242 protein-coding genes, 2 tRNA genes, 1 other RNA gene and 2 pseudogenes (2 of these 247 running past the window's edge) are annotated in these 225,977 nt (G+C 53.7%); 138 read left to right on the forward strand and 109 right to left on the reverse strand.

Going from position 1 to position 225,977, the window contains the following annotated elements:
* Positions 1–14 carry the final stretch of a phosphoribosylglycinamide formyltransferase gene (purN, locus tag SIB58_RS07285; RefSeq protein ID WP_066907553.1) on the forward strand. It extends 673 nt beyond the left edge of the window, so the window shows 14 of its 687 coding nt (coding positions 674–687); its start codon lies off the left edge, out of view; the stop codon is at positions 12–14.
* On the opposite strand, the gene argC is transcribed toward purN, so the two are convergent.
* Entirely contained in the window at positions 5–1,069 is a 1,065-nt protein-coding gene (gene argC, locus SIB58_RS07290) for an N-acetyl-gamma-glutamyl-phosphate reductase (RefSeq protein WP_066907555.1), read from the reverse strand. The two genes, purN and argC, sit on opposite strands and share 10 nt — an antisense overlap.
* Before the next feature lie 109 nt (positions 1,070–1,178).
* Between argC and ribBA the strand changes: the two genes are divergently transcribed.
* A complete protein-coding gene (gene ribBA / locus SIB58_RS07295) occupies positions 1,179–2,792 on the forward strand; it encodes a bifunctional 3,4-dihydroxy-2-butanone-4-phosphate synthase/GTP cyclohydrolase II (RefSeq protein WP_231857074.1) in 1,614 nt (537 codons plus the stop codon).
* Here ribBA and SIB58_RS07300 read toward each other — a convergent pair.
* On the reverse strand, positions 2,780–3,208 hold the full coding sequence (locus tag SIB58_RS07300) for a peptidylprolyl isomerase (protein WP_369813428.1): 429 nt from the start codon (positions 3,206–3,208) through the stop codon (positions 2,780–2,782). The two genes, ribBA and SIB58_RS07300, sit on opposite strands and share 13 nt — an antisense overlap.
* Positions 3,209–3,284: 76 nt before the next feature.
* Between SIB58_RS07300 and mtnP the strand changes: the two genes are divergently transcribed.
* Positions 3,285–4,199: an S-methyl-5'-thioadenosine phosphorylase gene (mtnP, locus tag SIB58_RS07305; protein WP_067325485.1), complete on the forward strand. Its 915-nt coding sequence runs from the start codon at positions 3,285–3,287 to the stop codon at positions 4,197–4,199.
* Here mtnP and murQ read toward each other — a convergent pair.
* The 4 genes from murQ to dnaK are packed head-to-tail and all read right to left on the reverse strand — an operon-like array spanning position 4,175 to position 8,557.
* On the reverse strand, positions 4,175–5,167 hold the full coding sequence (murQ, locus tag SIB58_RS07310) for an N-acetylmuramic acid 6-phosphate etherase (RefSeq protein WP_197461083.1): 993 nt from the start codon (positions 5,165–5,167) through the stop codon (positions 4,175–4,177). The genes mtnP and murQ overlap by 25 nt on opposite strands.
* A gap of 2 nt (positions 5,168–5,169) precedes the next feature.
* Positions 5,170–5,592, reverse strand: coding sequence for a DUF3110 domain-containing protein (locus tag SIB58_RS07315; protein WP_066907561.1), 423 nt, complete (start codon positions 5,590–5,592; stop codon positions 5,170–5,172).
* Positions 5,593–5,634: 42 nt separating this feature from the next.
* Positions 5,635–6,579, reverse strand: a complete 945-nt coding sequence (locus SIB58_RS07320; protein ID WP_066907563.1) for a DnaJ C-terminal domain-containing protein — start codon at positions 6,577–6,579, stop codon at positions 5,635–5,637.
* Positions 6,563–8,557: a molecular chaperone DnaK gene (gene dnaK / locus SIB58_RS07325; RefSeq protein WP_066907565.1), complete on the reverse strand. Its 1,995-nt coding sequence runs from the start codon at positions 8,555–8,557 to the stop codon at positions 6,563–6,565. Before dnaK ends, SIB58_RS07320 begins: the two co-directional genes overlap by 17 nt.
* Positions 8,558–8,702: 145 nt before the next feature.
* Between dnaK and pstC the strand changes: the two genes are divergently transcribed.
* From pstC to pstB, 3 genes are read left to right on the forward strand one after another with little or no spacing between them, the layout of a single operon-like run.
* A complete protein-coding gene (gene pstC / locus SIB58_RS07330; protein ID WP_066907567.1) occupies positions 8,703–9,650 on the forward strand; it encodes a phosphate ABC transporter permease subunit PstC in 948 nt (315 codons plus the stop codon).
* A 4-nt stretch (positions 9,651–9,654) separates the two neighbouring features.
* Entirely contained in the window at positions 9,655–10,560 is a 906-nt protein-coding gene (gene pstA, locus SIB58_RS07335) for a phosphate ABC transporter permease PstA (RefSeq protein WP_066907571.1), read from the forward strand.
* 60 nt (positions 10,561–10,620) lie between these two features.
* Positions 10,621–11,436: a phosphate ABC transporter ATP-binding protein PstB gene (pstB, locus tag SIB58_RS07340; RefSeq protein WP_066907574.1), complete on the forward strand. Its 816-nt coding sequence runs from the start codon at positions 10,621–10,623 to the stop codon at positions 11,434–11,436.
* A gap of 137 nt (positions 11,437–11,573) precedes the next feature.
* Here pstB and SIB58_RS07345 read toward each other — a convergent pair.
* Positions 11,574–11,660, reverse strand: a tRNA-Ser gene (locus SIB58_RS07345).
* 52 nt (positions 11,661–11,712) lie between these two features.
* Between SIB58_RS07345 and SIB58_RS07350 the strand changes: the two genes are divergently transcribed.
* The 12 genes from SIB58_RS07350 to SIB58_RS07405 all read left to right on the forward strand — a co-directional run bounded on the left by SIB58_RS07350 (position 11,713) and on the right by SIB58_RS07405 (position 22,792).
* A complete protein-coding gene (locus tag SIB58_RS07350; RefSeq protein WP_066907578.1) occupies positions 11,713–12,096 on the forward strand; it encodes a 2Fe-2S iron-sulfur cluster-binding protein in 384 nt (127 codons plus the stop codon).
* A complete protein-coding gene (locus SIB58_RS07355) occupies positions 12,093–12,962 on the forward strand; it encodes an inositol monophosphatase family protein (protein ID WP_067325483.1) in 870 nt (289 codons plus the stop codon). Before SIB58_RS07350 ends, SIB58_RS07355 begins: the two co-directional genes overlap by 4 nt.
* 42 nt (positions 12,963–13,004) lie before the next feature.
* Positions 13,005–14,183 carry an ATP phosphoribosyltransferase regulatory subunit gene (locus tag SIB58_RS07360; protein WP_066907583.1) on the forward strand — a complete coding sequence of 393 codons (1,179 nt, stop codon included), beginning with the start codon at positions 13,005–13,007 and terminating at the stop codon, positions 14,181–14,183.
* A gap of 24 nt (positions 14,184–14,207) precedes the next feature.
* Entirely contained in the window at positions 14,208–14,438 is a 231-nt protein-coding gene (locus tag SIB58_RS07365; RefSeq protein WP_074159312.1) for an indolepyruvate ferredoxin oxidoreductase subunit alpha, read from the forward strand.
* A gap of 78 nt (positions 14,439–14,516) precedes the next feature.
* The gene (htpG, locus tag SIB58_RS07370; RefSeq protein WP_066907586.1) at positions 14,517–16,418 is read left to right on the forward strand and encodes a molecular chaperone HtpG; all 1,902 of its coding nucleotides are present in this window, start codon (positions 14,517–14,519) and stop codon (positions 16,416–16,418) included.
* Positions 16,419–16,479: 61 nt separating this feature from the next.
* Positions 16,480–16,716 carry a 50S ribosomal protein L28 gene (rpmB, locus tag SIB58_RS07375; protein WP_066907589.1) on the forward strand — a complete coding sequence of 79 codons (237 nt, stop codon included), beginning with the start codon at positions 16,480–16,482 and terminating at the stop codon, positions 16,714–16,716.
* A 27-nt stretch (positions 16,717–16,743) separates the two neighbouring features.
* Complete coding sequence (locus SIB58_RS07380; protein WP_066907787.1) at positions 16,744–17,301, forward strand: peroxiredoxin; 558 nt, start codon at positions 16,744–16,746, stop codon at positions 17,299–17,301.
* Positions 17,302–17,361: 60 nt separating this feature from the next.
* A complete protein-coding gene (gene ggpS / locus SIB58_RS07385; RefSeq protein WP_067325476.1) occupies positions 17,362–18,852 on the forward strand; it encodes a glucosylglycerol-phosphate synthase in 1,491 nt (496 codons plus the stop codon).
* 40 nt (positions 18,853–18,892) lie between these two features.
* On the forward strand, positions 18,893–20,134 hold the full coding sequence (locus SIB58_RS07390) for an ABC transporter substrate-binding protein (protein WP_074159314.1): 1,242 nt from the start codon (positions 18,893–18,895) through the stop codon (positions 20,132–20,134).
* Positions 20,134–21,009, forward strand: coding sequence for a carbohydrate ABC transporter permease (locus SIB58_RS07395; RefSeq protein WP_067325473.1), 876 nt, complete (start codon positions 20,134–20,136; stop codon positions 21,007–21,009). Before SIB58_RS07390 ends, SIB58_RS07395 begins: the two co-directional genes overlap by 1 nt.
* A complete protein-coding gene (locus tag SIB58_RS07400) occupies positions 21,006–21,821 on the forward strand; it encodes a carbohydrate ABC transporter permease (protein ID WP_067325575.1) in 816 nt (271 codons plus the stop codon). The genes SIB58_RS07395 and SIB58_RS07400 overlap by 4 nt, the downstream gene beginning before the upstream one ends.
* A complete protein-coding gene (locus tag SIB58_RS07405; protein WP_067325471.1) occupies positions 21,818–22,792 on the forward strand; it encodes an ABC transporter ATP-binding protein in 975 nt (324 codons plus the stop codon). The genes SIB58_RS07400 and SIB58_RS07405 overlap by 4 nt, the downstream gene beginning before the upstream one ends.
* On the opposite strand, the gene csaB is transcribed toward SIB58_RS07405, so the two are convergent.
* Positions 22,781–23,860, reverse strand: a complete 1,080-nt coding sequence (csaB, locus tag SIB58_RS07410; protein ID WP_231884113.1) for a polysaccharide pyruvyl transferase CsaB — start codon at positions 23,858–23,860, stop codon at positions 22,781–22,783. The two genes, SIB58_RS07405 and csaB, sit on opposite strands and share 12 nt — an antisense overlap.
* A gap of 72 nt (positions 23,861–23,932) precedes the next feature.
* Between csaB and SIB58_RS07415 the strand changes: the two genes are divergently transcribed.
* The 3 genes from SIB58_RS07415 (at position 23,933) to psaK (ending at position 24,856) form a co-directional block, all read left to right on the forward strand.
* The gene (locus SIB58_RS07415; RefSeq protein WP_066907601.1) at positions 23,933–24,241 is read left to right on the forward strand and encodes a DUF2499 domain-containing protein; all 309 of its coding nucleotides are present in this window, start codon (positions 23,933–23,935) and stop codon (positions 24,239–24,241) included.
* Positions 24,241–24,531, forward strand: a complete 291-nt coding sequence (locus SIB58_RS07420; protein WP_197461081.1) for a DUF3593 domain-containing protein — start codon at positions 24,241–24,243, stop codon at positions 24,529–24,531. Before SIB58_RS07415 ends, SIB58_RS07420 begins: the two co-directional genes overlap by 1 nt.
* A gap of 67 nt (positions 24,532–24,598) precedes the next feature.
* Positions 24,599–24,856: a photosystem I reaction center subunit PsaK gene (gene psaK, locus SIB58_RS07425; RefSeq protein WP_066907802.1), complete on the forward strand. Its 258-nt coding sequence runs from the start codon at positions 24,599–24,601 to the stop codon at positions 24,854–24,856.
* Between the two features lie 58 nt (positions 24,857–24,914).
* On the opposite strand, the gene dxs is transcribed toward psaK, so the two are convergent.
* Positions 24,915–26,858, reverse strand: coding sequence for a 1-deoxy-D-xylulose-5-phosphate synthase (dxs, locus tag SIB58_RS07430; protein ID WP_067325469.1), 1,944 nt, complete (start codon positions 26,856–26,858; stop codon positions 24,915–24,917).
* A 77-nt stretch (positions 26,859–26,935) separates the two neighbouring features.
* Between dxs and ilvA the strand changes: the two genes are divergently transcribed.
* The 3 genes from ilvA to SIB58_RS07445 all read left to right on the forward strand — a co-directional run bounded on the left by ilvA (position 26,936) and on the right by SIB58_RS07445 (position 29,389).
* Positions 26,936–28,459 (forward strand): threonine ammonia-lyase, biosynthetic, encoded by a 1,524-nt coding sequence (gene ilvA / locus SIB58_RS07435; RefSeq protein ID WP_066907607.1) that lies wholly within the window; start codon positions 26,936–26,938, stop codon positions 28,457–28,459.
* Between the two features lie 111 nt (positions 28,460–28,570).
* Positions 28,571–29,062, forward strand: a complete 492-nt coding sequence (gene scpB, locus SIB58_RS07440) for an SMC-Scp complex subunit ScpB (protein WP_231857068.1) — start codon at positions 28,571–28,573, stop codon at positions 29,060–29,062.
* A gap of 24 nt (positions 29,063–29,086) precedes the next feature.
* Complete coding sequence (locus SIB58_RS07445) at positions 29,087–29,389, forward strand: YggT family protein (RefSeq protein WP_170953574.1); 303 nt, start codon at positions 29,087–29,089, stop codon at positions 29,387–29,389.
* Positions 29,390–29,407: 18 nt separating this feature from the next.
* Here the strand turns inward: SIB58_RS07445 and SIB58_RS07450 are convergent, their stop codons facing one another.
* On the reverse strand, positions 29,408–29,737 hold the full coding sequence (locus SIB58_RS07450; RefSeq protein ID WP_066907611.1) for a nucleoside triphosphate pyrophosphohydrolase family protein: 330 nt from the start codon (positions 29,735–29,737) through the stop codon (positions 29,408–29,410).
* 60 nt (positions 29,738–29,797) lie between these two features.
* Here SIB58_RS07450 and pyk point away from each other — a divergent pair, with 60 nt between their 5' ends.
* The 3 genes from pyk (at position 29,798) to ftsH (ending at position 34,804) form a co-directional block, all read left to right on the forward strand.
* Entirely contained in the window at positions 29,798–31,582 is a 1,785-nt protein-coding gene (gene pyk / locus SIB58_RS07455; RefSeq protein ID WP_067325466.1) for a pyruvate kinase, read from the forward strand.
* Positions 31,583–31,598: 16 nt separating this feature from the next.
* A complete protein-coding gene (locus SIB58_RS07460; RefSeq protein WP_066907617.1) occupies positions 31,599–32,828 on the forward strand; it encodes an ABC transporter permease in 1,230 nt (409 codons plus the stop codon).
* Positions 32,829–32,890: 62 nt separating this feature from the next.
* Positions 32,891–34,804: an ATP-dependent zinc metalloprotease FtsH gene (gene ftsH / locus SIB58_RS07465; RefSeq protein WP_066907620.1), complete on the forward strand. Its 1,914-nt coding sequence runs from the start codon at positions 32,891–32,893 to the stop codon at positions 34,802–34,804.
* A 138-nt stretch (positions 34,805–34,942) separates the two neighbouring features.
* On the opposite strand, the gene clpP is transcribed toward ftsH, so the two are convergent.
* On the reverse strand, positions 34,943–35,533 hold the full coding sequence (gene clpP / locus SIB58_RS07470; RefSeq protein ID WP_066907623.1) for an ATP-dependent Clp endopeptidase proteolytic subunit ClpP: 591 nt from the start codon (positions 35,531–35,533) through the stop codon (positions 34,943–34,945).
* Between the two features lie 81 nt (positions 35,534–35,614).
* On the opposite strand from clpP, the gene psb29 reads away from it, so the two are divergent.
* A complete protein-coding gene (psb29, locus tag SIB58_RS07475) occupies positions 35,615–36,295 on the forward strand; it encodes a photosystem II biogenesis protein Psp29 (RefSeq protein ID WP_066907627.1) in 681 nt (226 codons plus the stop codon).
* On the opposite strand, the gene SIB58_RS07480 is transcribed toward psb29, so the two are convergent.
* The 3 genes from SIB58_RS07480 to petN are packed head-to-tail and all read right to left on the reverse strand — an operon-like array spanning position 36,292 to position 38,006.
* Positions 36,292–37,746, reverse strand: coding sequence for a hypothetical protein (locus SIB58_RS07480; protein ID WP_156486524.1), 1,455 nt, complete (start codon positions 37,744–37,746; stop codon positions 36,292–36,294). The two genes, psb29 and SIB58_RS07480, sit on opposite strands and share 4 nt — an antisense overlap.
* Positions 37,747–37,768: 22 nt before the next feature.
* Positions 37,769–37,903 (reverse strand): hypothetical protein, encoded by a 135-nt coding sequence (locus SIB58_RS07485; RefSeq protein ID WP_255355641.1) that lies wholly within the window; start codon positions 37,901–37,903, stop codon positions 37,769–37,771.
* A gap of 1 nt (position 37,904) precedes the next feature.
* Complete coding sequence (gene petN / locus SIB58_RS07490) at positions 37,905–38,006, reverse strand: cytochrome b6-f complex subunit PetN (protein WP_066907630.1); 102 nt, start codon at positions 38,004–38,006, stop codon at positions 37,905–37,907.
* A 72-nt stretch (positions 38,007–38,078) separates the two neighbouring features.
* On the opposite strand from petN, the gene clpS reads away from it, so the two are divergent.
* Both clpS and SIB58_RS07500 read left to right on the forward strand, forming a co-directional pair.
* Positions 38,079–38,375 (forward strand): ATP-dependent Clp protease adapter ClpS, encoded by a 297-nt coding sequence (gene clpS / locus SIB58_RS07495; protein WP_066907633.1) that lies wholly within the window; start codon positions 38,079–38,081, stop codon positions 38,373–38,375.
* Between the two features lie 37 nt (positions 38,376–38,412).
* The gene (locus SIB58_RS07500) at positions 38,413–39,801 is read left to right on the forward strand and encodes a BCD family MFS transporter (protein ID WP_067325463.1); all 1,389 of its coding nucleotides are present in this window, start codon (positions 38,413–38,415) and stop codon (positions 39,799–39,801) included.
* Positions 39,802–39,826: 25 nt separating this feature from the next.
* Here the strand turns inward: SIB58_RS07500 and SIB58_RS07505 are convergent, their stop codons facing one another.
* Positions 39,827–40,051: a hypothetical protein gene (locus SIB58_RS07505; RefSeq protein ID WP_067325572.1), complete on the reverse strand. Its 225-nt coding sequence runs from the start codon at positions 40,049–40,051 to the stop codon at positions 39,827–39,829.
* A gap of 79 nt (positions 40,052–40,130) precedes the next feature.
* Between SIB58_RS07505 and SIB58_RS07510 the strand changes: the two genes are divergently transcribed.
* A complete protein-coding gene (locus SIB58_RS07510) occupies positions 40,131–40,406 on the forward strand; it encodes a DUF2103 domain-containing protein (RefSeq protein ID WP_067325460.1) in 276 nt (91 codons plus the stop codon).
* A 59-nt stretch (positions 40,407–40,465) separates the two neighbouring features.
* Here the strand turns inward: SIB58_RS07510 and SIB58_RS07515 are convergent, their stop codons facing one another.
* The 4 genes from SIB58_RS07515 to SIB58_RS07530 all read right to left on the reverse strand — a co-directional run bounded on the left by SIB58_RS07515 (position 40,466) and on the right by SIB58_RS07530 (position 43,757).
* Positions 40,466–40,672 carry a hypothetical protein gene (locus tag SIB58_RS07515; RefSeq protein ID WP_156486523.1) on the reverse strand — a complete coding sequence of 69 codons (207 nt, stop codon included), beginning with the start codon at positions 40,670–40,672 and terminating at the stop codon, positions 40,466–40,468.
* A gap of 297 nt (positions 40,673–40,969) precedes the next feature.
* Complete coding sequence (locus SIB58_RS07520; RefSeq protein ID WP_156486522.1) at positions 40,970–41,374, reverse strand: hypothetical protein; 405 nt, start codon at positions 41,372–41,374, stop codon at positions 40,970–40,972.
* A 517-nt stretch (positions 41,375–41,891) separates the two neighbouring features.
* Entirely contained in the window at positions 41,892–42,071 is a 180-nt protein-coding gene (locus SIB58_RS07525) for a hypothetical protein (RefSeq protein ID WP_066907645.1), read from the reverse strand.
* Between the two features lie 1,347 nt (positions 42,072–43,418).
* The gene (locus tag SIB58_RS07530; protein ID WP_067325452.1) at positions 43,419–43,757 is read right to left on the reverse strand and encodes a hypothetical protein; all 339 of its coding nucleotides are present in this window, start codon (positions 43,755–43,757) and stop codon (positions 43,419–43,421) included.
* Positions 43,758–46,962: 3,205 nt separating this feature from the next.
* Here SIB58_RS07530 and SIB58_RS07535 point away from each other — a divergent pair.
* Positions 46,963–47,220 (forward strand): hypothetical protein, encoded by a 258-nt coding sequence (locus SIB58_RS07535; RefSeq protein WP_231884111.1) that lies wholly within the window; start codon positions 46,963–46,965, stop codon positions 47,218–47,220.
* A 1,611-nt stretch (positions 47,221–48,831) separates the two neighbouring features.
* Here the strand turns inward: SIB58_RS07535 and SIB58_RS07540 are convergent.
* Positions 48,832–49,101, reverse strand: coding sequence for a hypothetical protein (locus tag SIB58_RS07540; protein ID WP_156486520.1), 270 nt, complete (start codon positions 49,099–49,101; stop codon positions 48,832–48,834).
* 442 nt (positions 49,102–49,543) lie between these two features.
* On the opposite strand from SIB58_RS07540, the gene SIB58_RS07545 reads away from it, so the two are divergent.
* The 7 genes and pseudogenes from SIB58_RS07545 to SIB58_RS07575 form a co-directional block, all read left to right on the forward strand.
* The gene (locus tag SIB58_RS07545; RefSeq protein WP_074159313.1) at positions 49,544–49,831 is read left to right on the forward strand and encodes a Nif11-like leader peptide family natural product precursor; all 288 of its coding nucleotides are present in this window, start codon (positions 49,544–49,546) and stop codon (positions 49,829–49,831) included.
* Between the two features lie 165 nt (positions 49,832–49,996).
* A complete protein-coding gene (locus tag SIB58_RS07550) occupies positions 49,997–50,245 on the forward strand; it encodes a Nif11-like leader peptide family natural product precursor (RefSeq protein WP_067325445.1) in 249 nt (82 codons plus the stop codon).
* 183 nt (positions 50,246–50,428) lie between these two features.
* Complete coding sequence (locus SIB58_RS07555) at positions 50,429–50,701, forward strand: Nif11-like leader peptide family natural product precursor (protein ID WP_067325568.1); 273 nt, start codon at positions 50,429–50,431, stop codon at positions 50,699–50,701.
* A 205-nt stretch (positions 50,702–50,906) separates the two neighbouring features.
* Positions 50,907–50,978 (forward strand): Nif11 family protein, encoded by a 72-nt coding sequence (locus SIB58_RS07560; protein ID WP_074159316.1) that lies wholly within the window; start codon positions 50,907–50,909, stop codon positions 50,976–50,978.
* A 336-nt stretch (positions 50,979–51,314) separates the two neighbouring features.
* Positions 51,315–51,545, forward strand: a complete 231-nt coding sequence (locus tag SIB58_RS07565) for a Nif11-like leader peptide family natural product precursor (RefSeq protein ID WP_066907675.1) — start codon at positions 51,315–51,317, stop codon at positions 51,543–51,545.
* A gap of 263 nt (positions 51,546–51,808) precedes the next feature.
* Entirely contained in the window at positions 51,809–52,030 is a 222-nt protein-coding gene (locus SIB58_RS07570) for a Nif11-like leader peptide family RiPP precursor (protein WP_231857076.1), read from the forward strand.
* 102 nt (positions 52,031–52,132) lie between these two features.
* Positions 52,133–52,321, forward strand: a pseudogene (locus tag SIB58_RS07575) (Nif11-like leader peptide family natural product precursor); the annotation flags it as partial.
* 1,575 nt (positions 52,322–53,896) lie between these two features.
* On the opposite strand, the gene SIB58_RS07580 reads toward SIB58_RS07575, so the two are convergent.
* From SIB58_RS07580 to SIB58_RS07595, 4 genes are all read right to left on the reverse strand, one after another.
* The gene (locus SIB58_RS07580) at positions 53,897–54,253 is read right to left on the reverse strand and encodes a hypothetical protein (protein ID WP_231857070.1); all 357 of its coding nucleotides are present in this window, start codon (positions 54,251–54,253) and stop codon (positions 53,897–53,899) included.
* A 49-nt stretch (positions 54,254–54,302) separates the two neighbouring features.
* Positions 54,303–54,486, reverse strand: a non-coding RNA gene (gene ssrS / locus SIB58_RS07585) — 6S RNA.
* Between the two features lies 1 nt (position 54,487).
* On the reverse strand, positions 54,488–55,654 hold the full coding sequence (locus SIB58_RS07590) for a 5-(carboxyamino)imidazole ribonucleotide synthase (protein WP_067325437.1): 1,167 nt from the start codon (positions 55,652–55,654) through the stop codon (positions 54,488–54,490).
* A gap of 52 nt (positions 55,655–55,706) precedes the next feature.
* On the reverse strand, positions 55,707–56,603 hold the full coding sequence (locus SIB58_RS07595; RefSeq protein ID WP_156486519.1) for a carbohydrate ABC transporter permease: 897 nt from the start codon (positions 56,601–56,603) through the stop codon (positions 55,707–55,709).
* A gap of 76 nt (positions 56,604–56,679) precedes the next feature.
* Between SIB58_RS07595 and aroB the strand changes: the two genes are divergently transcribed.
* Positions 56,680–57,813, forward strand: coding sequence for a 3-dehydroquinate synthase (gene aroB, locus SIB58_RS07600; protein WP_066907687.1), 1,134 nt, complete (start codon positions 56,680–56,682; stop codon positions 57,811–57,813).
* On the opposite strand, the gene SIB58_RS07605 is transcribed toward aroB, so the two are convergent.
* Entirely contained in the window at positions 57,814–59,022 is a 1,209-nt protein-coding gene (locus SIB58_RS07605) for a class I SAM-dependent methyltransferase (protein ID WP_067325434.1), read from the reverse strand. It lies immediately after the preceding gene.
* Positions 59,023–59,072: 50 nt separating this feature from the next.
* Between SIB58_RS07605 and SIB58_RS07610 the strand changes: the two genes are divergently transcribed.
* Positions 59,073–59,867 (forward strand): TPM domain-containing protein, encoded by a 795-nt coding sequence (locus tag SIB58_RS07610; RefSeq protein WP_197461088.1) that lies wholly within the window; start codon positions 59,073–59,075, stop codon positions 59,865–59,867.
* Between the two features lie 21 nt (positions 59,868–59,888).
* Here SIB58_RS07610 and SIB58_RS07615 read toward each other — a convergent pair whose 3' ends face one another.
* From SIB58_RS07615 to SIB58_RS07625, 3 genes are all read right to left on the reverse strand, one after another.
* The gene (locus SIB58_RS07615; RefSeq protein WP_066907695.1) at positions 59,889–60,629 is read right to left on the reverse strand and encodes a glycoside hydrolase family 104 protein; all 741 of its coding nucleotides are present in this window, start codon (positions 60,627–60,629) and stop codon (positions 59,889–59,891) included.
* A gap of 249 nt (positions 60,630–60,878) precedes the next feature.
* On the reverse strand, positions 60,879–61,973 hold the full coding sequence (locus SIB58_RS07620) for a hypothetical protein (RefSeq protein ID WP_067325431.1): 1,095 nt from the start codon (positions 61,971–61,973) through the stop codon (positions 60,879–60,881).
* Complete coding sequence (locus SIB58_RS07625; RefSeq protein ID WP_066907817.1) at positions 61,967–62,812, reverse strand: TIGR04168 family protein; 846 nt, start codon at positions 62,810–62,812, stop codon at positions 61,967–61,969. The genes SIB58_RS07620 and SIB58_RS07625 overlap by 7 nt, the downstream gene beginning before the upstream one ends.
* 63 nt (positions 62,813–62,875) lie before the next feature.
* On the opposite strand from SIB58_RS07625, the gene nadA reads away from it, so the two are divergent.
* The 8 genes from nadA to SIB58_RS07665 all read left to right on the forward strand — a co-directional run bounded on the left by nadA (position 62,876) and on the right by SIB58_RS07665 (position 73,140).
* Positions 62,876–63,808: a quinolinate synthase NadA gene (nadA, locus tag SIB58_RS07630; protein WP_066907701.1), complete on the forward strand. Its 933-nt coding sequence runs from the start codon at positions 62,876–62,878 to the stop codon at positions 63,806–63,808.
* Between the two features lie 53 nt (positions 63,809–63,861).
* On the forward strand, positions 63,862–64,839 hold the full coding sequence (locus tag SIB58_RS07635) for a ligase-associated DNA damage response exonuclease (protein ID WP_067325428.1): 978 nt from the start codon (positions 63,862–63,864) through the stop codon (positions 64,837–64,839).
* A 20-nt stretch (positions 64,840–64,859) separates the two neighbouring features.
* Entirely contained in the window at positions 64,860–65,231 is a 372-nt protein-coding gene (locus tag SIB58_RS07640) for a DNA ligase (RefSeq protein ID WP_231857072.1), read from the forward strand.
* Positions 65,232–65,256: 25 nt separating this feature from the next.
* Positions 65,257–66,966: an ATP-dependent DNA ligase gene (locus SIB58_RS07645; RefSeq protein WP_066907707.1), complete on the forward strand. Its 1,710-nt coding sequence runs from the start codon at positions 65,257–65,259 to the stop codon at positions 66,964–66,966.
* Positions 66,967–67,022: 56 nt separating this feature from the next.
* Positions 67,023–69,458 carry a ligase-associated DNA damage response DEXH box helicase gene (locus SIB58_RS07650; protein ID WP_066907822.1) on the forward strand — a complete coding sequence of 812 codons (2,436 nt, stop codon included), beginning with the start codon at positions 67,023–67,025 and terminating at the stop codon, positions 69,456–69,458.
* Positions 69,459–70,919: 1,461 nt separating this feature from the next.
* Complete coding sequence (locus tag SIB58_RS07655; protein WP_066905564.1) at positions 70,920–71,222, forward strand: Nif11-like leader peptide family natural product precursor; 303 nt, start codon at positions 70,920–70,922, stop codon at positions 71,220–71,222.
* Between the two features lie 1,015 nt (positions 71,223–72,237).
* The gene (locus SIB58_RS07660) at positions 72,238–72,510 is read left to right on the forward strand and encodes a DUF3764 family protein (RefSeq protein WP_066905562.1); all 273 of its coding nucleotides are present in this window, start codon (positions 72,238–72,240) and stop codon (positions 72,508–72,510) included.
* Between the two features lie 363 nt (positions 72,511–72,873).
* Positions 72,874–73,140, forward strand: a complete 267-nt coding sequence (locus tag SIB58_RS07665; RefSeq protein ID WP_066905559.1) for a hypothetical protein — start codon at positions 72,874–72,876, stop codon at positions 73,138–73,140.
* Between the two features lie 1,079 nt (positions 73,141–74,219).
* On the opposite strand, the gene SIB58_RS07670 is transcribed toward SIB58_RS07665, so the two are convergent.
* The 3 genes from SIB58_RS07670 to SIB58_RS07680 all read right to left on the reverse strand — a co-directional run bounded on the left by SIB58_RS07670 (position 74,220) and on the right by SIB58_RS07680 (position 76,115).
* A complete protein-coding gene (locus tag SIB58_RS07670; RefSeq protein ID WP_074159271.1) occupies positions 74,220–74,705 on the reverse strand; it encodes a hypothetical protein in 486 nt (161 codons plus the stop codon).
* 128 nt (positions 74,706–74,833) lie between these two features.
* Positions 74,834–75,154, reverse strand: coding sequence for a hypothetical protein (locus SIB58_RS07675; protein ID WP_066905556.1), 321 nt, complete (start codon positions 75,152–75,154; stop codon positions 74,834–74,836).
* A 727-nt stretch (positions 75,155–75,881) separates the two neighbouring features.
* Positions 75,882–76,115 carry a hypothetical protein gene (locus SIB58_RS07680; protein ID WP_066905554.1) on the reverse strand — a complete coding sequence of 78 codons (234 nt, stop codon included), beginning with the start codon at positions 76,113–76,115 and terminating at the stop codon, positions 75,882–75,884.
* A 418-nt stretch (positions 76,116–76,533) separates the two neighbouring features.
* Between SIB58_RS07680 and SIB58_RS07685 the strand changes: the two genes are divergently transcribed.
* A complete protein-coding gene (locus SIB58_RS07685) occupies positions 76,534–77,130 on the forward strand; it encodes a DUF1543 domain-containing protein (protein WP_067325424.1) in 597 nt (198 codons plus the stop codon).
* A gap of 393 nt (positions 77,131–77,523) precedes the next feature.
* On the opposite strand, the gene SIB58_RS07690 is transcribed toward SIB58_RS07685, so the two are convergent.
* Both SIB58_RS07690 and SIB58_RS07695 read right to left on the reverse strand, forming a co-directional pair.
* Positions 77,524–77,691 carry a hypothetical protein gene (locus SIB58_RS07690; protein WP_156486518.1) on the reverse strand — a complete coding sequence of 56 codons (168 nt, stop codon included), beginning with the start codon at positions 77,689–77,691 and terminating at the stop codon, positions 77,524–77,526.
* Positions 77,692–79,079: 1,388 nt separating this feature from the next.
* Entirely contained in the window at positions 79,080–79,787 is a 708-nt protein-coding gene (locus SIB58_RS07695; RefSeq protein ID WP_066905550.1) for an esterase/lipase family protein, read from the reverse strand.
* 53 nt (positions 79,788–79,840) lie between these two features.
* Here SIB58_RS07695 and SIB58_RS07700 point away from each other — a divergent pair, with 53 nt between their 5' ends.
* A complete protein-coding gene (locus tag SIB58_RS07700) occupies positions 79,841–80,311 on the forward strand; it encodes a DUF427 domain-containing protein (protein WP_074162582.1) in 471 nt (156 codons plus the stop codon).
* Positions 80,312–80,370: 59 nt separating this feature from the next.
* Here SIB58_RS07700 and SIB58_RS07705 read toward each other — a convergent pair whose 3' ends face one another.
* Positions 80,371–80,880 (reverse strand): hypothetical protein, encoded by a 510-nt coding sequence (locus tag SIB58_RS07705; protein WP_066905546.1) that lies wholly within the window; start codon positions 80,878–80,880, stop codon positions 80,371–80,373.
* Positions 80,881–81,592: 712 nt separating this feature from the next.
* Here SIB58_RS07705 and SIB58_RS07710 point away from each other — a divergent pair.
* From SIB58_RS07710 to SIB58_RS07730, 5 genes are all read left to right on the forward strand, one after another.
* The gene (locus SIB58_RS07710; protein ID WP_067325421.1) at positions 81,593–82,132 is read left to right on the forward strand and encodes a PAP/fibrillin family protein; all 540 of its coding nucleotides are present in this window, start codon (positions 81,593–81,595) and stop codon (positions 82,130–82,132) included.
* A gap of 1,471 nt (positions 82,133–83,603) precedes the next feature.
* The gene (locus tag SIB58_RS07715; RefSeq protein ID WP_066905542.1) at positions 83,604–83,942 is read left to right on the forward strand and encodes a hypothetical protein; all 339 of its coding nucleotides are present in this window, start codon (positions 83,604–83,606) and stop codon (positions 83,940–83,942) included.
* Positions 83,943–84,012: 70 nt separating this feature from the next.
* Positions 84,013–84,177: a hypothetical protein gene (locus SIB58_RS07720; protein ID WP_156486517.1), complete on the forward strand. Its 165-nt coding sequence runs from the start codon at positions 84,013–84,015 to the stop codon at positions 84,175–84,177.
* 139 nt (positions 84,178–84,316) lie between these two features.
* Positions 84,317–84,556 carry a Nif11-like leader peptide family natural product precursor gene (locus SIB58_RS07725; RefSeq protein WP_067325418.1) on the forward strand — a complete coding sequence of 80 codons (240 nt, stop codon included), beginning with the start codon at positions 84,317–84,319 and terminating at the stop codon, positions 84,554–84,556.
* Between the two features lie 1,367 nt (positions 84,557–85,923).
* Positions 85,924–86,499 carry a hypothetical protein gene (locus SIB58_RS07730; protein ID WP_231856984.1) on the forward strand — a complete coding sequence of 192 codons (576 nt, stop codon included), beginning with the start codon at positions 85,924–85,926 and terminating at the stop codon, positions 86,497–86,499.
* 1,220 nt (positions 86,500–87,719) lie between these two features.
* Here the strand turns inward: SIB58_RS07730 and SIB58_RS07735 are convergent.
* The 4 genes from SIB58_RS07735 to SIB58_RS07750 all read right to left on the reverse strand — a co-directional run bounded on the left by SIB58_RS07735 (position 87,720) and on the right by SIB58_RS07750 (position 90,351).
* The gene (locus SIB58_RS07735) at positions 87,720–87,950 is read right to left on the reverse strand and encodes a hypothetical protein (protein WP_156486516.1); all 231 of its coding nucleotides are present in this window, start codon (positions 87,948–87,950) and stop codon (positions 87,720–87,722) included.
* Between the two features lie 192 nt (positions 87,951–88,142).
* Positions 88,143–88,388, reverse strand: coding sequence for a hypothetical protein (locus SIB58_RS07740; protein WP_156486515.1), 246 nt, complete (start codon positions 88,386–88,388; stop codon positions 88,143–88,145).
* 30 nt (positions 88,389–88,418) lie between these two features.
* The gene (locus SIB58_RS07745; protein WP_231884110.1) at positions 88,419–88,811 is read right to left on the reverse strand and encodes a hypothetical protein; all 393 of its coding nucleotides are present in this window, start codon (positions 88,809–88,811) and stop codon (positions 88,419–88,421) included.
* A gap of 985 nt (positions 88,812–89,796) precedes the next feature.
* Entirely contained in the window at positions 89,797–90,351 is a 555-nt protein-coding gene (locus tag SIB58_RS07750) for a hypothetical protein (protein WP_067325412.1), read from the reverse strand.
* A 133-nt stretch (positions 90,352–90,484) separates the two neighbouring features.
* Between SIB58_RS07750 and SIB58_RS07755 the strand changes: the two genes are divergently transcribed.
* On the forward strand, positions 90,485–90,913 hold the full coding sequence (locus SIB58_RS07755) for an NUDIX hydrolase (RefSeq protein ID WP_067325409.1): 429 nt from the start codon (positions 90,485–90,487) through the stop codon (positions 90,911–90,913).
* Here the strand turns inward: SIB58_RS07755 and SIB58_RS07760 are convergent.
* Complete coding sequence (locus tag SIB58_RS07760) at positions 90,901–91,134, reverse strand: transcriptional regulator (RefSeq protein ID WP_066905534.1); 234 nt, start codon at positions 91,132–91,134, stop codon at positions 90,901–90,903. The genes SIB58_RS07755 and SIB58_RS07760 overlap by 13 nt on opposite strands.
* Positions 91,135–91,168: 34 nt before the next feature.
* On the opposite strand from SIB58_RS07760, the gene SIB58_RS07765 reads away from it, so the two are divergent.
* The 4 genes from SIB58_RS07765 to SIB58_RS07780 are packed head-to-tail and all read left to right on the forward strand — an operon-like array spanning position 91,169 to position 94,450.
* Positions 91,169–91,978, forward strand: a complete 810-nt coding sequence (locus SIB58_RS07765; RefSeq protein ID WP_066905532.1) for an ABC transporter ATP-binding protein — start codon at positions 91,169–91,171, stop codon at positions 91,976–91,978.
* A 31-nt stretch (positions 91,979–92,009) separates the two neighbouring features.
* Positions 92,010–92,714 carry a hypothetical protein gene (locus tag SIB58_RS07770; RefSeq protein WP_231884109.1) on the forward strand — a complete coding sequence of 235 codons (705 nt, stop codon included), beginning with the start codon at positions 92,010–92,012 and terminating at the stop codon, positions 92,712–92,714.
* A gap of 3 nt (positions 92,715–92,717) precedes the next feature.
* Positions 92,718–94,202 (forward strand): iron uptake porin, encoded by a 1,485-nt coding sequence (locus SIB58_RS07775; RefSeq protein WP_066905530.1) that lies wholly within the window; start codon positions 92,718–92,720, stop codon positions 94,200–94,202.
* Between the two features lie 50 nt (positions 94,203–94,252).
* Positions 94,253–94,450, forward strand: a complete 198-nt coding sequence (locus SIB58_RS07780; protein WP_067325407.1) for a hypothetical protein — start codon at positions 94,253–94,255, stop codon at positions 94,448–94,450.
* Here the strand turns inward: SIB58_RS07780 and SIB58_RS07785 are convergent.
* The gene (locus tag SIB58_RS07785; protein WP_066905526.1) at positions 94,438–94,650 is read right to left on the reverse strand and encodes a DUF6737 family protein; all 213 of its coding nucleotides are present in this window, start codon (positions 94,648–94,650) and stop codon (positions 94,438–94,440) included. The two genes, SIB58_RS07780 and SIB58_RS07785, sit on opposite strands and share 13 nt — an antisense overlap.
* A gap of 584 nt (positions 94,651–95,234) precedes the next feature.
* Between SIB58_RS07785 and SIB58_RS07790 the strand changes: the two genes are divergently transcribed.
* From SIB58_RS07790 to SIB58_RS07805, 4 genes and pseudogenes are all read left to right on the forward strand, one after another.
* Positions 95,235–95,444, forward strand: coding sequence for a hypothetical protein (locus tag SIB58_RS07790; protein WP_066905524.1), 210 nt, complete (start codon positions 95,235–95,237; stop codon positions 95,442–95,444).
* A gap of 511 nt (positions 95,445–95,955) precedes the next feature.
* Positions 95,956–96,234, forward strand: a complete 279-nt coding sequence (locus tag SIB58_RS07795) for a Nif11-like leader peptide family natural product precursor (protein WP_066905522.1) — start codon at positions 95,956–95,958, stop codon at positions 96,232–96,234.
* 294 nt (positions 96,235–96,528) lie between these two features.
* Positions 96,529–96,696 (forward strand): annotated as a pseudogene (locus SIB58_RS07800) (hypothetical protein); the annotation flags it as partial.
* 171 nt (positions 96,697–96,867) lie between these two features.
* Entirely contained in the window at positions 96,868–96,966 is a 99-nt protein-coding gene (locus tag SIB58_RS07805) for a Nif11 family protein (RefSeq protein WP_414494915.1), read from the forward strand.
* A gap of 782 nt (positions 96,967–97,748) precedes the next feature.
* On the opposite strand, the gene SIB58_RS07810 is transcribed toward SIB58_RS07805, so the two are convergent.
* Complete coding sequence (locus tag SIB58_RS07810) at positions 97,749–98,387, reverse strand: PCC domain-containing protein (protein ID WP_066905516.1); 639 nt, start codon at positions 98,385–98,387, stop codon at positions 97,749–97,751.
* A gap of 87 nt (positions 98,388–98,474) precedes the next feature.
* On the opposite strand from SIB58_RS07810, the gene SIB58_RS07815 reads away from it, so the two are divergent.
* A complete protein-coding gene (locus SIB58_RS07815) occupies positions 98,475–98,711 on the forward strand; it encodes a ribbon-helix-helix domain-containing protein (RefSeq protein WP_066905514.1) in 237 nt (78 codons plus the stop codon).
* 26 nt (positions 98,712–98,737) lie between these two features.
* Here SIB58_RS07815 and SIB58_RS07820 read toward each other — a convergent pair whose 3' ends face one another.
* Positions 98,738–99,823, reverse strand: a complete 1,086-nt coding sequence (locus SIB58_RS07820; protein ID WP_369813408.1) for a transporter substrate-binding domain-containing protein — start codon at positions 99,821–99,823, stop codon at positions 98,738–98,740.
* A 230-nt stretch (positions 99,824–100,053) separates the two neighbouring features.
* On the opposite strand from SIB58_RS07820, the gene pdeM reads away from it, so the two are divergent.
* Together pdeM and SIB58_RS07830 are read left to right on the forward strand one after the other, a co-directional pair.
* Positions 100,054–100,806: a ligase-associated DNA damage response endonuclease PdeM gene (gene pdeM / locus SIB58_RS07825; RefSeq protein WP_074162583.1), complete on the forward strand. Its 753-nt coding sequence runs from the start codon at positions 100,054–100,056 to the stop codon at positions 100,804–100,806.
* Entirely contained in the window at positions 100,800–102,311 is a 1,512-nt protein-coding gene (locus SIB58_RS07830) for a hypothetical protein (RefSeq protein WP_231884117.1), read from the forward strand. Before pdeM ends, SIB58_RS07830 begins: the two co-directional genes overlap by 7 nt.
* A 607-nt stretch (positions 102,312–102,918) precedes the next feature.
* On the opposite strand, the gene SIB58_RS07835 is transcribed toward SIB58_RS07830, so the two are convergent.
* Both SIB58_RS07835 and SIB58_RS07840 read right to left on the reverse strand, forming a co-directional pair.
* On the reverse strand, positions 102,919–103,200 hold the full coding sequence (locus SIB58_RS07835) for a hypothetical protein (RefSeq protein ID WP_186537690.1): 282 nt from the start codon (positions 103,198–103,200) through the stop codon (positions 102,919–102,921).
* A gap of 37 nt (positions 103,201–103,237) precedes the next feature.
* Positions 103,238–103,711 carry a L,D-transpeptidase gene (locus tag SIB58_RS07840; protein WP_066905512.1) on the reverse strand — a complete coding sequence of 158 codons (474 nt, stop codon included), beginning with the start codon at positions 103,709–103,711 and terminating at the stop codon, positions 103,238–103,240.
* 77 nt (positions 103,712–103,788) lie between these two features.
* Between SIB58_RS07840 and SIB58_RS07845 the strand changes: the two genes are divergently transcribed.
* Positions 103,789–104,991 (forward strand): hypothetical protein, encoded by a 1,203-nt coding sequence (locus SIB58_RS07845; RefSeq protein ID WP_066905510.1) that lies wholly within the window; start codon positions 103,789–103,791, stop codon positions 104,989–104,991.
* Here the strand turns inward: SIB58_RS07845 and SIB58_RS07850 are convergent.
* Complete coding sequence (locus SIB58_RS07850; RefSeq protein ID WP_066905508.1) at positions 104,988–105,458, reverse strand: CBS domain-containing protein; 471 nt, start codon at positions 105,456–105,458, stop codon at positions 104,988–104,990. The two genes, SIB58_RS07845 and SIB58_RS07850, sit on opposite strands and share 4 nt — an antisense overlap.
* A gap of 31 nt (positions 105,459–105,489) precedes the next feature.
* Here SIB58_RS07850 and pgsA point away from each other — a divergent pair, with 31 nt between their 5' ends.
* Positions 105,490–106,035 (forward strand): CDP-diacylglycerol--glycerol-3-phosphate 3-phosphatidyltransferase, encoded by a 546-nt coding sequence (pgsA, locus tag SIB58_RS07855; protein WP_066905506.1) that lies wholly within the window; start codon positions 105,490–105,492, stop codon positions 106,033–106,035.
* Here the strand turns inward: pgsA and SIB58_RS07860 are convergent.
* On the reverse strand, positions 106,004–106,924 hold the full coding sequence (locus SIB58_RS07860; RefSeq protein WP_067325559.1) for an NAD-dependent epimerase/dehydratase family protein: 921 nt from the start codon (positions 106,922–106,924) through the stop codon (positions 106,004–106,006). The two genes, pgsA and SIB58_RS07860, sit on opposite strands and share 32 nt — an antisense overlap.
* A gap of 80 nt (positions 106,925–107,004) precedes the next feature.
* Here SIB58_RS07860 and hisA point away from each other — a divergent pair, with 80 nt between their 5' ends.
* The 15 genes from hisA to SIB58_RS07935 all read left to right on the forward strand — a co-directional run bounded on the left by hisA (position 107,005) and on the right by SIB58_RS07935 (position 121,045).
* Entirely contained in the window at positions 107,005–107,775 is a 771-nt protein-coding gene (gene hisA, locus SIB58_RS07865; RefSeq protein ID WP_067325556.1) for a 1-(5-phosphoribosyl)-5-[(5-phosphoribosylamino)methylideneamino]imidazole-4-carboxamide isomerase, read from the forward strand.
* A gap of 150 nt (positions 107,776–107,925) precedes the next feature.
* On the forward strand, positions 107,926–108,321 hold the full coding sequence (locus SIB58_RS07870) for a Fur family transcriptional regulator (protein ID WP_082823282.1): 396 nt from the start codon (positions 107,926–107,928) through the stop codon (positions 108,319–108,321).
* A gap of 27 nt (positions 108,322–108,348) precedes the next feature.
* A complete protein-coding gene (locus SIB58_RS07875) occupies positions 108,349–109,965 on the forward strand; it encodes a DUF3685 domain-containing protein (protein ID WP_156486513.1) in 1,617 nt (538 codons plus the stop codon).
* Positions 109,966–110,020: 55 nt separating this feature from the next.
* A complete protein-coding gene (locus tag SIB58_RS07880) occupies positions 110,021–110,557 on the forward strand; it encodes a thylakoid membrane photosystem I accumulation factor (RefSeq protein WP_067325553.1) in 537 nt (178 codons plus the stop codon).
* 60 nt (positions 110,558–110,617) lie between these two features.
* Entirely contained in the window at positions 110,618–111,784 is a 1,167-nt protein-coding gene (locus SIB58_RS07885) for a F420-0:Gamma-glutamyl ligase (RefSeq protein ID WP_067325401.1), read from the forward strand.
* Positions 111,785–111,835: 51 nt separating this feature from the next.
* Complete coding sequence (locus SIB58_RS07890) at positions 111,836–112,909, forward strand: hypothetical protein (RefSeq protein ID WP_066905500.1); 1,074 nt, start codon at positions 111,836–111,838, stop codon at positions 112,907–112,909.
* Position 112,910: 1 nt separating this feature from the next.
* Positions 112,911–113,417, forward strand: coding sequence for a Holliday junction resolvase RuvX (gene ruvX, locus SIB58_RS07895; RefSeq protein ID WP_066905498.1), 507 nt, complete (start codon positions 112,911–112,913; stop codon positions 113,415–113,417).
* Positions 113,414–113,956, forward strand: coding sequence for a DUF3727 domain-containing protein (locus SIB58_RS07900; protein ID WP_066905496.1), 543 nt, complete (start codon positions 113,414–113,416; stop codon positions 113,954–113,956). Before ruvX ends, SIB58_RS07900 begins: the two co-directional genes overlap by 4 nt.
* Entirely contained in the window at positions 113,956–114,465 is a 510-nt protein-coding gene (locus tag SIB58_RS07905; RefSeq protein ID WP_066905494.1) for a YqeG family HAD IIIA-type phosphatase, read from the forward strand. Before SIB58_RS07900 ends, SIB58_RS07905 begins: the two co-directional genes overlap by 1 nt.
* Entirely contained in the window at positions 114,462–115,580 is a 1,119-nt protein-coding gene (gene proB, locus SIB58_RS07910; protein WP_067325399.1) for a glutamate 5-kinase, read from the forward strand. Before SIB58_RS07905 ends, proB begins: the two co-directional genes overlap by 4 nt.
* 1,093 nt (positions 115,581–116,673) lie before the next feature.
* A complete protein-coding gene (lpxD, locus tag SIB58_RS07915; protein ID WP_066905488.1) occupies positions 116,674–117,753 on the forward strand; it encodes a UDP-3-O-(3-hydroxymyristoyl)glucosamine N-acyltransferase in 1,080 nt (359 codons plus the stop codon).
* Between the two features lie 31 nt (positions 117,754–117,784).
* Positions 117,785–118,858 (forward strand): 3-isopropylmalate dehydrogenase, encoded by a 1,074-nt coding sequence (leuB, locus tag SIB58_RS07920; RefSeq protein WP_066905485.1) that lies wholly within the window; start codon positions 117,785–117,787, stop codon positions 118,856–118,858.
* 75 nt (positions 118,859–118,933) lie between these two features.
* Positions 118,934–119,836 carry a phosphoribulokinase gene (locus tag SIB58_RS07925; protein ID WP_066905483.1) on the forward strand — a complete coding sequence of 301 codons (903 nt, stop codon included), beginning with the start codon at positions 118,934–118,936 and terminating at the stop codon, positions 119,834–119,836.
* Between the two features lie 34 nt (positions 119,837–119,870).
* On the forward strand, positions 119,871–120,215 hold the full coding sequence (locus SIB58_RS07930) for a hypothetical protein (protein ID WP_156486512.1): 345 nt from the start codon (positions 119,871–119,873) through the stop codon (positions 120,213–120,215).
* Complete coding sequence (locus SIB58_RS07935; protein WP_066905481.1) at positions 120,212–121,045, forward strand: prepilin peptidase; 834 nt, start codon at positions 120,212–120,214, stop codon at positions 121,043–121,045. The genes SIB58_RS07930 and SIB58_RS07935 overlap by 4 nt, the downstream gene beginning before the upstream one ends.
* 83 nt (positions 121,046–121,128) lie before the next feature.
* Here SIB58_RS07935 and SIB58_RS07940 read toward each other — a convergent pair whose 3' ends face one another.
* Positions 121,129–121,677: a ferritin gene (locus SIB58_RS07940; protein ID WP_066905479.1), complete on the reverse strand. Its 549-nt coding sequence runs from the start codon at positions 121,675–121,677 to the stop codon at positions 121,129–121,131.
* Positions 121,678–121,952: 275 nt separating this feature from the next.
* Here SIB58_RS07940 and accD point away from each other — a divergent pair, with 275 nt between their 5' ends.
* The 7 genes from accD to SIB58_RS07975 all read left to right on the forward strand — a co-directional run bounded on the left by accD (position 121,953) and on the right by SIB58_RS07975 (position 128,790).
* Complete coding sequence (gene accD, locus SIB58_RS07945) at positions 121,953–122,834, forward strand: acetyl-CoA carboxylase, carboxyltransferase subunit beta (protein ID WP_066905476.1); 882 nt, start codon at positions 121,953–121,955, stop codon at positions 122,832–122,834.
* Between the two features lie 47 nt (positions 122,835–122,881).
* On the forward strand, positions 122,882–123,226 hold the full coding sequence (locus tag SIB58_RS07950) for a hypothetical protein (protein WP_369813407.1): 345 nt from the start codon (positions 122,882–122,884) through the stop codon (positions 123,224–123,226).
* Between the two features lie 31 nt (positions 123,227–123,257).
* The gene (locus SIB58_RS07955) at positions 123,258–124,337 is read left to right on the forward strand and encodes a Gfo/Idh/MocA family protein (RefSeq protein ID WP_066905474.1); all 1,080 of its coding nucleotides are present in this window, start codon (positions 123,258–123,260) and stop codon (positions 124,335–124,337) included.
* 114 nt (positions 124,338–124,451) lie between these two features.
* A complete protein-coding gene (locus tag SIB58_RS07960) occupies positions 124,452–125,207 on the forward strand; it encodes a hypothetical protein (RefSeq protein WP_066905472.1) in 756 nt (251 codons plus the stop codon).
* 311 nt (positions 125,208–125,518) lie between these two features.
* A complete protein-coding gene (locus SIB58_RS07965) occupies positions 125,519–126,586 on the forward strand; it encodes a class I fructose-bisphosphate aldolase (RefSeq protein WP_066905470.1) in 1,068 nt (355 codons plus the stop codon).
* 127 nt (positions 126,587–126,713) lie between these two features.
* The gene (gene fba, locus SIB58_RS07970) at positions 126,714–127,787 is read left to right on the forward strand and encodes a class II fructose-bisphosphate aldolase (RefSeq protein ID WP_066905468.1); all 1,074 of its coding nucleotides are present in this window, start codon (positions 126,714–126,716) and stop codon (positions 127,785–127,787) included.
* A gap of 322 nt (positions 127,788–128,109) precedes the next feature.
* A complete protein-coding gene (locus SIB58_RS07975) occupies positions 128,110–128,790 on the forward strand; it encodes a TMEM175 family protein (protein WP_066905466.1) in 681 nt (226 codons plus the stop codon).
* Between the two features lie 10 nt (positions 128,791–128,800).
* On the opposite strand, the gene SIB58_RS07980 is transcribed toward SIB58_RS07975, so the two are convergent.
* From SIB58_RS07980 to purS, 3 genes are read right to left on the reverse strand one after another with little or no spacing between them, the layout of a single operon-like run.
* The gene (locus SIB58_RS07980) at positions 128,801–129,775 is read right to left on the reverse strand and encodes a S66 peptidase family protein (protein ID WP_067325396.1); all 975 of its coding nucleotides are present in this window, start codon (positions 129,773–129,775) and stop codon (positions 128,801–128,803) included.
* Between the two features lie 3 nt (positions 129,776–129,778).
* Entirely contained in the window at positions 129,779–130,432 is a 654-nt protein-coding gene (gene purQ, locus SIB58_RS07985) for a phosphoribosylformylglycinamidine synthase subunit PurQ (RefSeq protein ID WP_067325394.1), read from the reverse strand.
* On the reverse strand, positions 130,429–130,683 hold the full coding sequence (gene purS, locus SIB58_RS07990; RefSeq protein ID WP_066905461.1) for a phosphoribosylformylglycinamidine synthase subunit PurS: 255 nt from the start codon (positions 130,681–130,683) through the stop codon (positions 130,429–130,431). The genes purQ and purS overlap by 4 nt, the downstream gene beginning before the upstream one ends.
* A 67-nt stretch (positions 130,684–130,750) precedes the next feature.
* Here purS and SIB58_RS07995 point away from each other — a divergent pair, with 67 nt between their 5' ends.
* Complete coding sequence (locus SIB58_RS07995) at positions 130,751–131,134, forward strand: hypothetical protein (protein ID WP_231856982.1); 384 nt, start codon at positions 130,751–130,753, stop codon at positions 131,132–131,134.
* Here SIB58_RS07995 and SIB58_RS08000 read toward each other — a convergent pair whose 3' ends face one another.
* Positions 131,135–131,839 (reverse strand): SDR family NAD(P)-dependent oxidoreductase, encoded by a 705-nt coding sequence (locus tag SIB58_RS08000; protein ID WP_066905459.1) that lies wholly within the window; start codon positions 131,837–131,839, stop codon positions 131,135–131,137. It lies immediately after the preceding gene.
* Between the two features lie 74 nt (positions 131,840–131,913).
* Between SIB58_RS08000 and SIB58_RS08005 the strand changes: the two genes are divergently transcribed.
* Positions 131,914–132,462, forward strand: a complete 549-nt coding sequence (locus tag SIB58_RS08005) for a methyltransferase family protein (RefSeq protein WP_066905457.1) — start codon at positions 131,914–131,916, stop codon at positions 132,460–132,462.
* Between the two features lie 69 nt (positions 132,463–132,531).
* A complete protein-coding gene (locus SIB58_RS08010) occupies positions 132,532–133,140 on the forward strand; it encodes a hypothetical protein (RefSeq protein ID WP_067325391.1) in 609 nt (202 codons plus the stop codon).
* Between the two features lie 41 nt (positions 133,141–133,181).
* On the opposite strand, the gene SIB58_RS08015 is transcribed toward SIB58_RS08010, so the two are convergent.
* From SIB58_RS08015 to SIB58_RS08025, 3 genes are read right to left on the reverse strand one after another with little or no spacing between them, the layout of a single operon-like run.
* Positions 133,182–133,541 carry an MliC family protein gene (locus SIB58_RS08015; RefSeq protein WP_414494801.1) on the reverse strand — a complete coding sequence of 120 codons (360 nt, stop codon included), beginning with the start codon at positions 133,539–133,541 and terminating at the stop codon, positions 133,182–133,184.
* Positions 133,542–133,543: 2 nt separating this feature from the next.
* Positions 133,544–134,641: a cobalamin biosynthesis protein CobW gene (cobW, locus tag SIB58_RS08020; protein ID WP_067325550.1), complete on the reverse strand. Its 1,098-nt coding sequence runs from the start codon at positions 134,639–134,641 to the stop codon at positions 133,544–133,546.
* Positions 134,641–135,171 carry a pentapeptide repeat-containing protein gene (locus SIB58_RS08025; protein WP_066905625.1) on the reverse strand — a complete coding sequence of 177 codons (531 nt, stop codon included), beginning with the start codon at positions 135,169–135,171 and terminating at the stop codon, positions 134,641–134,643. The genes cobW and SIB58_RS08025 overlap by 1 nt, the downstream gene beginning before the upstream one ends.
* 87 nt (positions 135,172–135,258) lie before the next feature.
* Between SIB58_RS08025 and SIB58_RS08030 the strand changes: the two genes are divergently transcribed.
* From SIB58_RS08030 to ilvD, 3 genes are read left to right on the forward strand one after another with little or no spacing between them, the layout of a single operon-like run.
* A complete protein-coding gene (locus SIB58_RS08030; RefSeq protein WP_066905449.1) occupies positions 135,259–135,876 on the forward strand; it encodes a uracil phosphoribosyltransferase in 618 nt (205 codons plus the stop codon).
* Between the two features lie 24 nt (positions 135,877–135,900).
* Positions 135,901–136,197 (forward strand): hypothetical protein, encoded by a 297-nt coding sequence (locus tag SIB58_RS08035; protein ID WP_066905447.1) that lies wholly within the window; start codon positions 135,901–135,903, stop codon positions 136,195–136,197.
* 52 nt (positions 136,198–136,249) lie between these two features.
* Entirely contained in the window at positions 136,250–137,920 is a 1,671-nt protein-coding gene (ilvD, locus tag SIB58_RS08040) for a dihydroxy-acid dehydratase (RefSeq protein ID WP_067325385.1), read from the forward strand.
* On the opposite strand, the gene SIB58_RS08045 is transcribed toward ilvD, so the two are convergent.
* The 8 genes from SIB58_RS08045 to glpX all read right to left on the reverse strand — a co-directional run bounded on the left by SIB58_RS08045 (position 137,921) and on the right by glpX (position 146,370).
* The gene (locus tag SIB58_RS08045; protein WP_369813406.1) at positions 137,921–138,175 is read right to left on the reverse strand and encodes a hypothetical protein; all 255 of its coding nucleotides are present in this window, start codon (positions 138,173–138,175) and stop codon (positions 137,921–137,923) included.
* 335 nt (positions 138,176–138,510) lie between these two features.
* Positions 138,511–139,551: a dienelactone hydrolase family protein gene (locus tag SIB58_RS08050; protein WP_414494805.1), complete on the reverse strand. Its 1,041-nt coding sequence runs from the start codon at positions 139,549–139,551 to the stop codon at positions 138,511–138,513.
* A gap of 240 nt (positions 139,552–139,791) precedes the next feature.
* Complete coding sequence (locus SIB58_RS08055; RefSeq protein ID WP_066905441.1) at positions 139,792–140,364, reverse strand: CIA30 family protein; 573 nt, start codon at positions 140,362–140,364, stop codon at positions 139,792–139,794.
* Positions 140,361–141,077 carry a 6-phosphogluconolactonase gene (gene pgl, locus SIB58_RS08060; RefSeq protein ID WP_066905439.1) on the reverse strand — a complete coding sequence of 239 codons (717 nt, stop codon included), beginning with the start codon at positions 141,075–141,077 and terminating at the stop codon, positions 140,361–140,363. Before pgl ends, SIB58_RS08055 begins: the two co-directional genes overlap by 4 nt.
* Before the next feature lie 10 nt (positions 141,078–141,087).
* Entirely contained in the window at positions 141,088–142,506 is a 1,419-nt protein-coding gene (gndA, locus tag SIB58_RS08065; protein ID WP_066905622.1) for an NADP-dependent phosphogluconate dehydrogenase, read from the reverse strand.
* 87 nt (positions 142,507–142,593) lie between these two features.
* Positions 142,594–143,889: a glucose-1-phosphate adenylyltransferase gene (locus tag SIB58_RS08070; protein ID WP_066905437.1), complete on the reverse strand. Its 1,296-nt coding sequence runs from the start codon at positions 143,887–143,889 to the stop codon at positions 142,594–142,596.
* 131 nt (positions 143,890–144,020) lie between these two features.
* A complete protein-coding gene (locus tag SIB58_RS08075) occupies positions 144,021–145,334 on the reverse strand; it encodes a glutamyl-tRNA reductase (RefSeq protein WP_066905435.1) in 1,314 nt (437 codons plus the stop codon).
* Positions 145,335–145,365: 31 nt separating this feature from the next.
* Positions 145,366–146,370: a class II fructose-bisphosphatase gene (gene glpX / locus SIB58_RS08080; protein ID WP_066905433.1), complete on the reverse strand. Its 1,005-nt coding sequence runs from the start codon at positions 146,368–146,370 to the stop codon at positions 145,366–145,368.
* Between the two features lie 157 nt (positions 146,371–146,527).
* On the opposite strand from glpX, the gene rpe reads away from it, so the two are divergent.
* The gene (gene rpe / locus SIB58_RS08085) at positions 146,528–147,262 is read left to right on the forward strand and encodes a ribulose-phosphate 3-epimerase (protein WP_067325380.1); all 735 of its coding nucleotides are present in this window, start codon (positions 146,528–146,530) and stop codon (positions 147,260–147,262) included.
* A 68-nt stretch (positions 147,263–147,330) separates the two neighbouring features.
* Here the strand turns inward: rpe and SIB58_RS08090 are convergent, their stop codons facing one another.
* The 4 genes from SIB58_RS08090 to SIB58_RS08105 all read right to left on the reverse strand — a co-directional run bounded on the left by SIB58_RS08090 (position 147,331) and on the right by SIB58_RS08105 (position 151,122).
* Positions 147,331–147,645, reverse strand: a complete 315-nt coding sequence (locus tag SIB58_RS08090; RefSeq protein ID WP_066905429.1) for a DUF3288 family protein — start codon at positions 147,643–147,645, stop codon at positions 147,331–147,333.
* Between the two features lie 156 nt (positions 147,646–147,801).
* Positions 147,802–149,565, reverse strand: coding sequence for an iron uptake porin (locus SIB58_RS08095; RefSeq protein ID WP_067325377.1), 1,764 nt, complete (start codon positions 149,563–149,565; stop codon positions 147,802–147,804).
* 164 nt (positions 149,566–149,729) lie between these two features.
* Positions 149,730–150,104: a TM2 domain-containing protein gene (locus SIB58_RS08100; protein ID WP_066905425.1), complete on the reverse strand. Its 375-nt coding sequence runs from the start codon at positions 150,102–150,104 to the stop codon at positions 149,730–149,732.
* 529 nt (positions 150,105–150,633) lie between these two features.
* Positions 150,634–151,122, reverse strand: a complete 489-nt coding sequence (locus tag SIB58_RS08105) for a hypothetical protein (RefSeq protein WP_066905421.1) — start codon at positions 151,120–151,122, stop codon at positions 150,634–150,636.
* A 119-nt stretch (positions 151,123–151,241) separates the two neighbouring features.
* Between SIB58_RS08105 and SIB58_RS08110 the strand changes: the two genes are divergently transcribed.
* Complete coding sequence (locus tag SIB58_RS08110) at positions 151,242–151,646, forward strand: FeoA family protein (protein ID WP_156486511.1); 405 nt, start codon at positions 151,242–151,244, stop codon at positions 151,644–151,646.
* A 43-nt stretch (positions 151,647–151,689) separates the two neighbouring features.
* Positions 151,690–153,534, forward strand: coding sequence for a ferrous iron transport protein B (gene feoB / locus SIB58_RS08115; RefSeq protein WP_066905419.1), 1,845 nt, complete (start codon positions 151,690–151,692; stop codon positions 153,532–153,534).
* Between the two features lie 266 nt (positions 153,535–153,800).
* Here the strand turns inward: feoB and SIB58_RS08120 are convergent, their stop codons facing one another.
* Positions 153,801–154,493, reverse strand: a complete 693-nt coding sequence (locus SIB58_RS08120) for a ParA family protein (protein ID WP_066905417.1) — start codon at positions 154,491–154,493, stop codon at positions 153,801–153,803.
* A gap of 704 nt (positions 154,494–155,197) precedes the next feature.
* Between SIB58_RS08120 and SIB58_RS08125 the strand changes: the two genes are divergently transcribed.
* Positions 155,198–155,338, forward strand: coding sequence for a hypothetical protein (locus tag SIB58_RS08125; protein WP_156486510.1), 141 nt, complete (start codon positions 155,198–155,200; stop codon positions 155,336–155,338).
* A 246-nt stretch (positions 155,339–155,584) separates the two neighbouring features.
* On the opposite strand, the gene SIB58_RS08130 is transcribed toward SIB58_RS08125, so the two are convergent.
* Positions 155,585–155,926, reverse strand: a complete 342-nt coding sequence (locus SIB58_RS08130) for a hypothetical protein (protein ID WP_067325372.1) — start codon at positions 155,924–155,926, stop codon at positions 155,585–155,587.
* A 203-nt stretch (positions 155,927–156,129) separates the two neighbouring features.
* Between SIB58_RS08130 and SIB58_RS08135 the strand changes: the two genes are divergently transcribed.
* A complete protein-coding gene (locus SIB58_RS08135) occupies positions 156,130–156,252 on the forward strand; it encodes a hypothetical protein (RefSeq protein WP_255359939.1) in 123 nt (40 codons plus the stop codon).
* Positions 156,249–157,343, forward strand: coding sequence for a hypothetical protein (locus SIB58_RS08140; RefSeq protein WP_067325369.1), 1,095 nt, complete (start codon positions 156,249–156,251; stop codon positions 157,341–157,343). Before SIB58_RS08135 ends, SIB58_RS08140 begins: the two co-directional genes overlap by 4 nt.
* A 2,489-nt stretch (positions 157,344–159,832) precedes the next feature.
* Here SIB58_RS08140 and SIB58_RS08145 read toward each other — a convergent pair.
* The 4 genes from SIB58_RS08145 to SIB58_RS08160 form a co-directional block, all read right to left on the reverse strand.
* On the reverse strand, positions 159,833–160,003 hold the full coding sequence (locus SIB58_RS08145; protein WP_197461076.1) for a hypothetical protein: 171 nt from the start codon (positions 160,001–160,003) through the stop codon (positions 159,833–159,835).
* 1,846 nt (positions 160,004–161,849) lie between these two features.
* Positions 161,850–162,806 (reverse strand): polyphosphate kinase 2, encoded by a 957-nt coding sequence (gene ppk2, locus SIB58_RS08150; protein WP_066905406.1) that lies wholly within the window; start codon positions 162,804–162,806, stop codon positions 161,850–161,852.
* 75 nt (positions 162,807–162,881) lie between these two features.
* On the reverse strand, positions 162,882–164,225 hold the full coding sequence (locus tag SIB58_RS08155; protein WP_066905404.1) for an ATP-binding protein: 1,344 nt from the start codon (positions 164,223–164,225) through the stop codon (positions 162,882–162,884).
* A gap of 23 nt (positions 164,226–164,248) precedes the next feature.
* Positions 164,249–164,974: a response regulator gene (locus SIB58_RS08160; protein WP_186537738.1), complete on the reverse strand. Its 726-nt coding sequence runs from the start codon at positions 164,972–164,974 to the stop codon at positions 164,249–164,251.
* A 143-nt stretch (positions 164,975–165,117) separates the two neighbouring features.
* On the opposite strand from SIB58_RS08160, the gene SIB58_RS08165 reads away from it, so the two are divergent.
* Positions 165,118–165,582 (forward strand): EF-hand domain-containing protein, encoded by a 465-nt coding sequence (locus SIB58_RS08165; RefSeq protein WP_231856981.1) that lies wholly within the window; start codon positions 165,118–165,120, stop codon positions 165,580–165,582.
* 67 nt (positions 165,583–165,649) lie between these two features.
* Here the strand turns inward: SIB58_RS08165 and SIB58_RS08170 are convergent, their stop codons facing one another.
* From SIB58_RS08170 to SIB58_RS08180, 3 genes are all read right to left on the reverse strand, one after another.
* Entirely contained in the window at positions 165,650–165,922 is a 273-nt protein-coding gene (locus SIB58_RS08170; RefSeq protein ID WP_414494813.1) for a hypothetical protein, read from the reverse strand.
* Positions 165,923–166,241: 319 nt separating this feature from the next.
* Positions 166,242–166,883 carry a DUF4335 domain-containing protein gene (locus tag SIB58_RS08175; protein ID WP_231856979.1) on the reverse strand — a complete coding sequence of 214 codons (642 nt, stop codon included), beginning with the start codon at positions 166,881–166,883 and terminating at the stop codon, positions 166,242–166,244.
* On the reverse strand, positions 166,884–167,441 hold the full coding sequence (locus SIB58_RS08180) for a DUF3038 domain-containing protein (protein WP_066905401.1): 558 nt from the start codon (positions 167,439–167,441) through the stop codon (positions 166,884–166,886).
* On the opposite strand from SIB58_RS08180, the gene SIB58_RS08185 reads away from it, so the two are divergent.
* A complete protein-coding gene (locus SIB58_RS08185; RefSeq protein WP_066905399.1) occupies positions 167,440–168,003 on the forward strand; it encodes an adenine phosphoribosyltransferase in 564 nt (187 codons plus the stop codon). The two genes, SIB58_RS08180 and SIB58_RS08185, sit on opposite strands and share 2 nt — an antisense overlap.
* A 51-nt stretch (positions 168,004–168,054) precedes the next feature.
* Here SIB58_RS08185 and SIB58_RS08190 read toward each other — a convergent pair whose 3' ends face one another.
* Genes SIB58_RS08190 through dapB form a run of 5 tightly spaced genes read right to left on the reverse strand, consistent with a single transcriptional unit; the run spans position 168,055 to position 171,307 of the window.
* Entirely contained in the window at positions 168,055–168,267 is a 213-nt protein-coding gene (locus SIB58_RS08190; RefSeq protein WP_066905397.1) for a DUF2949 domain-containing protein, read from the reverse strand.
* A gap of 19 nt (positions 168,268–168,286) precedes the next feature.
* Positions 168,287–169,495 (reverse strand): FAD-dependent monooxygenase, encoded by a 1,209-nt coding sequence (locus SIB58_RS08195; RefSeq protein ID WP_231856978.1) that lies wholly within the window; start codon positions 169,493–169,495, stop codon positions 168,287–168,289.
* Positions 169,496–169,507: 12 nt separating this feature from the next.
* A complete protein-coding gene (locus tag SIB58_RS08200) occupies positions 169,508–169,759 on the reverse strand; it encodes a chlorophyll a/b-binding protein (protein ID WP_066905395.1) in 252 nt (83 codons plus the stop codon).
* Positions 169,760–169,795: 36 nt separating this feature from the next.
* The gene (locus tag SIB58_RS08205; protein ID WP_066905393.1) at positions 169,796–170,449 is read right to left on the reverse strand and encodes a hypothetical protein; all 654 of its coding nucleotides are present in this window, start codon (positions 170,447–170,449) and stop codon (positions 169,796–169,798) included.
* Between the two features lie 6 nt (positions 170,450–170,455).
* Positions 170,456–171,307 (reverse strand): 4-hydroxy-tetrahydrodipicolinate reductase, encoded by an 852-nt coding sequence (gene dapB, locus SIB58_RS08210; protein ID WP_066905391.1) that lies wholly within the window; start codon positions 171,305–171,307, stop codon positions 170,456–170,458.
* A gap of 116 nt (positions 171,308–171,423) precedes the next feature.
* On the opposite strand from dapB, the gene SIB58_RS08215 reads away from it, so the two are divergent.
* Positions 171,424–175,440 carry a magnesium chelatase subunit H gene (locus tag SIB58_RS08215; protein WP_066905389.1) on the forward strand — a complete coding sequence of 1,339 codons (4,017 nt, stop codon included), beginning with the start codon at positions 171,424–171,426 and terminating at the stop codon, positions 175,438–175,440.
* A gap of 78 nt (positions 175,441–175,518) precedes the next feature.
* Here the strand turns inward: SIB58_RS08215 and SIB58_RS08220 are convergent, their stop codons facing one another.
* From SIB58_RS08220 to SIB58_RS08235, 4 genes are read right to left on the reverse strand one after another with little or no spacing between them, the layout of a single operon-like run.
* Positions 175,519–175,923, reverse strand: a complete 405-nt coding sequence (locus tag SIB58_RS08220) for a thiol-disulfide oxidoreductase DCC family protein (protein WP_066905387.1) — start codon at positions 175,921–175,923, stop codon at positions 175,519–175,521.
* 37 nt (positions 175,924–175,960) lie between these two features.
* Positions 175,961–176,797, reverse strand: a complete 837-nt coding sequence (gene folP / locus SIB58_RS08225) for a dihydropteroate synthase (RefSeq protein WP_066905385.1) — start codon at positions 176,795–176,797, stop codon at positions 175,961–175,963.
* Positions 176,798–176,803: 6 nt separating this feature from the next.
* Entirely contained in the window at positions 176,804–177,535 is a 732-nt protein-coding gene (gene tpiA / locus SIB58_RS08230; RefSeq protein WP_066905383.1) for a triose-phosphate isomerase, read from the reverse strand.
* A gap of 60 nt (positions 177,536–177,595) precedes the next feature.
* Positions 177,596–177,778 carry an RNA-binding S4 domain-containing protein gene (locus SIB58_RS08235; protein WP_066905610.1) on the reverse strand — a complete coding sequence of 61 codons (183 nt, stop codon included), beginning with the start codon at positions 177,776–177,778 and terminating at the stop codon, positions 177,596–177,598.
* 41 nt (positions 177,779–177,819) lie between these two features.
* Between SIB58_RS08235 and SIB58_RS08240 the strand changes: the two genes are divergently transcribed.
* Together SIB58_RS08240 and SIB58_RS08245 are read left to right on the forward strand one after the other, a co-directional pair.
* A complete protein-coding gene (locus SIB58_RS08240; protein WP_066905381.1) occupies positions 177,820–179,562 on the forward strand; it encodes an ABC transporter ATP-binding protein in 1,743 nt (580 codons plus the stop codon).
* A gap of 35 nt (positions 179,563–179,597) precedes the next feature.
* Positions 179,598–179,828 (forward strand): DUF6447 family protein, encoded by a 231-nt coding sequence (locus tag SIB58_RS08245; protein WP_066905379.1) that lies wholly within the window; start codon positions 179,598–179,600, stop codon positions 179,826–179,828.
* An 87-nt stretch (positions 179,829–179,915) separates the two neighbouring features.
* Here SIB58_RS08245 and SIB58_RS08250 read toward each other — a convergent pair whose 3' ends face one another.
* Genes SIB58_RS08250 through carB form a run of 3 tightly spaced genes read right to left on the reverse strand, consistent with a single transcriptional unit; the run spans position 179,916 to position 185,307 of the window.
* Positions 179,916–181,289, reverse strand: a complete 1,374-nt coding sequence (locus tag SIB58_RS08250; protein WP_066905377.1) for an alanine/glycine:cation symporter family protein — start codon at positions 181,287–181,289, stop codon at positions 179,916–179,918.
* On the reverse strand, positions 181,289–181,957 hold the full coding sequence (locus tag SIB58_RS08255) for a DUF3386 domain-containing protein (protein ID WP_066905375.1): 669 nt from the start codon (positions 181,955–181,957) through the stop codon (positions 181,289–181,291). Before SIB58_RS08255 ends, SIB58_RS08250 begins: the two co-directional genes overlap by 1 nt.
* A gap of 41 nt (positions 181,958–181,998) precedes the next feature.
* Positions 181,999–185,307 (reverse strand): carbamoyl-phosphate synthase large subunit, encoded by a 3,309-nt coding sequence (gene carB / locus SIB58_RS08260; protein WP_066905373.1) that lies wholly within the window; start codon positions 185,305–185,307, stop codon positions 181,999–182,001.
* Between the two features lie 123 nt (positions 185,308–185,430).
* On the opposite strand from carB, the gene SIB58_RS08265 reads away from it, so the two are divergent.
* The 6 genes from SIB58_RS08265 to SIB58_RS08290 all read left to right on the forward strand — a co-directional run bounded on the left by SIB58_RS08265 (position 185,431) and on the right by SIB58_RS08290 (position 190,239).
* Complete coding sequence (locus SIB58_RS08265; RefSeq protein WP_066905371.1) at positions 185,431–186,066, forward strand: DUF3318 domain-containing protein; 636 nt, start codon at positions 185,431–185,433, stop codon at positions 186,064–186,066.
* Positions 186,059–186,424, forward strand: a complete 366-nt coding sequence (gene rsfS / locus SIB58_RS08270) for a ribosome silencing factor (RefSeq protein WP_066905369.1) — start codon at positions 186,059–186,061, stop codon at positions 186,422–186,424. The genes SIB58_RS08265 and rsfS overlap by 8 nt, the downstream gene beginning before the upstream one ends.
* A gap of 13 nt (positions 186,425–186,437) precedes the next feature.
* Entirely contained in the window at positions 186,438–186,932 is a 495-nt protein-coding gene (locus SIB58_RS08275) for a CGLD27 family protein (RefSeq protein WP_066905367.1), read from the forward strand.
* Between the two features lie 19 nt (positions 186,933–186,951).
* A complete protein-coding gene (locus tag SIB58_RS08280) occupies positions 186,952–187,923 on the forward strand; it encodes an asparaginase (protein WP_066905608.1) in 972 nt (323 codons plus the stop codon).
* Positions 187,924–187,974: 51 nt separating this feature from the next.
* A tRNA-Met gene (locus SIB58_RS08285) sits at positions 187,975–188,051 on the forward strand.
* A 526-nt stretch (positions 188,052–188,577) separates the two neighbouring features.
* Positions 188,578–190,239 carry a GMC oxidoreductase gene (locus SIB58_RS08290; protein WP_066905363.1) on the forward strand — a complete coding sequence of 554 codons (1,662 nt, stop codon included), beginning with the start codon at positions 188,578–188,580 and terminating at the stop codon, positions 190,237–190,239.
* Here SIB58_RS08290 and SIB58_RS08295 read toward each other — a convergent pair.
* Positions 190,220–190,483, reverse strand: a complete 264-nt coding sequence (locus SIB58_RS08295) for a DUF2811 domain-containing protein (RefSeq protein WP_066905606.1) — start codon at positions 190,481–190,483, stop codon at positions 190,220–190,222. The two genes, SIB58_RS08290 and SIB58_RS08295, sit on opposite strands and share 20 nt — an antisense overlap.
* Positions 190,484–190,871: 388 nt before the next feature.
* Positions 190,872–191,999, reverse strand: a complete 1,128-nt coding sequence (locus tag SIB58_RS08300) for a sirohydrochlorin chelatase (RefSeq protein WP_067325354.1) — start codon at positions 191,997–191,999, stop codon at positions 190,872–190,874.
* Positions 192,000–192,049: 50 nt separating this feature from the next.
* On the opposite strand from SIB58_RS08300, the gene SIB58_RS08305 reads away from it, so the two are divergent.
* Together SIB58_RS08305 and SIB58_RS08310 are read left to right on the forward strand one after the other, a co-directional pair.
* On the forward strand, positions 192,050–193,291 hold the full coding sequence (locus tag SIB58_RS08305; protein ID WP_066905359.1) for an FAD-binding oxidoreductase: 1,242 nt from the start codon (positions 192,050–192,052) through the stop codon (positions 193,289–193,291).
* Between the two features lie 30 nt (positions 193,292–193,321).
* A complete protein-coding gene (locus tag SIB58_RS08310) occupies positions 193,322–194,902 on the forward strand; it encodes a SulP family inorganic anion transporter (RefSeq protein ID WP_066905357.1) in 1,581 nt (526 codons plus the stop codon).
* 47 nt (positions 194,903–194,949) lie between these two features.
* On the opposite strand, the gene SIB58_RS08315 is transcribed toward SIB58_RS08310, so the two are convergent.
* Entirely contained in the window at positions 194,950–195,222 is a 273-nt protein-coding gene (locus SIB58_RS08315; protein WP_231856977.1) for a hypothetical protein, read from the reverse strand.
* Positions 195,223–195,387: 165 nt separating this feature from the next.
* On the opposite strand from SIB58_RS08315, the gene SIB58_RS08320 reads away from it, so the two are divergent.
* Genes SIB58_RS08320 through SIB58_RS08340 form a run of 5 tightly spaced genes read left to right on the forward strand, consistent with a single transcriptional unit; the run spans position 195,388 to position 199,641 of the window.
* Positions 195,388–196,440, forward strand: coding sequence for an amino acid ABC transporter substrate-binding protein (locus SIB58_RS08320; RefSeq protein ID WP_066905355.1), 1,053 nt, complete (start codon positions 195,388–195,390; stop codon positions 196,438–196,440).
* Entirely contained in the window at positions 196,437–197,336 is a 900-nt protein-coding gene (locus SIB58_RS08325) for an ABC transporter permease subunit (protein ID WP_067325351.1), read from the forward strand. Before SIB58_RS08320 ends, SIB58_RS08325 begins: the two co-directional genes overlap by 4 nt.
* Positions 197,337–197,360: 24 nt before the next feature.
* Positions 197,361–197,861, forward strand: coding sequence for an HdeD family acid-resistance protein (locus SIB58_RS08330; protein ID WP_066905351.1), 501 nt, complete (start codon positions 197,361–197,363; stop codon positions 197,859–197,861).
* A complete protein-coding gene (locus SIB58_RS08335) occupies positions 197,861–198,901 on the forward strand; it encodes an amino acid ABC transporter permease (protein ID WP_066905349.1) in 1,041 nt (346 codons plus the stop codon). The genes SIB58_RS08330 and SIB58_RS08335 overlap by 1 nt, the downstream gene beginning before the upstream one ends.
* Positions 198,898–199,641, forward strand: coding sequence for an amino acid ABC transporter ATP-binding protein (locus tag SIB58_RS08340; RefSeq protein ID WP_066905347.1), 744 nt, complete (start codon positions 198,898–198,900; stop codon positions 199,639–199,641). The genes SIB58_RS08335 and SIB58_RS08340 overlap by 4 nt, the downstream gene beginning before the upstream one ends.
* A gap of 151 nt (positions 199,642–199,792) precedes the next feature.
* Here SIB58_RS08340 and SIB58_RS08345 read toward each other — a convergent pair whose 3' ends face one another.
* Positions 199,793–200,113 carry a hypothetical protein gene (locus tag SIB58_RS08345; protein WP_414494828.1) on the reverse strand — a complete coding sequence of 107 codons (321 nt, stop codon included), beginning with the start codon at positions 200,111–200,113 and terminating at the stop codon, positions 199,793–199,795.
* A 6-nt stretch (positions 200,114–200,119) separates the two neighbouring features.
* Here SIB58_RS08345 and SIB58_RS08350 point away from each other — a divergent pair, with 6 nt between their 5' ends.
* A complete protein-coding gene (locus SIB58_RS08350) occupies positions 200,120–200,413 on the forward strand; it encodes a hypothetical protein (RefSeq protein ID WP_414494830.1) in 294 nt (97 codons plus the stop codon).
* Here SIB58_RS08350 and SIB58_RS08355 read toward each other — a convergent pair.
* The gene (locus SIB58_RS08355) at positions 200,392–200,616 is read right to left on the reverse strand and encodes a hypothetical protein (RefSeq protein WP_066905343.1); all 225 of its coding nucleotides are present in this window, start codon (positions 200,614–200,616) and stop codon (positions 200,392–200,394) included. The genes SIB58_RS08350 and SIB58_RS08355 overlap by 22 nt on opposite strands.
* A 79-nt stretch (positions 200,617–200,695) precedes the next feature.
* Here SIB58_RS08355 and SIB58_RS08360 point away from each other — a divergent pair, with 79 nt between their 5' ends.
* Positions 200,696–201,619 (forward strand): AEC family transporter, encoded by a 924-nt coding sequence (locus SIB58_RS08360; RefSeq protein WP_231856975.1) that lies wholly within the window; start codon positions 200,696–200,698, stop codon positions 201,617–201,619.
* On the opposite strand, the gene SIB58_RS08365 is transcribed toward SIB58_RS08360, so the two are convergent.
* The gene (locus SIB58_RS08365) at positions 201,588–202,148 is read right to left on the reverse strand and encodes an alpha-ketoglutarate-dependent dioxygenase AlkB family protein (protein WP_082823279.1); all 561 of its coding nucleotides are present in this window, start codon (positions 202,146–202,148) and stop codon (positions 201,588–201,590) included. The two genes, SIB58_RS08360 and SIB58_RS08365, sit on opposite strands and share 32 nt — an antisense overlap.
* 139 nt (positions 202,149–202,287) lie before the next feature.
* Here SIB58_RS08365 and SIB58_RS08370 point away from each other — a divergent pair, with 139 nt between their 5' ends.
* Complete coding sequence (locus SIB58_RS08370) at positions 202,288–202,590, forward strand: hypothetical protein (protein WP_066905341.1); 303 nt, start codon at positions 202,288–202,290, stop codon at positions 202,588–202,590.
* Positions 202,591–202,599: 9 nt separating this feature from the next.
* On the opposite strand, the gene SIB58_RS08375 is transcribed toward SIB58_RS08370, so the two are convergent.
* The 3 genes from SIB58_RS08375 to SIB58_RS08385 form a co-directional block, all read right to left on the reverse strand.
* Positions 202,600–202,734, reverse strand: a complete 135-nt coding sequence (locus SIB58_RS08375; protein ID WP_255359950.1) for a hypothetical protein — start codon at positions 202,732–202,734, stop codon at positions 202,600–202,602.
* A gap of 64 nt (positions 202,735–202,798) precedes the next feature.
* The gene (locus tag SIB58_RS08380) at positions 202,799–202,981 is read right to left on the reverse strand and encodes a hypothetical protein (protein WP_066905339.1); all 183 of its coding nucleotides are present in this window, start codon (positions 202,979–202,981) and stop codon (positions 202,799–202,801) included.
* A gap of 176 nt (positions 202,982–203,157) precedes the next feature.
* Positions 203,158–203,811: a hypothetical protein gene (locus tag SIB58_RS08385; RefSeq protein ID WP_231856974.1), complete on the reverse strand. Its 654-nt coding sequence runs from the start codon at positions 203,809–203,811 to the stop codon at positions 203,158–203,160.
* 195 nt (positions 203,812–204,006) lie between these two features.
* Between SIB58_RS08385 and SIB58_RS08390 the strand changes: the two genes are divergently transcribed.
* The 3 genes from SIB58_RS08390 to SIB58_RS08400 all read left to right on the forward strand — a co-directional run bounded on the left by SIB58_RS08390 (position 204,007) and on the right by SIB58_RS08400 (position 205,446).
* Positions 204,007–204,630, forward strand: coding sequence for a DUF938 domain-containing protein (locus SIB58_RS08390; RefSeq protein ID WP_066905335.1), 624 nt, complete (start codon positions 204,007–204,009; stop codon positions 204,628–204,630).
* Between the two features lie 166 nt (positions 204,631–204,796).
* Entirely contained in the window at positions 204,797–205,033 is a 237-nt protein-coding gene (locus SIB58_RS08395) for a hypothetical protein (RefSeq protein ID WP_066905332.1), read from the forward strand.
* Entirely contained in the window at positions 205,030–205,446 is a 417-nt protein-coding gene (locus tag SIB58_RS08400) for a hypothetical protein (protein WP_067325348.1), read from the forward strand. Before SIB58_RS08395 ends, SIB58_RS08400 begins: the two co-directional genes overlap by 4 nt.
* Positions 205,447–205,448: 2 nt before the next feature.
* Here the strand turns inward: SIB58_RS08400 and SIB58_RS08405 are convergent, their stop codons facing one another.
* The 6 genes from SIB58_RS08405 to SIB58_RS08430 are packed head-to-tail and all read right to left on the reverse strand — an operon-like array spanning position 205,449 to position 210,825.
* Positions 205,449–205,691, reverse strand: coding sequence for a hypothetical protein (locus SIB58_RS08405; protein ID WP_066905329.1), 243 nt, complete (start codon positions 205,689–205,691; stop codon positions 205,449–205,451).
* A gap of 34 nt (positions 205,692–205,725) precedes the next feature.
* Positions 205,726–206,394 carry a GDSL-type esterase/lipase family protein gene (locus tag SIB58_RS08410; RefSeq protein ID WP_066905326.1) on the reverse strand — a complete coding sequence of 223 codons (669 nt, stop codon included), beginning with the start codon at positions 206,392–206,394 and terminating at the stop codon, positions 205,726–205,728.
* Between the two features lie 29 nt (positions 206,395–206,423).
* Positions 206,424–207,941 carry a phosphonate ABC transporter gene (locus SIB58_RS08415; RefSeq protein ID WP_231884102.1) on the reverse strand — a complete coding sequence of 506 codons (1,518 nt, stop codon included), beginning with the start codon at positions 207,939–207,941 and terminating at the stop codon, positions 206,424–206,426.
* Positions 207,942–207,949: 8 nt separating this feature from the next.
* Positions 207,950–208,708 carry an ATP-binding cassette domain-containing protein gene (locus tag SIB58_RS08420; RefSeq protein WP_066905324.1) on the reverse strand — a complete coding sequence of 253 codons (759 nt, stop codon included), beginning with the start codon at positions 208,706–208,708 and terminating at the stop codon, positions 207,950–207,952.
* The gene (locus tag SIB58_RS08425) at positions 208,705–209,604 is read right to left on the reverse strand and encodes a putative selenate ABC transporter substrate-binding protein (RefSeq protein WP_066905322.1); all 900 of its coding nucleotides are present in this window, start codon (positions 209,602–209,604) and stop codon (positions 208,705–208,707) included. Before SIB58_RS08425 ends, SIB58_RS08420 begins: the two co-directional genes overlap by 4 nt.
* 42 nt (positions 209,605–209,646) lie before the next feature.
* Positions 209,647–210,825 carry a pyridoxal phosphate-dependent aminotransferase gene (locus SIB58_RS08430; RefSeq protein ID WP_067325345.1) on the reverse strand — a complete coding sequence of 393 codons (1,179 nt, stop codon included), beginning with the start codon at positions 210,823–210,825 and terminating at the stop codon, positions 209,647–209,649.
* A gap of 147 nt (positions 210,826–210,972) precedes the next feature.
* On the opposite strand from SIB58_RS08430, the gene SIB58_RS08435 reads away from it, so the two are divergent.
* The 4 genes from SIB58_RS08435 (at position 210,973) to SIB58_RS08450 (ending at position 214,682) form a co-directional block, all read left to right on the forward strand.
* Positions 210,973–211,386: a VOC family protein gene (locus SIB58_RS08435; protein ID WP_066905594.1), complete on the forward strand. Its 414-nt coding sequence runs from the start codon at positions 210,973–210,975 to the stop codon at positions 211,384–211,386.
* The gene (locus SIB58_RS08440) at positions 211,383–211,937 is read left to right on the forward strand and encodes a uracil-DNA glycosylase (RefSeq protein ID WP_066905318.1); all 555 of its coding nucleotides are present in this window, start codon (positions 211,383–211,385) and stop codon (positions 211,935–211,937) included. Before SIB58_RS08435 ends, SIB58_RS08440 begins: the two co-directional genes overlap by 4 nt.
* A 119-nt stretch (positions 211,938–212,056) precedes the next feature.
* Complete coding sequence (gene ispG, locus SIB58_RS08445; protein WP_067325342.1) at positions 212,057–213,292, forward strand: (E)-4-hydroxy-3-methylbut-2-enyl-diphosphate synthase; 1,236 nt, start codon at positions 212,057–212,059, stop codon at positions 213,290–213,292.
* A gap of 37 nt (positions 213,293–213,329) precedes the next feature.
* Positions 213,330–214,682 (forward strand): S41 family peptidase, encoded by a 1,353-nt coding sequence (locus SIB58_RS08450; RefSeq protein WP_066905314.1) that lies wholly within the window; start codon positions 213,330–213,332, stop codon positions 214,680–214,682.
* Here SIB58_RS08450 and SIB58_RS08455 read toward each other — a convergent pair.
* The 4 genes from SIB58_RS08455 to mfd form a co-directional block, all read right to left on the reverse strand.
* Positions 214,673–215,227, reverse strand: coding sequence for a hypothetical protein (locus SIB58_RS08455; protein WP_066905312.1), 555 nt, complete (start codon positions 215,225–215,227; stop codon positions 214,673–214,675). The genes SIB58_RS08450 and SIB58_RS08455 overlap by 10 nt on opposite strands.
* 45 nt (positions 215,228–215,272) lie before the next feature.
* Positions 215,273–215,725: a hypothetical protein gene (locus SIB58_RS08460; RefSeq protein WP_231856970.1), complete on the reverse strand. Its 453-nt coding sequence runs from the start codon at positions 215,723–215,725 to the stop codon at positions 215,273–215,275.
* Positions 215,726–215,886: 161 nt separating this feature from the next.
* On the reverse strand, positions 215,887–216,054 hold the full coding sequence (locus tag SIB58_RS08465; protein WP_197461073.1) for a hypothetical protein: 168 nt from the start codon (positions 216,052–216,054) through the stop codon (positions 215,887–215,889).
* Positions 216,055–216,148: 94 nt separating this feature from the next.
* On the reverse strand, positions 216,149–219,691 hold the full coding sequence (mfd, locus tag SIB58_RS08470; RefSeq protein WP_066905309.1) for a transcription-repair coupling factor: 3,543 nt from the start codon (positions 219,689–219,691) through the stop codon (positions 216,149–216,151).
* 346 nt (positions 219,692–220,037) lie between these two features.
* On the opposite strand from mfd, the gene SIB58_RS08475 reads away from it, so the two are divergent.
* The 4 genes from SIB58_RS08475 (at position 220,038) to SIB58_RS08490 (ending at position 222,736) form a co-directional block, all read left to right on the forward strand.
* Entirely contained in the window at positions 220,038–220,913 is an 876-nt protein-coding gene (locus SIB58_RS08475; RefSeq protein WP_067325339.1) for an EamA family transporter, read from the forward strand.
* Positions 220,914–220,996: 83 nt separating this feature from the next.
* On the forward strand, positions 220,997–221,263 hold the full coding sequence (locus tag SIB58_RS08480; protein WP_231856969.1) for a hypothetical protein: 267 nt from the start codon (positions 220,997–220,999) through the stop codon (positions 221,261–221,263).
* 57 nt (positions 221,264–221,320) lie between these two features.
* A complete protein-coding gene (locus tag SIB58_RS08485; protein WP_066905305.1) occupies positions 221,321–221,842 on the forward strand; it encodes a YqhA family protein in 522 nt (173 codons plus the stop codon).
* A gap of 108 nt (positions 221,843–221,950) precedes the next feature.
* Positions 221,951–222,736, forward strand: coding sequence for a sigma-70 family RNA polymerase sigma factor (locus SIB58_RS08490; protein ID WP_197461072.1), 786 nt, complete (start codon positions 221,951–221,953; stop codon positions 222,734–222,736).
* On the opposite strand, the gene SIB58_RS08495 is transcribed toward SIB58_RS08490, so the two are convergent.
* The gene (locus SIB58_RS08495; protein WP_067325336.1) at positions 222,729–223,496 is read right to left on the reverse strand and encodes a DUF92 domain-containing protein; all 768 of its coding nucleotides are present in this window, start codon (positions 223,494–223,496) and stop codon (positions 222,729–222,731) included. The two genes, SIB58_RS08490 and SIB58_RS08495, sit on opposite strands and share 8 nt — an antisense overlap.
* Positions 223,497–223,580: 84 nt before the next feature.
* On the opposite strand from SIB58_RS08495, the gene SIB58_RS08500 reads away from it, so the two are divergent.
* Positions 223,581–224,003, forward strand: coding sequence for a hypothetical protein (locus tag SIB58_RS08500; RefSeq protein WP_066905300.1), 423 nt, complete (start codon positions 223,581–223,583; stop codon positions 224,001–224,003).
* Positions 224,004–224,345: 342 nt separating this feature from the next.
* On the opposite strand, the gene SIB58_RS08505 is transcribed toward SIB58_RS08500, so the two are convergent.
* The gene (locus SIB58_RS08505; protein ID WP_414494839.1) at positions 224,346–225,107 is read right to left on the reverse strand and encodes a 16S rRNA (uracil(1498)-N(3))-methyltransferase; all 762 of its coding nucleotides are present in this window, start codon (positions 225,105–225,107) and stop codon (positions 224,346–224,348) included.
* Positions 225,104–225,553 (reverse strand): DUF3531 family protein, encoded by a 450-nt coding sequence (locus tag SIB58_RS08510; protein WP_066905297.1) that lies wholly within the window; start codon positions 225,551–225,553, stop codon positions 225,104–225,106. Before SIB58_RS08510 ends, SIB58_RS08505 begins: the two co-directional genes overlap by 4 nt.
* Before the next feature lie 92 nt (positions 225,554–225,645).
* Between SIB58_RS08510 and SIB58_RS08515 the strand changes: the two genes are divergently transcribed.
* Positions 225,646–225,977: the 5' portion of an ABC transporter ATP-binding protein gene (locus tag SIB58_RS08515; RefSeq protein ID WP_066905295.1), read on the forward strand. It continues 301 nt past the right edge of the window; only the first 332 of its 633 coding nucleotides appear in the window; the start codon lies at positions 225,646–225,648; the stop codon falls past the right edge of the window.

A 225,977-nucleotide genomic window follows, 5' to 3' on the forward strand; every position in this document is an offset into this window, starting at 1 on the left:
ACACTCAGGGATAGAAGGGTGCCAGTGGAAGTCCATCACTGACCGTGAGTCCCGCCATCAGATTCAGACACTGCACCCCTTGGCCAGCCTGCCCTTTCATCAAGTTGTCAACAGCACTCATCAACACGAGACGTCCGGTGCGGCCATCCACCTGAACGGAAAGAAGAGCCTGGTTGGTGTGCTTGGCCCATTTGGTGGCTGGATAGGTGCCAACAGGCAACACGCGGACGCAGGGGTGATGGCGATAAACCGCTTTGAGAACGGTTGTGCAGTCTTCAGCGGTGAGCCCGGGATCCCTCAATCGTGCGTACACCGTTGATAGAAGACCCCTGACCATTGGCACGAGATGGGGGGTGAACTGAATCTGAATGGGGCATCCCGCCACGCTGCTGGCGAGCTGTTCGATTTCCGAGGTGTGGCGATGACCCACGACGCCGTAAGGACTGATCGACTCTGATGCTTCGGCCAGAAGCAGATGCTCCTTGGCAGCCCGACCTCCACCGGAGGTGCCTGTTTTGGCATCAATGATCAAACCTTCGGTGTCAATCAAGCCCTGCTTGAGGAATGGCAGCAAGGGCAGAAGGCTGGTGGTAGGGAAACAACCAGGAGCCGCAACCAGCCTGGCTTCGGCAATCTCAGCTCCATGCCATTCAGGCAGGCCATAAACCGCCTCCTTACAGAGATCAGCATCCGTGCGCTGATGGGTTCTTGCCTCATGCACATACACCGCAGCCCACTGTTCCAGGCTGCGATAGCGGTAATCAGCGGAGAGATCCACCACCCTGACGCCCTTCTCAAGCAGAGGTGGCACCAGCTCGCTCGCAAGACCGTTGGGAAGACTCAGCACCGCAAAATCAGCGGCAGCAGCAATGCGATCCGGATCTGGGCTGTCAACGGTGAGGTTGTCAGCAAGCGGCAGGAACGGACAGATCTCGCTCCAGCAGCGACCTGCTGATCGCTCGCCTCCCAGGTAGGTGATATCAAAGGCTGCATGGGCGCTCAGGAGGCGAAGGGTCTGCAGACCTCCGTACCCGGAGGCACCCACCACAGCAACCCGTTGAATCCCCATTGCGGCGACGGCACATGGATCGATCGTACCGACGTCGATAATGGCTAAAGCTTCAAGGACGCCAGGAACGGTGGCCGATTCCGTAGCTCATACCGAGGTAGCGACTCCCATGTTTGATTCGATTCCCGATGCACTCGCCGCCATCCGCAATGGAGAGTGCATTGTTGTTGTGGACGATGAACGTCGGGAAAACGAGGGGGATCTGATCTGTGCAGCTCAGTTCGCCACCCCTGAACAAATCAATTTCATGGCTACGGACGCGCGTGGGCTGATCTGTCTAGCCATGGAGGGAGAGCGCCTGGACGCGCTTGATCTGCCGCTGATGGTGGATCGCAATACCGATTCCAATCAGACGGCCTTCACCGTGAGCATCGATGCGGGCCCCGAAAACGGAGTCTCCACAGGGATCTCCGCCGACGATCGTTCGCGCACAATCCAGGTGGCGATCCAACCGGGTTCCAAACCGTCGGATCTGCGCAGGCCCGGCCACATCTTCCCGCTCAGAGCTCGCCCAGGAGGTGTTCTCAAGCGTGCAGGGCACACCGAAGCCGCCGTGGATCTCGCCCAGATGTCGGGCCTCTATCCATCCGGTGTCATCTGTGAGATTCAAAACCCGGACGGCTCGATGGCACGGCTTCCGGAACTGAAGATCTATGCACGCGAACGCGGTCTGAAGCTGATCAGCATTGAAGACCTGATTCGCTACAGGCTCGATAACGAACGCTTTGTGGTGCGATCGGCTCAGTGCTCACTGCCCACGGAATTTGGTTCCTTCCTCGCCATCGGTTACTCCAATGAGCTTGATGGCAGTGAACATGTCGCACTGGTCAAGGGTGATCCCAACAACCTGAGCGAACCCGTGCTGGTGCGGATGCATTCCGAATGCCTCACCGGTGATGCCTTCGGATCAATCCGTTGCGACTGCCGTGCTCAGCTGCATATGGCGATGAAGCACATCGAAAAGGAAGGTGAAGGAGTTGTTGTCTATCTGCGTCAGGAGGGGCGGGGCATCGGTCTGATCAACAAGTTCAAGGCCTACAGCCTGCAGGAAGGCGGCTTGGACACGGTTGAAGCCAACGAAAAGCTGGGATTTGCCCCTGACCTGCGCAATTACGGAGTCGGCGCACAGATTCTCAGTGACCTGGGAATTCACCGGCTCAATTTGCTCACCAACAACCCCAGAAAAATCGCAGGCCTGGGTGGCTATGGGCTTGAGGTGGTGAACCGTGTGCCGATGAAAGCACCTGTCGGTGATTTCAATGCCAGATATCTGGCCACCAAAAAAGAGAAGCTTGGGCATCTGCTGGATCCGATCGAATTCGGCTCTCACTGGGTCCTCTGTCTCGACAGCAGCTCGACCGATGACGGCGTTCTCTCTGAACTGCTGCACCGTGTGGAACAGCTCAGCGAGACAAGCGGCCTTCAGCTGCAGGCTGAACAGGGGCCCCGCCTCCTGGCATTGTGGGAGCGCCCACGCTTCGTCTGGTCGTTGCAGGGATCAGATCCTGACTCCGCCTCAATCAAGGCAATGCTTGTGACCATGGCGAGCTGGCCGGAAACATCACGGCTAGGTCTCCTGCATACGGTGAACGAACAGCAGATCACCCACCCACCGCAGACCTTGGAGCGGAAGGAACTGAAACGCAGCTCACTCGTCGATGCGAAGCAGGAAACCGCCTGGTTCCCCGAAGGGAACCAGGCCGCATTGATTCACTGGTCCTGAACGGTGACCTTCTGAATCCTTGTGCCGTTCTTGATGGCCATGACCACGTCCATATCACCGGTCAGGCCGAAGACAGTGTGCACACCGTCCAGGTGAGGCTGAGCGTCATGGACGATGAAGAACTGGCTGCCGCCTGTGTTGCGACCGGCATGAGCCATCGACAACGCGCCGGGAACATGCTTCTTGCTGTTGATTTCACAATCGATCATGTATCCGGGACCGCCGGTGCCGGGGGTTCCTCGTGAACCCTCGCGGCTGTTGGGGCATCCGCCCTGAGCCATGAAACCGTCGATCACCCGGTGAAAGGCCAGCCCGTCATAAAAGCCATCGCGAGCCAGCTTGACAAAATTGGCAACGGTGTTGGGAGCGTCCTGGTCGAACATCTCCAGCTTGATATCGCCGGCGTCCGTGGACATGAGAACGGTCGTCAAGGCGTCAATCCGAAAACACCATGCTAGGCAGGTGATTGTGCAGGCCGACCTCAACCACACCATGAGTCAAACAGCCTCAGGTCCAGAGCTGGATTCCGCCCGGGTGGGTGTGATCGGTGGCAGCGGTCTGTATTCCATCAACAACCTGGAATCTGTCGAGGAGGTGCATACCGACACTCCCTATGGCAAGCCATCGGATGCGTTGAGGGTCGGATCACTCCATGGTGTTGAGGTGGTTTTTTTGGCTCGCCATGGACGGCAGCACCATCTGCTTCCCAGCGAAGTGCCCTATCAAGCCAACATCTGGGCCATGCGAAGCCTTGGCGTGCGCTGGCTGATTTCAGTGTCCGCCGTGGGTTCGCTGAGAGAGCACCTGAGGCCACGCGACATGGTGGTGCCTCATCAGTTCATCGACCGGACCAGGCAACGCCCCCAGTCATTCTTCGGCGACGGATGCGTCGCACACGTCAGCCTGGCTGATCCGTTCTGTCCCATTCTCAGTGAATGGCTGGCGACGTCGGCATCCACCGCCATGCCCGTGGGCCACCATCTGCATCGCGGTGGAACCTATCTCTGCATGGAAGGTCCGGCTTTCTCAACCCGTGCTGAAAGCGAGCTCTACCGAAGCTGGGGTTGCGATGTGATTGGCATGACCAACCACACGGAAGCGCGATTGGCGAGAGAGGCCGAGATCGCCTATGCCTCACTCAGCATGGTGACTGACTTCGACTGCTGGCACGATGACCATGACGCCGTCACCGTGGACATGGTGGTGGACAACCTCAAAGCCAATGCAACGGCAACAGGGCCAATCCTGGAACGTTTGATGGACAGCTTCAGCAAACAACGGCCCGAATCCGCGGCGCACCGAGCCCTTGAACATGCTCTGATGACGGCTCCGGATGCCGTGCCTGCAGCGACGCGTCAGCGCCTCGACCTATTCACCAGTCCCTACTGGGGAAGTGTTGAGCCCTGAACAGGGAGCGACTGTCCCTGACTGACTATCGCTGCCCTCAGATCAGCTCCATGAGCTTCAAGCAGAGCATCAGCTTCGTCGGCCTCTAAATTGCAGCTACCCATCAGCAGTGCGCGTTTCACGGATCCCTGGGCGCGTTCCAGCAAGCCGAGAGCCACCTCGCGTTTCACGCCAAGAAGATCCCTGAGAATCCGCATGGAGCGGTCAACAAGTTTGCTGTTGCTGGCGGCAACGTCGACCATCCTGTTGCCATAGACCTTGCCAAGCCGAACCATGACTCCTGTTGAGAGGATATTGAGGGCCATTTTTGTCGCTGTTCCGGCTTTCAGACGTGTTGACCCTGTCAACAGCTCGGGGCCTGTCAGCAGTCGGACGTCAATCGCGCAAGGCAAAGGGGCCTGTTCCGAGGGAACACAGGCCATAGCAATTGTGAGCGCGCCGAGCTTTTTGGCGTAGCTGAGTCCACCTCGGACATAGGGCGTCGTTCCTCCAGCGGCGATGCCGACCAGACAATCCTCCGAGCCAAAACCACGTTCCTGAAGATCACTCACCGCAGCAGATTCAAGATCTTCAAGACCCTCGGAACTTCGCAACAGCGCCGGAGCACCTCCGGCAAGGATTCCCTGAACAAGCTCTGGAGGGCTGCAGAAGGTGGGTGGACATTCGGCAGCATCCAGAACTCCAAGTCGCCCTGAAGTTCCAGCACCCAGATAAAACAAACGGCCGCTCCGCTGCAGTCGCTCAGCAATGGCGTCGATCGCCAGGCTCAGAGGTCTTCTTGCGCCAAACACGGCCTGCTGGGGCTTGAGGTCCTCATCGATAAACAGGTCGACGAGTGCATCGGTGGACAGCTGATCGAGTTGATCACTGGCAGGATTCACCTGTTCGGTGAGCAGATAGCCACGGTCTTCCGAAGGAGACACCAAGGGGGAGCTCGACACGGCAGCGCTGGAAGGAGATTCCGACATGTCTAAAGAAGGCCCTCCAGACGACGTCGCACATCATCAAGATCCGGTACCGAGGATTCGTCCTGGGATGCGCGTCCCTGCGCCTGGGCTGCATCCTGTTCCGAATCCTGCTCCTGCCAATTGGCAACATCACGATTGGCACTCGGTGGGGCGAGCATCAGGCGTTCATCGTCCGACTTCGGAACAAAACCATCGGAAACGAATCGGGCCTCATAACCCGCTTCACGGCAGAACAACTCGATCTCTTCACGATCGAGAGCTTCAACGCTGGGAGTCGGAAAATCCTGAGCTTCCAGAAGTCCGGCATAGCGATCGGCATCGTCGCGGTTCTCAAACATCAGCACCACCGTCTGACCTGAGAGTTCGAGGGAGTGAATGCCTTCGCTGTCCTGTCCTGCGTCGTACAGGAGCACGTGAACCAACATGCTGATCAATCGTCAGCAGCAGTCTCTCATCGGAACAGCGGCTTAGAAACCGTTGGCTCGCTCAAGACTGAGTTCCTGCAGGCGTTGATAAAGCGCCCGTTCATCATCATCCAGCGCCGCTGGGATCACGATCACAATCTCCACAAGCTGATCGCCGCAATCGTCTGCGAGCCGAAGACCGCGACCTCGCAATCTCAACAATCGTCCGCTGGATGAACCGGGAGGAACCTGAAGTGTCACCGGGCCGGACAGAGTTGGCACATCCACCGCGCATCCAAGCGCGGCATCCGGTGGCAGCAACTCAAGTCGGTAATGCACCCGCAGGCCATCAATGCGCAGCCCGTCATCTGTGATCACCCGCAGGTGCAGGAAATGATCACGTCCTCCCAGGGCTACGCCCTCCAGACGTAATCGCCAACCGTCTCCCGCCCGAGGCGGGGTACCAACTTCCACCAGAGTTCCGTCCCCAAGCTCGAGCTCCACGGTTGTGCCGTGCAGGGCCTGATCCGGTGTGAGATCAACAACCGTTTCCAGATCATCCTCACTGCGGACCGGTGGAGGTGGCTGTGGTGAGGCCTCCGGCCAGTGAGCTGCAAAGGTCGAATCAGATTCTTCGCTGTGATTGGACGACGGCTCTCGGCCGTCTTGCTCCCTTGAGGCCTGCTCTCTGCGCACAGGCTCACGCTCGAGGCCAAGAACAACGGCGAGGTAGTCCTCAAAATCGGGAAATCCAGTGCTGAACGGGTCCGTGCTTGCAACGCCTCCACGTTGACGCGACTGCCATTCCTTGCGCCGGTCAGGGTTGCTGAGAACCGCGTAGGCCTCATTGACCAGCTTGAAGCGTTCTTCGGCGTGACGATCATTGCCGTTCAGATCGGGATGCCAGCGTCTGGCTTCACGCCGGAATGCCCGCTTGAGCACGTCAGGAGCGGCACCAGGCTCCAGACCAAGCAACGACCAGTAGTCCGGTTCAGCGGAAGTTGTCATCGTCCCAGGGGTCAATCCCTCTTCGGCCACCTCTCATGCGTCCGTCATAACGGGACTGTGGCGATGCCCAGGGATCGTCATCCCAGTCATCTTCTGCAAACAGCTCGTCCTTGAGAGTGCCGAGGGTGCTTTTCAGCCCCTGCAGAGGTCCGGCGTCGGTCTGACGCTCAGCTGTGAGACGGCGATTCAGACCGAACAGCGCCTCCTGAAGACCGCTCACAGCCATCTCAAGCTCCTGAAGATCATCCTGCTGAAGGAGATCCTGGACATCACGAACCGACATCTCAACCGCTCTTTGCTGACGTTCAGCTCCGTAGGGGCCAAGCTCCAGAGCGGCGTCGCGGAGTCGTCGCTCTGCCTGTGCCACCAGGGTCATCGCCGAGTTGCGTCGCTCGATCGTGGAGCGCTTGCGGCGGTCTTCATCAGCGCGTGCCTCGGCTTCAGCGAGGAGACCCTGAATTTCATCCTCACTGAGCGTTGACCCGCCCTGGATGGTCACCGACTGCTTACGACCCGTCGTCCGATCCGTTGCACTCACCTGAAGAATTCCGTTGGCATCGATATCGAAGGCAACCTGGATCTGAGGCACACCGCGAGGCGCCGGAGGAATTCCCGAAAGTCGAAAACGTCCCAGTGATTTATTGTCGGTCGCCATCTGGCGCTCGCCCTGCCAGACATGAATTTCGACCGATGACTGGTTGGGCTCCGATGTGCTGAACACGTCGGACTGACGAACAGGAATCTGGGTATTCCGCGGAATCAGCACCTTCATCAGACCACCGATGGTTTCCAGTCCCAGCGAAAGCGGTGTGACGTCATTGAGCAGCAGATCGCGCAACTCGCCAGTGATGATCCCTGCCTGAACCGCTGCACCCACTGCCACCACTTCATCAGGGTTGACCGATTGGCAGGGGTCATTGGGAATCAGTGTTCTGACCAGTTGCTGCACCATCGGCATGCGAGTGCTGCCGCCAACAAGCACCACGTCATCAATATCCTCAGCGGCCCAACCGGAATCTCTGAGAGCTGCCTGCACCGGAACCAGCAAACGGTCGAGAAGATCAGGACACAAACCCTCGAAGGTTTCCCGGTCCAGTGTTGTTTCGATGTGGAGAGGACCGTCTGCACCCGTGGCGATGAAGGGCAGGGAGACAGGTGTGGAGGTGACGCCGGAAAGCTCCTGCTTGGCCTTTTCGGCAGCTTCGGTGAGTCGCTGCAGCGCCTGACGATCACGCCTCAGGTCGACTTCGTGCTCCTTGAGAAAAGCTTCCGCCAGCCAGTCAACAATGCGTTGATCGAAGTCATTACCGCCCAGCTGGGTGTCACCGTTGGTGGCTTTGACATCGAAAACACCGTTGGCGATCCTCAGCAGCGACACGTCGAAGGTTCCTCCTCCGAGATCAAAAACGAGGGCACGTCGGACCGCACTGCGATCAAAGCCGTAGGCGAGGGCAGCTGCGGTGGGTTCATTGAGAATCCGCTCAACATTGATTCCAGCCAGTCGACCGGCATCTCGGGTGGCCTGACGCTGTGCATCATTGAAGTAGGCGGGAACGGTGATCACCGCGGATTCCACCTCTTCGCCCAGATAGGTGGATGCATCATCCACAAGCTTGCGCAGGATGCTGGCCACGAGTTCCTCTGGTGCATACTCCCGCTCGGTCTGAGGACAAGCCACGCGGACATTGCCCTGACTGTTGGAGCGGACCGTGTAAGGAACAGTGAGTGATCCGTCGTCGAGTTCATCCCAGGCCCGACCGACAAAACGCTTGAGATTGGAGAAGGTGTTGCGCGGATTGAGAACCAGCTGGCGTCGAGCCGGTTGACCCACCAGAAGTTCGTTGTCTTTGGTGTAACCCAGTACGGAGGGGGTCGTCCTGGTGCCCTCCGCATTGGCAATCACCACGGGCCGCCCGGCCTCAAGAACAGCCACGACGGAATTGGTGGTACCCAGGTCGATTCCGACGATCCGGCCCATAAATGCCTTAGTGAAGTCCCACGGTAACGGCCCAAACAGCTCTCACCCAGCCCCCGCACATGCAATCCCACAGGGTGAGTTAACGAGCCCTTAGTGATTTTGGCACCGTTGGACCGGTACGTTTCAAGGGTCTGTTCAGAACAGAATGCCCAAGTCGTTGGAGCTTTATCGCTTACGGCGACGTCCGCCGATGGAGAAATCGGTGGATGGCGGCTTCAGGATCCTGGCGATCCTGCTGGCCTCGGTGGTGGCAATGGTGCTGCTGGCCATCCTGATCGTGGTGTTCTGGGGATCGCTGGATTCGATGGGCCGATATGGCTGGTCATTTCTAGTGACATCCAATTGGAATCCCGTCAAAGATGAATACGGCGCCTTCACAGCCATTTACGGAACGCTGCTGACATCGCTGCTGGCATTGCTGATTGCGGTGCCTCTCGGCGTGGGAACAGCGATCTTCATCACCGAAAACATCATTCCCCTGAAAATCCGAACGCTGATCGGATTGATGGTGGAGTTGCTGGCGGCGATTCCCTCAGTGGTATTAGGTCTTTGGGCCATCTTCGTGATGGAACCGTTCATCCGTCCATTCCTTGAAGTCCTGCACAAGACCCTGGGCTGGCTGCCTTTCTTTTCAACAGATCCCATGGGGCCGGGAATCGCACCAGCAGTTTTGATTCTGGTTGTGATGATTCTGCCGATCATCACGGCGATCTCGAGAGACTCACTCAACCAGGTGCCGATGAAGTTGCGTCAAGCCGCCTACGGCGTTGGCACAACGCGCTGGGGGGCCATTCTCAACGTGATGCTGCCCGCTGCAATCTCAGGAATTGTGGGTGGCGTCATGCTGGCACTGGGACGTGCCATGGGTGAAACGATGGCCGTCACGATGATCATTGGCAACTCGAACACCTTCAGCTGGTCGCTGCTGGCACCCGGAAACACCATCTCAGCAATGCTTGCCAATCAGTTTGGCGAGGCCGACGGAAGCCAGGTTTCGTCGCTGATGTATGCAGCATTCATCCTGATGATTCTCACTCTGGCTGTGAACCTCCTGGCCCAACGGTTGGTCAAACGTCTGAGCCTCAAGTACTAAAACCATGGCACTTTCACCAACAGTCAGCCTGAGACGAGACATTCCTGACCTGTCGTATAAGCGTGGCTTGAGGCGAAATTTACTCAACAGAAGTCTCACGTTTCTGGCCGGGATATTTTCAGCGATTGCCGTTCTGCCGTTAATTGCCGTACTTGCTTATGTGCTGATCAAGGGTGGAGCAGTGCTCAACCTGAATCTGTTCACTGCAGCATCCACGGGACTTGAAGGTGGCGGCATTGGCAATGCGGTGATCGGCACAATCATCGTCACCTTTCTATCGGCTCTGATCGCCATTCCTGTCGGGGTAGGAGGAGGGATTTTTCTTGCTGAGTATTCAGGAGGGGGGATCTTTGCAAAGTTTATTCGCTTCGGCACCAACGTTATGGCTGGTGTCCCATCCATTATTGCCGGTGTTTTTGTTTACGCCGTGATCGTCAAAACAAAGATTATTTTTGGAAATTCCTACAGTGCAATCGCAGGTGGTGTTGCCTTATCGATTTTGATGCTGCCGACGGTCATCAAAACCACTGACGAGGGGCTAAAGCTTGTCCCAGACGACCTTCGACGCGCCGCATTGGGTGTAGGCGCATCCAAATTCGTCACGATCCTGCGAATCACCCTTCCTTCAGCCTTTACTCCCATTGCCACAGGTGTGGTGTTATCGATTGCGAGAGCAGCAGGAGAGACAGCCCCGTTAATTTTCACAGCCTTATTTTCACCATTCTGGCCTAGGGGATTCGATGCAATATTCAATCCGATTGCAACACTTTCAGTACTGATCTACAACTTTGCGACTCTGCCCTATGAAGCACAGAACGAACTCGCATGGGCAGCATCGTTCGTACTTGTTCTATTCATCCTGCTCATCAATCTATTTGCTCGGTGGCTAAGACGCTTTGCCTCCAATTGAGGCACCAATCTTTAACCGATCACTTGTTTTTCAGTTTTTTCAAAAAGTCAGTCAATCCTCATGACTTCCACCAGCCAGCCGAGCAATACAGTCTCAAAAGACATTTGCCTCTCCATTCAAAACACCACAATCAGCTACGGCAGCTATGAAGCAGTCAGGAACGTTTACTGCGACATTCCTCGAGGGGAAGTTACCGCATTCATCGGTCCATCAGGTTGTGGCAAATCAACGGTTCTGAGAGCACTGAACCGGATGAATGATCTGATTGAGGGCTGCACCCTCAAAGGGCGCGTGCTGTTCGATGGAGCAGATCTTTACGGCCCCTCTGTCGACCCAGTAGAAGTGCGGCGCCGTATCGGCATGGTTTTTCAGCAACCAAATCCATTTCCAAAAAGCATCTACGAAAACATCGCTTTCGGAGCGCGAATCAATGGCTACTCCGGAGACATGGATGAATTAGTTGAACGTTCTCTGCGCCAAGCCGCTGTCTGGGATGAATGCAAGGACAAGCTTAATGAAAGTGGGTACTCCCTGTCCGGAGGGCAACAACAACGCCTCTGCATTGCACGCACGATTGCGATTCAACCGGAAGTGATCCTGATGGACGAGCCATGCTCGGCATTGGATCCAATCTCGACATTGAAGATCGAAGAAACAATGCATGAATTGAAGAAGAGTTTCACAATCGTAATCGTCACGCACAATATGCAACAGGCCTTGAGAGTGAGTGATATGACTGCTTTTTTCAATGCTGAGGCGGTCGAAGGAGGTTCTGGAAAGGTCGGCTACCTCGTGGAGTTCAACGACACGGAAATGATCTTCAATTCACCCTCTCAACAAGCCACACAGGATTATGTTTCAGGCCGATTCGGCTGATCAGCGGATAGATCTACGAACTGTATTCAGGCCGCTACCCGGATCGTTGATGCATCAGTACTTGAGGCATCGTTGCTTGAAGATCTGCAGCGGAAACCGTACCAATAAAAAACCGGTCCCTCGGGACCGGAGGAAAACGGAGAGGGAGGGATTCGAACCCTCGATAGAGTTGCCCCTATACAGCATTTCCAGTGCTGCGCCTTCGACCACTCGGCCACCTCTCCAGGGGCTCGTCTGGCACGTCAGAATGTAGCAGGGCGTTTCCAACTGCACTGAATGAGGCCGACTCATCGGGTCACCATCCACTGGAGACAGCAAGGTCGGGTGATTTCCCATGAAGTGCCGGAGGGTGATTACATCCTGCAAAGCTTTGAAAAACAGGGTGATCCTCTGCCTTTTTCGTGTCGAAACGGTTGCTGCACAAGCTGCGCGGTTCGCATCCAACAGGGCGAACTGGATCAGCATGAGGCCATGGGACTGTCCAGAGAACTGAGAGCCAAGGGCTACGGACTGCTGTGTGTGGCCAGGGCAACAGGCCCACTTGTCGCGGAAACACAGGATGAGGATGAGGTTTACGACCTGCAGTTCGGTCGTCACTTCGGCCGGGGCACGATCACGCGCGACATTCCTCTCGAGGAACTCGAAACCTGGAATGAATGACAAAGCAACATCTTGATTGCGCTGCCGCAGCCGCAGCTGCCGGCCTGACGCCGCTCAGACTTGGAGAACTCAGCCAGGTTGCTAGAGCGATGGCCGAGCTGGGTGGGTCTGTGCTGATGGAGCATTACGGGCAACTTGTCTCCATCCAGCAGAAAGCAAGGGCCGGAGATCTGGTGACGAATGCCGATCTGGCTGCCGAACAAGCGGTGCTGACCGGTCTTGGTGAGGCAACCCCAGAGATTTCAGTTCTCGCCGAGGAATCCGGGGCCAAGGGTGATGTTTCGGAGTTGTGCTGGTGCGTTGATCCTCTTGATGGCACGACGAACTTCGCCCATGGCTATCCCTTTTTCGCCACATCCGTGGGCTTGCTCTGGAGAGGTCTTCCGATCCTCGGGGCCGTGGCAGTGCCGTTTTTACAGGAAGTGTTCTGGTGCTGCCCCGGTACAGAAGCCTTCCTCAATGACCAACGCATCCAAGTGAGCGGCTGTTCATCGCTGGAAGACAGTCTGCTTGTCACGGGATTCGCCTATGACCGCAGGGAACGTGCAGACAACAACTATGCGGAGTTCTGCCGACTCACCCACAAAACAAGGGGTGTTCGGCGCGGTGGTGCCGCAGCCGTTGATCTGGCTTACGTGGCTGCAGGGCGACTTGACGGTTATTGGGAGCGAGGCTTGTCTCCCTGGGATCTGACAGCCGGCGCTGCTCTGGTGGTGATCGCAGGAGGCGAGGTCAGTGATTACGGAGCTCAGAATTACGACGTGTCATCCGGTCGCATTCTTGCCACAGGTCCTGGGCTTCACACTCCTCTGCAAAAGGAGCTCGAGGGTATCCAGCCTCTCGCAGAAGAGCTCTACGCAGACTGATACCCAAGCCATGGGATCCTGATCGAAGCAGCGACAGGCGCGATGGCCCTGCAACCCGCCTCAGGCGTGAGAGATCTCAATCCTCAGCAGGTTCAACGCAATCAGGAACTCAGGGAAACCCTGGCTGAAGTGTTTCGCCTTTGGGGATACGAGGAAGTCACGCCCCCCAGGATTGAACGGATGGACACGCTCAAAGCGGGAGGAGCCATCGACAGCCGCGACATTGTGCGACTTGTCTCGGATGAACCACTGGGGTTGAGACCGGAACTAACAGCCTCCATCGCCCGAGCAGCTTGCACAAGGCTCTTGGAGCGTCAGCGACCGCTGAGACTGTGGAGCTGCGGAACAGTCTTCGAGTCAAGAACAGCCGATGAAGGCGGTCAGTGCATTGAGGAGAACCTGCACTGCGGTGTTGAGCTGTTCGGAGGCCTGGGTGTTGAGTCGGAGCTTGAATTGTTCAGTCTTTTGTTGGCATCGCTGAAAAGCCTGAACCTGGACAAGTCCCATCAACCGAGGCTGTTGATCGGGCACACCAATCTGATGGACTTGTTGCTGGAACCATTCGAAGCAAAACAGAGAAACAGGATCCGTGCCTGTCTGAGTCAGTACGACCGCCTGGGCCTGCAGGAGCTGGGGTTGGAGAATCGTGCCCAAGGGAACCTGGCCTTGTGGCTCGATCGTCGCGGCACCCCCCAGGACATTCTCAACTCACTGAATGCGCAGTATCCGAATCAAGGGGTGCTCAGGCAGCTGCAGAGGCTGATCACCCATCTGCATCCCCTTGCTGAGCAGTCGGGACTGCAACTGCAACTTGACCCCACATTCCAGCCTCACTACGAGCTTTATGACGGCGTCGTGCTGCAACTGGTCTGCCAGGGAACCTCTGCTCCTGTGGTGATAGCCCGCGGCGGACGATACGACTCACTGGTCAGGAAACTTGGTGGTGAAGGCGCTGAGGCAACAGGCCTGGGATTCAGCTACTGCGTTGATGACATCAGGGATCTTCCGGGAGACCCCATCACCACCACCCATGATCAGAGCGCTGCACTGATCTGTTACGGGCCCACTGAAACTCTGGAATCGGCATTGCAACGCCAGATGGCACTCCACCAACAGGGGAAGATCAGTGTGCTTGATCATCGTGCCTGTGGCAGTCATGCTGAAGCACTCGATCGTTTGAATCAGTCGGGCTGTGACTGCCTCGAATGGATCGATCACTAAGATCGACCGGCGCTGTTTGGACGCATGGCTCACACGATCGTGACAGATGTCTGCGAAGGGGCGGCCGATTGCGTCGACGCCTGCCCAGTGGCATGCATTACGCCTGGAAACGGTAAAAACACAAAAGGAACTGAGTATTACTGGATTGATTTCGAGACCTGCATTAACTGCAGCGTCTGCCTCCAGATCTGCCCGATTGAAGGCGCGATCCTGCCAGAGGAACGATCTGAGCTCCAACGCCCCACGCACTGCTGACGTTCGGGAAACTCACCAAGCAACCGCTTGATCAGCAGCACCCGCCATGACTAATTTTCAGCAAGCTCATGCGTGCTGATGTCGGTACTTGAACAGGGTCAGATTCAGATCCATACCGAAAACATTTTTCCAATCATCAAAAAGGCCGTTTATTCAGGCCACGAAGTATTTCTTAGAGAACTGGTCAGCAATGGGACTGATGCCATCAGCAAACGCCGCATGGCAGCGATGGCAGGCGACTGTTCTGAAGGAGATGAGGGTCTGATCAATATCACTGTTGATCGAGAAGCAAAGACAGTCAGAATCAGCGACAACGGAATCGGGATGACTGCCGATGAAGTGAAAAAGTACATCAACCAGGTGGCATTTTCCAGCGCGGAGGATTTCCTGGAGAAATACAAACAGGAATCAGACGCCATTATTGGCCATTTCGGTCTTGGCTTTTACTCCAGCTTCATGGTTGCCAAAGAGGTGGAGTTGATCACCCGCTCAGCGCGTCCAGACAGTGAAGCAGTTCGCTGGATCTGCGACGGATCTCCCGCTTTCAAACTGGAGAGTCACGAAAGAACTGAGCCTGGCACAGATGTCATCCTCCACTTAATGGAGGATGAACTTGAGTATCTGGAGCCTGCAAGGTTACGCACACTGATCACTCAGTACTGTGACTTCATGCCCATCGATGTCCAACTCGAGGGCGAAAGTGTCAACAAACGGAATCCCGCCTGGCGAAGAAATCCCAGAGAGATGTCCGACCAGGATTATATCGACCTTTACCACTATCTCTATCCTTTCCAGGGAGACCCACTGCTCTGGGTTCACTTAAATACTGACTATCCCTACACACTGCAGGGGATCCTGTTCTTCCCCCAATCCGTAGGACGAGCAGACTGGGAAAAAGGTGATATTCGCTTGTACTGCAATCAGGTTTATGTCAGCGATTCAATCAAAGAAATTGTTCCGCGTTATCTCTTGCCTTTGAGAGGAGTCATCGACTCCCCTGACATTCCTCTGAATGTCAGCAGAAGTGCTCTTCAAACTGATCGAAAAGTCAGATCGATTGGCAATTTTGTTGCCAAGAAAGTAGCTGACCGTTTAAAAAATCTGAAAAAAGATCAACCTGAACAATATGCCGAAGCCTGGGACTCTCTGGCACCATTTGTAAAAATTGGTGCGATGGAAGACGAAAAGTTCGCTGAGCAAGTATCCGAGTTGATCTTGTTCACAACCACTGCAGAAGCATCTGAAGGAGAGGCAGAACCCATCAAGGCAGCAGAAAAAAATTACACAACATTGACGTCTTATCAGGGCAGACTTTCAGACACGCAATCCAAAAGAATTCTGTATTGCACTGATGAAGTGGCCCAGGCGGGTGCCTTGTCGCTTTGGAAAAGCCAGGGTGCTGAGGTGATTTTCGCCGAAACGGTCATCGATAGTCAGTTTCTGCCCTGGCTGGAGGCAACGAATGATCAGTTCAAATTCCAAAGAGTGGATGCGGAGCTGGACGAGAGTCTTAGCGATGAGAAACCGGAAATCAGTGACCAGGATGGTGAAACGCAGAGTGAATCGATTCGAAGCCTGATCAAAGAAGCACTCAACAATGACAAAGTCACCATTCAGGTGCAGGCGTTGAAAGGAGGTGAAGACGCTCCACCAGCAATGATCCTGCTTCCGGAGCAGATGCGACGCATGAATGACATGGGAGCTCTGATGGAACAACGCCTGCCAGGCTTGCCTGACCATCACGTGCTGCTGATCAACCGTCGGCATCCACTTGTCGAAGGACTGCTGAGACTGTCTGCGGGTGGTGTTCTTGTCGGAACCGAACAGTCCTCTCCGAGCAAACGACTGGCTTCGGAGCTTGCTTTGCATCTCTACGACATGGCACGTCTAGGCGTGGGTGGACTGGAACCCAATGAACTGGCAGGCTTCCAGACACGCAGCGCCAAGCTGATGTCAGAGCTTGTGAGTAAAGGGACCTGACCAGGTCTGTTTGCTAAATTGGCTGCTTGGCCATTGGCCACTGAATCAAAGGATCGTCATCATGTCCCGGGTGTGTCAGCTCACTGGTACGCGTGCCAACAACGGAATGGCAGTGAGCCACTCCCATATCAGAACGAAAAAGCTGCAACAGGCCAATCTTCAGCAGCGCCGTCTCTGGTGGGCTGAGGGAAACCGCTGGGTGAACCTTCGGATCACGACCCGTGCTCTCAAGACCATCCAGAAGAAAGGCCTTGGTGCTTACGCCAAGTCTCTTGGCATCGACCTAGCCAAAGTCTGAATCATTACCGACATGCCTCAGTTTGGACTGAAGCGTCGAGACTTTCTCGGCATCACAGTAACTGGGGCAGCGGCTCTGCTATGCAAACCGTCTAAAGCCAGAGCACTTGGCGGCAAACTTCCGGAAATCGGTGAACAAGCGCCCCATTTTGATCTACCAGGCACCCTGGGTGGAGGTCCATCAAAAGATTGGAGTCTGGAAAACTGGTCCGGCCGCTGGTTGGTTCTTTATTTTTATCCAAGAGATTTCACATCCGGTTGCACAATTGAAGCTCACGGATTCCAGGAATCCCTGAAAGAATTCAACGAGCATCAGTGCGACATCGCAGCCGTTTCTGCTGACAGCGTTGATGATCACGAATCATTCTGCAGCAGCGAAGGACTTGACTTCACCTTATTATCCGATCCCGAAGGCAAGGTGAGTCGCCAATACGGCTCGTGGATGGCTCCTTACTCACTTCGACATACGTTTTTAATCGATCCCAAAGGTGTTTTACGTGCTCGCTGGACTGGTGTTAGACCAGTTGGACATGCGCAGGACGTGCTAAATACTTTGGTATCTGAACAGAGTCATTCCATTGCTTAACAGAAACTCTGATGAGCCGAATATTGGAGTTAAACCAAAATCATCTGGGAGTTGATCCAAATGAATTTGAGCATAGGCAGCAGTAATTTCATTATTCTTTATCATCGGACGCCATTCGATGAAGCAAAAGACGAAGCAGGGAAAAGAATCTGGCGCGACCAGAAAAGTCCGAATGGAATTATTCCTACTCTGAGAAACCTCTTTAGGGACCGAGACAACGGAACCTGGATTGCATGGCGTCAGGTGGATGACCTGAGCAATGCTGAAGATGAAAGAATCGCGATGGATGAACCAGCTTCATTCACGTTGAGACGAATACCTTTAGAACAGGCACAGATCTCAAGCTTTTACCACGTCACTTCAAAAGAATCTTTCTGGCCAATTCTACACACCTTCCCAAACTTCTTTAATGTCAACAATACAGATTGGAGTATTTTCGAAGAGGTTAATCAACGGTTTGCCGATGCAGCCTGCTCAGAAGCAGCTCCCGGTGCCACAGTTTGGGTCCACGATTACAACCTTTGGCTGGTTCCTGGGTACATTCGTAGCAAACGTCAAGACCTAAAAATTGCTTTTTTTCATCACACGCCATTTCCCAGTAGTGATGTTTTCTCAATTCTTCCATGGCGGAAGCAAATTCTAGAAAGCTTACTCAGTTGTGACGTGGTTGGCTTTCACATTCCACGCTACACAGAGAATTTCGCAAGGGCAGCAAATTGTCTTTTAGGTGTGGAAAAAGGAGAAAAACAAAGCGTTCCGCTTCGATTTCTTGGTTGCGGCTCCGCACTGACGGAACCATCTGAAACACCCTGGCTGAACTATCGAGGACGAAAAGTCAGTCTTTTGTCATCTCCGGTCGGAACATCTCCCGACGTCATTCAAGCACTGACAAAAGATTCACATGTTCAGCATTTATCAGAGCGAATTGACGAAGACACAAAAAAAGGAAGAAAGCTCATCCTTTCTGCAAGTAGAGTCGATTACACAAAAGGAAATGAGGAGTTATTGTTAGCCTTCGAGCGACTTCTTGAACGTCGGCCTGATCTTCACGGGAAAGTTGTTCTGATGCTGGCTTGCGTCGCCGCCGCTTCAGGCATGCGCATCTATGAAGATACTCAGCGACTGATTGAAGAAACAGCTGGGCGTATCAACGGACGCTTCAGCAAAATTGACTGGGTTCCAATTCGATTTTCAACACGCAGAATTCCTTACGAAGAAATGGTCGCGTGGTTTTCACAAGCAGATATCTGTTGGATCACCCCACTGCGTGACGGACTCAATCTCGTAGCCAAGGAATATGCCGCTGCCAGGAAAGGGCAGGCTGGAGTTCTCGTGCTTTCTGAATTCACAGGAGCTTCTGTGATTCTTGATGGCGCAGTTTTGACCAATCCCTATTCGCACAAGCAAATGGATACTGCGATTGATTCAGCTATTGATATGCCCACATCAGAACAAATAGAGAGGATGGAGAAAATGAGTTCTGCTGTTGAAACATTCACAGTTTCGGACTGGGCTGATGAACAAATGGGTGCACTCGAGATCCAGGAGTAAAACAGTGCTCTGGATCAGGCAGCGATCGTTCAAACTGTTGATGATTTCCATCATCGTGATTGCCAGTGGTCTTTTGGGGATTTCTGTTGCCGCAAGGCAACCAGACCACGTCTCCATCCTGATGCCGGCTCCATTTGCTGATTCAACTGCTGAGCTGGTCAAAAGCTTTAATCAACAACACCAGGGCCGAATTCATCTGAATGTGATCAGAGGACCTCTAGAAACCGAGGCAATCTCAGACCTGGCAATCAGCAGTCTTTTATTGGGGGATACGCCTTTTGACGGACTGCTGATGGACGTGACCTGGGTACCGAAATATGCAAAGGCAGGCTGGCTCGAATCCCTTGACAGCTACTTCACCAATGAAGAGGTGAACGCTCTTGCCACAGGTGCCAGTGAAGGGAACCATTACCAGGGATCACTGCTGCGTTGGCCGCTGACTGCTGACATCGGCCTTCTTTATTGGCGCACCGACCTGATGGATCAGCCTCCTAAGACTCCCCAGGACCTGGAAAACATCAGTAAGTCACTTCAGTCCAGCGGCAGGATCCCCTATGGCTATGTGTGGCAGGGCAAGCAATACGAGGGACTGAGCTGTGTTTTTCTTGAAATCATTGATGGCTTCGGTGGTGAATGGTTTTCGCCCGAAACCGGAAGGATTGGCTTGGATAAACCACCAGGAGTTGCTGCTGCACAATGGCTCGATGACCTGATTCAACAAGGGATCAGTCCAAGAGCCGTCACCAACTATATGGAAACTGAGGCTTTGCAGAGCTTCAAATCTGGCCAGGCAGCATTCATGCGCAACTGGCCTTATGCCTGGGCTGAATTACAAAAGAACGACAGTCTGGTGAGAAACAAAGTAGGAATTACCACCATGGTGGCGCAAACAGGTCATCAACCTGCAGCAACATTGGGAAGCTGGGGATTAAGCCTTTTGAAGGGATCAGCAAATCCTGAATCAACCGTTGAAGCTTTTAAATTTCTCACCAGTGAAGAATCCCAATATTATTTATATACCAAATACGGATATACACCAACACAAAGAGCCGTCTTCAATGATCAGAACCTGCTGAAAAACAATCCTTCATTGCAATCCATCGGTGAAGCATTGTCGTATGCCCGCTCCAGACCGGAAACTCCCCTCTATGCACAGATCAGCGATGTTTTGCAGAGAAAACTAAGTGGCACGCTCACGGGAATGACAGACCCTCCAGCAGGAATGCAACAAGCAGAGCGATCCACAAGTCAGGTGCTTGAAGCAGCAGGAGCAGCTCCCTAATGCCATTGCTGATCCTGCTGATTCCGTCTCTGATCCTTCTGCTTGCGGTGTTTGCGTTACCGCTATTTCGCTACGTCTGGCTCAGCTTCCATGCAGATTCGGTGATGACAGGTCTGGTGGCCCTCCCGAATCAGGGAGCCAACTGGCAGCGGTTCATTCAGGACGCCCGTTACTGGCAGGACCTGCTGCAGACCCTTCGCTTTTCCTTTGTCTCAGTGACGGCTGAGGTCGTGCTCGGCTTGATCATTGCCTTGATCCTCAATCAGCCGTTAAGAAAGCGAGCACTGATCAGATCATCCTCATTGATTCCATGGGCCCTGCCCACCACAGTGATGGCTCTTGGCTGGAGATGGATCTTCAACACTCCCTACGGACCCATTGACCGACTGGTGCAATCAGGATTGGGACGATCCCTCAATGCTCTGGGGGAACCATCCATTGCATGGATCACCACTGTCTACGCCGACATCTGGAAAACAACTCCATTCGTGGCGCTGATTCTGCTTGCTGGCCTGCAGACCATTCCTTCAGATCTCTACGAAGCAGCAAAACTGGAAGGAGCAGGTCCCTGGATTTGCCTGCGGCGCATCACAATCCCTCTTCTGCTTCCATACCTGGGTCTTGCACTGATGTTCCGTCTTGCGCAAGCCTTCGGAGTCTTTGATCTCGTGCAGGTGATGACTGGGGGTGGTCCGGCGAGCAGTACGGAGAGCATTGCTCTCTATGCCTATTGGAATGCTTTGCGGTTTCTCGATTTTGGGTACAGCGCCACCATCATGATTGGCAGCTTCGTGATTCTCAGTTCACTGATTGTCATTGCATGGCTCGTGATCACAGCAGTGAGGAGCAGATCTGCAGGGGCCTTCGCCAAATGAAAGCAGCACGTTTCGTGATTATCGCTCTGTTGATCTGGTCACTCGGTCCATTGGCCTGGCAGCTTTACACCTCCTTCTGCACTGATCAAGCACTAGTCACACCATTTGCATCAATGGATCAGCGTTGGACACTCGCTCATTATCAAAGTGTTCTGCAAAGTAATCCCCCTTTCATTCGCTATCTTTTCAATAGCTTGTTCGCAGGAGGAATCTCCACAGTCCTCACGCTGTTATTGGCAATCCCTGCAGGTTATAGCCTAAGCAAGCTTGGACAACGAAGTGCACTCATCATCAAATGTCTGTTGATTGGTTGCGCGCTATTCCCCTATGTTTTGCTCTTTCTGGCATTGCTGGAAATCGCCCGATATCTTCAACTTGGAAACAGTCTGCTGGCACTTGCCATTCCCTATGCAGCATTATCGCAACCTCTGGCCGTTCTCCTGCTCACAAATGCATTTTCCGATCTTCCGCCGGAACTCGAAGATGCTGGCAGGGTCGAAGGATTAAGCGTTTTACAACGATTTCGGTGGATCTTACTTCCACTTATTTCTCCAGCGATTGCCAGCACAGCGATTCTTGTTTTTCTGTTCTCATGGAATGAATACCCAATTGCACTCACATGGATCAGCGACTCTGAAAAGTTGACACTTCCTGTTGCGATGGCAAGAATTGCTGGCTCATCGATTCATTCAGTTCCTTACGGTCCTTACGCAGCAGCTACAGTTATTGGATCAATTCCCCTCATCCTGTTGGTCATGGTTTTCCAGAAACCCATTGTTTCAGGATTAACCACCGGAGCTGTTAAGGGATGACACTTGAACTCCGACAGGTCGGACGAAGCATCAACAACCAATGGATTGTTAAAAACCTGACCATGAATGTCGCAGACAATGAATGTCTCGCTCTCGTTGGTCCCAGTGGTTGCGGCAAAAGCACAACACTACGCTTGATTGCAGGACTGGATCCTGTTAGCGCCGGATCTATTCACATCAGTGGTCGTGAGATCACAAGCCTGTCACCTGCTGAAAGAAATGTTGGAATGGTGTTTCAAAGCTATGCACTACTACCTCACCTGACTGTATTTGAAAACCTCGAACTCGGTTTGCGAATCCGTGGCATATCAAAGCGAGAGAGAACAACAAAAATCAGACAAATTCTTGAGCTTGTTCAACTTTGGAATCGAGCCGGAAACCGCCCTGCTGAGCTTTCGGGTGGTCAACGTCAAAGAGTTGCTCTAGCCCGGGCACTGCTCAGAGAACCTGACGTTTATCTTCTCGATGAACCGATGAGTAATCTGGATGCACAATTAAGAGAGGATATTCGTCCTGAACTTCGAAGGCTTGTGCTGGAGCAACGGAAACCGACCATCTATGTCACTCATGACCAACATGAAGCCATGGCGATGGCACAACGGATCGCTGTCATTCATGAAGGGACAATTGAGCAGATTGACACCCCATACAATCTCTATCACAACCCTCGCAGTCTTTTTGTTGCTCGATTCATCGGCCGACCACAAATCAATTGTCTTAAAGACGATTCAGATCGTGTTTGTGCTTTGAGACCTGAATCCATTCATTTTTCTGATTCAGGATTATCTGCCAAACTCCAATCGAGAGAATGGCTGGGAAATTCCCAGTTGCTGTTCCTGGAAACGCAACATGGATTGATTCGAATGATGACACCTCCAGAGCAAAGCATTCCAGAACAAATCAGATTGAGCTGGCGATCTGAAGACGAAATCCTCTTCAACGCTGAAACAGGTCTTCGTTTAAGCCGATAATTTTTCGAGTTCCTCAACAAGCATGATCTGGTGAAGCTGTGCATCACGCTTCAATTGCTGAATTTGCGAGCCATCACGTTGAGCTGTCATGGCTGACTGCCATTGGTGGTTCAACTGATCGGCATTAAGCGGATTATTCAGATCCACCAAGGGCAAGGCTGCAAGTTGCGCCGCTGCCTTCACTTTCGGGTCATAACTCAGCGCCGCGGTCGGGCAACCTGCCGTTGCAGCAAGAATCAAGGCATGCAGACGCATTGCGATGACCAGTGAAGCTTCACTGAACATCGTCTGAACCTGTTCAAGGCTGTCTGCCTGCATCTGAACGGAACGGCGACACAATCCATCAGGAATCAGATCACGACTGCGAAGTTCATTCCACAGCGATGCATCCTGGTCTGCGTGGAAGGCCAGCCAGATCACCTCAGAACAACCACTGGAACTCAAACGATCAACAGCCTCAAGAAGAACACTCCAGCCCCTGCTATCCAACAGACGAGTGGGTCTCCAGCAGAGGATCAGCCTGTCGCCACCCTTCCAAGCTGGCGAGGGATGACGCCAGACGGGATCGGGTCCCATCACCATCGGAACGTTGAGTCCCCAGCGCTGCGCAAGCCCCATGGAGCCAGGGTCACGCCAGGACACAGCCCTGACACCAGAGAGAGTGTGCTTCACCAGGACTTGGCTGAATCGATGATGCAGAGGGCCCAGTCCCTGGCCCCAGAGCAGGATTGGAATGCGCTTGAAACGGGCACTCCAGAGAAGAACGAGATAGTAAAGAAGGCTTTTAAAACTGGTTCCGTCCTGAAGCAAACTACCGCCGCCAAATACCAGAGCATCAACATGGTTCAGGGCCTGAATGGTGTCCGATAGTGAGCGACGATTCACGGTCGACACCCCGGCAACCAGATCTTGTACGGCGTCTGGGTCCCTAGCTGTCACCACAAGGTCCCAATCGCAAGGAATCTGCGACACCAGCACTTGAAGCAGAGCATCGTCACCCAGATTGTGCTCGCCGTAATAACCACAGAGCAGGACGCTCAACTTCCGCCCACTGCGAAGCGCCTTCACCAGCAATCATCAATTGATCGGACCATTATCCAAGTCTTCAACCGTTACGGTGAACCACGCCATTGAACTGACATGCACGCGCTATCGCTGGGGACGTGGTGGATTCATTGGGCCTCCGTGGCTGAATGGCTGATGGCCATCGTTCTGATTCATCAATACAAACCTGATGGACAGGACGCCACGTCGCAGCGAATCGCCTGGGCGATGCTTCCAGCGCTGGTCAGTGCAATGGCAGCTTGCACATGGCATCTCTACGACAACGCTGAAGAGTTGCGCTGGCTGGTCACGCTACAGGCATCATTCACCCTGATCGGCAACATCATGCTGGCCTGGGCCGCATGGTCAATCAAAGCGCCGACAAACGTGGAGGATCAGATCTGATGGCTGACTTCGATCCATCACCGTTGTTCGCGCTCTCCCTCTTTCCCTATCTGATTTTTCTTTATTACCTGGGTCAACGTCGGTTGCTTCCCACATTGAGCCGTCGTGGCTTTCAACTCACACTGTTGTTTGTCGGAATCACGATTGGAGCAGCTTTGATCGCTGAGCTGAAATTTGGAGCTGAGCTGGTGGCGGTTGATCCCCTGCATGGCGGCGCCGAGGCTTTCCTGACGCTCAGCAATGCCGTGATCATCGCAGGACTGATCGGGTATCAAAAAGCACTCCGATGAACAACTTTTACAAGTGTTGTGCGTGAGTGCCTAAAGGCTGGAAGATAAGTCGTTGCCTCTGTTCTTCATGCTCGCTCCACTTCTGGCCATTGCTCCCGCCACGGTTACCTGGTCTCCAAAGGTGGGGCTTGTGATGATTGTCTGCAACGTCATCGCCATTGTGATCGGCAAAGCTGCGATCAAATTTCCGAATGAAGGAGCCCAATTGCCCAACCCATCATTCTTCGGTGGCATGAGCCACGCTTCTCTGCTGGCCACGACAAGCCTTGGGCATGTGATTGGAATGGGCGCCATTCTCGGACTGGCGACCAGAGGGGTTCTTTGAATCAACCCTGAACTGAACAATCGGAATCTCTGGGTGGCATGGCCACCCTTTTTTGTGCTCAGCTGCGCACTGATGGGATTTCAACGCCAGTTTCTGAACTGTTCTGAATCTGAGTGCTGATGAAGTTGAAGCGTTCTCGAATTCTCTCGGCCATCTGATCAGGCAGCAGGCCAAGCGTTTCGAAACTCTGCTGTGGCGTGGCATGGTCCACCAGAACATCTGGAATTCCCAGCCTCATCACAGGCAGATGGAGTTCTGATTCCTGAAGGGACTCAATCACAGCGGAACCAAAGCCGCCTTCCAGTGATCCTTCCTCCATGGTGACCAGTCGACCGATGCGCTTGGCCAGTGGGTGCAGCAATTCTGTATCGAGAGGTCTGAGGAATCGAGCATTGACGACCGTGGCGTGGATCCCCTGAGCGGCAAGGAGTTCAGCTGTCGCCATCGCTTTGGCATTCATGGCGCCATAGGCAACGATCACCAGATCATCACCGGTGCGCAGGACTTCGCCACAACCGATCGGAAGCTGTTCCCATCCCTCCTCCATGAGAGGAACGCCTTCGCCAGGGCCCCTCGGAATCCGGATTGCACAGGGTCCGTCGTGCTTGAGTGAGCTGACCAGCATGCGTTGGAGTTCAGCCTCATCCTTGGGAGCCATCACCGTGAAGTTGGGGATGGAGCGCATGTAGCTGATGTCGTACTGGCCCTGGTGGGTCGGGCCATCGGCACCGACGACGCCTGCACGGTCCAGCACGAATGTGACCGGCAGTTTCTGAATCCCCACATCGTGGATCAACTGGTCGTAGGCCCTTTGCAGGAAGGTGCTGTAAATGGCCACAACAGGGCGAAGACCATCGGAAGCCATTCCAGCTGACAGGGTCACCGCATGTTGCTCAGCGATGCCAACGTCAATGTATTGATCCGGCAAAGCTTTCTGCAGCAAGTCCAGACCCGTGCCGGTGGCCATTGCCGCTGTAATTCCGACAACTCGGGGGTTCTGCTCGCAGATTTTGACCAGGGTCTGTCCGAAAACCTTGCTGTAGCTGGGAGGTTTTGGAGTTTTGCTCGGTCGGGCCTTACCGGTGTTCAGGTCAAAAGCCGACTGAGCGTGATAACCCACCTGATCGGCCTCCGCGTAGGGGTAGCCCTTACCTTTGGTGGTGAGCACATGCACCAGAACTGGACCACCAACACGGTGAGCTTCCTGGAACGTTCTCATCATCTCTGCGATGTCGTGACCATCGACTGGCCCCATATAGGTGAAGCCAAGTTCTTCGAAGACGGCACCGAGCTTGGGCACCGCCAGACGACGCATGCTGCCCTTGAGTCGGTTGAGTTCAGCCGGGAGATCACCGCCCATGAACGGGAGATGACGCATACTTTCTTCAACGCTCCCCGACAGAAACTGCATTGGAGGGCTGAGCCTCATCCGATTCAGATGACTTGAGAGCGCACCGACCGGCGGGGAAATGGACATGTCATTGTCGTTGAGCACCACCAACAAGGGGGTGTTGGGCATATGACCGGCATGATTGATGGCCTCAAGGGCCATTCCACCGGTGAGTGCTCCGTCCCCGATCACTGCAACGCATTTGTGATCCTGGCCAAGCCTGTCCCGGGCCATGGCCATTCCCAGTGCAGCTGAGATGGAGGTGCTGGCGTGACCTGCGCCGAAATGGTCGAACGTGCTCTCTGAGCGTTTGAGATATCCCGCCACGCCACCCTTTTGTCTGAGCGAATCGAAATCGGCGTAGCGACCTGTGATCAGTTTGTGGGGATAGGCCTGGTGGCCAACGTCCCAGACCACGCGATCACGGTCCAGATCCAGGGTTTGATAGAGGGCGAGAGTGAGTTCAACAACCCCAAGACCTGGACCGAGGTGACCACCGCTGTTGGACACAACTTCCAGGTGCCGCTGACGGATTTGGGCCGCAACATCTTCAAGCTCGGCCACGGATAGACCATGCAGCTGATTGGGATGCGATAGATCGCTCAGGTGCATGAGCCTCCCGGCAGATTGAGTCAATCTACGAGGCGTGCCTGCCGCCCGTGAAAGCCTCAGGTTGTCAGACTGATCCGATGGATGATTACCTGCAGAGGATCCTGCGCGCGAGGGTTTACGACGTTGCCCGTGAAAGCCCGCTCGAGTCAGCGACCAATCTCAGCCGGCGTCTGAACAATCATGTTTGGCTCAAACGTGAGGATCTGCAACCTGTCTTTTCCTTCAAGCTGCGCGGTGCCTACAACCGCATGGCTCAACTGTCCGACGACGAACGCTCACGCGGTGTGATCGCCTCAAGCGCAGGCAACCATGCCCAAGGGGTTGCACTGAGCGCGGCCCATTTGCAGTGCAGAGCCGTGATCGTGATGCCGATCACCACTCCCAGCGTGAAGGTGGAGGCGGTTCGCCAACTCGGCGGCGAGGTGATCCTTCACGGAGAGACCTACGACGAGGCCTACGCGGAGGCACGAAGACGCAGCGAACTGGATGGTCTCTGTTTCATTCATCCTTTTGACGATCCCGAGGTGATTGCTGGTCAGGGAACCGTTGGGATGGAGATCCTGCGCCAAAGCCAACAACCTCCAGACGCGATTTATGTGGCCATTGGTGGTGGCGGGCTGATTGGAGGGGTGGCTGCTTACGTCAAGAGCCTCTGGCCTGATATTGAAGTGATTGGCGTCGAACCGCATGACGCCGCAGCAATGACACTTTCTCTGGAGGCCGGAGAAAGAATTCGGCTTCCACAGGTGGGGTTGTTCGCAGATGGAGTGGCTGTTCGAGAGGTGGGTGAACACACCTTTCGACTGGCTCAGAAGTACGTGGATTCCATCGTCACGGTGAGCACGGATGAGATCTGCGCATCAATAAAAGATGTTTTTGAAGACACCCGATCCATTCTGGAACCGGCTGGGGCTCTGGCTGTTGCGGGCCTGAAGGCCGATGTCTCAAGACGGCAACTTCAAAACAAGCAGCTAGTGGCGATTGCTTGCGGCGCCAATATGAATTTCAACCGTCTGCGCTTTGTGGCGGAACGGGCGGAGCTCGGTGAGGAGCGCGAGGCCATGCTCGCCGTGGAGATACCGGAACAGCCCGGCAGCTTGCGCAAACTCTCCGAGCTCCTGCAAAAGCGCAGCCTCACCGAATTCAGTTATCGGATGGGCCCCGGTGATCAGGCCCACATCTTCATGGGTGTGCAGGTCAGGGATGTCCAGGACCGGCGAGATTTGCTGGCCTCACTGAGCAGCAATGGGTACGAATGCCTGGATCTCAGTGACGACGAACTAGCCAAGGTCCATCTGCGTCACATGGTGGGGGGTCGTTTGCCCCAGAAATCAGACGAGCCAACTGAGGAGCTGCTGTACCGATTTGAGTTTCCCGAACGACCCGGCGCGTTGATGCGGTTTGTGAATGCGCTTCACTCAAACTGGAGCATCAGCATCTTTCATTATCGAAACCACGGTGCCGATGTGGGTCGGATCGTTGTTGGTGTGCTTGTCAGTCCAGACGATCTCGAGTCATGGCAGGCCGTCCTGAGAGACCTGGGCTATCCGAGCTGGGAAGAGACCTCAAACCCCGCTTACCGGATTTTTCTGGGTCCCTGATGGCGCTCACTGGGATGAGCGTTACCTTGGCTTGTTGGATCAAAGGATGCTGACTTGAACCAGGGAAGCGACCAACCAGGCAGTCAAAGCCCTCAGGACGTTGGGTCCCTGGTGTCACTCCCCGCTCGTCTCGAGGCGATCTTGTACCTCAAAGGTCGGCCTGTGTCTTTGCAGGAGCTGTCCTCCCTCGTCGGTCTGTCCGAATCGGAGACCGAGCAAGGAATGCTGATCCTGATCGCTGGCTACGCCCAACGCGACACCTCTCTGGAGATCAACCAAAGCAACGGTCGTTACAGCCTGCAGTTGCGTCCTGGTCTGGGTGAACTTGTGCGCGATCTGCTGCCTGTGAATCTCTCAACAGCCACGCTTCGGACTCTGGCCACAGTGGCGCTGAAAAAAAGGATTCTCCAGTCTGATCTGGTTGATCTCAGAGGTTCGGGTGCCTACGACCACATCAAGGAACTGGTGAACCAGAACTTCATCGAACGCAAACGTCAGAGCGAGGGGCGCTCATACTGGATCACCCTCTCCGAGAAGTTTCACAGAACGTTTTCGGTCCTTCCTGACCTGGGAGGTGGCTCCGAACCACCCCAGGCTGCATAGAGTTCTATTAATTCCGCGTTTTCCATGGCCATCGAGCTTGTGTCAACAGTCCTACAGGTGCTCGCCCAGACACTCCAGATTTATTCGTTGGTCTTGATCGTGCGAGTACTACTGAGCTGGTTCCCCAATCTCGACTGGGGTAATCCAGTGCTCAGCACTGTGAGTTCGATAACCGATCCCTATTTGAATGCCTTTCGTGGTTTGATACCGCCTTTGGGTGGCCTGGATCTTTCGGCGATTCTGGCCTTCATTGCCCTGAGCCTGATGCAGCAGTTGCTGATGTCTGCAAGTTTCGCCTTCGCCGGCGGTTTCGGCATGTACGGCTGACCACAGATCAATGGATGTTCAACGGTGATCACCTTCCCCCTGGAGGGTGCCTCGCTGGGACCGGCTTTTGAGTTTGCTGAGATTGGCTGATGCCACTTGCTCCAGGCTGAGACCGAGTTCCGTGGCCAGTTGAGCCACGTACCAGAGCACATCTCCCAGCTCCAGAGCAACGTCCTCGGTGAAACGCTCATCCACAACGCCTCCACGATCACGGATCAGTTTCTTGACTTTGTCGGCGACCTCACCTGCCTCTCCTGTCAGGCCCAAGGTTGGATAGATCAGATTGTTGCCGGCATCGGGATAGCGAGCCGTTTTGCGTGATTCAAGTTGGTAGTCGTTGAAGAGCAAGGAAGGTCAGCGGAGGGTTGAGGGCATGACGGTAGATTCCGCTGGTTTCCGACGGCAAGGATGGCCGAGCTCGATCTGACCCGAAGAACCAAGATCGTTGCCACGATCGGCCCAGCCACCGAGAGTCCCGAACGCATTCGGGAACTGGTTCAAGCAGGCGCGACAACATTTCGACTCAATTTCTCGCACGGAGACCACTCCGAGCACGCCACCCGGATCGCCACCATCCGCCAGGTGGCCCATGAGCTCGGTGTTCACATCGGAATCCTGCAGGATCTTCAGGGACCGAAGATTCGACTGGGTCGCTTCGAGGAAGGGCCGATCACTCTGGGAAAGGGCGATCACTTCGCACTCACCTCTAAACAGGTTCGTTGCAATCAGACCGTTGCCACGGTCACCTACGACAGGCTTGCGGAGGAGGTCACAGCAGGCAGTCGCATCCTTCTCGACGACGGCAGGGTCGAGATGAAAGTGGACCGCGTGGATGAGGTTGACCAGACCCTTCACTGTGTTGTGAGCGTTGGCGGAGTGCTGTCCAACAACAAGGGAGTCAATTTCCCTGATGTTCAGCTGTCGGTGAGAGCACTCACCACCAAGGACCGACAGGATCTGGCATTCGGCCTGCAGCAGGGAGTGGACTGGGTCGCGTTGAGTTTCGTCCGTAATCCCTCGGACATGCAGGAAATTCGCGAGCTGATCAGGAAGCACGGCTTCTCGACCCCGGTGGTCGCCAAGATCGAAAAATTTGAAGCGATTGATCAGATCGACGCCATCCTTCCTCTGTGTGACGGCGTGATGGTGGCCCGTGGTGATCTCGGCGTTGAAATGCCTGCTGAAGAGGTTCCTCTGCTGCAGAAGGATCTGATCCACAAGGCCAACAGCCTCGGAATACCGATCATCACAGCCACCCAGATGCTGGATTCGATGGCCTCCAGTCCCCGTCCAACACGGGCTGAGGTCAGCGATGTGGCGAACGCCATTCTTGATGGCACCGATGCAGTGATGCTCTCCAATGAGACTGCAGTGGGAGATTTTCCTGTCGAAGCCGTGGAGACGATGGCCACGATCGCCCGGCGCATTGAACGGGACTACCCGCAACGCCCGATCGACACGCATCTTCCCAGCACCATTCCCAATGCCATCAGTGGAGCGGTCAGCAGCATTGCCCGTCAGCTCAATGCTGCTGCAATTCTGCCGCTCACGAAAAGCGGTTCCACCGCACACAACGTCAGTAAATTTCGACCGTCCACCCCGATCCTCGCCGTCACATCAGAGGTTTCAGTTGCCAGAAAACTGCAGCTTGTCTGGGGTGTGACCCCACTGCTGATCGAAACTCAGCAGAGCACCACAGCAACCTTCACTCTCGCCATGGGAGTAGCGCAGGAACTGGGCGTACTCAAGGACGGTGATCTTTGTGTTCAGACGGCTGGCACCCTGGCTGGCGTCAGCGGCTCCACTGATCTGATCAAGGTGGGCATCGTGAGCGCTGTGCTTGGCCGTGGAACAGGCTTTGGCAGCGGTTCAATCAGCGGAAAGGTGCGCATCGCAACATGCGCAAGTGACTGCGCCAAGCTCGAACCAGGGGAGGTTCTCGTGGCAAACGACACCGATGCTGACTATCTCGACGCAATCAGAGACGCCGCAGCGGTGATCACGGAAACACCCGCTGAGAGCTCCCATGCAGCGGTGATTGCCCAGCGTCTCGGCATCCCTGTGATTGCAGGCGTCGCCCATGCCACGCGTGATCTTTTGGAGGGCGAGGTGGTAACCCTCCTGGTCAAGGAAGGAGCCGTTCATCGAGGAACGAGCAGCAACATGGCCGTGAAACTCGACACGATGCTCTGAGCCTGAGCATTCATCCATGGCCAGCAATCTGCCCATCGCCGAAACAGTCGGCATGGCCCTCAACACCCTGAAGGCCAACAGGTTGCGCAGCCTGTTGACCATGCTCGGCATTGTGATCGGCAATGCATCCGTGATCACGCTGGTTGGGGTCGGACGTGGTGCCCAGAATCTTGCCGAAAGTCAGTTGAGCAACCTGGGAGCCAATGTGCTGTTCGTCGTGCCAGGCAGTAATGACACAAGGCGCCAGGGGGTGGCTTTTCCGCGCACTCTCGTACTGGAGGACGCTGAGGCGATTGCTCAACAGGTCCCAAGCGTCAAGCGGGTGGCTCCTCAGATCAACGCCAACGAGGTGGTGCAGTCAGGGGCGAGAAGCAGCACCGCAGCCATCTTTGGGGTGACACCGGAGTTTCTTCCTGTCAGAAGTTTTGAAGTGGGCCGGGGACGTTTCATCAGCGAACAGGACGTCCAGGCCGCACGAACCGTCGTGGTGATTGGTCCTGATCTGCGCGACAAACTGTTTCCAGGCGGCGGAGCCATTGGTAGTTCCCTGCGCATCCGTGACCAGAGCTTCAGTGTGATCGGTGTGATGGCCCCTAAAGGAGCGGTCTTCGGGTCCAATCAGGACGAAAACGCCTACATCCCACTGAGCACCATGGTCAGCCGCCTTACAGGGCGCGACCCGACCTATGGAGTCAGCCTCAGTTTCATCAGTGCTGAAGCCAGAGATGAGAACAGCACAAGTGCAGCGAAATTCCAGATCTCCAATCTTCTGCGTCAACGCCATCGCATCCTTCGTGATGACGACTTCGCTGTTCGCTCCCAGCAGGACGCCCTGACCATCGTTGGCACCATCACCGGTGGGCTGACCTTGATGCTGGGTGCCATTGGAGGTGTTTCCCTGCTCGTCGGCGGTATCGGCATCATGAACATCATGCTGGTGTCAGTGAGTGAGCGAACCGAGGAAATCGGACTCCGCAAAGCACTCGGCGCACGCAGTTCAGATGTGCTGCGTCAGTTTCTGGTCGAATCTCTGGTTCTCTCCAGCCTTGGAGGGGTCATTGGAACGGCAGCGGGCTATGGAGCCATCGCGGCGGTGGCCCTGCTCACCCCACTCCCAGCAGCCATCGGGGTGCCAACAGTGCTTCTGACAGTTGGTCTTTCAGGTTCAATCGGACTGTTCTTCGGCGTTGTTCCTGCAAGGCGTGCTGCACGACTGGATCCGATTACGGCTTTGCGCAGTCTTTAGGTAGAACAACTGCACAGTTTGTAACCCAAAGCTCTTACGATCGTCGGATCTTCATCAATGCCATGAATCAGCGCTGGCGGCAGATCCTTCTCTGGGGACTTCCCATCACTGTTGCTCTGCTGTTGGCATTGCAATTCTTCGGCAGCGGAGCCCTGAGCAACCTGCAGCCAGGTGGTCCCACAGTTGCTCCACGCAACACGGCTGTAGCGAGGATGAGTTACGGCCGCTTCCTTGACTATGTCGAAGCCGGCCGAGTGACATCCGTTGACATTTACGACGGCGGCCGAGATGCGGTGGTTGAAGCGGTTGATCCCGACCTCGACAATCGAGTCCAACGCCTGAGGGTTGACCTGCCTGGATTGGCACCTGAACTGATCAACACCCTCAAGACTGAAGGCATCAGCTTTGATGTCCATCCGCCCAAGACGGCGCCCCCTGCCCTTGGCATCCTTGGAAACTTGCTGTTCCCTCTGCTGCTGATTGGTTCTCTGATTTTTCTGGCACGTCGTGGCAACAACATGCCAGGAGGTCCTGGTCAGGCCATGCAGTTCGGCAAGACCAAGGCCCGCTTTGCGATGGAGGCGGAAACAGGTGTGATGTTCGATGACGTCGCTGGAGTGAACGAAGCCAAGCAAGATCTCGAAGAGGTGGTGACGTTTCTCAAGCAGCCTGAAAAATTCACCTCTGTCGGAGCTCAGATTCCCAAGGGTGTTCTGCTTGTTGGGCCTCCAGGTACCGGCAAGACTCTGCTTGCCAAGGCCATTGCTGGAGAAGCTGGGGTTCCCTTCTTTTCACTGTCGGGTTCCGAATTCGTTGAGATGTTTGTTGGTGTTGGTGCCAGCAGAGTCAGGGACCTGTTCAAACGTGCCAAGGAAAACAGCCCCTGCCTGATCTTTATCGACGAGATTGATGCTGTCGGTCGTCAGCGCGGAGCTGGAATCGGTGGTGGCAACGATGAACGTGAGCAAACGTTGAATCAACTGCTCACGGAGATGGATGGCTTCGAAGGCAACAGTGGAATCATCATCATTGCTGCGACTAACCGCCCGGATGTACTCGATTCAGCCTTGATGCGTCCTGGTCGTTTCGACCGCCAGGTGACCGTCGACGCCCCAGATATCAAGGGTCGTTTGTCCATCCTCAAAGTTCACTCACGCAATAAAAAGCTCGCCTCCGATCTTTCTCTTGAAAGTATTGCCCGCAGAACACCTGGCTTCACGGGTGCAGACCTGGCCAATCTTCTCAATGAAGCGGCGATTCTCACAGCCCGTCGCCGTAAAGAAACCATCAGCCTGGCTGAAATTGATGATGCTGTTGACCGCATCATCGCGGGATTGGAGGGTCATCCTCTGACCGATGGACGCAGTAAACGCTTGATCGCCTACCACGAGGTGGGTCATGCTCTGGTCGGCAGCCTGGTGAAGGATCACGATCCCGTCCAGAAAGTCACTCTGATTCCGCGCGGACAAGCACAGGGTCTGACCTGGTTCTCGCCCGATGAAGAACAGATGCTCGTCTCCCGTTCGCAGCTGAAAGCCAGGATCATGGGAGCCCTTGGTGGACGTGCAGCTGAGGACGTGGTTTTTGGATACGCGGAAGTCACCACTGGAGCTGGGGGAGACATCCAAATGGTTGCTTCAATCGCTCGGCAGATGGTGACACGCTACGGAATGAGCGGTCTTGGCCAGATGTCAACCGAAGGTGGAAGCCAGGAGGTGTTTATCGGCAGAGATCTGATGACGCGCAGCGACACCTCTGAAGGCACTTCCAAGCAAATCGATGAACAGGTTCGTGGCATCGTGATGCAGTGCTACGAAGAGACCCTGAGCCTTGTCCAGGGCCAACGAGAAGCCATGGACCGTCTTGTAGAACTATTGATTGAAAAAGAGACAATGGATGGCGATGAATTCCGCGAAGTTCTCGCCAACTACACCACAATTCCTGAAAAAGATCGATTCTCCCCAGTATTAAACTGATCCAGATTATTGATCTTCTCATGTTCCAGGTTCAACATTGAACCTGGAATTTTTTATTGATCTGATCCAATGGTTCAAGGGGCAACGCAAGACATTAAAAAAACCCCCACTAGGGAGGGGTTTATGAACCAACATTGGTCAGACTGAATGGACAGGACGTTTATCAATGACGCTATCGATCAATCCATAGTCCTTGGCTTCAGACGGAGACATGAAGAAATCGCGGTCAGTGTCAGCCTGGATTTTGTCTAAAGGCTGACTGGTTCTATCAGCAAGTTCCCTGTTCAGACGATCCTTCAGAAAGAGAATTTCGTCAGCTTGAATACGAATATCACTGGCCTGTCCCCTTGCACCGCCAAGAGGTTGGTGGATCATGATGCGCGAGTGTTGAAGGCTGCTGCGCTTCCCTTTGGTGCCCGCACACAGAAGAAACGCACCCATGCTGGCTGCCAGGCCCACGCAGACGGTATGTACATCGGGCTTGATGTGCTGCATGGTGTCGAAGATGCCGAGACCGTCGTAAACCGATCCCCCCGGTGAATTGATGTAGAGGTAGATGTCCTTTTCTGGATCCTCTGCTTCAAGAAACAGCAGCTGAGCAACAATCCTGTTGGCTGACTCACTGGTGACAGCTTCACCAAGAAAGATGATTCGCTCGCGAAGCAAGCGCGAATAAATATCAAACGCCCTTTCCCCGCGTCCGGATTCCTCAATGACGATGGGGATCATGTTGGACCTGCTGACTGGCTGAATCTTAACGGCGGCAACAGCAGCGCTATGGTCTTGCCTTAAAGACAGCCTTAGAAAAGCTTGACTGGGTCCCAGACGATCGCTGACAGCAAGAAAGCCTTTCACACAGCTTTCCCTTACGTCATTCCTTCGCTGTATCGACGCACAGCAGATGAACTGCTGGTGGAACTGCACCTGCTGAGTCATCAAACTCATTTCAGGATCAATGCATTATTCGCAGTGGGGCTGTGTCAGGTCTTCCATGCCTTCACGAAGGGGTATCGCCCGGAGCAACAACTTGACCCGTTGTTCTCCGCTCTCTGCAGTTGCAATGGCTTTGACGGTGATGAAATCAAGGCTCTTGCGCAAGGGAGCACCAAGGCCGTTCAGGGCCACACTGTTGACGACGTCCAGACCTGGTTGAAGTCGAAGGGGAAAGGCGCTCCAGAGCCACTGGCAACAGGCCTTTCAGCCGTGACAGAGGATGATTTCCACTATTCCCGTCTCGTGGCCGTTGGTTTGTTCAGCCTGCTGTCCGAAGCTCAGGGCAATGAGAGTGATGATCCCGAAGAGCTGAGCAAAACGGTGCATGCCATCGGTGAACAGATCGGATTGTCTCGTCCTCGTCTCGAGAAGGATCTGAGTCTCTATCGCAGCAACCTCGAAAAAATGGTTCAGGCCGTTGAACTCATGGAGGAAACCCTCGCGGCCGAACGACGCAAACGAGAGCGACAGAAAGCTGAAAAAGCTTCCAAGGATTAGGAGTCAGGAGTCAGCTTCAGGCTGCCGCTGACTCTCCACCATGGCTGGCTGGCTGACTGTCTGGCTGACTGGCTTGCTGCTGCCGGGTTGAGAGGCTTGATCTCAATATTCAGGGTCGATGCGCTCTGAACAGGCTTAGGCCAGAGCCCTCCGAGCAAACCGAGTTGCGTCAGACGCCTCGGGTCCCCTGTGATCCTGAGCGAGTAGGAGCGCTTGTTCACGAGAGGCGCAAGGAACGACTGATCAGCAGGTTTGATGCCCAATCCGATGCTCAGAACGGACGCCTTCTGATCCTTGATGATCACCCAGCCACCAACAGTGGTCTGATCGGGATCATCACGCCGCAGCCAGAGGCTGGGAGCCTCTGGCTCGGGTGACGCCTGATCCTCCTGCAGCTTCTGATACCCCCTGGAATCGAGGCGATCCGATACCGCTTCCAGGATTGATGTCCATTGCTCACGACTCCCGGTCAATGGCAGTTGAATCTGCAATCCAGCTTTGTAGGCACCGCTGGGGCGGCTCTGCAGCCGCATGGAAAACGGGAGATCTGCGATCTTGCCTCGCATGGCACCGTTGATTCCGTAATGCTCCTCGAGTGGAGCCTGAATAATCTGACGAGACAGCAGTGTTCCCAGAATCAGATCCACACGCTGTCCATCAACCTGAAGCAATGTGAGATCGCTGGATGTTGAGTTGGTGGATTTCAGATCAGTGGCTGTCTGATTCGTACTGGCTTCGAAAGGGCCCGAGGCCAACACGGAGATCCGTTGGGTCAGGGAACTCAAGGGTCGAGACCCGATGACGCCATCCCAGAGAAGTTGACCGGCCTGAAGCCGAAGCTGAACACAACCCTCTCGACCCTGCTGAAGCAAGGGCGCAAGCGTTCCGCTAAGTGTTGCAAGCGCATCGGCATTCCAGATGACCCCCGGTCTCTCCGACAAGGACTGAAGACACGCTCCAAGCAGACTGTCGGATTGCAGGGTGGTTGTTGAGACCTGATTGGTTTTCAGCCTTTGAAGCAGTTGCTGGAGGTGCAGCGCATCGGAAGCCAGAACCTCCATTGATCCCACACGCTGACGTTGCAACCCTTGAATCTCAACAGGAAAGGTTGAGGACGACAGAATCAGATAGGCATCACCGTCCTGTGACCATCCCTGCCACCAGATCGATCGGCCATAGCGCTTCCAAAGATCGGAGGCGGGCTGAACACCCAAACGATCTGTCCAGAGCGACGGAACAGCCCGGTTCGGATCGCCGCGGAAACTCTGGACAAGAATCAGCGATCCGGACAATTGAGCCAGAGACGAAGCTGGACTGTCATCAGCCCAGAGCAGCCGACGATTCGTTGATCGCAATCCGATCAAACCGGATGCCACGAGCAACGAAATACCGGCAATCGTGGCTGTCGAACGCAACAGCTGGTTGCGCAAACGCTGCCAGCTCAGACTCACAAATACAGTTTGGAACACACTGTCACCGCCGCCGCCGCCGATCCCTCCACTCAATGGTGGACAGATAAATCACAGCACCACTCACAAACACCAGCAGTGCTACAGCTGTAACAGCGAGTGCCTGATTGACCAGAGGAGACTGGAGCGTCTCATACACGTCAGAAATTAATGGAGCCGTCACCATTGCGACCCCACACCACCATGGCGATCGAAAAGCTGAACACAGCTGCGAGAGAAGCCCAGCCCAGGGTGAAAAGCATTGTGGATCTCTTGATTGACGGCAGTGTAACTAAGCTTCCCTGCGGATTCATCCCGTCTGTTCACGAGACATCATGACTTCGTCATCACCCGGTGCAGCAACGGTTCTTGAACGCCAGGGGACAACTCAGCGCTATCCGCAAGCCCGTGTGATCGTGCTGGACGATGACGTGAACACGTTTGAGCATGTGGTGGAGTGCCTCTGCAAGATCATTCCTGGCATGAATTCAGATCGTGCCTGGACTCTGGCCCGGCGCATCGACGGAGAAGGACGTGCCGAGGTCTGGTGTGGTCCGCTGGAACAGGCTGAGCTCTACCACCAGCAACTGGCTTCGGAAGGATTGACGATGGCTCCTATCGAGCGCTGCTAGGACCCCACCTAAGGTCAGCGAATCGCTTCTGCAGCCCGTGGGATCAGCACGGTTCATCGTCCTTGCATTGCGTCTTGGCCTGTTTCAGGCCTGTCTCGGTGCTCTCTCAGTTCTCACCCTTGGCATCTTCAACAGACTGCTGATCGATGAATTTGAAGTCCCAGCCGCGCTCACCGCACTGGCTCTCGGCAGCCAGCAACTGGTTGCCTTCTCCAGAATCTGGTTTGGACAGCAATCAGATCGCTGCCGCTGGAATCAACTGAGGCGGACACCTTTCATTGTTGGCGGCGCAGCTGCGTTCTGCACATTGACGTGGATTGCAGGCCGCTGCGTTCTCTGGCTGGCGGAAGCATCCCAAACAGGCAGTCAGGCTGATGTGATCTGGAGAGGTCTGATCCTCGCGCTGGTGTTTGTGTTCTACGGGCTGGCCATTGCAGCCAGTTCCACACCATTTGCAGCACTGCTGGTTGATGTGAGCACGGACAAACAGCGACCTGCCCTGATCTCCATTGTGTGGTCGATGCTGATGGTTGGAATCGTCGCTGGAGCGATTCTGCTCAGTTCATTTCTTGGCTCCTCTTGCGATACAGCTGAGCTGGGCAATCTGATCTCAGGGGTGGAAAGGCTGATCACGGTGGCCCCCCTTGTGATCTTCACGCTTGTCGTGGCATCGATCGCAGGGGTGGAACCACGTCTGAAACCAGGCAATTCCAACAATCAGTCACGACTCGCGACCAATCAGGAAATTTCTCTCAAAGGCGCATGGACGGTGCTGAAGCGATCGCCTCAGGTGGGGTATTTCTTTGGTGTGCTGTCTCTGTTCACCTTCGCTTTGTTTCTTCAGGAGGCAGTCCTTGAGCCCTATGGAGGTGCGGTGTTCGCCATGGACCTCTGCACAAGCACGCGACTGAATGCCGTGTGGGGAATTGGAACATTGCTGGGTATTGCGGCAACAGGGTTTGTGATCACACCACGCCTTGGCGCCCAACGGACAGCTTTGACCGGTGGAGTGCTCTCAGCCCTTTTCGTGCTGATGATGGTTTTCGCAGGATCTCTGGCTTCAACATCGCTGTTCCGAACGGCACTGTTTCTTTTCGGCGTTGGAGCAGGAATCAGCACCAATGCAAGCCTGACACTGATGCTCGGCTTGACGTCGCCGCTGATGGCAGGGACGTTCATCGGGGTCTGGGGCTTGGCACAGGCCTACGCACGAGGGCTCGCCACGATCAGCGGCGGAGCCTTGCTGAGCGTCTTCGGCGAAATCACAGGATCTCAGAACACCTTTGGGGCCTACGCCGGGGTGTTTGTCGTCCAGGCCTTCGCTCTACTGGCAGCAGGCCTACTGCTTCTGCGCGTGGACACAAAGCTGTTCCAATCGAAGGTCGAGAAGGCTCTCAGCTCAGTGCTGGCAAGTGAGCTTGACTGAACGACAAGGCTGTTCCGGAGGTTGATCAAGCAGCAGGCCTGCTGCTGCGAGCCAAGCGAAGCATTTCCGTTGTCTTGATGCGTCGATTACGGGCTGCCAAGACGTATCGGAGGACCTTGCCAGGGCAAAATGCCAGACCACGGACTTCATCACCGTGAACCTCCGCCGTCAGAACCCTGGCCTGGGGGCCGCAACGATCCTGCAAAGGGCCAGTCACCTCACGAAGCAGCCTGTCGACAGATCGGAGCATGGCAGGCAGAACTCTCTCTTCTCTGTAGCCAAATCCACTAGCTTCGACCAGTTCACGTTTCAGCAAGCAGCAATTCTCTGTGGGGCGCCTGGTCATCACGCACAGTACCTATGTGGAGGGGTTGATCCCCTGGCTGAAGGTGCTTGCCAGGGATCCTGAAATCCAGACGATCACTCCAGGCGTGATTTCCAGGGTTCGTGGCCACAGCTCAGGCCTTCAATTGCGTGTTTCGATACCGGTAACAGGCGGCTTCAAGATGCTTGCACGCAAAGGCACCAGTGCTCAGGAAGTGTTTGTGGTCACCCAGCTCGCCAAGGACGAACTACTGAGGCGAATCAAGACCTGCAGCCCCTAAGCAAAAACATCCAACAGAGGAACAGACCTGAAAGAGCCAACTCTGATTTATTTGTCTATTCAGCTGGGTATTCCGATCGAAGCGTAAATGCAAAGGATCAACGTCATTGCAAGAACATAGATAATTCCCTCATACCTTGCCCAGCGCAATTTCCACTCATAGGGCAAACCTAAAAGCAACGATAATAATGTTACAGAAATAAAGCCATATTGATTGAGTGTTGGCACCTGACGGTGCAAAGCTTTTTCTATAGCGGTTGAAATCAAAAAATAGAGTGCAATGTAGTCAAGTACAGATCCAACATTGTACGATAACGCTTTTTTATTGACGGCAAAGTGTCGATTTTTTTGAAAAAAATACTCATCGCTGCAATGCCTATAACTTCATTACACGTTTCAGCTTACGAGCACGAAAGACGTGGTCATGACATCAGGGAACAAAACCGTCAAACACAGCAAGCGTTCACATGGAACAAAACACCAAGAGCTCGAGCACAACCAGAGAAGAGAACATCCAGCAATCACTTCTGAACTCAGGGATGTGACGTAAGCGACTCGAGAAGCTCAATAACGGAAATGCTTGACAACGATCCACTCACCTTTTTTTCCTAATTCATCCTGGTAAGTCCCATTTTTAATAGCATTATTCTCGTAACCAAGAAACTGGGATGTTTCCTGTTCTTCCTGACAGGAACGAGGGCTAACAGCAACAGTTTCAGTAATCATCTTAGACGCATAGGCTAATTTTTGCTTTTCCCATTCCATGATTTCATCATCCCAGAAAGCAGCATCAGGCCTTGGATTCTCTTGCTCAAATTTTGTTCTTTTTTCAAAACCAAGCAATTCACGCTGGTAATCAACCTTATCTTCCTGACTTTCCCATGCGCTGCAGGCACTCTCTGCTTCAGACCTGGATGGGTAACCCATCGAACATGAAGGAACGGTAATGAGCACAACAAATGCTGCCATGACTAAGAGATAACGTTCCACAAGTGCTTAACAGATGTTTTGAAAGCATAGCGACAATCAACCAGCTCATAAGCTGTCTGAAATAGACGTCTGGATGAAATAAAGCGGATAACAAAGAAGGACGTAGCAAAGGTGCTCGAAGGCAAACCTGCAAACATTGACCGGTTTCGATCACACGCAACAAAGATTGGGACCTGAATCCCTTGATTCACAAAGCCTAAAAAATCCAATATTGACATAAGCGCAGGAATCAACGTTCAATAATAATCAAGTTCAAGCAATGGCTTGAAAACTTCTTTTCATTCATGGTTGAAGCCAAAATTCGTCGATTGCTCAAGGCAAGGTCACCTGGAAGCCGGAATTATTTATAACAATCTGCACATTCTGGTGGCATACGTAACAATGTTTGAAATGTCATCGATGAAGGCAATTCAATAACAGTCAAACCACTGCGGCCAGTCGGCTCAAAAGCTCTGGAGTGTAGGAAACAGACCAAATCATGAATCACAAGCGAGACTCAGAAAACTGGGTGCAACTCTTCTTCCACGGCGCGTGCATTTTGATGCAGTCCTTGGTGATGGAGCCTGCGAGCCTGAAGGATCAGAGGGTCAATGTCGCATTCCATTGACCAGCAGCGCTCAAGACAGCGGCGCCAAAGCGGTTCTGGACCGAAGGTAAGGCGGATGATTGCGGCCATGGCGTCAGGGGCCCGAAACCCAGCAAAAGACAAAAGCAACTCCTTAAGGTTGGCTTAAGACAACAGATTTTTGCAACATGAGGTTGGCCGCTGACGCTCAGGGCTGATCCAGCAACGGATCAGGCCCAGCTGTCATCGACACCTGCACGGGGCCATCAAAAACCAAAACCTTTGTTGGCCTGATTCCTGAAGGCGGTGAACCATCAAACTGCGCCCTCGTGGCTTCAGAGCATTAACACATCATCAAGAGGAAGACTTGCCCCTTGATCTGAATCAAGGGCTATAGATCACTGAGACATGATCAGACGCTGGCTTAGTATCGAATGGATCAGTGTCAATTCGTTGAGATCAACAAAAAATCAATGCATTGCCATAGTCTGTATCGAAAAGCGGGTCTCCAGTGAATGTGCAGAAACAAGTTGAAGCCTTACTGGTAGATCACCGTTCCGTATTCATTGAATGCGCTAAACGCCTGACGGAAAGGCAAACATGGTCACCGATTGATTGCCCAGTAGTTGTTATTGATGCTCGCAAATTACCAGGCACAGCCCAAGTCTGCACAGTCGGAGCTCTCAGCACATTAGTACCAGCATCAGCAGCAATTGATATACCTGAGATCAAGGAATGGGTTCAGCTGGTACGTAAGAACGGACACGAGGTCGCTTTTTCTGAGATGCTGAGTCGTAGCGGTGAAGACGCTGGGTGTCGCTTCGCCGAGGGATATGGCCTCCTACAGACCGAGCGACGCGAGGGGGTGGAATGTTTATGGTCTGCCAATGACCTGAGTCACTTTGTTGTGAAAACACGTGAAGCGTTTCCGAAAGCGATCGGGTGCGTGGCTCTGATTTCTGGAGAAGATGAAGTCTGTCGTGGTGTTATCACCTTCGAGTCAGAAATACAGAGACTACTCAACTAACCGGCACTTATAAATATTTAAGAACTGGCGATCATCACCAGAGTAAATCGAATCAAACCAAATAAAGAAAAGAACAAGACAGTTCCAAGCAAGCGAAAAAAGTCACAACAGCGGAACTCTCTAAGATTGATACTGTTCGAATACAAAGATCAAAGACTTCGCAAGCTCACACGGTGAAACCAAATAAACCAGGAAGGGACGTAAGCATTACATCCTAGAAACAGACGACGACCAACAGCAACACTCACCATTCAGACGATGCTTCCCAAGCTTGGAAGGTGCAGCTGCACTGAGCCGAACAGCACGTAATATGCATTCTGAAGTCGTAGCATAATCAATTAAATTCTGTGGGAGACCAAAGACAAACGGATCTATGACCTCTCAAAGTGATAAAGCAATTCCCAGACAAGGAAGAACAGCGTTGGGGCCATTCATTGGCACGCAAAATCAAATAGTTTGTGAATGTAGGTAGAAGAAGGCCTACCCGATTCAGTGGATATCCATACACCGTCAACAATCTTTTGCTTCTTTCCGGCCTCATCAACCATAACAAGTTCTTTACAATTAACCTGATAATCGCTGTCAGCTGCAGGAATATGATGACCACTAGCGATCAACCTAGTTTCTATATATGAGATATTTTCAGATCTCTTACCCTGTCTTACTTGATAGTACGCAGTCTCAGTTGCGTGCTCAAATGTCGTCCACTCGCCGGCACGAGTCGGAAGAACAGATGACAGTAAAAACATGGCAGTCAATAAGCTTTTCATCACTCCTCCTCACAAACGCAAATGGCAGCACAAGCCTGAAGCTTCTTTAAAACTCCAGGATAAAGCTCAGCAAAATACTCCTCTGCATCTAACTGTTTTAGATAACCCTTGAAGTGGTGGTAACTGATCCCTTGCAGGTACTTCCAATACATCGAATCGATTTCATGTGGTTTCACGTCAATCCTCAAATCCTCAGTGCTGCTTAAGCATCGCAGTGCAAAACCAAAATCACATCCCCCATTGGGACTAATTCTCAGAGTGTTGTCTAGCTCCTTTAGGGGAATAAAAGACAAAAACCAGGAAGTTCAGCTCAGAGTATTGCTTAAAGCTTGTTAAGACACTGATGTATCAACTGCTTTGCACATGCCAGTTGCATTGACTGATTGTGGTAGATCATCAATAGGGAATAGAGCAACCATAACAATTCAGCCAGGGGGATCGATCTACACGAAGGCTCTCCAGAACGAAGTAACTCCATGCTCTGCCAGTTCATTTTTTACAAGAACTGCAGCATTAATTATCGTCAATTTGACCATTCTCAACCTCATGCTGTCAAGATTCGTGTGTTAGCCATATCAAGCTACCCATATTACAAGGTAATCTTCTCTTCCCATTGCAAGATCTGATATGACTTGAAATTGTTGATCAAAAGATCACTATACTCACGTACTTATAATAAATAAATTTATCACCAAAACCCTTAGTCTCCGAAAAAGCCAAGCAACGAGAATCAAGGAAGATGTGATAGACAACCAGTGGAAAACTGAACATTAGCAACAGCGAACACAAAATTTGACAATCAACAATTACTTCTGAATGGTCAATAGCGTGCAAGCTGAGCTGCTACGAAACCAAAAAGCAGGAAAGATAACCACTAAAACACAAAGAGAACAAAACAGCTTTAATTCGTTGTAGCAAACAACGCTAGAACTCAGCGCTAACAAAAGAATTGGGTCGGCTCAAATAGTAACAATGAGAATTGCCTATCAAAGTAAATCTGTAATCACATCTGTGAGATTACGATAGCATAAAACAATCGATGACAAGCATAAGTTAGCGAGGGAAAGATGAAACACATCCTATTAAAACTAACAATATGGATACCTACTGGCCCTAAAGGCTAATACAAGGGATATCAAGTCAATAATGAAGTTAATGCAGTCTACATCTAGATCTAATTCAAGAAGCATTGATGATACATCTTAACATTGCACATTAACATCTCTCTTTCCATATAAGGGATATCATTGAAGTGATTGCAAACTTGGTAATGACATGGTTTGGTGTACCAGCGCATATGTCTCTGTACATACTGCTTGGGACTATGCTGTTAATCGGCAGTTATTTTCTTGTAAATTTTATTTTTGCCACCTTAAGCATCACCAATTCACTCATTCAACTTATCATCTGCATAGCAATTGTAACCGTAGCGGTTAGGTTCTTCGTTTTTATAACTAAGAAGACTTGGAAACAAAGTGACTGGGATAGATAAGTTAGTTGTTAGCAGTTCATTCTTCAACTAGCTGCAAGCATCAAAAAAGTATATGGATATGGAAACAATAATCGATAGCAAAATTTCAAGAACAGAGCTCTAAATTAAGTAAAGATGTCAAGGCTGTATCCGGAAAAACGAAAAGTTCTTGGCAAAGAAAGAAAGTAATAACATCAAACAAAATTGAAGGGAGTACAATCTTCTGGTGAGATTAGCTAAGGGCAATCACCTAAGACAAAGTTATGAATTTTATGTCAAGTGGATCAGACAACTCAGTGAAGATTGGCCTGAACGCCAGCATGAGTTCGAGTGCACTGTACTAATTCCTTAAAACTATGCGACCACCTACTTATAATGCTGGACACAGAAGTTAGTGCAACTGGGAACAAGCTACAGAGTCCAGTGATGACAAACCAAGTCTTGAAAAAAACATCAGGTATTGGAATAGACGGACTGACTCACTTCAGATCGCAATCAATCAATGAAATTGTGCCTTGGATACTGCACCACCGAACTCCAAAAACCAAGTAGATGACTTTCAATAATCAACATGTTACCAACTAATGATGAAGGAATCTTAATTTAGAACAATCCCCAGAAACACAATCAATAACATCAAAGCAGAAAAAACTCAATGCACGAATAAACACACCATTCGTATGCCAATATATATTAACAGAATATCAGTGGCTGTCTTTAAAAAGATTTGACTTGTCAGAAACTACTTTCTATATGGTTGCCTAGCTCTGCCTTTGCCAATTACCTTGTACTCCAGTGAGTACAAGGTAATTGGCCACCATTTCCATGACACTATTCACAAAGTAATTCAGCAGTCCTAAACCTGCTGTCACAATCAGCCAACAGGTCTGTAGATCAACAGATTCAGTTCAATTTGTAAAACATTTTCTCTCGCAAACACAAATAGCAGTTCATGCCCTGAGCTTCATATTGACAATCGGATAGATGACTCTAAAGAAGTGCTCAGCATCTGGCCCCACCAGAAACTGACTCTGATCCCTGTAGGAGTTATGAGCCAAAACTCTAATAAAGCAATTCTACTTGCTGTAATTTCAAGGCGACTCCAGTAACTCCATAATCCTGGGCGTTCTAGACCGAAATCACAACACCCATTAGTACCAAAGAAGTGCTGTCTCAATGGCCTGAATGGGGGATAACGAACGTTCCCAAATAGCCAATACTCAGGTTTCACCTCTGACAGGGCCAGAACGATGAGCCTTACCACAGAACAGCAATGCCTTTATCGGGAACTGATGAACATAGAGACTGATCTTTTTTATATGACAACTCGTGATTGCAAGCAACTGGCGAAAGGACTTACTCGAATGGGGATACAGACACCACTGCAGTTAAGGTATTGGCTCGAAGATCTTCATACCACTGATGCCTGAGAAACTTTTAACCTCAGCCCAGCTTTGTGTTCTGACAAGGGGAGCAACGAACAGCTCGATAAGGGTTCACATTCGCTCAAGAGGATTCAGAGACGACAATCGTCAGACATGATGGCCTGACAAATGGGAACGAGCAAAATTACTGTATGGGGGAATTGATTCTCTGTGGGTGAAGCAGCGGTAGACCGGTCAACGCACAAGATCTTTCAAATCACTGATATTGAGTCAGTCATGATCCAGTGGGTCTAAGTAGAAGCTGTGACAAATCTCCTTATGAGGTGGTGGCATTGCTATCACTGATTCAATGTCTCTAGACAACTCAATGACAGAAAAGCAACCAATGACGAAAACAACCGATAGGAACGAGTTGATTGAGGGAGAGTTAAAGGAAGTTGCAGGTGGTTACGACATTGACGATGTTCCTTGTCCCTCTTATTCTTTGACTCACAAGGAGCTCAGAGAAGTGAATGGAGATGCTAGGGATTACGACAATGTACCAACACTACATGAGTTAAACGATAAAGATACATTGAAAGTTGTTGATAAAAAGCATCAAGGCTAATCAATTAATGAGTAGCAAGATAACTGTGCAGGTAAATAAAATATCAACGATAAACCTAGAATAATTGGAAATTGAAAGTCATCCTGGCAAATTCAAATAGAATTCAAATATTCATGGTAAACTCAAATGAGCAAGCGATGCCACTGAATAAATGCACTCTTGGAATAAAAATCTTCTTTATCATTATCAGGAATTGATGTGACTAAATTTCAAGCAAAAGCTAGATTTGGATATTATATTCTTCTTGGTGCTGCATTTTTTATCGGTTGCTACTTTCTCATAAACCTTATATTCAATTCTTTAGGCATATCCAACCCGTTTCTTCATTACCTGATTACTATAGCAATTATTGCTTTGGGGATTAGGCTATTTGCGCTTGTTTCTGTAAAAACCTGGAAGAAGAATGACCGAGAGAGGTAGGCTGTCAATACTGACATAACAAAGTCTCTAGTATAGTTCTTCGATGACGACAAGCTCTAATTATCAAAGTATTCATGCTTTATAGATTCTGCACCCTATTCGTAGGCCAAAGCATCAAAACATTGGCATGAACACTGGATAGGACGATGTCCATATGATTTTTGCATCCAGCCACTGCTTCTAATTCTGCTGCTGAGAGCTCGGACAAACTGGATCGGATGCCGTTCAAGGGCACTCAGTACTGATCTGAATACTTGCATCAACGGCAAGCTTCACAGCTTCTTCCGGAGTTGTGGCACCTGGGATGCAATCTCTGAATACAGGATTCGTCGAGACAAGATTTAAAAGATCTTCTGAGCTGACATAATGAATTAAAATCTAATTAGACTCGACAATGGCATCAAAGTGGGTTTAAAAAAGCTAGATCTACTCTTTGTTGCATCTAACGAGCAATAGCCTCATGTCGCCAAAAAACGAATGAACTCTTAGTTATTAGAAAACCATAGTTTTTAGTAGAGGCTACTCAAATAAAATTACTCACATCTTGATTTTTTGTTTTTGTAGTTAGCAAAGAACAGCAGGGATGATTCTCCATGATGTCTTTAGCTTGTCTAAGGGATGACAATCTGAACCATTCCGACCAGACACCCTCTGACGAAACAAGGTAGTTGATACTGACTAAAGAGCAGCAATGCCGGTATCAGGAGCTGACGGACACCGATACTGGGCTGTTTTACCTAACGCCACGGGACTGCAAACAACTGATAAAGGGGTTGTCTCGCACGGAAAATCAGACACACCAGCATCTCATGGAAGGATATGAAGCATTGCTAGAGGCTGATGACTGAGCAAGTTCTACATTGGGCTCGTTAGGCACTCCCCTGATGTCCAGTAAGCCAAAGCTGTTGACAACAACCCAGACAGTCTCATTCTTGGTGGCTTTTATAGCGGTTATTTCGTTGTGGACTCTCGTACTTTTGAGATGGACACGCGATGGTGTTATTGCTCTGCAGCCTGTGACTCTTGCTGATTACATATTGATACTAGGACTGTTCGTAGCAGTTCCTCTCCTGATAATTGCTTTGTTTGTAGGGACTGCTGCTTTCGTGGCATTGAAAAGAGCTAAGCCTCAACAGAAGGCATAGACACGTTGGATGCTCCATCGTAGAAGTAACAACACTTTCTCCTAAGTCAGAAACTGATCCTCAATGGGCAGTTGTAATGGTTATTACGAGCCTCAAAATTAAATCCTTTCACCATTTGGGCCTCCTGTTGATATGGTGTTGGACTATTTCTAATTTGGGAATCTAATTTATCCAATACATCATATACCTGTCTCTGACTATAGCCTGACTGCAGCATTACAAACGCAACCGCTGCAGCACCTTGTCCAAAATCATATCTAGCAGCATGTGCTGGAACTGCAGCAAGTAAGGAAGCGAGAAGAAATAGTCCTTTCATCAGGGATAATTTACTGGTTGGAACCTAAACGAATGTTGAAAAATTGTCAAAAAGTTTTTCCCGTGAATCATATCTTGGCGACAGAGGCAAAACATTCAGCAATACAGTCAAGATGCCTTTCTAAGTATTGATAACAAATTAATCTCTGTTGGCATAAGACAAGTCAAGAAACCAACAGCAATAACTAAAAAGAAATTAATTTGGCTGAACACCGGAACGTTTAGAATCAAAAAAAGAACAACCAGATCGCCTTGAATATTGATTATATGTTGCTGATGTTAGGAGGAGGAGACTGAAGAATAGTCTTACTCAAAGCTTAGTTTAACATTTCATGTTTGACGAATAAGCGCATCAAAATAGTCTTCAAATCTCTTTTGACATATCGCGGTGATGGAGCGAGTTAAAGCTGTTGTGGAGGCTTTAAACGGTTGTTGCTAGAACCATTGAAGACTCGCGAAACCCATGTCCGAAGAACCTTAAGGCATTTATCGAAAAGGTCAAAGGCGACACAAGACTTCGGGAGAAGCTCGAAGCAGAAGGTGCTGAACCTGTTGCGATTGCTAAAGACGCCGGTTTTATGATATCTATTGACGACTTGAAGAAGGCTCAATCAGAAATTTCTGAAGAGGAGCTGGAAGGCGTGGCTGGTGGTATGTGTCTGCCTTATACGCAGATTAAAGGTTGCCAAAGTGGTGGAATGGTGGGGGGCAACCCTAACCCAGGATTCTGAGCCTACTCATCAAAGCCCCTGCAAACGCAGGGGCTTTTTATTGCTTCAATCACCCCGAAAAGACCAACAATCAGCCGTAATGCCTGGCACGATTGAGCGCTTTAAGCATCAGCTAAAGACACTGCAGCAGACCGTTGCTATGACTCCTGAACAGACCTAGTACCCATGTCAGAAAAGCAACTCAAGGCATTCCTGGAAAAAGTCAAAGGCGACGCCAGCCTTCAGAAGACGCTCAAAGCAGCTTCTAATTCTGATGCAGTTCGTTTGATTGCAAAAGAGGCTGGTTTTAGTATTTCTGCTGATGACCTAAACCAGGCTCAACTAACGCTTTCTGAAGAAGAGCTAGAAGGGGCGGCTGGCGGTAAAAAACCAAAGCTTGAATATTCAAACACATCTCTTGCATGTGGTTGTTGATATTCCTGAAAGCAGAAGCTTGCGACCTTAAATCTCTTTTTTTGATGAAGCTTTCTATTTCTCAAATCATACCAATAATGCCATAAATCAGCCTCCAACACTATGCACGATTGAGCACAGTAATTGTCAGTCAGAAACACTGCGGCAGACCGTTGCTATGACTGCTGCAAAGACCTGCCACTCATGTCAGAAGAACAGCTCAAAGCCTTCCTCGAAAAGGTCAAAGGCGACCCCAGTCTTCAAGAGAAGCTCAAAGCAGCTGCTGATTCTGATGCTGTTCTTACGGTTGCCAAAGAACAAGGATTTAGTATCTCTGCTGATGACCTCAACAAAGCTCAATCAGAGATTTCTGAAGAGGAGCTAGAAGACTCGGCTGGTGGGAGGAGGTGTGACAGCTGCGGGATATGGGGGTGGATTGGCATGGCTAAAACATGCAAAGGTCCAACACAGGGATGAAGCTGCTATCTAGGAATGAAACGTACAATACTGTTTCCGTGCTCTATTCATCAAAAGCTCCTGCCAGCACAGGCGTTTCTTATTGCTTCAATAGCCTAGCTAATCCCATAAATTAGGCTCAATACCTGGGAATTGAGCGCTGTAAGTATTAGCTAAAGTCAGCGCAGCAGACCGTTTCTATATTTGCTCAATAGATCTCATACTCATGTCAGAAGATCAACTCAAAGCTTTCCTAGAAAGGGTTAAAAGAGACACCAGTCTTCGAGATAAGCTTTAGGCAGCAACCAGTTTTGATGAGGCAATCGCCTCAGCTAGAGATACCGGATTTTCTCTTTCTGTAGAAGACGTTCAGTCATCGATGACGGACGTTGAATTGGAAGCCATTGCTGGGGGAGGAGCAAGGACCAGTACTGGACTGTCCTACTGCTTTCGATCGATGAGTGTCCAAAGACCGTAGGAGGCAATTGCCCACGCTGAAAGGTACCTCACATATCGATATTGATTGTATCTTTGCTTTATCAAAGCTTCAAAAATAGTGTATGTTTTTGTTGAAGAGTGATTGCATCGGCACAATTAAGACTCGGTGCTATTTTTTTAAAGACTTCCGATACCCATGTCCCTAGAACAACTCAAAACCTTCCTTGAAAAAGTCAAAGGTGACTCCAATCTTCAGGAGAAACTAAAAGCAGCGAAGTCACCTGAAGATGTTATAGCTATTGCTAAAGAGCATGGCCATAAATTCAATTCAGATCACCTCAGCCAGCTCAGCAAAGAGGAGCTAGAGAGTGTGGCTGGTGGGGTGACACTAAAATACAAGAATTGGTGTTACTGTACCGCATTATAAACTGGATAGTTGAACAAGTTGTTGCATATTATGCTGTGGATTACCATAGAACAGCCTCCACACTGCACCCTAGACATTGAGAAAGGGTTCGTTGCTTCAATTACACCTATAAGCCGACAGATCTTCCTGCATTACTTAGCTCGAATCAGCGCAGTAAGTATTAATCAAAGACTTGTGAGCAGAAAGTTGCTATGACTGCTTAGGGCTCGGTACCCATGTCGCTAGAACAACTCAAGGCATTCCTGGAGAAGGTCTAGACAGACATCAGCCTTCAGGAGAAGCTCAAGTCTGAGCGTGTTGATGTTGTAGCTATTGCTAAGGCTGCTGGGTTTTCTACCAAGCCTGGCGACATAATTGCACTTCGAGAAAACATTTCTGAAAAAGAGCTAGAGGCTTTGCTTGGTGGTGCCGGATCTTGCAATCCTCAGGGCGGTGCGGATCCATTCTACGATTGGGATTTACACATTTGCATAAATCACAAATGACACAAAGCAAACTTCAATGACCGGCAAGATTGAGCAAAGTAAGTATTCGCCAAAGACACTGCAGCACATCGTTGCTAAAAATACTGAACAGACTTCATACACATGTCAGAAGAGCAACTCAAAGCCTTCCTTGAAAAAGTGAAGTCAGACACCAGTCTTCAGGAGAAGCTCAAAGGTTCTGCTGATGTTGACGCAGCTCTTGCAATTGCGAAAGAGGCTGGTTATACGATTTGCGCTGGCGACGTTCGGACGTCACTTTCAAATGATGAGTTGGAAGGCGTGGCTGGGGGGATACCGGGGGTTGCAACTACCCCTCAGTTGACCCATGTTTTGTCTAATCTAACTTCTCAAAATCCCGACTTTTTCAATGGCTTTGATTTCTTCAGCAGCCTGACTAATCCCATAGACAAACCTCCAATACCTGGTACGATTGAGCGCATTAACTATTTGCTAAAAACGCTTCAAGATATCGTTGCCATAACCGTTAAAGACTCCCAATATCCATATCAGAAGAGCACCTCGACCCTTTCTTGTTTTGCAATTGACGGTCGACAGCAACTCACGTCTAGAAAGAGCTGTTAGTTAGAAAAGCGGAGTTTACTCATAAGGGTCCATAAATCAGCCTTCAATAGCTGACGATAAGTCGCCACTAGTGAATATCAATATACTCCCTTATGTTAAGCTTCCTACTTCAATACTTGATATGACTTTTGAATGCTCTCAGCAACATCACTGTTTCCAGGATCGCTTGAAAGTCGTTCAAAAAAATAACCTAACGCCTCTTGTGCAACGACCTTTTTAACTTCGGCCATATACTGTCGCACATAAAATCATTCCTGCTACGTATACTGTCACAAAGTAACAAGCATCTTTCTTATCCATTCCTTCGGCTTTAGAAATCCCCCCGATAGCAATAGGACACTCAGTATCAAAAGAACTTTCATAGAGCTTATTGTTGAATGCATCCCTCAGTAATTGCGTCATTTCTGATAGACAGCATTGTTGCATCGTATGGCTCACCAACAGAAATAACGGCCTTCCTCCACTTCGCATAGCCACGTGGGTCTTATGTTTCATCAACCCATCCAGGAATAGATTCCATGGCTGCATCTCTTGAAGATTTCAGCTCGGCATACCTTTTGCCCATGGCATCACACTTGGCCCAATCGACCGCTTCGGAAGGCGTGGCTCCAATCAGAATAGATAATGCTGAAGCTGCACATCCGACTAATAGGCAAAACGGCTGAAATGAGCTTCTCATTGATTGTGGGTCTTTTTCTATTCATAGCAAGCTCCATCAAAAATAACAGAAATTTCTGAACCCTATTCGCGTATACAGCGGCGCTGAGATACACCATGGGCTCCCTCTTTGCTGTGGACAAGCTGCTAGCGCCAGGGGAAAGGCATCGATCATTGCCTTGCTCGTGCAAATTCCTTGACTTGTGCGCTGCAGCTGGGGCTGCACTAATAATTTCTGCGCTGGTAGCTGGAGGATAAAGCTAGTCGTGCCAATGCTTTTGTCGATTTTCTTTGGCGAATAGATCTGGCATCTAGCAGTGCTCACGTAACTTCACACGGAAGTCACGGCACAACCGCGTTGCGCCTGTTATTTATCTATTAAATGTTACTCTAATTGGCTATACCTAATGCTAATACTTATTGACAATTATTCTGATGTGCATCGCTATTTTGCTGTTGTCAGTGCGGACAACACCCCCGCTTTGCCAACAATATTGACAGTTACTCAGCGATACCTGGAAACCTCTGTGGCAAGCCTATATATAAATTAGGCATTCTACTATCGGTTACAAAAGCAGCGCCTTATAGACATCTTAGAGAGCATCACTAATCATCAATCAATATTGGTCAGCGCTTAATTCGCCCGACGCCACACCCAACAAGCAGACCAACAGCTCCGCCCATCGATGCTGCATTGAGTTGAGTCTTCTGCTTCGGGCTAAGGGTTTCACCAACCATGGTGATGAACGCAATTGCTGCGAGCAGTACAGCCCCGACAACACCAGCATCAAGGTGGTTGTTCTTTGAGGGCTCATCAGGTGAGCCGTTTTTACCGCCTCTCTTCACCGGTGGCTTTCCTGAAGGAGGGTTGGCATCGAGCTCACGTTCAATGCGTTCAAGTTCTTTTTCAGCCTCTCTTGCCATACCTGATTCCACTTCCTCGAAGGTATTCGGAAGCTTTGGGTAGTGGACTATCGACTTCATCCAACAGATGCAGTGGCGGCAAACTCTTGCTACCACTGCATTTGCTAATAGGTGGACCACCTGACCGTGCAAGCCCCAGCGTTCGACCTGGAGTTACCAGAAGGGGCGACAAAGCGAGGATTCGTTTCCGGCTACAAGGCCGGTCTACGGCACCTTCACGACAGTCACCCCAAGTCGAAAGAGAGTCAGATCAGAGCACTAGAGAAAGGCTGTCACCAACCAGGCAGTCCAACGTCAATTTAAGGGATTCGGCCAGACAGCACGTATTTGCTTCAGAAGGCTTTGAGCTTCCTCGCCACGAGCCTCGGAATCGGCTTGTTCAAGCAGCACAGTCACATGACCAACCTTCCTTCCAGGCATTTCCTCCTTCCCATACCAATGCAGGTGGCACCTGGGGATGGCCTCCAGCGCAGAAAGCCTTGACTTCAGCGGTTCGCTGCCCTCAGAAGACAGACCAAGAAGATTCACCATGAGCGCGCCTGGCACCACAAGATCCGATGCCGGCACTGGCAACTTTCCTGTAATGCAGAGCTGCTGATCGAACTGACTGCTGCTGCACGCCTCAATGGAGAAATGACCGGAGTTGTGTGTGCGTGGGGCGATCTCATTCACCATCAGACCCGCTGGCCCATAAAAGAACTCAAGCGCCATCACTCCCACGTAGTTGAGGCTTGTGAGCAGAGAAGCAGCAATGTTGTATGCGGTGGCTTCCAACAATTGCTCCGACTGTGCAGGAGCGAGAACCCAGTCACAAACCTGATTCTTCTGATGGGTTTCCACCAGTGGAAGGCTACGGATTCGTCCCTGCTGGTCACGACTGACCACCAGCGCCAGTTCACGTTCATAAGTGACCCAGGCTTCCAGCAACCAATCCTCAACTGAAACTCTGCTCAACAGTTCCTCAAGAGACTTGAGATCTGCGAGCACGCAGGTTCCCTTGCCGTCGTAACCGCCATGGGCTGCTTTCGCCATGACCGGAAACGTCCAGCCAGAGGGCAGAGTCGGTGAGTCGGTGTTGATCTCATCCAGAGCTATCCAAGCCGGACTTGGAATCGCCAGATCATCCAGCATTCGGCGTTGAGACAGCTTGTTCACCAACGGCAGCAGACTGTCAAGAGAAGGGGAAAACAGCACTCCATCTCGGTCCAGTGCCTGCAGGGCTTCAACGGGTATCCACTCATTCTCAAACGTGATGTGTTGGCAGCGCTTCAGCAATTCAGCAGTTGCAGCAGCATCTGTCGCTGCACCCAGGACTTGCCCCTGAGCGACAGACATCGCCGGATCCTGGCCGGATGCGCTTTGCACGATCACATCAATATTCCGCGACTGTGCTGCTTCACACAGCATCAATGCGAGCTGCCCACCCCCAACAACGCCAATTGTTCCGGCAGCGCTAGCCATGGCCACTGATCTCCTCCTCTGAAGCTTGCCATCCGACCCTTTGAGCAGTCGTCTAAATCAGTGACCGTTCCTCAGTGAAGGCAAACCTGATGGCCGTCAGCAGCAAAACAATCAGGAACAGGGCAAGACCAACAGTGCAGGCATAGCTGATCTCAAGCTCTGCAAAAGCCTGGTCATACACGTAATAAACAAGGGTTCTGGTTGAGTCGGCAGGTCCACCCTGCGTCATCAGAAACACCTCCTCAAAAACCTTGGTGGCAGCAATGGCTGACATCACTGCCACCAGAGTCACGTACGGACGCAGCAATGGAAGAGTGATGTCGAGATGTTTCCTCCAGCCTTCACTGCCATCCAATTCCGCGGCCTCGTAGAGCTCCCTGGAAATTCCCTGAAGACCTCCAAGAAAGATCACCATGTAATACCCCAGACCCTTCCAGAGGGTCACGAGCATCACCGATGGGAGTGCCAGCAGAGGGTTGGTCAGAAACTCAATGGGAATGAAGCCTGAGCCGATCAGTGCTTCGAGCCAGCCATTGATCAGGCCGTTCTCTGCGTACAGCCAACGGAAGGCGATGGCTGCGACAACGATCGACACCAGCACGGGTGTGTAGAACGCAGCTCTGAGCCAATGAATGCCAGGCAGAACCCGATTGACCAGTACGGCCAAGGCCAGGGCACCGACAACGATTGGCGGCACCACCCCCACGAGGTAGATGAGGGTGGTGCCCAGCACCCGATAAAACATCGGATCACCAGCAAGTCTGCGCAGGTTGGCCAGGCCGATGAATCGCAGCGGCTCTGACACATCAAGCCCTGTCTGCGTGAAGCTGATCAACAGAGCCATGGCTGCCGGAATCAACACCGAAAGACTCAGCAGTGTGAGCGCAGGCGCAAGAAAGGCCCAGGCTGTCAGTGTTGTCCGGCGATCTGGCCTGGAGACAGAATTCATCAAACTCAAAGGCATCGGGCTGAGGATAGGGTCAGTCGATCGAATCGCCTGCGGATTGCCACCGCAGCATCGGCCCATGAGCACGCGCACAGCGCAGGCAGCTGAGTTGCAGGAACGAACCAGGATCACGGTTGCCCTCGAGATCAACCCCTATGACGTGATCATCGGCAGCTCCATGGTGGGAGCGATCGGAAGCGCTCTCAACGACCTATCGATTCGATCCGGCACCAAGATTCTTGTGGTCAGCAATCCTGATGTCGCCGGTCCCTACGGCGACAGCTGCCTGAACGGACTCAGAGCTGCAGGCTTCAACCCTGTGCTGCTGGAAATCGAAGCGGGCGAAGAACAAAAAACACTGCAAACACTCAGCTTGATCCTCGACAAGGCACAGCAGGAGGGTCTTGAGCGCACCTCCCTGATGCTGGCACTGGGAGGTGGCGTTGTCGGTGACATGACTGGCTTCGCAGCCGCATGCTGGCTACGCGGCATCGGCATCGTTCAGGTTCCGACCACTCTCCTGTCGATGGTGGATGCCTCCATCGGTGGCAAGACCGGTGTAAACCATCCAAAGGGAAAGAATCTGATCGGAGCCTTCCACCAGCCACGCCTGGTGGTGATTGATCCTCTGACACTGAACACGCTTCCTGTCAGGGAATTCCGGGCTGGAATGGCGGAAGTGATCAAATACGGAGTGATTGGAGACCCCGACCTGTTCAGGCGTCTGGAAGAAGCCTCTGACCTCTCCGATCCTGCAGCCATGGATCCGACGTTGCTCCACGACATCCTTGTGCTCTCAGCGGAAGCCAAGGCATTGGTGGTCGCCGACGATGAAAGGGAAGGGGGCCGCCGCGCAATCCTTAACTACGGCCATACCTTCGGACATGTGGTTGAGACCCTGACCGGATACGGAACGTGGCTGCATGGCGAAGCCGTGGCGATCGGCATGGCAGCAGTTGGGCGCCTCGCCGTCCAGAAAGGTCTGTGGTGTGAAGCTGATCAACAGCGCCAGCTGAAACTCATCGAGAAGGCCGGTTTACCCATGGCCTGGCCGCCCCTTGATCAGGAAGCCGCAGTGCGGACCTTGCAAGGCGATAAAAAGGTTCGGCACGGGCGACTGCGTTTCGTCCTGCCGACAAGGATCGGCAACGTGATCATCAGTGACGAAATCAGCAACGAGGATGTCAGTCGCTGTCTTGCATCCCTGAACTGATCAGCTCGGTTCGCGCAGGAAACGACTGTCGAGGAGTCCATTGTCCGCTGCAGTTGGTGCGTTGCGCAGAAAGGCGAACCAACGCAGCTCACCAAGACAACTGGGGTCGACAAGTCTCAGCAGGGCTTCTCTTCGACGCAGTGCTTCAGCCAGCTGATCCGCAGGCAGCTGCTGCAGTGCTGTCAGCCGCTCCGCCAGGCCCAACGCAAGCAGCGCTTCTCCTTGACGGCACTGGCCGGCAAAAATCCAGCCAGCCTCTGAGGCAGCTCCAACAAGGGATTCCAGGCACAGGTGAGCGGTGATGTCCTGACAACCCGCATCACGCAGAACATCAGATGATGCCTGTTGGCATTTGTAGGCCACAAGCGTTCCATCAACACGCCGAGGGTTGTAGTAGCGGCTTGACTCCAGGGCATAATCCACCACCAGCAACAGGCCATCGTTCATGGCTGCAAAGGCCTGCTTCATCCAGGGCTGAACGGAGTGATGCCATTCCGTCGTCCATCCCTCCATGGCTCCCCTTGGCGGCAGGTTGAGAGCATCACGATCCGCATACTCCCTGATCTGCTCCTGCAGTGGCGGTGGCAATGGATCGTCATCCCACCTCAGCAGGGGGACCGATGCTTCTGATGTCTCGAGAGTGACCATCTGACGCCGGAGCGATCCACCTCTCAGGATGAGACGTTCAACCGGCAGAGCATCAAGTAGCTCATGGGCCAGCATGATGCCGTTGACCGGTTCAGCCACAAGGTCCTGCATGGAAGACCAGCGGCAGGGAATATTGCCCACTGACTGGAGACGCTCCCTTTGGCGGAGCTGCATCCCGGGGTTGATTTCAATGAGCACACACTCCAGGCGCGACAGCCATTCAGCTTCTGAAGCCTGGAGAAGGGGGATCAACTGAGCGATCAGATCACCTTCACCTGGCCCCACATCCACGATTGACAGCAGGGAATCTGGATGGCGAGCCGCCAGATCCTCAAGCCAATCGGTCAGCTGATGAATCAGAAGGCCGGCGAAATCTTCACCGAGAGATGGAGACGTGACGAAATCTCCAGCCGTGCCCACATGCAGTTGACCACTTCCGTAGGCGCCGTGATCCGGGTCATGCAGTGCCCATTCCATGAAGGTGGAGAAGGGCACCCGCAGGCCATGTTGTTGCAGTCGTTCCCGCAGCCATTCGGGGCAGGGCACATCAAAGGCCTTCATGTGGTGAGAATGGCGTGCATTCGCTCTGAATCATGGGTGTCCAAGCAATGATGAGTGGCTTAAAGGCCCTGTTGAGCCTGTCGGTCCTGCTGGTGATGTTCGCCGCGCCTGCCGCTGCAATCGACAATCCAGAACTGCTCCCGGACCATCCGACGCCGGTGATTGACCTTGCCAAGGCTTTGAGTCAGACGCAGCGCCAGTCACTGGAAACCTCTCTCGACGCCTTTGAGCAACGCAGCGGCTGGAAGCTGAGAGTGCTGACGCAATACGAGCGAACTCCGGGACTAGCCGTGAAGGACTTCTGGGGGCTTGATGAACGCAGCCTGCTGCTGGTGGCGGATCCGCGTGGGGGCAATCTGCTCAACTTCAATGTGGGCGATGCCCTGTTTGCGCTGATGCCACGCACGTGGTGGGTTGAACTACAGACCCGCTACGGCAATCAGTTTTATGTGAAGGATCACGGAGAGGACGGCGCCATCCTGGCGGCACTGGATGCGGTGGAACTCTGCTTGGATCGTGGCGGATGCCAGGTTGTACCGGGCCTGCCGACGGAACAGTGGCTCTGGACGCTCAGCACCTCAATCCTGGGTGGTCTGATTGCAGGCTTCGCGGCCTATCCACGCAAAGAAGGTGAGCGAATTGCCTGGGGCTGGCTGCTGTTGCTCTCGCCGCTGTGGGTGATGCTTTTCGGAGTGTTCGGCGTTGGGCCCGTGGTGACGCGCACCAGTGAGTTGTTACCGCTGATTCGCAACGGCATGGGATTCATGGCTGGAGGAATCGGTGCCTATCTGATCGCCGGAGCGACGGTTGGACGCAAACTGAACGAATCCAACCAGGATGGCTGAGTCATGCGGGAAGCCTCAGGGCTACTTGCAAGAGAAAGCTGGACCTAGGCAATCTGAAACAGCATCTAGGTTGGCTCGACCGGATTCCTGTGCCGAAAGAGCTAAGCGACGCTCATCACGAATCTTGCGCAACTGGGCAAGATTCACGTTGAAAAATCCTTGCAGATTGGCAAATCGCTTCACAGGTTGTCCGTAATAACTTCTTCCACGCAATGTGGGAAAGGAAGCCCACTCGGGAGCCAACTTCGCGGCAAGGTGCGGACTCATCACACCGCTGTCAGTCAGCTTCAGAGCTTTACGTCGTTGAATCAGAAAAAGCGCACCCTGGTCCTGAACTTCGGGACCAAACCCTCTGACGCCTAGACGGCGTTTGACCATATCCCAAGTGAATGGCATGAACTGGTATGCACCAGCAGCAGCACTTGCGTAACGGGAGGAATAGATCACACGGTTGGGGTGTCGATCCATGGATGGCATCAGACCACCGCCGAACATGACGCGATAGCCAAGATCATGACCACCCTTCCAGGTGCCTTCCGCGAAGCGAATCGTATTGAGCATCGCGCGACGCTCAGGAGTAATGACGTAAGGAAGAGCCGAAGTCTTGGCATCTTCCTCAAGCATCACCAGCCTGGAACGGGAGCTTTCCAATGCAGGAAGAGCTGCACGTGACTCTGGAGCAGGGAGAATGGTGAGCAGTGGAACAACACTTGCAACAGCGCCTGGAATACAACGACAGGCGGTGAGAGCAAGGGAAGTCATACGGAACAATCAAAGAACAAAACCGCACATCGACATCACAAGGGAAGTGAGCTCAATGCCTGATTCGTTGGATTCAATGAATCCAGTGCTGCAAAACACGGGCAAACTGTGTCGAACCGATCCCATCGATCACAGGGGCCCTGTGACAGGCGGACGATCGTCATGGGGGTCTGTGCGTGGCAAACCAGGCGCAAAAGTCCAGGGACAGAAATGCTTTGAAGCGCAGATAAGCTGACTTAATTGAAAAAATCAGCCTTGCTTAACAGTGTTGGCTGCGACCAAGTGAATCGCCTCGGCAGCTTGGACGGCCCCGGCGGCTTTCAGAGGCTCACCAGCAGCAGGTTCCAGAGGCTGATCCAGCTTCCAATCACCTTGTTCCAGGGATTGCCGAGTGAGGATCCTGTGTGCCGCATGCCTTCGCAAACCGTTCATCAGTGCTGACGCTTCAGCAAATCCCTGACGTTCCACCACGTGAAGTCCGAGACCACAGGCCATCGCCTCACAAAAACTGCTGAATCCTGGCTTGCCGAGAAGTCGATCACAGAACGGCATCACATCCAGAAATCGGAGCGTTTCAGGCAAGAGCAGAACATTCGAGATCTGAGCAAGCTGCTCGAGCAACCTGGAATCCTGGGGTGCAGGCAAGAGGAACAGACGTTCAGGCCAGCGCGTGAAAAGGTCAGGTCGAAGGGCAAAGCCAAGACCACCAAAACCCACCAGCACTTTCTTTCGAACATCAGCGCGAAGACGCCGCTCCAGATCCAATGGCAACGACCTTGGATCTGCTGACACAAGACCGAGCGCCTGTTCAGGCAGCGACCAATCCATGGCTAACGACAAGGGACAGCGCAGCAGAAGCGATCCGCACTGGTATGCCGATGTGGCTCTGTCGGCCCAGGCAAGAAAGGCACCACCAAGGGGTGCATAAATCTCATCCCAACCAAAGTTGCCCATCCAGACCAGAGGGGCACTCAGCTGGCGGGCAAGCTCAGCTGCAGCAGGGGGAATATCAGCGACAACAACACACTGGCTGTCTTGTGAGCGAATCCAGTCAACCTCGCGTTGCACCCGCTTCGGGAGGTCGTTCTCGAGTTGCTGAAGAGCTTGCAGTGTGGCCTGCTGATCGATACCCAGGGCATCGGCCTGCAGCATGCCCACATCCCAGCGAACCGATCGTCTGCTGACTGGAACATCGCGCAGTACAAGAGCGAGAAAGGCTTCATCCACGCTCGAACTGATCACCAGATGCCAGTCGGGCCGGAGTCGGTGCAACTGAATGAGAACAGCAGCCTGACGGGCAGCATGGCCGTAGCCATGGGTACTGACGCAGACATAAATCAACATGGCGACTGCCCTGTCATGGCAGCACGAAGCAGCGTCTGTTCATAGATCAGTTCACCACTGGGTCGGTACCAACGGTGACTGATCAACGCTGGTTCAGTCCCTGCGAACTCGACCCAGGTGAGGTGATGCAGCGGCTGCCCGGATTGATCCAAACCAACTCTTGGCACGCATGCAGCATTCACGAAGCAGGTGCCTCTGCGGTCCCGGTGAAAAGTAATCCTTTCTCCGCGTTGTCCCTTGAGCTGATGGTGCATGTGGCCAAACACCACAAGGTCTGCTGGACGAGTTTGCTGCATGCGATCCAGAGCCAAAGCCAGATCCCGATCACCCCAGTCGATATGAGGTTGCTTCCAGTCGCGACCACAGAGGCTGTTCGCCTCTGATCCCAGCCCCGTGGGACCCGAATGCGCCAGCACCACGAGTGGCCAGTCCGCGGGGGCCTTCCCGGCAGCATCAACGATCCAATCGGCCGATTGTGTTTCAGTGATTGGCCCGAACACCGCCTTTACGGCCTGCGAGAGGTGAAATCCACCCCCTGCGCTGCAAGGTCGGGCACCAACCACAGCCAGTCTGGGCTGGCTCCATTTCCTTAATGTCCATGGACAGTGCCGAGCACCCAGCATCGTGATCTGCTGTTGCAGCAGATCACCGCTTCTGTCGCGTCCACGGTCATGATTTCCAAGCAGGACGGCCACAGGCAGCGACAGCTGGGTGATGCTCTTGACCAGGCGCAGATCTCCATCACTGAGATCTCCAACAAAAAGGAGTGCATCCGGTTGCAGTCGCTCAATCAGATTCACATCTCCCTTCCCCCAGTCACCATGGAGGTCTCCGGCAATGGCAACACGGAGTGATGTCAGAACGACTTCTAGGCTGGTGCCATCCTGCCCCAGAAGGCCCCGATGAGCTCTGACACCGCACTCGTCGCGGCGATCAACCAGCTCCGCCAAGAACGCAATGCCGTGATCCTGGCGCACTATTACCAGGAGCCCGAAATTCAGGACATCGCCGATTTCATCGGTGACTCGCTCGAGCTGTCGAGGAAAGCTGCCAATACAGATGCTGACGTGATCGTGTTCTGCGGCGTCCACTTCATGGCGGAAACCGCCAAGATCCTCAGCCCTGAAAAAACAGTGGTGCTCCCCGATATCGATGCGGGCTGCTCACTGGCTGACGACTGTCCAGCCGATGAATTCGCCAGCTTTCGCGAGCGCCATCCGGATCATCTGGTGGTGAGCTACATCAACTGCACCGCGGCCGTGAAGGCCCAGAGCGATCTGATCTGCACCAGCAGCAATGCCGTGGATCTGGTGAAGCAGCTGCCCGAACAACAACCGGTGCTCTTTGCCCCTGACCGCAATCTCGGACGTTGGGTGGAGCGCCAGAGCGGACGCGAACTCACGCTCTGGCCCGGACGCTGTTTCGTGCATGAAACCTTCAGTGAAGAAGCCCTGCTCAAACTCAAACTGGAACATCCGGATGCAGAGGTGATCGCCCATCCGGAATGTCAGGAAAACCTCCTGGATCTTGCCGATTTCATTGGATCCACAAGCAAACTTCTGGTTCACTCTGAAACCAGTGAATCCAACACATTTATTGTTCTCACAGAACCCGGGATCCTGCATCAGATGAAGCAGCGGGTCCCAGAGAAGACGTTATTGGATGTCCCGGGCCTCGATGGCTGCAGCTGCAATGCCTGTCCCTACATGCGCATGAACAGCCTCGAAAAACTGCGCGACTGTCTTGAGAAACTCTCGCCGCAGATCACCATGGAGGAGTCGATTCGTTCCAAAGCGGAAGCACCGATCAGACGCATGCTCGCAATGAGCAAGTAACCACCTCAGGCGCCTGGGACACATCTGCAGATCAGGCTTGCCAGAGTTGATTCATGAACGTTCTTGAGCGAACTGACAGCGGTCTGTATTGCAGAGCAGCGGATGCCTGGATCGATCCCTCAAGGCCGGTATCGAGAGCCTTGATCACACACGCCCATGCCGATCACGCCATATCTGGTTGCGGCGAATACTGGGCTGTGGATGTCAGCGAAGGAGTGCTTCGTCAGCGCCTGGGCCGAGACATTACTCTCCACTGCATGCCTTATCGCCAGGAGTTCTGGCTCAATCAGGCGTGTTTGTCATTCCACAGCGCTGGTCATGTGCTGGGGTCCGCTCAGATCCGTGTGATGGTCGAAGATCAGGTCTGGGTGGTGACCGGCGATTACAAACGTTGCCCCGACCCCAGCTGCGAACCCTTTGAAGTCGTTCCCTGCGACGTGCTGATCACCGAAGCCACATTCGGGTTGCCGATCTATGCCTGGGAGTCGGGCAAGCAGGTGGCAGCACAGATCCGAGACTGGTGGCATGGAGACCGCGAACGCCCCTCGCTGTTGTTTTGTTATTCGTTCGGCAAGGCTCAGCGTCTGTTGGCAGAGCTCAACGCCATCGGTGTTGACGAGGAAGTGCTGCTGCACGGAGCCGTTGAAACTGTCACGCGCCATTACCGCGAAGCAGGAGTGGCCATGACGGCGAGCAGACCCGTGAGCGAACTGCCGCGCAAGGATTCTCTGGCGGGTCGACTGGTCCTGGCACCACCCTCGGCCCATCGTTCTGCCTGGATGCGGCGGTTCAGGTCACCGCAGACAGCCTTTGCCTCGGGATGGATGGCAGTGCGGGGTGCGCGACGGCGGCGGGGCTATGAGCGAGGTTTCGTCCTCAGCGACCACGCGGACTGGCAGGGATTGGTGCAAACGGTGCTGCAGAGCTGTGCCAAGACCGTGTACGTCACCCATGGGCAGAGCGATGTGCTGGCGCGCTTTCTACGCGAGCGATATGGACTCGACGCCAAACCACTCGATCAGCTCGACTGAACTAACCTCGAACTCCATTCTTGAAGCAACGTCCCGTCACCATGACGACCCGCAACTCTGCCTTGACCGGCCTCATGGTTTTGATCACCACGACCGCAGCACCCGTGCTCGCCCAGCAAACCACGATCACGATCGAGCAGATCAACACCGTGGTGTTCCCCGCTGATGGTGCGGCAGCGGCGAAAGCCATCTGCACAGGTCTGACGGACGGAGCACTCACGCGCGATCAGGTCGGAAACGCTCTCGCCCGTCTGCAGGGGGCTCTGAGTGAAAGTGGCGAATCCGAATCAGCAACGCGTTACGTGAAGGCTTTCAACGTCGCTTCAGCCGGGATCAACGACTGCAACGTCCAGGTGACGGGTCCCAGTGAGGACAATCTCTGGAATTACTAAGCAGGAGCCAGAGAGCCCTTTCGGCATGGATGCTTTCGCGGCTCTAATCGAGGAGCTGGATCAGATCACTGGAACGAAACGCAAGATTGATCTGATCGCTGGACATCTGCAGCGATCAGATGCTCATGACGCAGCCTGGTCGGTGTTGCTGCTGATGGGTGAGCGGCGCAAACGTTTGATCACCGGTCGACGGCTGCGCGACATTCTTCAGCAGGCGAGCGCAATGCCTGACTGGTTGTTCGATGACTGTCAGAGCCATGTCGGCGATTCTGCGGAAACCCTTTCGCTGCTCTGGCCACAACTGAGCAACGACATCCCGGCTCGTATTCACAACCCGGCCGTGACGACCTGGATTGATCAGCTCAGCAGCTCACCACCGCTGTACTGGTGGATGGAGGAACTGCTGCCTGCCGTCGCAGCGATGGAACCTGATCAACAAAGCAACATCGTGCTGGCGATCTGGGAGTCACTGCCTTGTGATCGTCTGTTTCTGTTCAACAAGCTGCTGACAGGCGGCTTCCGCATCGGCGTCGCCCGAGGATTGGTCGTGAAAGCGATCGCCACTGGATTTCAGCTCGAGGAAGCTCTGGTTCTGGAGCGACTGATGACACCGGGAGTGCCGTCAGAGCAATGGTTTCGCTCTCTGACTGCGATCGCCGACGGAGAACGCTCCAACAGAGGACCGGTGCCCTATCCGTTTTTTCTGGCCAGTCCGCTGAAACAGGACACGCTCGAGGCCAGCTCGGCATCGGAGTGGTGGGTGGAGCACAAATGGGATGGCATCCGCGGACAGCTGATTCAGCGCGAAAACGGAACCTACCTCTGGAGTCGTGGCGAAGAACTGATCAACGAGCAGTTCCCGGAACTGATTGACATGGCGGAAGCGATTCCCGCCGACACGGTGCTTGATGGCGAAGTCATCTGCTGGGGAGAGCTTGAGAAGCAACCCAGACCCTTCAGTGATCTGCAGCGGCGGCTCGGCCGCAAAAGCGTCGGCCGCAAACTGAGGCTGGAGTGTCCTGCGAGTTTCGTGGCCTATGACCTGCTGGAACGCAATGGAGACGATCTGCGCTCGAAATCTCTGCAGAAGCGGCTGGAACAACTCGGCGATCTTCAACAACGCATTGCTACCAGCTCGGAGGGGTGGCGTTGCCGACTCAGCAGTGGACAACGACTGCAACGTTGGGATCAGCTCGATCGACTGCGCCAAGAGGCCGTGGAGCAGGGTGCCGAAGGAGTGATGCTCAAACACTTGCAATCGCCCTATCTGAGTGGGCGCAAACGCGGACACTGGTGGAAACACAAACGCGATCCAATGACCCTGGATGCGGTGCTGATCTACGCACAGGCAGGGCGCGGACGTCGCGCCAACCTATTCACCGATTACACCTTCGCACTCTGGGACCAACAGTCGGAGCTAACCAGCAACCGTCAGTTGGTGACGTTCGCCAAGGCCTATTCCGGATTGAACGACGCCGAGATCCTCGAACTGGATCGATGGATCCGCCGTCACACGCGCGAACGCTTCGGTCCAACCCGCTCGGTGGACCCTGAACTGGTGTTCGAGATCGGATTTGAAGGCATTCAGGCCTCAAAGCGCCACAAGTGTGGCCTGGCAGTTCGTTTTCCCAGGATCCTGCGATGGCGGAGTGACCGCACGGCTGACAGCGCCAACACCATCGAAGATGCTCAAACGCTCTGCGATCAATTGGTTCAGCGAACGCGATCAACGTGAATCAGACGTCTCCAGAACAGTGCGATCGCAAGCAGCGCGACCCTGATCAACAGCAGATGCTCGCGCCGGTCCTGGACTGGTTTGAACATCAGGGGTGGGAACCACTTCCCTTCCAGACCCGCACATGGGAAGCACACCTGCTGGGGTTCAGCGGGCTGATCCAGGTGCCAACCGGTTCAGGGAAAACGTATGCCGCCGTGATGGGCCCAATCGCGCACATGCTCGAGACACCGGCTGAACAGTCGGGTGTCCGATTGCTCTACCTCACGCCACTGAGAGCACTGAGCCGTGACCTTGCGGTGGCACTGAAGCAACCGATCGAGACCATGGGCTGGCCCTTGCGAGTGGGGATCAGAAATGGAGATACCGCTACCGCTGAAAGGAACCGCCAGACCAGAACACCACCTGAAATCCTGATCACCACCCCGGAATCACTCTGCGTACTGCTGGCGGGTCGCCATTGCGAGGCGTTGTTCAGCACGCTTGAGACCGTGATCCTTGACGAATGGCATGAGCTAATTGGAAGCAAGCGTGGCGTGCAAACGGAACTGGCTCTCAGCTGGTTGCGACAACAACGCCCTCGGCTGCAGACCTGGGCCATCAGCGCAACGATCGGAAATCTCGAGGAATCGGCCCGGCATGCCCTGGGCGTGAATTGCGAGCCATGCCTGATCACTGGAGCCCCCAAGCGTGGGCTGGATGTCACAAGCATCCTTCCCGACAGCATCGATGGATTTCCCTGGGGCGGTCACCTCGGACTGAGGCGATACGAAGATCTGATCGGGCAAATGGAACCCTGCACCAGCACTCTGCTGTTCACCAACACCCGCAACCAGGCTGAGCGCTGGTTCCAGTGTCTGCGCTATGCCTGTCCTGAAATGGAAGGACTGCTGGCCCTCCATCACAGCGCCCTGGATCGCAGTGAAAGAGAGGCCATTGAAGCTGCTGTCAAAGCAGGGTCGATGCTCTGGGTGGTCTGCACCAGCTCCCTCGATCTGGGAGTGGACTTTCAACCCGTGGAGCGAGTTGTTCAGATCGGATCACCAAAAAATCTGGCACGCCTGCTGCAGCGTGCAGGACGCTCAGCGCACTTACCGGGTGGAACCTCAAAGGTGTTGTTCATGCCGACCAACGCCCTGGAACTGCTGGAGCTGAGTGCCGTTCGCCGCGGGCTTAACAACGGCATGGTGGAAGAGCGACGCCCACCCAACCAACCGCTGGATGTTCTGCTGCAACATCTGACGACGCTGGCATGTGGACCTGGATTCAGACCTGGCGAAACGCTTGCTGCCATTCAGAACACAAGCTCTTACAGAACACTGGAACAGAGTGACTGGAAATGGTGTCTGCGCTTTCTTGAACACGGAGGTGATTGCCTCAGTGCCTACCCCCGTTACCGAAAACTGCACAGTACGGATGACGGCCGTTTTGTCATTCGCGACAACGCCATCGCAAGACTGCATCGCTTCAACATCGGCACAATCACATCGGCTCCCGCAATCCGGGTTCGATATGTGCGGGGATCAGTATTAGGACATGTTGAAGAAACATTCATCAGTCAGCTGAAACCGAAGGATGTGTTCTTTTTCGCAGGACGTCAGCTGGAATTCGTGAGACTTCGCGACATGACGGCCTACGTGAAGACGACAACGAAAAAAAGCACAGCTGTTCCAGCCTGGGCCGGTGGACAGATGTCGCTCTCGGATCTGCTGACCCACCATTTGCGAGAAGAGGTTTCTAGAGCCAGACGTGGCGAACTGGACACACCGGAGCTCAGTGCGCTTGAACCACTGTTTGAACGCCAGATGGATCTGTCGACCCTGCCATCGAGTGAACAGTTGCTGATTGAAACCTGCCGCACACGCGAAGGCATGCATCTTTACGCCTATCCGTTTGAAGGCCGATTTGTGCATGAGGGCCTGGGGTTTTTATGGGCCACACGACTGACAAGACGCCATCGCGGCACGATCACGGTCTCGGTCAATGACTACGGTTTTGAACTACTGGCGCCCAGGGGATATCCCATGGATGACCTGCTGGAAGAGCATCTGGAGGAGCTACTCGACGACAATGATCTGGAAACGGATCTGGAACAGGCACTGAATCTTTCGGAGCTGTGTCGACGTCGTTTCCGTGGTATCGCCCAAGTTGCAGGTTTACTTGTTCAGGGCTTCCCTGGAAAGAGCAAAAGCGCTGGACAGTTGCAGATCAGCGGCTCACTGCTGTGGGAGGTGTTCAACAAACATGAACCCAACAATCTTCTTGTTCGCCAAGCGCGACAGGAAGTGCTGCAAGAGCAGCTTGAACTACCGCGGCTACGCAGTGCACTGAAAAGAATGCAACGCGGAGAAACACTGCACTGCCCTACGCCACGCCCGACACCACTGGCTTTTCCATTACTGGTGGAGCGACTGTCTTCTCGCCTATCGAACGAATCTCTTCTTGAGCGGATCCGGCGAATGCAGGAAACAGCCCTTCAAAACGAACAGTAGAGGCAGTTAAGATTCATCGACCTCATCGCCAATGACCAGGAAACATGAGGTCTCAGCTAAAGCGCTGAGGATCCGCAAAGCATTCGGTGACGGCACGCATGGCCCTGCCTTCACAGATCAGGAAAAACAGCAACTAGCTTCCCTTATCGATGACGCCATCACCACCTGCAACGTCTCGCAGTGGTACTGCAAAAGGTTTGGGATATCCTTGGTGTTTCTAAAATCAAGCATAAAGCTTACACACTCAAAGTCCCTGCATTAACAGTCTCTTATATTTCTTCAATAGCCTGACTAATCCCCATCAATAAGCCTTCAATACTTGTCATAATCGAGGGCAGTTGAAAAGGGATAAATAAAGGAAAATTCTATTTATTCTCGCCTAATTTGTGCAGCAGTAATTCCCCTGATGACAGCGACCCCAATTCATCGGGGTCAGCCTGCTCCCTACAAATTAGAAAGCAATTGCTCGATTCGCATTGCACAGAGGCAGTTGTTGATGACCATCACCTGTGACAGATATCACTAAGGGATGTAACAAGCCTCATCAAATAATTGGGGGGGGAGAGAAGGGAGTTCTTGAGTTCATAAGCTCACAAACATCGGTTCTACTCCTTGCCTGTGCAAGTTAATGATAAGCCTTCTTCTCCTATTAACTATCACGTAGCTACTGTATTTACCGTCAAAACAATAAAGGGGTAAATTTGAAAATTGGAGGAGTGGAAACAAAATACTCCAACAATACTGGTATTCACTTGAATGGTTGAGGTGAGTCGACATGGGTATATACCTAAGACTTCCTAAAACATAGTGATCGACACATACCATTGTGCAAGCTCAGGCGAAGAAGAAATGTGAATCAAGGGCAAACAATGAACAACATCACGGACCCGAAGTCAGGTTATTTAATGGGAGACTCTACGTTTACGAAGGGCAACGCTGACCGTCAAAATGACTACTGAGCAGAAAAGATACTCGTATTACGAAAATAACACAAAGACTTACTAGAGAAGCTCAGAGCTGGTGCCTGACCTCTGGACATGCTCAAAGCCCCAGGTAATCTTTATGAAGTTGTTGAGATTACAAAAAACTAGATTTTTATTACTGCTGAGGATTTCAAGAAAGTCTATCCAAACCCTTCAGAGGAATCACTGAAAAACACGTAATATTGAGGGTAAAGACTTAGTTCCAATTGGTAGGTGCTGGGTGTACGAAAGTGCCATTTGGATGTAGGAAATTGAATTCAGAGATTGCTTACATACTGAGATAAGCTAGTTAAGCCGTCCTAACAAAGCCCTCGCACAGAATGGAGCTTTGAATTGTCAATCACCACGGAGGGTCTGTGATTCGGCTTCCGTACAAACCGTCTGGAGGTCCTGAAACCGTACCTTTGAGGTCGGCTGTCCCTCTATTTTCTGCCGTACGAGCGGCCTAGAACAAAAGGGTCACCATTCGGAGACACCCATGACTCAAGAACAACTCAAAACCTTCCTGGAAAAGGTCAAAGCTGACACCAGCCTTCAGGAGAAGCTCAAGAAAGCTGCTGATGCTGATGAAGTAGTTGCAATAGCTAAAAACGTGGGTTTAACTATTTCTGCTGATAACTTGAAGAAAGCCCAGTCAGAACTCGCAAATGAAGAGCTAGAGAAGGTGGCCGGTGGAGAACAGTGCCCCCTGAATACTGGGTGCCCCCTGCATACTGGCTGGTGGTGCACTGGAGTACTAGTAGATCAACAACCACATCGTTCTGCCGCCAGTAACATATAAGTGCAAAAAAGAGGCGATTAGCAACATGGGCGAATAATGCGAGAGAGTAAGGATTAAACCTAATCATTTTTCCATCAATCATACACTTAAGCCCAAAATCGGATATCTAAATTAGAACGGTGATCAAAACATAGAGAGCCTGATGCATTCTATAGAGACTAACAAGACGCAAAAAATTCAACAGCAAGATTTAAAAATATATGGTAATAGAAGAGGGTATAAAGCAGTCAAATAACTACGATGCCAAAAATCACTTCAAGAAAGAAAAATGAACCAATCAGCTGAATTAGAACTGATAGCCTTAATACACGTAAAACAACTTAATGATCGAAGCGTAGCATAGCAAAAAGAGAGAATAAGTACATAAATGGCAAATCAAAAGACTTTGGCGAGGTATGCATTGACTAGCTGAAAGAAACAGCACTGTAAGCGTCTGAATGAACAAAACTGGATAGTCTGGTCTAAACAATCACCAGAAAAACATTAGAACTTTTCGGAGTCCACACCAAAGCTATGTAGCAAGTTTAACCAGAAAGGGTGTGATCCTAAAAAACCAGGGGGTTATCCCCACAAATAACAAGGCTCAACGATGACTTTTAGGTCAATCTTAATCATCGCCCTCTCTATCGCTGTGGTAGATAGAGCAATCACCAGCTCCTAAAATCAGGCCAATGAGCAATCAACTAAGAAACAACAACACACAAGAAACAGAAATCAGGGTTAGAGATTGCTGCTGTCGATGATTCGTAAAACAAACAAAAACGAAATCAAATATGAAACAATAACTGACCTATTGCTAAAGCTGCTCCATTAGGAATCTCTGCAGTGTCAGAAAACGACTCATGGCCTTTCTAATAATAATCAAATAAATACCACTATTTGAGAGTAGCGAAAAACAGATTGAAAAGGAATTTCGCTCTCCTCATCAAAACTGAACAATTGAAAAAGACTGTCACAAAGCGATTTGATCAATCAAGGGAAGATGTAAGAATATAATGGAGCATCAATTCAAGCCATGGAAACCACTGTCTGGACTTTCAACTTAAGCGTTCCATTTACAGAATGGGTCAAAATCTATGACAGCGAAGATGTCACCAAGATGCACTCTTCAGTGGGAATTAAAACGCTGTTTCGTGGAGTCAGCAAAGACGATGTATTTAAAGTCTGTGCCGTTCAACAAGCCCCAGCTGGGGTAGCACAAAAACTGTACGAAGATAACAAAGAGATGATTAGAGGGGCTGGTCATATCATTGAAAGTACAGTGATAACTGCCTATTCAGAGGATTAATATCAGCATCAAAGCGCAACATTAAACTGAATCTCGACTACAGCAAAAGAATTTTTCAATAGAATAATGAAAATCTTTATAGTTAAATTAAATCAAGAACAGTTCCACTCAGTAAACAAGATTCACAACAAATAGTGTGCGAGTCACAATTTGAAAGTATATATGTAATTAGAAGAAAGCGGCATTTAAACAAATGCAAAACAAAAGTAGTTAAATTAATTAAATAAATTCTAGATATCGAAAATAGAAAAAATCAGTAAAGCGAATAAACCAATATAATTTAATAACTTTGTATGGATTGTGAATAAAACACCATGAGTCGTATAATGAATAAGGACCCAAATAAAATCTTACAAGGGAACAATGAATTTTGACATTGTAATTCTTGATGAATTCATCAAAAACTATCCAGAAATAAAATGGAAAAATTGGAAAGACTATGTAAGAGAGCAAATGATCAGCCAGGGAGATCACTGGTCAACAGCATCATTGCCAGGAAAAGATATTTGGGATTGCCTAGACAAGCATCAAATTAATCCTCTTCACCTCGTGCAGTGGAAACCAACTGTAGACACTCTTTATCAGGTGAGCTTGCCGGACCATCCACACCCGTTCGATCATCCGTTGTAGATTATTTGTATGCAATGCTTTGTACAATACCATTTAATTTAAAAAAATAGACTTGCTTTTAAAAGCCTAGGCGCCTTAGTTATCAATAAAAAATTGTTTTGACGTGAATTTAGCCATCAATGAAAATACATGCAACACGGTATTCACTAAAGGCTAGTAAAAATTGAGCAACTGGTCACAAATGAGAATCTTTAATAGAGCAGTTTAGACAGACCAAAGCACACGCCTCAAGCCTATGGTTCGTATCCTGAAGCAACTTATGAAATTAGTATGAGACAACGCAAAACACCTTATTTTCCTCTAAGCAACCAATATTTCTACCTAGTTTTTTCTGTAATTCTATCTTTTTTGTTTGGGTGGTCACTGGAGGTCTATCTATTAACATCAAGCGGCTTGCTAGATTAACAAACAATCAAATACTGACCAGAGCATAAAAGAAAATGCGTATTAATAAAATACAATTTCTAAAGTAACGAAAGACCCGTGGTGGAAATGAAAAATATATACAGGCTCGTAGAATTATACCCCTTCCACGATTAGCATATTCATGGATCAACAGAAGACCAACAGGAAGCAATTAACTGGGTACAAGACCTATGCACTCAGATCAAACGATCAATGCTTGTTTTAGATCAGCAGACAACAACATAGTAAAACAATTTAATACTGAAGTTAACAAAGTATGAACTATGGAGGACTGATAGGAGACGTATTCATAAGACTACAAAATCTACGGGGAAAATAATCGATAAAACCTAACTTTCAATAATTGAAAATGATAACAGCAGGTGATTAAATTGATCTAGGAATAGACGGATAATAAAGAAAATATACTAATTGTACTGAAGATTGTTGGCAATTAGGAACGCTCGGAAAATAGATCTGCTGAACTATCGTGCGAGTTAAATAATCGATAGCCTTAGAACACAAAATTTCAGACTCATTGCGAGAACAAGACATTTAAAGGGGTGCGACGTCCAAATCAACTAATAATAGTTTAAAGTCTTAAAAAATTAACTCGCAATGGTAAATAATTGGCTCGAGAAAAATGACACAAATAAACAAGTATTAAGAATATCCTAATGGGTTTCGGATGCTTCACTATCATCACATGGCTTCCAATAGTTACCAACTTTGAAAACAGTATTACAACCCATTCGTTTAGCAGCAAAAAGTGCGAGTTTTTCGCTTGAATACATCAGTTGACTTTCAAGATGAGAATTCTTTAATGCATGGGGATGTGAATGATGAATATGAGGCATTTGTTGCTTAGATCCGCTTAAATTGACAAAACCCATGCTCAACGGACCAGCGGTCCAGACCGCCATAGTATTTAAACCAACAGAAAGTAATCCCATACCAACAACAGACGCAGTAATAGCTCCCATGGAAACAAGTCCAATGCCAACAACACCCATTGGCACAATGCCGATACAAACTACACCCATAGGAACAATTCCGATAGCTACGACTCCGAGTGGTGCAATGCCAAATGCAATTGGCTTAGGTTTCGAACCGCAGTGCTCTGATGTATTGGAGTTAGAAGCTGATGATTGAATAGCCATTGGTCTGAATAATATCTCTCTCGTACACTAGACATAGGAGTAACAGCCGTACATTACACATAGCAGCTGACCATCAAAAGAAATGAATGCGACTCAAATGAAACTGATCCAACAATCAAAAAGCACAGTCAGCTTGATTGCGATTGGGTGGCAACGACATGTATTTCCTCCGCCAGTTTTTTGATGGCCGCTAGCGTTTCTCGATCGGTCTGGGCTTGTTGTTCAGCGATTTCACTTTGTATATTCTGACCAACAATAATGATTGACAACAACACCAGCTGCAGAAATGTTTCAGCAATCCAGGATACAATTTCTAAAGGATCTTCTGATGACAATGCTTCAGGCAACGAGATCAGCGCTATGAAGGCAAAAAGATAGGCGCAAGTCATTGTACCTACTTTTTCTGTGACAAAAAGAGCAACTTGTTTATTGAAGTCTCGGAGAGGCATAATAGGAAATGATCTGATGACGAATTTACAACTTATAACTCATGAAAGTGTAAATTACCAGAATTGTTTGGATATAAAGTCATATTCAATTACAATGACAGCTAATGCTAAAGAATAAATCATAAATGATAACCTGTCGAATGTGCATATGCTCATGAGCACAATCACATTTAGAGGTAGAACTCATTAAATCCAAAAATTCACAGATGCTCTGAAGACTTTTCAGGCGTTAATCTAATCAATGCGAATGAAATGGAAAACAAATGCAGAAACTTTTATGATGCGCAAAATCAACGACAATGAAGCCAGACGAATCATTGTGGAGCCATAGTCCGTTATTAAGACTCCCAGCCAAGACTAAACAATCATGATCGAATTCCTTACGTTCAACTCATGCCTTGCATTGGACACAAAAAATACAAGCTTCAAAAGGGGTAGTTTTAATCAAACGAGTTTTGGTAATAAATGTGCGCCGCTCAGCGACACAGCAAAAAAAGTATGCCCTTAAAGGGTTAGCCATAATGCTTAAAATAGTCTAAGCGGAAATAAAATGAGATAAGACCACGACGATTTTCGTCATGATGAAGATAACATCACTGACTAAATCCAAGAATTCGGGAGAAGATCCTATCAGATTCATTACAAACAGGAGCTAATGATAAAACAATCATGCAATATAAAAAGCACTACTAAGCACTTTCAATTCAGATGAATCTGATTTCTGGATTCAGGTCTGACGCTTGAAGGTATAGCAACCTCCATGGTAGCCGGTGAAGGGCTGGGCATAGGTGACCAGTTCCCAGCCTTGAGCACCGAGTTCATTCATCAGCTGAACAAGGCTTACCTGCTGCGGATGGTTTCTAGAGATCAAGGGCTTGTCGTCCAGCCAGAGCTCCTCAATCTCGCCAGTCCAGCTCTTGCCACGGGGAACGAAGCGCAGCTGTGTGTATTCCCAGGCCATCAACGCTTCATGAGTCGATGGACCCTAAAGCCATGAGCTGCAAATTGAGCGCGTCGCCCCCCCACAACGTGATTCAGAGACCATGAAACAAACCGAACGGTGTTTGCTGAAGGGGCAGTGCGATCAGTGAAACCAGTCACAGGCAAACAATTCCAGGTCAGAGACCAGCAACACGATGGCCAGCTCTGAAACGTGACAACGCTTGAAGGGACACCACCTATCAAAACCATGTCATGCTGTAATTTCTGAACCTGAGGTCAACGGTGGACCGTGAAGGTTGATTCAAGGGACTAACCAACTCGAAGAGAAGCGGCAGAGCAACGCTCACGAACACTTGTTCCCGCTCAGCATGACGGATTAGGATCGAATGACTTAGTGCAGAAGCGTTATTCCGCATTACAAGCCTAAAATTTGAGCAATGAGCAAAAAGCCGAGGCTATTTCTGGTTGTTCTGGGAGGGAGAATCGACGACTGTCACATAGAACTGCACGATGTTCGTTGGGTCGTGGGTGCAAACATTGAGGAGACAATTCCGAAGCTGAGACAAGAATGGTTTGGATTAACAACCGGACTGCATATCGACAGTTACAAGGCAATCCAGCATGTTGATGGCTACACCATTGAGCTAATCGAGAGAAACGAGGAAGAAAACTCGAAACAAACGACGTCGTTAAACACAAAGAACGAAAAGCTTTGGTTCATCAACCTTGGGGGCTATGACAGAAACTCGTTACAGGAATTACATCAATTCGGCCTGGTCGTGGCTCCCAGTAAACAAGCGGCAAAGACAAGAGCACGTCAGCGTTGGCTAAACACAGCCTTGCAGGTCCATAAGGATGACTTACACAGCATCATCAACCTGGGTGCAGTCGATGACTGTTTACCCATCTTCCAGCTTGAAGGATGGCAAATCCTGCTAAAAGCTGAGCCAGAAATAACTGATACGGAACTAAAGCCAGATTGGTTTGGATATTGGCGAATCGATGGAAGAGTGCCGAAACCCCGGCCTGAGTAACGGAGGTTTTGATCAGCCAACGATCAAGAGCAGAAGAAATATCAAGTGTAAATCAGGAGTTGGCTCACCTAAATCAGATCATGGCTCGGAGTGATTTCAGTCATATTGAACCTGACCATAGATCTTCAGCAGATCAACGCTTTAAGAACTTTTCATTTGTCCTGGCCATAATCTCAACGGACAAAGGTCCTGAAGATAGGGGTGAGGGAACGGACTAAGTGCAGACGAATAGCTTTCCAGAGTAGAGAAGAAACGTTAACAATGGCACGAAATTCTATAGTACGAGGACCAATAACTACTAGAACAGGAGCACTATGAGAGAACAACCAACTTCCGATTTATTGACAGCCAAATTCAAATTGTAAAAACATCTGCTAAAAAATAGAATAGCAATTAATAACGTTCGGGAAGACGGGGAAGATCGCCCAAATAAAACTCTTGATACAAAGCTCGAGCACCTTCTTCATTGCTGGAATCAATCAACAACGCAATACGACTCTTCCACCATGCCCTAATGGGACCTGCATATCGTTTAATAAAGGCATGAGAAGGAAAATCCATGAAGGGCAAGTGAACAAGTATTATTAGATTGGACATCCTTTATAGAGGCATCCTTATCGAAAGTCAGTAGCAGAAACTACAAAATTTTGACAATAAAAATTGCACCCGCATCTTTAATAAATAGTGTAAAAGAAAGGGATCAGTAATTTTGGAAGACTTATAAACATTGGACTCAGGAGATCAAAAAGCCAACAAAGCCATTCTCACCCAAATCAAACCTGCATTACCCAAAAAAATCGGAAAATAATCGTGTACAACAATTCTCCTTAATCAAATGCAAGATGAAAATGAACAAAACACTAGCTTGCAACGCGAAAATCCGGAAAGCGGAGAACCCTCAAGAAACATCATGCTGGTACCGAAAATGATCAAGCCTGGTCAAGTAATGATCAATCAACTTATTAGCCTTTCATTGCCAGTCAACACAGACATGGACCTAAACTATTGTGATTAACATGAATTCAATCAGATAAATGCAGTAGTACCGTTAGCAAAAAATGCTGCTCATTGTTAGCGCTGAAATACTAAAATAGTTTAAATTAGTTCAGTAGATTCATTTTGACTGCGAAGCAATTTCAGAGCTCGGTTGAGCAGAATTGAATAACTAGTTAATATTGCCCCATGCGTGAAGATGTTAAAAATAATTTAAACTGCTTGATCAAGTTTCGCTTGGTCAAAATATTAATCCCAGGATAAGGAGCACAAGTAAGGCAAGGAGTCAATTCAATCCATTTGCAGGATCATTATTTATGCAAACATGAATATGCATAGACGCAGATGCAAGAGAGACATTATACAAAGGTGCCCAAACTAGCTGGATGAATTGAAAATAGTATGAGTTTTCACTGAAAAATTATTTGTTATTCTTCCATAATTTTGAACCGTCCCAACCGACAAAGAAGGCAAAGATGATCGCCCCGTATGCACTAGGCACGATGACACCCTCTTTCACCATGGTAATGAATGCCAACACAAGAAACACTAACCACGAGACAAAAGACCACCTATCCTTTTTAGATGACACCATGACAGTTGCAAGAACTCAAATCCTAGACACTACACCGGAACGATCATGCACTATGGCTAATTCCCCCTCAGCCCTTTCTAGTGCTGACGAGTCTTTAATCTAAAAACGTTAAAATTGCTTGCTTATCTAGCTCACACGCCACAGCCAATAACTTGATCAATCGAAAATCCATCGCTTCAACTTTCAATACCTAGAATTGATTTATTTCAACACTTAACAGCCAGAACTCAGCAAAAAGCACAAACAAGTGACCATTCAACAAAACACATTTACACCAATTGCATTATCCAAATAGTACTCAAATACTTTTTACAATTAGACAACTTAGCAGAATAAATACAAACGACAAAAAAGTGATGTACTAAAAACACTTAATAACAAATCGCCACCAAACTTCAAGTCTTGCTGGAGTGAAATAACATTTGGTGCCAAACAAACCACCATGGGCTGTGTCATGAAGAATGAAATGGCGAGCATCTCGAAGCAGAGCTGAATCCACTGGCACCAGACCATCACCCTTAACATCCACGGCTCCAGCAATACCGCGGTAGCTGCCTTTGGCGCTGCGACGACTGAAATGAGAAGCGATTTCACTCTGCAAATCGAGATCGCCGGCAATGGCCACATAATCAACGCCAGGCTCATGACATCCAGGCAAACATCGATCAACCATGGCCCGAAGCGGTGTAGCACGAACAGCCTGGTGTGGACTGCCCAAGGTGATCAGCCGATCACATCGGGTAGCTCCTGCATAGGAGCGTCCTTGAAAGAGTTGACGACTGAGATAAAGCCGGAGCATCACCCCCCCAGAGCTATGGCCGATTAAAGTGATTCGAGCTGACGGTGACTTGGCTTGGAGGCGCTTCACCATCTCATCGACACGATCCAGAACTCGGCGCCAGCCAAACCCCCAACTCGTGAGAAGCCAGTCATAGCGGCTAACTGGGACAATCTGAGCGTCGATCACTCCCTGTTGCCGCAGCCATTCGGCCATTGGCTTATAAGCCTCTTCTGTGATCAGGAAACCACCGAGAATCACAACAGGCTGAAGTGGGTCAACAGAAGCCATAACTCCGATCGGGCCCAAACAACGCCATCATCTCTGTAATCGAGAACAAGGCCATGACAAAAGAAAGAGTTGCTGACTATCCGCGACCTCCAAGGCTTGAGCTTAGTTCCGATCATGTACTAGTGAAGGTAGGAGGAGAAATACTCTTCGATGGCAGTGGTTGTCAGCGAGTACTAGAAACCTTTCATCCACCCACTTACTACCTACCCCCAACAAGCACAAAACTGAAGCTGTTGATTCCCGCAGCTGGTCGCAGCTTCTGCGAGTGGAAGGGAGTTGCTGAATATTTCGATGTCATAGCTGGAGGTTATCGAGTACACCGCGCAGTATGGCGCTACCCATCTCCCACAGAATCCTTTCAAGCAATTGCTGGTTGGTTTGCTCTTTATCCAGGATTAATGGATGGGTGTTGGCTGAACGGGGAAGAAGTAACCGCTCAACCAGGAGGTTTTTACGGAGGCTGGATCAGCTCAGCAGTTGAGGGTCCATTCAAGGGGGACCCTCGCCATCCAGAACTGATCTAGTCCACAGAATTTATTAGTTAAGCAGAATTGATCGTAGAAAAGCACCTGAAGAAAAGATCTCATGAATCATTCGACCATTGCATTTTTAATTTCTCGTACAAAAGACGTTGCCTGGAAGTTGTCACCAAGCTGTCAAGACAAAGCTTATAACCGGATTTTTGGTTACAGAAAATTTTTTGCGAGGTTTCAGCAATCCACTCAATAAATCTCGATGCACCAGATTCGGGCAATTTAAAAATTTCAGTATACTTATGTATTTCCACTTCCTGCAAGTAAGGAAGGACTTCTCGATAATCAGAAAGTTGGTAGAGAAGAAATTGCTCACCGAGCCAACAATCTTTTAAAGAAAGGTTTGTGCGCTTATCACAAATTTCAGGATCAGCACAAGTAATATATCTAAGTCTGCCAAGATATGAAATCGATTGAAGTTGCTCAACCTGATCAAGATGGCAGTAACTAATAGTAATTAGTTCAGGATGCTGGTTAATCTCAGCAACATATAATGCTGCATGAGCATCGCCTTCATCAATAACGTCACCAAGCCAATTTACAATAGATGGAATTCCCATATCGTGCGAACCAATCTCTTATGTTAAGAAGTCAGGAATGGAGGCAAGCACTCAATTGAGTCACTGAGATGTGTCTTATCGTCAATACAGATCAATGAGGACAAAAGCAGTTGCCAAGCCTGAAGGAAGGAGGCTGTACGGCAAAATCATGGAAGTCAAAATAGCTGAAAAATAATAAAGAACAGTCGCTCCCTTGAATCGTTGCTAGATTAAAGAAGATATATTTTTTAAAGCATGAAAATTGCATTTGGATTTCTAGCGAGTCTTGTTCTTATTGGCGTCGGCTCTTCCAGCAATGCCGGCTCGGTAACAGGAACAGGATTCGACAAATCAGCAATCATTGACGACCTCAAAACGAATGTGCCACAGGGCTCGAAGATCACAGAAACAAACTGTGAAACAATCGGCGTACCTTCAGGTGGCGATAATAAATATCGTTGTACTCTTGTGTGGGAATAATTACCCTGAGCAATGCATGCCCAATAAATGTAAATTTCCGACTAAAGCACAAAAGCAATAAAATCAATAATTATACGCAGGAAGGAAAATATCCAGGCAAATCTAATAACTAGAGCTAGAAATCAAACTGGCCGCTGATTTATTGCAAGATCAAATTCATTAATGCCTTCAAGCTTATCAGTTTTAACGTAATTACGAAGCAATCATTTACTGACATAGATAGAATTGATGATCAATACAACCTCTTTCAAACATGGATACATTGATTCGCCTGTTAAGAGAACAGCCGAATGATGATAGGATCCCCGAGCTCGTTATGACAGCAGAGGAACGGTCAAACGTTGATCTCAGCAAGACTGAGGATCTGCTGATGGGTGTCTGGGAACTACGATGGAGCAGCGCAAAACAACCATGGCTGAAGCAAGCAAACTGGCTTGAGAATATCCAGGTTCTAGATCCAGCAAATGCTCGAGGCATGAATCTGCTACGTCTTGCCGGACCATTGGGAGCGGTAGCTGCAGTAACCGTCGAAGCAGAGCTGACTACTGATAAAACAAATCGAATCGGCGTGAGATTTCGCAAAGGTGGGTGGAGAGGCCCTGCATTGACAGGTGGACGACGACTCGAATTGCTCAAGAGCGTAAACCAATCATTTCCTGCATGGCTTGATATAACTGCACTTTCAAACGAACTAAGAATCTGCCGAGGCAATGCTGGAACGACATTCGCCCTCCTGAAACGGCATGACATGTCAGTCTCTGACTTCTTTCATCCATCCACAAACCAGCAGTGAGAGATTTTGTGTATGGAGCATTCCAGAAATACGTTCCACAAATTTCTATAATCACGCCCAAACGGCCAATTGTCAGCTACAGATCGCCTGACCAGAACATCTAGAACGTCAGAGCGTTTATGTCAGATGATCACGCAACCGAAAATGCCGCGGGGACAGATGCTCGGTTTTGATCAAACTTTTTTAGAGTTAATGATTAACTCTTCTGTCAGTGCCCATAGAGAACTCGCGTGGGAGCCAAGCAATCCATGAGCCAGCCGAAGTGTCACTGTTGGGATTAGTACAGGACTAGGCGAAACCAGGATCCTTGCTAGATGAGCGGAAGGTATGGAACTCCATCCGTGCTTGAGGGGGGTAAGATTACGGAAGGTAATTAGGTTTTAGACCGACTTACTGAGTGCCGGTTGCTCTTCTTCACTCCAGTAGACATGCATATCGGTCCAGTCATGCCAGACGATGCCAAATAAGCAAAACTTGTCCCTGCTGGCACAACACAAGGATGAACAGGATGGTGAAGACTCTGCAGATAGGGACGCTTGCAGTGCTTGCCCTGGTGACTGTTGTTGTGTTGGGAGTCGATCAAGGCAGACAACCAAACAGCGATCGACCAGCTGAAAGCAAAGGACAATTGGAACGGTTGAGGCAGGAGCATCTTGACGATGCCGTGCCACTAAAGAAATGACCCAAGGTGATGTGTGCCTAACAAAAGATCCTGACGTCTTCCGGGTCCCAAGGTGCAAGACGTTGCACTGTGGAAGCTGGTACCTATTGACTCGAGAAAGCTTCTACAAATGGGTAGATGCTGGGGATGCTGGTGACCGAAGAGCAAGACAAGAAGAAAGCTAATGAAAAGGATCGGCGCAAATAAAAGAAAACTGAGATTAATTTAAGAAGTGTATCTTGTGGAATAACTAAACATCCACTATTTCTTGACAAGCCTGCGCGTAGTGGTGACTTTATCTCATAACTAAACTAGTAAAGATATTGATTTATCACTATAAAAAACAACAAGGAATCCATAAAAGGCACAAAGGTGTAAACATGAAAGCAGTTACACCGAGCGAATAGCATCACACCCATCAGATGGTTCACAATTGAGCCAGGACCAGTACAGGAGTTGGCTCGTTTATTGTCGGAGTATCATCCGCTTTACACCCGACAGACGACAAGCAGCTGGCGACATACCGACAGCTGCAAGAGATCGCTGATCAGAAATGGGTCGTGACAACGATGACACTGACGAAAGTGCTGAAACGGATCATTTCATCTCTGCATGCCTGAGGCTCACCAACGAAGCGCCTGAAGATCTCTATTGAACGGACTGGAGAACGGGGCATGTTCCGTATAGTGAGGCTTCAGTGCCCCGTGACCAACCTCACAGCCCTGGTTGAGGCAGGTCATCAACTCAGCATTTGATTGCGGAGATGGTGTCTCCATCGAGAGGAAACAACCCTCCACCGCTTGCAGATCAATGCCTGACTTCACTGACTTCGGTGGCACCTACCTGACCGTTCAGTCGGAAAAGATCAACTTCGGGAGTTTTGAACCAGGGCAAGCAATGTTGCAGGAAGCTTTTGTGGATGATCAGCTGGTTGGTTTTAAAGGTGGGCAAGAAGGTGAAGAACTGCTCCCAACCAACAGATTTTTGGATATAGGAGCCTGCGGAGCCGGCCTGCAGAACGACGCTGACTTCAACGATTTAGTGATCGGCGTTAGGGAAAACATCAGCGGCGCCTTTAGTCCTGGTGACATGACCTACAAGACAGCAGCAGGCTTGGTTTTTCCTGGTTTATACGATCTAGCTAGCTAGCTATGCAGGCAGCTTCAGCGTCCCAACTGACAACATCGGCAGTAATTCTGGTACTTGTGGCACGACCTTCATGACTGAAACCTTCGAGCCCCCCCTTGGGATGAACATCGCTGGATTGCTGAACACTGTTCCTAAAGATGGGGAACATGGTTACGACTGGACAATTGCGGGCGCTGACCACTACCTGAAACCAAAGCTGAATTGGGATGCCATTTGCGATCTCGGCACAGCCTAAGCCACGGCGATTCAACGCAATGCCCCAGTTTCAAAAGTTGAGATTTTAATCACTCAGAGGCTTCGACCACTTCGTAAGCGTTGCAGACCTTGATGGTGATTAAGACCGTTGCTATGACTGCCGAAGAAACCTGATAGCCATCTCAGAAGCGCAACTCAAGGCATTCCTGGAAAAGGTTCAAAACGATACCAGTCTTCAGGAGAAGCTCAAAGCAGCTGCCGATTCTAATACTGTACTTGCAATTGCAAAAGAAGCAGGGCTTATGATTTCTGCTGATGATTTAAAGAAAATTCAATCGGAGGTTTCAGATAAAGAACTGGAAGGCGTGGCTGGTGGATGTGCATGCTTCAAGAAAACCGAAATTTGGTTTAGTCGTTAACGATAAAGCCCAACAAATTGACTCTAATCCCCATTTATTGTCGAATCTACTAACGGTCCAAGTTAGTATAGTAATTTTTATTCCTATGACATTAGAAGGCAATAACGTATTTCAAAATTAAAGTAGAAAACGGTTCCTATGAAAAAAGAACAAAAGTAGCAAACCTGCCAAAGTGACACCAAAAGCATTGATTGAAAAAAAGAAACGTTACAAGAATCTTCAAGACAAGATCAAAGCCCAGCTGATGCTGATGCAGTAAGGGGCATTGCTAAAGAAAGTGAATTTACAATTGCTGAGGACGATCTGAGAAATACTCAATCAGAATCATCAGACGAAGAGCTTGAAGAAGCTGCTAAAGTCATAGTTGACAGAACCTGGAATGGAAAAAATAATGCTTAAGAGGTGGTTTATGTGAATGTTGTGATGAGGTGGTGCAGATGACGAACTAAGATCGATACTGTTTAATCTAAGAGCTCATGAGGATCTTCTGCCGATGATCATCAACACAACCTGCAGACATAAGAGTCAACTCTACAAACCATCCAATAAGCCATAAATCTAGAATCAATATCTATCAGAATTATGTGCAAGACTCATCCGGTCTAGTCATCGTAAAAGACTATTGCTATAAATAATGTAGAAATGTGCTTTCCATCTCAGAAGACCAACTTAAAGGATTTCTAGAGGAGATCAAGGCAACAAAAATCCTCGTCAGCCCGTCAACCAAAGATGCTTCCAATCAATCACCCATAAGAGACTTTTCACTGATGGATACTGCTGGATCGAAATCAAATACACTAATTGATAGAGTTGCTGCGCCATTTTCTGTATCGACATTGAACTCAAGTTTACTGCCTGAGTATTCGACTGCCCATCAATCATAAAGACACAGTCGGATTCTACAGGCTCATGCGAAAAGTCTTTGGTCTAATAGCGAAGGTTATTGAACGAATCAGCATTAGATTGCGATTAAAAGGATCAAGATACTTGTCACTAAATCCATCCTCCTGATATATCATGAGCCGGTCTGAACTTTCACCGTCACCGATGACAGTTGATCAGCTAATCAGTAAATCCTCAAGTCCGAAAAATATTCCAGCAAATTGGATAATGACCTAGATCCTTATCTCAAGCTGGAAACAGCTCGTAACCAAGCGACTTGTAGCGACAAACAAGCAATTATCGCCTAGATCACGAAACAAGGTCAGAAGCGTGATTGCAGCCGACACATTGAATAGGTATCTTTGCAAAACCAGAAATACATTTGCGCATACGCACAAACCCAGCGCAACTGAATTTAATGGAAACTGTTACATTTTAAAACCATTATTAAGAATTGAAAATTCCGCTCAAGTAATTGATAATTGGTGCATAAAGTTGATTTTATGGAACAACAAATTCTGAATTACGACACGAGCAAATATAAGTTTCAGGAATGGGCATGTGAAGTTCTAGGCGTTTCAAGCCTGGAAGATGTACATGCATCAAACAGAGTTAAGCTGTTAAACAAAAGCCCCACATCAAATCAGCTAACCAATTCTTTTAATGAAATAGTTGAGAATTATCGTTTATTTGTATTAGATATTATTATAGGGAAGCTAGGAAGTATTGACTCATATCAGAGTCCCCCCTCCTTTCGCTTTCACTACTGCGGCAGAGGAAGTAGTGTTTTTCATAAAGATCGAGACTTTGGGGTTGAAGACGGAAGAATGAACGTTTGGGTTCCTCTGACAAAGGTATGGGGAAGCAATAGTCTCTGGGTTGAAAGCGACGTTGATGCCAAGGATTTCAAGCCACTAACATTGTGCCCAGGGCAGGCTTTAGTTTTTGATGGTGTGAATCGTGGCCATGGATCAAAGATAAACACTACAAGTCAGAGTCGTATAAGTTTTGACTTTCGGTTCATGCCAGGACCAGGACCTGCCGTCCCTACCTCGTATTGACTAAAAGTGAAATAGACGCTGGTTCGAGCAAGCAATCTAAGTTCGAAATCGATTTATCTGAGGTAGGAAACAATATGAGAGTATCTCTAAGTCCAATATGTAAATAAGGGATTTTATTGAGTTACACCTGATTTTTCCTCTTCCTGCTTGATACCACGTCTGTATAGTCTCAGAAACATTCAAGAATTCTTCCTGAATGAGGTTGACATGCTTTCAACTAGGCTGGCTTTAATCATAGAAGAATATACACATCGACTTTGATATTTCTCAAAGCAACGACAGGAGTCATCTAGTTTCCCATCAAATAACAGTAACGATTAGATTAAGCATTCTGATGGATGCTTATATGACTAATAGAAGTCTAGCTCCAATGGTTACAGCATCAAATCAAAATAAAGAGATGACACCAATGGTTTGCATATGGCATACGCGGATCGATAAAGTTCAAACTCCGCAACGAATGCGACAGCTGGCGCAGCATCAATCAACAGATGAAGTGAATAGGCACGCACTCACTTCAGCAACAGCGAACTTTTGCTTCTCTGCAGACCATATTCTCAGACCCGCCACCGGGACGAACAACTGGGGTCGACAACAAGACCTCATCGTTAGCTCTGGGCAACCTCAGATCAAATCGAACCGGCATTGTCAACGAGGCACCTGGGCACACGAGTGGTCGTGTCATTTGCTTCGCCAGGAGCATTCATTTTCGGACTGGTGAGTTCCAACGCAAGAAGAACAGCTAAAAAATTCCTAACCCATATCAAAGGCAACAAAAAAATCTTCAAAACGAACTGAACAGCGAGAGGAATGCACAGCCTTTTTTAGATGGCGCCAGAAAAAGTGGCTACGGGCTTTCAATGGATGAAATCACTGAACTCGGCGCTGAGGAACTGAAAATCGTTGCTGATATAGGCAATGGTTGTACCTGTACGGAAGTGGTCACTAAATATAACTGCGGTCACTCATCCACACGAATGCCTGTATTGAGCATCTGAATTTGATATCAACATATCATTGCATACAACTTCCAAAAAAAATTTGCAGCAAGACTCTCTTCATGAAGTAACCAGCGGTTAAAATGTAAACTTACAATGATTACCTGAAAAATATTATTAAAATTTTCCATTTCCAATCTATAGCCTTTTATGAATTGATCAAATTGATATAGATTCTGATTTTCAAACCAAAGTTGATATTTGGCTAAGATTTCGTCTCCATCAAATTTTAGAGAGATTGCCTTTCAGCGCTTCATAACACACATAGTTTGCCACTCCCGCACCATATCCCAAAGAAAAACTACTGATGCTGTCAGTGGTATCTTCAACATAGCTTTTTGATAGTGGGGGGACAACCTGTCCAGTTGCTACTGACGTGGTAAAAATTGAAGCCGTTAGGGCAACTACAATGGGTTCAGCCTTTTTAAGGCCTATAAGTTGCTCAATAAGCATTAGCAAAAACGTAATGGATCATTCTTAGCACGAAGCACAAGCGAAAACAGTACCAACCCGATTTGCGTTGAATGTTTTTGGCTAGCCACGAATACCGTCAAGAGTACATAACCAATATTGATAGGTACATAATTAGCCAGCCTTGACTATTGCTGACCAGTGAATTGGCAAAACATCAGCAGCCCAACGAGATTAATCCTCTAAATATACTTTCACCCTAAGCTTAAAAATTCGCTTGTATGGAAAAACAATCCAAAATCGCCACAGTCCCCATGCCAATAGCCAACCAAATCCACCTGCGATAAGACCAACCAAAAAAGAATACCCGACTAAAAAATGACCAGTATATTCCAAGTGAAATAAAGCGACAAGAAATGCTGAACAAACAGCCACTAAATAAGTTGGGATTTTGGGGTGAAGTTTACGTTGTTCAGACATGATGCTCTGTTTCTTTCCTGGTCATCGTCATCATCTTGGGTCAGTCGTTACAAGCTTCCATTCAGCCCCTTTAGGAATCTCGGGGCCAACATTGATGTCTGCGGGCTCTTCAAACACCACCCGCCAATCAGCTACACGGCAGGCGACGTAGTCACCTCTCTCGATGCGGATGCCTCCAAGGGTCGATGGAGCTCCATAAAAACCACTGATCCACTCGGATTCGACTCCTAAGCCTCCCCTAAACCAGACCCAACAACGACAGTTGGGCTGAGTGGTGGATTGCTTGGCTACCACGTGGAGTTCCCCATAAGCACGAAAGATAGGCGGCTGACGGCGGTCAAATCTGTTGCTTTCCACTGGGGTCACTTGCCCGCCGACTGCCAGAACGTTTGTACCGAGGGTGAAGCCATGGGTGGCAGACAAGTGACACCTACACACTCTCAGGGCTTACAATGATTTGCGCCTGACTTGCTGCCAGTCAGATCAGAACAGGAAACTTCGTGGTCGTCGGAACTCCTCAGCACAGTGCTGGGCTCTTCAACGATGACTGGTGGATGGGACCAATTATCTAATGTGAGAGCGAAGCCCTCAAACCCAGAGCCAAGTCCCTCTTGCAAGTGGCAGATGTTGACGGTGGCTCCTTGCCCTGGTTCAACGCGATTGCAGTAACCCACGTTCTGCTTGCACTCGATGGCGATGGTGATGAACAGTGATTCGACCGCGTCTTATGACTGAGGGCAAATGGTCATTCCCACAGTGGGACTTCATGCGCAAAAAAAGCAATGAGCGATTCGACTGATGCCAAAGCCCCCATCGCTGTTGGATAGTGATCACATCAACGGGATTTGGAGGCGTTCAATGAGTAACGACGGTCCAACTGAGCACCAGTTAGAAGCTGCCTGACTGGCCCGACAAGCCATACAGCCAGACGCTTCGACCCGCCCTACTCAGCCGTCTGAGTAATGGGTTCGAGCAACATTCAGACAAGCCGTCTTCCTCTCACGGAGGGCGGCTTTTCTTGTGGGTATGCCTTGACACGGGGGATGGCGAGGCACCTATCAAAACCCAAAAAGCTGCTCATCATTCCACTAAAAAACGGATTGAGATGCACTGGTCATAACCAGAGTGGTATTTTTCTCAGCAAACATGATTCAAAATGTCGCTCAACATTTCGTTGACCGACTTCAGGCAGATTGCTCATGAGCACATGAATTGGCATCGCTGGCCTTACAAAAGTCATATACAGGTTGCTTCTTTTTGGTTGTGCTAAGCCAAAAATCAATTTCGACTTTACATAACCCAATCAATGCCCGATATGCTTTCATGATCAGACCAGGATAAAGCTTTAAATTAAAACAACTATTGGCCAAAAATCAGTGTCCAGAGAAAAGGGCTTTTTCAACAAGCATTACGCATCATCATCATCCTCATAATCACTAAATGAGATCAAATATTCATCGTTGTCGTTCTTTTCAATCACCCATGCGAACACCCAACCGTTTCCTTCACCCGTGTAAACGGTTCCAGACCATGATTCATCTTCATCTTCGACTTCAAGAATATCGTCTTCAGAGATACGAGCAGCCTTGGGAAACAGCTTCATGAACACCATTCCGGCCAACATCGATGCCTGGTCATCGCTCATGTAACTCAACTCATCCTGCGAGAACTGCTTGCCATCGCCAGCAAAATCAGCCTCAAGCAGATTTCCCTTGAGAGGGATGTTCTTGGCGTGACCCAAGCCGACCTGAATTCGCGCTTCATGGTCCGGACATCTTTCAGCCAATGCGATGCGCTCTTTGGAGTCCGAGGCGAGGCTCCTGATTTTGGCGACGAATTGTTCGAATTCCATGCTGTGAATGGTGGCTGAGCCGTGGTCACTTGTCATTGGCTGGACCCAACCGATTGTCGCAATGCTATGGCTGGAATGGCTTGTCATCCCAAGCCAGATCAGAGCTGGCATTCAGCATGGAACACAGTAGGTTTAACTCCGACAGACATTTTTAAGAAAGCTGTTATACCTCTGATGAATCTCGCCACCTTCACATCACTCTCCACACCTAGAACGAATGCCTCGGCCTCAACTGAATAAGGCGATGACCGTTGAAGTTGCACTGGCAATGCTTCAGAAGGAAGACCGATGGCTACTGCAATTGCGTGATGAAGACCCAAAGATCGTTGCGCCTGGATGCTGGGGACTGTTTGGTGGACATCTCGAGCCCGGAGAAAGCGCGCTCATCGCTATACAACGAGAACTCAACGAAGAGATCGGTTGGTGTCCGGAACTACTGAACTTCTGGTTCCGGCATCAGGATGAGCAGCGCATCGTCCACGTGTTCACAGGCAAGCTCAACGAGCCACTTCAACAGCTTCAACTGCTTGAAGGCCAGGACATGACATTGGCCAGCCCCGAACAGATTCGCTGTGGTCGGCTCTGGAGCAGAAAATTGAATCAAGAGCGTCCTCTGGCATCAGAACTGTCCATGCTGGTCAACAAACTCGATGAAATCACTCAGGCGGACTGAAACAACAGCACGAGACCCAAAGCGACCAAAGCCAGCAGAATCCAGAACCAGAAACCACCGGATCTGATTCCGGACGATCGGATTGGTCGTCCTCCACCGCCTGATCGTCGCACCTGTTGATCCGCCGGGACTCCACAGTGGGAACAAACCAGGCGGCCACCAAGCGATCGATCAGCGCGGAAGCTGGTGGAACCACAACGGGCACAACGACGATCAAACATCAACAGGAACTCGCGACAGGGCCAGAATCAACCGATGGAGCTTGATCAGGCAAAAGATACAGGTTCAGCCTGGCTGGATTGTCAGGCCATTGAGGCCTGGATCAATGGTCATCAGGTTGTCAAAGACCTCACGCTTCGTCTCCGAAGTGGAGAGTCAACGGCTGTGCTCGGTCCCAACGGTGCTGGCAAGACCACACTGGTGAAGTTGATCAGCCGCAGTCTTTACCCGGTGGTCAAACCGGGATCGCATCTGCGCTTGTTCGGATCTGAGACGGTCAATCTCTGGACACTGCGCCAACGACTTGGGGTCGTCAGCAACGAAGTGGAACAACGCATCCCCGCTTCGCTCACTGGCCGGGAGCTGTTGCTGGCAGCTTTTTTCGGTGCCATCGGTCTTGGCAGGGACAAAACACCCACAGCCGAACAGAGGTCGCGCACTGAAGCATTGCTCAAGAGCATGGATCTTGACGGTCTGGCTGACGAGAACTACGGGCAGCTGTCTGAAGGCCAGAGGAGACGTCTTTTGATTGCCAGAGCACTGGTGAATGAACCGGAAGTGCTTGTCCTGGATGAACCAACCAATGCTCTGGATCTGCGCGCACGCCACAAGTTGTTGAGAATCATGCGGGGTTTGTGTCAGCAAGGCACCACTCTGGTGCTGGTGACTCACCAGGTGGATGCCATCATTCCCGAGATTCAGAGAGTTGTGGGCCTGCAGGACTGTCTCGTTAGCCTTGATGGCTCAGCTGAAGACATACTCACCGGACCCAGACTTTCCGAACTGTTCGACACTCCATTGACTGTTGTGCAGGCGGGTGGGTACAGACAGGTCTTGCCAGGATGACACTGTCCGATGTTGTGCTCTCGAGGCTGATGTGCTTCTGATCCTCCCGGCCATCAGCATGGCCTTCGGCGGTCTGCTCGGCAGTCGCATCAAACCTGGCAAACGCTTTCGAGGTGTTGTTGCCCATCTTGTGGGCGGTCTGGTCCTTGGCATCGCAGCTGCGGATCTGATGCCGGCTGCCAGCGATAGCGGTCACCCATTGGCTCTGGCCATAGGTTTCTGCCTCGGCTTCTCACTGTTGCTGGTGATTAATGCGGTCCTGGAGGACCCCGACGAAAGAGCTGAACAAGGTCGACCACGACCGATGCTGCTGCTGATGTTGCCCTTTCTCGTTGACAGCCTGATCGACGGGCTTGTGGTGGGTATCAGCAGCAATGCGGCAGAGCATCAGTGGGTGATTCCCGTGGCCGTTGCCCTCGAAATGGGATTGGCGACTCTCGGACTCGGGACTCTGCTTGGACGTGGCGCAGGTCGCTGGCGAAGCGGAGTCTCAGGTGTCCTGATGGCTCTCACCTATGTGATGGGTCTCAGCATCAGCCTGGTGATCACCAATGGGTTGCAGGGACCTGCCCTGACCGGCACACTCGCTTTCGGTACCGCTGCTCTGATCTACCTGGTGGTGGAAGAGGTGATGAAGGAAGCCCATGCAGGCGGAGAGGATGATTCGGGTCCCGTCAATGTGGCTTTTTTCATTGGTCTGCTTTGCATTTGGCTGCTGGACTCAGTCACCTCCTGAGCTGTGAGCTGTCTCAAATCACAACACTGGATCCGCACTGCAACATTTGCGGTGATGGTTGCAACTCAGGCTCTCTCAGGTATTGCCCAGCCTCAACAAATCGAGCAATCTTCAAAGCCGGTCACCCCACTGCTGCAGGAGCTGTTTCGAAAAGCCGATTGCCAATCGGCGCAGCTTCTGCGAGATCGCTACCAGGCCGCAGCTGTTCTTCAGCATTGCCTGGAGAAGGCAAACAGCATCTCCGATCCGCTGAGACGTCTTCTAAGCGAGCTTGAAGCTGAACTAACCACGCTCAACTTGCAGCTCGAGGGGGTTGAGCAACGAACCAATGAGCTGGAGAACCTCTCTTTTGCCCCAACCACGCACTTGCGTGGAGTGAGCACTTTCATCCTCGGAGGCAACGTCTTTTCTGGAACAGAGGGAGATCTCCTGAACTCTGCCCGCAGCGGCTATGGAGCTCTGGAATCCGGATACGACCAGAAATTGACTCTGCGCACCAGCTTTACCGGAAAAGACCTGCTCAATATCCGGTTGCGGGGTGGAAATCTCGATACAACCAGCGACAGTTTCGGAGGGGGTGGACCCAGCAAACTCTCCGAACTGGAAGTGGCCTTTCAACAGAGTCGCACTCCCGATCTGATCGGGATCAACCGTGCCTGGTACCAGTTTCCACTCGGCCAGGACTGGACCTTCACGCTGGGCAGCAGGGTGAATCAGACCGTCATGCTGGGGATACGACCAAGCGTTTATCCCGAAGACACTGTGCTGGACCTGTTTACACAGTCCGGTGCCTCTGGGGCGTACAGCAGCAATCTCGGAGCTGGTGGCGGCGTGATCTGGCAGAGAGGTCCGCTCAGCATCAGTGCGAATTACATCGCCTCAAAGGGGCACGAAGGCGCCGATGGTTCCGGGCTGATTGGAGAGGAATCCGGGAGCAGCAGCACATTACAGCTCGGATACGCACAACAGAACTGGGGTATCGCTGCGGCATTGGTGGCGATCGAAAATGGTTTCGGAATCATTGATTACGCCAGTCCATACACCCTTCGCAGCTACGAACAACCTGGAATGACCACAAGCACCGCGCTCAGCGGTTATTGGCAACCACCTGTCGATGGCTGGTTTCCCTCTGTGAGTCTCGGCTGGGGATGGAACAGCACGCGCTACCGCAAAGGAGTTGAACACAATGGTCTCGTCGCCATTTCCCAGTCATGGACAGTGGCGGTTCAGTGGAGCGATCTGTTCGACACCGGGGCAGCGATGGGAGCAGCGGTCGGTCAGCCGATCATTGCCACAGCCCTGGTTGGTGGAACAAGCCCTGACGATGCTGGCTATGCGATGGAGTGGTGGACGATGCTGCCTGTGACTGATGCCATCACGGTCACACCGGCTGTGTTTTTTCTAAGCAGACCTCTGGGGGCTGACACTCCCGAAGGCCAGCAACTGAGCCAGCTAGGGGCTCTTGTAAAAACCACTCTGCGCTTCTAGTTGATGGGGGAGGCGATGTCATAACCTCGCCTCGCCTGCAGGCTGAAGCCTTGAACAGCAACGCCAGAATCGACGCCCTTCAGTTGATGCTGACCGATCTGCGCATGCGCAACGAGCCGATCCGGCACAAGGCGGCCTTTCGCGGCTGCCAGCCTGAATTTCAGGCCCTGGTGACCAAACTGATTGAACAGCTCGAAGCTGAGCTGATGGAAGAGAAACAACGATTCAGAAGCGCTCAACGCGACTGATTGTTGTAGGCAGCAGGAGCGATCACCAGAAACAGCATCCACCAGATCAGAATGATGGCCGCAACTGGGATGGTGACCCACAACCGATGCAGCACCAACCAACTGCCTGAAATGGCGAGAACGCCGGTAAGGATGATCGTCCACGGCTGACACCACCAGGGTTTTTCGGCCCAGAGATCCGGTTGAGGAGTATCAGACACCGCAGGCTCTCAAGCGCTCCTTGGCAACGGAGCTGTACACCACCAGTTCATAGCAATGGCTTCACGGCTGCCTGGCACATCCACTTGAAGGTCCAGACATACCAGATCAAGACTCACAGTTTGCCGGGTAGACGCAGCTGATCATCAACGCACAACTGATGCAAGGATCCTTCCAATCCATCGATCCGAAGACAGTGGAAAGCACCTCAAAGGCAACACAATTCAACCACTGTTAATCCACGTCGACAGCACACAAAGCAAACAATCGAGTCTTTACAATAACGTTTTTGCATTTAACCCTCCGTTTCAGCAATCTGTTGCAAATTACTATTACTTATTTAGTCGACAAACAACTAATGAAACTATAATAGAACGAAGATACGACTGGAGAAAGAACACAAATGAAGTTCAGGGAGTTCAACTGGTATCGACCTCTGACCTTTAACTCATAGGAGCACAGCAACTCAGGCAGAAGCGCACATGAGCCTCATTCGATCTGTTCCATCACTTTGTTTCAAACCTGACCAGCGTCATGAAGCTGGCTAGGTTTCAATTCCATCGATCGCCTCAGGCTCCTCAACATCTTGAGCATCACCAAATGGCTGGAAGCGCGTGCCCAGCTCGCTGAACTGATCGAAGCCATGGAGGAAGAGGCATTGGCCTCTGACCTCGACAGCGATCAACTCTGGCCCCCAGGTCGTAGCGGACTCACACCCCTGGACCGCATCAATGCACTGCGACATGAGGTTGAGCAGTTATGCATCGAACTCCCGGAACTTCCACATTCGAACTGATGCTGACCCACAGGAATACGGAGCGGATGGTCACCTACGCCGGTGAGAGACCACCCTCACGACAGAAAGCGGATCGCAAGTTAATCGCAATCTGAGTGGACGAGATCGAGACATCTGCGAATCTTTCTTAACCGGGTTTTCGCGTCAGAGAGTCGCCCAAGACCATGTAGGCGCAGGGCAAAAGCGCAAGCTTCATGCCTAGAACGCTCAGGCGATTTGAGGGCACCTGCCATATCAGATGCACCAAAATCAACGTAAACAGTGCAGATATCAGCGCGATAGCAGAGCCGGTAATTGATCCAATTTTTTTACTGTTGAGCTCAGTTGAGCAGTAATCAGGCAGGTAAACCGTTGCCCGACTATATGTTGACTTGGTTCTGAGCTATTCACCAGAGGCTCACCAGAACCTCGCAGGGTCTACACCAGAGCTGTGTAGTGGGGTTCACCAGAAGGGCTGTGATCTTGAAGGAGTCGAGGGGGCAATGCCTCCAAACATTCATTCCTTAGAACCATGACTCAAGAACAACTTACAGCTTTTCTGGCTAACGCCAAAGGCAACACAAACCTTCAGGAGCAGCTCAAAGCAGCGGCTGATACCAATGCTGTAGCTGCCATTGCAAAAGAAGCAGGTTTTAGTATCTCTGATGATGACTTGAAGAGCGCTCAATCGAAGATTACTGATGAAGAACTGGAAGGCACGAGTGGTGGCGAGGGCTCCTGGAGAGCTGGTTGGGGGCCATGCCGGGTTCGCCTTTCGATGTCACCGCAGCATAAGAATTGCCGAGGTTAATTACCACGATGGTAAGGTTCAACGAGATGCCAAGGTTGTAGGTACTGCTTGAACAGCATACGCATAAAAACTGTTTACAACAGTAGGGCGTTAATTTGTTTAATAGCCGGACTATTCGCGTAAACCTGCCTTCAATACCTGGCACGATTAGGCGGATTAAACCAACCAAAGACACTTCAAATCATTGTTGCTATGACCGTTAAAGACTCCCGATAGCCATGTCAGAGGAACAACTCAAAGCATCTAGAGAAGGTCAAAGGTGATTCCACGCTTCAAGAAAAACTAAAATCAGCTAAGTCCTCTGAAGAAGTCGTGGGTATTGCTAACAAAGAGGGCTATGAATTCACTGCTGACAAGTTGACTCAGCGACTGAGCAACGAGGAGCTAGAGAGCATGGCTGGTAGTTTTGATACTCGCAACAACACTGGCTGCATTTGGTGCTTTACAGACAAATGCTTCTAGTAATAGCGCATGTTAATTTATAGCTTGTAAACCCAAATACCAACAAATTTGCCTCTAATTTTAGTTACGATGAAGCACATTAAGAATCAGCAAAAGACTCCGCAACAGACTGATGCAATGACTCCTTATGGCGCCTGACAGTTAATCACAGAAGAACAACTCAAAGCCTCCCTGGAAAAAGTCAAAGACGACTCCAGCCTCCAAGAAAGCCTCAAAGCTGCGGCCGACTTCAATGCAGTTCTAGCGATTGCGAAGCGGCTGGATTTATAATTTCTTCAGATGACTTTTGGAATGATCTTGCAGTGAATGAACTTGCAGTGAATGAACTTGCAGTGAATGAACTTGAAGAAATATCCAGAGAGACACATACTGACTGCTACTCCGGGAATACAAAGGGATACGCATCTATCCATGTGAGTGTCCCGCAGAGTGCACCACACAATAATATTATAACAGTTACCCGATACGGCCTCGAGAACGTAGAGAAGTGGATGTCAGCAAATTGCCATCAATGGAATAACTTTCATAAGCCAATCAAACACAAACAGTCTTGGCAATAACAGAAGTTCTTCACCTCTTCAATTGCCAAAAAGCCGAGAAGAAGGTTTCATTTATTGCCGCGATTGAACGTAGTTGAGCAAAGACAACCAAAGCTTAATCAATCATCCAAGCCTGGCATCCATGAGGTACTTGGAGCAATCCTCTTTCAACGGAAGCTATCAACGCTGACGCGCTGGCGTTAATGCCCTAGTGCTGCAGGTAGATGACCCAGTAATTGGCCATGGACTGGCAGGTGTCACGATCATTCAACACGATTCGATCAACCGCCTTCACGTAACGGCAGAGATCAAATCCAGCTGTCTGGCATGTCAGAGGTCTCAACATCCAGCAGCCAGTCGTCCTCTGGATCGATGTCCAGACTCAATTTCAGGAGGCTGTGATGGATACGGTTGGCGATAGTCATCAACCATCCGAACAGACGGTTTCGAAAGCTCTGAATCAAGCGGGTTGCTGGGGCTGCCCTCAGTCTGCGCAGCTCATCAAACGACTCACTATCGGGCTGATGCCCCTTGCCCTAACGCCCGAAACTCAGGCTGCAATGAGAGTTCAGCGAGATCGTCATACCCCCCAACAACCTCTCCATCAATGAAGATCTGGGGAAAGGTATTCATGCCGCTGCGTTGCCGGAAGGCCTCGAAGCGGTCGTCCGTCTCGATGGTTTCCAGGCGATGGGGGATGGAAAGCCTCTCCAACAGCTGCCTGGCCCGAAGACTCCATGGGCATCCTGGAAGCACCGCCAGCTCGACACGCTCAGCCAACTGGCCAGGCTCCTGAACGGGCTGCTGAATGATCTGAGCAGTGGGAAGACCGCTGAGACCGAGAAGCAGCTGGGCACCCTTAAGAACAACAGTGCCTGGCTCAAGATGTCCTCCCCACACCTGACAGGCGCCGTCCGAAAGGCTGAGATGAAGATGAACACCTGATGGAGAGAAGGTTCCATTCAGTGTGATGACCTCGAGTTCCCCGCTCATCCGTGTGGGCTGTTGTTGGCCAGGACAGCGGAACGTGGCCTGGGACAGATTGCCGACCACCCCGAGAACAAATCCACTGAGCTGTTGCTGCATCGCCAGCTCAGACAGGACCAGATGGAGGTCCTGACCGGGCTCCAGCTCAAGGGGCAGGGTCTCCATCCAGACAGAACAAGAGTCCGGGTCAGGTTACGCCACAGAGCCAGGCGCCAATACGGTACGTTTTAGACACGATATAAGCACGAAATCGTGTCATTCCTGGAAGGATTGCTGCAAGAGCTGCAGGAGCAGCTGCAGCTCGAGTCCGCTGAGGTCACAGCCGCCCAGGTCGCTGAGGCTGCAGAGTCGGAACGACTCAATGTGACTCTTGCCGGAGGAGTCATGCAACGCCTCAAGCAGCAAGCGCTTGCCGAGGGGCGCAGCTGCAGCAGCCTGGCCAACTTTCTGATCGAAGACGGATTACGCCGACACAGAACTCTCAGGTGAAGCCATGCATCACCAAGCTTTCGCCATCACTGCAGCAGGCGATCAGTGATCGATTTGACATCCCCGCTTCGCTGCATCTGCAAAAGCTCAACATCAATGGGTGTTCGCAAGGCACTGTTCATGGGAATCACGAATCCATAGGTCTGATTCGCCAGTGCAAACGGCGCCATCTTGAACGGTGCTTCCGGTTTCTGCTGAAGGTAATAACGCAGAGGGGCCTCATCAAACAGCACGGCCGCCACCTCGCCTTGCGACAACAGCTCAATGGCCTTCTCAAGACTTACTGATTCCCGAGCCTTGGCTCCGTAGATTTTTGCCCAGGTTCCACTGGTGGTCCCGGCCACCACAGACACGGTCTTGCCGCGCAGATCGGAACGGTCCTGAATGGCAGAGGGCTCCAGCCTCGACAACGACACTGTGAATGCCGAAGCCAGGCCTGCCGTGATCGAGGACAGCGCCAGCAGCGACATCAGCATCCAGATGCCAGCAATGGTGCGACCGGTTCTGGTCGTGGGAGATCGATCCCCATAACCGACTGTTGTGAGCGTCACCAGGGCGAACCACATGCCATTACCCACGCCATGCAGGTACTGACGTGGGAAGTGCTCAGTATTGCGGCGGCGCTCAGCAAGCCACATGAGATTGCCCACCAGGAACAGAAGGATCATCAAACCACCGAGCGATGACAGGGCCGCCCAGCCGAAAAAGGGTCTGAATCTCGCCCACAACCCAGGAGGTTTGACGGGAATCATCAGTCCCTCCCTGCCATGAAAATAGGGCTGGGTGAAATCAATCCTGGGGTTCGCCAGTCGATCGGGGGTGATGCTGATCGGACCGACCGCAAGATCCAGATCGCCGTTTTCCAGAGCCGACAGATTGGCCTCCGTATTCGGCTGAAAGATCAATTCGTAGGGCTGATTAAGACGGTCCGCCACCTCTTCCCAGATCTGAATGCTGATCCCCTGAATCGGTTCACCCTTTGGCATCACGAAAGGTGGTGCACCACTGACGCCAACTCTCAGCACCTCAGCCCAGGCAGGAGATGGAACAGCAACGCTGAACAAACCGGCGAGCAACAGGGAAATCCTGGGAACTCTGATCATGCGTTTCATCCGTTGTTCTCAAGACGCTTAACGATCACGCCCATGGCGACGAGTGATCCCAGCAGGGCAAGCAACAAAGCGAGGGTCATCAGAAGTCAATCGACTCGTGCATTCTGAGATTGCCATCCCAGAAGAGGAGTGGCCATTCCCGGATGCCCGATGAAGGGCAAAACATGCTTTTGAAACACTTCCGTGATTTGCAAGCAAAATGGTGCAAATCTCAGCTGTCCATTCCACCGTTGGCTGCCATCAACGCTGAAAACAGCAGAAGTGCGGCTGATGGCGAGCCAGCAGCCCCTGCACAGACGGACGTTGCACATTGTCGCTGGCAATGGCGAGACGAAGAGCTGGTTTTACTGGCTGAGAAAGCCATCTGGCGACCGTCCAGCGAGGAACTCTTTGTTGCCGATCTGCATCTTGGGAAGGCGGAGGTCTTCCAAGCCTGCGGAATCCCACTTCCAAGTGATGACGACAGGGGCACATTGATGCGGCTCGAGAAGCTCTGTCAGCGGTGGAAGCCAAAACGTGTGATCATCCTCGGAGATTTGATCCACGGTCCACTCGGACTTACAGAGCGCCTAAGAGCAGATCTCAGAAACCTGCACAAACGCTTGGAGGCTGAGGTACTCCTGATCGGAGGCAACCACGACCGCCATCTGCATCCGGGTGCTTTTCCCCAGCACCCTGCCTTCAGGCTGGGAGAGCTCTGGCTCAGCCACGAACCGGAACAGCCCCTGGATGGGCGTGCTGGTCTCAATCTCTGCGGACATATTCACCCCACAACCATCCTGCGCCAGGGATCGGATCGACTCAGGCTTCCCTGCTTCGCCTACGACAACGTGGAACAGCGAATGCTCATTCCTGCATTCGGAGAGTTGACGGGAGGGCACGACTGCCGTCACCGTTACCGCAAATGGCTGGTGGCCGAGGGCACCATTGTTCCTTGGCTCGACAGCGCACAGGCATCCAAAGGGTCCAAGCTGAAATGGTGACGCGGACCCGTTCCACCACTGCGGCGCCCCCACGCCAGAAACGTATTCGGCGCCGTCGTCCCCGTCCGAAACGACTGCGTAAACGCTGGCTGGTTCTGGTTGTGCCCCTGGGTGTCTTTGCAACCCTTGTCGCACTGGCCCCAGGAACTCCACAACCTGATGCCATCGCACCACTGGAGCAGGCAGCCAGTGGTGATGCTCTCGGAGCCTTCCGCTATCAGTCCGACGACGAGGTCTACGCACTCGATTTCGATCCAAGAAAGGTGCGTTTGGGGCTGCTCGAGGGCTGGGATCGGGAACAGGACGCCTTTGAGGATTCCGCAGCTCTGGCTTACGTCTCAGGCCCGATGTACGAACGTCACATCGACAACAGTGGACAGGAGATCACTGTTCCTCTCGGGGATCTGAAATTCGGACAGAAGGTCTGGCAGGGCAGAAACCGCACAGCATCTCGACAGAGAGCATTCGTCGGCATCAAGCAGAATGGAGGAGTGGACTTCGGCTACGGGGAACTCACTCCAGAACGTGCCGAGATCTACGACATGTTCGTGGGTGGATTACACAGTGTCTACAACGATCTGAACGAACCGCCCGACAGCTACAAGGGTGCTTACAGCATCAGCATGGGCCAGCGCATCCGTTACTACCTGCCCAGGATCCGCATGGTCTACGGACTGCGCAGCGATGGCCGCATGGAGATGCTGATGAGCAGAGACGGCCTCACTCTGGAGCAGACAAGGGAGCTGGCCCGTCGCCGAGGTTTAGTGGCCGCATATATGCCGGACCATGCCTCCAAGAGTCGCCTGATCATCCCGGGAGTGAAGGGATTCACAGAGGAAGACGCCAACTGGATCAGTGGTGGCGCAACCAGTTTTGTGCATGTGCCCTACTTGCTGCGGCTGAGTGAACGCCGCTTCCATCTGCAAGGTGGCTTGGTTGGAAACCTCGCCGAAAGCCTGCGCTCAAAGGTGGAGTGTCAGGGTCCACTGAACTGTGCCCAGAGTGCTGGTCATCGCCTGATTGACCGAGCCCTTGCAGGGCTGAATCGCGTCATGGAGCAAGGGGTGGAGCCCGTTGCTCGACTGATCTGGAAACCGAAACGCCAGCCCCTGAAGCCGGGCGTTTCGCAGGACGAACAAAAGGGCAAGGCGGAACGTTCACCGTTACCCGAACCGCCCATCACCGCTGATCCACTCGTTCTGCTTGAACAGCCGCGGCCAAGCGAAAAATCGGACGCTGAGGGACCGGAATCAGCGTTTCCTCCCTATGAACGCTATGAACGCGATCTTCCTCCTGATCTCCCGCCACCCGTTCTGCTCACACCGGAACCGTTGCCCAGTGAAGACTCCCCGGTGCTCACATCCCCTGCATCCGATCAACCAGAGACAATCACTGAATCAAATGCAGATTCAGAGCCTGTTGAAGCTCAGAAGCCAAGCCTGTCTCAGACTGATCCCTTGATAGGGGCACCACCACCGCCCTTGCTTCCACCGCCATTGCCTTAGATCAGCATCAAGCGTGAAACGACTTTCAACGAGTGAATGAAAGCCAGCGAAGAGCAGAGACAATAAAATCAGTGGAAATTCAATACTAGTTCTCAAAACTTGATTTCCATCAAGTCCTTGCTTGCATCCCGGATGTACAAAAAGGCATCTGATCCTCCACTGGAAGCTAATTATTTGGATTCTTTTTCACTCTCCTTGATCTCATTTTGGCCGCCAAACCCGTAGAGCCTATGGCCTGAAACAGGGACTAATTCACCGCTGCCATTGCTGAAAAGAAGACATGCTGGATCTCCCTGAACGGCATGGGAACGCTGAATGATTTTTTATTTTTTTTCACTGCACTCCCATAACTGTGCAGCACGCCATCGCATTGAATGTCGTCGCAAGCAGCAAAATCAGTCGTTGGGCAGCCATTCAATAACGCAAAACCCAGGATGAAAACTCAATCAGAGCACAAAGAGAAACTTGAGCGATGTTTTCAAGCTGAGCAACACATCAAATGGATCATCGTCCCTATTCAGCTTTCGTGAAACAGCAGCGAAGACTTGAACTCATGATTGATTCAGATCGACAGATACCTTGAACTCCCAGAGTCATTGGCAATGATTTACCGCTGAAAGAGTCCATTGCAATCACCAGTAGCGGGTGTCTTGAAGCAAATGTTTTCCGGAGACCAGTAGCCCACAGCAGGGAAGCGAAGGCCCTGGCGACGAGCTTCTGCATTGACTGCTTCAACACCACGGGCGGTCACCAGCACATGGCCCGGCGCTTCCACCTGATCGAGGAATGCCTGTTCAGCCATCTCCTTTTGGGGAGAGGCTGATACCGGACTGGCAATCAGCGCGAGCACAGAACCGAAGAACACGGAACAAGCGGTGCGTACGGACATCATTCAGCTGCGGTGAATAGAGCAAACAGAACAGGAATCAGTTAATGGTGACGACCACGGGAGTCCCGACATCAACCTGTTGAAACAGTGTGACCACATCCTTGTTCAGCATGCGAATACATCCCAGGCTGACTGCCGAACGCAGCTTCACCCAATTGGGCCAGGCCGTTCCATGAATCGCGTATTCGCCTGATCCAACCTGGAAATAGGCCATGTAGCGAACACCCACCGGATTCTTGGGACCCGGTGCAATCACCTTGCCTCCCTTGTGATAGACGGGTGCCTCTTCCTTGCGTGTGATGGCATAACTGCCTGCAGGGGTTGGAGATTCAGGAGCACCGATCGCAACGGGGAAACGCTCCACCACCTTTCCGTTGTCGAACAGGGTGAGGTAACGATCCTTGAGGCTGATTTCAATGGTCTTCTCTGCCCTTGCAGGCATTTGGAGCAGACCGAGAGTCAGCAAAGCCAACCCTGCAGATCCAGCAATCCGCCTCAATCGAAAAACCATGCCTCGGGACTCACATTCCGCGACATTGTGACCCAAGAACGGATGCGGCTACCGTCTCACAACTGCTGCTCTGACCTGTGACTCACTTTCAGGCGTTCCGTTCCGCACTCAGAAGTCTTCCCGCCAGGGGGATTGCCGCTGCCGTTCTCGGTGTGTCTTGCGGGATGACCCAGAGAGCTGAAGCAGGGTTCTCTCCGCAAGAACTGGCGGCTTTTGAGATCACGGAGATGAAAGCCACCTTGACCACAGCCCTTCCGGAACAGAAGGTGATCGAGGTGATCGATCCACATGGTCACAAGGAAATCCTCACCGTGGGGATCGATCTCGAACCCCTTGGTCTGGAGCAAGGCGACGAGGTTTCACTTTCCATTCTCGATGGCCTCGTGGTCGAGCTGGAAGCCAGTACCAACCAGAACCTGAGTTTCAACCGCGAAGACATCATTCTTCCCGAGGACATGGGCAAGCTGAAAAAAGGCATGCGTGTGGCGCTGGCCTCTGGGACAGCTCAGGTCATCAGCATCGATCGGCAAGACAACAGCATTGATCTGCTGGGGCCCCTCGGTGGCATTAACAACCTGGATGTGGTGATCACCGATGGAGCCAACCCCTTTGATCGCATCCAAGTTGGTGACACCGTTGATTTCCGACTGATCCAGCCCCTGGCTGTGAATGTGCGCAAATTGCCCGACTCGACCACAGGCCAGGTCCTCAAGGGCTATCGAGGCCATGGAGAGCCACTGCTGGTGAGCCCTCTGGCTGCCCAGGAGGTCAGCCTGAAAAGCGAGCTGCTTGAAGCCTTTGAGCTCGCTCAGCTCACAGCCAGCATCGAACAGCTGGTTCCTGGTCAAAAGCTGCTCAGGGTGAAGGGAGCTCGAGGCCACAGCATGCTGATCACTTCAGCGATCGACCCGACCGCAGCTGGGCTCAAGGTCGGAGATCAGGTGAACATTGAAATGCTGCAAGGACTGGTGGTGGATCTGCGCAGCTCTCAGCAGAATCAGCTCACTCTCCAGAGAGAGGACCGCGAGCTGGGTCGTGATTTCGGACCGGTGCCTGCTGGTGCCCGGGTGGCCATGGCCAGTGGAACAGCAGAAGTTGTGCGCCTCTCTCGCACCGATCACAAGGTGACTCTCAGAGGCCCACTGGGCAAGATTCACAAGCTCGACATCCGCCCTGAGCTGGAAGATGAGGTTTTTGCCGATTTGAGTGTTGGTGACATGGTCGATTTCCGTCTGATCAAACCCATTGCCATCCGTATCCAGCCAGTCGCCCAGCGTTAGCTCTGAGCTGACGCAAGGGCCCTAACCACATCACCGCGGGTGAGAACCCCGACGGGACGGCGATTCGCATCAACGACGATCAGACGTTGGGTGCCCTTTTCATGCAGCATCGAAGCAGCCTTCGGCAGCGGAAAGCTGACATCACAGCTGTGGCTGTCGCGGTGCATCAGATCACCAACAGTGTTGCCCAGCACCTGATGCACCTGGCGATCCCAGTTCAACGGATTGCGCAGGTAAATCACGCTGTCGAGCAGCATCACGTAAGGCCCGACATCCACACCGCTCTCACGGACCATCAGATCCTGTTCGGTCAGTTCTCCGATCAGAACGCCGTCCCCGTCAACCACTGGCAGGCCACTCACGTGGTGATCGTTGAGCAGGCTGACTGCATCCTGAAGAGGTGTCTCCGCCGTCACCGTCAGCACCGGAGCGGACATCACCTCCCCGACTGTCTGCTGGAGCACCATGGGACCTGATCAACTGCACGCATTCTGAGCCTTGATCTCTCCCTGGCGATTGTGGGCCGATCGACTCACCCTGCTGCGCGCCGCGCTTGGAGCACCGTTGCTGCTGTTGCTGGCTTGCGGACAGCAAAGCTGGGCTTGGCTGCTGCTGCTGATTGGAGCATGGAGCGACTGGGCTGACGGGTGGATGGCCCGCAAAGCTGACGGAGGCAGCAGCTGGGGCGCAAAGCTCGATCCCCTCGCTGACAAGTTGTTGATCAGCGCTCCATTGATCTGGTTGGCAGCCGAGCGACAACTGCCGCTGTGGGCTGTATGGCTGCTGTTGGCCAGGGAACTGCTGATCTCCGGATGGAGGTCAGGCAGCAAGGGAGGCGCTCCAGCCTCCTGGCTGGGGAAATGGAAAACCACCTTTCAGTTCCTGAGCCTGTTTCTGATGCTCTGGCCCCCGATCTGGACATCCGTCCAGATCACTGAAGTCCTGCATGCACTGGGCTGGTGGCTGTTCTGGCCAGGCCTGGTGCTTGCCCTCTGGTCAGCGATCGCCTACCTCAGCCCCCGATCAGCGCCTGATCGGCACTGAAGTCCGGTGCCGATGTTGGAGTCAGCGCGTAATCACGTTGATAACTATCAGCCATGCAGGCCAGTGCATCAAACCGAGGCGTCCAGGCCAGTTCACGTTCAACACGGCTGATATCCGTGAGGAAATGACTGAGTCGCAAAGGGAACCCCTTACGAGCCTTCGGGTCGAGTGCGGAGGGATCAAAAGGGCGTAGATCGAGGTTTTCTGGAGCACGGCCGCAGGCCAGCGCCGCAGCTTCGATCAGACCTTGGAAGGTGATCCCTTTCTTGGCGGAGCAGTTGTAGATGCGATTACAGGAAGCATCCACCTCAAGGCTTCGGGCCATGGCTTCAGCCAGATCCTCGACATGACCGACCTGAGTGATGGTTGTGCCATCCCCCGGCAGAGGAATGGGTCGACCATGCGTGATCCGATCGAAGAACCAACGCTCCACCGGGTTGTAGTTCCCTGGACCAACGATGTAAGTGGGCCTGAAACTCGTGAAAGCAATCCCTTCACGCAGGAGCCATTGCTCCGTTTCACCCTTGCCGACATGACGACTTGCCGGATCAAGGGGGCTGTCCTCATCGAGTGGCCAGGTGTGGCTGCCTGCATAGACACCCGCTGAACTCACGTAGAGAAAACGATGGTTTGGTGCACCGGTGCGCTCCACCACCCGCTGACTGTCCGACAACGTGCGCCCGGAACTATCGACAATCACATCAAAAGCGCGGCCCTTGAGCTGATCCAGGGCCTGATCATCTCCACGATCTCCATTCACCGCCTCAACCCCCTCAGGAACGGGCTGACGGCCGCGAGTGAAGAGGGTGAGCCTGTGACCCTGCTGAAGCAGACGGATCACCAGGGGCTTGCCGACAAAGCGGGTTCCCCCCATCAACAGGATTTGCACGAGCGCCCGAACAGACCAGCGGTTATTGAAGCGTGCCCAACCCACCGGTGCAGGATGGGAGTCAGTCCATTGCAACGGCCATGCAGATCATTCCAGCCATCGACCTGCTGGGAGGGGCCTGCGTCCGTTTACACCAAGGGGACTACGACCAGGTCACCCGCTTCAGCGATGATCCGGTGTCCCAGGCCTTGAGCTGGCAAGACCAAGGGGCTCGCCGTCTGCACCTCGTGGATCTCGATGGTGCCCGCAGCGGTCAGCCAATCAACGATGCTGCCGTTCGTGCCATCACCGAGTCGCTTTCGATCCCTGTTCAGCTCGGCGGCGGCGTGCGTTCGGCAGATCGCGCCGAAGCACTTCTGGAATGCGGTCTCGAACGCGTCATTCTTGGGACGGTCGCGTTGGAGCAACCGGAACTTGTTGTGGAACTGGCCAACCGCCACCCCGGCAGGATCATCGTTGGCATTGATGCCAGGCACGGCAAGGTCGCCACAAGGGGATGGCTGGAAAACAGCGACACGGAAGCCACTGCACTGGCCGCACGGTTCAGTGAATCTGCGATTGCAGCCATCATCAGCACCGACATCAGCACCGATGGAACCCTTGCGGGACCCAACCTCAAGGCCCTGAGGCAAATGGCGGCTGCCAGCTCCGTACCTGTGATCGCTTCAGGCGGAGTGGGCTGCATGGCTGACTTGCTTGCCCTGTTGGCCCTTGAACCGCTGGGTGTGGAGGGGGTGATTGTTGGACGAGCCCTCTACGACGGCCGCATCGATCTGCGAGAGGCGCTCATGGGGCTTGGCGATGGACGACTTCAGGACCCATCAGCAGGACTGTTGAACGACATGGCCTGAAAGCATCATCCCGTCGGGTCGGTTTCACGTGTCTAACCTGAAATCATTACGACGACTGCCGTGGAGTCGCTGGTCGAGTCATTTCTGCCACAGGGATCCAGCGACAAGCGCACCCTTGAGGATGCCTTCGATCATTGCCGCCATCTAGGCATGCGACTCAGCCGACAGCGGCGAATGGTGCTCGACCTGCTGTGGCGAGAAGCCAGTCACCTCAGCGCCAGAGACATTTTTGAGAAACTCAACCAGCAAGGTCGGCGAATCGGCCATACCTCCGTCTATCAGAACCTTGAAGCACTTCAAAGTGCAGGGGTGATCGAGTGTCTCGATCGAGCCAGTGGTCGCCTGTACGGGTATCGCAATGATCCACACAGCCATCTCACCTGCCTGGAGACAGGTGTGATCGAAGACCTGGATGTGAAACTTCCAGACGAGCTTCTTAGGGAAATCGAACGCCGGACCGGATTCAACATCGAGTCGTACACCCTGCAGTTGAACGGTCGTCCAAGAATTGCCACTGGAGCATCCTCGCCAGTGCCGTTACCTTGACGCTCATCAGCACAGTTTCAGGGCATCGTGATCGACCAGGACCGGGAGATTCTGCTTTTCGCTCCCGATCTTCTCGGTGAAAGCCTTGCTGCGGAACTCTCCACTGACGAGCTGACACTTCGGGTCAGACGTTCGGCTGATCAGCTTCAGGGTCATCCGTCACTGGTGATCTGGTCTCTGCCGTCGGAGACGCAGCCTCTGATCCTGGAGCGGGAGATCCTTCAGCTGCAACAACGCTGGACTCCTACACCAACATTGCTGCTGTTACCCGCCGACTACAGACGTGATCCCCAGGCACTGCTCTCGTTGAACTGCGACGGCATCCTTCAGGACCCTGACCTAGCAGCCCTCAAGGAGGCGGTTCAGACCCTTCTTAACGGAGGCAGGGTGCTGAAGTTCAAGCCCCATTCAGCTCACGCCTCAACCAGCGAGCAGGACCTGAGCATGGTGCAGTGGCTTCTGGTCAGTGGTCTGCAGCAGATCGGTCGAGATCTCCAGGTCGTCGAAGCGCTGCTCGATCCCCCGCCTGAGCATCTTGTGATGCGACTGTTGCTAGAAGGTCGTTGTCGTGAACTGCGCAGTGCCAGGAACCTACTTCTTTGGCTCTGGGGACCTCTTCACACCAGCCTTGCTGAGGTGGTGCCCCTGCGTGATCAGAGCCAATCCTTAGAACTGACTCTGAGCAACCGGCAACCGACGGCCGTCTGGCATGCCATTCAGCAACGACTCGAAGGAGCTGTGAGCAGTGGACTGGGAAACGGCACAGGTCAGTTGCTGGCCATTGAAGGACTTCATCCGGAACGCCGCCGTGACCTTTTGTTGGCTCTTCTGCAGCAATTGCATGAGGTTCTCTTACGTCTGCGTAGCGATGAGCTCGTCAGCACACGCGACCAGAAAGCACTGAGTGCTCGCTGGCAGTCCTTGCAGACGGAAGTGAAGCAACAGGCTTTGCGCAGCGTTGCAGGCAATTATGTGAGGCTTCCGCAGGGCGAAAGTCTTGTTGCCGTGGCCGAGCAGCTGGTGGATCGGACGGATCTCCGGCAATCGGATGATGAGCTGCCAGATCCACAAAGCATGCTGGCGTCGCTGGTTCTGGATCAACCGGTCCTCGTCGATGGTCAGCTGCTTCCCTCGGACGACCCCAGGGCTCTGCTGCAGCTGGAGACCCTGATCAGCAACTGGCTTGTGCGCACAGCTGAGCTGATTGGTTCCGAACTGCTCGGCATCTGCGGCGAATGGCCCGAACTGCGCCGTTATCTCCTGCAGCAGAATCTGATCTCAACGCGCGAACTCGAACGTCTGCGCAACCAACTCAACAGTCAGTCGCGCTGGCAGGACTGGATTGAACGTCCGATCCGCTTGTATGAAAGTCGAAGATTGCTGTTCAGCCTCAAGACAGGACGCATCGAACCGTTGCTTTTGACCGAGCCGAGAGATGAGGAGCTCAGGCGACTGCGCTGGTGGCAACAGCAGGTCGCACTGATCGTGGAAGCCCGTGATGCCATCGCTCCGCAGGTTCAGGCCCTGGTCAAACGTCTTGGTGACCTGATGGTGGTGGTGCTGACCCAGGTGGTGGGTCGGGCCATCGGTCTGATCGGACGTGGCATTGCTCAAGGGATGGGTCGAAGTCTCGGGCGCAGCTGACTTGTCAGCGGCCAGGGTTGACCAGGGCTCAGAATGCAGGGACTGTTCCGCTGCCATGACCGCGTTGCTGATCCGTTCCATCGTCGCGGTGCTGGCCTTGATGCTGATGGCTTTACCGGCTCAGGCCATCCGGGAAACCGACAGCTACGACGGCAATATCTTCGCGCTTTATGCCGGTAACGGATCTCTGGTTCCTCCGGCCGTCACCCTGGCTGAGTCCCAGCAAGCAGGGCGCACGAGCGTCATCGTCTTCTACCTCGATGACAGCAGCACAAGCAAAGCCTTCTCTCCAGCTGTGTCGGAACTTCAGAGGCTCTGGGGAAACAGCGTGGATCTCCTGCCTTTGACCACTGATGCACTGCAGGGGAGAACCACCAGCGACCACAGTGATCCGGCGTATTACTGGCACGGCATTGTTCCGCAGGTGGTGGTGATCGACGGAGATGGCCAGCTGTTGCTCGATGAGGAGGGGCAAGTTCCTCTGGAGCAGATCAACGCCGCCATCAGTCAGGCAACCGGACTTCCCGCTCCACAGGGAGAAAGCATGAGCCTCAGTTTCAACGAGCTCAACACGGAAGTGATCTCACGTTGAACGTTCATGCGGACGCCTTACGCTGCGCGCCATTGAGACCGGCCGACAGCCGACGCTGACATGTGTGTTCTGCTTGTGATCCTGCTCCTGATCGGACTGGGAGTGTTCTGGATCGAAGCGCGGCACCGCCTGAGGCCCGCATCGCCGCTGAAACTCCGTCAACTGGACTGGAGTGTCGCGACCAAAGGCCATGACCTTGAACTGGAGGGATGGATCGAAATCACCAATCCTCATGCGCGCATGGAGGTGATGGTGCCTGAGCTGCAGGTCAAACCGGTGCTGATCGGCAGCTCGGACCTCAGCGATGTGATGGTCAGAACCCGGATCACACCCCACCATCCTGACGAGGACACCCGGGCCGACGGGTACTGGCCGGCCTACATCGTGAAAGGACACAAAAGCACTCGCATCAAGGTCAGTGTCAGCCTCAGCGGTCTGACAGATGCTGCGGTTGCCGATCGGGTCGATACGGTCTGGATGGATGTCCACTGGATGAACTACGGCCCCTTCGGACGTCTCAATCGTCGCCAGGGCGTCGTGGTGCCTCTGCGCAGACCCGCTGTGCTTCAGCCCAGCAAAGCTGAATTCCGCTCAGGGGAGAACTGCAAAGTGCTTCCTCTGAAGACACACCTGCTTGGCCCTCTTGACAGCACCATTGAGGTGCTTCGTGACTATGCGGGCGAGCTGGTGCAACCAGGGGACATTCTCACGATCGGGGAAACCCCTGTCGCGGTGATTCAGGGGAGATACACCCATCCATCCATGGTCGAACCGTCCTGGATCGCTCGGTTGCTCTGCCGCGTGTTCCACCCCACCAGCAGCCTCGCCACGGCCTGCGGCTTACAAACACTGATCGATCAGGTCGGACCCACCCGAGTCCTGCTCGCGTGGTCGATCGGCTTGGCGCTGAAAATGGTTGGATTCAAAGGCTGGTTCTATCGACTCGCCGGCGATCAAGCGCGCCTGATTGATGACATCACAGGAACAACCCCCCCTTACGACCAAACCATCGTGCTTGGCCCTGAGGACCCGGTCCGGCTTTGCCAGGATGCTGCAGACACCCTCGGCGTTGGCGTTGCAATCGTTGATGTCAACGATCTTGGACGGGTGAAGGTCCTGGCCTCTAGCAGCGGCTGTGATGAAGCGCTGCTCCATCGCGCCCTGCGCCCCAACCCGGCGGGGAATGCCAACGAGCGCACTCCACTGGTGCTGGTCAGGCCGGCTTGACCTCAGACAACGAAAGGCGGCGATAGATTTAAAAGGTGGTGGAGGCCTGCCGTGGCAACGTCAGCGGGATTCCGGCTCCGGGTCGAGCCCTTGAAAGCTGGGCATTTGGGCCAGATCGCATCGGTTTCCGATCCCTGTTCCAATATTGAAAACAGCGCTCTGCAGAGCCTGCTGGTTCAGTCATGGTTTAGCCGTCTCGAACAGTTTCTTCCTGACCCTCTCAATGCGCGACTCACGCGGGTGCTCGCTCTGATCGAGTCGTCCTCAGAATCAGCGGACCAGATTGAATCCCTGCTTCTGATGCGCTCCAGCAACCGTCGCAACAGTTGCTGGCATCTCGACGTTCTCACCCTTGCTTCACCTCGTCACTTCAGTGGCCAGCAAGGCCTGCGATTGCTGATCCAACAGGCGCTGAACGATGACATCGCTCGCTGTCGCAGCTGGCTCGTACGCTGCGACCCAACGGACCGACCGCAACTTGATCTGTTGCGAGAGCTTGGCTTCCAGCCTCTGCGCCAGGCGCGCATCTGGAATCCGCCGATCCCGGTTTCGCCATCACCCCCTGAAGCGCAGCGCAGCCTGCAGCTTTCAGATGGACTCTGCTGGAATCCTCTCAACCAGGACAATGCTCGACAGCTGTTGGCCCTGGAGCAGGCCAGCATCAGCCCACAACACAGACAGATCCTCGATCGCCAGTGGTGCGATCTGCTCGACCTGCGCGGCGGCGGGTCAACGGTTTTGACCGTTGAGAGAGATGGAAGCAGTCAGGTGATTGCAGGGCTGATCAGACGTCCCTGGGGGATGGATTCACCCCGTCTGGAAGTGCTGCGTGGACCGGCGTGGGATGAACGCATCGGCATTGGGTTACCCGCAGCGTTGTCTCAACTGCTCAGTCAGCAGGTTCCCCCAACACTCCTCGTAGCGGAGGAGGACCATCAGCTGAGGTCCATACTCGCAAGCCAGGGATGGCAGGAAGGACCACTGGAAATGATGCTGGGGCGAAGCATCTGGAGGCGTGTGCACCAGCGCAGCCTGGGTGGGCTCAGGCCACTTGAATCCATGCTCGGTCGCCTGCAGCCTCAACAACCTCCACTCCCAACCCCAAGCCTGGCCCCGAGGCGATGAGTTGAGCTCACGTCCCCGTGCGCGATCGGCTCTCAGCCTTGATGTAGGCCGTCGAAGAATCGGACTGGCAGGCTGTGATGGCCTTGGCTTGACGGTCACACCACTCCAAGCGTTGAAACGTGGCGACTTCGGCAACGATGTCAGTCAAATCAAAAAACTCTGCGTTGAACGCCGGGTTGAGGCTCTGGTCGTGGGGCTCCCCCTGGATGAGATCGGCAACCCGACCACGCAAGCCAAACACTGTTATCGCTACGGAGTCCGCCTGGCCCGCGCCTTGTCACTGCCGATGGCCCTTGTGAACGAGCACAGCAGCAGCTGGGCAGCTGGAGAACGCCATCAACTGCATGGTGATCGCACTGGGCGACTGGATAGCGCCGCTGCAGCACTGCTGCTTGAACAGTGGCTGGCCGATGGGCCTGAGCCACAACCAGTCCAGATGGCGCCTGTCGATCGTGGCGAAACGGATGCTGATGCAAGATCCTGTATTTCAATTCCTCCAGCGCCATGAGTTCAAGCGGACCTGCTTCCAGCGGTGAGGTGCCCACCGTTCTCGTCAAGGACCGTGACGGACACGACCTGCTCTGCTTTCTGGAGCAGCTCATTCCACTCGATGACACGGATTACGCCCTGCTCACTCCGGTTGACACGCCTGTGTGTCTGTTCCGGCTGCGAGACGGGGATGATCCAGAGCTGATTGAGAGCATCACCAGCAGTGAACCGATCCTTTCAGTCGCTGACGTCGTGCTTCAGGAACACGATCTAACTCTGGTTCGTTCAGCGGTGACTCTGACTGTGAACGGTGAGCTTGATGAACCAGATCCTGAGGAACTCGACGAAGAGGACGTTGATGATGAAACCGAAACCTATGAACTGTTGGTGAGTTTTCTGGTGGATGAACAGGAATACGGCCTGTACATCCCTCTGGATCCCTTCTTCGTGGTGGCAAGGATGGACGACGGTGCAGCCTTGCTGGTCGAAGGCGAGGAGTTCGACCGCGTTCAACCAAGGATTGAAGCCGAGCTGGATGAACAGGGACTGCCTGAGTGATGCAGCGTCACTGGCTGACACCGGATTGGGATCCAGGCCTGACCCTGGCCCACTTGCCCCTTGAACCCCTGATTGGGAGGGGAATCAGGGTTCTGCTGCTCGATGTTGACCGCACCCTGCTCCCAGGGCGTGATGTGGAACTTCCCGCTCCAATGCGTCGCTGGGCTGACGAAGCATCGCATTTGCTGCACATCCATCTGATCAGCAACAACCCCTCGCGTCAGAGAATCCAGGCAGTGGCGGATCAGCTAAAAGTGACATACACCTGCTCGGCAGCCAAGCCTCGAGGAGGAGCGATTCGCCGTGTGATCAGCAAGCTTCCCAATGTGCCCGCCGAGATCGCCATGGTGGGAGATCGCGTGTTCACTGATGTGCTTGCAGGCAACAGACTGGGTCTATACACCGTGCTGGTGAAACCACCTCGCTTAGACGGCACACCCTGCAGTCACGATCGGGTTCAAAGGCTGGAACGACATCTCGCCAGATTTTTCGGAGCCGTGGGGCCATGACGCTCAGGGTTGTGAAAGTGGGCACCAGCCTGCTGAGACAACGCCAAGAGACGTCCACAGCTGAGGCGATTGCAGGGTTGTCCAGCACACTGGCGGAAAGCATGGACAGCGGTGATCGAACGGTGTTGGTGTCATCTGGAGCCGTTGGTCTCGGCTGCCAACGGCTCGGAATGAAGCAGCGTCCCCTCAGCCTTCAAGGCCTGCAGGCTGCCGCATCAGTGGGCCAGGGATATCTGATGAGCCTTTATGAAAAGGCCTTCTCCCGCCACTCCATTCCCGTAGCGCAGGTGCTTCTCACTCGCGCGGACTTGGAAGACCGCCTGAGCTACCACAACGCATCCGCCACACTGAATCAGCTGCTGGAGTGGGGAGTGCTTCCCGTGGTGAATGAAAACGACACGGTGTCATCGGACGAACTGAAATTCGGCGACAACGACACCCTCTCAGCACTCGTGGCTGCTGCACTTAAAGCGGATGAACTGATTCTGCTCACTGATGTGGACAGTCTTTATTCAGCGGATCCTCGTAGTGATCTCAATGCAACTCCAATCAAGGATGTGCATGATGCTGAACAGATCGGGGCGCTTGAAGAAGGTGCAGGCAACGGCGGCAAGTGGGGGACCGGGGGAATGGCCACAAAGCTTGCGGCTGCTCGAATCGCTACCGCAAGCGGCGTCAGAGTGCATCTGGGCGATGGCCGAAAGTCTGAGGCCTTGCGGAACATTCTGCGAGGAGGGAGAGGCGGCACTGTTTTCCATCCCCATCCTCAACCGCTTGGCAATCGCAAGAGTTGGCTAGCCCATGCACTGAAGCCAACAGGTTCGTTGCACCTTGATCCAGGGGCCTGCAGGGCACTGCTGAACAAGGGAGCTTCGCTTCTGCTTGTTGGTGTCACCGAGCTCGATGGCCAGTTCGACGCCAATCAGGCTGTGCTCCTGCTTGATGAGGACGGCCAGGAGGTGGCTCGAGGTCTTGCGACAATGAGTAGCAAGAGGTTGAAAGATCTGCTGACCAGGCAGTCACCCAATCAGACAACCACCGGCGGTTCACCAGTTGTGGTTCATCGCGACGCCATGGTTTTGACGATGCCCACCACACGCAATGGCTTTAATTAACAAACAGTGAGTGAAAATTAGAACTTTAAAGGGGATGAACTTGCTCAATTCATCAAGCCCACACATTGACGCAGCACTAATTCAAACATTAATTCAGCCAAAGACTACTTGTTCGCAGAAAGCCCCATATAGTACCCAAATCCGTTGGCACAAATCATGCTCAAAAAGAGAAAGGGAATAATGATATTGGCGTAATCGAGGGCCAGCCAAGACGTTAAAAGAAATGCTCCAACAGAGGCAGCAGCAAATAAACTGACAATCGGGTCCTGTTTCGTCGACATAACATAATCAACAAGCCATATCATTTTAGCGAGAGATTGGCCACGTAGCGGTATCAGCTTCTACCACAACAAACAACGCCGGAAACCAAACATCGTTCAACCATACCTCCCTCAGCCGCACACGAACCATTCAATCCAACAAGAATGATTCAGCAAAACCGGAAAGAATTGATTCTTTCAAACAGACGAACGCTTTGGCATCGAACCAGCAGAGAAGAACTACTTAATAGCAGGCAAAATCACATAGATATAAAGAAGAAGGAACGAATATAAACCGCCAAGAATCAGAACCCACTTCGACATAACTGATTAATGAGATGGCACATCATAGCCAACAGACCACCCAACCCTGTTCCAGACAAAGCAAAATCGGAAAAAGGCAACACGCAAACACGAAAGAGACGCCGCAAAAACAAACATTGAAATCAGTTTATCAAAACAATGACTCCAAAAATTCAGGCCAAAAAGCTCAGCACTCATGGACTTAATCTCAAAAATTCAAAACGCAAAAATGCTGAAGCATTTCCTTGGAGACATTGACACAATCAGGAAGAGTCAAATGTCGTCAAATTCTTTCATGAACCATCATCGGCTCGAGGCGTTCGGCAAACGCAGTCAGCCAGAACCGCCAACTTACGCTCTCAAAAAGTCCTGATTTCGCAACAGTTGAGCGTGCATCATCAACCTCTTTGCCAGCTAAATTAACCGGAACCTCTCACTGGATTCTCCAAGGCTGTCAGCAACGAATGCGTTGCGAACCAACCTGAGAATGTCAGCTGTGAAAACGATGTTCAGTCAATCGGTACGTCTCCATGCGCTTCAGCGAGTTGATCGCCTTTCTTGAGCAGGGCGAATCCGGCATTCTGAAGGTGTCCACAGGCCAAGATCCGGACCTGCGTGGGGCGGCCTCTCTTGAGTTCGCACAATCCGATCAGCTCAGTTTCCTTGAACAGGGCAACGCCCTGATCACCAGCCTGGAAACCAGTGCAGTGGGTGCACTACTTCTCCCTGATCAGGAGGATCTGAAGACAATTGCCGAGCAAAGACAACTGGCCTGGGCCATCTGTCGCGATCCAAGACTTGCTTTCGCTGAGGCACTGGAACAACTGCATCCCCGTCCTGTTCAGAACGCCGGCATTCATCCCAGCGCCGTGATCTCCGATCGCGTGCAGATTGGCGCTGGTGTCAGCGTCTGCGCCAACGTGACGATTGGCGATGACACCCGGATCGGAGCTCAAACCGTGATCCATCCAGGCGTGGTGATCTACGGCAACGTGGAGATCGGGGAAGGCTGCGAATTGCACGCTAATGCCGTTCTCCACCCCGGATGCCGCATTGGCAAGGGTTGCGTTGTGCATTCCAATGCAGTGGTGGGATCCGAGGGGTTTGGCTTTGTTCCAACGGCCAAGGGTTGGCGCAAGATGCCCCAGACCGGATTGGTGGTTCTCGAAGATGGAGTCGAGATCGGCTGCGGGAGCACGATTGATCGTCCTTCCGTCGGTGAAACGCGAATTGGAGCCGGCAGCAAAGTCGACAACCTGGTCCAGATCGGCCACGGCGTGGTGACGGGACGGGGCTGCGCCCTGGCCTCACAGGTGGGTATCGCCGGCGGAGCGCGTCTCGGTCATGGGGTGATACTTGCCGGACAGGTCGGCGTCGCCAATCGTGCCGTGATCGGCGACAGAGCCATCGCGAGCTCCAAAAGCGGCATCCATGGCGAGATCGCCTCAGGGGAAGTGGTGAGTGGTTATCCAGCCATTCCCAACAGGCTCTGGCTGCGCTGCTCTGCGGCCTTCAGCAAACTGCCGGAAATGACCAAACAGCTCCGTCATCTCCAGCGCCAGGTGGCTCCAGCAGCCTCCATGCCTGAAGGATCAGAGACCGCTCAGTAATCTCCCCCCAGCACTGTCCGGGCTCGGCAACATGGATCAGCATCGTGTCGTTCTTCTGCCCGGTGACGGCATTGGTCCGGAAATCACAGCCGTGGCCCGACAGCTTCTTGAAGTCGTCGCCGCACGTTTCGACTTCAGCCTGACGTTCGATGAACAACTGATCGGTGGAGCCGCCATCGACGCAACCGGAGAACCTTTGCCGGCAAGCACGCTGGAGATATGCCGTGCAGCGGATGCCGTCTTGCTGGCCGCGATCGGCAGTCCACGTTTCGATGCATTGCCAAGAGACAAGCGACCGGAAAGCGGACTGCTTGCTCTGCGTTCAGGCATGGAGCTGTTCGCCAATCTCCGTCCGGTGAAGATTGTGCCTGCCTTGATTGATGCCAGCAGTCTCCGGCCAGAAGTGATTGAAGGAGTCGATCTGATGGTCGTCCGTGAACTCACGGGCGGCATTTACTTCGGCCAACCAAAGGGTCGAATCGAAGCAGACGGAGAGGAACGGGGCTTCAACACCATGACCTACTCGAATTCAGAGGTGGATCGGATCGCCAGAGTGGCGTTCGAGCTGGCGGCTGAGCGCAGAGGTCAACTCTGCTCAGTCGACAAGGCCAACGTTCTTGACGTCAGCCAGCTGTGGAGAGACCGAGTGAATGCCTTGTCCAGCAACTACAGCGCGGTGGAGGTGAGTCACATGTACGTGGACAACGCCGCCATGCAGCTGGTGCGGGCTCCGCGTCAGTTCGATGTCTTACTCACAGGCAATCTTTTCGGCGACATTCTCAGCGATGAGGCCGCCATGCTCACGGGATCCATCGGCATGTTGCCCTCAGCGTCTCTCGGAAGTGAAGGGCCGGGGCTCTTTGAGCCGGTGCATGGATCAGCTCCGGACATTGCCGGACAAGACAAGGCCAACCCCATGGCCATGGTTCTCTCCGCAGCGATGATGCTGAGGACAGGATTGAAGCAGCCCAGCGCTGCTGACGCACTGGAAAAGGCTGTGGATCAGGTGCTGGCCAAGGGCTTCCGCACCGGCGATCTGATGGCGGAAGGTTGCACACCACTGGGTTGCAAGGCGATGGGTGAAGAGCTGCTCAAGGCACTCTGAACAGATTTGATCAAGCAAAATTCGAAATCGGTCCGTTGACCTGCCAAACTCTTCGGGCCAGATCTGCCTCCGTCGATGTCGAAGCGTCACCCCGTCGTGGCTGTCACCGGTTCCTCAGGTGCCGGCACCAGCACCGTGAAGCGTGCCTTCGAGCACATCTTCGCCCGTGAAAGCATCACACCGGCTGTCGTTGAAGGTGACAGCTATCACCGCTTCGAGCGCATGGCCATGAAAGATGCCATGGCTGATGCACTGGCCAAGGGTGAGAACTTCTCCCACTTCGGCCCTGAAGCCAACCTGTTCGACAAGCTTGAGGAACTGTTCCGCGTCTACGGCGAAACAGGAGGGGGGCAGAAGCGTTATTACCTGCACAGTCCTGAAGAAGCCGCTGAACACAATTCACGTCTGGGAGTCGATCTGAACCCGGGGCAGTTCACACCCTGGGAAGACATTCCCACGGGCACTGACCTGCTGTTTTACGAAGGTCTTCACGGTGGCGTGAAAGGTGATGCCTACGACGTGGCATCACTTGCTGATCTCCTGGTCGGTGTGGTGCCGATCACCAATCTCGAATGGATTCAGAAGATCCACCGTGACAATGCCGAGCGTGGCTATTCAGCTGAAGCAATTGTGGACACCATCCTCCGCAGGATGCCTGACTACATCAATCACATCTGTCCCCAGTTCAGCCGTACCGATATCAATTTCCAGCGAGTCCCCACAGTCGATACATCCAACCCCTTCATCTGCAGGAACATTCCCAGCCCGGACGAAAGCTTTGTGATCATTCACTTCCGCAAGGGTGCTCGAGAGAAATGGGGTATTGACTTCAACGATCTTCTGAACATGATCCACGACTCCTTCATGTCAAGTCCCACCAGCATTGTGGTGAACGGAGGCAAAATGGGATTCGCCATGGAACTGATCCTCACTCCAATCATTCATCGCATGATTGAAGAGAAGAAAAAACTGAACTGATTTCTTCTCAGCAGTAGCTCCAATCAGTCCTATCGTGGGCTCATCTGATGGTTCAGGTGGGCCTATTTCTGTTTCTCCTCCATCCTTCGTGATCGCGGGAGCCGGCGGAAACGCCAGCCTCACTCCACGCTGGGACCGAGTGGACAGCAGACGTCTGATCGCTTTGGCACGAAGCATTTATTTCCAGCATCTGAGCGAATCAACCCATTCACTCGAACCCTGCGGAGTGGTGGTGAATATCCATCTCACCGAGGGACGTGTGGTTCTCAATGCCCCAACGCTGTTGCCCGACGAACAATTCATCAGTGCAGAACTGATCAGTCGCAGGCTCAGGCGACCACGCAATCCAAAAGAACGGCTCAGAGGGCAGGGGTCTTGAACCCACTCCTGTTGATCGTGCTGCTGACAGGAGCCTGTGTTGGCAGCTTCATCAACGTAGTCGTCTGGCGGCTTCCGAGAGAAGAGTCCGTTGTGTGGCCCGGCAGTCGCTGCCCTCACTGCGGCCATTCCGTGCAATGGCACGACAACATCCCCGTGCTTGGCTGGCTGGCTCTGCGAGGACGCTGCCGCAGCTGCAATCAACCCATTTCAGCGCGTTACCCCCTGGTTGAGGCGCTCACAGCAGGCTTGTGGCTGAGTGCGACGTGGGCCATCGGCTTCAGCTCTAGCACGTTGTCAACAGACCCCATAACGACCCTGGTCACGCTGGTGGGCGGAGTCGTGCTGATCAGCCTGTTGATGCCGCTGGTGCTGATCGACATCGATCACCTCTGGCTGCCGGAACCGATCTGCCGCGGAGGAGTGATTGCAGGTCTGCTGGCCACTGGACTTGTTGCAGCCTTTGCAGAGCAGCAGATGGCGGGAAGCCTTCTGTTCAATCATCTGCTGGCGTCAGCAGCGGGGTTACTGGTGCTGGAAGCACTCAGCGCTTTGGCCGAACGCTTGGTGGGTCAGCCTGCACTGGGGTTGGGTGACGCCAAACTGGCAGCCATGGCCGGGGCATGGCTGGGACTGGCTGGACTGGGCGTGGCGATGGGCATCGCTGTGATTTCAGGAGCATTGTTCGGGATCATTGGCAGGATCACAGGCCGCCTGAAACCCAGAGAACCTTTTCCATTCGGTCCTTTCATTGGTGTTGGGATCTGGCTGGTCTGGTTAATGGGCCCCCAATGGTGGTGGACTCAGTGGCTGGCTCTGATTGGACCATGAAAAAGCCCGTTGAACCGGGTTGGACAGACAACGGGCTCAGTTATTCAGTTAAGAAGAATGGAATCTTCTGATCGCACTTTCAGTCAGGCAGCACCGCCGCCGCCAGCACCGGCAATGTCAAAGGCTCCTCCTGCTTTGACATTGGCAAGCAGAGTTCCGTCGAGGAACTGCTGGTCAAGCAGAATTAATGCAGAAGCACTGGAATCAGCAAGACGCAAACGCTTCAGAACAAATCGGGCTTCTGCCTCTTCCTGCAACTGCTCGCCTACAAACCAATCGAGCATGGCTGTGGCAGCTCTGTCATTCTCCTTCTCACATAACGTGTAAATATTACTGATCGACTTCGTTACAGTTTTCTCCATTTCATACACCTTGTCAAAAAGTGCTTTAACGGACTGCCACTGCCTTTCGGGCGAATTGATGGTAGGCAGCTGAACCTCACTTTCACTATCCACAAGATAGGAAATGAATCTTGAAGCGTGACCTCGCTCCTCGGTACTCTTATTGAGCATATAACTGGAAAAACCAATCAAATCTCTTTCGCGCAGCCAAATCGACATCGCAAGATATGTATGACTAGCTTGAAATTCAAGCGCAAGATGTTCATTGATTGCCGAAGTATGCGATGCCATGAAAAGAAAGCTGATAATTTTTTATAGACATGCCATTCCCAGCGAGGCCTAGAGCAAAGATTAAAAACCGCTTCGATCATGCAGCATGAGTAACAAATGCTACGCGTCAGCATCGTCTGCTTTAGCGCTCGATTTTGGGACTGGCCGTGCTCAGAACTCAGGAGAAAAAGTCGATCAGCATCAACTTGAAAAACGCTCCTCATCGCGACAAGAAGCCGCGATGGCATGGTTCTTGGCCTGGTCCGTCTTTAAATAGACCGGTCTGGAACGTCCCCGTGTCTCTTTTCGACTGGTTCGCTGATCGCCGCAAGGGTCAGTCCGTGGTCAAGGTCGCGCAGGAACCGGAGGAGGGGGATGGTCTCTGGAGCAAATGTCCTGAATGCTCCCAGGTGGTCTATCGCAAAGACCTTCTGGCCAATGCAAGCGTCTGCGGCAACTGCAGTTATCACCACCGCATCTTTAGTGCTGAACGAATCGCGATCATTGCCGACGAGGGCAGCTTTGAACCGCTCGACGATGACCTGACTCCCACCGACCCACTGGGGTTTAAGGATCGACGTGCCTATGCCGATCGTCTGCGTGAAACCCAAGCAAGTACAGGACTTCGTGATGGCGTCATTACGGGGCTCTGCCGGGTGGACGACATACCCATGGCCCTCGCCGTGATGGATTTCCGCTTCATGGGGGGATCCATGGGTTCCGTTGTGGGGGAGAAAATCACCCGTCTCATTGAGGCGGCCACAGCCAAGCGCCTGCCGCTGCTGATCGTCTGTGCCTCAGGAGGTGCACGCATGCAGGAAGGCATGCTGAGCCTGATGCAGATGGCCAAGATTTCCGGTGCTCTGGAACGCCATCGGGAAGCCGGTGTGCTTTACATGCCACTGCTCACGCACCCCACAACCGGAGGCGTAACAGCGAGTTTCGCCATGCTCGGCGATTTGATCCTCGCCGAACCGAAGGCTCTGATCGGCTTTGCAGGTCGAAGAGTCATTGAACAAACCCTGCGGGAGAAGCTTCCCGACAACTTCCAGACGGCCGAATACCTTCAAGACCATGGCTTCGTTGACACAATCGTTCCGCGAACGCAGCTGAAAAACACCTTGGCAACACTCCTAAGCCTGCATGGCTGTCGTCCCGCGCTCGCCGTCCAGACATGAACGGAAATCTGTCTAAACGAGTCAAACAGTCTCTGATATCAGCACTGTTGGCGGTGCTGATCGTGGTGCTGGCCCAGCCTGTTATCGCCGGTCCTGTGGATTGGCGTGAAGTGCCATCCACCAGCGAAGGGCAGCAGTGGTGGGATGCCGGAAGCGTCCGCAGAACGAAGGAGGGCAATGTGTCTGTTCTCAGTCGCTACAGCCTGAAAACAGAAGATGAGTCGCCTGCGCTGGGGACGCTTGTGGTGATGGAAATCGATTGTGATCAGTCGCTTTACCGTGACACTCAGAAGAACGGCCTGCCTCGATTCAGAGCTGAATGGGAAGCACCGTCCAAAGATGACCTGATCACCGAAGTCATCAACGCTGTCTGCAGTTCCGAACTGACCTGACTGCTTCCTTTCACCCGTCGCCCGGTTCACCATGGCTCCCAATCCGACACCTCAACTCCCGATTGGTGTTGCCATCGCCGGTCTCGGATTCGGCGAAGCGGTGCATCTGCCCGCTCTGCAGAACGTTTCCGAACTGGAACCTGTCGCTCTCTGGCATCCTCGTCAGGATCGGCTGGATCAGGCCTGCAGCAACTTCGGGCTGACTGGCTACAGCCACTGGGACTCACTCCTCGAGGATTCCCAAGTCGATGCAGTCATCATTGCCACACCACCGGCCCCGCGTTATGAGCTGGCGAAGCGAGCTCTGAAAGCAGGCAAGCATCTGCTGCTTGAGAAACCGGTCGCCCTGAACGCGGGGGAGGTGGCGGATCTGCAGCGCGAAGCCATCGGCAGAGGTCTCAGCGTTGCCGTTGACTTCGAATACAGAGCAGTACCGTTGTTTCAACAGGCAGCACGCCTCCTCCAGCAGGGAGCCGTGGGAACTCCCTGGCTGGTGAAACTGGACTGGTTGATGAGCAGCAGAGCCAATCCGCAACGAGCCTGGAACTGGTACTCGCAGGCACAGCAGGGAGGAGGCGTTCTCGGAGCTCTGGGGACCCATGCCTTTGACACTTTGGCCTGGTTGATCGGTTCTGTGGGAGAACCACAGGCCATGACACGCACCGCCATTGAACGGCGACCAGATTCCGGAGGCAGCATGCGAGCCGTCGACGCTGACGACATTGCCCTGATCAATGTCGAATTAGCGACTCATCAGGGAGGCGCTGTAGCCGCACAAATGGCATTGTCTTCGGTTGCACGCAATGGTCGTGGCTGCTGGATTGAGATCTACGGATCCGAAGGCAGTCTGGTTCTCGGAAGTGAAAACCAGAAGGATTACGTGCATGGTTTTTCCCTCACCCTGCAGAGAGATGGAGAAGCTCCTCGCCACGTCCAGCCGGATGAGGATCTGCGCTTCGGCACAACATGGAGTGATGGACGCGTGGCCCCTGTCGCTCGTCTGCAGCGCTGGTGGGCGGAAAGCATCCACAGCGGCCATCCGATGGTGCCCGGCCTCGCTGAGGGCCTGGCGAGTCAGCAAGCCTGTGACAGGACTTTGTCGTCACGCTGATTGCGGAAGCACATAACGCGTGGCCAACTTCGTATCAACGGCAACTGCTTGGCGTGTCTTTAAAAAAGCTAGGCATTTTTTAAATCGCTTTAATGAAAATGAATTTTTTGATCAATGCTCAAAAAAACAACCTGTTTTGCAGCGCTGCTTTTAATGGCGGCATGCTCATCTGGATCGGTCAGTGACGACTCATCCAAGGACAAGGAAAAACTCTCAGCCGATAGAAGTGAGGTCGAAGCCTATGAGCAGAACGACACCACCCTTTCGGGAGAACAGAACAACAAAGATTTCGTCAACAAACTCGACGACACTGACCTTGTCAGCGCTCTGAGGGATGGTGGCCATGTCATCTACCTCCGGCACACGAAAACCGTTAAGGATTGGGGTGATCAGGTCAGCCCCGCACTGAATCTTTCCGATTGCAACACTCAGCGGCGCCTGAGTACCGAAGGCAAGGCTGATGCCAAAGTCATCGGTGAAGGCATCAAGGCCGCAAACATTCCTATCGGAGATGTCATCTCAAGCGACTACTGCCGTGCCTACAACACCGCTGATCTCGCTTTCGGCAGATACACCAAGAATTCAAACCTGAATTTCCTGCCCTGTGTTGAGTGCACTCCGGACGATTACAAGGAATACGCCGCGCGTGTCGCTCCTTTGATGTCCGCGCTGCCTGAGACCGGGAAAAACACTGTCCTCGTTGGGCATGACGATCCTTTCCAGGGAGTGACCATGCCGGTCGTTCCGACCAATGGTATTTATCCAGCACCCATGGGTGTTGCCTACGTTGTGAAGCCCCTCGGAGATGACAAATTCGAGTTGGTCGCCAAGATCCTTCCCAATCAGTGGGAGCCTCTCTCTCAACTTTGATTTGGCTTGATCCAGATAGAAGCTTCGAACAGCAAAAAGCCGGCTCCTCAAGGAGCCGGCTTTTTTTTCGCCTCAGGGCAGTGAAAAACCAGCTTGTCCGAGGCGCGCGAACCGCGAGCAGGAAATCAGCTGGAGCCGCAAGTCGTCAGTGGATCAAATCCCATAGCCCAACCGCTAGCAAGCGGCAAGCCAACATTGGAGCAAAAATCAAATGTTGCAATAACTACGTAGCAAATCTCACCCAAAGGTGTAAACAGAGTGTCCTTGGTGTCCTTCTGGACCCCGAGACTCTCTCAATTCCGAAGAATCAAATGGCACTGTCTGATTATTCCTCCGAACTGATTGCAACCGCGCAATCCCTCGCCTCACCTGGCAAGGGAATTCTCGCTGTGGATGAATCCACCAAGACCATTGGCAAGCGCCTGGGCTCCATCGGAGTTGAGAACACCGAAGCCAATCGCCAGGCTTACCGCGGAATGCTCTTCACCACCGCCGGCCTCGGAGACTTCATCAGCGGCGCCATTCTCTACGAAGAGACCCTCTTCCAGAACCATGCCGACGGCGAGTCGATGGTGAGCAAGCTTGGAAAGCTGGGCATTATTCCCGGCATCAAGGTCGACAAGGGCCTGCGTCCGCTGGCAGGCGCTGGCTCGGTCGAAACCCTTTGCACTGGTCTGGACGGACTGGTCGAACGTGCCGCCGACTATTACGCCCAAGGTGCGCGTTTCGCCAAATGGCGCGCCGTTTTGCAGATCACTTCAGACGGCTGCCCCTCACCATTGTCTGTTCGGGAGAATGCCTGGGGCCTGGCTCGCTACGCCCGCTCAGTCCAGGAATCCGGCCTTGTTCCGATTGTGGAGCCAGAAATCCTGATGGATGGTGATCACACCATCGAAACCACGGCCCGAATTCAGGAGCACGTGATCCAGGAGGTTTATCACGCCTGTCAGGCCAACGGTGTTCTACTCGAAGGAACGCTGCTGAAGCCTTCGATGACCGTGCAGGGTGCCGATTGCTCCGACAAGGCTGATCCAGCCAAAGTCGCTGCGATGACTGTGCGCACTCTGGAACGCAGCGTCCCCGCAAGCGTTCCCGGCATCGTCTTCCTCTCTGGTGGCCTGAGCGAAGAAGCGGCATCGGTCTACCTGAACAACATGAACACCATTGAGCGCAAGGCGAAGTGGAATCTGGGCTTCTCCTACGGAAGAGCACTGCAGCACTCCTGCCTGAAGGGATGGGCAGGCACCAATCTCGAAGCTGGCCAGAAAGCACTGCTTGCACGTGCACAAGCCAACTCTGAGGCCTCACTCGGCCGTTATGTGCCCGGCTCCCAGCCCTCCTCCGATGAGCAACTGTTCGTAGCCGGCTACACCTATTGATTCATCATCACGCACAGCCTGTCGCCACTTCCGCGACAGGCCTGCGTGACAAATTGAACGCCACTCAGGTAAAGTCTCGCCCCTACGGACCTTTTAGTCCGCTAGGGCTTTTTTTTGGACTTTTTCTATGGCGCTCGTTCCGCTTCGGCTTCTGCTCGACCACGCTGCCGAAAACGGCTACGGCATCCCTGCATTCAACGTCAACAACCTTGAGCAGGTGCAGGCAATCATGGAAGCGGCCGACGAGACCGACAGCCCGGTCATCCTGCAGGCTTCCCGTGGCGCACGCAGCTATGCGGGTGAGATTTTTCTACGCCACCTGATCCTGGCCGCAACTGAAACCTATCCCCACATTCCAGTGGTGATGCATCAGGACCATGGAAATGCCCCTGATACCTGCTATTCGGCGGCCATCAATGGATTCACTTCCGTGATGATGGATGGATCACTGGAAGCTGACGCCAAAACACCCGCCAGTTACGACTACAACGTTGCAGTGACCAAGCAAGTTGTTGATTTTGCCCACTCCGTTGGCGTGAGTGTCGAAGGTGAACTGGGATGCCTGGGTTCACTGGAGACCGGAAAAGGCGAAGCCGAAGATGGCCATGGCTTCGAGGGTGAACTCTCCAAAGACATGCTTCTTACCGATCCAGCAGAAGCCGCAGATTTCGTGGCAAAAACCAAGTGTGACGCTCTGGCCATCGCGATCGGCACCAGCCATGGCGCTTACAAATTCACCCGCAAACCCACCGGTGAAGTGCTGGCCATCAGCCGAATCGCTGAGATTCACAAGGCCATTCCTAACACTCACCTGGTGATGCACGGATCCTCCTCAGTGCCCCAGGAGTGGCTGGAGATGATTAACAAGCATGGCGGTTCAATCCCTGAAACCTATGGAGTGCCTGTCGAGGAAATCCAGGAAGGGATTCGCAACGGTGTTCGCAAAGTGAACATCGATACTGACAATCGCCTTGCTTTCACAGCCGCAGTGCGTGAGGCTGCGATCGCTGATCCAGCTAATTTTGACCCCCGCCATTTCAACAAGCCTGCTCGCAAATACATGAAGCAGGTCTGCCTTGACCGCTATCAGCAGTTCTGGGCAGCAGGCAATGCCAGCAAAATTCAACAGCAGAGCATCACCTACTACGCCGGCCTCTACGCCAAGGGTGCACTGGATCCCAAAGCTGCTGTTGCTGTCTGATCAACTTGATTGCACAATTTGCATCGCAAAGGGGCCATCAGGCCCTTTTTTTTGGACTTTCAACGATCATTTCAAAGCCTCAAACAGGCCTTGACTTGCTCAATCATCATTAATCAGCATAAAAAAGGATTCAAGAAGACAAGCAATCCGACACATTTCATCCACTCAATAACCATCAAATGCCCCTTTCAAGAAAAGGAGCAGAAGCTTAAAAAAGCATACTCACAATATCCGAATCAACAAAAGAGCAATCCATATCCAATAAGGCGCAGAGCTCATCATGAGGCGAGCTCTACCATGGAAATCCAGTGGTCACTTTCGAATGGACGGCGTTCAAAATCCAATCTCGCCTTCCGAGCGGCGATCATTCGATCGATTAATCAATTTCACGGATGCTGTTGTTGCAATCGCCATTACCCTTCAACTGCTTCCACTTGTTGACATTAAAGCGACTGATGGAGAGTCAATGTGGAAACTAATCAGCGATAACTCATCTCAAATTTTTGCTTTTTGGCTTAGCCTTTTAATCCTTTCCGTACTCTGGCTTAAGCACAATCAGGTCTTCAATTCGATGAGGGCTTTTGATGGGACGATTTTCTGGTTGAATTCAATTTGGATGGCATTGATTGTCTTTCTACCCTGGCCTACAGCACTTTACGGTTCCTTGAATGATGGCCAGCTGACTGAATCACAGGGAATTGGTCTTTTTTACTGGTGGACACTCGCCCTGATCAGCGGCATTGGATGGCTTGAGGCAATCCATGCATGGCAAAAGCCGGAGCTGTTAGAGCAGTCAGTACTCCTGGAGCGGAGAGAAAACTCTGGACTCAAAAAATATCGTGGTGCAGGCTTCGTTGCAGCTTTTCTATTGATTGGTCTTGCTGCTGAATTTTCACCTCAGCTGACTCCCTATCTGAGTATTGGAATTATTCCAATGGACTTGCTGCTGAGAAAAAGATCAGGACGCAAAAGCAGACAGATTGATGTAGGCGACAGCCTCTGAAAGAAACCCTTCAGGCCTGCAGTGTGAGTTGTCCTGATTGTGCGTTCAGCAGTGCTTCGCGTCCCAGAGGAAGTGCCAGGTTCGGTAAACCATGGCCAAGAGGAAGATCCATCACCAGAGGCACGCCGAGATCACTCAGGCGTTCCTCAAGGATTTCCGCCATGGAGAAATCTCCAGGGAGAACGTCGTCTTCCTTCCAACTAAAGCGACCACATGCCATTCCAGCCAAACCTTTGAACAGTCCTGCGCTGCGCCATTGGGTGAGCATGCGATCCACTCGATAGGGCGCCTCGCCCACATCCTCCAGCACCAGAATCGCTCCCTTGAGCGAGGGAAACCAGCGGGTACCAATCAAATGGGTGGCGACCGTGAGGTTGGTCACCACCAGTCGCCCCCGTGCCATGCCACCGCGCAATCCTCGTCCTTGGAGGGGTTGTGTCGGTCGTCCGCTCAGCAGATCAACCGTGCGCTGCCACTGTTTCTCAACGCCCCAGGCTGAGCCATGGATGGCTCCCAGCAGACCGGCCTGCCACTGGGCGAGCAGCAGGGCACTGCTGTCAGAGAAACCCAAAGACCAGAAAGGTCGCTCGGGAAAGCGCAAACCAGACTCAAGCACCCGCGCAGCACCCCAGCCACCTCCCACATAAACAACACCATCGAGAGTGGGATCGTTCCAGGCCTCTTCGATCGACGCACGTCGTTGCGCATCAGTGGCAGAAAACCATTGCCACTGGCCTCTAACGCTTTCTGGAATTTCGAGAGCCCAGCCTTGGGCGGCACATCGCTGCAGCAATAGCGTGAAATCTGTCTCAGGATCCATCCAGGTGCCTGGATTGATGGCTCTCAGCCGGGAACCTCGGCGAAGTGGAGGCACTGGCCGAGGTTGACGCAAACTGGAAGCGGCTTTGAGATGGCCGCCAGCAAAAGACACAGCAACTCCTGAGCCGGCGGAGAGAGCCAGCGCCAGCAGAGAACGACGACGCATGGGTCAGGAGAGCAGCGCTTCCAGGATGGCTCGACCTGCCGTTCCTCCCGTCTGCTGATCACAGGCGCGCTCAGGATGAGGCATCAGTCCGAGCACCGAACCGGATACATTGGTGATACCGGCGATATCGCCTACCGAGCCATTGGGATTCTCGCAGTACTGGAGAGCGATGGCATCGTCATCTTGAAGCTGCTTGAGCGTGTCATCGCTGCATTGGTAACGCCCTTCGCCGTGGGCAATCGGCAAGCAAAACTGACTGCCACGGCCACGTGAGGACAGCCATGGAGAGCGATCACTCACGACAGAAAGAGCGGTGTCTTCACAGATGAAGTGAAGATCACGGTTACGGGTGAGCGCTCCAGGCAGCAGTCCCAGTTCTGTCAAAACCTGGAAACCATTGCAGATGCCAAGCACCCGTCCACCGGATGAGGCGAAACCGAGCAGAGATTCAAGCACCGGAGCAAACCGGGCAATCGCGCCGCAGCGCAGATAGTCCCCATAACTGAAGCCACCGGGAAGAACCACCGCATCAAGGCCACTCAGGTCCCGTTCCTCATGCCAGAGGTAACGCGTGGGCATCCCCAGGCAGCCCTCGGTGGCCCAGCGAACATCACGGTCGCAGTTCGATCCTGGAAAAACGACAACCCCGATGGTCATGGCTGGGTCAGCTCAAGAGTCCAGTTCTCGATAACGGGATTGGCCAGCAGCCGATCACTGAGCAGCTCCAGGTTGCGACGTGCTTCCGCCTCATCAGACGCCTCCAACTCCAGCTCCACGGCCTTGCCGATGCGCAGTCGCTCCACACCATCCACACCGAGGCGGGACGCGGCAGCCCTGGCAGCTTCACCGGCTGGGTCGAGAACCGATGGGCGCAGGTGCACCAGAACGCGGGCTTGGTAACGCGGCACGGGCTCCGAGCGGCAATTGTTAAATATTGACAGGCCAGGGGACCGCTTTCTTTCCACGAAATGCAGGTTGAAGAAAGACCCTTGCCGCAACGGCCAGTCCGTGCCCCATCCACTGGCTCCCCTTATCCGCTCACTGAGCCAAACCAGCCTGCTGGTTGCGGCGGGACTTGGCATGGCAGCACCTGCGAGACCAGCCGTCAGCGTGCCTATTGAATGCAGGCAACAGCATCAGGAGTGGCAGAACTGTCGGTACGAAAGCGATCAACCGGGAAGGAGCTGGCAGCTGGAGTTCGAAAACAAGACTGTGCGCTTTCACCATGACGGCAGCGGTCGCATGAAGATGCAGCTGAATGACAATGGCGACTGGACAGGCGTTCAGGCCCGTTGGATCGCGGAACGAACGCTCTGTTGGAACGACGTTTGTGCCCGAGGAGAGATCCCTCTGGATTGATCAGCGCTCAAGCGATGCATTAACAGCGCACTCAAAGGGGACTGCCGCCGATGGGAGCGTCAGCAGATGTGCGCAGAGGCTGGCCAGATCCTCGGGCTGGGTCATCTGCTCAGGAGGCATCGTCTTGACCCCTGCCGCCATCCGGGTATTCACCCAACCGGGACAGACGGCGGTCACGCGAATGCCGTTCTCCCACCCCTCGTTGCGCATGGTCTGGCAAAGGCCCATCAATGCGAATTTGGAAGCGGTATATCCAGCAAGCGAACCTTTGGACCTCTTGCCGCTCATCGAAACCAGCACCTGAATCCGACCCCGTCCGGAGTCAACGAGGGCTGGCCAGGCAGCTCGGGTCAACCACCAGGGACCCATCACGTTCACCTTCCAGAGTTCATCCGGTTCAGACCGTTGCTCCTCACTGAACAGCAGGGGCGTGCGACGCAGGATTCCGGCGCAGTGGATGAGCGTGTCCAGGCATCCAAACCGGTTCAGGGTTGCCTCGACGACCCGTTGAGCATTCTCAGGAACGCGAGCGTCATAGGGGCATGACATGAGGCTGGCTGGAGCTTGCGCTGGATCCAGATCAGTTCCCAGCAAGGCCTCGGGATTCCGCACTGCCAGGCAGAGCTGATGCCCCTGATCGATCAGCCTGCGAGCCACCGCAGCTCCAATCCCCCGGTTGGAACCTGTGATCACAACGGTTCTCATCGTTCATGGGAGGTCAGGATTGGAGCATGGTCCCATCGACGGGACAGCCTTTGCAGTAGTGGAGCTACCCCGCCGTGACCGACTGGAAAGACGCTTTCACAGGCTGGGGACTGAGCTGGGACGGATGGATCAACAACCGGCGCGGTGAGTGGTGGTTGCTGGCGCAGCTGGCCCTGATCACCTGCCATCTGTTGCCCGCCTGGCCCAAGCCTGAGTTCTTTGGGATCAGCTGGCCTCACGCTGCTCAACTCACGGGCCTGATCATCCTGGCCCTCGGACTGGGCCTGGCCGTCCAGGGATTTCTGACGCTGGGGCCCAGCCTTTCTCCCTTGCCAGATCCGAAACCGGGAGCCGTTCTGATCACAACAGGGGTCTATGCAAGCTGCCGGCATCCCCTCTACCGAGCGGTACTGGTCTGTTCTCTGGGAGTGGTGATCGCTTTGGCGAGCCTGTTCCATCTTCTGCTCTTTCTCGCTCTGGTCTCTGTGCTGACAGGCAAGGCCCGACGCGAGGAGCGCGCACTGCTTCGAATGCTTCCCTCCTATGCGGACTACATGAAAACGACGGCGGCCATCGTCGCCCATTGCCCGGGGTTGGACTGGCGCCGACTAGAGGCCAGCTGAACAACCGTTTATTCATTCATCAAGCGATAATCATCCCCCTTAGGAAAGGCACGTTTTTCTGCCAACGGGATGCAAATCGCCAGAACTCGTCCTCTGTTCAGCAGCCTGCTCTCAGGTCTGACCCTGGCCCTGGTCCTGGCAGGGATAGGTTTGATGCCTGAAGCAAGGGCTGAAGCCAAACCGTTCAAACGCCAGTCCTTGATGGCCTTGCTTGAACCTGTAGCGCCGAAGCCAGATCCTGTCCCCACACTCGTTCTGGAACGCACCGATCGGCGACTGCAGACGACCGGAGACCCCATCTGGGACCTCAAGATTGAGATTCCGGGTGAACCGCTGCGACGGTTCGATGCCGTCAGTGGCCGGGCGAACCGACAGAACGCCAATCGTGACCAGCTCGGTAGCCGCGCTCCCCTGCCCATCGGCCGTTACAGCGTGGGGGTCGTCGAACCCCTGATCGATGGTGATTACCCCGAGCTTGGTCCTGTCTGGATCAGTATTGAACCCACCTTCACAACCGGGCGCAGAGTGCTGGGGATCCACCTGGATCCGAGCGCAGGACTTCAGAATGCCAACAGTGGCACTCTCGGCTGCATCGGACTGGTGAATAGGTCCGACATGCTCGAGCTGGCTCAACTGATTGAACGCAGCGGCGCCGATCGACTGGAAGTCCGTGATTGAAGGCTCCATCACCTAGAACCAGCTGTTCGCGCCGCCGGGTTCTAGGTCACTGAATCACAGTCCTTCAACGTGACATTCCACTTGCCGTGAGAGTCGCGCTGCTGAAGGAAACCGCTGTTGCCTTTGATCCACCAGGTGAACTTGCTGTCAGCACTGAATCGGGCTCCTGATGCCGAGGAAATCTGCGGCAAGGTGAGCTGACGACCATCCGGCAGTCGCAGACGCACAAACGCCAGAGAACCATCGCGAAGCCCGTAGTAGGTCGCCTCAAGCTGCTCACCACCGCTGCAGCGGTAGCTCGAGCTTGACTCCTTTTGAAGACTGAGCTCTTCGGCCTTGAGGCACAGCAGTGAGCTCGAGAGTCCCCCAAGAAGAGCTGCTGCTGCAAGACAACGCAACACGATCAAACTCCCTGAAGACAGCTTTTTTGCAGACACCTTTCCAGTCGCTGAGTGGAATCGTTCTGCAAACCGATCACCACCAACTCCAGACCTTGGGATCCGGCGGGTTTCCAGGCCTCTGATGGCGCCGACTCAAACCAGCTCTCAAGACGAGGACCCACCATCTGGATCTGAAGAGGCAGGGTTTTTCCCTCAATCCAGAGCCGTCCCTTGAGTCGAATCACATCGTGGTCGATCACGAAACTTTTGAGCAGCTGTTCGAGCTGATCACGCTCGAAACCTCCCTCCATTCGAATCTGACCACTCACAGCCTCCACATGCGTGTGATCGTGATGGTGGTGGCCATGATGAGCGTGGTTATGACCATGGCTTTGATGTTGATGGTCATCGTCAACGGGCGTGGATTCCTCCTGTGAAATCACCATCCCCAGCACAAGCGCTGGATCGACAACGCCACGAGTGATGGCCAGGGTGACCGCTCCCGACCTCAACCGTTCTGCAAGCTGACGTTGTACGGACTCCATCTGGGGGACATCGAGACGATCAGATCGACTGATCAGTACAAGATCTGCAGCTTCGAGCTGATCCCTAAACAACTCGTCGATAGCAGTGAGGTGATCCAGATTGGGGTCCTGCTGACGCTGACGTTCGAGGGCTGCGGGATCGCCAACAGGGCTTCCTGCACTGAGGGCTTCCCCGTCGACAACGGTGACCACTCCGTTCACGTGCACACGCTTACGGATGGCTGGCCACTCAAGAGCCTGTAACAACGGTCTGGGCAGCGCCAGGCCACTGGTTTCCACAACGATTCCATCGAGCTGATCAGAACGCTGCAGCAATGTCTCCATCGTCGGCAGGAAGTCGTCCTGAACCGTGCAGCACAAACAGCCGTTGTTGAGCTCCACCAACCGACCGTCAATCTCGTCGTCAGGACAGAAGCCACAGCTTCTGATGAGATCGCCATCGAGCCCGACCGTGCCAAATTCATTGACCATCACCGCCAGCCTCTGGCCGCTCTTCACAAGAAGATGTCGAAGAAGAGTTGTCTTCCCGGCTCCAAGAAAGCCTGTGATCACGGTGACAGGTAGTCGTGAAGGCATCAGCGACACCCCAGGGTGTCACGGGTGCTGAGACCACTGCGGCTGTTGACACCCGTGGCCCTGCCGCACAAGGCCTTGAGCTGGGGAAGGTCGATCACAGCATTGGTGAAATCCGTTCCTTCGATTTCAGCATCGGTGAAGCGACTCTGCATCAGCATCGCGTTGGTGAAATTGGCATCGCGCAAATCAGCTCCGTCAAAGCGGCTTGAAAAGGCAACGACATCCTCAAGATCAGCTCCCCGAAGATCAGCTCCCTGGAGCTGCGAGGTATTGATCACAGCACCACGCAAATCGGTCTCGCTGAGATTCACCTCACGCAGATCGGCTTTGAGGAATTCCTTCTCTTTGAGATCGCGTCCATGCATATCGGCTGTGATGTCCTGAACAGCCCGTTGCCCGCGCAGCTCCGGAGCCGTAATCGCTTCAGCAGCGCCACCAGCAAAAACCATTGCGGTGAAGACAAGCAGCCCACAGACAAACGAAGCGATGCAGCGGCGGGCAACAGATCGGAATAAAGCTGACAAGACCATGGTGAATGAACGCTCGACAGGTGCCTGGAAACAACTGCCGTAACTTGAGCGGTCACGATATGGCAGACGACTGCCCAGCCACGCGTCATGGCCAAGACTCTCCGGGTGGTGGTACCGCCCCATCCCCTGATCGCCCACTGGCTGACCATGCTCAGGCATGAGGGAACTCCACCGGCTTTGTTCAGAACAGCCATGGAGGAGCTCGGACGCTGGCTCAGCTACGAAGCGATGCGTGACTGGCTGCCTCATCGCAAGGATCTGGTGAAAACCCCACTGGGGAGCACGGAGGGAACCGTGATTGAGGCAGCAGTTCCACTGCTGGCGGTTCCGATGTTCCCGGGAGGCCTCCACCTCTGGGAAGGTGCCCGCCAGGTACTGCCAAGCGCCGAACTCTGCCTGGGAGGACTGCCGGAAACGATTGAGGCCCAGGCAGGCGTGGTGATGTTTCTGGATCAGATCCGTCGTGGCGATGAGCTGATCGACCTGCTTCAGCGTCTGGAGCAGCTGGGCGTTGAAGCGCCGAGACTGCGTGTGATCACAGCACTCTCCGCCAGCCCTGGACTGAAGCGAATCGGTGAGTCCTACCCGGAGATCACGATCCACACAGGCTGCATCGATGCCGACCTCGATGAGCAAGAAAGGATCCTTCCAGGAATCGGTGATCCCCTGCAAAGACTGGGAATCAGAACAGCTCAGCCGAACTAGGCTGAACACATCTAATGGAAGCCCATGGCGCGGCAGCAGGACTCTGCATCAGGAACCCTGGCCACACTGGTCAGTGGCGCCGTTCTGGGAGCGGCTGGATTCGGTTGGTGGCTGCTCTCCGAGGCAGACCGCCGTCGTCGAATTCGCAACCAGCGCTCGATGCTTTATGCACCGCGCATGCAGGACGGTAGTGAGGCATTCAGCGCCGGGAATCGACCTGAGCCTGATTCCGATAGTCACCTTGAAGCCCGTGTCGAGCAGCTGAATTCGGCGATTGCAGATGTGCGCCGTCAACTTGAAGATCTCGGCTCCAGGCAGTGACAGAGAGGCCGGTAGGTTGACCGGAGTGATCCGCCGCAACGCGAGACAGTCCATGCTTCGCTCCGATGCCGTCACCAAGGGGATCCAGCGTTCCCCTAACAGGGCGATGTTGCGAGCCGTGGGATTCGGAGACCAGGATTTCGGCAAGCCCATCATTGGCATTGCCAACGGCTACAGCACGATCACGCCCTGCAATGTGGGCCTGAACGATTTGTCGAAACGGGCGGAAGCAGCCGCTCGGCAGGCGGGAGGCATGCCGCAGATGTTCGGAACGATCACCGTCAGCGATGGCATCTCCATGGGAACTGAGGGGATGAAGTACTCCCTGGTGAGCCGTGAAGTGATTGCCGATGCAATCGAGACAGCCTGCAACGGCCAGAGCATGGACGGTGTTCTTGCCGTGGGTGGATGCGACAAGAACATGCCTGGCGCCATGCTGGCGATGGCCCGGATGAACATCCCGGCGATCTTTGTCTACGGCGGCACGATCAAGCCGGGAAAACTCGGTGGATGCGATCTCACCGTGGTGAGTGCCTTCGAAGCCGTGGGACAGATCACGAACGGCAAAATCGATATGGATCAGCTGATCGCCGTCGAAAAGAACGCCTGTCCTGGAGCCGGAAGCTGTGGCGGCATGTTTACGGCCAACACGATGAGCGCCGCCATCGAAACAATGGGGCTGAGTCTTCCGTGTAGTTCCACGATGGCGGCGGAGGATGCCGAGAAGGCCGACAGTGCTGCCCGGTCGGCTGAGGTCCTCGTCGAAGCGGTGAAAGCGAACATCAGACCCCTGGATCTGCTGACCAGGAAAGCGTTTGAAAACGCGATCAGCGTGATCATGGCCGTTGGCGGCTCAACCAACTCGGTTCTGCACCTGCTCGCCATTGCCAGAACAGCGGGAGTCGACCTGAACATCGATGACTTTGAACAGATCCGCCAGCGGGTTCCGGTCTTCTGTGACCTGAAGCCGAGCGGTCGTTACGTCACCGTTGATCTGCACAGAGCCGGCGGCATCCCCCAAGTGATGAAACTGCTGCTGAATGCAGGCCTCCTGCATGGAGATTGCCGAACGATTGAAGGCAAGACGCTGAAGCAGCTGCTCGAAGATGTGCCTTCAGAACCTCCTGCTGATCAGGATGTGATCCGTCCAATCAGCAAACCTATCTATCAGAAAGGACACCTGGCCATTCTCAAGGGCAACCTTGCGCTCGAGGGAAGCGTCGCCAAGATCAGCGGGGTCAAATCTCCTGTCTTGACCGGCCCTGCGAGGGTCTTTGAAAGTGAAGAAACCTGCCTTGAAGCCATTCTTGATCGCAAGATCAAGGCTGGAGATGTGGTGGTCGTCCGCTATGAGGGGCCAGTGGGCGGGCCAGGCATGCGCGAGATGCTCTCACCCACTGCAGCCATTGTCGGTCAGGGACTGGGGGAGAAAGTGGCCCTGATCACCGACGGTCGCTTCAGTGGTGGTTCCTACGGACTGGTCGTGGGGCATGTTGCGCCTGAAGCCGCTGTTGGCGGCACCATCGGACTGGTACAGGAGGGCGACAGCATCACCGTTGACGCCAATGAACTCTTGCTGCAACTCAACGTGGATGAAGCCGAACTGGAGCGCAGACGTGCTGCCTGGAGCAGTCCGACTCCCCGCTATCGCACCGGCATCCTCGGCAAATATGCCCGTCTTGTCAGTTCCAGCAGCAGAGGAGCGGTCACCGATCAGCCCTGATCAGACCAGCAGGGCCCTGAGGCGTCGAGCGAGGGCTTCCAGCGGTGCCCCGTCGTTAGGAGCCGAACAGCGCTTGCCGGTATCACCATCCATCCAAACCGGGTGCTGTCCATGCCAAAGAAGTGGTCTGTCTGTCTGATTCAACCAACTCAGCATTAAATTCAAATCCTCACCACTTTGGTAAATCTCGAGTTCGAGATCCTGCTCACTACAGCGGCTGCCATCTGGGTCTCGACATTCAAGATGAGCGCTCAAATCAATCATCGTCTTCAAAGAATCGGTATTGGATATCGGCGCCTGATCAGAGGAAAACTGCTGATCGAATGGAACAAGCGCGTGAATCAGCGGCTTTCGGCAAAGATCGGCAGCCGAACAAATCAACTCAGCCAGAGAAGGCTTCAAATCGTCCATACCTTGATCCCAGAAGCCATCCAACAATCAGGGATTGCGTGCAGAGAATTCAGCCGAAATCTCATCTCTCAACCCCAGACAGAACACTTAGACAATTGCCAATGGTGGGCATGGTATTCCCAGCGGTCCTAGCAGAAATATCAATCAGCTTTAAACCAACCACTGACAACTGCGGAAGCCTAACGAGAACGGTGAATGTCAACAATGCGTGAATCCGAGGCAGATTGGTCGAGGAAAGACTGACCCGATTTAGCATCAAGATTTAGACTCTTATTCAAAAATGCAATAGCATATTCCATTGTAGGAATATCCACATAGGGGCGACTTGGCCTATTAAAGTTTAAACCCGATTCACCACGAGCCCAATCCGCAAAATTCTGCATATCGCCACCATCATCAATGCCGGCAATCGTGAAATGGCTAACACGGTTGATATCAATTAAGACAGCGTTCTGAGCATTATCAAAAATCGCCATAGCCCCACCGCGCCATGTGGGATCAGCCGAAGGTCCAAACAGCAGTGGGATTTCAGGAGATACGCTGCCAGTCAGGACACCTTGCGTATCACTCAACTGAACCTCACCGGAGCATGGGCAAAGAGCATCAGACATTGAACAGAAAATCAGAATAGGCGCCGAAACGCTTCTAACAACGGAACTAGGGGTCGGCTGAACTCCGTTCCATGGAGCGATCGCAACAACGGCTTTAACCAAATCAGATCCATCCGCACCGAGACCAGATGCCACATCGACAACCATCCCGCCTCCCATGCTGTGACCCATGAGGGCAAGTCGATTGGAATCAACATCTGAGCGACTCTTTAAATATCTCAAATTCGAGCGAATATCATCTGCCATACCAGAAAAGTCGACAGCATTACTAAATTTGATCGGAAGCTGAAAGAGGTTACCCAGAGTAGCGAACGGATGATCAACATTCATCACTCCACAATCACCTTGCTGCTGGCTTGCAATCACCATGAAACCCCAGGAAGCGAGACGTGACAGAGTGGATGAATACTTTTCTGCAGGACCACACAATCCGTGAGCAAAGACCACAGCAGGCCACGAACCTTCAGGAGCAGAACCTGTGGGAGCAAACAACAACCCCTGGCCTTCAACCGATGACACTGAAACGGCGTACGGACCAGGACCTTTAAAACCATCCTGTTTTGCCAGAGCCGAAGAACACAATTGCGCGGACAGAAGAGCCAAAGGCAATGCGCAAAAACACAGAAGAATTTTACTTAAAAGGGGTGATCTCATTGTCACTTTAATCGATTACTATCAAAACAATAGACTCGGACAAATCAAGGCGCAAGTTCAAGATGAACACGGGTTGCCCCCCGACTCAACAAACCACCAATGCACTAGTCAGCACTGAATAATTCGAAGAGGTTGTCACTTTAATCATGGTATAAAGGCAAGCAACAGAACTTCTTGGACGCGGGAATATTGCCGTCAAAATGCTTCGATCGAGCGAATCAAGAGCTTGATCTCACCCGCTCGATAGCCGGGATTGGGCTCACCATCGTCACCGAATCGTGAATGCAACAACTGAAGACGCGTAATACACGATGGGTCAAAGCGAACTGGAAGACTGACAGGTTTCGCTCGCACAACAGGCCGGAGAAGGTCAAAGGGAAGATCTACGATCGTGGTATCCGTTAACTCGGTGGCAACCGTTGTGACCCAACGCAATCCACCAGGAATCAACTCGGTGAGTCCGAACACGCCATCACGGCACGCAACTGCGAATTTGAAACTGCGTCCTTGCCCATCCAATCTCAGCCGCAGGCCTCGGTAGGAACTGAGATCCAGGGGCGGTCGAAACACCGGAGAACGGCAGCTCACGAAACCACCGCCTTCACTCACCACCTCGCCTTCAAGAACTAGACCCTGATCACTGAATCGGCAGCCTGCACGGCTGGACCCACCCATGATCGTGTCATTGAGACTGGCCCAGTCGCGAAAGGAGTCACCGGCAGCGATCACTCGAATTTGCGGTGGCTGTTGGTAGGGAGGTGTTGTCAAAGACCTTCAGCAGCAGCCTGATCAGCGAGCACGAGAATCTCAGAGGCTGGCTGCACCAACTTGGCAGGTGTGCGCTCCGGGGACTCCTCAGCATCCATCAGCCGTGACAAAGCCTGGCGCTTGGCCTCTCCGCTCACCAGAAACACCACCTGGCGTGCAGCACTGAGAACGGGAGCCGTGAGAGTAATCCGCTCAAGCCCTTTGCCCCGGCCAATGGTGGTCCAGCGATCACAAACTCCGGGGGCCTCCGTTCCAGGAAACAGAGACGCCGTATGACCGTCATCCCCAAGGCCGAGCAACATCAGATCGAAAACGGGTGGTTCGCCCAGGCAGACCTTGGCCACCAGCTCAGCAAAGGCCTCGGCACTGGCTTCTGGAGAGGGCAGTTCAACAGTCGGAACGGGATGGAAACAGGCGCGGGCTCCTGGCTGATCCTGCTTGAGCAGGGTGTTGCGCAACATACGTGCGTTGCTTGATTCATCATCAGCAGCCACCCACCGCTCATCGCCTAGGAAGACGTCGACTCTGTCCCAGGGCAGGTGTTCCTGCCCCAGCAATGCATAGGCCAGAGCAGGGGTGTTGCCACCGGACAAGGCAATCTGTGCCCGGTCCCTTTGGTCAAGCGCCAGGTCGATCGCGGATCCAATGTGCTCGGCGGCTCGCCGAGCAAGATCCTGGGCTGATTGAACCTGCTCGATGCGATAAGAGCTCATCGCGCGGCCCTCACTTGAGCCACTCGGTGTGGAAGATGCCGTCTTTGTCCACGCGCTCGTACGTATGGGAACCGAAGCAGTCACGCATGGCCTGCACAAGGTTCTGGGGAAGGCGTGCCGTGCGGTAGCTGTTGATGTAATCGAGAGTGCTGCTTAGGCAGGGCACTGGAACGCCGGCAGCGGCTGCACCAGCGACCACTTTCGCCAGTCCGGGCAGACGACGGTTCACCTGATCGGCGAACCAGGGATCGATCAACAGGTTCTCCAGTTGGGGGTTGGCGTTGAACGCATCCTGAATCCGCTTCAGCAAGCGGGCACGGATGATGCAGCCACCTTTCCAGATCTGGGCAATCGACGGCATGTTCAGGTTGTAGTTGTGCTCAGCGGATGCAATCCGCAGCAGCTCCATTCCCTGGGCGTAGCTGGCCATGCAGGCCAGAACCATGGCATCCATCAACGGAGACATGCCATCAGCCGTTGTGCCCATGTCGAACGCCTGAATGGCCGGCCCCTTCAGAATCGGCTCAGCCTTGATGCGCTGCTCCTTCATGGAGCTCATCACCCGTCCATTGAGGGCGGCGTAGATCGTGGGCACCGAGGCGCCCATCTGCAGAGCACTGACAACAGTCCAGAGCCCCGTTCCCTTCTGCCCAGCCTTGTCCTGAATCTTGTCCACGAGCGGAGTGCCATCATCCGGATCCATGGTGCGCAGACACACCTCGGTGATTTCAACGAGATAGGACGACAGCTCCTCGGTGCTGTTCCAGTGCGCAAACACATCCGCCATCTCGAGGCTGCTCATGCCACCGACCCGCTTCATCAGGTCGTACCCCTCGGCCAGAATTTGCTCAATGCCGTATTCAATTCCGTTGTGCACGGTCTTGACGAAGTGACCTGAGCCTCCCGGGCCGATGTAGGTGACACAAGGACCATCCTCAACCTGGGCCGCCATCTTGCAGACCAGACTTTCGATGGCGTCATAGGAGGACTTGGTCCCTCCTGGCATCATGCTCGGCCCCTCCAGAGCACCTTTGGCTCCACCCGAGACGCCCATCCCGATGAATCCAAACCTTTTACTTTCCAGTTCAGCAACGCGTCGTTCGGTGTCGTGATATTCCGAATTACCACCATCAATCAATAGATCTCCCTCATCCAAATAGGGGGAAATCTGCTCGATGACTGCGTCCACAGGTCCTCCAGCCTTGACCATCATCAAGATGCGTCGTGGACGTTCCAGTTTGTTGACGAAATCCTGGAGGTCAGTGGCTCCCTGAATGTTTTTGCCCGCCCCACGGCCGGACATGAATTCTTCCGTCTTGGAATAAGTGCGGTTGTAGACGACGCTCGAGAAACCATTGCGCTCAGCGTTGAGGACAAGGTTTTCCCCCATCACGCCTAGACCAATCAGACCGAAGTGGGCCTTGGACATGCTCAGCTGGACCATTCACTAATGACAGTGTGACCACAGCAACCGAAGTCGGCTGCAAGATGGTCAACCTCTGTCAGGAATGAACGATCAGATCACACTTCCATCAGGAATCGATGCATTTTTTACAACGACCACGATGCCATTACGGATGTAGAAGCCGAGCTCGGCGCGATCGGCTTCTTCAACATTGTCCTTGTTCACGATCGTGACATTGGAACCAATGCGCGCATTTTTGTCGAGAATGGCACGCTTGACCGTGGTGCCCTGGCCCACCCCGAGGGGGATGCCACCACGCTCTCTGAGCACTGCACGCTCTTCGCTGGACTCAAAGAAATCAGCACCCATGACAAGGGTGTCTTGAAGCACCACATCAGACTCAAGCCTGCTGCGGACACCAAGAACACAGTGATGAACACTGCACGACTTCAGAATCGACCCCTCGCCGATAATTGAATTGGTGATCTGAGCATCAACAAGTTTGCTCGGTGGCAGATAACGCGGCCGTGTGTAGATCGGGAATTTCTCGTCGTAGAAGCTGAATGGGGGTTTTGGTTGTTGCGTCAGAGCAAGGTTGGCCTCATAGAACGCACCAATCGTGCCGATATCTTCCCAGTAGTCATCGAAGACATAGCTCTGGAGCTTGTCACCTTGAGCAAGCGATTCAGGAATCACTTCCTTGCCGAAATCCTTGTGGTTGGTGTTGCCATCGAGAAGATCGAAGAGTGTCTGACGACTGAACACGTAGATCCCCATCGAAGCCAGATAGGGACGTTCCTTAGCGGATTCCGGACTGAGCCCGAAGCGGGCTGTGTCCACGGCCATCTCAAGCAGGGAGTCACCCTTCGGCTTTTCGCGGAATTCCTGAATATTGCCGTCATTATCCGTTCTCATCAGACCGAAGGATTCAGCCTGTTTGGCATCAACTGGAAGTGCCGCAACAGTCAGATCGGCTCCAGTGCGTCGGTGATGCTCAATGAAACGGCTGTAGTCCATGCGGTACAGCTGATCCCCGGACAGGATCAGATATTCATCAACATCCCATTCCTGAAACAGCCACTGATATTTGCGCACTGCATCAGCGGTACCTTCGAACCAGGAAGGACTGTCGGGAGTCTGCTGAGCGGCAAGGACCTCGACGAATCCGCCACCGAAGGAATTGCTGAGATTGAACGTCTGGCTCAGGTGACGATTCAGTGAAGCACTGTTGAACTGCGTCATCACGTACATCTTGTTGATGTCGGAGTTGATGCAGTTGCTGATCGGAATATCGATCAGTCGGTACTTGCCGGCCAGAGGAACAGCGGGCTTGGCCCGCATCTTGGTGAGGGGGTATAGACGCGTTCCCGCTCCTCCCCCCAGAATGATGGCCAGAACACGCTTCATGCCGCCCCCGCAGATCGGCTTTGCCGGGCAAACCTACCGGACTTTTGGGGCTCCCAACCGATGCATGGGCCAGATCCGACAAGAATGCTGGGAATCAGATTTAGACAGGGAAATTCAGTGCCGGAAATGACTCAGCGCTCCTGCTCATCATCCTGAACCAGATCGAACAAGCGCTCGACCACAATCAGCGCATTTTGTCTTTCGCTGCGCTGCTGCGGTGCACGCAGTGAAGTCACAGGGGTGTGCAGGATCTTGTTGATGATGCCCTTGCTGAGAGCTTCCACAACCTTGCGCTCACGAGCAGAAAAATCCGGTCCCATGCGACTGAGCGCCTTTTGCAGCTCCTCGGACCGGATCGACTCCAGAGAAGAACGCAGTCGATTGATGGTTGGGACTGCCTCCAGGCTGTCCCACCATTCCAGAAAAAGCCGCGCTTCTTCATCGAGGAGTCCCTGTGCTTCTCGAGCCACCTGCTGACGGGCTTCCTGATTGCGTTCGACAACTTCCTTGAGATCATCGACGTCGAAAGCCTCAACCCCGGTGATCCCTTCCACATCAGCATCAATGTTGCGAGGGACACCGATATCCACCAGCCGCAGTGAGCTGCGACGATTCAACTGCTGCAATCGACTGGCATCAATGATTGGATCATCTGCAGCCGTGCTGGTGAAGACCAGCGAACAGGTACTCAGGCAGTGATCAAGATCGTCCAGTGAACGACACTGCACTGGAAGATCAGGGAAGTCGGCAGCGAGGGCCTGTGCCCGGCTCACGGTGCGGTTCAAAACAACCACACCTGAAGCACCTTTCGCTTTCAGATGCTGAAGCAAAAGACGGCTCATCCGTCCGGCACCGACAACGGCCACCTGTTCATCCTCAAGGGTGACCAGATCGTCCACACCACGGCTCTGCCCCAGCTTCAACTGAGCGAGTTCAACAGCTGCAGAGCTGATGGAGACGGCACCGGTGCCCAGATTGGTTTCGCTGCGAACCCTTTTACCCGTGCTCACAGCTTGCGTGAGCAGGCGATTAAGGATCGGGCCGAGCGATTTGTGCTCCTGGCCCAGGCGCATCATTTTCTTGACCTGGGACAGAATCTGCCCCTCTCCCAGGACCAGGCTGTCAAGACCGGCGGCAACCCTCATCAGATGACCAACAGCATCCTCGTGGTGGAATGTGAACAGGTGAGGTTTCAGATCTCCGGTATCCAGTCCGGAATGTCCACTCAGAAATTCCCTGACAGCCGAAATTCCCAGTTCAGGATTGCGTACAAGGGTATAAATCTCAAGGCGATTGCAGGTGCTGAGAATTGAAGCCTCAAGCACCTGGTCATGCCCCCGCAGATTCTGCAGGGATTCCTCCATGGTTTGCTCAGGAATGCTGAGCTTTTCGCGCACTTCGACCGGTGCCGTTCGATGACTGAGGCCGACAACGGCGATGTGCATGGAGAAAACCCTCGCTGCTTGAAGAAGGAGATCAGCTCAGAGCAATGCTCTGTGCACCATCCTTGATGTGAACCGTGTTGGTGAAACGGCAGGTGTCGTCGAGATTGCTGATCACAAGGCTGCTGGTACGAGTGCAGTCCTTTTCGAACTTAACGCCGTGGAACAGCAGACCATCGGTGATACCGCTGCCGGCAAACACCACATGCTCGCCGGATGCCAGCTCATCAGCCTCATAGATCTTGTCTGGATCGCTGATACCCATTTCTGCCAGACGAGCCAAGTTGCCCTCCTTGGTCAGATCAGCCCATTCCTTGGTTTGGGCCACGGCGGGGTCATAAACAAGCTGACCCTGAAAATGTCCACCCAGAGCACGCATGGCAGCTGCGGAGATCACACCCTCAGGGGCTGCACCGATGCCCATCAGGCAATGGGTGCCCGTACCGGCGAAACCACAGGCAATGGCGGCCTGAACATCTCCATCTGAGATGGGTTGAACACGGGCTCCAGTCGAACGGATTTCAGCGATCAGATCTTTGTGGCGCGTCCGGTCCATCACAACGATGGTGAGCTCGTCAACAGCGAGTCCAAGGCATTCGCTGAGAATCTTGATGTTTTCGGTTGCAGACTTGCGGATGTCGACCTTGCCTTTAGCCGCCGGGGGAGCCGCCAGCTTCTTCATATAGAAGTCAGGCGCATTGAACAAGCCGCCACGATCGGACGCCGCCAGCACAGCCATTGAACCGCGCTGATTGTTGGCGCAGAGGTTGGTGCCTTCGCAGGGATCAACGGCGAAGTCCACTCCAGGGCCATTACCGCTGCCAACCTCTTCGCCGATGTAGAGCATGGGAGCTTCATCGCGCTCGCCTTCCCCGATCACAATTCGACCCTGCATCTGAATCTGGCCCATGCGCTGACGCATGGCTTCTACGGCTGCAGCATCGGCTTCATCCTTTTTGCCGAGGCCTGTGAGGCGAGCAGAGGCGATGGCTGCCTGCTCAACAACCTCGAGAATTTCCTGGATGAGAGTGCGATCCACTTGAGTGCGGCGGGGAACTAAATGCGGTGAGGAGCAGCTCTCAGGACTTGGCGCCACTGGGCTTTTCGCTCAAAAGCGCGGCTTACTGTATCAGTGACTTCGAGCAAGCCTGAGTTCATGGCGCTTCCCTAAAGTCCCCCGAGTTTTCAGAGCCTCCATGACCGCATCCGAACGCCCGATTCAGATCATTCCATCGGTGCTGCCCGCTGATTGGGCTGCCATGGGCCAGTGCGTGAAGGATCTCGAAGCCGCTGGTGTCGACAGAATTCAGTTTGACGTGATGGACGGCAACTTTGTGCCGAATCTCACGTTCGGCCCTGAACTGATCAAGGCGTGCCGCAAATACTGCAATGTGAAATTTGAGACCCAGCTGATGGTCAGTCAATACAACTCGGAAACGATGCTTGAGCAGTACGTCGATGCAAGCAAGGGGCCAAACGGAGAACCTGGCGTTGTCATTGCTCACGTAGAAGCCAACACACACCTGCACCGAGTGCTTGGCAGGATTCGGCAGCTCGGGGGGAGTCCCTCCGTGGCGATGAATCCCCATACACCGATGGAGATGGTCAAAAACGTGCTCGACATGGTCGATCACGTGCTGGTGATGACAGTGAATCCTGGTTTTGGTGGTCAGGCCTACATCCCCACCATGCTCGACAAGATTTCACAACTGAGAAAAACCATCGATGAACGTGGTCTCACCGTTGATATTGAAGTCGATGGTGGAATCAAGGCCAATTGGACCATCTCCCAGTGTTGCGCTGCAGGCGCCAATTGCTTCATTGCGGGAAGCGGCATGTTCGCCTACCCCACACTGAAAGAAGGTTGCGACGATCTGCGCCGCGTTGCACAGGAAGCCAGAGAGGGCAAGGTTCTGCCGACTCCTTCCTGACCGCCTCAGTTAAGTGATTCAGGCGAAGGCCTCGGTTCACCACCTGGGCCTACCCAAAGCAGCAGCGATTAACCCTCCTGATCGGCCACATCAGCACCAGAACCGAGTTCGTTATCAAGCTCCTGACCAGGCTTCCAACCACTGGTCCAGATCTCACGGCAACGGGCGTTGAGGCTCTGAGAATCGAGTCCCCAGCCGGCAACCACCTTCTGGATATCCTGTTTGATGTCATCGGCGCCTGGAAAATCGCCGTATCGCATCACAAGTCTTGCCGCCACAGTGAGCTGCTCAGGACCTGGATCGCCCTGATGACCGAGCAGGGCATCCACCTGATCACGATCCGTTGCATAGAGCGGATGCATCTGACCGGTCTCTTCACTCATGGGGAAAATTCATGACTACACAACAGAATGTCATTGAAAGGAATGATGGTCCTGTTTAAGTCAAACAAAAAGCCGACCTGCAAGACAGGTCGGCTTGAATCTTCATCGGTTGATGGCGGAGATGCCTGATCAACCAATCAAACATAAACTGCTAGATCAGAAGGTGAATGTTGTGCGAAGCACTCCACCGAACTGATTGAAGGTGCCATCTTTTCCGTCACGGCCTAGGTAAGTTAATTCACCCAAAGGACGGCTCAGATAAAAGACTGCTGGAGTCACAGTGATGTTATCTGTAACCTGGAAACCGTAGTAGGCCTCCATAACGTAGTTGCCGTCATATGGGGTGTCCCCGCCCTTCAGTGCAGTCGCGAATGTTGGTTGTCCAATCGCAACACCTAGACTGTTGCCCTGGAGGAATGCATCATCCCAGTGCAGTGAAACCTGCCAGGACTGAGAAGTCGTCACAATGAAATCAGCCGCACCGTCACTATCGCTCAGGGTATTGATACCCCAACCCGCGCTGATTGCTGGGATCCAACCGGTCTCTTCAGGCTGCCAATAACCTGAGAGTGCAAATGCATTCAGAGAGCTGTTAATCGTTGCATCATTGGCTAAATAACTGAGCTGTGTAAATGCTGTTGAGTAGGGAACGAGCTGAGCTTCCTGCAAGTAGGAATAAACACCAGCAATGCCCCACTGCTCAGCTTGGTAGCCGATCTGAACAGTACCAACTCCAGCTGAGCCATCCGTAGCGATACCTCCTTCCTGAGGATTGCCGAACATACCGTTTTGTGAAACGTACTGAACACCAGCCACGAAGCCATTGTTTTCGTAGTTGAGTGCCGCACCAGGACCCTGAGTCTTGTTGTAAGCAGCAGGTGCACCGTTGAGCGTCAGCACATCAAGAACAGTGTTGCCATCACCGGAGGGATAGACAGATGGCCACATCGGCATCATGTCATCCTGTCCGACGTTGGCACCAACCACAAAGCTGAAGCTGCTTCCAATCGGGGCTGTGTAGAAAATTTTGTCAATGTAGATTGCATCACTGCTACTACCGCCATCCAGGGAATCTGAAGCGACTTCAAGAGTCGACAGAGTAGAGGGAGCGCCGAAAAACGCAGTACTTCCGAAATTGCCTGCTCGCAAAGTTGTCGTCAACAGATCCTTACCAGTGAAACTGGTATTGAGGTTGATCTGCGTGTCGTAGTTGAATGTTGTGGCTCCGAATCTCCGACCTTCATAATATTGAGCGTTATCCCCACTAAAGAGCAATTCAGATACGGCTGCGTCGCTGAAAGGTGTGTTCTCAAAAAGGCCGTCGTCAGGATCTGCCAAGAAATCATTGATTTCAGTAGCTGTCAGACCCAATTCAAAGCGGTCATTAAGACCGAACAAGTCGTACTCGTTTAGTTCCCCCCCAAAGGCATTAGCACCAAGCACGAAGCTGGTCTGTCCCTCAAGTTTGGTCGTGGTGGAGAACTGCATCGCTTCCAGTTCGCCAACACGAGCTTCCAGACCATCAACACGGCCCTTGACGATGGCGAGTTCCTTTTCGAACTCCTTCATCAAACGCTTGAGCTCGTCGGTCACTTCGGTGACGCGGTCGAGACAGGCATTCAGAAGTGCGGCCGCCTCAAAGCGGGTCATGGCGCGGTTGCCGCGGTAGGTGCCGTTGGGATAACCGGCGACACAGCCGTAGCGCTCAATCAGGTTGCTGAGAGCCTGATAGGCCCAGTCGGTCGGGTAGACGTCAGAGAACTGGGTGATGCTGGTGACCTGCTCGACAGACACCGCGCCCTCGGACACGGAGGCATAGTCGGAGACACCGGCAACATTGACTTCAGTTGCACCGGCAGCCATTGGAGCCAGCAGGCCCAGGGCAGCGGGAGCAACGAGCAGTTGCTTGAAAAATTTCATGGAATTCCTCACACCAAGAAAAGAGGAATGCAAATAGTAAGAACAAAGATCAAGACCGCAAGGGGGCGCAACGATCATTTATTCAAATGATGCACAAGATCGTCTAATGCAGCGGCAAAACCTAGACTCAAGAGACTACTGAGACAACAAAGAGAATCCAGATATTAGTAAGGGCTGATTTCCTTGATATCATCATACAATTGTTTTGCTAATCTATTGTTATAACCTGTGCACAATTCGCGCATGCAAAGAGCATCAAAGATGGAAAAAAGCGCAGGCAACAATGTCCATGAAAAAACGAGAAAAATAATACCACTGTTGCGATCATTCAACCAAAATCGGTGAAAACCAAACCATCCCAAAAGCAGGGCATAAACAACTCCTAAAGAGGGCTGTCTGCAACGTAGCTCAAATTCATTTTCAAAAACCATCTGTTCACCATGAGACATTTTTTTAGCAAGATGTTGATACTCTTTTCTCATCTGTAGCCATAGAATGATTGCTTTTAACAGGTTAACAATGACAGGACGAGAGATCAAGCTTGTTGCAGAAAAGCACCAGAGAATTCTCTGATCCGCCGTCACCAGATATAAAATGTTGTTAACACCAGAACAACAGGGTGATCAGGGCAAAGACCGGCTGACAAGAATAGACCTTAAGCAAATACAATGAACACCAGCGAAAAATTTTGAGCTGATTGAAACTCAGGAGTACGTGCCGGTCGAAAAATTGAAAACCATCATTCTTATCATGAACGACCTCGTCAACCCAGGACAGAAAAGAAATCAAAAGAATAGGGTTTTCAGCAACCTCTCGGACTAGGGTTAACTGTGTATGAGTCAGACTGATGCCCCATTGCAGCAAATGCGGCAAAATGCCAAACTTAGGCATTAAACGCCTGTTGAGAAGCTTCGGACACCTTCTTGAAGCGCTGTTCCATTCAGTTTCAAACTTACTGAAAACAAGAAATAAAAATCAGCAAGTCAAGTAAGAATAAAAACTAATAAAAAACCTTGGCCAGTGAACAGGCCAAGGAAATCAAAACAAAGAGCAGGTTATCGTTAGGTCTTAAGCAACGATCCAAGCATCTTCTTGCTCATCTCTTTGGATGGTTCCAGAAAGATTATCTTTCCAGTGATCATAAGCTACGTCGAACTCACGATCCCAAAGGGCAGGAATGTCAATTACAGACTTCTTGAAATAACCATCCTGAATTGAGCTGAGGTAAAGCCTTCGAAGAGCGACCCAACGTGGTTCGTTCTTGTGTGACATCCTGAGCATAATATCTTGCTTCTCGCCATCGATGTCTTCATCAGGGATGCAATAAAAATCTCCTACTCTACGCTTAGAACGTAAAAAATGACCCTCTTCGAGCAGGTGATTAGTGATCGCATTCTGACCATCTTTTTGATCTAATAATTGGAACAGCTTCCTAGCCCGCTTAAGACCAATTTGATATCTTCTATTGGCAAGCCATTGCGTGATTGCAGTACGACGTGTAATAGCTATCAGGACAAGCACAAGCGCAATGAGCAACTCAATTTCAATAATCAGCATGATTAAATACAATCAAATCTCAAATTAGCAGCGATTCAGAGGTCGACAAGCAACATCAACTACGAGGTATCAAATGTGACAATACAGCTCTGATCTCAGCTCGTATCTAAAGGATTTGCTTGTTTTTCGAAAAAAGTGCAAAGATCATCAGTAAAAAATTCTACCGAAGTGATCTTTTCAGTCATTTTTCAGTCTTCTTATATTGCCAGATCAATCTTGGAGCTCTAGCCTTTTTACAGAGTTGCAAAAGCCCATCCACGCAAATGAAATTAAGTGAGTTAGACGTCCATCACTCAGCAACAGTCGTTGGCGTCAGCAGTGACGGAAGTGACTTGAGCAATTCCTTCAAGGATCGTCTGGAAGCAATGGGAATAAGGAAGGGTAGAACGGTACGAGTCATGCGCAAGGCTCCTGGTGGTGATCCCTACGAAGTAAGAGTTGGCAGCACCACTGAAATTGCTATACGAAAGTCTGAGGCGGCTCTGGTTGAAATCACAGATGTCTCAGACACCAAAAAATCATGACCCTGTCCCTTCATTCTTTTTCAACTAGTTCTAAAACTTCATCATGATCACCGCAGAAACTGGTAAAACAATCCAGGCAAAAAACGAACTACCAAGGATCGTTTTTATAGGTCAACCCAATACAGGTAAATCAACTTTCTTCAATCGCGTCACAAACGCGACTGCAGGAGTCGCTAACTGGCCTGGCTTGACGGTTGATTTCATGCAGGCGAAAGTTGAACGCGATGGAAAAACCGTCGAATTTGTCGACTTGCCAGGAATCTACGATCTCGATGGATTCACAGAGGATGAAAAAGTTGTTCAGGATTTTTTACAGCAATACAATTTCGATTTAATCGTTTGCGTTGTTAATGCATCTCAGATTGATAGACAAATACTTATTCCACTGCAACTCAAAAAACTTGGTATTCCGAGTTTGGTTGCACTCAATATGGCAGACGAGGTCAAACGCTTTGGGGTGAAAATCAATACTCAGAAGCTTTCTCAGCACCTTGGAATGCCTGTCTTTACGATCAGTGCAAAATACGGCGCAGGCTGCAGTCTGGCCATCGATGGAATCTGGAATACTGTTAATGACATCAAAGATTCATATAAGGTATCCGAACTCGTTGAATTCTGCCGAGAGAATAAGATCAGCGATGAAGAAATCCAAGAATCTCTAGATCAAGGCATTGAAATGCCACCGGAAAATCTGGTGACATTTACGAATCGCATGGATGCAGTGCTTCTGCATCCGATTTTCGGTTTGCCAATCTTTTTCCTGACCATGTTGGCCCTCTTCCTATTTATCTGGAACGTGGGCATGCCAGCACAGGATCCGGTTGGGGACTTCACGGATTGGTTCCAAGCAACTGTCTTAGAGCCAGGGTTGAGCTTTCTCCCTGAGATCGTTAAAGATTTTGTAATCAATGGACCTTATACAGGATTCGCTTCGTTGCTCGGCTTTGTGCCACTTGTTGCCTTCTTCTTTGTTGTGATGACTGCTCTCGAAGACAGTGGTTATCTCTCAAGAGCTGCATATCTGATGGACAACATCATGCGTAAGGCAGGTCTTGACGGCCGTGGATTCGTAATGCAGCTGTTCGGATTCGGCTGTAATGTTCCTGCGATCATGGGAACAAGAACAATTCGTTCACGCAGTCAGAGATTGCTTTCAATTCTTGTTATTCCATTCGCATTATGTTCTGCAAGACTACAAGTTTTTGTATTTTTCCTGGGAATCATCCTGCCCAGCTATTTGGGTGCTGTTGCCCTGTGGCTGCTCTACATCATCAGCTTTGTCGTGGCATTTGTAATGGCGATGATTTTTAATGCTAGTGGACAGTTCAAGTCAAAAGATCCGTTTGTCATTGAATTGCCCCCCTACAGAACTCCAACATTCAAACAAGTAGCATTGAATGTGTGGAGTGAAATGAAGACGTTCGTTCAGAAACTTTCTGTCTTCATGATTATTGGTACGACGATCACTTGGTTCCTTACTAATTATCCTGGTGGATCCGAAGGATTGAATACCTACGCAGGACAAATCGGAACCTTCTTCCAACCCTTGATGGCTCCTTTGGGCATCAATCCGTTGTTGACTGTTTCACTAATCATTGGCTTCGTCGCCAAGGAAGTTCAATTGGCTGCTGTTGCCACAATGTATGGATTGAGTGAAGGAAGTGATGCACTCAAATCAACACTGGGAGGTGCTATCAATTTCCGGCAAGGTTTCAGTTACTGTCTTTTCAGCCTTCTGTACGTTCCATGCCTAACGACTGTTGCAACCATTTGGGGTGAGACAAAATCAGCCAGATTCACCCTATTTTCTGTTGCTGTATCAATGGTCGTTGCCTGGGTTGTTGCTTTTGGATTCTATCAGATATACGGTTTGATCTTCACTTCTTAAATCCAATAAACTACAAACTCGATGGTAATTCCATGAATTACCATCGAGATTTTTTGTTGTCTGGTTTGCATCATGACATTGAAAACCACAGACTGGATACAATTATTGAAAAACACCAATATCGGCTAACTGTTAAAAGCGAAACGAAAACATTTATTGAAAGGAATTTGATTCAAATATCTTCTTACTCATTGCTTACTATGAAATGAGTGGCCAATATCTTGGAAAGTATTAAATTCTATTCAATCAAAGCAATGATGATTTAATCATGCAGCTCTATGTTCCAGTGGTGTGAAGTCCCAACCTATTGGAGTTGAGGAGATATTTTTTTCTTGGTGTGCCTGATAAAGCTCTTCAATCTCAATGCAAGCTTTGTCATAGGCATACCAACCCATCATGCGCCTTGAATGTGCTCGACCTCTTTTATCAACAGACTGATCCACCGTAACACCATTGGTTTCAGCGCTCTCAAAAGCGCTTAAAAGAGGAATTTGAGAGTTTAAAACATGAATACCAAAACCTTCAAGGATTTCAATGGCAGACTCTGCTGAAGATTTTTTTCGTGAATCAACCTTAACCAACAAAGCAGCATAAGGAATACGATAATTATTTAACAACGTCGACATTTCAACAGTTAATTCTATTGAGCGACTCTGAGGTGTCGTAGGCAGGACAATAATATCAGAGCCTTCAACAAGATTTTTAAGTTCTTCTTCGTTGCTGCTTGCTTGACCATCTGTCACAACAATATCCGCACCTCTAGCTGCTTTAGCTGCTGCTTCAATCGGAATCACTGGGTAGGGAAGCAATTCACGTGCTCCATAAGCAGTTGCCGATCGATTTCTGTCCGCGTCAATCAAAGCAACTTTTTTTTGTTGGTGGGCCCAGATGGCAGCAAAATGAACGCTCGTACATGTTTTTGCAACTCCTCCTTTCTGACCGAAAACAGTGATAAACATTGTTTGGAAGAAATTTTTAACATCATTACGTCAACAAGTAAGATGTCAAGTGCTTTTAAGCTCCATGTCATGGGCGAAAGATGACGTCGAATCAGCTGTTACTGCATGAGTCACAGGAGAAAAGAGGATCTACAAGATCACAAATCAAACATTTACTTGATCAAGATGGGCCAAAAGGAGCCAAAGTGCGTGATCGGAACTTACCGAAAGCTCAACCAGGCAAGCCCAAGATTGATAGCAATCAACAAGCTGTTCAGAGGTCTTGCATCTTGATTGACTTGGAATTGCTCATCCGTACATGTGATGCTCTACTCGAGAGAGATCATTGAAAGAATCCCAACGCCAATAAAAAACGGGGCGGTATCCCTATCGCCCCGACTGAGAACAAATGTCTGGGGCAAGGACTCCAGACACGACAATTATCACGAATAATGAGGGACTACTGTGGATCCACTGGTCTATCCGATGGATTCATCAGTCAATCGTGCCATCACTCACTCCTCCTGAGTTCAGCGAGAATCAGTCCATAACAAAAGGCAGCCACCAACAGCAGATGACATGAGCCTTTGCTTGAAATGCCTGACCAGTGCAAAACCAATGCACGATCTGAGCCCAGTGGCAGGAACCTGAGAATGATCAAACAGTCACGGCTCGTTGCATGAAATCACACGTGATCATCACTGCTTCTGGCCAGATTGTTCTCTATGAACGAAAATTCAAACGAAACTCTGCCTCAACAAGAGGACGTTGAAAGCTTCACCGCTTGGATGAAACGCAACCGGCTCGACAGTGGTCAGCCGTGGTTGTTTTATGGCGAAGATGAGTTGTTCGAAGATGTGATCTAAGCAAAATTAGTCTGAAAATATTTAATAAAAAATTTAACGAATTGACTGAATAGCAAGCTCTGAACTTACCAATCTTCATCGCCATCCAGCTTCTCTTAGTTTACACCTAAAGCACAAACAAACAAACAAACAAACAAACAAAAACTCAATTCATCCGATCGAGAAGCAGCCAATTGGCAATATGACAAAAACCAGTGTCCATCATTTTTACAGCGATTAATGATTTACAGCATAAGAATGGCATGACTAAGCAACTTGATTTTCTCCAGAAATGGCTTGACTCACTAGCCCGGGAGAAACATTTCCCGTGTTGGAATCAAGAAACCACTGATCGAGCTCTATAAATTGAATCATCTCAAAAATCTCATTCACAGACGACAGGTCTTGTTGCATAAATTCCATAACCACTCTGATTTTTGCATAAACCTCGATCTCTGATCCGCAAAAATATCGGACAGGGCCTTGAACACCCCGGCTAATGTATTGGTTGAGGAATCTTTCAAGGCTGTCTTTCTCGTATCCATCCGCAATCGAACTCTTTAGCTCAATACATTTTATTGTGAAATAACTAACTAATTCATCGGACATGGATCAAAAATATTTGCACCACGCTAGTGGTCTTGATTCTGCCTCTGCGGACAACCATATACACCAGGCATCTACTTAAAGCACCATGAGCAGGCCTGACTGGCCAGAAGGAAAACCCGATGTTTAGATAAAAAGAGTCCTATTCTCTAGAAAAACTTTCAAACAAATTTTTCGGTCTGGCATGGGAAGCAGCAGCAGCCGGCATGTTGCGTTTAGGCAAGGAGCCTGAAACAGCAGGCGTTGATGCAATCACCACTGCATTGATCCTGCAGGACACTTACGCCTCCATCCATTCAGAGATCATCCATCGGAGGGCTCTCGAGTGACCGCGACTTTCGATGATCTGATGCTGCGCTTGCAGCTGATGCCCGAAGAGCAGCGGATTTCACTGGTGCAGCAGCATGTCACTGCATTCACGGAATTCGACCCTGTCATAGGTCAACAACTGGAGGAGCAGGTTGCTGAGAGAAGAGCAATCGAAGAGTCCAAGAAAAAGCTGCTGAGGAGTCGCAGCAGCGCATTTGACCGGCTACGAGTTACAGAAAAAGCAGCCAAAAAGCAAGTGAGTGCAGTTTTTCGACAGCCGCGAATTGAGACCAACAAAACTGACAGAGAGAAAAGAAAAGCAGGGGCGCTACGTAGGCGCAATCTCCTGGAAGCATGCAAGCAATTAAGGGCTGAATTGCAACCATTGCGCACGGCAATGAGGTCGCTCAGCGCACGTCAGCGCCGAATTTTCAGGCGCAAGGCAAACCGAGAAACAGTCATCAATCAGAAGGTTCAAGTGTTCCAAGAAGCCCAGCCGATCACTGATGAAATCCCGATTCCACCGCTGGAGTTGGAGGAAAGCACAGCGCCGGCCGCTGCAGTTAATGAGGAAAAAAGGGAGTCCCCCCAATGTCTCAACCACCAGCTGTCAGTGAAGAGCTGCAGCCACGAAAAACGAGCACCGGGTGGTAGTTGTATGCCGCGGGGGATCAGCACCAATCTTGATGCTCTGGTATCGCTGGTCATTGCCTGGGACCTCGAGGAACCCGAGCCGCCGGAGGGGTTTCCGCGGGAGTTCTGCGAGCGACTGCTGCTGCAGATCCGATCAGAGGTTGATGCTCCAACAGAACTCAATGCGCTGATTGCTGAGATGCAGACAGAAGAGTCAACCGTTGTGCAGCCGAGGGATCCCCCAATTCAGGTCGCTCCTGATGCCGAGCCTGGTTGGGAACAGGTGGAGGTCGCAGCTGATGTGGACTCCGGGGTGATCCGATGGGCCAATCCAAACCTGGTCACCCATGACCCCGAAATGTTGAACGCTCCTTCTTGTGGCCAAAGGGGAGTACTACAACGGATGCTCACCATGCCAAGAATGATTAGAAATGATGCAAGGTCAGGGACCATTTCCCGTGTTGCGTGGTTTAGGTGACCTTGGGGGGCAAACGATCCTGGCCCCTTTTCTAATGACTGACGCAGACTGGTAATCAAAGACGAGTAGTTTTACGGATGTGTTTACCGACACAGCCTGGTACAAGCATTCAAGGTCAAAGGCCACCAGGAGTTGGTCCACACGGCCTTCAGGGCCCCAAATGGGGCCCTCCTTTATGGGAGCAGACGCAGAACTAGGAGATACCCTCTGAGTCGATTCTTTGATTTGTATTGCCCGGCGGATTTTTCGTTCTTGAGACCGCTTAGAAATTAGGCAGACCCGAGGAACACCTGCCCTTCTGGAGAGGACAGAGTTCTCATGGGTAGGAGGGGGCAGAAATGCCCCCTCCTTTATGGGAGCTCATCACCCCTGTGATTCCCGAACTCGGATGAGTCGCTAATGAAGGTTGGGTAAACCGTCAGTTTTGAACTCTCGCCACCCAACTCTCTGTTTCTACTGTCACACAGTTGCATTGATGAAGGATGTGACAGCTCGGGGCAGGAGGTGATAGTCCCTGCCTTTTTTCTAATCACATCACTGCAACCATGCTCTATCAGTTGATTGCATCCACGAGGCTAGCAGTGTTCATCAGCATCACTAACAGTGAGCAATAAGCAACGCAGTAGCGTATTCTAAAACACCTAAGTTATGTAATGATTTTCATGTCCATGTTGAATAACGCGATTGAATGACTCAACTTCAAAGGAGGACTGTGGATTTACCTAAACTCACTTTGAGTAAGCGTGACGCCAGGTTACTTGAAGATTGGTGGAAAATAAGAGTCAGAGACTTGCTTTTGAACAAGCGATTCCAGGATGCTGATGCGCTTTCTCGAGAGTTTGATGTTCTCGAAACCAGTACCTAGCGAGAAATACTCATCGCCGAGACCGATTCCCAGTAAACCCGCATAAGTGCAGAAGATTGCGAAAGCAAAGGCTAAAGCCAACACTAAGACAGCCATGATCAGAGATGGTTCGAGGGCTCATTGAGGCGAAGCCACGAACTACCTGCCAGCAGCAAGTCACTGTTGAATGCAAGCCAAAACCTGATCGGCTTTCTGCTCGCCAAATCGGAGTCATTGCTTAATCGACTTTTTATTGCCGATCAGCAGACCTGCAGCACCACCCTTGAGCAGCGATTAGCTGAGTTAGCGAAATCGCAGCAAGCAGAACAACTGAAAGAATCACAGCATCGAAATGTTTGTTGCTTGAGGACTCAGCAACTGGACCTTGCTGTTATCTGGCGCTGCCTCTCAAGCCCGATGTAGTCCGTGGATACGTTCCAAGCAAGACTTAAGACACTGGCAATGTCATGACAGCAGTTCAAGTGTTGCCCGTCTATTGGATATGCATCGTGGCTGCCGTCGACTCGTTTGCCTGCGCTGCTGCTTTATGTGTCAACAGAGTTCCCAGCCTAAGAAGGTTGACCGCAGCCGAAGCTGGGTGCTCATGGATTTGGGGATGATGACTGGCCACAAACAAGCTCACAGAAGCGAAGGCGAGAGAGTCGATATTGCTTAGAATGAAGCTCACTCGAAGATTCCAAACACCTGTTAGATAGTGCCCTTCCGGTAAGCGCTTCGGTGGCCAATCCAATTGCCAGACCAAGCATCGCAGCACGACCGTTGAGCTTTTCACTAAAGACCTTGGTCGAATCGGGTGTGAAGTTGTCGGAAGCTTTAGGCATGGAAGACAAGAATGACATAAATATTAACTAATGTAAAGGTGTTGCCGCGATCTTTGCGGATAGCAAGCGCACGAACCTGACTGACCAGCGCTGAATACAAATCTGTGCCAACAGATGGTCTTCAACGTTTGCTCGTGTGCCCCTGACTCGAATTTCTCTCAGCCTTCCCGCAAGCAAGGTGTGTCAGCCGGACTCCAGAATTCAAACAATTGTACTCCCAGGTTCAGGGTGTTTGAGTCAAGAAACCATTTCGGTTCGCAGGTCCAGACAAAAATGAAGCCAATGATGGACTCATTCCATCATCGCTGTTGAGATGTTGATCAAGACAATCGGAAACACATTCATGATCATTAATTGAACATTCTGAAATACATGCGAAATAGCTCTCGAGCGCCTCCCAGCTTTCTGCAAGAGGCTTCTGATCACATTCAGCTTTTAAATAATCCATATCAGACCTAGAAGTAGATAGTCCATAAGACGCATCACTAAATAAAGTCAAGCCTGCTGTTTCAATGTGTAAATCACTTAGGTATAATTCTCTGACAAAAAATACTCAACAATTTGCGCTCAGACACTCCCATGAAGTTGCATGAGTGTGTTCTGCAAACACTGGCTGTATAAAAGGATCCGACTTCGTCAAATCGATACACTGTCCATATACATAGCCCAAAGGCTGAGGAAAATTAACCCTGCCGCAACTTCTGAGCAGTCACTGACTGGGACCCGGGCACTTTCGGTTGTCATTTATCAGGACGCAAAGGTGCGGTCAGTGCCTAATGTTATGAGGCTTTGACCGCACTAACTCAGCCAGCCACAGCCGAAATGCTGAAGGGAGCTGCAGGAGAAGTGGTCGGCATTGGATCGGCTTTTCCTTCTGCCAAGGCTTTAGCGCGGAGATACATCTGGCTTGATGTCGCCCCGGCGGCTTCCATTGCTTTGGCAATGGTGTCCCAGTTGCGGATCTCGGTGGTCATTGAAGTGAATTGATTGCAGTCATTATTTTCGTCATTGACATCAATGGGTTGTCATAGTGATAACCGGCATGCAACCGAGCACGCAAAACTAGTCGTTTGTTGTTAATCGCGAGAAGGTTGGAAGCAGTTCCCAGGCACCTGTACGTGGAAAATGGGCCCGACGGCCACGGCAACAGTGTGAAACTTGTCAATATTGAGTCCCGTTTCAGTTTTGAGTCACAGCGCTCGACGCCATTCTTGTGGCTCAGTCTGACGGAGCAGGCAAGCCCGGGGATGTCAGCGATACTGCATTACCGGGTAAGTCCGCTGCGCTGTGTTCATCCAGTCTGATTTTGGGAGAAATTTGCCATTCGCCTTCATGCGGCAGCCGCAGTGCGACTTGACGAGTCTGGCGTGCCCGAAGCCAAGACCATTGGATCTAGCGCAAGCCTCCAAAAGTACATCAATCTTGTACATTTCCTGAAGCTTTTTCTTCAAGATTGCAGTTATTTAGCGCTTTTTGAGCGATTTTTTGCCTGCATGACATGCAGCGGTTCAGGAGTTCGAGTCTCCATGGCTCCACTGAGTGAATCTCTGTCGCTAACAGTAGTTTTTATTATTTGCAAAAAGGCATCACCGCTGAGGGGTGAATTTGCGGCGTGATTTCATCTCGGATTTGCCTAGTTGTTGATCTTTAAATCATTCTAGAACTGTTTCAATGTTTCATAGAATTGCGGTTGTCAATATTTATTTAGTCGGTGCAATAGCATTGCCAAAAGAAATAAAAATGACCTGTGGCTATCAACAAAGGCAGCATCGTATGCACTGAGCATCTCAATGTGTACGCTTAAGCGAAAGCATGATTGTTCGGAAGCCTTTTTGAAAAATGGTAAGCACTGGAGCGCTGGGTCGACATCTAATTCGCCATTGCCTTGGTGTGTCGAACAATGTCGTCAGGAGCTAAACTGACGTGGGATGTATGACTGCGAGCAAAAGTCTCCATCAGGAGGTAATTGTGAATTCAGATGAGGAGTAATCCACCTTTCAAAAAGCGATGGAGCAGACCAGAAGCTGTGTCCTCATGCATTCACCACTTTTCTCGTTCTCGCAAGAGCACAAGCCAAAAGAATAGAGCCCTGGCCGGGGCTCTGAAGCAGAAAAAGACCTCTTGGTCGAACGTTAGGCAACAATGCCTTCGTTCTTGAAGCAGTTGCTGAGGTTCGCTCCGGTGACATCAGCTTATTCATCAATGGCAGAGGCCGTTGGTGGGATAACGGTGATGAGTGGTCTGCTGGTGGTGGTCTGAAGTGGATCTTCTAGCCCACTCTTGAGCAATATCGTTCCCTTGGAAAAGTCAGTTTGATCTTTCTATTGGAGGCAGTAGTGCTTATTCCCCATCAGCGTGTTCAGGGGCATTGGTGAATGTGTGTAGAGTTGAAGTTCCGCCGCATGGTTTGAAGAGCAGCGTGAACGCGCAGAGATGCTGTCTAAAATTAATGGTCACCCTTATTTCACCGCAGGGCCAGACACTAGAGCGATTGCGCTGTTGGCAATAGCCGATGGCTTCAGGAGCTTGCTCGCGTACTGCTGCGCAGCTGGTGGCGAGATGGTGATCCTTACAGGCGGGTCTGGGCAGACTGAGCGTTGAGTCATCAATGGTTTATGGCGGATGTGTGGGGCGAACACTTGGACGTCAGCCGCGCCATTAAAATTATCGGTGAATTCGACGTACCGAGGGTTTCACCCGGCTGGGTGCTGCGCTGCACCTGCTGCAACGGGATCTGATTCTTATTTCACTGGCTGAGGACGAGAAGCCTATTTCACCAGCCGTAGGAGTCAAACTGGCAGAAACCTTACAATTACTTGGCTAGTGGTGCGGGTACATGTTCGGAACAAAGAATTGTTCGTTAATGGGAGGGCGTGCATAATCACCCTTTTTGGGTCTGGGAGGGAGCTTGATCCCAGGTGGAGTCATGTCTTCCCATGGCACCTTACTGAGTACATGGCGAAGACAATTGAGTCTGGCTCTCCTCTTATCATCTGCTTCAACAGTGAACCAGGGAGCCTCAGGGATATTTGTTCGCGTAAACATTTCATCCTTTGCTCTTGAAAAATCCACCCAACGATTACGCGCCTCAAGATCCATCGGACTCAACTTCCAACGGCGTGTGGGATCATCAATACGTGACTGAAAACGCATTTCCTGTTCGGTGTCGCTGACAGAGAACCAATACTTGAGAACAAGAATGCCGCTGCGCACCAGCATCCGCTCAAATTCAGGAGCATCATCAAGAAACTGTTCAACCTGTTCAGGGCTACAGAAGCCCATCACACGCTCAACACCGGCTCGGTTGTACCAGCTTCGATCGAATACAACAATCTCACCAGCAGCAGGAAAATGTTCCACATAGCGCTGGAAATACCACTGGCTTTTTTGGCGCTCCGTTGGTGTTCCCAATGCCACAACCCTGCAACCTCTTGGATTCAGTGGTTCGGTCAATCGTTTGATCGTGCCGCCTTTTCCAGCAGCATCACGCCCTTCAAAGAGAACGATCATCCGATAGCCGGTTTCACGAATCCAGTACTGCATTCTGACCAGATCAGTCTGCAGGCGGATCAATTCAGCCTCATAAAGCTTCTTGTTCAGCCTCTTAATCTTTTGATGTTGATCTTCCATGAGATCGCCAAGCAGCTCTGATGGACTGTCAATGTCCTGTGCGCTGCCACCAAGGCTTGCAAGAGCAACTTCAGAAGCGCGGCCTGACCGACTTTTGTCCTTGGCTTGATCGTGTTTTTTTGCCTTGCTCTTGTCCTTGTTGCCCATGCTCTGAACAAATCCGTTCCTATTGGTGGCAGCAGACGTGACTAGCTCACCAACAGCTCCGGTTTTTCTCAGATTTCAGCTCGCCAGTGACGTGGACTGACCATCTGGCAAAGGCAGGCTGAAACGGATCGCAAACCTGCCTAGATCAGTGCCTGAATCGGTATCGGCGCGATGGATGCACTCAAGCCTGCCGCCATGCAGACGGGCGACATGAGACACAATGGCCAGCCCTAGACCGCAATGGCCCTGCTGACCGCGTGATGAATCAAGGCGGTGAAAGGGCTGCAAAGCCTCCTCCCATTGCTGGGCAGGCATACCTTTACCTTGATCCCAGACATCGATACAGCAGCGTTCATTTTCGATATGCAAACGCAGAGTGACAGGGGCCACTCCATAGGAGAAAGCGTTATCAATCAGGTTGGCGATTGCACGACCGAGGGCAACGGGTTTGACCGAAACGGACAGCGGAGCTAGATCAAGACGCAATTGATCTGCAGGATGGCTGCTGGCCACCTCCGCCAGCAATTGGTCCAGGGGAACTTGAACCGATGTTTCACTGTCACCACCGCCGGCAAACAGCAAAAACTGTCCAGTGATTCTCTCCAGAGATTGAAGATCACCAGCACAACGCTCCCGCTCATCTGCTGAGAGCTGTGGCATGGACAGACGGAACTGAAGACGGGTGATCGGTGCTCTCAGATCATGCGCGATCCCGGCAAGCATGGTGGCCCGCTCTCGACGATTGGCAGCCAGCCTCTCCACCATGGCGTTGAAGCGCTGAGTGAGGCGCTGGACCTCAGGAGCTCCACGAGCCGCGACAGCATCAGGGTCCTCGCCTTCACCGACTCGGGAAAGCGCTTTCTCTAACCCGCGCAGAGGTGCCTCCACCTCCACCAGCAGAAACAACCCACCACAGATGATGCCAGCGCCCACCAGGGAAAGTCCGAGCAGTGTTGGTTCCGGAGGCCAACGCATCATCGAGGGCACGTCCACACGCAGCCAGATGGGCTCCAGAGGGGAAATCAGTTCGATCCAGACGCTGCGTTCTCCGCGGGCAGCCCGGTCGGGCAAGACCATTGGACAATGGGAGAGTCGTTGACAAAGCTGAAGCTGCAACGCATCTGCCTGACGTTTGAAAGCCGCTGAAGGTGGCAGAGGTGCGGGTTTCGGGCGAACCGTGACCTCGAGATCAAGACCGCTCAGTTCAGCGACCAGATGAGGTGGATAACGCTCGAGTGCCAGCTCAGTGAGTCGCACGTTCAGGGCTAGCTCTCTGCCGAGCTGAATGGTTTGCAACTGCTCCAGTTGACGACCGAAAAGAGCCTGGAAGACCACCAGGCAAAAGGCCGAACTACCGAGGGCCAATCCTCCCCAACCCAGCAAAGCAGTGAAACGCTTCTTCCAAGGACGGGAAGGCATCGACAACAGTCGTGAAGGAGAAATCAGCGGGATCGCGGCTGGCCGTCAGGTACGAACACATAGCCATAACCCCAGACTGTTTGCAGATAGCGCGGGCGGGTTGGATCCGGCTCCACCAGTTTGCGCACTCTTGAAACCTGAACATCCATGCTGCGGCTGTCAGTATCGCAGCCAGGTCCACGGGCTAGCTCAATCAACCGCTCGCGAGAGAGAGGGCGATGAGGGTGCTGAACAAAAGACGCCAACAAGCTGAACTCGCCACTGGTAATGACAACAGGCTTGCCTTCACGGGTAAGCGTGCGGGCAGCCAGATCCAGCACGTTGTCTCCAAACACCACATCGCCCCCCTCCGCCAGAGGTGTGCCTGCGGGCAGGGCACTGCGCCGCCTCAACACCGCTTCAATCCGAGCTGAAAGCTCCCGCGGCAGAAAAGGTTTGGCCAGGTAATCGTCAGCCCCCTGCTCCAGACCAATGATCCGGTCAACGCCCTCTGCACGGGCCGTGAGCATCACCACCGGCAGGTCATCTCCGGCATCCCTGAGACGACGCAATGCCGTCAGCCCATCATCGCCGGGCATCATCAGGTCGAGCACGATCAAATCAGGCCGCTGAAATTCCAGCCGAGCCTCAAGCTGCTTCACATCGCTGAGGCTGCGGACGTCATACCCCTGATCCAGCAGATAGGTCCCAACCATCTGACGCAAATCAGGGTCATCGTCGACCACCCAGATCATCGAAGTGCGGGGCATGAGTTCTGTCGCTGCTTCAAGTTGCACTGATCGTATGGATCCCGTTGCCTCCTGTCGCGCTGAAACGAACCTTGTCACAGCTGATCAGATCACTGTCACGACTCAGACATGTCCATGTCGCCCAATCTCCATATGCTCAATGAATGGCGAAGCGCTTGTCACAACCGGTGTTGATGGCCTTCGTGTTGTTCGGGTTGCAAAGTCTTGACCTGTTCTCCGCTGTTCTGGCGAGCCCACGGCATGTTCAGGTCTATGGGAAACGCATGGAGGCACTGTTCATCCTGATGGATGTCAACGGTGACGGTCGGCTGGAAACGGGAGAAGTCAGGGGTCGGCCCTATTTCGAGAGACGACTGCAACGGCCTGATTCACGGGGCTACTTGCTGCTGAAAGATCTCAGACCCCTGAGCCCTCATCCCAGTGGTCAGCGGCTGCAGAAACGCTTCCGTCAGGCCGATCGCAATGGTGATGGTCGGATCGACCGGCATGAATGCCAATCACTACCATGGTTGAGCAGGAATTTTGTAAGTTTCGATCTCGACGCCGATGGCGGACTAACACTTGAGGAACTGTGGACGGTGCAGCGTTCGCTCGCTCCGCGCCCCTGATGTTGTTCGCGAATGATGTTTTTGGCGAATGATGTGTTTCGCAACTGATGCTTTCCACCACTGATGCTTAACGGCGGGGCCTGGATCGACGCTGAATCACTTGACTCGGCTTGGGCCGCTCAGAGCTGAACAACCGTGTGAAGGATTTAACCAGGCGGAACACTCCAGACACCAGGGCCAAAAGGCCTGCGAGAAGCAGCATGGCAATCAGGATGACCGCGGCAATGCCGAGCAAGGCCTCCAGGAGCTGTCCCAGGCCTCTGATCAGATCAGCAATGGCTTCGCTGACCACCACCATGGCGTCGACCTTCTGAGGCAACCAGCTCAGAAATGCGAGCAACCCTGAACCAAGGGCCAGCAATAAAACACCCTCAAGCATCTGACGGCCGACTGAAACAGCCCTCGACCGTGGGCTCTTTCTGAACACTCTCCGAGTCTTTGGCACAGCACTAAGAGGTCTCAGATTTGGGGAATTCATGACGCCGTCTCCTGAGCGAGGCGGGTAATCAGTGACCGGCGCTCAAAGGCGATCAAAAAGCAGCGAGACGCTGACGGCAAGAACTCAGCGATCCAAACAACAGAACTCTTGAGGTTGGACGGACTCACTGCTTTGCGAAAGCTCAGGCATTCGGGTCATTCTGAGCTGCCTGGCTCAGAGGTCAACGCTCTTGATCAGGTTGTGCAGGATCGCTGATCGGAGTGTCTGTTGTGACCTCAGGGACCTGCGCAGGCTTTGGAGATTGCACTTCAGGCAATGGCAACAGAATCCCCAAGGCGCCCAACACCACAACGGCGGCACCTCCAAGCAGCGGCGCTGTCAGCCTTTGCGTCAAAGGGATCCTCTCAACAAGATCGCGGCGATGAAGTGGTTCATGCTGAATCGATGGCCAGGCAAGACAGACACGACCATCGCTTCGCAAGGCATCAAGACAACGCACTAGATCGGCCAGTTGAGCATCATCAAGATGGATGGACAGTGGCGGAATATCCGGCTGGCCGCTGGTGAGATCAAGACGATGCTGAGACCCATCAGGGACCAGCCTCACTGGATCGTTCAGCGCTCCCAGAGACCGAACCACACCTGAAAGACGCAGACGCACATAGGGAATCACCACCTGCATCAACGCTTCCAGATGTTCGCGTTTGCCCTCCAGCTCTGAGGCACCGACAATTTTCAAGCGCCAAGTGGAAAGGATTCCGATGGCCTGATCCGCATGACCGGCTGAAAAGTCAGGCAAACCTTCAACTTCCAGTCGTGCAGTGGTTTGGTCGTAGCGGTAGGACTGTTTGAGCATCACCATTCAGGGGGTCGGATCAAGAAGACTGGCGCGGAGACGATCCACCCCACCGGGGCCAGCAGCAAGTGCCAGGGTCAACACCAGCTGCCGCTGCAGCGGGCCTTCGGGTGCACTGCCGAGGAAGCGCTGAATGGCTCCACGCCGCAGATTCATACGCTCTTCAATCAGGTCGCGCAGACGCTGATGGACCAGCTCCCAGCGCTGGCGAGTGAGCTCCCGAGGCTCTTTGCTGGAGAGCAACTGGTGAAGCATCGGATAGAGACGGTCGGCCATCACGCAGAGGATCCTGATCAAGGCCTCTGTTTCCACAGCACTGAGCTGACCACGTCGTGTGGAACGCCTGAGCGGGTTATGGCAGCGACGTTTCCAGAGCTCAACCCGATTGGGAAAGATCATTTCAAAGCCAAGCTGACGGGTCGCCCAGAGCATGGCCTCCCCTCCGTTCAGGTCAAGAGCTTCAACAGTGAGCAGAAGCAGATCTAGGCGCTCGAGAGCACGGCGGCCAAGAACCGCTTCAGGAATCGACGGATCTGGAGCCGCCTCAGCAGTGACATCGGTCATGGCTGCGATGATGCCAGGGTTGAGGCCTTTGCGTCACCACCCTGTGGATCTTCGTCAGTTCATTCGCGATGTGCCGGACTTCCCAAAACCAGGAATTCTCTTCCGCGACATCTCGCCAATGCTGCGCGATCCCCATGGATGGAGCGCAGTGATGCAGCAGCTTGGCGACGTCTGCGACCAACTCCAACCAGACCTGATTGTGGGCATTGAGTCCAGGGGCTTCATCGTGGGCACTCCTCTGGCAACCCAGAAAGGGATTGGCTTTGTGCCGGTCAGAAAACCTGGAAAACTTCCAGGCGATGTGACGGGTGTCGATTACACCCTTGAATACGGTTCCGATCGTCTTGAAATCCAGACCGATGCTTTGGCGGATGGATCCCGTGTCCTGCTAGTAGACGATCTGCTTGCAACAGGTGGAACGGCAGCAGCCAGTGTTGAACTGATTCAAAAGGCTGGAGGAAAGCTCGTGGGCTGCGGGTTTGTCATTGAGCTGGCAGGTCTGGCCGGACGAAGTCGATTGCCGGAGAAGCTTCCTGTCACATCACTCATCCGTTACGACTGATTCAGAGCAAGAGGCTGGAAGGTCAACCATGCAACTCATCAGCAGGGACGTTTAATCCTGCTGCTGTTGCCAATCCAGAACCTCCTGATATTGCGTGAGGTTCAGCAATCCAAAACTCCAGAGAACAACAGGAAGAGGAGCCTGCTCTAGATGGGCCTGACGAATGCCGAGATTGATGGCGTTCTCACTCAATCCCAGCCGCTGCTGCAGAAAGCCAATCAACGCGCGGGAAGCCACTGGCTGTGGATCACTGCTGATGACCATCAACTGCAGAGCGAGATGCTCATTTTGGCAGCGGTTTCAGCAAGGCGCCCGGGCCATCGGTCATCGCGGACAGACTCAGGCGTCGCATCCAGCTGACGTGCTTCAACATGAAAAGCGCGAGGCGCCTGAAAGGCATCAGCAGCGGATTGTGATTGGAGAAGAAACGAATCAGCAGGTCCGTCGCCAGCAAAACACCAGCAAGATCGAAACGACGACAACGGGAATAGCGCCGAGCCAGTGATGGGAACGCCATCTCTCCGCATCGCATTGCCTCGGTCAGGTGCAAGAGGTCACTGACATCACGCCAGCAAAGATTCAAACCCTGTCCACCCACTGGATGGCAGCGATGACCTGCTTCTCCCACCAGAAGCAAGGAATCACGGTGGAGACGCGGCGCCAGACTCAACTCCAGTGGAAACGCTCCGGGATCATCGAGCAGCTGAACTGCGTTGAGCCCATCAGGCAGGATTGCGTTCAGGGCCGACAACAGCTCTGCGCTAGAGGACGCAGCTCGGTCTCGACATCGCTGCAGCGGTGCACTCCAGACCACCTGATAACTGTCCTGTCCAAGCGGCAGAACGGCCATAGGGCCTTCAGGACGGAACAGTTCGTAAGCACAGTGTTGACCCGCTCCCGTCAAGCGGAGCTTTGCGGTCAGGCAACCCTGTTGGTAGGCATGGGACCAGAAGGGAACCTCAGCGCAACGACGCAGCATGGAACGCGGGCCATCCGCAGCGACGATCCACTGGCAAGGCCCAGCGGTGGTGAGAGCCCCTTCTGCTGGCGTGGCGTCATCCAATTGCAGCACAACCTGCTCTGAGGCCTCAAGCCGTTCCAGCAGAAGATGCATCAGGGGGCGATGGTCAAGAATCCAACCAATCGCCTCCGAGCTGCGATTGCCAGGTCGCAGATCGCGAACGTTGAACCAGGCTGTGCGATGGGCGGAGCAGTCATCAAGCCGCAGAGTGCGAAAGGGCTCCAGATGATCCAGCAAGGCAGCCCAAAGGCCGAGACCTTGCAGAAGACGCCTGGACGAGTGCGTGATGGCGTAAGCGCGGCTGCGATTCAACAGCAACTCAGCGCTCAAGCGATCGTGAAGAACAACAGAAAAGCCCTGATGCGCTAAACCAAGCGCCAACAGGGCTCCCGTTGGACCAGCTCCAACGATGCGGAACTGGTGATGGACTGCTTTGACAGCGGAGTCTCTGATTTGAGGATCAGCCGTCAACACATCAAACAATCAGCCAATGCCGAGAAGACCACGGGTGAAAGCTTCGCCACCCAGAGCGAATTCCGTGGCGAGCAATGCAACGAAACCGAGCATGGCCATGCGGCCATTCAACATTTCTGCGCGCTCGTGGAAGCCCCAGCCGCTCTCCGTATCCACCACTTGCATGCGGGGTTCGGTTGCGAAAGCGTTGAGACGACCACCATCTTCAGTGGTCACGGTGGCGCCGCGGATAGCGGGAGCGCTGGAAGGAACCTGGGACATGATCAACCTGACTACTTTACGCAGCGTAACGCATTATTAAGAACTTTTACGCAAACGCAATCTGCAGAGATCCTCAAATGCCGGTCTGAGCAGAAAGGGGTATTCCCCAACCCAGAGCTTGAGTTGCGGCAGCCACACATCGGTGAGGGCGCCAACACTGGAAAAGTCCTTGCGGTCACTGAGAACAATGCAGCGAACCAGCACGCCGACACGAATCGCGGAATGGGTCTTGATCATGGGAAAACTGACTCGCCCCAGGTAGCCGTCTTCATCCGCAAGCTCAAGGATCAACCAGGTTCTGCGGTTCTCAACCAGTTCCAGCCGACCGCTGGAATCAGCTTGCTCACGCTGATTCTCCACCCGTTCCCTGGTGTAGGCCTCAATCACCTCCCCCTCGAAAAGAGCGGCCGAAGGGTATCGGCGCAATGACGCATTCCTGCGACCAGCCTCGAGGATCGGCCCCCAAAGGATGTAGAGAAGCAACACCACACCGGCAACGAGCCAGACGGAACCCCAGCGGTTGAAGGAAAGGCTCTGACTGATCAATAGTGTGATCACACCTCCGATCCCTGAGATCAGGAGCCGCTGGAGGATCTTGCGTGGATCTCCCAAGGCAAACCTGAACTGAGTGCCGGTCGCCACTGCTGGAATCAACGTCTGCAGCTCGCCGGGACGGAGTGGAATCAGCATGAAAACTCAGATCAGCCTCTCCAGGCCGTAAACAAGGCCTGGGAGCTGTCTCACCTTGCGGATGCACAACAGCACACCTGGCATGTAGGCGGCGCGATCAATTGTGTCGTGGCGAAGCGTGTAGGTCTCACCCGGCGCGCCGAACATCACCTCCTGGTGAGCCACCAGTCCCGGCAGGCGCAGGGAGTGCAGACGCAGACCGCTGGGGCGTTCCCCGCCGCGGCTGCCCTCGAGCGACTCATGCTCATCAACCTCTGCAGCATTGAATGTCTTGCCGAGCTCCTCCATCAGCTCTGCGGTTTTGATGCAGGTCCCACTGGGAGCATCGGCCTTGCGGTTGTGATGCAGCTCGGTGAGCTCGGCATGGTCATAGAAACGTGCCGCTGCAGCCGCGGCCTGCTGGAGCAGCACCATGCCCACCGAAAAGTTGGGAATCACAGCGCCACCGACGGAAGCCTTCTCAGAAAAACTCTGCAGATCCTTGAGTTGCTCGGGAGAAAGGCCTGTGGTGCCGATCACAGGATGCACTCCATACGCGATGGCTGCTCGAGTGTTCGCGTAAACAACGGATGGATGGGTGAAGTCCACCATCACTGCCCCCTGGCCGGGACCGGCATCCCGAACCGCCTGACTGGTGGCGCACAGGCAGCCCTCCAAGTCTGCCGTCACAGCCACCTCCATGGCACCGAAACCCAGCAGTTCGCCGATATCTGCTCCTTCCTTGCCCGGTGTCGTATCGACTGCCCCCACCAGATGACAGTCCGTTGAGGACTGAACGGCGCGGATGACCTCGGCACCCATGCGCCCTAGCGCTCCGGTGACCAGAACAGGGATCGACTGATTCGCAACAGCGCTCATGCCAGGGGTGTCTCTACTCAGAGCCTATGGACAGGTCGAGTTGTAACACCGCGAGAAAACATGCGCGTAGAACTGCTCCTCGCCGTAAAGTTCGTTACACAGCTCAACGTGCGCCGATGTTCACACAGGTCCGCTCCGCCAATCGCCGCGTGGCTCCTGTGGAGGGTCAGAACCACAAATCCGTGATGAAGGCGGTTTATGTGGTGCTTGAGCCTCAGTACCAAAGCGCACTCACTCAGGCAGCCACAGCCCTGAACGCCAGTGGTGGCGATCTGGGCATCGAGCTCAGCGGATACCTCATCGAGGAACTGCGCGACGACACCAACTACGCAGACTTCAAGCACGACGTCGCCGAAGCGGATGTCTTCGTCGCCTCGTTGATCTTCATCGAAGATCTGGCTCAGAAGGTCGTCGATGCCGTCACACCCCATCGCGACCGTCTGAAAGCCGCAGTTGTCTTCCCCTCCATGCCGGAGGTGATGCGTCTCAACAAACTCGGCAGCTTCTCGATGGCGCAGCTCGGGCAGAGCAAGAGCGCTATTGCCGGCTTCATGAAAAAGCGCAAGGAGGCGGGCGGAGCGGGCTTTCAGGACGCCATGCTCAAGCTCCTGAACACTCTGCCCACCGTTCTCAAGTATCTGCCTGTTGAGAAGGCGCAGGATGCGCGCAGCTTCATGCTCAGTTTCCAGTATTGGCTGGGGGGAACACCAGACAATCTGCGCAACTTCCTGTTGATGCTGGCTGACAAATATGTCTTCCCCACAGAGGAAGGCGAAGAGCGTCCCGTCATGGACGTTGCCGCTCCCGAAGTCTTTCCCGACCTCGGCATCTGGCATCCACTGGCACCGTCGATGTTCGAGGACCTCAGGGAGTACCTCAACTGGACCTCCAGTCGAACCGATCTCTCCGAGGCAGCTCTCAAAGGCCCGGTGATCGGCCTCGTGCTGCAGCGCAGCCACATTGTCACCGGAGATGATGCTCACTACGTGGCAACGATCCAGGAATTGGAGTTCCGTGGTGCCCGGGTAATTCCCATTTTTTGCGGGGGCCTCGACTTCTCCAAGCCTGTCAATGCCTTCTTTTACGACCCGCTTAATCCAGAGCAACCGCTTGTTGACGGCATCGTTTCCCTCACCGGTTTTGCGCTGGTTGGTGGCCCTGCCCGCCAGGACCATCCAAAAGCAGTTGAGTCACTGAAAAAACTCAATCGTCCCTACATGGTGGCTCTACCGCTGGTGTTTCAGACGACCCAGGAATGGGAAGACAGCGACCTCGGCCTGCATCCGGTTCAGGTTGCACTGCAAATTGCCATTCCAGAGCTGGACGGAGCGATCGAACCGATTGTCCTCTCAGGACGAGATGACGCCACCGGCAAAGCTCACACACTGCAAGATCGAGTTGACGCAATCGCTGAACGGGCGATCAGGTGGTCGTCTCTGCGCATCAAGCCCCGCGTCGACAAAAAGCTGGCGATCACGGTGTTCAGCTTTCCACCCGACAAGGGAAACGTGGGCACTGCGGCCTATCTCGACGTCTTCGGCTCCATCCATCGCGTTATGGAGGAGATGAAAGCGAAGGGATACGACGTGAAGGATCTGCCTGCCACCCCCCGGGCATTGCTTGAAGCGGTGATCAACGACGCCAATGCCATGCAGGGATCCCCGGAGCTTTCCATCGCCCACAGGATGAGCGTCGAAGAATATGAGCGTCTCACTCCCTACTCGGAACGACTTGAGGAGAACTGGGGCAAACCTCCCGGCAACCTGAACAGCGATGGCCAGAACCTGCTTGTATTCGGCAGGCACTTCGGCAACATCTTTGTCGGCGTACAGCCCACCTTCGGCTACGAGGGTGACCCCATGCGTTTGCTTTATTCGCGAAGCGCTAGTCCTCATCATGGATTTGCCGCTTATTACACCTACCTGGAAAAAATCTGGCAGGCCGATGCAGTGCTGCATTTCGGCACCCACGGGTCACTGGAATTCATGCCTGGCAAACAGATGGGGATGAGCGAGACCTGCTACCCGGACTCCCTTATCGGCTCCCTGCCGAATCTCTACTACTACGCAGCCAACAATCCGTCGGAAGCCACCATCGCCAAGCGTCGTGGCTATGCATCGACGATCAGCTATCTCACTCCGCCCGCAGAGAATGCCGGGCTCTACAAGGGTCTTAAAGAACTTGGCGAATTGGTCGGCTCCTACCAACAACTTCGTGAAGGTGGTCGCGGTGTTCAGATCGTCAACACAATTGTCGAGACAGCTCGCCAATGCAACCTGGACAAGGATGTTGATCTTCCCGAAGAGGATGCCTCAACGCTTGATCTGGAAGGCCGCGATGCGCTTGTTGGCGCTGTCTATCGCCAACTCATGGAGATCGAAAGCCGCCTGCTTCCCTGCGGACTCCACACCATCGGCAAACCGCCAACAGCTGAAGAAGCCATCGCCACTCTAGTCAACATCGCCGCACTCGAACGCGATGAAGACGGACTTCGTTCCCTTCCAGGTTTATTGGCGGAATCCATTGGTCGAACAATCGAAGACGTTTACAAGGGAAATGACAACGGTGTACTCGCCGATGTCGAACTCAATCGCACCATCACCGAGACATCACGCGCAGCCACCTCGGCGATGGTCCGCTCCGTCACAGGCAGTGACGGGAGGGTCAACCTGCGCAACAACTGGTCCTGGTTCAACGATCTGCTTGCCCGCTTCGGCTTCAAGCGAACTTCCCCATGGCTGAAGGCATGTCGAAGCAAGGGATTCAACGAGGTTGACCCCACAGAGCTCGACAGGCTGTTCGGATATCTGCGTTTCTGCCTTGAACAGGTCTGTGCCGACATGGAGATGGAAAGTCTCCTCAAAGCTCTTGACGGCGAGTACATCCTCCCCGGGCCTGGCGGTGATCCGATCCGCAATCCCGGAGTTCTGCCCAGTGGCAAGAATATCCACGCCCTGGATCCTCAGGCGATACCAACCCGGGCGGCTGTATCCGCCGCCAAAGGGGTCGTTGACAAGTTGATCGAGCGCCAGCGCGAAGAGCAGGGAACCTGGCCCGAAACCATTGCCTGCGTTCTCTGGGGCACGGACAACATCAAGACCTACGGCGAATCTCTGGCTCAGATTCTCTGGTTTGTGGGTGTGAAGCCAATGCCGGACTCAGTGGGCCGAGTCAACAAACTCGAGCTGATTCCTCTTGAAGAGCTGGGGCGTCCCCGTATTGATGTGGTGGTGAACTGCTCCGGAGTGTTTCGCGATCTGTTCATTAATCAGATGGCACTCATTGATCAGGCCGTGAAGATGGCAGCTGAAGCTGATGAGCCGCTTGAGCAGAATTTTGTGCGCAAACATGCCCTTGAGCAGTCTGAAAAAGAGGGAAGCAGCTTGAGAGACGCTGCTTGTCGCGTGTTCTCCAATGCCAGTGGCAGCTACAGCTCCAATGTGAATCTGGCCGTGGAAAACAGCACCTGGGAAGAGGAAGGCGAGCTGCAGGAGATGTATCTCTCCAGGAAAACCTTTGCCTTCAATGCTGACAATCCCGGTGAGATGAATCAGAAGCGTGATGTGTTCGAGAGTGTCATGAAGACGGCAGACGTCACGTTCCAGAATCTGGATTCCGCTGAGATCTCCCTGACCGATGTAAGTCACTATTTCGACTCGGATCCCACCAAACTGATCGCCGGTCTGCGCGACGACGGCAAATCACCCACCAGCTACATCGCCGACACCACCACCGCCAATGCTCAGGTGCGTTCCCTGAACGAGACCATTCGTCTCGACTCACGCACCAAACTTCTCAATCCAAAGTGGTACGAGGGAATGCTCGACTCGGGTTATGAGGGTGTTCGAGAAGTTGCCAAGCGCCTCAATTTCACCCTTGGCTGGAGTGCGACCAGTGGCTCGGTTGACAACTTCGTCTACGAAGAAGCCAACGAAACATTCATCAATGATCCGGAAATGCGCCAGCGTCTTCTGGATCTGAACCCCAACAGCTTCCGGCGGATTGTGGGCACGCTGCTCGAGGTGCATGGACGTGGTTACTGGGAGACCTCTGATGAAAACATCCAACAGCTGCAGGAGCTCTACCAGGAGGTGGAAGATCGAATTGAAGGAGTCACGACTGCCGAAGTCTGATCATGGCCTTTCAGCTCTGACGCTCAAGCCATGCAGCCTCTGGACTGAGACCAGCTTTTGAATAGCTGGGGATACTGCTCAGAGAGAGCGTTCGCATCGATCCAGACAGAGCTGATCAAGTGATGCACGGTTGGTGATCTTCAATCGGTATCGAGCCCAGATGCCATAAAGAGTGTCAACCACTGGTCCGAGCACTGGCCAGCGGGTTGGCGCATACAGCCAGCCGAGACCAATCAGGCGATAAGCCTCGCGAAACACCGCGACATCAGTGAGCACAGTTCCATCGGCCTGAATGGCATGAATCCTTGCCATCGCCTGGCGATAACTGATGCCTGACCAGTCCTCAGGGGAGTAGTCCGGTGCATCAACATCGATGAAACGGATGGACTGATCGCGATCCTTGCGACGTAGAAACGTCACCTCACGGACGCAAAGTGGACATCCCCCGTCGTAGAGCAGGGTGAGCTCAGGGCTCGTGCTCATGAGTTCTTTTCAGAGGGATCTGTTCTAGCCAGATCATTCACGAACCTTGCCGAGCAACCGCCGCGGCCATGGTCACCACCTGACTGATCGGTCCTACGTCGTGCACTCGCACCACGTGAATCCCAGCCTCTACAGCCCTTGCGCAGACAGCAGCCGTACCCCAGATCCTTGCCTTGGCACGGGGCTGGTCAAGAACAGCACCGATGAAACGCTTTCGAGACGGTCCAAGCAAAAGCGGAATGCCGTCCTGCTGAAGGTCTTCCAGATGACGGATCAGCATAAGATTTTGTTCCGTGGTCTTGGCGAAACCAAGACCTGGATCCCAGATCAGCTGTGCCCGACTGAGGCCTGCCTGAAGAGCCCGATCAGTGCTGAGCCTGAGTTCCTGCAACACTCCGGCGACAACGCCCTGGTCGCCGTAATCGGTGCAGTTATCCATGGTCTGACTATCACCGCGACTGTGCATCAGCACATAGGGGCAACCAGCATCAGCCACCAACGGCAGCATGGCAGGGTCGCGCCTGCCTCCACTGACATCATTGATCCAATCGGCGCCTGCCTGCAAAGCCGCTCTGGCCACGGATGCCAGGAAGGTGTCCACAGAAAGAATCACCTGGGGATGGGCTGCTCGAATGCTTTCCAGACAAGGGAGAAGTCGAGAAAGTTCTTCTTCCGCACCAACATCAACAGCACCGGGCCGGGTGCTCTGCGCACCGAGATCAAGCACTTGCGCCCCATCCCGAATCTGACGTGACGCTTCGTTCAAGGCCAGATCCGCCCGGTTGAACCGCCCACCATCACTGAAGGAGTCAGGGGTGATGTTGATCACCCCCATCACAGCCGGGCGATGGCCCCAGCAGGCGGGATGACGCATCACTGATCAGCTGAGCTGGTAGTTGGCGATGCGAGCAAAGCTTTCGGCATCGAGCGATGCACCACCAACGAGCACACCGTCAATATCACTCATGCTCATGAGCTCATCGATGTTTCCTGGTTTAACGGATCCTCCGTACTGAATGATCAGATCAGGGGCACCCACCCAACTACGAATGAGGCCACAGATGCGATTCGCCTCCGACGACTCACAGGTTTTGCCGGTGCCGATGGCCCAAATGGGTTCATAGGCGACCACAAGACGATTGGGATCGAGTCCTTCGAGGCCCTGCTCCACCTGACGACGGATCACACGCTCGGCCTCACCACGGCTGCGTTGTTCATCACTTTCTCCCACGCAGACGATGGGGATCAGGCCATGAGCCTGAGCTGAACGCGCCCGGTGGTTGATCTGCTCATCGCTCTCACTGAAATATTTACGCGGCTCGCTGTGCCCGACGATCGCGTACCGCACTCCATGCTCCTCCAGCATCGACGGAGCGATCTCACCCGTGAACGCGCCCTGCGCCTCCCAGTGCACGTTCTGACTTGAAATCTCAAGCCTTGATCCTGAGGTGACCTCAGCCGTGGTGCTGATTGCCGTGAACGGAGGCGCCACCACCAGCTCACGGTCATCAGGCGTGTCGGCGATCAATGGCAGAAACGTGGCCAACCAGTCCCGGGCCTGGGCGCACGTCATGTGCATCTTCCAGTTTCCAGCAATCACCGGTTTGCCCACGCTTGCGTCCTCTGCGGCTCAGCAGCAGCCAACTTACGTTCCTACGCGAGCAAGATCGTCTCAGATCTTCGTGACCACGGCCTGATCTGCGCCCACGATCACACGATCCCCGATCTTGAGCTGTCGACCACGCTGAGTGACAACGCAGTCATTCACACGTACTTCCCCTGTCTGGATCAGCATCTTGGCCTCACCGCCAGTGCCGACCCATCCTTGCCATTTCAGGAACTGATCGAGTCGCATCAGCGCATGGGAGCACAAAAGAGCATTGATAGTGTGACGCGATGCTGAAAACCTCCGAGGCAGGATTCCGCAGGCTGCTGCCATTGCTGCGTCCGCATCTGCCCCAACTGAGCCTCGGGCTGGTCTGCATGCTCATTTATGTGAGCAGCTTTCTGTTGCTGCTCAATCTCGCGGGTTCCCTGTTCCCCGCACTGGGATCGAGGGATCTTGGCCGGGTGCTGGGGCTGATCGGGCAGGGCGTCTTGATTTTTGCGATCCAGAAACTGGCTCAGTTCGGTCAGGACTCCCTGCTGGCCGGACCTGCCCTTCAGGTGAGCAAAACCCTGCGCAGCAATCTGTTTAAGCGTCTGCAGACCGTTGAACTGGGCGCACTGGAAAAACTCTCGGCAGGGGATCTGACCTACCGACTGACCGAAGACGCCGATCGTGTCAGTGAAGTGCTGTACAAATCGATTCACGACACACTTCCAAGTGTGCTCCAACTACTGGCGGTGCTGGGCTACATGCTCTGGCTGGACTGGAAACTGACGGCTTCCATCCTGCTGCTCGCACCGTTGATCATCTGGTTGATCAGCCTGTTTGGCGCACGGGTGATGGCGGCCACCGAACGCAGTCAGAAAAAAGTGAGCGAACTGGCCGGTTTGCTCGGCGAAGCGATCGAGGGCCTGCCGCTGGTGCGGGCGTTTGCTGCAGAGCCCTGGCTGCAAGGCCGGTTTGAAGAAGAGATTGACCAGCATCGTCAGGCCCGGCACCGTACTTACAGCCTTGTTGCCCTGCAGCACCCGGTGGTGGGCATGATCGAAGTGGTGGGACTGTTCTCCGTGCTGGGCCTGGCCGCCTGGAGGATTCAGAACGATGGGCTGAGCATTGCCGGCTTGAGCAGCTATCTCACCGGCCTTGTGGTGCTGATCGACCCCATCGCTCACGTCACCAACAACTTCAATGAATTTCAACAGGGTCAGGCTTCGCTGCGACGGCTACGGCAGATCGAACAGGAACCTCAGGAGACAGCAGATCCGGATCCGGCCTTGCCGATTGGTCGACCTGAGGGCCACCTGAACCTGCATCGCGTCCAATTCGCTTACGGCAACGGCGAACCGGTTCTTCGAGACATCAATCTGCGCATCGAAGCCGGTCAAGTCGTGGCACTGGTGGGCCCATCCGGTGCCGGCAAAAGCACCTTGTTCTCACTGCTTTTACGTTTTAACAGTGCCCAGTCAGGCGAGATCGAGCTGGATGGGAAGAACCTGGCACAATTGAAAGCGCGAGAACTCAGGCAACAGGTCGCCCTCGTTCCCCAGCGCACAACCGTGTTCTCCGGCAGCATCGCTGAAGCGATTCGTTTTGGCAGGCCGGCGAGCCATGGCCAGCTGCTCGAGGCAGCCCGTCTGGCCAATGCCCACGACTTCATCATGGCCTTGCCGGATGGCTATGAGACGAAGCTCGAGGAACGCGGCACCAATGTGTCAGGAGGTCAGCTGCAGCGGATTGCCATTGCCAGGGCCGTCCTGGGAAATCCTGCGGTGCTGCTGCTCGACGAAGCCACCAGTGCCCTCGATGCTGAGGCTGAAGCTGCTGTTCAGCTGGGGCTACGTCAGGCGATGTACGGTCGCACTGTGTTGGTGATCGCCCACCGACTGGCCACGGTGCAGGAAGCCGACCAGATCGTGGTGCTTGACCATGGCCAGATCAGCGAACGAGGCAGCCATGATCAGTTGATGGCGAATAACGGTCGCTATCGAGATCTGTGTGAACGCCAAATGATTCGCGATGGGCGCAGCTAGGTTTCGTTGGATTCAACCGTGATTCTGTCCCTCCGATGACCGCAACGCCAGCAGAAAATCCAGTGCTCACCTTTGAAGGCAAGCGCTACAACCTCAATGAACTTCCTGAAGATCTGAAGGAGCTGGTGCGCGGCATGCAAGTCGCAGATGCGCAATTGCGCATGCACGAAGACACCCTGAAAGTTCTTGCGGTTGGACGACAGTCCATGGCCATGCAGCTCAATGAGCGCCTGAAGGACGTCACCCCGATGCCCGACCAAGGCTGAATCAGCAAAACCACAGCAAGAATCTCCACAACAAAAAGCCTCCACTCAATGGCGGAGGCTTTTCAACACTGAATGCAGCCAGTTCGATCAACTGGATAATTCCGAAGTGTCGGGGAAGCGATAACGACGGGTCAGCTCAAACACGGTGCCTGACAACAGCAACAGCGCTATCAGGTTGGGAATGGCCATGAGGCCATTGAGCGTATCCGCGACTCCCCACACCACACCGCGGTCGCCCACCAGCGAACCAATCACAACCACGGCGACCCACACGCCCCTGAAGGGGAGAATCGCCTTCACACCGAAGAGATATTCAGTGCAGCGTTCGCCATAGAAACTCCAACCGAGAACAGTGGTGAATGCGAAGACAAGCAGGCCGAAGGTGACGATCCATCCCGAACCAGCCAGAGCTTCATCGAAGGCTGCAATTGACAGCTCAGACCCTGACAGTCCACCGCCTGCGATCCCGCTCACCAGAATCACAAGGGCAGTGAGCGTGCAAATGATCATCGTGTCGATGAAGGTGCCAAGCATTGCCACCGTGCCCTGACGAACGGGATCATCAGTGCGCGCAGCTGCATGGGCAATTGGAGCACTGCCCAGACCAGCTTCATTGGAGAAAATCCCCCGTTTGAATCCCATCAGAATCACCTGCGTGAGCGTGCCTGTAGCAGCGGCCTGACCAGTGAATGCATTACTAAAAATGCTGGCGATGGCATCGCCGACACTGCCGATGTTGGCCAAGAGGATGATGAGACAGGCGAGCACGTAGGCGATCGCCATGAACGGCACAATCGCAGAGGCGGCCTTCGAAATACGACGCACACCGCCGATGATCACGGCGAAGACCAGCGCCCCGAGCACCAGGGCCGTTACTTCCCTGGGCACACCCAGACCGAGCAAAGCACTGGACACTTCGAAACACTGAACGCCGTTACCGATGCCGAAGCCGGCCAGCATGCCGAACAGAGCAAACAGACCACCAAGCCAGACCCAGCGAGGTCCAAGACCCTTGCTGATGTAGTACATCGGCCCACCGACGTGATGACCCAGTTCATCCACCTCGCGGTAGTGAACCGCAAGGACGGCTTCGGCGTATTTGGTTGCAATGCCAAAAAAGGCGATCAGCCACATCCAGAAAACTGCCCCAGGCCCACCGATGGCGATCGCTCCTGCCACTCCAGCAATGTTCCCAGTGCCGACGGTGGCTGCCAGCGATGTCATCAAAGCCTGGAAGGGGCTGATGTCGCCCTCGGCCTCTTGATCTGAAGGGGCCAGCATCATGCGCACCCCATAGGGAAGCTGCAGGACCGGCATGAACCTCAGACCGAGCATCAGCACAATGCCCGTAATCGAAATCAGCCCCACGGTCGGCCATCCCCAGGCGAAGGAACTGACCGGACCGTTGATCGCGGTGACGACGCTGTCGAAGTTGTCAGAAGCGCTTGCAGGAGCTGACATCAGAGCGCAGCCAGATCGTTGAACTCGAACACCTGAAGCGTGTCCTTGCCATCGGAATCCTTGGAGCTGATCGCTCGACGCTCAAGCACCCAGCTGCCCTGCTCGCCAAGAGGCACAAAGGTATCTTCGAAGCTGCTGGAGGATCCTCTGACTTCGCCGCTGGCAGGATCCGAGTACTGACTTGTGTAGCTGCGACTGAGATAACCCGATCCGGTGTCCGTTGTACTTCCGGTGTGAATCGTGACCACAGTGCCGTGGATATGCCGGTGGACCATCGTCACCACATCACCTTTGATGCGATAGCGGTCACCCTCACCCTTGCCTCCGATCAAAACCTCCAAGCCTTCATCGGTGCAGTCACCAGCGGTGAAGGTATTGGCACCGTGCACCTGCTCGAAAGACCTGCGAACGCGATGAATGGCGACTTCCCAAAGTTGAGAAGCAATCGCCTTCTCAACCTCAGCATCCTCGATTCCCTCGACCTTGGCCTTCAGATCAGCTCCGATCTGGAAACGTCCTTCAACACGACGGTCACCCTGTTCCCAGATGCACCGACCCTTGTATCCGCCAAATCCCGGTTCCCAGGTGTAGCGGTTCTGATAAGCAGCTTGAAACGCATCCCGGCAATCACTTCCGGGGGCAACGTTGGGAATGCTGGTGACAGTCACGTGAAGACATTGACGCTTCGGCGACCTTACCGGGACTGACCCTATCGATGAACATCCTGAAGGGCATGGATATCAAACGCCTGCGATTGCAGCGCCTCAATCCCCTGCACAGCAGACCGTGCTCCGGCAAGCGTGGTGAGGGTCGGCACGGAGTAATCGAGAGCAGCACGACGCAGATAGCGATCGTCATGGGCTGCCTGACGACCGATCGGGGTGTTGATCACGAGCTGCACAGCACCGGAGCGGATCAGATCCTCGATGTTCGGGCGCCCTTCATGGACCTTCAGCACTGACTGCACTTCAAGACCAGCCTCCGTCAAGGTGGCCGCTGTTCCAGCAGTGGCGGTGAGCGCGAAGCCAAGATCAAGCAATCGCCTGGCCACAGGAACGAGAGCAGGCTTGTCCCTGTCATGGGTGGACAGAAAAACGTTGCCCTTGGTTGGCAGGGCCTCCCCAGCGGCCAGCTCTGCCTTGGCGTAGGCCATCCCGAATTGCGGAGCCCATCCCATCACCTCGCCGGTGGAGCGCATTTCCGGTCCCAGCAAGGAATCGGCACCAGGGAAGCGCCGGAATGGGAGGACAGCCTCTTTCACCGCTTGAAGCGGCGGAGAGGGCTCCTGACTGAGACCGATATCCGCGAGGATCTCTCCCGCCATCAGGCGAGTAGCAATTCTTGCCAGTGGCACACCGGTGGCCTTGGCGACGAAGGGAACCGTGCGTGATGCCCGCGGATTGGCTTCGATGATGAACACCTGCTCTTCCCCTGAGGAAGTGCGCTGGACCGCGAACTGAAGATTGATCAGACCCTGAACCTGAAGGCGCAGGGCCAGGGCCTTGGTCCAGGCGCGAATGGTGGCAAGGGCCTCATCACCGAGGGAGACCGATGGCAGACAGCAGGCGGAATCCCCTGAATGAATCCCCGCGGGTTCGATGTGCTCCATCAGCCCACCGATCACCACCACACCGTCCCGGTCGCAGAGCGCATCCACATCCACCTCAACGGCATTTTGAAGGTATTGGTCGATGAGCACCGGATGATCAGGTTCCACCTGCACCGCTTCGGTCATATAGCGATTGAGCTCCAACTCGTCATGAACGACTTCCATTGCCCGACCACCCAACACGTAGGAGGGACGCACCACCACCGGATAGCCCACGGCCTCTGCCACGGCACGTGCCTCATGCTCGCTGCGGGCAAGGCCATTGCGTGGTTGACGGATGTCAAGTTCACGCAGAATCGCTTCGAACTGCTCACGGTCTTCAGCACGATCGATCGATTCCGGTGAGGTACCCCAGATACGGGTGCCCGTAGCCTGACCTGCCGGCGAGTTCAACCAACTCAGCAGAGGCATCGCCAGCTTGAGCGGTGTTTGGCCACCGAACTGAACAATCACACCTTCGGGGCGTTCCGCCTCGATCACATTGAGAACATCCTCAAGGGTGAGTGGTTCGAAATAAAGACGATCACTGCTGTCGTAGTCAGTGGAGACCGTTTCGGGATTGCTGTTGAGCATCACCGTGGCGAAGCCCCGATCCTGTGCGGAAAACGAAGCGTGACAACAGCAGTAATCGAATTCGATGCCTTGGCCAATGCGATTGGGGCCGCCGCCCAGGATCATCAGTTTGCGCCTGCTGTCCTCCGACACCTCCGTCGCCGGGGGCTGAACCGTCAATGTCCCCGTCACATCAAGGCGTGACAAGGGACGTTCATAGGTTGAGTAGTGGTAAGGCGTGGTCGAAGCGAATTCGGCCGCACAGGTGTCCACGGTCTTGAACACGGGACGCACTCCAAGTTTCAGTCGCGCTTCACGTACGTCCAGCTGGTCCGAGCCTGTGAACCAGGCGATCTGACGATCGGAATAGCCGAGCTGCTTCAGCCTGAGAAAATCCGCAGCGCAGATGTCCGACAGCTTTCTGTCGTTCAGCAGTTCAGATTCCGTGTTGATCAGAACACGCAGCTTGGCCAGGAACCACGGGTCAATGCGGCTGAGTTCATGAATCTGCTCATCGGTGCGTCCCATCACCATGGCGGCACGCACAGTGAGGATTCTTTCCGGCGAGGGTGTCCGCAGAGAACGGTCAAGCTCAGCCGCTGTGAGCTCAGGCTCAGCGCGATCACCACCCCAGCCGGCCAGGCCGGTCTCCAGGGATCGCAAAGCCTTCTGAAACGACTCCTCGAAACAGCGCCCGATGGCCATGGCCTCACCCACGGATTTCATTGCCGTGGTGAGCACCGCAGGCGAGCCCCTGAATTTTTCAAAGGCGAAACGGGGGACTTTGGTGACGACGTAATCAATCGTCGGTTCGAAGCAGGCGGGTGTCTTGCCGGTGATGTCATTGAGAATCTCATCGAGGGTGTAACCGACGGCGAGACGTGCAGCGATCTTGGCAATGGGGAATCCCGTGGCCTTGCTGGCCAGAGCCGACGATCGGCTGACACGGGGATTCATTTCGATGACCACCACCTCGCCATCGGCAGGGTTGATCGCGAACTGGATATTGCTGCCGCCGGTGGCCACACCGATCTCGCGAATGATGGCGATGGACTGATCCCTCAGTCGCTGGTATTCACGATCCGTGAGGGTCTGGGCTGGAGCCACGGTGATCGAATCACCGGTGTGAACACCCATAGGATCGAGATTTTCGATGCTGCAGACAATCACCACATTGTCAGCGAGATCACGCATCACCTCCAGCTCGAATTCCTTCCAACCCAGGAGGGACTGTTCAATCAGAATCTGAGAGACGGGACTGGCATCAAGACCGGTTTTGCAGATCGAGGCAAATTCCTCAGGGTTGTAAGCAATGCCACCCCCACTCCCGCCCAGGGTGAAGGCGGGGCGGATAATTCTTGGATAAGTGGCTATGGCGGCGCCGACAGCCTCCGCCTCCTCCAGCGATGAGGCGATTCCCGAAGGACAGACTTTCACGCCGATACGCTCCATCGCCTGCTTGAACAGCAATCGATCCTCCGCTTTTCGGATCGCCTGCAGATCAGCACCGATCAGCTCGACACCGAATCGCTCCAGTGTTCCGTTTTCGGCAAGGGTCACCGCCAGATTGAGGGCGGTCTGGCCACCCATCGTGGGCAGAAGGGCATCGGGTCGTTCCTGTTCGATCACCCTTGCAACCACTTCTGGAGTGAGCGGTTCCACGTAGGTGCGATCCGCCATATCCGGATCAGTCATGATCGAAGCCGGATTGGAATTCACCAGCACGACTTCATAGCCCTCGGCGCGAAGTGCTTTGCAAGCCTGAGTTCCGGAGTAATCGAACTCACAAGCCTGGCCGATCACGATCGGCCCTGAACCCAGCAGAAGAATGCGACGAAGGTCATTCCGCCGGGGCATGGGCGTTCTCTCAGCGGCCAAACCTTTTGAGTCTCCCACGCAGCCCCATGTCCACATGCGTCTGTTCAGCGGCAGGTGCCCGACAGTCGCTAGCGTTAGGGGTCAGGAGAACGATCAACAATCATGAGTGAGCTCCAGCGTCTGAAAGGGTTACTCCCCCCGGAGATGCAGAGCTGGGTGTTTGTCGAGGCCGCCGCTGCCGTTGAGCCGGCTTTGATCACCCTTGAAGAGATCGGCAGGGATGAGGTGGAGATCCAGGTTGATCTCGATGCCTGGGACAATCTGGCCCTCGACCACCGCAATCTGTTGTTCTGGCACGAAGTGGGGCGGATTCAGAACGACACCATTCCACGCGATGGCTGGGAGATGGCAGCCCTTGCGATCGGTCTCGGCGGGGCCATCGGTGAACTCTGGGTCCAAGACGGGCTGCTGTTGTTCATGGCTTTGGGGCTGTCCGGATTCGCCGGCTATCGCCTCTACCTGAAGAACAATGCCGAAAAACGTCTTCGCGATGCGATCTCGGCTGATGAGCGGGCTATCGATCTGGCCTGTCGATTTGGCTACAGCGTTCCAAATGCCTACAAAAGTCTGGGCGGGGCGTTGAAGGACCTCGTCGAGAAAACCAGAAAGAAGAAAAAACGCAGCTTCTACGAAGACCGACTGGAAGCGTTGCGCAAGAGTGCTGGAAAAGCTCGCGCTGAAATGGCGCAACAACAAGGTTCACGTCAGTCCGTCACCAGCGAAAACGTCTATGGATAGTGAACAGCTTGCGGAACTCGCCGCCGACGCGTGCGATGACCGCAAGGCGGTGGACATCCAGCTCATCCGGGTCGATGAGGTCTCGAGTCTTGCCGACTGGATGGTGATCGCCGGTGGGCAGAGCGACGTTCAGGTCAGGGCGATTGCACGATCCGTCGAGGATCGGATTGAAGATGAGGTGAAGAGACTTCCCCTGCGCAAAGAGGGAGTCAACGAGGGCCGCTGGGCCTTGCTGGATTACGGCGAACTTATCGTGCACGTGCTCCAACCCGGGGAAAGGAGTTACTACGACCTTGAAGCATTTTGGAGTCACGGGGAACGCCGTCCCTACCTAACGTCCAGATCATCAGACGATTAACAGGCGGCCCGGCATGGCCTCGAGCATTTCCTGCCCTGTCCCCCCTGAGCAGAGACCTCAGGAGGAATTCGCTCAGTTCAGCCGATCCTGGTTTTTTGCATGGCCCTGTACGGCCCAGATCTCACTCGATCGGGCTTTACTGATCAGTTGGCTGTTGATTTCACCGATCACCGTGCTGGTGGCCAGTGGTAGCTGGACCTTGCGCCACGACCCAGTGCGTTTGCTGCTCGCCGGAGGTGTTGCAGCCCTTGTGATGCCGATGCTGCTGCTGATCAGGCAATGGCTTGGCTGGACCTACGTGCACAAACGCCTGCTCTCGGAGAAGGTGGAATACGAGGAATCAGGTTGGTACGACGGTCAGGTCTGGGAAAAACCCGTGTCGTGGCGCGAGCGAGATCTGCTTCTTGCTCAGCATGAAGTCAGGCCCATCCTGGGCAGGCTCGGGCGAGCCATGGCCCTGGTCACAGGTCTGATGCTCGGTGGAGCAAGCATCTGTCAGGCTCTCTGAACCTATGGAACATCAGGGCATGTCGATCCCATCGGGTTACCGCGGCTCGGCGCGCTCCCTGAGTTCTCCAGCACTCGAGGTCCGGCTGCGACGAGGGTCGTCCATCGAGTCCACCCACCGGGTGCATGCAGTGGTCTGCGACAGCCGCGGCCGGGTGCTGATGAAAGCTGGGCAGCCGGACTTCGAAACCTTTATTCGCTCGGCGCTCAAACCCTTTCAAGCCCTGCCACTGATCAGCAGCGGCGCATCGGAGACCTACAACTGCGGTGAGCGGGGAATCGCCATCAGCTGCGGATCCCATTCGGGCACCCCTGGGCATGCACGTGAAGCCTTCCGGTTGCTGTGGAACGCAGAACTGGAAAGCGATCATCTGCAGTGCCCGATCCCCGTGGGCCGCTCCAGTCCCCTTGAGCACAACTGCTCGGGCAAGCATGCTGCTTTTCTGATTACCGCCCGAAAAATGGGATGGCCGATTGAGACCTATCTCCAGGGAGATCATCCCCTGCAGCAGGAGATCACACGACGCGTGGCGGAACTGCTCGGTCTGCCCCCTGATGAACTGGTTGCTGAACGGGATGACTGCGGAGCTCCCACGTTGCGCCTTCAGCTCAACCAGATGGCTCTGTTGTTTGCCCACCTCGGATCCTCAGCCCATGCGGAACTGGAACAGATCAGCCGGGCAATGCTTGCGCACCCAGAACTGGTGGCTGGAGAGGGACGGTTCGATACGGAATTAATGCGACGCTCCCATCACCAGGTGATCAGCAAAGGGGGTGCAGAAGGCATTCAGTGCCTGAGCCGAACTGGCGAAGGTCTTGGCGTTGCCATCAAGGTTGAAGACGGTGCCAGACGTGCCAAGCAGGCTGTGGCCCTCCATCTACTGCATCAGCTCGACTGGATGACGCCAAGCGGACTCAAGGAATTGGAGGAACAGCTGTTGATCCTCAATCCTGGCGTTCACCTTGAGGTAGAGGGTGAGCTGCGAACCTGACCCCAATTGAGTGGTGTCTCTGATCACCAAGTTGTATAGTTATTAGGTCACCGCGGGGTAGAGCAGTCTGGTAGCTCGTCGGGCTCATAACCCGAAGGTCGGGAGTTCAAATCTCCCCCCCGCCACCAATTTTTAAAGCCTCACTTTGTGGGGCTTTTTTATTGCTTTAATCATTTGAGTACCTTTAGTGGGATGGATGCAGATGCATGACCCAAAAAGGGAAGCCAATCTGAATAGCTTGCCTTGGATGCAAGGCATTGGCTCCGCTTAATTCGATATCGCAGGTCAGGAGCAGGGGCACAATCTGCATCTGCAACAGCAAGCACAGACTCAACTTTGCGTGAGATATCTGCACAGACAATGAAGTGAGCAGATGCGAATTGAGCCTCTTCAGCTGAATCAACAACACCCTGAATCAGCCCAGGAATCATCTCTATCTGATCCGACGAAGATCTTCAGTGACACCGATCAACCGATCAGCCCCGCCGATCAGTCCCTACGATCAATGGCGGTGATCAGCGGCAACGGCCAAGAACGCATACTGCAGCCAAGCGCAAATAACTCACTTCGGAATCACAGTTCAGTCGAGCAGGGAGATGCAGGACAGTGACCAGAGCTCTCGACCGCGTCGGGCACTATCGGTAGGTCATCGTGATGTCCGTGCCCTTGAATCCCTTCGAAGCGGTTGTGATCGGATCGGGCGCCACAGGGGGAGTGGCCGCGATGACACTCGCCGAAGCAGGACTCCGAGTTCTGGTTGTTGAAGCGGGTCCGGATCGATCGCCCTCGGAAGCCCTCGGGAACGAGCCTGGCAATAGCCTCAGACGAGCCGAAGGCCTGATCAGCGGTCGCCATCGGCGTCAGATTCAGCACCCTGGCTACTGGAAACAGAATCCCTCCCTCTACGCGGACGAGCGTCAGTACCCGTACAGCACGCCAGACGATCAACCGTTTCTCTGGACCCAGGGTCGTCAGGTTGGCGGCCGCAGCCTCACATGGGGTGGTATCACCCTGCGGCTGTCGGACTATGAATTCAAAGCCGCGGATCAAGACGGATACGGCCAAAACTGGCCCATCACTCACGCCGAACTCGATCCGCACTACAGCGCACTTGAACAGCTGTTTGAAGTCCGTGGTGAGCGAGATGGACTCGACCATCTCCCTGACGGACGGATGGCACCGGCTTTGCCATTCATGCCTGAGGAGGAGCGGATGCGTGAACTCCTGAGCAAGGAGCGAGGCATTGCCTTGATCCATTCCCGCGGTTTTGAGGCCCCCAAGCGCACCCCATCAGCCGAGTGGCCTCGATCAAGCAGCAACGGCAGCAGTCTTCAGCGAGCACTGGCTACGGGGCGAGTTCAACTGTTGTGCAATGCAATGGCGGAAAGCCTGGAGATGGATCCCGCCCAGCAACGTGCCCGTGCCGTTGTCGTCGTCAACCGCATCAATGGGGAACGGCAGCGACTGGAATGCAATCTGGTGGTGGCCTGCGCCTCCACGATTGCAACGCTCAGACTGCTGATTCAGTCTGAGCAACAAACCAATTCAAAGGGCTTCAGGGATCCCTCAGGTCTGCTGGGAAAGGGATTGATGGATCATGTGTCCTGCTGTCAATTCTTTTCCGTTCCCAGCGAAACAGGACGTGGTGCGGCTCAGCAATCCGACCCATCCAGCACGCTTTCAGGAGCAGGAAGCTTCTTTCTGCCCTTCGGCAATGCCCCAGAGACCTGCGCCGGGCGCCCTTTTCTGCGCGGCTATGGGATCTGGGGGGCCATCAACCGATTTGATCCGCCCCGGTGGCTCAAACGCAATCCGGACCGCCGACTTGGCTTTCTGATCGGCCACGGTGAGGTGCTCTCAGATGAAGGAAATCAGGTGACCCTCTCGCAACGCTGCGATCCATTTGATGTGCCGATACCCCACATCAGCTGCCGCTGGGGAGCGAATGAGCAGGCCATGGTGCAGCACATGAAGCGCACCATTCAGGATTGCATCCAGGTTGCCGGAGGTCTGACGACATCACTCGCTGATCAGGTGCACCTTCCAGTGGTGAAGCCTTTTGTCGCGAAGGCTCTTGCGGCTCAGGAGGATGCTCCTCCTCCCGGCTATTACATCCACGAAGTCGGAGGAGCAGCCATGGGAACCAACGAAGAGCACAGCGTGGTTGATCGCTGGAACCGTCTCTGGCGCTGTCCCAATGTGCTGGTTGTGGATGGAGCCTGCTGGCCCAGTTCCGGATGGCAAAGCCCGACGCTCACCATGATGGCGATCACCCGCAGAGCATGCCTGGCAGCTGTTACGCCTGGGAACGGCTGAACAGATCATCGAGGTAGCGCTCCGTGACGGCGCGCTCAGAACAACCGTTCTGAAAAAGAAACTGGGCCAGAGCTGAGCTCATCAGCCGGTACTGATCCCAGGCCGGATTGGATCCAATGAAGGCTTTCATGCCCTGGTACAGGACCTCAGGGATTTCAGCCTCAAGACTCACGCAGGCTGATTCACGCTCTGATGCGGTGGCCGGCTGCGACTCCATGCAGCACTCCAAGTGATTGCAATCCATCCGCGCTTCTGAGTCCGGTTTCCACCAACAGGAAGCCACACAAGTGCCCTGATCGTCAAAGCGAACAACGCGCTGCCACCAAACACTGATCTCAAACAAGACTCATTGCAGCGCAGTCGATCTGCTCTCAAGACAGACTCATCCCGCCACTCGAGCCTTCGCAGAAGCCCTCCTGTCAAGCAACCAAAGGCACCGGAACCCAAAACCACAGGCCCGTCCTCCAGGCGACCGCTTTGAGCTAATAGCAGTGGAAAAGCGTCCAAGAACTGTGGAAAACCCCGGTTTTTCTCCACAGCGCCACGGCACATCAGCCACGCTTATACGACCAAGTCTCGCGAGACCAAAGCAAGACAGAGACGCCTGAGCGCGGCATTCCTACTGATTTGCTTCAGATTTGAGACTCAGTCGCCTCTTGCTTGACTGCTACGCGACGCAACGTTGTCGGTCCGAGGGGGTGATCGGCGTGGGGATAGGGATGGTGTCCATGCTCATGGCTGTGTTGCTCATGGCTGTGTTGCTCATGGTTGTGGTCATGATCGTGATGGTGCCCACCGCTCAGCGGAATCGGGATGCCGTCGGGTTGACAAACCCCCGTGCATTCCCGTTCGCAGAGGGCGCAGGCTTCCGTGAGCCCCTCAACGTGGTGATGGTGACTTGACTGGTCAAGGCCCACTTCCTGCTCAAAGCCCAGAACCTGAGCCCTGTATTTGCAGAGAGAGCAGTTCATTGCAGCTTCTCCGCCCATCACTTCCTGAACCCGCTCTAGGAACGTGTCGAGAACGAAGCTGTGATCACCCAGGTAGGACGCATTGACGAAGTCAATCTCGGGATGATCATCCGCAACCCGTTCTGTGTGTTGACGAATGCGACTGACCAACACCCCGGAGAACAGAAAGTAAGGAAACACGATGATGCGCTTAAAACCAAGCTTCACCACATGACGGAGACCGGGTTCCACCAGAGGAAATGTGACGCCCGAATAAACGGTTTCCCCCCAGCCGAAACCAAAACCCTCCACCAACATCCTGGTGACCTTGGCCACGTTGGAATTGGCGTCAGGGTCCGAAGAACCTCGACCAACGACCACGAGCATGGTGTCGCAGAGATCAACCCTGGAGGTCTTGTTGAGAGCCTCCTGAATGCGTGCTCCTGCTGCGGCGATCATCAACCGGTCCACGCCCAGTTCACGGCCGTAGTCAATCTCCAGTCCGGTTTCAGCGCTGTAGGTGTTGAGAACGGACGGGATGTCGTTCTTGGCGTGTCCAGCGGCAAACAACATCGCCGGAACGGCAAGCACCTTCACCACTCCCTGCTCGCGCAGTTTGTCCAGACCATCTCTCAGGATGGGACGGGCGAATTCAAGGAACCCGTATTCCACCGGCAATCCCGTCAGGCGCTCTTTGAGTCCGTTGGCCAGACCCTCGAACTCGGCAACGGCCAGACGATTACGACTGCCATGACCACAGATCAGAACTCCATGTTTGGTTGCAGCAGGAGCAACGATCTGCTGGGTCACACGTGAGGTGCATCTGTATCAAACCTATTCGCGGCCGTAAAACAAAGACCATGAACTGTCTGGCAAGTGATGCAGAAACCCTCGGCTGCCTGGCCCCCAATCCGAAGCTGTTGAAGCAGCTGATGCGCCAGCCGCTCGGATCAACTCCTCTGCGGATTCGCTCGGGTGGCACCAGCAGTCGCTGCGCAAGCGATGGCTGCTGGACCCTCGATCTACGCAAACACCGCGAGATCTACTACCACGATCACTCCCGGGACATCGAGATCGGCACCGGTTTGACCATGGCCGAGCTTCTGCAGGCCTTACGTCCCTATGGGCGCAGCGTGCCCATCGGACTTTCCGGACTGACCGGAAGCGGCTTCCTACTCACGGGTGGAATGGGGCCTCTCAGTCGTTCCCAGGGGCTGGCAGTGGACTCCATCCAAGCGATGGAGGGCATCTGGGGAACAGGTGAATTCTTTTCCCTTTCCACCGATCAAAGCGCAGAGAATTCCCGCCAATGGCGCGCTCTGCTGGGTGCCGCACCGTTCCTCGCCGTTGTCACACGCCTGCGCCTGCGGACCCAACCCTTACAACCGCTGCGACTGCGGCGTGGATTGATCCATCCCTCGCTGCTTCCCGAACTGCTGCAGATGGCGGAACAGTGGCCTGAAACCTGCAGCCTGCAATGGAGCTGGGGGGAGAGGTTGGAAATCTACGCCGTTGACAGCAGCGAAGACCAAACAACACCTGGCCCCCTGGCAGCACTGGATCCCATCCTGGGAACCGATCACCAGGCCGCCGTTCAGCACTGCACAAGCCAGCTGGAGCAGCCCAGGTTCGGCAGCCTTGCATCCGACATCGCCTCCTCTTCACCGGTTCACAACGAGGTGACCGGGCGTCTCGGTCCTGCTCTGGGACGAAAGGCCAGCCTCTTGATCGAGCTGCTGAGCGCGCGAATCCAGCAACGTCCGCATGATGAATGCCGAATCAGCGCTCAGCAGCTCGGAGGAGCAACCACGCGAGTCAACCGTGAGAGCACCTACTTCATTCACCGCGATTCGATGTGGAAACCGTGGATCACAGCGGCCTGGAATCCTGGAGACCTGGCCGGAAGGGAGCGAAGCCTGCAATGGATGGATCAGGTCAGTGATGACCTCCGCCAGGCCTGCCCGGGATTGCATCTCGCACAGTTGCATGACCATCTGCCTGGTCATCAACGGGAACTGGTGGACGCCTTCGGCGAGTGGTTGCCGGAACTGCGCCAACTCAAGAGCGAACTGGATCCCGAAGGACGGCTGCCTCCGCTCTGAACTACGGTCCCAGCACTCAACAGATGATTGATGGCCTCAGGATCCGTGCCTCGGCAGTTGAATCTCGGCTTCGGCAACCCAAGCAAGGATCTGCTGTCCGGACTTGTGGTGGCCTTCGCCATGATTCCGGAGGCGATTGCGTTCTCCGGCATTGCCGGCGTGGATCCGCAGGTCGGCCTGTTCGGAGCGTTTCTGCTGTCGATCACGATCGCCTTCGTTGGTGGAAGGTCAGCAATGATCACCTCCGCCACAGGCTCCACAGCACTGCTGATGACCGGTCTGGTCGCCACCGGTGAGGCACGCGGTGAGGGACTGGGACTGACCTATCTCCTGGTTGCGGGAGTGGTCACAGGCATCCTGCAGATTCTCTGGGGTTGGCTGCGTCTGGCTTACCAGATGCGTTTCGTGCCTCTTGGCGTACTCAGCGGATTTGTGAACGCGCTGGCGCTGCTGATCTTCCAGGCACAGTTTCCCCAGCTGGGCATCAATCTGCACTTCGGCGAAACAGAGGTGGCGGGCCATGCCCATGACTTGCTGCCGCATGGCAGCCAGATTCCGATCGTCTGGGGACTGGTCCTGCTTGGTCTGGTGATCATCTATGGATTGCCACGCCTGACACAACTGGTGCCGTCCCAGCTGGTGGCCATCATTGTGCTGACCGTGATCTCGATCGGATTCAGCCTGGAGATCCCCACCGTCAGCAGCCTCGGTGACCTGCCCACCGGACTGCCGATTCCGAGCTGGCCCTTCGGTTCACCGGAGCAGATGAAGGTGCCCTTCAGTCTCGAGACCCTGGGCATCGTTCTGCCAACGGCCCTGGCGATCTCACTTGTGGGGCTGATGGAGACCTTTCTGACCCAGGACATCCTCGATGACCGCACCGACAGCAACTCCAACAAGAACGTGGAAGCAAGAGGTCAGGGCATCGCCAACATCGTGTCCTCCTTGTTTGGCGGCATGGCCGGCTGCGCTCTTGTTGGTCAGTCGGTGATGAACATCGACAACGGTGGGCGAACCAGGCTCTCCACGCTCTTTTCAGGGGTCAGCCTGCTGGCGATGATTCTGCTGGGACGGCAGTGGCTCGAGCAGATCCCCATGGCAGCACTGGTGGCTGTGATGATCAGCATCGCTGTCAGCACAGCTGATATCGCCGGGCTACGCCGTCTCCGATCCATCCCGAAGAGCGACACGGCGGTCATGCTGATGACCTTCGCCGTCACCATGCTCACCACACCTCACAATCTGGCGCTCGGCGTGATCGCAGGAGTTGCTCTGGCGGGCATCCTGTTCAGTCGCAAGGTGGCCAAGGTGATCCGCGTTGATGCAGTGGATGTAAACGAAAACATGCGCCGTTATGTCGTGAGCGGACAGCTGTTTTTCGTGAGCAAGATCTACTTTCTGCAGGGATTTGACGTTCACGACCATCTCAGTCAGATCACGATTGATCTGTCAGCAGCCCATATTTGGGACCAGAGCGGCGTCAGCGCTCTCAATCAGGTCATTCGCAAGCTTCAGCAGGGTGGATCCAAGGTTGAAGTGGTGGGAATGAACCAGGAAAGTCTCAATCTTTTTGAACGAATTGGGCCTCAAACCGATGGGGGCCATGGCTGACAGGGGCAATTCTTAAAGCTGGTATCTGATCTGATCGATCGACAGGTTCACTGGGCGTCGTAAAGGAGGCCCAAGCAGGAGGTGAAGTCGTTGCGCATTCCTTTCAATCGCTGTTCGATCTGCTGGTCACTGGAATGCTCCTGGAGATAGCGCTCTGTCACATCGTTGCCGATGCTCATCACCAGGCACAGAGTCTGAAGATCGTCGGTGTCAACAGCACGCTGCTTGGCACCCTCAAGCATCACGTTGAGCAGGGCCATCTTGTTGTTGTAAGCCTGTCGGTCGCCAAGCTGCCAGCTCAAAACAGGAGAAGCAGCCATGGACAGTACAAATCCCATGGCTAACGAGGATCCCGCTCGGAACCGAAACATCTTTCGGCGCTTGATCGACATGCAAACAACAGTAGAGATTCCTGCCAAGGTCAGCAGACATCCGTTTCAAACCTCTCGAAGTTCTGACAAAATTGCCCTTCTAGGACCATTTGTATGACGAAGCGTCGCTCACTTGTCTCCCTTCTCTCGGCATGCCTGGCGCTTTCAGCCTGCGCCAGCCTCGGAAATGGCGATGCATCCCGAGTGGATCTGATTCGCAACAGAGGGGAACTGCGTTGCGGCGTCAGTGGAAAGATTCCAGGTTTCAGCTTCCTGCAAAGGGATGGCAGCTACGCAGGCCTCGATGTGGATCTGTGCAAGGCCTTTGCGGCAGCAATCATCGGTGATCCCAGCAAAGTGCAATACCGACCGCTCACTGCACCGGAGCGATTCACAGCGCTGAAAACCGGAGAGATCGATCTTCTTTCCCGTAACACAACGTTTAATCTCAGCAGAGATGCTTCAGGTGGGAATGGCGTGAGCTTTGCGCCAGTCGTTTTCCACGATGGGCAAGGGTTATTGGTACGGCGCAACAGCGGAATCCGCAGCCTTAAAGATCTCAAAGGTCAGTCGATCTGTGTCGGCTCGGGTACCACGACCGAACAGAATCTGAATGATGCGTTCCAGTCGCTTGGGTTGCCTTACAAGCCAATCAAATATCAGGATCTCAACCAAGTGGTTGCTGGCTATCTCCAGGGACGTTGCCAGGCAATGACCTCAGACCGATCCCAACTGGCATCGGCCCGATCAGGATTTGAACGACCTGAGCAGCATGTGATTCTTGCCGATGTTCTCAGCAAAGAACCCCTGGCTCCCTTGTCGTCAGGTGGTGATCAAAAACTCTCAGACTCCATGCGCTGGGTGGTGTATGGAGTGATCACTGCAGAGGAGATGGGAATCACCCAGGCCAATGTGGACGACAAGCTGCAAGAGGCACAGAACAATCCTGATCTCACGAAGTTGAGGCGGTTTCTTGGAGTCGAAGGCGATCTAGGCAGCAAGCTGGGCCTCAGCAACGATTTCATGGTGAACGTGATCAGATCCACTGGAAACTACGGAGAGATCTACGACCGCCATCTGGGGCCTGACAGCGCTGTTCCAATCCCACGCGGACTCAATCAGTTGCATCGCGATGGAGGAGTCATTACTGCGCCTCCGTTTCAATGAAACGGAAAGGCTTCCCTTGGCTTGAGCTCATCTTGGTGGTCGCGGTTCTCACTGTTGTGGGGATTCTGGTCAATAACCTGGCAGTGAATCTGATCCGCACAGGCCTTGGACTCAGCTTCGAATGGCTCTGGCAGCCCGCTGGATTCGCCCTCAGCGAACACACACTTCCCTATCAACCTGGGGACAGCACAGCCTGGGCTTTGCTGGTGAGCTGGCTGAACAGTCTCCGGGTGATCGCTTGCAGCATCGTGCTGGCCACGGTGCTGGGTGTTGTGGCCGGAGCAGCGAGACGAAGTCTCAATCCCCTGCTCCGTCAGCTGGCGGGCCTGTACGTGGGCTTGATCCGCCAGATCCCCTTGCTGCTGCAGCTTCTCTTCTGGTATTTCGTGGCTTTTCTTGGCCTGCCGTCCGAACCGATGGCTCCCATCGGTGCGCTCATCAGCCTCTCGAATCAGGGAGTCGCGATTCTTGGGCTGAACCTGAGCGTGGAGTTCTCTGCGGTTCTGGTCGGCCTGAGCGTCTTCACCGGTGCGGCGATCGCGGAGGTCGTTCGCGGTGGACTCGACTCCGTCCCTAGGGGTCAGTGGGAAGCATTCAGGAGCTTGGGTATTGGCGAAACCCTCGGACTGAGGAGAGTTGTCTTGCCACAGGCTTTACCAGCAATTCTTCCGGCTCTGAGCAGTCAGTATTTAAATCTGGCCAAAAACAGCACCCTGGCAATCGCTGTTGGCTTTGCAGATCTCTACGCCGTAAGTGATACAGCGATCACCCAGACCGGAAGAGCCATCGAGGGATTCCTCATCCTTTTGCTGAGCTTTCTCGCACTCAATCTTCTCATCAATGGTGGCATGCAGTTGCTGAATCGAATCGTGGTTCGTCCTGTACAACGGACCTAGGATCGATCTGTTACTGCTGAGCCAATGAATTCCCGTCGCATCGCTGCGGTGCTGCTCGTGATCGCCGCAATCGCTGCGATCCTGCTGCCCTTTGCTTCCGCCACTCTTCTCACAATTGGAATTGGTGGGATCGCATTTGCAGCAGGAATCGGTCAGTTTCTGCGTCTTGGCGATGAGAGCAACAGTCAGGGGAAACTGTTTCGCGTTCTCTCAGGACTGCTGTATGTCGGTGGCGCAATCTTCATTCTGATTGATCCCATCGACAGTGAAGTCAGCCTCACCCTCTTTGCAGGCATCCTGCTGCTGGTGGAAGGTGTGATGGAGCTTGCCTCCGGAGCCAGTGCATCAGGTCCAGCCGGCGGCCTGAGCATTGTTGATGGCATACTCACTTCCTTGATTGGAGTTCTGCTGGTGGTGGAGTGGCCGTTCGACAGCCTCTGGGCCCTCGGAACTCTGTTCGGAGTCGCCTTGTTCACGTCAGCCATCAAACTGTTCAGCGCACCAGCGGAGCAGCCCGGGAGTTGATGACCGGGTCACGGACTGCGTATCGGAAACGACTTCTCCAGGCCAGACATCATCCCCTGCAGACACTGCTCAGTGTTGTGATCCTGGCCCTGATCATTTGGATCGTCTGGTCAACCGCTGCCTGGCTGGTTGTGGGAGCAGACTGGTCCGTCGTCACGGAGAATCTTCCGCTCTTCGCCCTAGGTTCCTACCCGGAGAACGAGCGCTGGAGACCGTTTCTCTGGCTGGGAATGCTTTGCCTGATGACGGCGGCCACCCTGCTGCAGCCTCTCCTGCCTGCACGTTGGCGAGTCAGCGGTTTAGCTCTTTCGTGGTGCTGGCTCGCCATGCTGCCCTTTGGCCTGCTGCTGCTTGCCGGCGGACCAGGATTGCAGACCGTGAGCTCGAGGGACTGGGGGGGGCTGACCCTGACGGTGCTGCTCACCGGCTTCAGCGGTTTGCTGGCCCTACCGCTTGGAATCTTGCTGGCCCTTGGACGCAGAAGCAAGCTGACACTGCCACGCCATCTCTGTCGCCTCTACATCGATGGCATGCGAGCAGTGCCGTTGATTGCCGTGCTCTTTTTCGGACAGCTGCTTCTTCCTCTGTTTCTGCCGGTCGAGATCGAAATCAATCGCGTACTCAGAGCCATCGTGGCTTTCGCGCTGTTCGCGGCCGCCTATGTCGCTGAAGATGTGCGCGGAGGCTTACAGGCCATTCCGGGCACGCAGCTCGAAGCAGCAGCAGCACTGGGGCTGGGTCCATGGCAGATCCAACAGCTGGTGGTCCTTCCTCAGGCACTGCGCGTGGCGGTGCCTGCACTGACCAATCAAGCCATTGGCCTGCTTCAGAACACGAGCTTGATGGCCATTCTTGGCTTGGTGGAACTGCTTGGAATCAGCCGCAGCCTGCTGGCCAATCCTGCCTATATCGGTCGACACCTCGAGACCTACATCTGGCTAGCAGGTCTGTACTGGTTGGTATGCACCGCCATGGCCCTCATGGCTCGTCAGCTTGAACGTCAGGGCCCCTCTGCCTCCACTTCAGCCATTCCTTCATGACTGTCTCCGTCAGAGCCGAATCAATCAGCAAGACCTTCAACGGTTCACAGAAAGCGCTCGATCAAGTGAACCTCAGCGTCAACCATGGTGAAGTGCTGGTCGTGATGGGGCCCTCCGGTTCCGGCAAGAGCACCCTGATTCGCACATTCAACGGGCTTGAAGCAATTGATGCCGGGAAGCTGGAGATCGTCGGCATTCCTCTGGATATGGAGCAGGATGAACGACAGATCCGGCGGATCCGTCGTCGTGTCGGGATGGTGTTCCAGCAATTCAACCTCTTCCCGCACCTCTCGATCCTCGACAACATCACGCTGGCGCCGATCCGAGTGAGAAAAATCAGCAAAGCTGATGCAGAAGCAAGGGCACACGGACTTCTGGCGCAGATGGGCATCGCCGATCAGGCCAGGAAATATCCCTCTGAACTGAGCGGGGGTCAGCAACAACGGGTGGCTATCGCCAGGGCACTGGCCATGGATCCAGAGCTGATGCTGTTTGACGAGCCCACCAGCGCTCTCGATCCAGAACGGGTCAAGGAGGTGCTGGATGCCATGCGAAGACTCGCTGCCGATGGCATGACGATGATCGTTGTGACCCATGAGCTCGGGTTCGCGCGTGAAGTCGCAGACCGGGTCTTGTTCATGGATGCAGGGCGGGTCGTGGAACTGACCGACTCCTCCACATTTTTCACCCAGGCGAAGGAGGAGCGCAGCAGGCGTTTTCTCAATCAAATGTCGCATTGATCACGATCCCAAGCGCAGGAACCTGTTTTTTGCCGGGGACCTGGCCATGGTGAGAACGTATTGAGGACGCGATCGGATGAGCGATCCATGCAGGCAACCCCGCCGTGACGCAGTGAGATCCGCTGTTTCAACCTGGTGGAGGGACCGCGTTTCAATGTTGATCCTCGACAACAGAAAGAGAGACGCCGCCAGCCTTTATCTGGAGTTCTGCTTGCCCGGCAGCCGAGCGGTCGAACTGTCGGCTCACCCACACCCTTAACGCGCTGTGGACCAACGCGAGAGGGTTCAGCAGCTTTGCGAGGACCACGCCGAAGATCTCCGCAGTCATGCAATCAACGTTGGAGAACATCGTCAGTGGGATCTGACCCTGCCCGTAGCGGTGATCGATGCCCGTTCCGACAGAAGACGATTCCATGTCACAGCGGTTGGGACGATCGGCAATGTTGTCCGGGTCTCCACGACCATCGACCATCCACTGATGCAACAGCTGTTCAAGCTGATCCAGACCAGGAGTGATGACTCCGCATTGGACCTGATGCTCAGTGATGCCGACTACGGAGAAGAGTTTGCAGCCATATTCGAGATGTATCGCGAAGAGCGAAGCGGTGGAGCACCTCTATGGAGCGCATCAGATGCAGCATCATTTGTGGTCAAATCCAAGCAGGCATTCGACGACCGAGAGCTTGCGATCGTGGCTCTTCTGCCAAGCGATCCACATGACGTCGTGACGTTTGGCATCCCGCTTCGCTACTACGGGATTGAGACAAGCTGATCAACACGGTCATGGAGTCGCAGCAGCGCATCCTCTGCCGCCGAGAGCTCCCGTTCGGTCAACAACCAACGCTCGTTCCCGAACGGCAGACTGGCCACCTGATCAGATAGTTCCAGCTGCAGCTGCTCGCATCGCTCAGCCAGAGTCGCGCTGAGCTGAAGAAAATGCCTCTGAATCAAGCAGGAGGGTGCAGCGATGGTCAAAATGATCCCCTTGCATAGACGGATGAAAGTCTGGCACAAGAGCTTGAATTCTGGGCCTTGATCTGTTGATGCATCACCAGTGCTGAAACTCCTCTGGGAGATGGCTCCCTGCCTCATCGGGGGGGCAGTCCTCGGACGATGGCGACCGCAGTGGATCGCCCCCCTCGCGCTTCCACTGGTGCGTTTCGGCGTTCCTGTGAGCCTGATGGGGCTGCTGCTGCATGGCGGCCTCAACGGTTCGTTATTTGGGATGGCGCTTCTTTCCGTTACAGCCATCGCCCTGATGATGATGATCCTGCACTGGCTGAGTGCCGGCATCCCCGCTCTGGGCCGAGCTGATCTGCAGCTGGGCAGCTGCATTGGCAACACCGCTTACTTCGGGATTCCAGCCACCCTGGCCCTGCTTCCACCGGAAGCGCTGCCGGTGAGCATCGGCTACGACCTTGGCGCAACCTTGTTGGTCTGGAGTCTGGGACCTGTTTGGCTGAACCGACAAAGCAAAACACCAAGGACCGGTGAGCGCTGGCGGGATTTGCTTGGACATCTCAGTGCAAGCCCAGCCACAAGAGGGCTGCTCGGAGCACTGATCGTGAAGGCAACCCCGTGGCATGAACTGATCCGTGATGCTCTTTGGCTGCCTTCACGTGCGGTCATCGTGCTGGCTCTGGTTGTGGTGGGGATGCGACTTGGGGATATTGCAGCACGAAAGTGGAAGGGACCAGAAATCGATCTGAGTGCACCACTGATCTGCAAACTTGTCTTGTTTCCTTCCCTGATGTTGCTGATCAGCCTGACCTTTCCGCTGCCTGGTTATGCCCGCCAGGCGTTGGTTCTGCAGGCGGCCGCCCCAACCGCGATCTCCGTTCTGCTCATCGCCGAATCCGAACAACTGAACGGCGCCAGACCGGCACAACTGATTCTGATCAGCACACTGGCAGCTCTGATCAGTGTCCCGATCTGGAGCCTGCTGATCAGTCCACTGAGCGGAACACCCGGAACGTGAGATTGAGCCTTGGTTGTTTCACCCGCTTTCTCACCGGCAAGCCATGCATCCAAAGCCTTTGACAATCAGGATCCATCAGCAGAAGGTCGCCATCAGCGAGAGTGAGATCGCAGCGTGTTCCAGTGAATCGATGGCGGAACTGCAGATCTCTGCTTGATCCGAACGACAACGATGCGATCGGAAACGAGGCATCAATCTCCGGTTCGTCATCGGCGTGCCACCCCATGCGGTCCTGGCCATCGCGATAGAGATTGAAAAGACAGCCGTTGAAGGGCGCTGAGCTCCTGGATGAGACGTGGTCCAGCAGTGGCAGGAACCAGTCCGGCCAGCCCTCACCTCGATGCAGCGCACCGCTGTAGCGATAGGACACTTGGCGATCAGCCAGAAAAGCCGTCAGCCTTGGCACCAGATGCCATCGTCCATAGACACGAACCTGCGGCTGGTCCCAGCTGATCTGCTCCACACAGCGATCCATCCAGATCTGGCTGACGTCAGGAGGCAGCCAGCCTGGTTGGTGGGCCCAGTTCATGACTTCAAGGGCCTCGTCTGCGGCCATCCCCAGCACACCATCACGGTGGAGCACTCTGGCGCCCGCGCCGGCCTGATGGAGCGTGAAGACGGATAACAGCGGGAGTGAAGTTGCCGACCACAGCCCATAGATTGCAGCCATGGGAGCACGGATCACGCTGGAAACGTTCCTGAAGCGAGCAAAACAGCGCTTCGGTGATCAGTTCGACTACTCCGGCATCCAATGGCGGAGCTTTAAGAGCCCTGTGAAAATCCGCTGTTGCAAGCACCCTGTTCAGGAAATCACCATCACGCCTGAACGGCACCTACAGACCACTGGCGGTTGCAAATACTGTCTGCGGGAGCGACGTGTTGAAGCGCTCGAGCGTGAACTCAACAGAACATCCGCCCAGCCAGTCGCCGAGGTGGTTCGCTCCACTGCCAAGGTGATGGCATCCGAGTGAAAGAGGGCTTCAGCCGTGCAGCTTTTCAAACCAGAAGCCTGCAAGCTGCCAACTCGACAGCAGGAAGATGCCCAGAAACAACCAGTTGAGCCAGGCAGGGCGCTCCTTCTTTTCAAACATTCGGGCTGAGGTGGGAGATGTCATTGTCACCCAGCAGCGCAGCCAATCAATCGAAGTTGAGTGAACTGGGTTGATTGATCAAGCGTTATCAATCAATCTTCAGCGCCCTTTTGAGATCGTGCATGCCCTCGAGCTGCTGATGAACGGCCTTCAGCTGTCTCTGAATGTGATCGCTTTGGGGAAGACCACTGAGTGAAGCGAGTGCGAGCTCCAGGTGATGCTTGGCATCAATCAGCAGACGACAGTCAAGACTTCCAGGTTCATAGCTCATTCGCAAAAAGCACCTAAGACCATTCAGCGACAGGCAGCAGTGATCAGCTGTGTGAATCACAACACTCTGATGTGTTGATCATGGTTCCAGCCCCTGATCAAACGCTTCAGGCCGATCCAGAGGACGAACAAATCATCGGGGACCTAGGTCCTGCGGAGCCGGCGAAGACTGCAGCATCAACCGGAGACAGCTTCGACGTCAACGACATTCACCGGCTCCATGAATTGATCCGTGAGGTAGCGAAGCGTGCGGTTACGGATCACCTCAACCTCCATGGCATTCCAGGCGCCGCCAATCAGGCAACCCACAAGGGGAATTGTCTTGGTGATCAAGGCTCTATGAGTCACCCTTCGCCCGAACACTCTTGTGATCACAGCATTGATCAACCGCAGACCGCGTTGATTGATCAATCTGACCACCACATCACGCGTTGCGGTCTTTGCAGCCTTGAGACCGAACTCCACAGCCAACTGACTGATCAGGCTCGAGCCGAGCACGGGAACAAGCAGCTCGTAGCGAGCTGTGTCGCTATCGAGGAAGCCTGGAATCAACAGTTCGGCGGCACAGGCCGCAGCAAACAGCTGGGCGCGGGTAGTGACGGAAAGATCAGCAAGTGCACCCGCCACACTCAGCAGCGGATTAGCCGCCAGCCCCATGGCAGCTCCCGCCGTGACAACGCGCAGACGCACGTCACTGAATGCTTGCTCCGCAAGCTCGTAGCTTGTGGCATCCGGAAAGCGTCGCCGGAGCAGCATCACCTCCTGACGGACTTTGCAGACGTCAAAACTCATCACCCAATCGAGATAGTCGGCGACCGAACTGAGCGGCAACGCAGTCTCCCGATTGAGCAGTTCATTTTATCGGCAATGATCGCTGAGATCATGCTCAAGGCCCTCAAACCAGATGCAGTGGCATGAAACGACGATGATCGTGGTCTGGAATCTGTTCGGGATCCTGATCCAAGGCAGCCTGAAAAGATGAACGCCCATATCCCGTCAACAGACGGAAACGTCACCATTGACCGAATGAATTCCGGCTTCGGCGATGAACGCCTGATCTTTCCTGCGACGCAGCGCAACCGGATCCCGATCGGGGATGTGCTGGCGAAGCAGCTTCCAGCCAGTGGATTGATTCTTGAAATTGCCAGCGGATCGGGCGAACACGGTGTCACCTTCCAGAAACGCTTTCCATCGCTTATCTGGCAATGCAGCGATCCTGATCCTGAGCATTGCCGCAGCATCGATTCCTGGATCCGCCATGAGCAGCTGAAACTGAAGATGCCACCAGCCCTGCAACTGGACATCAGAGACACGGCTCTGACGCAACAACTGGGAGAACCCTTGCAGGCAATCGTGGCGATCAACCTGCTCCACATTTCCGCCTGGGACTGCACCACCGCTCTGCTGAGGCAATCAGCGGCGCTGCTGCCAAATGGTGGAACGCTTTGCGTTTACGGCCCGTTCTGCGTCGATGGTCATCACGTCAGTGAGAGCAATCAAAGCTTTGATGACTCCCTGCGCCAGAGAAATCCTGCCTGGGGAGTACGAGACCAGACGACGGTGCTGAAACAAGCCTGCGAAGAGGGCTTGACGCTTCAGAACATCACCTTGATGCCCGCCAACAATCGCATGATCACCTGGGTCCGCTGAGACCATGAGAGCCTGCGCCGAAACCCAGCAACAACCGCAAGCAATCATCACAGCCCCAACACCGCGCCAAAAGCTTAATAGCTGCTTGGAGGCAACTGCACAGCTACTACAGAGTTGCTTTAGAGCTACTTGAAGCTATGGTGAAGCTGACGTGAAGACCCAGCCGATGGCGCCCCCACGGGAAAACCAGGTGAAGCTCACGGTTTCCGTTCCACCGAGCCTGCACGTGCTGCTGCGCAGCTGGGCTCAGTGCGAGGGACGTGAGCTCACCAGCGTGGTCCTGCAGTGTGTCGAGCTGTCAGTACGACAACTGAAAAGCAACGGTTCGATCCCTGCCGGTGCAGTCCGGAACTACGAAGTGGCCTGCGAGGAACGTCTGGCCGCCGGCAGCGCAACGCCATGAACATCGCTCAGATCGAGGAGGCCCTGCTCGCCCCCTGCATGGATTCCGTGATTGCCGTCACGGAGCGCTATCAATTCCTGGAAATCCATCGCGGCGCACGCGTTTTCACTGCCTATAGGGAGATCGACCATGTGATGTACCTGGGGTTTCATAACGATCTGAGCGACCAGGCGCTCAAACAGCTCAGAGAGCGAGGCTTCCAATTGCTGGAGGCAAGGGAAGGCACCCGTCGAGAGCACCGGTTGCTTCTCCTGACACTGAAGGAGATCGGCTATTCCCACAGTTACGGAGAGGGCTATTACGAGGCATCGAGATCTCTGGCTCGCCATTTGCGCAACCTCGGGTGGCCGCTGGGAGCCCTCGTACAGCTGCTCAGCAGACCACACATCAACAGGGAAGATCCCATCAGCTGACGCTAAAAATCCATCCAGTCCCCCGGTCCGTACCAACCGAAAGGCATGTCCCCCCAGTCGTCATCCATCCCATCCTGGTTCGCGGGAATCGGACCTGAACTGGGCTGAGATCCGTCGATACAGCCCTCCGGGGTTGTGAAACCACTGGAGAAAGCCTCACAGTTCACGAGACCTTGCTGAGCCCTCGCCTCCGAGGCCACACAACACAACAACAACGAGGCTGCAGCACAAGCAAGCAGGCGCATGATCAATCCGCTGACAACTCGATTCTGATGCGGGTCAGCAAGGGATGACCTGCTGCAAAGGCTGAAGCCCAGCCCATTGCTGCAGCGCACTCCAGGAGCGCAGACGTTGCTCAATCCAGGCATGACCCAATGCATTGAGATGAATGCCATCGGGCTCGAGCCACTGCAACCAGTCTGGCTCCGCCTGCATGGACTGGTGAAGGCCTAGGTAAGGAACATCCACCTCCAGACAGGCTTCCTCGATCTGCGCTTCATGCACAGCGATGTCGCCATTGCTGTACCAGAGACAGCCGGCGAATGGCATGGCCTGTTCATCGACGGGCGTGAGCCCCAGAACAAACACCGATCCATGGGGCTGAATGGCCCGCAGCAGCTGCTCAAATCCAAAGCGAAAAGCCTGCGCATCGAGGGGTTGCCTGCCATCCATACGACCGACCCGAGCCGTGTCATTCAGCCCCACCGACAGCAACAGGGCCTCGGGCTTCTTCCGACGTAATTCCCCTCGGCAAGACCACTCGCGTTCCCACCGGGCTGACACCGCCTCAAGACCATCACCGCGAATCCCGAGCCCATAGATCAGCGGTGCATCCGGAAGTTCCATCCAATGGCAGCGAAGCCGTTCACACCATCCGCCTCGCTCCCGGTCGCCCCAGCCCACCACTCCGCTGTCTCCGATCACGATCAGTTGACGGGGAGCCCGCATCAATCCACTGCTGTTCGGCTTAACAGAGGTCAGCTTTGCAGCCAGTGCTGCCTTGACCGATCACTCAGCCATTCACCGATCAGGGTCAGCGCCGCATAGGTGGTGATCAACAACAACACCGCCGCCCAGTGAAAGGAGCTGAGCGACTCCAGCAGCTGCCAGCCGAGACCGCTTCCACCGATCAGACCAACCACCACCGTTTCACGCAGGATCACATCACTGCGATAGGCGCCATAGGCGAGATGGGAGGGACTCCTGGGGCTGAGCAAGCCGTACAGCCAGCCCACCTGCGGGGACGCTCCGCTGCTGGCCAGAGCAACTTGAACGGAGTCGTCCTGCTGCTCCAGACCATCCTGGAGCAAACGCCCCATGACGCCGCTGTTGTGCAGCCCCAGAGCCAGCGCACCAATGGCCAGGGTTGGCTGGTTGCTCAGCAAGAGCAGAAGTACCGCCAGAGGTGGGGGGATCACCCGAACGACAACCCAGAAACCATTCACGCAGCGTTGCCAGAGCCGCGCGGGGGTGAACAGCAACAGCAACGGCGGCAAACCGATGGCGATGCCGGCCGCCAGCAGGGTCAGGATCAAGGTTTCCCACAACATCGACAACCAGGGAAGCTCCTGAGCCGCCTGCTGAAGGCTGCTGAAATCAGGCCATTGCTCAGGAAGCCAGCTCAAGGAGCCGGAGTCGGGAAACAGGCAAGCGAGCCAGACAGCACCAAGACCCGCTGACAACAGCACTGCCAGAGAAAACCAAAGCACCCGGCGCTGTCCGAATTGAGCCTCTTCGCTCCAGCTCCTCCAGCAGCGAAGTCCCTGCTCCAAGACAATGGTGACGGCGGTCAACAACCACAGTCCTGTCCAGAGTTCATGAAACTGCAGCGACTTCAGACTCAGTTCCAGATCCATCCCCAGACCGCCAAGTCCAAAGACCCCCAACAACGTGGCACTGCGAAGGGCACACTCCAGTCGATAGCCCCCGTAACTCACCAGCACCGAGCCCATGGCGGGTGACAACGCCGTCACACAGGCCGCTATGGGTGAAGACCCGGTCTGGAGCATGGCCTGCAGGCGGGACGGATCAAGGCTCTGCAGCTGATCGCGCCACACCCGGGCGATCAGGCATGAATAGGGAATCGAGATCGCCAGTACCGCGACCCAGGGATGTAGCCCAAGCACCTGCAGCAGCAGCAGTCCCCAGATCAGTTCATGAACGGAGCGGGGCAAGGCCATCAGGCGCCGGAGCAGGGTCGCCGGCCAGTCAGGAAGACACCAGGTGAGCCAGAGACGTTCGCAACTCAGACACCCCAGTAAGACACCGAGCACCAGACTGCAGCTCCATCCGGTCAGTGCCGTGGCGACCGTCACCTGCAAGCCGACCAGCAACGCCTTCAACAATGCAGGGTTCATAGAAGGGCTGACCGCACCGACCACGAACGAGCCCAGAATCTCGGCTCCGCCACCGTGGGCTCCGTTCAACACCACAAGCAGCACCGGCAGCAGAGCAAGAGCCGGCAACAGAACCAGAGCTGGTGCAGTGGGCCGCATCGGAGCGATCACGGTGCATACAAATCGCGGAGATCAGCTGCTGAGACGGCCTTTGCAGGCGCATCGATCACAAGCCGTCCTGCGCGCAGACCGAGCACGCGATCAAAGCGATCGATCAGCTCCGGGCGATGCAAGGACACCACCACTGCCTGCGCACCACTGCGCAGAGTGCCATCCAGCTCAGAGGTCAGAAGCCGCTCCAATACTTCAGAGGCAATGGCGGGATCAAGACTGGCGAGGGGTTCATCCGCCAGCATCAGATCAGGCTGTTGTCGAAACAGTCGGGCCAGGGCCACGCGCTGCCGTTGGCCGCCTGAAAGCTGGCCCACAGAACGATCAAGCCCAGCGTCAGCCAGCAGGGGTTCCTCCAGACCTGCCTGGCGCAGGCAGGATCGGCTGGCCTCCGCATCAACGCGAAACAACAGGTTGGCCAGGGCCCAAGGCAGGCGGCGGCGGCCAAGTGCACCGGCATTGACATTCTGACCAATGCTGAGCTCTTCGATCAGACGCAGGTCCTGCCAGAGGGTGCCGATCCGTGCGCGTTGTCGCCGGCTGAGCGACGCGAGCGACGCTCCCTGAAACAGAACGCGGCCTGCAGCGGGGAGCAGGCTGCCGTTGAAAACCCCGATCAATGAACTCTTGCCGGCCCCGCTGCGACCGAGCAGGGCAATTCGCTCACCGTTCTGGAGCTTGAGAGTGACAGCGTTCAGCCGATCCCCATGGGGACCAGCAAGACGCACCTCATCGAGCTCCAGGAGCGCTGTCACCTGATCTTGCCCAACTCCCGGCCAACCTTTTCAATCGGCTTGTACTGACTCGCCTCCGCTGAAATGAACCGCTTGGCGGCAAAGAGCTCAAGGATGGTCACCTGACGTGGCGTGGTGGGCTGGAGACCCAGGATCGCCTTCTGAAGACGCGTGGTGAAGCCCTTTCCGAACCGCTGATCCAGCTTCGGCCGAACGACCCAGTGGTAGTCAACGTATTCAGGAGTTCGCCAGATCACACTCACCTTCTCGGTGTTCACGCGCCCGTCTTTCACCGCCGACGTCCAGACCTGCTCATTGAGGGCACCCGCTTCGTAGGCACCGCTTTGCACCACTGCGATGGTGGCGTCATGACTGCCGCTGAATCCGGCCCGCGCGCCACTGAACTGATTTGGGGTAACTCCGGCCTTGGCAAGAAAATGCTGTGGCATCAAACGGCCGGAGGTCGAACTCTCTGAACCGAAAGAGAACCGCTTGCCTCGCAGACTGGTCAGACCGTTGATCGAGCTGATTGGTTGCAGACCAGAGCTTGTGTTGGCGATGAAGACACTGCGGAAGCGTGCATCAATGTCGCGCTGAGCAAGAACCTGAGCCCCGGGCGTCTGCAGGCGCGCCTGCACACCGGTCAAGCCACCAAACCAGACAAGATCCAGTCCACCGGTGCGAAAAGCGCTCACAGCCGCTGGGTAATTGCTGACCGGTACGTAGCGCACCTTGACCTTGAGCCGATCACTCAATTCGTCTGCCAACTGGCCATAAAGACGATTGAGTCGCTCAGGATTCTGATCAGGAATGGCACCCACCTTGAGTGTGGGCTGGGCCACAACAGGCAAGACCGTTACCCCTTGGCAAAGCAATAGGGCCAGCAAGGCAACGGCCCGGGGTTCTCGGAAAGGCATGTCTCTAGAGACGCAATTGGATGATCTGACCGGTTTGCGACCTCAGCCGGCGGGAAGCAAGCGGGCGAGGCGTGAGAGGCCATCTGCGATCGTCTCACGCGAGACAGCACAGGAGAGACGAACGCAGCGGTCATCGCCAAAGGCTCCGCCAGGAACGATGGCCAGGCCCTCCTTTTCCAGTGCTCTCTGGCAGAAGCTCACCGAATCACCGCAGCCGTCCGGAAGCTGAGGAAAGGCATAGAAGGCCCCTTTGGGAGGAACGAGTGTGATACCAGGCAAGGCCTGGAGCCCATCAACAAGAATGGTCCTGCGCTTGTTGTAGCTCTGAGCCATCTCTCTGACGCAGTCTCTGGGACCCTCGATGGCCGCGATGGCACCTCTCTGAGCAAAGCTGCAAACATTGCTGGTGCTCTGGCTCTGAAGAGCGGATGCAGCCTTAATCACTGAGGCGGGGCCACTGAGATAGCCAAGACGCCATCCGGTCATCGCCCAGCCCTTTGCGAAGCCATTCACCATGAAACATCGTTCTCTGAGATCAGGTGCCAGAGCAGCGAAACTGTGATGCTCGATGCCGTCATCGAGAAGATATTCATAGATTTCATCTGTCATGACCAGCAGACGCGTATGACGCCGCACCAGCTCGGCCAGTTGCTGCAACTCATCAAGACTGAGGACCTGGCCGGTTGGGTTACCCGGTGAGTTGATCACCAGCAAGCGGGTGGCCGGGGTGATCGCGGCCTCGAGAGCCTCCATGTCCAGGCGGAAACCGTTCAGCGCCGATGACGGAACTGAGATGGGCTGGGCACCCGCCAGGCGGGCCATCTCTGGATAGCTGAGCCAGTAGGGCGCAGGAATCAACACCTCATCGCCAGGATTGAGCAACACCTGGAACAGGTTGAAGATGGCCTGTTTCCCACCGTTGGTCACCAGCACCTCATCTGCCGATGTGGGAAGAGCGTTTTCGTTGGTGATCTTGGTGGCGATCGCCTCTCTCAGAGCAGGGTCTCCAGCAGCTGGCCCATACCGCGTCACTCCATCACGAAGCGCCTGGATTGAGGCCTCAACAATGAATGAGGGTGTGCCGAAATCGGGTTCCCCGGCACTGAGACTGCAGATATCGCGCCCTTGCTGTTGCAAGGCCTTGGCCCTTGCACTGATGGCCAGGGTGAGCGAAGGCTGGAGGGCTTCAGCCCGGCTTGAAAGGGGTAGCGGGCGTGACATCGGAGCGGCACCCCTCCAGTGGATGCGCAGGTAGAAGCTTGATCATCCTGCCTGATGTGGTGTCAAAAACAACAGTGAAGACGTGCAGTCAAAGACAACAAAGAAACGATTCACTCAGCCAGCCTCCTGACCATGGATCATGGCGGGATGGATAGTGACGACATTGCTCTGAGCTGGGTGCTGGCCTCGCGCAGGCCTGAGCAGCTGGCGAAGTTCTATGCGGATCTTCTGGGCAGCATCGCCGAACCGGGGGTGGCCGCCCATCACTGGATTGTTCCTTTGCAGGCGCAGGGAAGTCTCCAGATCTACACACCATCAGGCAAGCGTCCATGGCCTGAGTCTGGCTCCGCGCTGGCGCCATGTCTGCAACGGCGGGCAAAGGCCGACCCCCTGCTGGAGCTGCAGTCCTGGCTTCACCATGTGATTCAACTCGGAGGCAAGAGCACGGAAGAGCCGAGATTGGAAAGCTTCGGCGCGGAATGCTGGCTGGAGGATCCAGAGGGGCAGAGGTTCCTGCTGCTAGTGCTCAGATCTGAATCTGCTGAAACGACGATTGGATGACAGAACCACAGCGGAAGCGGCTGAAGTGTCCTGAGCAGAAGCCTCGGGTTGTTGTTGGTCGTGGCAATCCGAATGCTCGCCTGATGCTGATCGGCGAAGCACCCGGAGCTGAAGAGGATGCCCGTGGTTTGCCGTTCGTGGGTCGCTCAGGACAGCTGCTCAGTGAACTGATGAAGGAAGCAGGCCTGGATGAACAGCGCCAGCTCTACATCTGCAATGTGATCAAGTGCAGGCCACCCAACAACCGCAAGCCCACATCCAAAGAGATCGAGATTTCCAGACCATGGCTGAAGCAACAGATCGATCTGATTGATCCGGCACTTGTGTTGCTTTCAGGAGCAACAGCCCTGCAGGCGGTGCTTGGTACCCGTAGCGGCATCAGCAAGCTGAGGGGCCAGTGGCAGAACCATGAGGGTCGCGACTTCATGCCCGTGTTTCATCCCTCATACCTGTTGCGCTTCCGCTCTCGCGAGGCTGGAACACCCCAGGATCTGACACTGCAGGACCTGCGAGAGGCCCGACACAGACTGCATCTGCTGTCGGGGAGCTGAGCCGTCCAGCCGAACCGAAATCGATGGTCCGTTCAATGTCATAGGCGGCGCGACTGGGACAAACGCAAGTCATTGCGCCGACGTCTATGCCAAGGTTTGGCTCAGAACCCGTCCGATCCATGACCGGCACCTTGACCAGTGCTCCTGAAAGCAGCAGTGAAGTTGCCATCAATCCCCGTTACGACACGGTGATTCGCCGGCGAAGCACGCGAACGGTCATGGTCGGCGAAGTCCCCATCGGCAGTGAGCATCCGGTTGCGGTTCAGTCGATGATCAATGAGGACACCCTCGACATCGAAGGATCCGTGGCAGGCATCCTTCGACTGGTAGATGTCGGCTGCGAGATCGTGCGAGTGACCACGCCCACGCTGGCTCACGCCAAGGCCATGGGCCAGATTCGCGCGGCTTTGCGCGCCCAGGGATGCAATGTTCCGCTTGTGGCAGATGTTCACCACAACGGCATTCGGATTGCTCTGGAAGTGGTCAAGCACGTGGACAAGGTGCGGATCAATCCTGGTCTGTTCGTGTTCGACAAACCGGACCCCAACCGGCAGGACTTCAGTCAGGAGGAATTCGATGCCATCGGAGAGCGCATCAAGGACAAATTCTCACCATTAGTTGAGGCACTGAAGAAGGAGAACAAAGCCCTGCGCATCGGGGTGAATCACGGCTCCCTTGCGGAGCGCATGTTGTTCACCTACGGCGATACCCCCGAGGGAATGGTGGCGTCGGCCATGGAATTTGTGCGGATCTGCGACGACCTTCATTTCCACAACATCGTGATTTCGATGAAGGCGTCCAGAGCCCCAGTGATGCTTGCTGCCTATCGGATGATGGCCGACACGCTCGACAACGCAGGCTTCAATTTCCCCTTGCACCTTGGAGTCACCGAAGCCGGTGATGGGGATTACGGCCGCATCAAGAGCACCGCAGGAATCGCAACTCTGCTGTCCGAGGGGCTTGGAGACACGATCCGAGTTTCGCTGACTGAATCTCCTGAGAAGGAAATCCCCGTCTGCTACTCGATTCTTCAGGCCATTGGCTTACGCAAGACCATGGTCGAATACGTGGCCTGCCCAAGCTGTGGTCGCACTTTGTTTAATCTTGAGGAGGTGCTGAATCAGGTGAGAAACGCAACCTCTCACCTCTCGGGACTGGACATCGCCGTGATGGGATGCATTGTGAACGGTCCAGGTGAGATGGCAGACGCTGACTACGGTTATGTCGGTAAAGGGCCTGGCACCATCGCGCTTTACCGAGGGCGTGAAGAGATCCGCAAAGTACCGGAAGCCGATGGTGTTCAAGCCTTAATTCAGCTGATCAAAGACGACGGACGCTGGGTAGATCCTGCCTGAACTCGTTAATCTAAAGAGACGGGCCTAAAGGACATCAATGACCACTAAAAGTCCTCGATCGCCTTTTTCACAGCACAGAGGTCTGCTGCTGATTCTTGGGGCAGGTGGTTTGACCACAGCCATTGCTGTTGCGGCACCCGGTCTTGGGCTCCCCAGCACCAATTCCTCTTCGATCACCAACAGCCCCAAGGAGGTCATCGACCAGGTCTGGCAGATCGTTTACAGAGATTTTCTGGACTCTTCAGGAAAGTATTCCCCTGAAACGTGGACCAGCTTGAGAAGAGATCTGCTGGCTAAAAGCTATGCAGGCACGGATGAGTCCTATGAAGCGATCCGAGGCATGCTCGCCAGCCTCGACGATCCCTACACACGCTTCCTGGACCCAAAAGAGTTCAAGGAGATGCAGATCGACACCTCCGGAGAGCTCACGGGAGTTGGCATCCAGATCACCCTGGACAAAGACACCAAAGAGATTCTGGTGGTGTCTCCGATTGAAGGAACCCCTGCCTCCAGAGCCGGAGTGCAGCCCAAGGATGTGATCGTCTCGATCGACGGCCAGTCCACGAAAGGAATGACCACGGAGGATGCTGTCAAGTTGATCCGAGGCCAGGAAGGCAGCCAGGTGACCCTCGGACTGCGACGGAAGGGGGAAGTGGTGACGGTGCCTCTCAAGAGAGCACGTATCGAAATTCATGCGGTCGAAAGTCGGCTGAACACAGCAGGCGATGGCAAGAAGGTCGGCTACATCCGACTCAAACAATTCAATGCCAATGCCGCCCGGGAGATGCGAGCCGCTATCCGGGAGCTCGAAAAAGAGGGCGCTCAGGGCTACGTGCTCGATCTGCGCAGTAATCCTGGTGGGCTGCTGGAAGCCAGCATCGACATCGCAAGGCAATGGCTGGATGAAGGCACCATCGTCAGCACCAAGACCAGAGACGGCATTCAGGACGTCCGACGCGCCACCGGCAGTGCACTGACCAACAGTCCGGTTGTGGTGCTGGTGAATGAAGGTTCAGCCAGTGCCAGCGAGATTCTCTCCGGCGCTCTCCAAGACAACAATCGAGCTGTTCTGGTTGGTCAGAAGACTTTTGGCAAGGGTTTGGTGCAGTCCGTCCGCGGCCTTTCGGATGGATCCGGGTTGACGGTCACCATCGCCAAGTACCTCACACCCAAAGGCACCGATATCCACAAGAACGGCATCCGCCCGGATGTGGACGTGAAATTGAGCGATCAGGAGATCGAATCGCTGACCGTCGAGCAGCTTGGCACCGGCAAAGACAGTCAGTACCGAGCTGCTGAAACCACCCTGATCAAAGCGCTGCGCTCACCGCAACGTGGTCAGGCCTATCAACCGGGATCCGCAAACCTGCGTTCCGCCCTTCAGCGGTAGGGAAACAATCCGAATCCTTCACGTTCACTCCGGCTTCCAGTGGGAACTGGGTTCCGACTGACCGGGGCTGTTGCCATTGGGGGCATGGACACAGGGCTTTGCTTAATCCTACGCACCATGCTTCTGCAGCCTCCGGCTGCATTGATGGCACCATCCACAGCAGCCAGCTGAATACGTTGTCCCCACTGCGGTTCCCATCCCCAGACCTGCCCCTGGCGGTCAAGAAGATCAACAGCCTGCGCACGGCTCAACTGTCTCTCTCGCAACAGGCATGTGGCTGTAGCCAATGATGCGAGCTGAAGAGATGAGGTGCGCCCTGCCATGGGTGCTGTGGGGTAACGGGGCATTGGCCTTGAAACGGGCATGACGGGACGCCCCCCGCCGACAGGAAACCCTCCGATGGGAAGCCCCCCCCTCGGAACACCTCCTATCGGAACACCTCCCATCGGAAGAGCGCCCATGGGAACACCGCCCATCGGCATGGAGCCATTGCCACCGAACTGACCGAGCGCAGCCAGCGCCAGTTGCATCAGTATTGAATTCATGATTGATCTCCATACATGTGAGTAAAAAGGCGTGATCGTCGTCGTTCAGACACGCACCTGACTTCCGCAGTAGCGATCGAACAGCTGCAGAACATCGCGGGGAGGGAGCTTGGCGGTGTACCTGGCTTCAAGTTCAGCCAACTGCTGCTGACGGGGATAAACACGGATTGAACGCACTTCCGCCGGATGGCTGCGGGCAAGCGCTGAATACATGGCGCGATGGTGCTGCCGATCGGAAATGGGGCCTCCCGCGCAGCGCTGCATGCGATGGGTCGCCTCATGAGCAAGGGTGTCCCAAACCTGGGCTGGGGACCTGTGCGAGCGACAGACCACAAGGGTGTCGCTGCTTGGGTGATACAAGCCCTGGAGCCCTCGTTGAGAGCAATCTTTCTGAACCACGCGTACACCAGCCCGGGTGAGCTTGTTGCGCAGAACATCTATGGCTTCCCAGGACACAGCCTGCGCCGGAATGGCAGCAAGCAATGGCAGGCAGACCACTGGAAGCCAACAACACCAACATCGAAGCAAAGGTCGGTTCAAAGGCCCTGAACAGCGTGGGACTGTTCCAAGCTCTTATGCGGATACCAAAAAACCATCACCCAAATGGGTGATGGTTATGAGTGAATGTGACTGGCGTAGAAAGAAAGGGACTGATCGGTTCAGGCAACAGGCTGCATCAAGCCGCCACCCGGGCTTGAATCGTCATCGTCATTATTTTGCGAATCGTCCTGCCAAAGGGCATAAACGCCGAGAGCAGCAGCTCCGACAAGGCTCGAAAACAGACCCATAGGACCCACTGCGCTGATCGGATCGATGAATTCGCCCACGTGGTCAATTTATCTCTGCGTAGTGTAACGAACAATTGCGCATTGTGTAAGAACTTTCTCATCTTGGCCCGGCCAGCAAGATCGGCGCCGAGGGTCAAACGCTGAGAACGGCCTCGTTACGTGCGGTTTGCTGCTTTTCACGCTCGTCGGCGGTGAGCCCATCGACACCAGGAATCTGAGCTGCCATCTGCTCAAGCCAGCTCTTGATTTCCTCAAGCTGCTTCTCCATCGGCAACACGCCGAGGCCTCTGGCCATCACCTTGGCAGTCGCACCAGACCCGGCCTGATAGACAAGTCGCCCATGCAGATGCTGCGGCAATCCCTGGCGTAGCAGTCGGAAAGCAGGCTCTTCCATCGGTGTTTCCAAGGCAATGTTCGGCTTCTCTGGACGGATGCGTGAAAAACCGCAGCGCTTGGCCAGAAGCTTCAGGTCCATCAGCTGCAGCAGCGACTGAACCGGACCGGGCAGAGCGCCGTAGCGATCGGTCCAAATCGCTGCAAGCTCAACCAAAGACTCGCTTGTGAGACACTCTGCTGCCGATCGATAAGCCGCCATCTTCTCGTCGGCATCAGTGATCCAGTCAGCGGGAATGAACGCAGTGACCTGCAGATCCACCTGGGTGTCATCAACCGCAGGGATGTCCTGGCCCTGGATCTCGGCCAGGGATTCCTGAAGCATCTCCATGTAGAGATCGAAACCGATGGCTTCCATCTGCCCGCTCTGCTGAACGCCCAACAGATTTCCGACCCCGCGGATCTCCATATCCCGCATCGCCAGCTGGTAACCACTACCCAGCTGAGCAAATTCCTGAATAGCCCTCAGTCGCTGCCGTGCCGCCTCACTGAGAGAAGCGTTACCCGGATAAAACAGCCAGGCGTGGGCCTGAATGCCACTGCGACCAACACGTCCCCTCAACTGATAGAGCTGCGCCAGACCGAATCGATGCGCATCCTCGATCAGGATTGTGTTGACTCTGGGGATATCGAGACCGCTTTCCACGATCGTGGTGCAAAGCATCACATCAGCTTCTCCGCCGTTGAAAGCCACCATGGCGCTCTCCAGCTCGCCCTCGGCCATCTGTCCGTGCGCCACGAGCAGCCGCAGGCCTGGAAGCATCTGACGCAGCTGACCAGCCACCTCTTCAATGCCCTCAACCCTTGGGACCACGTAAAACACCTGCCCACCGCGATCGAGCTCCTGACGGATGGCACTGCGAACCGCCTCTTCATCAATAGAAGCCAGATGGGTCTTGATCGGTCGGCGCAATGGCGGAGGCGTGGTGATCAGACTCATCTCCCGCACTCCCGACAGACTCATGTAGAGCGTGCGTGGAATCGGCGTCGCTGAAAGAGTGAGCACGTCAACGTCTTTGCGCAACGCTTTGATCTTTTCCTTCTGGTTGACACCGAAGCGCTGTTCCTCATCCACCACCAGCAAGCCGAGCTTGTCGAACACCGTGCTCTTGCTGAGCAGCTGATGGGTTCCCACAACCGCGTCGATAGTGCCTTTCTTGAGACCTTCAAGAATCGATTTGCGCTCGCTGGTGGTCCGGAAACGATTGAGCAGAGCCACTTTGATCGGATAGGGAGCAAAACGCTCCGAGAGTGTGCGCCAGTGCTGCTGAGCAAGCACTGTTGTGGGAGCCAACATCGCCACCTGCCTCCCCGCCGTGATCGCCTTGAAAATGGCTCGAATCGCCACCTCGGTTTTACCGAAACCCACATCACCGCAAACCAGACGATCCATCGGTTGAGATTTCTCCATATCCCGCTTCACATCAGCTGTGGCCTTGAGCTGATCCGGGGTCGGTTCGTAGGGGAATGACTCCTCCAGCTCGTTCTGCCAGGGGCCATCAACAGGAAACGCAAACCCAGGCGCCTGATGTCGCTCGGCATAAAGCTTCACCAGGTCGAGCGCCACCTTGCGCAAGGCCTTTCCAGCACGCTCCTTGGCCTTGACCCAAGCCGATCCCCCCATTTTGCTGAGCTGGGGTGGAGCATCACTGTTGGCGCGATAACGACCGAGGCTGCCCAGCTGGTCCGCCGCCACCCGCAGGATGCCGTCGGCGTACTGCACCACCAGGTAGTCACGCACCTCACCACTGATCGCCAGCTTCTCCAGCTTCTGGAAACGACCGATACCGTGATTACGATGCACCACGAAATCCCCGGGCTGCATCTTGTTGGGATCCACCGTGCGGCTGGCCGCCTTGCGGCGGCGGCGCACATAGCCAGTGCTGGTAAGCGTCTGCTGTCCGAAAAACTCGCGGTCCGTGATGAGCACGACCCGCCAGGCAGGCAACTGCAAACCCTCGAGATCCGCGGTACCACGCGTTTTCAAAGCAACAGGTGTTCCCTGTTCGATCAGACGCTCAATCGCTGGAGCGTCGGCGGCATTGGGAACGAAGCGACTGATGCAGTCGTGCTCTTCCAGCAGCGCAACAGCTCGGCTGGGCTGGGCCGACAGCAACCAGACCGCCTGTTTCTCCTTGCCGTAGCTCTTGATCAGTTCACCAAGCTTTCCGAACTGGTTGGGATAGGCCGGCACAGGCCGGCTGTTGAGATCAAAGGCGTTGGCATGGTCATCGCTTTCTTGCAGCTCGGCCAGATCAAACCCGGTGAAAGCTTCGGCCAGACCCATCGCCTCCTCAATGTCGCGATGCAGGGGCGGCAACGGTAGTGCCAGCTCGTCGTAATGCTCCCTGGCATGGTCGAGCCACTGGTCTCCATGGGAGCGGCCATGGCGTCGCTCATCGATCGCCACGCAGCTATCGGCCGGGAGATAGTCGAGCAGTGAGGCGGGCTGCTTCCAGGCCAGACCAAGCAGACGGCGCATTCCCTCGGGCGTGCCTCCCTCCAGTAATTCAGAAAGACAGTCCTCACTGAGAAGCTGATCAAGGCCATCGGGCATGGCATCGCGCAGCTGTTCAGCGATCAAGGGACTGAATCCTGTCGGCGTCAGCCTCAGGCTCTCGATCGGATCGAGGGAACGCTGGCTGGCGGGATCGAATTCACGCAGCTTGTCGAGCTCATCGCCAAAGAACTCCAGACGCACCGGCAGCTCACTGCTGACAGGAAAAACATCAACGATGTCGCCACGGCGGCTCCAGGTGCCTTCCTGATCGATGGTTGAAACACGCTCATAACCAAGCTGGGCCAGGCTGGTGGCTAACGCCTCCAGATCAATGCTGTCGCCCTTGTGCAGGGTTTGACATCGATCAGACAAGGCCTGCGGCGGTGGCAGATGCGGCTGAAGACAGCGCTCCGTGGCCACAATCGCCAGATCACGGTTCTGCTGATCCAGCTGCAATTCACTGAGCACCTGCAACTGCCCCCAGGTGATTTCACTGGTGGGATCAAACGGTTCATAGGGCGAACCTTCACTGGTGGGATAGAGCTGGGCACTGCGCCAGCCCATCAGCTCCAGAAGTGCCGTCCAGCGACCCGCCTCCTCGAGGGTCGGCACGACCACAAGCAGAGGCCGATCCTGTTGACGCGCCAGTGCGCTGGCAACAAGAGCCCTGGCTCCTCGACCACCTCCGCGGAGCAAGAGCCGGTCGGGGCGATCGATGCGTTCGCCCAGCTCACTGGTCAGCGCTGAGCACTGCAACAGGCGCACCAGGGAGCTGAGAGGCATGGCAGGACCACCGACGGCAACGGTTGAGTCTGTCAAGCATGAGTACCTGACTGCAAGGCGATAGCGACTGGTCTTTGCCTTGGACTAACCGTTTCTGGGCCTGTTCTGGACCCGGCAAAGTCTCCAGACATCGCAAAGGCAGAACAGACTGAGAGCAAAGACAGAGCATTAATCAATCATCAGCCAAAGCCCCCAGAACTTGCTTCATCGACTTATCAGAGAGCTTGTTCCCTATGAATAACCAACAAAAACGCCGCGCATTTTACACAATTAATAGATATACAAAATAAAAACAGGCAACAGCTGCTTTTCCAGGTAGTCTTAAAAATTAGCGACCATCGATCTCATGAAAAATGGTTTAAAATGGGGGATTAGCTCTGTATTTGCAATTGCCTCATTTACGATTTTGTCAAAATACCTTCTTCAATACTTTTCTGTTGGATGGCTGCTGCTTGCATCAGGACTCGGAATAATATTATTACTAGAAAAGGCAAAAAAGAATTGGAACGTTTACAAAGGGTGGAGCAAGAAGGAGTGGAAATTAGTCTTCGCTCTAGCCATGCTTAGCGGCGCATTCAATATTTGTTTTTTTCTTGGCTTGAATTTTTTACCAGCATCAATCATGACGATGCTTCTTGGCTTGTCACCGCTATTACTGATACTTAGAACCTGCCAGATCGAAAAGAGAAAACCCATGGCACTAGAGGCAGCCTCTGGATTAAGTGCCATAACGGGAGCTTACTTAATGCTTGGAATCAGATTTCAATCATATTCGCTCATAGGCATAGCCTGCGGCATTGGCGCATTGGTTTTTCTCACGAATGCAGATATTCTACAGGGAAGGATGCGCGAGAAAATCAACGCAAGCGAAGCAGTTTTCACCAAGCAATCAAGCAAAATATTATTTGGTTTTATTGCAATATTGATATGGTCAAAGGCACCAGCTTTCGCACCTTCTTCAACAGCCATTTCATGGATCCTTCTTATTATGATTGGAGGTCTAAATATGTTGGGAAGCTTTACGGTCTCCAAGACAGCATTCGCATTACCACCCTTACCCTTTGTGAATATTCTATTATTAAATCTTCCCATTGTCGCGATCTTTGATATCTGGCTTTTCAACGATTATCTCCGTCCCGTTCAATGGGCAGGAGTCTCTATGATGGCAACTTCAGCTATTCTTGGAATCTACTCAGGAGAGGAGAGGCTTGAGGCCATTTAAATAAGATCAATATTTTTAAAATCAGCCAAAAATCGATTTAACAGTTACAAATCAATCTGGCAATAAATTACAGTAACAATCTGATGCGCATCACCACGCGCTCTTCGGCCATGCCACGATTCCGCTGCCCTGATTGCTGTTGTGGTCCAGCGGTCGTGCTGCGCCCGCCCAAAGGGGCCCTGCCAGTCTGCCCCCGTTGCGGCACCGTGATGGAACGGCAGCCACTGGTCAAGCCCATTCCTCTGGCTGTTTTTCTGGCCGTGAGCTCAGCCCTTTTGGGACTCTCCATACCAGCGCTTCTGGGACCGCCACCTCCACCAAGACCTCCGACATCGGAGAACCTCGCTTAGGTCATCCCTTCTGACCTGAACGCATCAAGATCAACCGCCACGATGGACAAGTAGAGTATGAACCGATCGAGACGACTGGAACGCAGATTTGAAGGGCTGATCTGGAAGTTCCGGCTGGTCACACTGATTCCTGTGCTGATGAGTCTGCTTGGGAGCATCAGCTGTTTTGTCATCGGGACCTACGCAGAGATCAGCGTTCTACAAAAAGTCTTTCGAGGTGAATTCACCCATGACAACAGCACGCTGCTGATCGGAAAGGTGGTGGGAGGCATCGACTACTACCTGATCGGCATTGCCCTGCTGATCTTCGGCTACGGCATCTACGAGCTGGTGATCTCCGACATCGACCCGAGACAGAACGATGCATCGACTTCAAGACGCAACCTGCTCAACATCCAAGATCTCGATGGGCTGAAACAGAAGCTCACCAAGGTGATCATCGTTGCCCTGATCGTGACGGCGTTCAAGGTGATGGTGAGCTTTGAGGTGACCTCAATCACCGAACTGATTCAGTACTGCGCAGGTGTGCTGATGTTGGCGTTCAGTTCCTATCTGATCGGGCGCACCGGCAAACACTGATGCCATGCCCATGCATCCCCCCTGAGGACGAATCCTTTCATCCACAGGAGTGAGGTGAGCCAACCAGGACTCAGCAGACCTTGAAAGGGTTCCTGCTTGATGTCGACCATGACGACCAGCACACAACCGGCGGCAATTCAACGACGGCTTGAACGTCAACGACGCCATGAACGCCGCCGCCCAATCCCTGCTCACATCCTGCAGCGGAATGACGCTGTGCTGATGCACCTGGGACTGGCACATCTCGGTGCCAACCGACTGCTGCACAACGGATCTGGCGAACGCGACGATCTAATACAGGAAGGTCGCTATGGGCTGATTCGCGCTCTTGAACATTTTGATGCTGGTCGCGGCCACCGCATCAGCAGCTACGCGATGCCGAGGATCACAGGCCAGATCAGGCATTACCGCAGAGACAGACTGCAGACCTTGCGAATCCCCTGGCGACTGGGTGATCTGCATGCCCGTGGGATGAAAGTGCAGGAGCAACGACTGCATGTGGGGCTGCCGGAGCTCAGCGATGAGGACCTCGCACAACAACTCGGAGTCACAACAGATCGCTGGCGAAAGGCCTGCATGGCACACCGGGATCGTCGGGTCCAGTCACTGCATGGCCAGTGCAGCAACAGCAATGGATCTTCTGAACAGGAGGCTGGAATTGAGTGTCTTCAAGATCACGGACGCCAGAAGGCTGATCCACAGCACGAATGGCTGATCCAAATGCTCAACTGCATGGAGCCGAACCATTGCCGTTGGCTCAGTGCTTTCTGGATCGACAGACTGTCCCTTTCAGAGATTGCACGCCGCGAATGCATTGACAAGCAAATCTTGCGTACAACACTGCACGGAATACTCAAAACCCTGCGTGTCGAAGCGCGTAGGAATTTCAGCTAGACAAACACAGAAGCCACGCAGCAACCATGGCGAGACCTGCCGCCCAGGCGGTCTGCAGGCCATTGACCAGCTCATTGGTCAGCCAGGGCCAACGGTCCTGGCCCAGAGCTCCAAGCAGACTTTCGAGGAGTGTGGCGATGAAACCAACCGCCAGCACAACGGCAAAAGCAGTGCCTGACTGAATCAAACCGAGTACAGCCATCACGATCGTCATCAGCAGGCTGCCAACAGCACTGGCCAGGGTGCCTTCCACACTCACAGCACCTTCCGTACCGGCAGGCACTGGCCTGAGAGTGGTGATCAACAGAGTGGTTCGTCCCCAGCGCTTGCCGATCTCACTTCCGAAGGTGTCGGCCAGCTTTGCCGCGAAACTCGCGGCAAAGCCGATCAGCAACAACGTCGGCGAGCCGATGCGAGCAGCGACCAGTAAGGCCAGCACCAGACCGGTGAAGGCCGATCCCCAGACATTTTCCGGACCGCGACGACCGCCGCGCCCCTCGGCAAGACCCAGCTCCTCTTTCCTGGCAAAACCCAGCTTGGTCACCAGTGATCCCAGCACCAGGTAAGCCACTACCGCCAGCCAACCGCGCCAGGCCAGCGAGCCCCAGAGCACCGTGCCGAGGATGCCTGCATGACACCAACCGGCCCGAGTGAGCAGTGGAAAGCGCTGCGCCTGACTGATCAAGACTGCATTGAGCAAAAGCGCAGTGAGCCACAGCGCAGCGGTTTGAGACGGCAGCTCAAAAGGCGTGGAAAACATCGGGCTGTGTTGCACTGCCCTAAGCATCAACGCTGAAGGGAGCTCCGGCACGGATAATCACCTTGACGATTTTCCCGCTGAGGCATGGTGCTGAACAGAAAGGGTTTCTTCCTTGAGCTGGGAGACCATCAGGCGAAAGCACCAGAGACCAAGGCTGAAGCCAAGCAGGACAAGGCTGAGAGCGCTCCTGAGTCATCACAGCCCGCAGCGGCTCCTGCTCCAGTCGAAGAGGTCGCTCCAGCTCCTGTTGCCGTTGCTGCTGAAAGCAAAACCGACACCAGAGCAGAGAGCGCCGAGGTCGAGGCCAAGGAGAAGCTATCCCTGACCACTGCTGATGCCATTGCAGCTGAACTGGCTGCAGCAGACTCCGCAAGACCAGAGGTTGAACTCGTCACTTTCGCCCCAGATGCACTTCAACCGGGCAATTCCATTCGTCCGGGCAAGCGTCGTCCCGGCAACAACCTGGCTGGATTCCGCAGCATGGCGACCGACCTGTTCAAAGGCTGAACTCGTACAAACGCTGCACTGGCCTGCCCATCACTGTCAGGCACGATCCTGATCTGATCGATTGATGCGTGATGCCGTTGCTGCCTCGAGTCAACGAGCAAAGCCAAGCCGCAGTTTCTACCCCGACCAACATGAACCGCCCACCGTCACCTCTTCGGTTCTTGAAGAGCCGTCTCGGTCAGCTGATCAGACAGTGGGGCTCAGGACAAGCCCAGAGTTCAGGACAATTTCAGCCTGGTCTGAACCGTTCAGTTCAGGGACCAACCTCCTCCCAGATCGCTTTAATGCAGCGCATGGGCGTGAAAGGGCGACCGTTCATGGATGCGTGTAAACGCAGGAGCCTCAGCACCTGAATGTTCGCCAGTTGCTCAGGCTGCTCACCCCAGCCACAGCAGCTGTGGAGCTGCGCAGGATGGTGTCACCCAAGGACACGGAGATCCAGCCGGCCGCTCGCGCTGCGGCAAGCTCCTGATCACTCCATCCCCCCTCGGGTCCGATCGACAGCCAGATGGATCGTTCAACTGAGGCCTGAGATGCAAGTAGTGCAGACAGCGGAGGGCTCTCCACCTCGCGAGTGACCGCAATCAGGCGCAGGTCGTGCTGGCTCGGTGTTTGCCACCACGCTGCTGCGGAACACAGTGCGGGCAGCTCAGGAGCCCAGAGCCGCTCGCACTGTTCAACGGCTTCCTGCAGGATCGAGCTCCAGCGCTCCGGACGATGCTCAGCCTGAGGAACGGAACGTTGACAATCAAGCGGCTGCAGTCGATCCACACCCAGCTCACAAGCCATCCGCATCACGTCATCCATGCCTCGACGGATCAGAGCAATGGCCAGACCCAGTTTCGGCAGTGGAGAGATCACGCTCTGACTGGGCTCCTCGATCTCAGTACATAACTCGAGTTGTTGTCCGTCGCGAAGACGGGCCATCCAGAGATGACCACGACCATCAATGACGTCCACCTCAGCACCCTGCTTCAGACGCAGAACCTTGCGCAGGTAACGCGATTCATGCTCCTCCAGCACAAAACAACGATGCTCATCGGCACACTGCAACCTGCGGCAGTCGATCAGCAGGCGTCGTCGTTCCGCCACAACAACGATCAACCTATACCCGGAAAAACACTGTCGGGATGGTCCTCCACCGGCCAGTCGTCATTCACTCCACCGATCAGCAGTTCCTCGAGCTGCACCACGTCAGAATCAAGCTGACGCAGGGCATTGATCAGAACATCCAGGGCAATCCCATCACTGGTGCCCAGATCAATCCAGCAACGGGCCCAGTCCTGCTGATACTCCATCTGGCCCATGTTGTGCATCAGGGCCGGCATCACACCCGTGGCTTCCTCGGCTTCATAGCTCATCCAGCTGAGCTCATCGCCTTCTTCGTGCACCTGCAGGTTCTCGGCATTGAAACCTCCGAGCCGTCCCAGGACATACCAACTGTCAAAGATGCCATCCACATAATTCCTTTCTCCCTGACTGGGGATTTCGCTGAATCGCAACCAGACCCAGCAATTGAAAGGATCAACCTCTCGGAAGCGAACGCGCATGACCCACCGCTGACCCCGTCATCATCGCCGCCGAAGCGATCATCGACCATGCTGAAGAGCCAAGGCAGCCCGCAGCGGGGCATTCGAGCGGAATGCTGGAACTCACGGATGTCAACTACAGACCTGCAACAGCAGAGCAGTTGGTCTTGAACAGCATCCAGCTGAAGGCCGATCCAGGGCGACCTCTTCTGATTTCCGGCGACAGCGGCAGTGGAAAGACCAGCCTTCTGGAGGTGATCAGCGGGATGGCAGGTGCTGACACCGGCAGCATCAGCTGGAAAGGACAGCCACTGAATCAGCGTCAACGACGCTGGCTTTGCGGAGTGGTGTTTCAGTTTCCTGAACGACACTTTCTGGGCCTGAGCGTTAATCAGGAACTGAAGCTGGGCCACCGGCGGCTGAACAGTGAGGAGATGATTTCCGC

Source organism: Synechococcus sp. MIT S9504, from assembly GCF_047497135.1.
Taxonomy (GTDB): domain Bacteria; phylum Cyanobacteriota; class Cyanobacteriia; order PCC-6307; family Cyanobiaceae; genus Synechococcus_C.

Excerpts from the sequence above, each read along its gene's own strand:
- SIB58_RS07530 (WP_067325452.1), bottom strand. The coding sequence starts at position 43,757 with ATGAAAAGCTTATTGACTGCCATGTTTTTACTGTCATCTGTTCTTCCG.
- mfd (WP_066905309.1), bottom strand. The coding sequence starts at position 219,691 with ATGCCTCTCAGCTCCCTGGTGCGCCTGTTGCAGTGCTCAGCGCTGACC.
- SIB58_RS07505 (WP_067325572.1), bottom strand. The coding sequence starts at position 40,051 with ATGCTCCGATCTGTCGACAGGCTGCTTCGTGAGGTGACTGGCCCTTTG.
- ilvA (WP_066907607.1), top strand. The coding sequence starts at position 26,936 with ATGGATGATTACCTGCAGAGGATCCTGCGCGCGAGGGTTTACGACGTT.
- folP (WP_066905385.1), bottom strand. The coding sequence starts at position 176,797 with ATGCGTCATCCCGCCTGCTGGGGCCATCGCCCGGCTGTGATGGGGGTG.
- htpG (WP_066907586.1), top strand. The coding sequence starts at position 14,517 with ATGTCGGTACTTGAACAGGGTCAGATTCAGATCCATACCGAAAACATT.
- SIB58_RS07755 (WP_067325409.1), top strand. The coding sequence starts at position 90,485 with ATGACCGTTGAAGTTGCACTGGCAATGCTTCAGAAGGAAGACCGATGG.
- SIB58_RS08185 (WP_066905399.1), top strand. The coding sequence starts at position 167,440 with ATGGCTGCGATGATGCCAGGGTTGAGGCCTTTGCGTCACCACCCTGTG.
- SIB58_RS07675 (WP_066905556.1), bottom strand. The coding sequence starts at position 75,154 with ATGCCTCTCCGAGACTTCAATAAACAAGTTGCTCTTTTTGTCACAGAA.
- pstB (WP_066907574.1), top strand. The coding sequence starts at position 10,621 with ATGACTTCCACCAGCCAGCCGAGCAATACAGTCTCAAAAGACATTTGC.
- SIB58_RS08275 (WP_066905367.1), top strand. The coding sequence starts at position 186,438 with ATGGCCTCGAGCATTTCCTGCCCTGTCCCCCCTGAGCAGAGACCTCAG.
- SIB58_RS07420 (WP_197461081.1), top strand. The coding sequence starts at position 24,241 with ATGGCTGACTTCGATCCATCACCGTTGTTCGCGCTCTCCCTCTTTCCC.
- SIB58_RS08380 (WP_066905339.1), bottom strand. The coding sequence starts at position 202,981 with ATGAGCTATGAACCTGGAAGTCTTGACTGTCGTCTGCTGATTGATGCC.
- feoB (WP_066905419.1), top strand. The coding sequence starts at position 151,690 with ATGATCACCGCAGAAACTGGTAAAACAATCCAGGCAAAAAACGAACTA.
- pyk (WP_067325466.1), top strand. The coding sequence starts at position 29,798 with ATGGCCGAGCTCGATCTGACCCGAAGAACCAAGATCGTTGCCACGATC.
- SIB58_RS08120 (WP_066905417.1), bottom strand. The coding sequence starts at position 154,493 with ATGTTTATCACTGTTTTCGGTCAGAAAGGAGGAGTTGCAAAAACATGT.
- SIB58_RS07355 (WP_067325483.1), top strand. The coding sequence starts at position 12,093 with ATGACAAAGCAACATCTTGATTGCGCTGCCGCAGCCGCAGCTGCCGGC.
- SIB58_RS07320 (WP_066907563.1), bottom strand. The coding sequence starts at position 6,579 with ATGACAACTTCCGCTGAACCGGACTACTGGTCGTTGCTTGGTCTGGAG.
- leuB (WP_066905485.1), top strand. The coding sequence starts at position 117,785 with ATGGATCAGCATCGTGTCGTTCTTCTGCCCGGTGACGGCATTGGTCCG.
- SIB58_RS08415 (WP_231884102.1), bottom strand. The coding sequence starts at position 207,941 with ATGCGGCCCACTGCACCAGCTCTGGTTCTGTTGCCGGCTCTTGCTCTG.
- SIB58_RS08375 (WP_255359950.1), bottom strand. The coding sequence starts at position 202,734 with ATGACATCTCCCACCTCAGCCCGAATGTTTGAAAAGAAGGAGCGCCCT.
- pstC (WP_066907567.1), top strand. The coding sequence starts at position 8,703 with ATGCCCAAGTCGTTGGAGCTTTATCGCTTACGGCGACGTCCGCCGATG.
- SIB58_RS07690 (WP_156486518.1), bottom strand. The coding sequence starts at position 77,691 with ATGGATTTTCCTTCTCATGCCTTTATTAAACGATATGCAGGTCCCATT.
- SIB58_RS07400 (WP_067325575.1), top strand. The coding sequence starts at position 21,006 with ATGAAAGCAGCACGTTTCGTGATTATCGCTCTGTTGATCTGGTCACTC.
- lpxD (WP_066905488.1), top strand. The coding sequence starts at position 116,674 with ATGCGCTTCAGCGAGTTGATCGCCTTTCTTGAGCAGGGCGAATCCGGC.
- proB (WP_067325399.1), top strand. The coding sequence starts at position 114,462 with ATGACGCTCAGGGTTGTGAAAGTGGGCACCAGCCTGCTGAGACAACGC.
- rpmB (WP_066907589.1), top strand. The coding sequence starts at position 16,480 with ATGTCCCGGGTGTGTCAGCTCACTGGTACGCGTGCCAACAACGGAATG.
- SIB58_RS07615 (WP_066907695.1), bottom strand. The coding sequence starts at position 60,629 with ATGACTTCCCTTGCTCTCACCGCCTGTCGTTGTATTCCAGGCGCTGTT.
- pstA (WP_066907571.1), top strand. The coding sequence starts at position 9,655 with ATGGCACTTTCACCAACAGTCAGCCTGAGACGAGACATTCCTGACCTG.
- SIB58_RS07925 (WP_066905483.1), top strand. The coding sequence starts at position 118,934 with ATGTCGAAGCGTCACCCCGTCGTGGCTGTCACCGGTTCCTCAGGTGCC.
- ftsH (WP_066907620.1), top strand. The coding sequence starts at position 32,891 with ATGAATCAGCGCTGGCGGCAGATCCTTCTCTGGGGACTTCCCATCACT.
- SIB58_RS07550 (WP_067325445.1), top strand. The coding sequence starts at position 49,997 with ATGTCAGAAAAGCAACTCAAGGCATTCCTGGAAAAAGTCAAAGGCGAC.
- SIB58_RS08330 (WP_066905351.1), top strand. The coding sequence starts at position 197,361 with ATGAATTCCCGTCGCATCGCTGCGGTGCTGCTCGTGATCGCCGCAATC.
- SIB58_RS08480 (WP_231856969.1), top strand. The coding sequence starts at position 220,997 with ATGCGCATCACCACGCGCTCTTCGGCCATGCCACGATTCCGCTGCCCT.
- SIB58_RS08485 (WP_066905305.1), top strand. The coding sequence starts at position 221,321 with ATGAACCGATCGAGACGACTGGAACGCAGATTTGAAGGGCTGATCTGG.
- SIB58_RS08220 (WP_066905387.1), bottom strand. The coding sequence starts at position 175,923 with ATGAGCACGAGCCCTGAGCTCACCCTGCTCTACGACGGGGGATGTCCA.
- SIB58_RS07750 (WP_067325412.1), bottom strand. The coding sequence starts at position 90,351 with ATGCCAGCTCTGATCTGGCTTGGGATGACAAGCCATTCCAGCCATAGC.
- SIB58_RS07525 (WP_066907645.1), bottom strand. The coding sequence starts at position 42,071 with ATGGCCGCAATCATCCGCCTTACCTTCGGTCCAGAACCGCTTTGGCGC.
- dnaK (WP_066907565.1), bottom strand. The coding sequence starts at position 8,557 with ATGGGCCGGATCGTCGGAATCGACCTGGGTACCACCAATTCCGTCGTG.
- SIB58_RS08205 (WP_066905393.1), bottom strand. The coding sequence starts at position 170,449 with ATGCTGATTCCACTCCGTCCCGGCGAGCTGCAGACGTTGATTCCAGCA.
- SIB58_RS08475 (WP_067325339.1), top strand. The coding sequence starts at position 220,038 with ATGAAAAATGGTTTAAAATGGGGGATTAGCTCTGTATTTGCAATTGCC.
- SIB58_RS07960 (WP_066905472.1), top strand. The coding sequence starts at position 124,452 with ATGCTCAAAAAAACAACCTGTTTTGCAGCGCTGCTTTTAATGGCGGCA.
- SIB58_RS07650 (WP_066907822.1), top strand. The coding sequence starts at position 67,023 with ATGCTCGCGCCGGTCCTGGACTGGTTTGAACATCAGGGGTGGGAACCA.
- SIB58_RS08435 (WP_066905594.1), top strand. The coding sequence starts at position 210,973 with ATGGATAGTGACGACATTGCTCTGAGCTGGGTGCTGGCCTCGCGCAGG.
- SIB58_RS08010 (WP_067325391.1), top strand. The coding sequence starts at position 132,532 with ATGCAAATCGCCAGAACTCGTCCTCTGTTCAGCAGCCTGCTCTCAGGT.
- SIB58_RS08365 (WP_082823279.1), bottom strand. The coding sequence starts at position 202,148 with ATGAACTGGGCCCACCAACCAGGCTGGCTGCCTCCTGACGTCAGCCAG.
- SIB58_RS08125 (WP_156486510.1), top strand. The coding sequence starts at position 155,198 with ATGAACGAAAATTCAAACGAAACTCTGCCTCAACAAGAGGACGTTGAA.
- SIB58_RS08145 (WP_197461076.1), bottom strand. The coding sequence starts at position 160,003 with ATGACCACCGAGATCCGCAACTGGGACACCATTGCCAAAGCAATGGAA.
- argC (WP_066907555.1), bottom strand. The coding sequence starts at position 1,069 with ATGGGGATTCAACGGGTTGCTGTGGTGGGTGCCTCCGGGTACGGAGGT.
- SIB58_RS07720 (WP_156486517.1), top strand. The coding sequence starts at position 84,013 with ATGACTGAAACCTTCGAGCCCCCCCTTGGGATGAACATCGCTGGATTG.
- SIB58_RS08235 (WP_066905610.1), bottom strand. The coding sequence starts at position 177,778 with ATGCGACTCGATCAGTTCCTGAAATGGCAAGGATGGGTCGGCACTGGC.
- SIB58_RS07685 (WP_067325424.1), top strand. The coding sequence starts at position 76,534 with ATGAGCAAAAAGCCGAGGCTATTTCTGGTTGTTCTGGGAGGGAGAATC.
- SIB58_RS08105 (WP_066905421.1), bottom strand. The coding sequence starts at position 151,122 with ATGCTGATTATTGAAATTGAGTTGCTCATTGCGCTTGTGCTTGTCCTG.
- SIB58_RS07635 (WP_067325428.1), top strand. The coding sequence starts at position 63,862 with ATGAACGTTCTTGAGCGAACTGACAGCGGTCTGTATTGCAGAGCAGCG.
- SIB58_RS07760 (WP_066905534.1), bottom strand. The coding sequence starts at position 91,134 with ATGTTTGATCGTCGTTGTGCCCGTTGTGGTTCCACCAGCTTCCGCGCT.
- SIB58_RS08315 (WP_231856977.1), bottom strand. The coding sequence starts at position 195,222 with ATGGCTGCTTCTCCTGTTTTGAGCTGGCAGCTTGGCGACCGACAGGCT.
- SIB58_RS07835 (WP_186537690.1), bottom strand. The coding sequence starts at position 103,200 with ATGTCCGTACGCACCGCTTGTTCCGTGTTCTTCGGTTCTGTGCTCGCG.
- SIB58_RS07700 (WP_074162582.1), top strand. The coding sequence starts at position 79,841 with ATGACAAAAGAAAGAGTTGCTGACTATCCGCGACCTCCAAGGCTTGAG.
- SIB58_RS07610 (WP_197461088.1), top strand. The coding sequence starts at position 59,073 with ATGAGTGGCTTAAAGGCCCTGTTGAGCCTGTCGGTCCTGCTGGTGATG.
- SIB58_RS08450 (WP_066905314.1), top strand. The coding sequence starts at position 213,330 with ATGACCACTAAAAGTCCTCGATCGCCTTTTTCACAGCACAGAGGTCTG.
- SIB58_RS08030 (WP_066905449.1), top strand. The coding sequence starts at position 135,259 with ATGGCCAAGACTCTCCGGGTGGTGGTACCGCCCCATCCCCTGATCGCC.
- SIB58_RS08350 (WP_414494830.1), top strand. The coding sequence starts at position 200,120 with ATGCAACAGCTGTTCAAGCTGATCCAGACCAGGAGTGATGACTCCGCA.
- petN (WP_066907630.1), bottom strand. The coding sequence starts at position 38,006 with ATGCTTTTCACCCTGGGCTGGGCTTCTCTCGCAGCTGTGTTCAGCTTT.
- SIB58_RS08425 (WP_066905322.1), bottom strand. The coding sequence starts at position 209,604 with ATGCCTTTCCGAGAACCCCGGGCCGTTGCCTTGCTGGCCCTATTGCTT.
- SIB58_RS07555 (WP_067325568.1), top strand. The coding sequence starts at position 50,429 with ATGTCAGAAGAACAGCTCAAAGCCTTCCTCGAAAAGGTCAAAGGCGAC.
- SIB58_RS08390 (WP_066905335.1), top strand. The coding sequence starts at position 204,007 with ATGAATTCCGGCTTCGGCGATGAACGCCTGATCTTTCCTGCGACGCAG.
- SIB58_RS08090 (WP_066905429.1), bottom strand. The coding sequence starts at position 147,645 with ATGAGTGAAGAGACCGGTCAGATGCATCCGCTCTATGCAACGGATCGT.
- SIB58_RS08310 (WP_066905357.1), top strand. The coding sequence starts at position 193,322 with ATGGCCTCAGGATCCGTGCCTCGGCAGTTGAATCTCGGCTTCGGCAAC.
- SIB58_RS08075 (WP_066905435.1), bottom strand. The coding sequence starts at position 145,334 with ATGCACATCGCCGTTGTCGGCCTCAGTCATCGAACGGCACCGGTCGAA.
- SIB58_RS08345 (WP_414494828.1), bottom strand. The coding sequence starts at position 200,113 with ATGGTCGATGGTCGTGGAGACCCGGACAACATTGCCGATCGTCCCAAC.
- fba (WP_066905468.1), top strand. The coding sequence starts at position 126,714 with ATGGCGCTCGTTCCGCTTCGGCTTCTGCTCGACCACGCTGCCGAAAAC.
- SIB58_RS08290 (WP_066905363.1), top strand. The coding sequence starts at position 188,578 with ATGTCCGTGCCCTTGAATCCCTTCGAAGCGGTTGTGATCGGATCGGGC.
- SIB58_RS08410 (WP_066905326.1), bottom strand. The coding sequence starts at position 206,394 with ATGCGGGCTCCCCGTCAACTGATCGTGATCGGAGACAGCGGAGTGGTG.
- SIB58_RS07900 (WP_066905496.1), top strand. The coding sequence starts at position 113,414 with ATGAGTTCAAGCGGACCTGCTTCCAGCGGTGAGGTGCCCACCGTTCTC.
- SIB58_RS07980 (WP_067325396.1), bottom strand. The coding sequence starts at position 129,775 with ATGCGTCGTCGTTCTCTGCTGGCGCTGGCTCTCTCCGCCGGCTCAGGA.
- SIB58_RS07590 (WP_067325437.1), bottom strand. The coding sequence starts at position 55,654 with ATGGCTAGCGCTGCCGGAACAATTGGCGTTGTTGGGGGTGGGCAGCTC.
- SIB58_RS07765 (WP_066905532.1), top strand. The coding sequence starts at position 91,169 with ATGGAGCTTGATCAGGCAAAAGATACAGGTTCAGCCTGGCTGGATTGT.
- SIB58_RS08000 (WP_066905459.1), bottom strand. The coding sequence starts at position 131,839 with ATGAGAACCGTTGTGATCACAGGTTCCAACCGGGGGATTGGAGCTGCG.
- mtnP (WP_067325485.1), top strand. The coding sequence starts at position 3,285 with ATGAGTCAAACAGCCTCAGGTCCAGAGCTGGATTCCGCCCGGGTGGGT.
- ppk2 (WP_066905406.1), bottom strand. The coding sequence starts at position 162,806 with ATGGGCAACAAGGACAAGAGCAAGGCAAAAAAACACGATCAAGCCAAG.
- clpS (WP_066907633.1), top strand. The coding sequence starts at position 38,079 with ATGACTTCGTCATCACCCGGTGCAGCAACGGTTCTTGAACGCCAGGGG.
- SIB58_RS07390 (WP_074159314.1), top strand. The coding sequence starts at position 18,893 with ATGATTTCCATCATCGTGATTGCCAGTGGTCTTTTGGGGATTTCTGTT.
- dxs (WP_067325469.1), bottom strand. The coding sequence starts at position 26,858 with ATGCACCTGAGCGATCTATCGCATCCCAATCAGCTGCATGGTCTATCC.
- SIB58_RS07735 (WP_156486516.1), bottom strand. The coding sequence starts at position 87,950 with ATGCTTATTGAGCAACTTATAGGCCTTAAAAAGGCTGAACCCATTGTA.
- SIB58_RS08035 (WP_066905447.1), top strand. The coding sequence starts at position 135,901 with ATGGCGCGGCAGCAGGACTCTGCATCAGGAACCCTGGCCACACTGGTC.
- SIB58_RS08240 (WP_066905381.1), top strand. The coding sequence starts at position 177,820 with ATGCTGAAAACCTCCGAGGCAGGATTCCGCAGGCTGCTGCCATTGCTG.
- SIB58_RS08455 (WP_066905312.1), bottom strand. The coding sequence starts at position 215,227 with ATGAATTCAATACTGATGCAACTGGCGCTGGCTGCGCTCGGTCAGTTC.
- SIB58_RS07405 (WP_067325471.1), top strand. The coding sequence starts at position 21,818 with ATGACACTTGAACTCCGACAGGTCGGACGAAGCATCAACAACCAATGG.
- SIB58_RS07395 (WP_067325473.1), top strand. The coding sequence starts at position 20,134 with ATGCCATTGCTGATCCTGCTGATTCCGTCTCTGATCCTTCTGCTTGCG.
- SIB58_RS08130 (WP_067325372.1), bottom strand. The coding sequence starts at position 155,926 with ATGTCCGATGAATTAGTTAGTTATTTCACAATAAAATGTATTGAGCTA.
- SIB58_RS08510 (WP_066905297.1), bottom strand. The coding sequence starts at position 225,553 with ATGCGCGTTCGCTTCCGAGAGGTTGATCCTTTCAATTGCTGGGTCTGG.
- SIB58_RS08250 (WP_066905377.1), bottom strand. The coding sequence starts at position 181,289 with ATGTCAGCTCCTGCAAGCGCTTCTGACAACTTCGACAGCGTCGTCACC.
- SIB58_RS08340 (WP_066905347.1), top strand. The coding sequence starts at position 198,898 with ATGACTGTCTCCGTCAGAGCCGAATCAATCAGCAAGACCTTCAACGGT.
- SIB58_RS07595 (WP_156486519.1), bottom strand. The coding sequence starts at position 56,603 with ATGAATTCTGTCTCCAGGCCAGATCGCCGGACAACACTGACAGCCTGG.
- SIB58_RS08400 (WP_067325348.1), top strand. The coding sequence starts at position 205,030 with ATGAACATCGCTCAGATCGAGGAGGCCCTGCTCGCCCCCTGCATGGAT.
- SIB58_RS08320 (WP_066905355.1), top strand. The coding sequence starts at position 195,388 with ATGACGAAGCGTCGCTCACTTGTCTCCCTTCTCTCGGCATGCCTGGCG.
- SIB58_RS07965 (WP_066905470.1), top strand. The coding sequence starts at position 125,519 with ATGGCACTGTCTGATTATTCCTCCGAACTGATTGCAACCGCGCAATCC.
- ribBA (WP_231857074.1), top strand. The coding sequence starts at position 1,179 with ATGTTTGATTCGATTCCCGATGCACTCGCCGCCATCCGCAATGGAGAG.
- SIB58_RS08395 (WP_066905332.1), top strand. The coding sequence starts at position 204,797 with ATGGCGCCCCCACGGGAAAACCAGGTGAAGCTCACGGTTTCCGTTCCA.
- SIB58_RS07850 (WP_066905508.1), bottom strand. The coding sequence starts at position 105,458 with ATGGTGCTCCAGCAGACAGTCGGGGAGGTGATGTCCGCTCCGGTGCTG.
- SIB58_RS08280 (WP_066905608.1), top strand. The coding sequence starts at position 186,952 with ATGTCGATCCCATCGGGTTACCGCGGCTCGGCGCGCTCCCTGAGTTCT.
- SIB58_RS07300 (WP_369813428.1), bottom strand. The coding sequence starts at position 3,208 with ATGTCCACGGACGCCGGCGATATCAAGCTGGAGATGTTCGACCAGGAC.
- SIB58_RS08160 (WP_186537738.1), bottom strand. The coding sequence starts at position 164,974 with ATGCCCCGCACTTCGATGATCTGGGTGGTCGACGATGACCCTGATTTG.
- SIB58_RS07905 (WP_066905494.1), top strand. The coding sequence starts at position 113,956 with ATGCAGCGTCACTGGCTGACACCGGATTGGGATCCAGGCCTGACCCTG.
- psaK (WP_066907802.1), top strand. The coding sequence starts at position 24,599 with ATGCTCGCTCCACTTCTGGCCATTGCTCCCGCCACGGTTACCTGGTCT.
- SIB58_RS08070 (WP_066905437.1), bottom strand. The coding sequence starts at position 143,889 with ATGAAGCGTGTTCTGGCCATCATTCTGGGGGGAGGAGCGGGAACGCGT.
- SIB58_RS07680 (WP_066905554.1), bottom strand. The coding sequence starts at position 76,115 with ATGGCCTGGGAATACACACAGCTGCGCTTCGTTCCCCGTGGCAAGAGC.
- SIB58_RS07705 (WP_066905546.1), bottom strand. The coding sequence starts at position 80,880 with ATGGGAATTCCATCTATTGTAAATTGGCTTGGTGACGTTATTGATGAA.
- SIB58_RS08180 (WP_066905401.1), bottom strand. The coding sequence starts at position 167,441 with ATGACCGATGTCACTGCTGAGGCGGCTCCAGATCCGTCGATTCCTGAA.
- SIB58_RS07695 (WP_066905550.1), bottom strand. The coding sequence starts at position 79,787 with ATGGCTTCTGTTGACCCACTTCAGCCTGTTGTGATTCTCGGTGGTTTC.
- SIB58_RS07810 (WP_066905516.1), bottom strand. The coding sequence starts at position 98,387 with ATGGAGACCCTGCCCCTTGAGCTGGAGCCCGGTCAGGACCTCCATCTG.
- SIB58_RS07645 (WP_066907707.1), top strand. The coding sequence starts at position 65,257 with ATGGATGCTTTCGCGGCTCTAATCGAGGAGCTGGATCAGATCACTGGA.
- SIB58_RS07445 (WP_170953574.1), top strand. The coding sequence starts at position 29,087 with ATGGCCATCGAGCTTGTGTCAACAGTCCTACAGGTGCTCGCCCAGACA.
- SIB58_RS08490 (WP_197461072.1), top strand. The coding sequence starts at position 221,951 with ATGACGACCAGCACACAACCGGCGGCAATTCAACGACGGCTTGAACGT.
- SIB58_RS07655 (WP_066905564.1), top strand. The coding sequence starts at position 70,920 with ATGACTCAAGAACAACTCAAAACCTTCCTGGAAAAGGTCAAAGCTGAC.
- SIB58_RS08500 (WP_066905300.1), top strand. The coding sequence starts at position 223,581 with ATGGTGCTGAACAGAAAGGGTTTCTTCCTTGAGCTGGGAGACCATCAG.
- SIB58_RS08305 (WP_066905359.1), top strand. The coding sequence starts at position 192,050 with ATGAACTGTCTGGCAAGTGATGCAGAAACCCTCGGCTGCCTGGCCCCC.
- SIB58_RS07315 (WP_066907561.1), bottom strand. The coding sequence starts at position 5,592 with ATGTTGGTTCACGTGCTCCTGTACGACGCAGGACAGGACAGCGAAGGC.
- SIB58_RS08265 (WP_066905371.1), top strand. The coding sequence starts at position 185,431 with ATGAGTGAGCTCCAGCGTCTGAAAGGGTTACTCCCCCCGGAGATGCAG.
- SIB58_RS07660 (WP_066905562.1), top strand. The coding sequence starts at position 72,238 with ATGGAAACCACTGTCTGGACTTTCAACTTAAGCGTTCCATTTACAGAA.
- pgl (WP_066905439.1), bottom strand. The coding sequence starts at position 141,077 with ATGAGCTCTTATCGCATCGAGCAGGTTCAATCAGCCCAGGATCTTGCT.
- SIB58_RS07955 (WP_066905474.1), top strand. The coding sequence starts at position 123,258 with ATGGCTCCCAATCCGACACCTCAACTCCCGATTGGTGTTGCCATCGCC.
- SIB58_RS07840 (WP_066905512.1), bottom strand. The coding sequence starts at position 103,711 with ATGGTTTTTCGATTGAGGCGGATTGCTGGATCTGCAGGGTTGGCTTTG.
- SIB58_RS07820 (WP_369813408.1), bottom strand. The coding sequence starts at position 99,823 with ATGAAACGCATGATCAGAGTTCCCAGGATTTCCCTGTTGCTCGCCGGT.
- SIB58_RS07565 (WP_066907675.1), top strand. The coding sequence starts at position 51,315 with ATGTCCCTAGAACAACTCAAAACCTTCCTTGAAAAAGTCAAAGGTGAC.
- SIB58_RS08325 (WP_067325351.1), top strand. The coding sequence starts at position 196,437 with ATGAAACGGAAAGGCTTCCCTTGGCTTGAGCTCATCTTGGTGGTCGCG.
- SIB58_RS07975 (WP_066905466.1), top strand. The coding sequence starts at position 128,110 with ATGGACGGCGTTCAAAATCCAATCTCGCCTTCCGAGCGGCGATCATTC.
- murQ (WP_197461083.1), bottom strand. The coding sequence starts at position 5,167 with ATGTCGGAATCTCCTTCCAGCGCTGCCGTGTCGAGCTCCCCCTTGGTG.
- clpP (WP_066907623.1), bottom strand. The coding sequence starts at position 35,533 with ATGATCCCCATCGTCATTGAGGAATCCGGACGCGGGGAAAGGGCGTTT.
- SIB58_RS07710 (WP_067325421.1), top strand. The coding sequence starts at position 81,593 with ATGGATACATTGATTCGCCTGTTAAGAGAACAGCCGAATGATGATAGG.
- SIB58_RS08370 (WP_066905341.1), top strand. The coding sequence starts at position 202,288 with ATGGGAGCACGGATCACGCTGGAAACGTTCCTGAAGCGAGCAAAACAG.
- SIB58_RS08335 (WP_066905349.1), top strand. The coding sequence starts at position 197,861 with ATGACCGGGTCACGGACTGCGTATCGGAAACGACTTCTCCAGGCCAGA.
- SIB58_RS08190 (WP_066905397.1), bottom strand. The coding sequence starts at position 168,267 with ATGGTCATCAGCAGTGATCCACAGCCAGTGGCTTCCCGCGCGTTGATT.
- SIB58_RS08215 (WP_066905389.1), top strand. The coding sequence starts at position 171,424 with ATGTTCACACAGGTCCGCTCCGCCAATCGCCGCGTGGCTCCTGTGGAG.
- SIB58_RS07940 (WP_066905479.1), bottom strand. The coding sequence starts at position 121,677 with ATGGCATCGCATACTTCGGCAATCAATGAACATCTTGCGCTTGAATTT.
- rsfS (WP_066905369.1), top strand. The coding sequence starts at position 186,059 with ATGGATAGTGAACAGCTTGCGGAACTCGCCGCCGACGCGTGCGATGAC.
- SIB58_RS08095 (WP_067325377.1), bottom strand. The coding sequence starts at position 149,565 with ATGAAATTTTTCAAGCAACTGCTCGTTGCTCCCGCTGCCCTGGGCCTG.
- SIB58_RS07360 (WP_066907583.1), top strand. The coding sequence starts at position 13,005 with ATGGCCCTGCAACCCGCCTCAGGCGTGAGAGATCTCAATCCTCAGCAG.
- SIB58_RS08430 (WP_067325345.1), bottom strand. The coding sequence starts at position 210,825 with ATGTCACGCCCGCTACCCCTTTCAAGCCGGGCTGAAGCCCTCCAGCCT.
- hisA (WP_067325556.1), top strand. The coding sequence starts at position 107,005 with ATGCAGATCATTCCAGCCATCGACCTGCTGGGAGGGGCCTGCGTCCGT.
- SIB58_RS08405 (WP_066905329.1), bottom strand. The coding sequence starts at position 205,691 with ATGCGCCTGCTTGCTTGTGCTGCAGCCTCGTTGTTGTTGTGTTGTGTG.
- SIB58_RS08155 (WP_066905404.1), bottom strand. The coding sequence starts at position 164,225 with ATGCCTTCCCGTCCTTGGAAGAAGCGTTTCACTGCTTTGCTGGGTTGG.
- aroB (WP_066907687.1), top strand. The coding sequence starts at position 56,680 with ATGAGCACGCGCACAGCGCAGGCAGCTGAGTTGCAGGAACGAACCAGG.
- ggpS (WP_067325476.1), top strand. The coding sequence starts at position 17,362 with ATGAATTTGAGCATAGGCAGCAGTAATTTCATTATTCTTTATCATCGG.
- carB (WP_066905373.1), bottom strand. The coding sequence starts at position 185,307 with ATGCCCCGGCGGAATGACCTTCGTCGCATTCTTCTGCTGGGTTCAGGG.
- SIB58_RS07665 (WP_066905559.1), top strand. The coding sequence starts at position 72,874 with ATGAATTTTGACATTGTAATTCTTGATGAATTCATCAAAAACTATCCA.
- SIB58_RS08025 (WP_066905625.1), bottom strand. The coding sequence starts at position 135,171 with ATGGTCTTGTCAGCTTTATTCCGATCTGTTGCCCGCCGCTGCATCGCT.
- SIB58_RS07870 (WP_082823282.1), top strand. The coding sequence starts at position 107,926 with ATGCGACTCAGCCGACAGCGGCGAATGGTGCTCGACCTGCTGTGGCGA.
- cobW (WP_067325550.1), bottom strand. The coding sequence starts at position 134,641 with ATGCCTTCACGACTACCTGTCACCGTGATCACAGGCTTTCTTGGAGCC.
- SIB58_RS07885 (WP_067325401.1), top strand. The coding sequence starts at position 110,618 with ATGTGTGTTCTGCTTGTGATCCTGCTCCTGATCGGACTGGGAGTGTTC.
- purQ (WP_067325394.1), bottom strand. The coding sequence starts at position 130,432 with ATGACCATCGGGGTTGTCGTTTTTCCAGGATCGAACTGCGACCGTGAT.
- rpe (WP_067325380.1), top strand. The coding sequence starts at position 146,528 with ATGACCGCATCCGAACGCCCGATTCAGATCATTCCATCGGTGCTGCCC.
- gndA (WP_066905622.1), bottom strand. The coding sequence starts at position 142,506 with ATGTCCAAGGCCCACTTCGGTCTGATTGGTCTAGGCGTGATGGGGGAA.
- SIB58_RS07880 (WP_067325553.1), top strand. The coding sequence starts at position 110,021 with ATGACCGCGTTGCTGATCCGTTCCATCGTCGCGGTGCTGGCCTTGATG.
- SIB58_RS07715 (WP_066905542.1), top strand. The coding sequence starts at position 83,604 with ATGCCTGACTTCACTGACTTCGGTGGCACCTACCTGACCGTTCAGTCG.
- SIB58_RS07365 (WP_074159312.1), top strand. The coding sequence starts at position 14,208 with ATGGCTCACACGATCGTGACAGATGTCTGCGAAGGGGCGGCCGATTGC.
- SIB58_RS07460 (WP_066907617.1), top strand. The coding sequence starts at position 31,599 with ATGGCCAGCAATCTGCCCATCGCCGAAACAGTCGGCATGGCCCTCAAC.
- SIB58_RS08175 (WP_231856979.1), bottom strand. The coding sequence starts at position 166,883 with ATGGTGATGCTCAAACAGTCCTACCGCTACGACCAAACCACTGCACGA.
- SIB58_RS08295 (WP_066905606.1), bottom strand. The coding sequence starts at position 190,483 with ATGGATTGCAATCACTTGGAGTGCTGCATGGAGTCGCAGCCGGCCACC.
- SIB58_RS07540 (WP_156486520.1), bottom strand. The coding sequence starts at position 49,101 with ATGAAAGGACTATTTCTTCTCGCTTCCTTACTTGCTGCAGTTCCAGCA.
- SIB58_RS07535 (WP_231884111.1), top strand. The coding sequence starts at position 46,963 with ATGTCTCTAGACAACTCAATGACAGAAAAGCAACCAATGACGAAAACA.
- SIB58_RS08245 (WP_066905379.1), top strand. The coding sequence starts at position 179,598 with ATGACCGCAACGCCAGCAGAAAATCCAGTGCTCACCTTTGAAGGCAAG.
- SIB58_RS08200 (WP_066905395.1), bottom strand. The coding sequence starts at position 169,759 with ATGTCCCAGGTTCCTTCCAGCGCTCCCGCTATCCGCGGCGCCACCGTG.
- SIB58_RS07415 (WP_066907601.1), top strand. The coding sequence starts at position 23,933 with ATGCACGCGCTATCGCTGGGGACGTGGTGGATTCATTGGGCCTCCGTG.
- ispG (WP_067325342.1), top strand. The coding sequence starts at position 212,057 with ATGACCGGCACCTTGACCAGTGCTCCTGAAAGCAGCAGTGAAGTTGCC.
- dapB (WP_066905391.1), bottom strand. The coding sequence starts at position 171,307 with ATGAGCGCTGTTGCGAATCAGTCGATCCCTGTTCTGGTCACCGGAGCG.
- SIB58_RS07605 (WP_067325434.1), bottom strand. The coding sequence starts at position 59,022 with ATGAAGGCCTTTGATGTGCCCTGCCCCGAATGGCTGCGGGAACGACTG.
- SIB58_RS07830 (WP_231884117.1), top strand. The coding sequence starts at position 100,800 with ATGGTGACGCGGACCCGTTCCACCACTGCGGCGCCCCCACGCCAGAAA.
- SIB58_RS07620 (WP_067325431.1), bottom strand. The coding sequence starts at position 61,973 with ATGTTGATTTATGTCTGCGTCAGTACCCATGGCTACGGCCATGCTGCC.
- SIB58_RS07740 (WP_156486515.1), bottom strand. The coding sequence starts at position 88,388 with ATGTCTGAACAACGTAAACTTCACCCCAAAATCCCAACTTATTTAGTG.
- SIB58_RS08495 (WP_067325336.1), bottom strand. The coding sequence starts at position 223,496 with ATGTTTTCCACGCCTTTTGAGCTGCCGTCTCAAACCGCTGCGCTGTGG.
- SIB58_RS07520 (WP_156486522.1), bottom strand. The coding sequence starts at position 41,374 with ATGGCAGCATTTGTTGTGCTCATTACCGTTCCTTCATGTTCGATGGGT.
- ilvD (WP_067325385.1), top strand. The coding sequence starts at position 136,250 with ATGCTTCGCTCCGATGCCGTCACCAAGGGGATCCAGCGTTCCCCTAAC.
- SIB58_RS08135 (WP_255359939.1), top strand. The coding sequence starts at position 156,130 with ATGTTGCGTTTAGGCAAGGAGCCTGAAACAGCAGGCGTTGATGCAATC.
- SIB58_RS07670 (WP_074159271.1), bottom strand. The coding sequence starts at position 74,705 with ATGGCTATTCAATCATCAGCTTCTAACTCCAATACATCAGAGCACTGC.
- SIB58_RS07350 (WP_066907578.1), top strand. The coding sequence starts at position 11,713 with ATGAGGCCGACTCATCGGGTCACCATCCACTGGAGACAGCAAGGTCGG.
- nadA (WP_066907701.1), top strand. The coding sequence starts at position 62,876 with ATGAGCTCTGACACCGCACTCGTCGCGGCGATCAACCAGCTCCGCCAA.
- SIB58_RS07580 (WP_231857070.1), bottom strand. The coding sequence starts at position 54,253 with ATGAAGTCGATAGTCCACTACCCAAAGCTTCCGAATACCTTCGAGGAA.
- SIB58_RS08165 (WP_231856981.1), top strand. The coding sequence starts at position 165,118 with ATGGCGAAGCGCTTGTCACAACCGGTGTTGATGGCCTTCGTGTTGTTC.
- SIB58_RS07795 (WP_066905522.1), top strand. The coding sequence starts at position 95,956 with ATGACTCAAGAACAACTTACAGCTTTTCTGGCTAACGCCAAAGGCAAC.
- SIB58_RS08440 (WP_066905318.1), top strand. The coding sequence starts at position 211,383 with ATGACAGAACCACAGCGGAAGCGGCTGAAGTGTCCTGAGCAGAAGCCT.